A 230,686-nucleotide genomic window follows, 5' to 3' on the forward strand; every position below is an offset into this window, starting at 1 on the left:
TTCTGAGTTCTACGAGCCTGTTGTTTTGAGTGAAGGAGATAGTGTCTATTACGATGCTAATATGGGACATATGTTAACCAGCGTGAGTGAAGAAGATGCACAGATTCTTTGGGTCACTGCGAAGTAATGATAAAAAGCTGTAAATTTCCTATAGTGAAGGCAAACGATTGCTATTGATCGGAAATCAGTTAAAATGGCGCTCTGTTGATGATATATCAATCAATTTAGCGCCTTTTTTATGCGCTTTAATGTGATTGAAATGTTAAAAGTCACACTTTTGAAAGCTGACAGTCGTCTTGTTCGTGCAAAATTAGAGTAAGCGTGTTTATTATTGGAAACACACCGACATCATCCTCGGGTCTATCTAAACGGAGACGAAAATGACTCAAGAACTTCTTAAAACACCACTGCATGCACTTCATGTTGAAGTTGGCGCAAAGATGGTCCCGTTCGCGGGTTACGATATGCCAGTTCAGTACCCACTAGGCGTTAAAAAGGAACACTTACACACTCGTGATGCCGCTGGTCTGTTTGATGTTTCTCACATGGGTCAACTTCGTTTGATTGGTGAGGGCGCAGCAGCATTCCTGGAGACATTGGTTCCTGTAGATATTATCGATCTTCCTCAAGGTAACCAACGCTACGCTTTCTTCACCAATGAGCAAGGCGGAATCATGGATGACCTGATGGTAGCGAATCTTGGCGATCATCTGTTCGTTGTTGTAAACGCGGCTTGTAAAGATCAGGACATCAACCATCTTAAAACTCACCTGCCTGCAGGTGTAGAGCTGGAAGTGATTGAAGATCGCGCACTGCTTGCTCTTCAAGGGCCAAAAGCGGCAGAAGTACTTAAGCGTTTTAACGCTGAAGTAGCGGATATGCTGTTTATGGACGTGAAGAAGTTAGAAATCTCAGGTGTCGAATGTATTGTCAGCCGCAGTGGTTACACTGGCGAAGATGGTTACGAAATCTCGGTACCTAACACTCATGCGGAAGAGCTGGCACGTAAGCTAACTGTAGAATCTGAAGTAGAGTGGATCGGCCTTGGCGCACGTGATTCATTACGTCTCGAATGTGGCCTTTGCCTGTACGGTCACGACTTGGATACAACAACGACACCAGTTGAAGCTAGTCTGCTATGGGGCATCCAAAAAGTTCGTCGCGCGGGCGGTGAGCGTGAAGGTGGTTTCCCTGGTGCTGACGTTATTCTTAAGCAAATTGAAAGCAAAGATGTTGCACGCAAACGTGTTGGCCTAGTTGGTCAGACAAAAGCACCTGTTCGTGAAGGCGTTGAACTGTTTGATGCTGACGGAAATCAGATCGGTGTAGTTACCAGTGGTACTGCAGGTCCGAATGCAGGCAAACCGGTTTCTATGGGTTATGTTCGCGCAGACCTTGCGGCTATCGGTACTGAGCTTTTTGCAGAAGTACGCGGTAAAATGCTACCTATGACAGTAGAAAAAATGCCATTCGTACCTCAACGCTACTATCGTGGTTAATTAGCGCGCTGTTAAGTGAAGCGTGGGTAAGTAAAGCGCGCTTCGTGAAGGTTTTACTAAAATGCCGGGCTATTTAGCCCGGCATTTTTTATAGTTTTGAATTTATATGCTATCTATGCTGTCAAGTTTTTAGGCCAAGATATCAATGAATTAGCTGACGGCACTATCGATAGTACAACACATGTCAATTACGATATCTTCCAGTTTCTCTGGATGGATCATTTCTTCTTTCGCAATGTTGAACTGACTTGCCACAATTGTGTTAAACAACTCCCAATGTTTGATCAGCATACGTTCTTTATTATCAGCTATATCAGGCCAAGTTTGCTGCATCATTGGCGCTAAGCTAACAGCCCCATGTGCGAAAAGCAGCATTTGCCATTTTGATTCCCAATGATCAATTTGCGCGTCTGGGTATTCTTTGTTGTAGAGTTCAAAAATACCTGAAAATACGGATGCAAACTTTTCTTTAGACTTTACGAAGTAATCAAACAGGGGTTCGTTACCTTCACGAATTGAATCTGCGATGATCTGTATAGGGTGCGGGTTAACTAAAGCAAATGCCAGCATGCGGACCATAAACAGGTAAATCTTTTTGTTTGAAGGCGTATCTTCCGGCATTTGGTTGATGAGTTCGGCCATGTAGTCCTGCATGTACTCGTCCATGGTGTCACTCACCGCTTGCCAGATTTTTTCTTTGCTGCCGAAGTGGTGGCGAATCAAACTATGTGAAACACCGGCTTTTTCACTGATGTTTCTGAGCGAGACGCGAGAAAAACCAAGTTCACAAAACATATCTGCTGCCACTTTGAGAATGACGCATTTTGTGTGTTCTGCTGCTTCAGCACTTCGTCTGCCTTGCTTTCTTTCACTCATAGTTCGAAGTTATCCCGAATAATAATCAACGCGTTACTTTTACCAGAACTGTGCCTATTTGACTAATTTATTTATTACACGTATGGAAAATATATTGATCTATCTCAATTTCCAAATATACTGCACGAGTGTGTAGTATATTTGCTTATGGAGAAAACGGTGCGTAAACAAAATTTAAAACGCACTTTGGTTGGTGCTGCTGTGACGTTGAGTCTTGCTGGTGTGCTAACCGGGTGTAACAAGGCTGTATCAGAGCCACTAGAGACTTTGGTCAAACCGGTAAAACTACTGGCAGTCAAAGATCTGTCTGTTGAAGATTCTGATGCCTTTCTTGCACGGATTGATGCAACGCACCGTGCACAGCTTTCTTTTCAGGTTAGTGGAGAAATCGAGCAGTTGTTAGTCCGAATGGGCCATGAGGTTAAAGAAGGCGACGTATTAGCCACATTAGATCCTAAAGACCTCCAACTGGCTTTAGATTCCGCCCAGGCACAATATGCACTGGCTAAAACTAAATGGCAGCGTGCGAAGAGTTTACATAGTAAGAAGCTCATCAGTACCGACGAGTATGATCAACAAGAAACGCAGTATAAAGCGGCTTTAGCCAGCCTTGAGCAGGCAAAAACTGACCTGAGTTACACAAAAATACAAGCACCTTTTGATGGCGTAGTTTCTTACACCTACGTAAAACCTTTCCAGGTGGTTGGTGAAAAGCAGGAAATCTTAAACCTTATCGACAACACTTCGCTGGATGTCTCTTTTACGTTACCTGTAACTTATGCCGAATCTGTTTCACTTTCTTCTCTTCAAAATGCTGATATGTGGGTAACGATGGACAGCGAACCGGGTAAGCGAATACCGGGCACTTTCAAAGAGATTTCTACTCAGCCTAATACAGACACCAACAGCTATGAAGCCATCGTGACCATTACGCGTCCTTCTGATCGTAATTTGCTTACTGGTATGACAGGGCAGGTGCACATTGCGAAGCAGGATGTGTCTGATGTTCAAACATTGCCGGAGTCTGCATGGGTGAATAAAGAGAGTAAAAAAGGTCAAGTCTGGGTGATGGACGGAAAAACTCAGAAAGTACAAAAGGTGACCGTGTCATTAAACGATGCTGGAGGTGTTGAGTCTGGTTTAGATAAGGATGATTACGTGGTGATTGCAGGTGTTGAACGTCTGGCAGAAGGCCAGGTTGTAAAAGCCTGGGTTAGGGAGGGGGGCATTTAATGAAACGTTCATTGTTTACGATTTCAGCGATATCCCTAGCTTTACTTACCGGATGTCAAGGTGATAACCAAGAGGCTACTGACCACCCGCTTTATGTTTCTACAGTATCGGTCGATTCGCCTGTAAAGAGCCAGTTTCGTGGATTTAAAGGCCTTGTTGTCCCGGCAGAGCAGACACCGATTGCATTTCGTCGCGCAGGTGAGATTCAGCACGTGCTTGTTAAATCGGGGGACGTGGTCAAGCAAGGTCAGATGCTGGCAAAGCTTGATGATAGCAAAGAGAAGCAAGCTGTGAACGATGCAGAAGCGCAATACAACTTAGCCATACGTCAATTGAAGCGTGGCGAAGAGCTGCATGAACGCCAGATGATCTCGAAAGCGGAACTAGATGAACTCACCGCCAATAAAGAGCTGGCAGAAGCGAACTTTCACAGCGCGACCAACCAGTTAAACTATACCCGCCTGTTTGCACCATTTTCAGGCAAGGTCTCTGACGTTTTCAAAGAGCGTTTTGAGCGTGTTGCCGCAGGCGAGTCAGTACTCGAACTGTATCAAAACAATTTGGTTTATGTACGTATTGAACTGTCGGATAACGTGCTGGCGCAAGTGAATCCGAATTCAGAAAACATGAGCTACAAACCTCGTGCGACATTTTCGGGCGTTACAAACAGCTATTCACTCGATTACCTGGAACATACGAGTGAGCCTAACGCTGAGACGCAAACTTACGAACTTTATTTAACGATGCCTCAGCCAGAAAAAGAAATTCTGCCTGGTACGAGTGTCAGCGTGATGGTCGACATGGTTGAAGCCGGTATCAGTTCCATTTACGGTTACAAGATTCCTGTGACTGCACTTCAGGCAGGAAGTGAGAGTCATGCATTTTCTGTATGGAAGATAAACGGTGATGTTGTCACTGAAGTACCGGTAAATATTTCTCAGGTTAACGGAGAAGGTGCGATTGTCTCATCGGGTATTAACCAGGGGGACGTGTTGGTTAACTCAAACCTTCGTAAGTTACGCGAAGGCAAACATGTGGAAGTTGTGGAGAAGGGACAATAATGAACATTGCTGAGTATTCCATAAAAAACAGAGTCATCAGTTGGCTGTTCATTGTTATTCTTGCCATTGGTGGTGTTACGTCATTTCTTGAACTCGGAAGACTGGAAGACCCTGCTTTCACCATCAAAGATGCGATGATTGTAGCCACGTATCCAGGAGCGACGTCTAAGGAAGTTGAAGAAGAGCTCACGTATCCGCTAGAAAAGGAAATTCGAAAGCTGCCGTACATCGACAATATTACGTCCACGTCGTCGGATGGTATGTCGCAAATCATGGTGAGCATGAAAATGGACTACGGTCCTGACGAGTTACCGCAAATCTGGGATGAAATGCGACGTCAAATCAATGATCTACGACCAAACTTTCCGCAAGGTGTGCAATCTCTTCAGATCATAGATGACTTTGGTGATGTTTATGGTGTGATGTTGATGCTGACGGGAGACGATTATAACTACGTTGAGCTTAAGCGCTACGCAGATCACCTGACTCGTGAGCTGGAGTTAGTCGACGGTGTCGGAAAAGTGGATGTTGCTGGTGATCAACAGGAAATGCTGTTTGTCGAAATATCTCTTGATCGTCTCGCTTCTCTGAACCTGGATATGAATGTCATTTCTAGCCTGTTAAACGAGCAGAACAATGTGGTTTCAGCTGGCGAAGTAATGGTAAACGGTGAAAGTCTTATCATTCGTCCAAGTGGTACGCTAAATACAGTAGAAGAACTCGGTAACCTGATCATTCACGGACGCGATACCGGTAACCTTATCCGCTTAAAGGATGTGGCTACCATTACACGCGGCATTCAGGAAAAGCCGGGCAACGTTATTCTGTTTAATGGCAAGAAAGCAATTAACATCGGTATCTCATTCGCTTCTGGCGTTAACGTTGTTGAAGTCGGTGAGCGCCTTGACGCTGAACTTAGCAGCCTTGAGTCGATTAAGCCTGCCGGGATTGATTTAAGCTACTTCTATAATCAGGCAAATGAAGTTGATCAGTCTGTTAAAGCGTTTGTTGTCAGCTTAGGTGAAGCCGTAGCGATCGTTATTATTGTACTGCTGTTTACGATGGGATTACGTAGCGGTGTGATCATTGGCGTTGTTCTGCTACTGACGGTGTTTGGTACCTTCATACTGATGAACTACAACAATATCGAACTGCACCGAATTTCTCTAGGCGCGTTGATCATTGCTTTAGGTATGTTGGTGGATAATGCCATTGTTGTGGTCGAAGGGATATTAGTCGGACTTCAGAAAGGCAGAACGAAACTACAAGCTGCGGTTGATATTGTAAAACAGACTCAGTGGCCGTTGCTCGGTGCGACGATTATTGCGATTACTGCTTTTGCGCCAATTGGTCTCTCTCAGGATGCGACCGGTGAATTTATGGGATCGCTTTTCTGGGTACTTTGCTTTTCACTGTTCCTGAGTTGGGTTACCGCAATTACACTGACTCCGTTCTTGGCTGACTTACTGCTAAAAGAGCAAGACAAAGAGGTTGGCTCTGAAAATGAAGACCCTTATAAAGGCTGGCTGTTCGTTGTGTTCGGTGCGTCTTTAAAATTTGCTTTGCGATTCCGTTGGCTAACGGTTGTCGGTATGGTGGCATTACTTGCCGCGGCTGTTGTGGCATTCGGGAATGTTAAGCAGCAGTTCTTCCCGCCTTCCAACACACCGATGTTCTATGTCGATATGTGGATGCCTGAAGGGACGGATATCCGTGAGACGATCAAAAAAGCTGAAGCAGTAGAGAGCTATATAAGACAACAGGAAGACATCGACTTTGTATCAGTGTCGATTGGTCAGGGCTTGCAGCGTTTTGTACTGACCTATCAACCGGAGAAAAGCTACGAAGCGTATGCTCAATTTCAGGTCAGAACAACTGATCGTGAGAATATGTTTAAGCTTTTGGATAAGCTCGATGCCAGCTTAGCGAAGGCGTTTAATGAGCCAACATTCCAGTTTAAGCTGATGGAGTTTGGCCCATCTCCAGCATCGAAAATTGAAGCCCGAATCACCGGACCGGATCCGCAGGTATTGCGTGATATTGCGGTTAAAGTTGAAGATGTTCTGAGTACCGATCCTGGTGCGCGTAACATACGTCATGACTGGCGCGAGCGTACTAAAGAGTTGGTTCCGGTATTTAACGAGTCCAAAGCCCGTCGTCTGGGAATTTCGAAAGAAGATCTTTCGAGCACATTACAGATGTCATTTGGTGGCAGCACGCTGGGTTATCTGCGTGATGGTACGCATACGCTACCAATCATGACGCGCCTGCCAGAGGCGGAACGTGTTGACTTCGAGTCACTTCAAAATGTGAAAATCTGGAGCCCTTCACTTCAAACTTATATACCTGTAGATCAGGTGATAGATGGTGTGAAACTAGACTGGGGTGAGCCACTGATCCAGCGCCGAGACCGCAAACGTACTCTGACCGTTCTGGCGGACCACGATGTACTGAGTGATGATACCGCAGCGAGTTTGTTCGCGCGCGTTCAACCAAAAGTAATGGAGCTACACCTGCCTGATGGCTACGAAATTACGTGGGGCGGGGAGTACGAATCATCGAAAGATGCACAAGAAGGCTTGTTTGGCTCATTGCCAATGGGTTACTTGCTGATGTTCATCATTACCATCTTGCTGTTTAACTCGATCAAAAAGCCGCTGGTTATCTGGTTTACTGTGCCGTTGTCCATTATTGGTGTGTCATTCGGTTTGTTGACGACAAATATGCCATTCAGTTTCACCGCTTTCTTAGGTTTATTGAGTCTGAGCGGAATGATATTGAAAAACGGTATTGTGTTACTCGACCAAATTAACCTTGAACTGGAGTCAGGTAAAGACCCGTACCTTGCGATTGTAGACAGTGCGATCAGCCGTGTGCGTCCGGTGAGTATGGCGGCGTTGACCACAATACTAGGGTTGATTCCGCTAATGTTTGATGCCTTCTTTGGCTCAATGGCAATTACGATTATGGCAGGACTTGGTTTTGCTACAGTACTGACACTCATAGTTGTGCCGGTAATGTTTGCGATTCTGTTTAGGATTAGATCGACCACTGCATAAGGGACCCCTGACAATAATACCAATCGTAGTAAATAACTGGTCACTATAGCTTGTTAAAACCCTTGATAACTGCGTTAAAAATTTTGATTGTAGAATAACTACTTATCGAAAATTTTTGCCTTGTTCTCAAGCATTTTTCCTACGCTACTTCTGATCACTTATTTGCTGTGATTGGTATAAGTCAGTTTCCTGCCTGGCCCTGAGGATTTTCCTCAGGGCTTTTTTCGTTAATAAAAAAGCCTCCCTATACCGGAGTATGAGGGAGGCATTGGGTGCCAAATGAGGGTGGCGTTTATAAACGGTTTAAATTAAGCAGTGACTTCTTGTTTTGCTTCTGCTTTATTTTTCAGGAATGCGTAGGTGAAACCTGTAACCGCTGTACCTGCAGCAATCGCTACCAGGTACATCAATACTGGTGTAATAGCGTTAGGAATAAGCAGTACGAACAGACCACCGTGTGGTGCCATTAGTTTTGCACCAAACAGCATTGAAAGTGCACCCGTTAGAGCACCACCAGCCATACAAGCTGGGATTACACGCATTGGGTCCTTTGCTGCAAATGGGATTGCACCCTCAGAGATGAAACATAAGCCCAGAACAAATGATGCTTTACCTGCCTCACGCTCACTCTCTTCAAACTTGTTCTTAGCAATGAAAGTCGCTAAACCCATACCAAGCGCAGGAACCATACCCGCCGCCATAATTGCCGCCATTGGCGCGTAAGTTTGAGAAGCTAAAAGGCCAACACCAAATGCGTAAGCGGCTTTGTTTACCGGGCCACCTAAGTCGAAACACATCATCGCGCCAAGGATAATACCCAGTAGTACCGCGCGTTCTGAACCCATGTTGTTTAGGAATTCAGTCAATCCATTCATGATGCCAGCAACCGGACCACCAACGATGTAAATCATCACCAAGCCAGTGAACAGGGTCGCGACAAATGGAATGATAAGGATCGGTTTCAATGCTTCCATCGACTGAGGCAGGCTGACTTTATCTGCAAGAAATTTTGCTGCGTAACCTGCAATGAAACCTGCGGCGATACCACCCAGGAAACCTGAGCCGATAGAGCTGGCCAGCATACCACCAACCAGACCCGGAGCCAGACCAGGACGGTCCGCGATAGAGAACGCAATGTAGCCAGCAAGAACAGGGATCATCAGAGCAAACGCGGAACCGCCACCAATATTCATCAGTGCTGCAGCTAATGTACCTTCCTCTTTAAACGCTTCGATACCAAATACGAAGGACAGGGCAATGATCAAACCGCCGGCAACAACAACAGGAAGCATGTGTGACACACCTGTCATGAGGTGCTTATAAACACCTTTTTTCTCTTCAGTTGCTGATGCACTTGAAGAGCCTGTGTGTTGATACACTGTCGCTTGTTCAAAGGCTTTATCCATCTCTTCGGCGGTTTTCTTAAGTGCAGGGCCAGTTTTTGTGCGGTACATTTTTTTACCGTTGAAGCGATCAAGCGGTACTTCTATGTCGGCTGCGATGATCACCAGATCTGCGTCTGCGATTTCCTGATCGGTTAGCTGGTTCTTCGCACCCACAGAGCCGCGAGTTTCAACCTTGATTTGGTGACCACGACGTTTGCCTTCTTCATCCAGTGCTTCTGCTGCCATGAAGGTATGTGCAACACCTGTCGGACAAGCGGTGATTGCCACAATTTTCTTCACGGAAGAAGCTGTGCTTTCAAGTTCAGCTGGTGCGGTAATGGTTGTCGCTTGCTCAAGCACGTCTGCGTTTTCAACAGCAGTTTGTAGAAATGTAATCGCATCCTTTGCTACAGAACTGATATCTGCTTGATATACTTTTTTGCCAACGAAACGGGAAGTATCAACTGGTGTATTTGCCGCGATGATGATGGCTTCAGCCTGTTCAATGTCAGTGTTTGATAACAGAGTTGGCTCAATGACGCTCGATTGGCATTCAATTTTGGCGCTCCAGCCAAGTTTAGAAGCCGCTTGTTCTAATAATCCTGCAGCAAGGATGCTGTTTGCAACACCACTTGGACAGGCTGTAATAATGGCAATATTCATCTTCCGTTCCTTAGTTATTGTCTAAGTCTGTAATAGGGTTAAGCTCACTAACCTGAGTTTGCAGCTTAATGTTTTCCAGTTCTTCATGACTGGTAAGTCCAACGCCAACCTGGCTAACTGCAAGCGCAGATAGTGCAGTGGCGAAGCGTAGTAAATCGTGTTTAGGCATCACTTGCATGTGACCCCAGCACAAGCCTGCTACCAGTGTGTCACCAGCGCCTACGGTGCTGACTACGTCCATTTTTGGTGGTTGCGCGCGCAGCCATTTACCTTGGTTTAACCACATCACACCATCGGCTCCCATAGAAACAACAATGTTCTCAATGCCTTTATCGCTAAGCGTCTGTGCTGCTTTCTGGCACTGCTGTGGTGTTTCCAGATGCACACCAACGAAATCACTGAGCTCTTCATCGTTTGGTTTGATAAGCCAAGGATGCGCTTCAATACCTGCGCTTAGTGCTGCTTTGCTGCTATCAAACAGAACTTTTTTACCCAGCTGATGGAGTTTTTCAATCCATGCAGCGCATAGCTCAGGCGTCACGCCGCCCGGCAGACTGCCAGCTAACACAAAGTAGTCATGTGTTTCTGCCAGTGTGAACAGCGTCTGTTCGAAACGAGAGATGTCATCAGCAGTAACTTGAACACCAGGGAAGTTGATGTCGCTGACCTCACCATTTGATTCAACTAACTTCACGTTGATGCGGGTGGAGCCATTGACTTCAACAAACTCGTTTTTAACACCAATGTCTTCAAATAGCTGGTGGAACAGCTCAGGATTGTCTTTACCTAAAAAGCCAGTCACGGTAACGTCTGCACCCAAATCGCTAAGAACTTTTGCCACGTTAACGCCTTTGCCGGCGGCGTGCAGGCTGCTCTGTTGAACCAGGCTAACTGACCCGACTTTTAACGTTTCAACAGCACCCGTCAAATCCAGTGCGGGGTTGAGCGTAACTGTGACAACTTTGCTTGTTTTTGTGCTAGTCCGTGTTTGCGTATTTGTCATGGAAGCTCCTTAACCTTCGCCGAGGCCTGAAGCGATTGCATTACCGATTGATTCGAGCGCTTGCGCGGCATCAGGGCCTTCAGCAGAAAACTGCAGTTGGTGGCCGTGTTTCACGCCCAACGCAATCACTTTCATCAAGCTTTTTGCGTTTACCGCTTTACCGTCTCCATCCAGGTTTGCAACGCGAATGGTAGATTCAAACTTCTTGGCTTCTGCAACGAGCATTGCGCCAGGGCGAGCATGCAGACCGTGTGAGTTTTTGATCTTAAATACGGCAGTGTTGCCATCTTCGGCTGCGACAGGTGCCACTTCTTCGCCTTTAAACAGAGCAAGGATTTGTTCAGTAGACGCGTCTAGTAATTTGCTGTGCTCTTTGTTGAACACCATATTTGAAAGTGATTTTAGAATGGGCTGGTGTGCGTTATTACATGCAGCAAAAGCAACCAGTCCACGTACTTTTTGTCCTTCGTATTCACAGTCGTTTGCCGTTGAAACAAAAGAGACGCCGGTACGAGACACCTGTTTGTCACTTCCCACTAGCCATAAACCATTACCAAGGTTAGTTGGCGCTTTTGTCACAAGGTCAGCGACAAACTCTTTGTCTGCACATCCGGTGTTTTTAAGTAGTCCACCCGCAACTGCACTCATCTGAACCATGTCGCTGGCAGGAAAGTTAAGTTGGATCAGTGAAGCATCAAAGTCTGCTTCTAGTTGAATGTCACCGTGAAGTAGGGCAATGATGTCATCTTCGCTGTTGGCATTGCGCAGACGATCTTCAACGCCATCAGCACCAAGTACTTTAGTTAGCTGTTTAAGAATGCCAAGGTGTTCATCTGATTTAGCCGCGATGCCGATAGCAACGAACACTTTGTTACCATCTCCCCAGTCGACGCCTTGCGGGAAGTGATGAACAGCGACGCCGGTTGTTTTAACCATTAAACGTGTGTCTGTTGTTCCGTGAGGGATGGCAATGCCGTTGCCCAAAAAGGTTGAGTTTTGGTTTTCACGGTTAAGCATGCCTTCTACATAACCGGCTTCAACCAAACCTTTTTCTGTCAGGCTCTGGGCAATGTTTTTGATTGCCTGAAACTTATCTGTTGCAGATTGTGAAAGGGTAATGTCGTTCTTACTTAGCTTAAGCATGGTGCTTCTCCAGCTCTAAAGTCCATTCCAGTTGAGCTACGTTCCCTTTGTAGGCAACTGTATCTGCGCTCAACATTTATATTTTTTGCTTTCGTTCTTTGCTTTTTACCTAGCTGAAACGATTCAGCTAGGTGGCAAATTTTTTAAGACATTCAGCGAAGCTTCGTTAAATCAGTCGCTAACCATCATTCTTCTAATCCTAGACTAAGCTACTGAGTAATGCCGTGTTTAGGTGATTTAGGTCGCTTTTTAAGCCTCTGCTGAATCCTTTCAGCTTTTATACTGAAACGGTTCAGCATATAATTCAACTTATCGTAAGATCATTGATGTATTAATATGATCATGCGCACAGAATAAGGTAAAGAATATGACACTGGATGAAGTGGCTAAATTAGCAGGTGTTTCTAAGACCACTGCAAGCTATGTGATTAACGGCAAAGCGCAGAAATACCGTATTAGCGAGAAGACGCAGAAGAAGGTAATGGCAGTGGTTGATGAGTATAACTATCAGCCAGACCATGCAGCTTCTGCTTTGCGTGCCGGTAACTCACGTTCGTTTGGGCTTATCATTCCAGACTTAGAAAACACCAGTTACGCACGTTTAGCCAAACTAATAGAACAGAACTCGCGTAAAGCTGGATACCAAATTTTGATTGGTTGCTCTGATGACGATCCGGATACCGAGCAGAAGGTTGCAGAAGCACTGATCAGTCGTCGCGTTGATGCATTATTTGTTGCTAGTGGTATGCCGACTGCAAATGAATTTTACCTCAAACTGCAAAAGTCAGGGACACCGGTTATCGCACTCGACCGTCCGATGGATGACGAACATTTTTGCTGCGTAATCAGCGAGGATTTTGACGCCGCGTTAGAACTGACTGAGTCAGTACTTTCTCCAGATATCAGTTCTATCGGTTTGATTGGCGCATTAAAAGATCTGCAAATTTCTAAGGAACGGGAACAGGGCTTCCGCACCGCTTGTAACCAAGGCAACAGAGTTGTCATGGTTGGTTATGGTCAGCAATTCTCGCGAGAAGAAGGGAAGAAGGTATTGGCCAAATGGTTGGCTGAAAATACGCTTCCTGATGCGATAGTTACCACGTCCTACACCTTACTGGAAGGCGTGCTGGACATGATGTTAGAAAAACCTGAGTTAATGAGCAAAGTTCGTCTGGCGACGTTTGGTGACAATCGATTACTGGACTTCCTGCCAGTCAAAATTAACTCGTTACCGCAACAGTTTGAGGTGATTGCCGACAGTGCAATGGAGTTAGCATTAAACGCTTCGGCGAAACGATATAAGCCCGGCGTAGAGTTAATTCCGCGCAAGATCGTTAAGAGACAATAGTTTTAACTTAGCGCCTTTATATTACAATTTTAATTCTACGGTCAGCGCCACAAATGCGTGGTCGCTGGCATACTTATCCCGCTCGTAAGACGGATTAATCAAATGTTGATCCAACACTTGATAGTCTGTCACTTCTGCGATGGACACTTCTGAGTGTGCATCAAATTCCTGAGAAAGCAGAATGTAGTCGAGTACATTGCCTTTTGAAAAGTGGTAGTGGGTGGCTGGGCGGCCAGTGAGTGGCGGAGTGACTTGTAAATCCCACCCGTCACTGAGCTGCAAATCAGTGACATTGTCACCTAAAAACTCAGTTAATAGACGGTTTACGCCATCGATAGTAATAGGTTGATTCATATCACCCATCAGAACCGTTGGCATAGGTTTGTCTTTATATTGTTTTTGCATCGAATCCCTGAGCATTGCTGCTTCCCAGCCTCGTTGTTGGGTTGATAGCCAACGAGCCATAACAGGGCTGGCAACTTCGCTATTGTCGGTGTCTGCAGGACGCTGAGATTTTAAGTGCGTGACGTAAACCGCAATATGCCCAAGCGTCGGGTGTATGATTTGTGCGTAAATGGGCTTGCGGCTAAATTCCGGTGCCTCGTGTACACCAAAAGGAGCAAGAGACTCTTTGTCAAAAGTGACCGGTTGTATTTGCTCTATCGGATATCGGGATGCGATAGCAACCACTGGGCGTGAATAAATATAATCTTTTTCCACATGGGGAGTATCGACAGCCGCAAAGTAGGGATATCCCAACTTTAGGAAGAATGACTTTGCCTGCTCGATACTGAACACTTCTTGTAAACCGATAATGTCTGGCTCAAGTTTTTTCAGTTGATTCTGAGTCCAGTTAAGTTTTCCCTTCCATTGTTCGGCAGAGTAGATGTTTTCAAAATCGTAGTAGGCATCGGGTGGCGCAATAAAATTAAACAGGTTCGCCGTAACAAAAGTAATCTGACTCGTTGTAGACAAAATGTGTTCTCGTTATAGGAATTATGCAGCCAGTATATACCTAAGCAACGCCCACTTTTAGGGTTACAGATTCAACTTCGCAGAAATTGGTGCATTAATAAATGCTTTGTTAATTATGACGAGGTTTCTATTTGTTTGTAATCCGTTTACACTCCCGCTTAACAAGATAAGTGAGTAAATGACATGACCCCAGATTACGACCAGGATGCCTATTTAGATAACAAAGAGTTGGGCGCTGAAGAGTTCGATGGCGAAGAGATTGAAATCGAAGCAATAGGTATCGAGGTCGATGCGCACCCGATCGAACTTTACAAGCTTTTCAAAATCGCAAACTTGGTAAGTGGTGGCGGTGAAGCGAAACATATTATCGATGAAGGTTATGTTGCCGTTAACGGTGAACTTGAAACCCGCAAGCGCCGAAAAATGTACGATGGTGACTTTTTCGAGTTCAACCAAGAGTACTATGTTGTCGTTTGTGATGCTCCTGTGACTGAGCCGGAAGCAAAAGAGACGAAAGCTAAGCATCAGGAACAGCAGCCAGCACAAAAGCAGCAGAGAACGCAGTCTTCTTCTAAGAAGCAAAAAACAGCCAGTAAGCCGAACAAAGGCAAGGCAGAGAAAAGCAGTTCCGTTCAAGGTAATAAGGCATCTAAACCAAAGAGCAGTAAGAAGAAAACTGACGAAAACAAACCGAAGCCGACGCGCGATCCTAAAAGCGGACGTAACTCTATCGATTTCTTTTGATCCTGTTGTGTTAAAACATCAAAATTAAATAGAAGCGTCGACAACAAGTTCGGCGCTTTTTTATTATTGGACTCAGTAAGAGTACGACTTCGACTTACTCTCGACATAGCGGAAAAAGAGTGAGAGTCCAAAGCAGACCAAGAAGTAGGTAAGCCCGACAAGTAACCAAATTTCAAATATATAGCCTGAAGAATTCGCTATCTCAGTACCGACGAAAGTCATCTCTTGTATTGAAATCAGAGAGACTATCGAGGTGTCTTTGACCAGAGAGATGATCTGTCCGGCGAGTGCAGGGGTAATGGCTTTAAGAACTTGCGGGGCGATGATGAAGCGATATTTGATCCAGCGTGAAAGTCCTAAAGAATCTGCCGCTTCCCATTGGCCTTGATCAATACTTTGTAAACCAGCGCGGATGACTTCCGCAATGTATGCCGAGGATAGCAAACCCACACAGAGTACACCGGATGCGAGATTTTCCCATAGCTGTGCCGGACCAAATAAAAAGTGTTGGATAGCGTTCGGTTCACCACCGTAATTTCTCAATATAGCTTCTAACCCGAGTAACGGGATTAGTTGATTTGAAATAAAGAAGTAAAAAATGAAGACAAACACTAATGGTGGAACATTGCGAACTAACTGAATAAACGTGTTGGCAGGAGTTCGTAGCCAAACCGACTTTGAAAATCGGGATAATCCAAGTAGTGTACCTAACATGAGTGCTAAGGCGAGCCCCCAAAGGCTTAATCGTAGCGTAGAAATCAAACCCTGGAAGAAGTAAGGTAGACTGCCGTTAGCTCTTGGGGTAAACAGTAATGTTAATGCCTCCGCCCAGTTCCAAATGTAATTCACCCCAACCGTTGAGCGGTAGTAAAGCCAAATTCCAACCGCTACACAGATAGCGATCAACACTACGTCAAGCAGGTTAAACCGTCTGAGTATCGAACCTGAGTTAGCTCTTTGTGACGCGATTTTGGCACTGGATTGTCCGCTCAAACTGGCTGCCTCTAATCATAACCTTTGTCGGTTGAGGCTCGCTTAAAAGGCGAGCCTATTCTGAGATATACCCAAATAACCTCAAGATGCTACCCGCCCTTTGGGTATAATTTACTTAGTTACTGTCCTTCGGCGACCTGATCTTGCCAGTCTAATGTTGAGAACCAGTAATCATACCGCTCTGTTAACCACCCATCTTCAGTGCGTTCTATTATCCAGTTATCGAAGAATGCTTTTTTGTCCTCTTCACCTAAGCGGACTGCAAAGGCTTCGTTACCTTTAGAAAGTCGATCAGCAAACGGTAGGAACAACTTGTCGCTATGTTTAACGGTCTCGTGTTCAGGTTTAGGACTCGACGCAATCACGGCATGAGCATTGCCGTTGAGTACTTCCTGAAACGCTTGTGCGTCATCATCAAACTGTAAAAGCTTCGCTTTCGGGAACGTCTTGCGAGCCACCTGAACAGTAAATGCGCCGCGACGTACGGCAATATTCACTTTGCGAGAATCAAAGTCAGATAGCTTAGTAAAGCCGGCTGCGAGTTCTTTATTTGCTGCGACCTGAACCCCTGAATGGGAATAGGGCACAGTAAACAATACGCTTTTTGAGCGCTCTGGCGTTATAGACATACCGCCGATGATGACATCAAATTTCTTAGCCAGAAGCGCAGGAATGATGCCGTCCCACGCGGTAGGTACAAACTCGACTTTCAGATTAGTATCCGCTGCCAGACGTTTTGCTACGTCAATCTCAAAGCCGATCAGTTCGCCTTGTTTATTGCGCATAGCCCAGGGAACGAAGGTCGACATGCCAACGCGCAGAGTACCCCTTTCTTTTATCTGATCTAAATTTGGTGTTGCTGTTTCATTGCTTGCTAACGAAGGTAAAGCGAGAGCAAGCCCGAGTATTGCAGTAATGGTCGCTGTAAATAACTTCATGTTATCTCCTCATAATTTGCGCCAACTGGCTCCTAATTTATGTTCCAGCAGAGCTGAAAAACCGGATAGAGATAGTGTGAGAGCCAGGTAAATCGCTGCCACGGTAAACCAAATTTCAAACGGCATCGCCGTCTCTGAGACAATGTTGCGTGCTTCGGTAGTCAGGTCGAAAATTGCCATTACGCTGACGATCGAAGAGTTTTTTATCAGTGAAACAACTTCGTTCGTCAGAGGTGGCAAAGTACGTTGCAAGACCTGAGGTAAGATAACGTCTTTATAACTATAGAATGGTGAAAGGCCGAGTGTTTTGGCGGCTTCAAATTGCCCTTTTGGAATGCTATTTAAACCAGCCCTGAATATTTCTGCGGTATAGGCTCCCTGAAAAAGTGACAGTGCCAACACTGCAGTGCTGAACCTGTCGAGCCCGATGACAGGGCCGAACACGAAGTACAGTAAATAGATTTGCACCAATAACGGTGTGTTCCGTATCAGCTCAACATACGCAGTGCCAATGGCATTACCGACTTTTGAATCGCTGAGTCTAAGAAGTGCTGTAACTAAACCGAATACTAAGGTGAAAAACAAACTGATGGCGGAAATTTTGAGCGTGATGAGTAAACCGCTTATCAGCTCTGCAGACCACCATTCACCATCTTCGTAAAATGCGATGTAATCCGGTACACGTTCCCATTGCCATTGATAACCCATGGCTCGCGCGCCAGAGTCTAGTACCCATACAATGGCAGCAAACAGAATCACCATCTGTACAAGGGCTTGTAATGCAGGTCTGAATACTTGTCTTATCATCAATAGCTTAAAATATGGTTTAAGAAAGCCTGCGTTCTGGGGTGCTGAGGCGAATCGAATAAGGCAGCAGGCGAGTTTATTTCTAAGATTTGTCCTTCATCCATAAACACGACACGGTTGGCTACTTTTTTAGCGAACCCCATTTCGTGAGTTACACAAATCATCGTCATACCGGTTTTCGCAAGTTCTACCATGACATCAAGAACTTCGTTGATCATCTCGGGATCAAGTGCTGAGGTCGGCTCATCAAATAATAGCAGGTCTGGCTCCATGCATAGTGATCGAGCTATCGCGACACGTTGTTGTTGCCCACCTGAAAGCTGGATTGGGTATTTGTCAGCTTGTTCTCCAATGTCGACTCGTTTGAGATAGTGACGAGCTCTTTGTTCAGCGTCTTTTTTGGACATTTTGAGAGTTCGCATAGGCGCTAGCATGAGGTTATCAAGTACAGTCAAATGGGGAAACAGGTGAAAGTGTTGAAATACCATACCTATCTTGCCGGGCTTGATTGTTTTTCTATCGGATGGGTGACCAAAGACGCAAAGCTCGCCTTCTTGTATTGATTCTAAGTTATTGATACAGCGAATAAGTGTTGATTTTCCTGAACCTGACGGACCACAAACCACCACGATTTCACCGGAATGAACGGAGAAATTGATGTCTTTCAGGGCTTGGTAATCACCGTACCACTTGTTTACGTTGCTAAATTCAACGACAGGTGTGTTTTCTTTCAAAAGGTTACGTTTTCAAAGGAACCGTTGTTTTAACATAGCAAGTGGTGAGTCTGATTGTATTGAGTGAGAACACATATTGACGAACAAAAAAGGACCTGCCAGATGGCAGGCCAAATCCCTATGGAGCAAGGTGTTGGGGGGGAAGGGATAAATTCAAGCTTGAACTTGAATAACGGGGGAGTAATCATTTTATTAAGCGACTTCCGCCTCCGCTTGGCTGACTTTCGCTGATGCATTTAAGTTGAGCAAGCGGCAGGCGTTAATCTCACCCATGCCCTCTATCGAATCTAACTGTGTCATCAGAATAGAAGAGATACTCGCCTGAACTGCTTTACTGCGCAATGACTCGACCAGTTGTGGAGCAATGTCGGTATTGCTGTCTTCAGCTTTAAAATACAGCGGTTCAACACCACGTAAAATTGTCAGCTGCGCTAATAGTGCAGGGTTGTCACTCAGAGCCCATATTTTGGTTTTACTCTGACAACGGGACATCAGCAGAGGGGTTTCACCATCTTTGGTTAAAATGGCAACACCAAGGTCACGGTGTACACGAGCAGCCGAAATCATAGAGGAGAGGGCGAAACTCTTACCCGGTTCTGAACATAAATGTTGGAGCGTATTCCAGCAATCGTGGTTGCATTCGAGTTCCAGTTCAGCGCCTTTTGCAATTCTTACCATCGCTTCTACCGCTTCTATCGGGTATTTTCCGGCTGCAGATTCAGCGGAAAGCATCACCGCATCTGTACCGTCAATGATTGCGTTTGCCACATCGAGCACTTCCGCACGGGTTGGAAGCGGGTTTTCAATCATGGATTCCAGCATCTGAGTTGCGGTAATGACAGGCTTACCCCAGTACTTTGAACGTTCGATAAGAGATTTCTGAACCATTGGTAATCTTGCATCACCGATTTCTACACCGAGATCGCCGCGAGCAACCATGATGACGTCTGATGCTCTGATCACATCGTCCATTGCATCACGGGTTTCTACCACTTCGGCACGTTCTACTTTGGCAACTATTTTTGCCTTGCAACCTGCTTTCAGGGCAAGAGAGCGCGCGTAATTGATATCTTCGGCGTTGCGCGGGAAAGAAATAGCGAGGAAGTCAGCACGCAGTTTAGCTGCAGTATCGATATCCCGAATGTCTTTCTCCGTCAGAGCCGGTGCAGACAATCCACCACCCAACAGGTTAATACCTTTACGGTTAGAAAGCTTTCCGCTGTTCAGTACGGTTGTTTTAATCCATTGCTGCTCACGGTCTACAGAAGTTGCCTTAAGCTGAATCCGACCATCATCGAGTAAAAGGATGTCACCGATATTGACGTCCTGAATCAGAGCAGGGTAGTCGAGCCCGACCACTTCCTGGTTCCCTGCCTGAGCATCTAATGTTCCGCTTAGTGTGAACTCGTCTCCCAGGCTAAGCTGAACCGCACCCTGCTCAAAACAAGATATGCGGATCTTTGGTCCTTGTAAGTCAACCAGTACGCCAACATGAGTATTAAGTTCTGCTGCTATATCACGAACCAGGTTCGCGCGCGCGATATGTTCTTCTGCCGTGCCGTGTGAAAAGTTAAGTCTGACAACATTTGCGCCGGCTCTAATCAGCTTAGTCAGGGTTTCTCGGCTTTCACTGGCTGGGCCTAAGGTCGCCACAATTTTCGTTTTACACATCTTTCACCTCAATCGACACTTAAAAAGTACATAAAAAACAGGGGATTCCAATCTCATAAAGGCACTTCACGAGAACCCTTATGGCATTGAACATATTATTTTTAATATTCATTTTCAGAGAATGGGCGGGAGTGTTACCTCCCGCTCAGGGATTATTAGTTGCTAGGACGAACTTCCAGTTCTTTTTCTTCAACCGGGTCGATGTCGACAACTTTCTTCGCATTCCACACCGTCAGTGCAAGAAGCAGGGAAACTACACCAGCTGCTAACCAGAAGTACTGAGCTTGTGAGAAGTCGTACTTAGTAACGCCGTCAACTTCAGTGATCTTGATAAGCGATGCAGATACTAGTTCCTGACCAGATGCTGCGATGTATGAGAACAGACCGATAAAGCCTTTTACTGCGCCTACTGCGTTCTTTGGCATCAGGTCACAAGCTGTCAGACCAGCAAGGAACACGACCAGACCACCGATTGCGAAACCGATCAGACCAAGTGCTACTGCATCAATGATGCGGTTGTCAGGACCGAAGAACATCAGACACATACCAGCGATGTTTGCGATACCGTAAAGCAGAGTCGGAATGTGACGGTTAGAGTTAAACAGTTTGTCTGAAACAATACCTGATAGGATCGCACCTGCCAGACCCGCAATAGGGTACGTAGACATTGCGAAACCAGCGTCAATCAGTGAGTAACCTTTTGACTCCTGAAGGTAAAGTACAGCCCAAGAAGACATTGCGTAGCGAGAGATGTACATCGCTGCACACGCAGCTGCTATTAGCCAAACTACAGGTTGTTTAAGGATAAACAGCTGTGCACGACGAGTCTCTTTAGGATCGTTCTGCTTTTTGATCTCTGGTTCTTCGTCGAATGCTGTTGCTGCATCTGGTAGACCGTAAGTTTGTGGGCGGTCTTTCAGCATGAAGAACATACATAGTGCTGCTGCCATTGCTGCGATACCTGCACCAATGAAACCTGCGCGCCAACCGAAGTAGCTCACTAGTGAAGCGGTAAGAATCCAGGTGATACCTTCACCGATATTACGAGAACCACCCCAGATTGAGTAACGGCTACCACGTTGTTTTGGTGAGAACCACTGGAACAAAGACACACAAGACGGTGCAGAACCAACAGACTGGAACCAACCGTTCAGACCCCAAAGCAGAATAAAGAAGAACGCTGTGGTGTTCATACCCATAAATACTGCTGTAGCACCAGACAGTAGTAAGGAGAACGACATAAATCGGCCAATGTTGGCATAGTCAGAGAGGAAACCGTTCGAGAACTTACCAAAAGCGTAAGTGAAGAAGAAAGCCGAACCCATGATACCGAGCTCTTCAATCGTTACGATGCCTGCATCCAGCATCGGTTTTTTAACCACACCTAAACTCATACGGACTACGTAAAAGACGGCGTAACCAAAAACCAATCCTAAAAATACTTGCCACTGATAGCGTTTGAAACGCGCTTGCATTTCACCTTTAGACCCATCCGAGAGAGGGAGGTCTGGGCGTGTTTTAAAGAAATTAAACATCTTGCACTCCAAGTTTTTATCACAAATGTTTTGTTGCAGGGCCATCTTGGAGTGATAGATTGAACAGTACAAAGGAGCGAATTTGAGACACAATTGACCCATATTGATATTTTGGCTGGGTCAAAAACGGGAATTTAAAACATCAGAGCAGAATGACTTACTGATAGAATACACACAGTTCTTGTTGAAGTGCGTCAATAATGACTCAATCGCACCGAGTAAGATTTTCTTACCATTTGTCATAGATTTGAGTTGCCGCACATTATTTAAGGTTTTTGGTTATTTTGATGTTTGGTTTTCTTAAATGTTGGCATCGATTACTGCTTGGCGCTGTACTCAATTCGCCGCTTATCTATTCTCAATCTGCAATGGCCACTGATAACGAGTTGGTCATCCTTACCACGTTTTCACAAGCGCCGATCACAGCTTTAGTGGATGACTTTAAGCAACATTATCCGGAAGCTGAGGTACGAGTGGTTCACCGTCGTACCCAATCTAGTCTCCAGCTGCTCAGTAAAAGTTACATGCAGGACATCGACTTAGTCTTAAGCTCATCACCATTTTTAATGCAGGATCTTGTCAATCAGCATCGCTTAACCGATATGTCCTCTCGTGTTCAGGTTCCTGAATGGTTAGCGCCGTATCTGTTACCGAATAAAGACAAAGTTATTGCATTTGGTTATTCGGGCGCGGGAGTTGTGTGGAACAAAGACTACGTGACTGCGAATCAACTTCCAGAGCCGTCTCGCTTTCAGGATCTAACTAATCCTCTTTATTTTGGTCATGTCACCATGAGCACGCCAAGCCGATCAGGCACTACCCAGCTAATGGTGGAAAGTGTACTTAGCCAATACGGCTGGGAAAAAGGGTGGAGTATATTACTTAATATCGGAGCGAACCTCGCGACCATCTCTTCGCGTAGCTTTGGTGTCGCCGATTACATTGCTAAAGGTAAGCTTGGTCTGGGGCCGACGATTGATAGTTATGCACTGATTGCAAAGCGTAAATTTGATTACGTCGGATTTTCCTACGATAAAGATTTTACATTAATGCCCACGTACATTGCTCAGGTCAATCGGGGCAAAAGCGACAAGTTGGCCGAGTCTTTTATCTCACACATACTTTCGCAAGGCGTTCAGGAGCAGATGGAAGCGAGCACGTTTGCAAAAACTGCGTTGAATGATGCGGCCCGATATTACGGAGAAAATCCGGTTTTAAATATGGATCAGGTCATGCCCAGAGAAAGGCTGATCAACTTGGTCTTTGATACCGCGATTACTAAGCGTCTCCCGGAACTTCAAGATGCCTGGCTTACTCTGATCAAAATGAAACGGCAAGCGCACGGAAACCCTAAAAAACTAAATGCACTTAAAGAGATCGAGCATAAGTTATTTGATTTGCCGATCAGCAACGAAGACGTTGCCATCGTTGCACAAAAGTTATCTGCGATGGATAAAAACTCAGAAGTTGGTATGACCCAGTATCAGGCGGCACTTGCGGAGTTTTCCCATAACTTAGGCCGTGCCATGTCGCTTAAACTGGATACGGTAAACAAAGAACTGGCACAGTGGCGAGGGAAAGATAACTCGTGATACCTCCTAAGTACCAAACCATAGGGGCGAGGTTAATCGCTGCATTTACCTGCAGTACGCTGCTGCTTACTGCTGTCTGTTTAGTTGCGTGGGCAACTTGGAACAGTCTGGATAATCAGGTGCAGACTCTGTTGGAAGACAGCGTACCAAAATACAACGCCAGTTACTTTCTCGAAAGTAAAACCAGCGAAATAAACCGACGCGTGGAAGCCCTGCAGAGTGCTGATAATAAAGTGCAGCTGACAGAGCAGGCCCTGCAAATTAATGAGCAGCTGACATCCATTTCTACCGCGCTCAAAAACAACAAAATGAGCAAGGAGTTTTATCAGCTACTTGAATCAGAAGCCGGGTTAGCGTCGTTGTTGGATAAATATGTCGATATGATTTCCGAGCGGATTGATCGGACTCGTCGCATGGATCAGCTGATGGAGCAAATTGACTGGCTTCATCAGGATATCCGCTCTGAACTGAAACCTGTCCGGCAGGAAGTGCACTGGCAGATAGAGCGGGTCAGCGATTCAAAGGAAGTACAGAGTCTGCTCGTTCAACTCAGCACTTTGCAACGCGTGATTGATATTGAGTCTGCGCTTTATGATATGGCGCTTGACGTCGCGGGTGCTTCAATGCCGGAACAAGTCGACAATGGTATTAAAGTGATTCACTTTGGTTTGATTGATCTGCAAGAAAGCAGCAAAACCCTGATGAGTCAGCCCACATCAATTGCCTATAAACAACTCTTACAAGAGCTGGTTTTATTGCTCAGTACAGACGGAGAATTTGATAACCAGCTGATGTCACTGGTGACGCTAAATGTGGAAATTCGTCAGATGCAGGAGAAAATCTCTCTCAGCATGGATGCCATTCACCAGCAAATCGGAGAACTGGTTTCAACAGCAGATCAAACGTTTAAGCTGGTGAAGAGTGAAACGGCCGAGCGAGTGTCATATGGGAACCATGTTCTGATTGTCTGCTTCAGCATATCCATCCTCACCAGTATGTTTTTGACTTATTACTTTATCAACCGTCGAATTGTGGCTCGTCTTATCGGGTTAGGCGATAGCATTGATGCCATTATCAAAAATGATCATACCCATCCAGTTGTTGTCGATGGCAATGATGAAATCGGTCGACTGAGTGAAAAGCTTATCGAGTATGGAGAGAAGGTTCAGGAAATTCAGCAAACCAACGCCCTTAGCCTTATCAATAATACAACCGCAAGTCTGATCACCAGTGACTTAAATGGTGTTGTGGAGTCCGCAAACCTGAGTGCCCGTAAGTTATTAAAACTGGGGGACGTAACCGAAATTCACCCAATCTGGGAGTATTTTCCAGAGCGTTGCCGTCAGCAACTTAAAAAGGTATTCCATGGTTCACATCTATGGGTGAAACTGGGGAAAATTAATGTGACATTGTCACTGGGAGATGACGAACCCAAGTATGTACGTTTTGATATTCGCCCGTTCAAGCATGGCTCTGAAGACAAGTTGATCATGACCATCACGGATGTCACACATCAAGAGGTAACCACCCGCACTCTAGAGAGTTTGGTGGAAGAAAAGACCCAAGATTTACTGATTAAAAACCACCAGTTAGAGAGCGAAATCGAAGAACGTATACGTACCGAAGAGAATCTGAAGAAAACGCAAGATGAGCTGATACAGGCTGCCAAAATGGCCGTGGTAGGGCAAACCATGACAAGTTTAGCGCATGAGCTTAATCAGCCACTTAATGCGATGTCGACGTATCTATATAGTGCCCGAATGTTTCTAGAGCAACACTCTCCCGAGAAAGTGGATGAGTCGATCACTCATATCGAAGGTTTAGCAACGCGTATGAGTAAAATCATCAACAGCTTGCGTCAGTTTGCACGTAAGCCAGATGGTGAAAGGAAAGCGACATCAGTATCGCTTAATGAAGTGGTTGAACAAGCGACCACGATTGTGAATACACGAGCTAAACGTCAGCAAATTTCGATTGAAAATCGCTTGCCGAATGAGTTGATGGTACAGGGCGATATATTGGCGTTAGAGCAGGTCTTTATCAATGTATTGGTAAATAGTTGTGACGCGTTAATGGAAAGCGCTAGAAATGAACAGAAGCGTATTCAAATAGAGCTGGTGGCCGCCGCTGATAGCGCGTCTTTGATTTCTATCAGTGATAACGCTTTCGGCTTTGGTGAAGAAATTGTTCAACGAATTTTTCAACCTTTTGTATCAACAAAAGAGGTTGGATTAGGCTTGGGCATGAATATTTGTAAATCATTAATAGAACGAAATAACGGAAGCATTTATCTCGCTTCCTCATTAGAAAAAGGTGCGATGGTTGTGTTGGAGTTACCGAATGAGCAATAACCCATATTCAGTATTGTTGGTCGATGATGATCAGGACGTATTAGACTCTTACTCGTATCTAATGAACATATCGTCTATTAAATCCAAAGCGATTAACGATCCTACACAAGCGCTGCATTACCTGTCAGCCGAGTGGGCAGGCGTTGTTATTCTTGATATGTATATGCCTCAGATGCACGGTTTGGAGCTGCTTAAATTAATTAAAAAGGTTGATGAGCGAATTCCGGTGATTGTTATTACTGGTCATGGCGATATTCCAATGGCCGTGGATGCAGTAAAGAAGGGGGCTTGTGAGTTTCTTGAAAAGCCAATCAATCCCCCTGAGTTACTGACGCTGGTTAAACAGCAACTTGAAACCCGTCGAGGTCAGGTGGAACTCCAATTTCAAGCTGAGAAGTCTATATCACGTTCGCTGGTTGGTAAGTCTGCTCATATGGAGCAGATCCGTAAGCTGGTGGCTCAATATGCGCTTTTAGACACACATGTGGTCGTCTATGGTGAATCCGGTACCGGACGACACAGTGTTGCAGGGCTGATCAAAGATATGATGGCGAAAAGCAAAGATACCGCTTTCAACTCCTTACCGCTAAGCCATACAACGACGAAAGAGTGTATCGATGAAGCAACGAACGTAGAAGAGAACTGCGTTCTCGTGCTCGAAAATTTACCTGAACTTCCTGAAGACGCTCAAAGGCATTTGGCTCAATTACTTTTAGCTCGCGAACGCAATGGAAAAAAGAACCTCCGTGTTGTGACCATTTTTGATTCAGAACCAGAAGAGTACATCAGAAAAAACCAGTTGTTGCCTGAGCTTTACTACTTACTTAATCAAGGTGTCGTGAATGTACCACCACTGCGCCAGCGGCCAGATGATATCGTGACCATATTCCACCATTTCTTAAAGCTAAGCTGTAAGAAATTAGGGAAGACTTTACCTAGTGTCGATACCAGCTACCTTGCATTATTGAGAAACTACCAATGGCCGGGCAACATACGTGAGCTTAGAAATATTGCGGAGCTATATGCTATCGGGATCATTAAGCTCACAGGCAAGGAGCGCATCTACTCAAAAAATGATACTCAGCTGCCTTTGGATGAGCTCGTCGATGATTTTGAGAAGCAGCTTATCGAAGATGCTTTGTTTCTTCATTCTGGCCGAGTGACAGATGCGGCAAACCATCTACAAATACCGCGTAAAAAGCTCTATTTGAGAATGAAAAAACACGGTATTGAGAAAGTGAATTATAAGTCTCGATAAACAAAGTTACGCCTCTAATATCTCGCAAGCACGTCTACAAAATCGGTATTGTGATTTCAATTCACAATACCGAAACCTGTTCGATCCTCTCAATTTTTAGTTCAAAAAACATGTAAACCAACAACTATTCTCAACAGAGCCTTAGTGATCTTTACTCAAAAACTGCAACTTAATTTCTAGTCTTTATTAAAATGCGACGAGCCTATTTATTTGTGCCAAAAAATTAGCGATTGGTGCCATTTATTAAGATTTATTTTGCAAGGCTGTAGTGGATTCTTGAGAGGTGCTATTGAAAATGCATCAGTAGATAGTGTGAATTGTTTTACTTGTACTTAAGTTATTTCACGTCGAAATATAAGTGTAAACGCGTTAGCTCATACGCGTTTATTATTGTTTTAGCAATAACTTAAGGAAAAGCGAATATGCACCTTAAAAACGGGAAAGCAGTAAAAAGTGTTTTTACACTGAGCACGCTCACTGCGTCTTGTCTTATGGCATTCAACAGTTACGCAGCTGTTGATTGTGGACCTTTAGAAGCATGGGAATCATCAGCTGTTTACACTGGTGGTGATCAAGTTCAGTACGAAGGTAACGCCTATAAAGCGCGTTACTGGACTCAGAATAACAATCCTGCGCAGTCTGGTCAGTGGGGAGAATGGGAGAACTTAGGTGCTTGTGAAAGCACAACCGATCCTGTTGAACCGACTGACCCAGTTGATCCGCCACAAAATGAAGCGCCGACAGTTACTTTAACTTCTCCTGTTGCATCTGACACAGTAGTAGCAGGCGATATTGTTACTTTATCTGCTGATGCGACTGACGCAGACGGCACAATCAGTAAGGTTGAATTCCTTGTAGATGGCGTTGTCGTTGGTCAGGCAACATCGGCACCTTTCTCTGCTTCTTGGACAGCGACGGAAGGTCAGCATAGCATTTCAACGTTGGCGTACGATGATGCTGGTGCGGTAAGTACAGCAAGCAGTGTAGCGCTCACTGTTGAATCCGCAGTTCCTGGTAACGAAGCTCCAACAGTTGATGTCGCACTATCAGCAACATCAGTCGAGCTAGGTGGAAGTGTTACTCTGACTGCCAATGCTGCAGATACAGACGGCACGGTGGCTAAAGTTGACTTTTATGTAGCAGGTGCCTTGGCTGGCACAGTAACTAGCGCGCCATACACTTTAGATGTGACTCCTTCACAGGCGGGCTCTTTGGCCGTTTATGCGAAAGCAACGGATGATGCTGGTGCGACGACAGACTCGTCATTGGTAACTCTTACTGTAAATGGCGGCGATGTTGCGGCTAACTGTCGCCCTGACGGTCTATACCAAACTTCCGGTGTAGAAGTACCTTACTGTACGATTTACGATGAAGAAGGTCGTGAGAAGATGGGTGCTGATCACCCACGCCGTGTGATTGGTTACTTCACAAGCTGGCGTAGTGGTGACGATCCGCAAGCTACTTACCTTGTAAAAGATATCCCTTGGGAACAGTTAACTCACATCAACTACGCATTCGTTAGCATCGGTTCAGATGGTAAGGTTAACGTTGGCGATGTAAATGATCCAAACAACCCTGCAACAGGTAAGACTTGGCCTGGAGTAGAAGTCGATCCTGCATTAGGCTTCCAGGGCCATTTTGGTGCGCTGGCAACTTACAAGCAGAAACACGATGTTAAAACGCTGATCTCTATCGGTGGTTGGGCTGAAACTGGCGGTCACTTTGATGCCAACGGCGACCGTGTCGCAGATGGTGGTTTCTACACCATGACAACTAATGCTGATGGTTCAATCAACCATGCTGGCATTGAGAAGTTTGCAGCTTCTGCTGTAGAAATGATGCGTACATATAAGTTCGATGGTCTTGATATTGACTACGAATACCCGACTTCGATGGCTGGCGCGGGTAACCCGTACGATGCAGATTTCATGGAGCCACGTCGTCAATACCTATGGGCATCATACCAGGAGTTGATGAAAGTACTGCGTGAAAAACTTGATGCAGCTTCAGCTCAGGATGGTAATCACTACATGCTGACTATCGCAGCGCCTTCGTCAGGCTACTTGCTGCGCGGTATGGAAACATTCGACGTTACTAAGTACCTGGACTACGTAAACATCATGTCTTACGACTTGCACGGTGCGTGGAACGATCATGTTGGTCACAACGCTGCGTTGTTTGATACTGGTAAAGACTCTGAGCTTGCTCAGTGGAACGTATATGGTACAGCGGCTTACGGCGGCATTGGTTACCTGAACACGGATTGGGCTTACCACTACTTCCGCGGCTCTATGCCGGCAGGCCGTATAAACATCGGTGTTCCATACTACACCCGTGGCTGGCAAGGCGTAACAGGCGGCGACAATGGTTTATGGGGCCGAGCAGCGTTACCTAACCAGGCTGAATGTGCGGCAGGTACAGGTGAAGGTGAGAGCAACAACTGTGGTCATGGTGCTATGGGTATCGACAACATGTGGCACGATCTAGACCCTGCTGGTAACGAGATGGGCGCGGGTTCTAACCCTATGTGGCATGCGAAGAACCTGGAAAATGGTATCTGGGGTTCTTATGCTGATGCGTACGGCCTAGATCCTGTCAATGATTCTTCTGATCAACTAGTTGGTACATATACGCGTCATTATGATGATGTTGCGGTAGCACCTTGGTTGTGGAACGCAGAGAAGAGCGTGTTCCTGTCTACAGAAGATAAAGCGTCAATTGAAGTTAAAGCTGACTACGTTATCGACAAAGAAATCGGTGGCATCATGTTCTGGGAACTGGCAGGTGACTACAATTGTTACGTCCTAGATGCAAATGGCAACCGTACAACAGTCGATACTACTGAACAAGCTTGTGCCGCGGGTAACGGTGAATATCACATGGGTAATACCATGACTAAAGCTATCTACGACAAGTTTAAGTCTGCAACGCCTTACGGTAATACGGTTGCAACTGGTGCAATACCGACAGAAGCTGTTGATATTTCAGTGAGTGTTGGTGGCTTTAAAGTTGGTGATCAAAACTACCCGATTAACCCGAAAATTACCTTTACTAACAACACTGGCCAAGCAATCCCTGGCGGTACAGAGTTCCAGTTTGATATTCCTGTATCCGCTCCGGATAATGCGAAAGATCAGTCTGGCGGTGGCTTATCAGTAATTTCATCTGGTCATACTCGAGCAGACAACATCGGTGGTTTGGATGGTGTAATGCACCGTGTGTCTTTCTCTCTACCGGCTTGGAAAGAACTACCAGCAGGCGGTACTTACGAGCTTGATATGGTTTACTACCTACCAATCTCTGGTCCTGCAAACTACACAGTAATTTCAGGTGGTAAAGAGTTTGCGTTCAAGTTTGAGCAACCAGATCTACCAATTGGTGAGCTGACTTCAGGCACTGGAAGTGATGGTGGTACAACAGAACCAGGTTCTTGTGATGCTACCGGATTGGTAAAGTACCCTGATTTCCCTCAGACTGACTGGGCGGGTAACCCAAGCCACGCAAACCAAGGCGATAAAGTTATCTACAACGGCGTTGTATACCAGGCTAACTGGTGGACTTCTTCAGTACCTGGAAGCGATGGTAGCTGGTCTACCGTATGTAACATCTAGTCTTAACTAGTACTATCAAAACGTAAAGCGCACGATTTATATCGTGCGCTTTTTTCATTCTATTTTAAAAAGCTATTTAGAATTCGTAGCTTTCTTAGAATTCATAGCTTTCTGGAATAACGACGATACCTTTTTCAGACACATGAAAGCGTTTTGCATCTTCAACTTTGTTCACGCCAATTTTAGTATTGGGAGGAATACGGACGTGTTTGTCGACGATGCAGTTTACGAGTTCACAGCCTTCGCCAACTTCTACGCCATCGAAAATAATACTGTCTGCGACAGTTGCACTGTCATGAATACGAACATTACAAAATATGATTGAATGGTGGACGGAACCGCCCGAATTAATCACTCCATTTGCAATTATGGAGTTAATAAAGATACCTTCATTACCTGTCGCTGATGAAACCGTTCTTGCTGGTGGGTATTGCGGCTCGTAAGTACGAATCGACCAGTTTGACTGGTACAAATTCATCGGTGGAAGCGGTTCAAGTAAATCCATGTTTGCTTCATAGTAAGAGTCAATTGTACCTACATCTCGCCAGTAACAATCTTTGTCTACACGGCCTTTGCTACCACAGAACTTATAGGCGTACACAGACTCAGTATCGATGAGTTTAGGAATGATGTCTTTACCAAAATCGTGACTTGATGACTCTTGTTGTGCGTCTTCGTGCAGCGCAGATTTAAGAACGTCCATATCAAAAATGTAGATGCCCATTGAAGCAAGGCTTTTTGATGGGTCTTCAGGCAAAGTTGGCGGGTTTGATGGCTTTTCTACAAAGGATTTTACCAGCCCATTTTCTGCAGTACCCATTACACCAAACGCTGTAGCTTCATCTACAGGGACATCCATACACGCAACGGTGAGTTTAGCGCCTTTCTTTTTGTGCTCTTCAAGCATTGCTGCATAGTCCATGCGATAGATATGGTCTCCAGACAATACGACAACATACTTTGCATCATTTCGGGACAACAGCCATAAGTTGTGATAAATGGCGTCTGCGGTACCTTCGTACCATGCACCACCTTTGCGCATTTGAGGTGGGATAGTGGTGATGTATTCACCAAGTTCGGGATTAAAGATAGACCAACCGTCACGGAGGTGTTTTTGTAGTGAGTGAGACTTATATTGAGTCAGAACCAGAATTTTACGTAAACCTGAATTAAGACAATTAGTTAGTGTGAAATCGATAATGCGATATTTACCACCAAATGGTACTGCAGGTTTAGCGCGGTGATCAGTCAATGGGCTAAGTCTTGAGCCCACACCTCCAGCTAGAATTACAGCGAGTGCGTCTTGCATAGTGTTCCCTTTCCCTTGTTAATACATGACCCAAAACAGTGCTTAACTGGGGAGTTTTAGTGTTAAGCAAACGATGTTTAGAATGTCATGTGCTGATGTGTTTATGTTCTACTGAAAACTGTAGTACAAGAATCGAGCCATAGAATAATTTTTTAAAAATCAAAGGGATTTATTTAAACTTGGCTTATTAACGCACTGCATTAGGGAAGGGGTATTATAGTGCGCACCAAATTGATGCAGCACTGGAGACGGTATGGTATGGATAAGATTTACAATGTAAAGTGATGAATAAACAACAAGATAAAGAGAGCGTGCTGCTCTCTTTATTTCAAGCCTGCGTTACTTAGCAGCTAAAGTCTTTGTTAAGAAAGTCCGACAATGTTGCCTTCATCGTCCAAGTCAAGATTCATAAAAGCAGGCTTGTCAGGTAAGCCCGGCATCGTCATCACGCTGCCGGATAGCGCATAAACGAACCCCGCACCAGCACATAAGCGCAGTTCACGAATAGGCACTGAAAATCCGCCAGGGGCACCTTTAATTGCAGAGTCTGTAGTGATAGAGAGGGGCGTTTTAGCAACACATACTGCCAGGTTATCAAAACCTAGTTCTTCGAATCGTTTCAGTTGTGATCTGGCTAAATCACTTAGTTCCACATTCGATGCTCCGTAACCCGCTTCACATACAGACATTAACTTTTCTTTAAGTGTTTGTTCTTGCGTATAAAGGGGGGTGAAAGTTGTTGGAGTGCGACAAGTATCAACTACACATTGTGCGAGTTCTTGCGCGCCATCTCCACCTTTGGCGAAAGCATTACTCACGGAAACTTTAACATCAGGGTGATAGGTGTGAATTAAGTCTTTTAGTGCTAACAGCTCAAGCTCACAGTCTTGTGGGAACTGGTTGATAGCAACAACGGCAGGGATACCATATTTATGAACATTGTTAATATGCCAATTCAGATTTTCAAAACCGGCTTTTAAAGCAGATTCATCGGCGTTAAAGATAGAGTCCGGTATTTCTGCTCCCGGACGCAAATCATAAAGCCCTGAGTTTGCTTTTAGACCACGAAGCGTTGCGACAATTACCACACAGTCGGGGGATCGGTTTGCAGCAGCAGCTTTTATGTTACACGCTTTCTCGAAACCCATATCCGATCCAAAACCCGCTTCAGTTACGGTGTAACTAGATAGTTTTAATGCAATCTCATCAGCGATGATGGAAGAGTTTCCATGAGCAATGTTGGCAAAAGGACCAGCGTGAATAAGCGTCGGTACACCTTCTAGAGTCTGCATCAGTGTTGGTGCAATCGTCTCCTTTAGGGTAACCGCCATCGCACCTGCAACTTGCAGGTCTTCCGTCGTAATGGGTTGCTCATTAAGATCATAGGCAACGACAATACGCCCGATTCGCTTTCGTAAATCTTTTAGATCTTTGGCCAGAGCGATAATAGCCATCAGTTCAGATGCGGCAGAGATATCGAAACCTTCATCTCTCTGATTACCATTGATGCTTTTACCGGGTTCATTTAAACCAATTTTAACCATTCTCAAAGCACGGTCGTTATGATCCATCACGCGTTTCCAGGTAATGCTGCTCGCATTGATTTTTAGTGCTTTCAATCCCGTGCGCGCTTCAAATGCGTCATAACCTTCACGATGCTCATGATAAAGGCGTGCATCAAGTGCTGCTGAAGCGAGGTTATGAGCTGCAGTAACCGCGTGAATATCACCGGTTAAGTGAAGGTTAAGTTCGTCCATTGGTGCAACTTGAGAGTAACCACCACCGGCTGCACCGCCCTTAATACCGAAAACCGGTCCCATTGATGGTTGTCTGATACAAGCCATGACTGATTGATCCAGTTTTGAGAGTCCTTGAGCAAGGCCAATGGTTGTTACGGTTTTACCTTCACCAAGCGGGGTAGGTGTGATGGCCGTGACTAATACCAGTTTTCCGTCTTTGTTTTCTTTCAGTCGATTAAGAGAGCTCGGGTACACTTTGGCTTTATGTTTACCGTGAGTCTCATATTCATGCGGTTTTAGACCAGCGTTGCTTGCAATAGCCTCAATGGAGGAAAGTGGGGTGTTTCGGCAAATTTCAATATCAGACTGCATGGGTACTCCCAAAAGTGACTAACACGTGGTGTTCACATAAACCTATGTGAAGCGCTACTAACTGTTGCGTAAACGTTTGCGCAAGGATAATACGGGGAAGAAAATATCTGTAAAGAACTTAATTCGATTTAGCGGGTATGATAATAGCAAAAACAACCATGTACTGTGCTAGATCAAAACAAAAAGGCCACCAAACGGTGACCCACTTATATTTTCGATTATAACGCTCAGTCTTTATCGATCCCAGTAGGTCTCTTCTAAGCTATCTTCCCGCTCAGGCAGCGCACGAGACAGACGAGGGGAGTGCTGGGTTAATACTTCATAGCTCACTCGGTTGGCGTACTTACAAATTTGTGAGAGAGAAGAGTAAGTTAAGCAACGGACTTCATGCTTTTCAGAGTTTGGTACTTCTTTCTGGTGGAAAGAGTTAGCGGCCATATCGTGCAACAGTGCAGACAGGGCTGCATCACCTGCGCCGTTAGTATTCTTAATTTTCAACGGCCCGCCTAAGTACGGACCTATATGGGAGTATACTTTTACTGCGTTTTCGCAATCTGTTTTACGCATCGCTCGGCTAAATTCAAACTTATTGAACTCATCAATTGAGCCTTCAAGCGTGTCGTGAGTTGTTTCACGTTTTACTTTTTCATCTGTGTAAGCAGCCATATACAGACCGTTTGGACCTGCTGTACATAACACAAGATCGACCCAATCCAGTGCTTTATCTGCGGCAGCAAGCGGATCAGAAAGTCCCGTAAGTGCAGCGCCTTCTTCTTCATTCATGGCTACGACAGACACGTTTTCGCGAATGTATTCCTGCCACCACTCAGCATTACCCTCAATCACGTATTTAGTACCCAGAGTAAGCACAACTGGTACTTCGTGTTTCTTAGCAAACTCAATCGCTCTTTGTACCGCTTGCGGCATCGGATCTTCTTCTTTGCCTCGCATCAAATAAGAAGACACGACCAATGCCGATGCCTTACTGAATACTTCTTCAGGGATACTTTCTGGCGAAAGTTGGTTCATGTGACCTTCGTTTATCGCGAAAGTACGTTCACCATCCTGAGTTATAAGGGTATAACAGCGGCCGATAGGGCCATCTACCGTTTGCAAGTGGTTCAGGTTCATTCGGGAAGAAGTGCGGCAAAGGTAGCGATAAGCAAATGACCCGACTTGGATGTTCTTTGACATAACGCCAAGCAGTACGGATTTGCTGTCTGCAAGCACAGAATAGTTGTGAAGCGTATTACCGATAGTATCGCCGGGATATTGATGAGTAATCAGTCCTTGCTCGACAAGTTCTTCATACAGGGCGTCAGCTTTGCTCTCTTCAAGAACGAGAGAGTGTCCTTTACTTAAGTTGTGCTTTTCTAAAAACGCATCATCTACACGGGCTTCGATATCTACGATAGTTTGACCTACACCGACAATCGTCGGGCGATATAGCTTCGGTGTCTGTCGTATTTGGTTAACTAATGGATCTCGAGCGTGCGTTGGGAAGTAGTGTTTAGATTTTCGCTGACCAGGAAACTTCATGCTTGTTCTTGAGTGAGAAAAAAGAAGCGGGATTGTATCACAAAAATATGAAATGGAATTATATGTTGCAAATAAAATTGCCCACCAGTGCACGTGATGGGCTGAACGATACTGCAGAATTAGTTGGCTTTCGCTTCCGTTGGTGCAACGTAAGCTTTGGTTCCCCACAGCGGTACTGTTGACAAACTGTGCTTATGGCTGCCTGAACTCTCTTTAGTTGAGTAGGAGAGATACATTAATGTTTGATTGTCCTGATCAAAGATACGACGGATTTTCATAGACTTGAAAAAGATACTTTTAGATTTCTTAAAAACCACCTCGCCTGATTTACTCTTGTCGACATTAGCGAGCATCTCTTGTGTGATTTCTCCGGTTTGACGACAAGATATTGAGCTGTCGCTCGGGTCGGCGAAGCTCAGGTCGGCTTCGACACTGGCAATGTGGCAAGTCACGCCTGGGACTTCTGGATCGACGAGCATATTGAGCTTAATATCTTTCAAAGTGAACATACCCAGCGAAACATCGCCAACTTCATCGGCACCACACCCAGCCAGTAGGGTTACTAAACTTAGAGCGAGTAAGCTTTTTTTCATTATTCCGTCCTTAACTACAAAAGATTATTGATTCAATCTAGCAGACGTTTGCATGTAAAACAAAATTAGGCATTACCTCAGGGCTTTAGCTAGGTTTGTCATAGGCTTCGTGCTAAGGTACGACCTCAAAGTCAAAGGTTGCTTAATCTTCTTGTGAAGACGTTGATACAGAAAAGGTTGTTTGTAACATGCGAGCTCGCTTTTGTTTTTGACTTGCTACCTCGTTGTAGCCTGAAATAGTTAAGGTACTTAAATGAATGAACAACAGTTAGCCAGTATAGAGCGTAAAAATTCGTGGCTGCATGAATTAGTCGACGTCGAATTTCCTACTCCTGAGAGCTTAAAAGGGCGAGACATCTATTTTCAAGCGTTAAAACAGGCTGATTATCAGATAGTTGATAAAGGCTCTCTTTTATCGGGTGAGTCTGCGTTCAAAGCAGAAGATATATTTCTCGTTGATTTCCACCGACTCACTATCATGTTTTCTATTCTTCAGTCGCAACGCTGGGTTAACCAACATGATCAGCAGATGATTGTGGAATATCTCACTCAAATCATACTCACGCCGGACTTTGAACTTTACGTTGGTTTTATTGAGGGTAGTCCAGCTGGTGCGGCCATAGTCAGTCAGTTTGAAGGGAGCACTCTGGTTTCCGATATTGCAGTCTCCGGAACATCAGACAAAAGTCAGTTTATCGGTTCTCTTTTAAAGAAACTAGATAACAGCAATAAACTGTCCGAAACCATCATCTGCGAATGCTAACTTAAACTTGTCTCACTTTTGTGTGAGGCAAGCTTCTTTTATCCTTTCCGGCATTCCCATGCCAATTTCTCCGCGTTTTGATAGCAACTTTTATTTCACTGTTAGAATGATGAAAACTAAGTAATTACATTGTTATTCAGTATGAAATCCGTGACCTTGATATAGAAACAGACAATTGTTCGATAAGATTTGTCTGAAATGCCGAACCCATCGTTTAAATAAGCCTAAACTCAAATATTATTGTCTCTCACAACAAAATAGGCGTTTAAGGGTAAGCTATGGCAATAAACAATATAAAATGCGTAATTTTTGATTGTGATGGAACACTTGTCGATAGTGAACGCCTGTGTTGTCAGGCCTTAGTTAACGTATTTAATCAGCATGGTGCACAGCTAACAATGAAAGAGTGCGTGTCGCACTTCAAAGGCGGCAAGCTTGCAGACATTCTGATTGATACACAAAAATTAAAGAAACTTAACGTTCCTATCGATGTGTTAGAGCCCGAGTACAGACAAGAAGTTCAAAAGCTATTTGTTCGTCATTTGCAACCTATGGATGGCACGAAACGGCTGCTTAAATTTTTTGACTCACACAATATTGAGTATTGCGTCGTATCGAACGGACCAAAAGATAAAATTGAATATGTGTTGGAGCTAACGGGTTTATTGGACTTTTTTACCGGTAAGATATTTTCAGCTTTTGATGCGAATAGTTGGAAACCCGAGCCTGATTTGATTATGTATTGTGCAATGAATATGGGGTTCTTACCCAGCGAATGTCTTTATATCGACGATACGCCAAAGGGAGTAGAAGCAGGTTTGAATGCTGGTATCAAAACGGTGCAGTTATTTAATGGTGAAGAGATCAATCGTGTTGATGATGAGCGTGTTATCCGAATCCATCATTTAGATGAATTAAAAGAGCAGCTGTTAGGCTGCTCTATTTAAGTTACCTAGTGACAAACTCTACTCAGGCTATGTACATGCTTTAGTTTAGATTGCAAATAAGGCGTTTGGTGTAAACATTGGATTGAAGAGAAGTTTTTAGTGTGAAATCCACAAGCCGCGCAAGTGAATTTCTCGCCATCTGAAGAGATCAGATACTCATCACATTGGCATAGAGGGCATTGTAGGTTTTCATTGTCTTTTGTATCTTTGTAATTATTCATATTTTTATTTCCAGCAGCAAATTGGAATCTTCACGTTCAAGCATAGCGGAACACTAAGTTGTTGAACATTATTTCATCATATACAAAGCTAACTTTCGATTGACTTCAAAAAAAATGTATTAGTTCAACCAGTTGCATCTAGCAGAGTTAGGGACAAACAAAAAAGAATGGGCTCCTTTTTAGGAACCCATTTTAATCAATATTTAGAATAATTATTTAGTATGATATCTAACTAATACTTCACCAAGATTTATGGATGCTTTAGTTAAGTTAGCCACGCCGATTGTCGATTGTTCAGCAACTTCTTTAAGCATACTAGACTGAGTACGTATATCTGTTAGCTCTGAAGCAATATCATTGGCAACAGCGCTTTGTTCTTCCGCAGAAGTAGATATTTGAATACTCATGTCCATTTGCGAACGTGCTGATTCAGCGATCGAAGAAATATCGTCACCGATATCGCCAATTAACTGAGTACTGGTTTGCGCCTGTTTTACTGTACGGGCAGTAATAGAAGCAATGTTTTGGCTTTCATTTTGCAACTTCTCAATCATGGCTTGGATCTCAACCGTTGCTTGTTGCGTACGGCTTGCCAAAGTGCGCACCTCATCAGCAACAACTGCAAAACCACGGCCTTGCTCTCCGGCACGAGCTGCTTCAATCGCAGCGTTCAGAGCAAGCAGATTAGTCTGTTCAGAAATCGCGTTGATGGTGGTTATTACTTCATTTATTTGCGTTGTATTGTCATTTAAATGAGTCACTGAGGCGGAAGCTTGTTCGATGTAACTAGATAGTGTTTCAATTTCGCCAATAACATTTTGTACGCGGCTACGGCTTAGCTCAATTTTTTGCGCATCTTGGTCAGACTGTGTCGCAGCTAGTTGAGAAATACTGGATACTTCATTTGCAGACGCCGTCATCTCCTCCATTGCAGTCGCAACGGAATCAAGAGTTTGATATTGATGTGATACCTGAGTCTCACTCAGCTTCATGTCGCTTTCAAATGCAGAAGAGGTTTCGCTTAATGTGTTCGCGCTTTCTTTGACGCTGTTAACGAGCTCCGTTAACGTGTCCATTGATTTATCTAGCGCACACCCAATTGTGCCAAATTCATCTCGTCCTGGATGAAAGCCAAGACGTGAGGTTAAATCACCGTCACCAATTTTCTGAGTCGTTGTGTAGAGAACCCATAAAGCACCACCAATGAAGGTTGCTACCCAGTAACAAAACAGTGCGAACGGAAGTACCCAAACAAAACTGAGAAGAAATGAGGTAAGTGCGTTTGACTTGGCTTCCTGATACTCACTAGTTACGTTATCTGATAACTTAACTGTTTCACCATTATTAGTTTTAGCGTAAACGGTGACAGTTCCGTTTTGGAATGTATGAGCTTGCAGGCTGTTTGTTTTAGTGATGCCACCGATCTTATCAATGTCTTGTGGTTTTGCTTCTATGATCCCGGAGAGTTTCGCTTGTGTAGCAACGATTGATTGTTGTTCAAACTGGTCTATCTCGGTGTAGTAACGGCTTCCCGCGATAGAAGTGAGGGCAATTATAAATAGTAGGAAAATAACCCAGATTTTGTCATTGATAGACATCTTAATAAAGAGTCGGTCTATCGTCCTAAACTCAACTTCTTTCATTTATTACTCCATTTGAGATGTAATGTGGCTTACATTGTTATCGTCAAATGTAACGAAAACATGAGAGATTAGTCATTAAAAATGTAATTCAAAACAATTGCATTGTTCAAAACGAGATCTAAATCACCATATTGAGGGATTGGATTGCTTTTAATATCTAAACAAAACTCAGTTTTAACATTTGTTTAGGGGAGGATATGCCAGCCTTATGTACTGTTAAGCTGGTGTGGCAAATAGCTTTTGTTTCTTGTTGTAATAAACTTGTCATAGACAGGAGATAAAACGAAGTCGCTGATACAAAATGGATAATGTACAGCTAAAAGGAAGGAGCAAATTGCTTCACGGTTAATTAAAGGAGAACTTAATGAACGATCAATATCATAACGAAGAGAGCCTTGAGGTGTTAGACGCGCTTGAAATTGGCATGAACTTATCGGATTACATGGAATTCGAGAATGAGTCAGAGTGACGGACGTTTTTTCTATACATGGTGAGCCAAGCATTACACTCAAATAAAGTTAAACAAGTTATAAAACCGATTACGGCATCTAATGAACTTTCTTGCCCATTTACATATCGCGGATCACTGTAGTAGTCATTTGCTGGGAAACCTACTCGGGGATTTTGTGAAAGGTGATCCCAGTAAACAGTATTCGGCCCACATATCTAATGGTATTAAACTCCACCGTTTTGTCGACACTATCACCGATCAACATCCTATTGTTGAAGAGTGTAAACCTCTCTTCACTGGTGTCTCGCGTAGGTTTGCCCCGATCGCTCTAGATATGTTTTGGGATCATTGCCTGGCTAAGCACTGGCTGTCTTTTCACGATCAACCACTCAATCGTTTTGTTAATGATGCTTACCAAATAGTCGACAGAGAAGTAAACGATGAAATGCCGCCCCGATTTTTATTGCTGCACAGTAGGATGTGGACGGGCGGTTGGTTCCAATCTTATCAGGAGCTGGACAATATTGAATTTGCGCTGCACAGGATGTCGAAAAGAAGCCCTAGAATGGCTAACCTTGCGACGACATTTACAGTACTAGAGAACGAGTATTCAACATTAGAAGCCCATTTCCCATCGTTATATACAGATGTACTGGCTAAAGCGGTTAGGCAGCATAAACAATTGGTCAAGGCGTAGCCCCTGATAATGTCAATGTCTAAAGGTAGTATGGTCAAAGGGGCTCTGGTAAACTCTGCGCTCCGAAAATTATGAGGTTTATCATGTCCGTTAATTTTGCTGACCTTGGCATTGAACAAAAACTGGTGGAGACCCTGAGCAATTTGAATATTGTTACTCCAACGCCAGTACAACAAAAGTCGATCCCCCACGTATTGGAAGGTAAAAACCTGCTTGCGGCAGCACAGACTGGTACGGGTAAAACGGCTGCATTTGGACTGCCGATTATTCAAAGAGTACAGCAACAGAAACTTAACGGAACGCCTCATGCGTTAATTCTCGTCCCTACACGTGAGTTGGCGCAGCAAGTTTTCGATAGTCTGACTCAGTATGCATCTAAAACTGAACTACGAATTGTATGTGTTTATGGTGGTACAAGCATTGGCGTACAAAAGAATAAGCTGGAAGAAGGAGCAGACATTCTGGTAGCTACTCCAGGCCGTTTGCTAGATCACCTGTTTAACGGCAACGTAAACATCTCTAAAACGGGCACACTCGTGCTCGATGAAGCTGACAGAATGATGGACATGGGATTCTGGCCGGATTTACAAAGAATCTTGCGCAGATTGCCAGCAGACAAACAGATTATGCTGTTTTCTGCTACGTTCGAAGAACGGATTAAAACCATCGCTTATAAGTTAATGGAATCGCCGGTTGAAGTTGAAGTAACTCCGCCAAATACCACTGCAGAAACGGTCGAGCAGATTGTATATCCGGTTGATAAAAAGCGTAAGCGTGAACTGTTGGCATACTTAATTGGATCGCGTAACTGGCAACAAGTCCTTGTTTTTACGAAAACAAAGCAGGGTAGTGACGAACTGGCAAAAGAGCTAAAGTTGGATGGTATTAAGGCGATTTCCATAAATGGTGATAAATCGCAAGGTGCGCGCCAACGCGCTTTAGATGAATTTAAACAGGGTAAAGTTCGCGCTCTTATAGCGACAGATGTTGCTGCCCGTGGATTGGATATCCAGGAACTGGAGCAAGTCGTTAACTTCGATATGCCTTTCAAAGCCGAAGATTATGTTCACCGTATCGGGCGGACAGGTCGCGCTGGTAATTCTGGATTAGCGGTGTCTCTGATGAGCCGAGACGAAGAATACTTATTACATGCGATTGAGAATTTGCTTGATAAGCGTTTGCCACAAGAATGGTTGGCAGGCTTTGAACCAAGTTTAATTGAAGAGGTCGAGCCTGAACGAAATGGCGGAGGACGTCGTAAGAGCCGCTCGTCAGAAAAGCGAAAGCTCAAAGCTAAACTGGCAATTCATAAGAATCGCGGAAAAAATCGTCGCTAGGCTGTCTTAGCGTGATCATAAACGTCTAAAGTTTGTGGAAGCGCAAGCAAATAGCCTTGATACATATCGAAACCGAGCTTTTTCATTAAATTAAGTTGATGTTCGGTTTCAATACCTTCAATAACGGTTTTCGAACGAAGATTTTTCGCCAGCAACAGCGCGCCCAGCAGTGCAGAAAAATCGCCCTGTTCATATTGTAATAGGAGTGACCTGTCTATTTTGATGATGTCAGGTCGCACACATTTTACGCGCTCAATTGTAGAGGCGTTAATCCCGAAATCATCTATTGCAAGCTTAAAGCCCGAATCACTGAGTTGTTTGGTCGCTTTATAAAGCAAAGACGAGTCACTTGCGTCAAGTTCGACTAACTCCATGACGATTTGTTCGGTACTAAGGCCACACTGGCGAATAACTTGTTTTAGCAGGTGGCTATAAGATAGATCCTTCATCGCCATTTCCGCCGCTTTTGGCAGTACATTAAGAAATAGTCGTTTATCCCGGTAATGAGATTGTCCAAAATTTTTGACATGAATTAATCGACTTAAGCGTTCAACATTCAATTGCTGTATTTCAGAAAAGGTTTCCGATTGGAAAAAGTGATCAGGTCGAAGCATTGAACCGTTAGAGTCAGTGATTCTGACTAGTGCTTCTAGTCCTACGACGTTAAGGTCTTTCGTATAAATCGGTTGGAATACACTTCTAAGCGTTAAATTTTCGCAGCGCGCGATGTATTGTCCGTCTACTTGTTTTGAAATGCAGCTAAATAGCTGCGAAGTGCTCATCATTATTACAACCTAGATCATGCTTATCGGAGAAGTGCGTTCATCAATTTAATGTGATTCAGAAAGAATAAAGTTGGGCTCTTCGTTGTGGCAAGTGCGTTAGTCTGAGTTAGTTAGATTTAGCGAGCTGTTTCAAATTAATTGATGAATACGTTGATAGTTTGCCGATAGCAATTTGATACTACCACTGCAGTACTGCATAGAGTTGAATGTATTTACGTACGAGTTGTTGTTTGTTAGTGCGGCGTAAAGGATGTCCATACTTTATGTAACATGGCGTGATATCAAAACGTTCGTTCAGAGATTGCGTTAGCTGCGTTTCACTGCTGTAAAGAGTGATACCTTGTTCCGTATATTCGCTAATAGGAGCAGGTAGTTCTCCCATCCACCAATGCAGCAGCTCTCTGCTTGCTTTACTTCTGCTGATCCAATGATCGCAAACTAGAAGAAGAAGATCATTGGGCTGCAAAGCATAGCCATACTCAGTTTGCCATTCAGTAATTGAAGAAAGCATCTTTTCCCGACAAGAATTACCAGCACTAACCATGTGATAACTTAATACCCATACAGTACCAATCTCTGAAGTAATACGATAATGATGGGGTAGATCCGGTGGGTTTAGTACCTCGAGAGATTTGACAACACTACTGTGGCCAAACTGACGAAGCGTATGATCCATACGCCTTGAAAACGCAAGACCTAAGTGATGCTCGCTCATTCCCTGATTATGAACTGCGGGATAATGCTTTTCACAGATCTTCAGACAGTCTCCTTGAAAATCATTAACACTTTGAATTACTAGATCGAGTAGCAAAGAATATCCCTTAAAGGTTTCGGCAATGAACGGCGAAAGGTTAGCATAGTCTTTTTAGATTAGGCTAATTTAGAACGGCAACTTCTTGATCTAAACATCAAAATTAGGAATCCTACCTATAAACGGAACTAAATGTTCATACCATGTTCGGAAGTATCAATTCCTACCGCACAAAATAATCAAACGTAAAAATCTAAGGATAACTCATGATTAATTTAGAAAGGGCACAAAAAGAAGCGCTGGCAACTGCCATTCAGGACTACATGCAAGATGAGTTAAGCATCGAAATTGGCCAGTTTGATAGTGAGTTTTTGATTGATTTTATTACTGATAAACTTGGAGCGGTGTACTATAACAAAGGTGTTGAAGACGCTAAATCATTGATTGAACGCCGTATGTTGGAAGTTTCTGACGAGCTTTACGAGATTGAAAAAGAAATAAAGATATAAAATTCAAAGTTTCTTACATTTAAGTTATTCAAATTTTTCGAACAGGTTGGTAGATAAGCTGTAATTGGCTGGGTGTAAATAATGGTAAATAATCTGTTTCATATTCAGTAAATCGGTTAATGTCGTGTTTAATTAATGACTTTGGCAAGAGAATAACTTCTGGAAATTGAGATGGATACACCTGTACAAAACTACAACCTGGTCGCACGCGTCATGCACTGGATTTCGGCACTGGCAATTATAGGCTTATTTGCAGTAGGTCTGTGGATGGTGGAGCTGAGTTACTACAGTGAGTGGTATCGTACTGCTCCTCATTACCATCGTTCAATCGGGATTTTGCTTGCTATCGTTACTATAGCGCGAATCGCATGGAAACATATTTCAGTATCGCCAAAGGCGGAAGGTAAGGCTTATGAAGTCGCTGCTGCCAAGTTAGCACACGCAGTGATGTATGTTCTTCTTATCACGATTTTTATCACTGGTTATCTGATCTCTACATCTGACGGCCGCGGTATCGAAGTCTTTAACTGGTTTACCGTACCGGGAGCAGGTGAGTTATTCCCAAATCAATCAGATCTGGCCGGTGAAATCCATTTCTACTCAGCGTGGGCAGTGATCCTTATTGCGGGTTTACATGCTCTTGCTGCACTTAAACATCACTTTATCGATAAAGACAACACATTAAGAAAAATGTTAGGAGCTTCAAAATGAAAAAGTCACTCTTTGCTACAGGATTAGCGTTGGCTATGGCACTACCGTTGGGTGCTCAAGCAGCCGATTATGTTATCGATACGAAAGGAGCTCACGCTTCTGTTAACTTTAAAGTTAGCCACTTAGGTTACAGCTTCATCAAAGGACGTTTTAATACATTTTCTGGTGACTTTTCTTTTGATGAGAACAACATTGCTGCGTCTAAAGTGAATGTGGTTGTTGATACTACCAGCCTGGATTCAAACCACGCAGAGCGTGATAAACACATCCGTAGTGGTGATTTCATCGATGCGGGCAAATTCGGCCAAGCAACGTTCACAAGTACAAAAGTAACTGATAAAGGTAACGGTAAACTGGATGTGGCTGGTGATTTAACGCTGCATGGCGTAACTAAACCAATTGTGATTGAAGCTGAGTTTGTTGGTGCAGGTAATGACCCTTGGGGTGGCCAGCGTGCGGGCTTTGTTGGTCAAACTCGACTTGAGCTTGCTGACTTTGATATTCCGGTGATGGGCGCTTCTAGCTATGTAGATATGGAACTTCATATCGAAGGTGTTAAGAAGTAAGCTTCTACCACAGTAGAAATTAGTAAAGCGCTCTTCATATGAAGAGCGCTTTTTTGTTACCAACTGAAAAATTTACTACATTCAGGCGGTTTCTAGTTCGTTTTTTTCCACGAGATTTAACCGTTCGCCATACACCGGGCGCAGTGCGTTAAGAATCTCCATACGCGATACTACACCAACCATTTGGCCATTCTCTAGTACTGGTAACACTTGTGGCTTACTTACTTTCATGCTTTTTGCACGTTCTTCCAGCGAGAGAGAGGTTAAGCGCGTGGCAATCCCCATGCTGCTTGTCGGGAATAACTTGTCTTTGTCGATACACAAGAATTCAACAACATCTACCAATCTATCTCCTGCGTCGATAGCGACGACATCACGGCTCATCAAATCAACGACTTTTTGCCCCTGAACTGGTATGTAGTCCTCACACCATAGATCCACCATTACATCATGTGCAGAGAAGAATCCAACTAAGCGGCTATGCAAATCAACAACTGGTGCACTGAAAAGATTGTGATCTAGTAAGGTATCAAGTGCGGTTGCCACAGGCGTTTCTGCGTTTATTGTGATAGGGCTAGGGTTCATGATGTCCTTTACAAATAAGCTGTTTTTCATAGTCGATTCCTTAACTGACAAGAGTGGTGTTGATTTGCTGATGGTTAAAATGTTTACGGCTTTTAATTCTGGACGACGGTAAATACACCAGTTTGCCAGGCCGACTAATACTGCGCCGCCGACGATATTGCCGAGGGTTACCGGTATCAGGTTTGTGGTAACAAAATTTGAGATAGTTAAGTCTGCGTAATTCGAAGCGGGCACCCCGACTAATGTCCAGAATGACACCGGAGCAAAGTTCGCGATAACAATACCTAACGGCACCATGAACATGTTTGCTACACAGTGTTCAAAACCACTGCTTACGAACATTGCTACGGGTAAGATAGTCATGGCTGCTTTAGTTAATGCATTGGCAGAGCTAAATGTCAGCCAAATCGCTAGGCAGACTAATAGATTGCATAATATGCCTAGTGCGAACGCTTGAATGAGTGTGTGATGAAGTTTGTGCTGGGCAATGTTTAAGGCGTTTAGACCCCATTGACCGCCATCCATCTGATATAAGCCGGCAGCAGTAACTAAAACGAGCAAGAACATAGCTCCAATAAAGTTACCGGCATATACCTTGCCCCAAATCATCAGCATTTTGCCGAAAGAGATCTGTTTGTTTGCCCAGGATATGCTTGAAAGCACTGAACTGGTAAACAGTTCCCCACCGCAGAGCACAATTAGAATCAACCCCATGCTAAATGCCACACCGCCGGCAAAGCGACTCAGCCCCCATCCGGCACCAGAACTACCTGTTGTGACCGTGATATAGAACAAGAATGCTAAGCCAATAAATGCACCGGCCATCATGGCAAGGCTTAAGGTCATACTGCTGGTTTTCTGCGATTTGCTCAGAGCAAACTTTTCCGCTTCGGCCATCATTTCTTTCGGAGAAAAATACTGGTGATTGTCAGAACGGATCACCTCCATAGGAACTCCTTAGTTTTTGACTCCATAAAAACTCCTTGATTATTAAAGTTATTGTTTTATTTCTGCGGCTTTCCTCAGCCGCACAGTCAGACTAGTAGGAAAATTCCCACATGAAAAATTGATAATGTTTAAGAACTTTATCAATTCATTTGATAACTACATTTAGAGGAGTAAAATGCATGCTATTGCTTATACCAAGTGAGAGTATTAGGAATACTCGCTCGTAAAGGAGGACACGTTGCGCTATTCACTTAAGCAGTTGGCCGTTTTTAATGCGGTCGCTGATACCGGTAGTGTCAGCCAGGCAGCAGAAAAACTGGCTCTGACACAATCTGCGACCAGTATGTCGCTTGCACAATTAGAAAAGATGTTAGGACGCCCTTTATTTGAAAGGCAGGGCAAGCAGATGGCATTAACACATTGGGGAATGTGGTTGAGGCCGAAAGCAAAGCGCTTGTTACAAGATGCGTTGCAGATCGAAATGGGGCTCTACGAGCAACACTTACTGAGTGGTGAGATTCGTATAGGTGCAAGCCAAACGCCGGCAGAACACCTTGTGCCAGACCTTATCAGTATTATTGATAATGACTTTCCTGAGATGCGTATCTCTCTCGATGTGAAAAGTACTAAAGGTGTCCTCGAGGGTGTACTTGATTACAAATACGATGTAGGGATCATTGAAGGCCGTTGTGACGACAACCGTTTACACCAAGAAGTGTGGTGCCGGGATCATCTTACGGTCGTGGCAGCTTCCCATCACCCTTTTGCAAAACACAGGACGGTTAGTTTGGCTCAGTTAGAGCAGGCTAAATGGGTATTGCGTGAGCAAGGGTCAGGTACACGGAAAACCTTTGATAGCTCGGTAAATCAACTCATCGAAGATTTAGATGTCTGGCGCGAATATGAACACGTTCCGGTCCTGAGAAGCCTTGTTGCTAAAGGGCAGTATTTGACTTGCTTACCTTACTTGGACGTTGAGCGCTTCATCGACGCAGGACTTCTTGTTGCACTCGATGTCCCTGAATTAAAAATGGAACGTACGCTTTCTTTCATATGGCGAGCCGACATGGCAGAGAATCCACTGGTAGACTGTATCAAACGTGAAGGTCTGAGAATGATGAAAGGAAAACCGTCGGTCCTATAGTTCATTTTATTAGCGAAGTTCTAGCTTGCTTAAAGTTTCTTAACACAGACATTTGGGTGAAATTTGCTCTTTTGTTATTTACCAAATCTGTTGATTTATCGGTTGCATCAAATTTTTTATGTAATAAATGAAAGTAAGAATGGTATCATTGTGATCAATGTCACCGATGGGTTGAGAAAATACCCTTAGTATCGGTATCTGATTTCAATGTATGAAGGCAGTTATCAAACCAGAGGGTATGATACTCGCATAGTAGGTACGAATACCATGACGACACTTTTAGCTATTTCAATTACAACTGGCATTTTGTCTGGCATTTGGGGCTGGATTGCCATTTCCCTTGGTCTTTTAACTTGGGCCGGCTTTTTAGGCTGTACTAGCTTTTTTGCTTCTCCAACCAGTGGGCTGAAGGGGCTTGCAACAAGTCTGATTACCAACTTGACGGGTGTGTTTTGGGCAATGGTTATTATTTATGCTTCCACCTACGTTGGATTAGAGATCTTAGGCTATGTAATTACGGCCGTCGTGGCGTTTTTCATGTGTATTCAGGCTAAGCAAGCTTGGTTATCGTACATTCCAGGTACATTTATTGGCTCATGTGCAACTTTTGCTTCTGACGGTAACTGGCAACTGGTTGTGCCTTCGCTGATTTTAGGTGGTGTGTTTGGCTACCTGATGAAATCTACAGGCCTTTGGTTACATGCGAAATCAACAGCTACGTCTACTTCTCTTACTGAGCAAGTGCAGCAGTAATCCGGATTTTAAAGTATCTGCGTCTTATTGAGCATTATTCCGCTCGGTACGAATCATCAATTTGATTGATATTTGATAAAGCACACTGTGATAGTGTGCTTTTTTGTTGTTGTGACCCTATGTATTACCACTGGCCATGGTAACGATGCGCTTGAGTGTCCAGCGTATCAGCACGGGAATACATTCCACTCCATTCTTCTCGCAATGTGAAACAATCGCTAAGGCTAGATCAGGTTTGGCATGTTTTTTCAGTACCCGATTAACCACTTTTTTCGCTGGAATTTGGTGGTCATGAGGTATTTTTATCATGTCTTTAAAAAATACCTCAAAGCCGTGATTGTAGAGGAAGTGTTCGATGTCCTGATCTGGTAACTCTGTTAAGCGATGACGTTCCTGGTCATTTTCTAACTGTGCACGTACAGTATGTGCGTATTTTTTACCTGCCGCATCGCCGTCTGTGACCACGTGCCAGTCTATACCGAACTCTTTAGCGACTTTGATAATTGAACGCAGTCCTGATTGGGCAAACTCCACAATTTGAACTCCTTCCGCCGCTAAGTCATAACCACATTGCCGAGCAAGTTCATTGAACAGCCATACTTCTGTTTCTCCTTCGACTAATAGCCAGCACCGAGCAAAGAGTGCTCCAGCCCGATGAAAGCGAATGTGAAAGCCAATACGCCTTAGCTCATCGCGTCCGAATTTTGATGAAGTCAGGCTTTTAGCGATTGTCCGGTCGGAAAGGCGGTATAAACGGCGAATAGAGTACAGAGGCACTGCACCGAGCAGGCTACCGCTATTTGTCGTAAGAATTTTTTGCATTGGCAAAAGCTGTAGCAATGACCAGGCTCTGGCTAAGTGAGTTGGATGCAATCTCCCCTCAGGATCTTCAATGATCAAGATTGGTCGCGAGCAGCGCCTTAAGTCTGTCGGTCCTTTAGCCTGAAGATAGGCATTGAGTAAGCCCATTAAAAGCAGGCGGCTCTGCTTGTCTTTTGTTTCTTTCAGGTACTGGCTTAAGCCTTTGTCGGACGGGTGGCTATTATAAAAAAGGCCGTCTCTGGGTTTTCTTGGGTTCCCTCTGCTTGTGCTTTGAAAAGCAAAATAGTGATCGATCAACGTCTGCATTGAAGCTAGGCTACTGCGTATTTCCCCTTTGTTGACTTGCCCGGGCATCGCTAACAATCGCCGGCATGTATTATCAATTCGTTTTTCAATACGTGCATTTTTGTTGTCACTGTTTGCCTGAGAAATACTGGGGAAGCGGCGAGAGTCCCTTAATCGGATTACAGGATGGAGAGTTATTAACTCGACCGCGAGTTTTTCTGAATGGTGAATTTGTTTTGGCTTTCCATCACGATCAAGAAAGGTATATTGGGTCGTGATGTCATGATTAACGCGTGAACCGCTGATACGATAGTAGATGACATGAGCGCCGTTCTCTTTTGAACACCAAGCGGGTTTAAGACTGCGGTAACGTCCGGCCTTTACCTCTTGTTTATCCTGCGCTTTAAAACAAAGAATGATTTCAATATGTTGTGACTGCGGATGAGAAATAGAGTAATCAACGTGGAAATCTTTAAGTTCAAACTCATAAAGTTTTCCATCGGTAGGTAAAGCGATGGAAAGGGCATCTAATAATGAAGATTTACCCCATGTGTTCTCACCAATAAGCGTAGTGAGCTCGTCAAATGAGAGAGAAAGGCGTTTGATGCCTCTAAACCCGGAGATTTCGATGCGTTCTAGTCTCATCTCAATCCTCCCTGCAATTATTTGAATTATAGAAAGTTACTTGCTAGTTGTTAGCATATATTAAATCTAAATTATTGAGCCAATCTCAGTTCACAAAATTACGCGAGTATGTTGTCCGGTAAGAATCGAGAGAGCTTAGGTTCTGAATCGAAGGCGTAAAATCATGATCACGTAAATATGAAATAGACTTTCGCTGTTTCATAAAATTCATGATTCTGTCATGATTCACTTCTTATTATTATAAGGAATGAAACGAGAGAAGATGAAAATGAATAAAAATCATAAGCCAGTAAGAATCAAACTGGCACACATCAATGACACTCATTCCTACTTTGAGCCAACGTCATTACAGCTAAAACTAAAAATAAATAACGAAGTTACCTTAGAACCTTATGTGAGTGCGGGTGGTTTTTCACGCATCGCAACCCGTGTGGAACAACTCCGTGACGATGCAAAGCGTCAGGGTCACGGCATGTTATTTCTCCATGCCGGTGATTGCTTTCAGGGAACGTTGTATTTCTCGCTGTTTAAAGGCCGAGCGAACGCTGATCTTCTAAACACATTAAAGATCGATGCGATGGCTCTGGGCAATCATGAATTAGACATGGGTAATGAACCTGTCGCACAGTTCTGCCAGCGAACAAATTTTCCTTTACTGGCAGGAAACTGGGACTTATCTAACGAGTCAGAAGTTAAATCTCACCGTATTAGCGATTGTGGCAATGTATTGAGTTATCTGCCACGCACACAAAGTGCACAATATTTGGTTAAAGAGTTTGATGGTGTGAGAGTCGCGATATTTGGATTGTCGATAGATAAGATGAGTGACATCGCGAACCCTGATGCAGACACACCTTTTGTCGCTGCAATTGAGACTGCGAAAGAAACGGTAAAGCAAATCCATGCCGCAGGAATAAAAAATATCATTCTACTTAGCCACCTCGGATATGAAGGCGACTTAGAACTTGCAGAAAAGGTGGACGGTATTGGTATCATCGTTGGTGGGCACAGCCATCGCTTGCAAGGGGACTTTTCGGCTATCGGTTTAGGTAAAGATGACCAGTATGGTGTGAAGATTAACGGTACTTACATAGTGCAAGCTGGTTATCACGCTTTGACGATGGGACATTGTTTACTTGAGTTTGATCAAGACGGAAAGGCAACGATGATTAACGGGCAGAATGAGCTGTTACTTGGCCGTCGGATATTCTGGGATTCATCATTAAACCAACAGTTAGACCAAGACGTATTTGAAAGGGCTTGCGACTTTATTCATGGACAGCCGAATGTGGTGGTGTGTAAAAAGCACCCTGAAACTCAGGCTATTTTAACGGACAAGTACATTCCGCGAGTAAGAGCATTACAATCGCAAGTGATAGCGAATGTGGAAAACAAAAAGCGTCATGTGCGAATTCCCGATGAGTTTGGAGGAAGTGAGCTCGCTTCAGCGGTAGCTCGCTCATTTTTGCACAGTTTAAACCAGCGCGGGCATGGTATTCAGTTTGCGATCCACAATGCTGGTGGTGTTCGCACGTCATTGAACCCGGGAAATATCACTATAGCTGATGTGGCCGGAAGATTATTGCCATTTGCCGTTCCAATCGGCTTTTATGATGTCCAGGGCAACACGATTCGCCGTGCGCTGGAAGGTGCTATCAATAATGCCCTGAATAATGGCGTTGAAGGGACGGGGTCTGGTAGCTATCCATACACATATAACCTTAACTTCGATTACGATGCAGATCTTCCTAAGGGTAAGCGAATCACGTTATTAGAAATCTTTTTAGAAAACGATTGGGTAAACGTCGAAGATGAGGTTTGGTATCGGGGTACTTCATCGGCGTACACAATGAAAGGCAAAGAAGGCTATGAAGCACTGCTCGATATGGAAGGTGAGGGCAGTGTAAGTAACTTGTCTATGGCGGATTGCTTCATTGAATTGCTGACGGATGAACCTAACTGCTTAAATCAAAATCACAAGATTTATTCTCAATTTTCCGTCTAGCTATTCTTGGTATCCATTTTGCTTAACCTTCTGAACTAGGTATGTTTTTGAGGGTGGGAAGTATGTGGAGAAAAGCTTGGGCAGATGTAGCAATATTTATTGCATGGATAGCGGCTTGGTCAATGTTAGTCCATTTCGTGCCTGTCAATATATAAGACAATGAGAAGTGGGGCATACTGTGCTCCTTTCTCTCCTGATATTTATCCGATCGATTGTTCTGACGCCCTAAAATTTACTCAATCTATCGATAACAAATCTTTGTTGGAAACAAGAAATCTTCGGCGTATTATTGCCATGTTTGGGGAGTAGTTAGCGCAAGTTTACTTATCGTCATCTCGTTAAGCAGTCGCTTATCCGGTAAGTAAAGGTGTCTCTTTTGTCTATTCAGGCAAGGCACTTCAACGAGACCAACGCATTCAGTAACTAGCAGGCACATGTGTGATTGCTGGTTTTAATTGTATGCGGAAGGTCACCAAACTAGTGTTTCTTCCGCGCAGGAGGAAGCATGTCTCTGATAGAAAACACCACTCAGTTAAGCCAATCTGTTCTGTTTCAAGATTCACTCACCATGTACGCGGCTTTCGGCCTGATCACACTGTTTTTCGTTGCTCTCGATATATATCAAACGCGAGGTGGTGTCATCACGATGAGAAAGGCTATTGTATGGAGTTTGTTCTGGTTCTTGCTCGCTTTTGTTTTTGCAGGAGCCATCTATTTTTACTGGGATTTTTACACTCCTCACAGTGATTACTCGAATGAAAGCGCTACGGTGGCGTTCGTCACGGGTTATCTGCTGGAAAAGTCGCTCAGCGTTGATAACCTTTTTGTGTTCGCTATCATATTTGCCCAATACAAAGTGCCTGAGCATCTCCGCCCCAGAGCACTGCTCTATGGGGTTATCGGCGCTTTATTATTACGTGCTGTCATGATCACGATTGGGGCGCAGTTACTGGCGCAATACCACTGGGTGTTATATCTGTTTGCCGCTTTCCTGATTTGGACTGGTATTCAACTCGCGGTGGATAAAGGTGAGGAGGAAGAGGTTAATCCGTACCCGGAAAAGATAATCCGGAAGCTTGTTCCTGTTACTGATGATTACCAGGGGAAATCCATCTTAGTCAAACAGGCAGGAAAGTACATTGCGACACCGATGTTGATTGTCGTGGGCGTTATCGCGGTGATGGATGTGATGTTTGCCCTAGATTCAATTCCTGCTATTTTCGCGGTCACTCGCGAACCGTTTTTGGTTCTGGCAGCTAATGTATTTGCTTTACTTGGGTTACGGTCTTTGTATTTTGTATTACAAGCGATGCTGGATAAGTTCTTATACCTGAAACCCGCTTTGTCAGTGATCATGACATTTATTGGTGTGAAGATGTTATTGGTCGGCACGCAGTATGAAATACCTACGGTTTGGTCGCTTACATTTCTAGTTGTGGTTATGTTTACTGCAGTTATGGCTTCAGTCTATAAGAGTAAAGACAACAGAGTATCTAGCGTTAATATTACTAATCAAAAATATTAGCTAGGCATCAGAATTAGACCGTAATCGAATAAATTTTAGTTAATGAAATGTTGCTTTGAAGGTGGGTGTTATATGCCTAACTGTAAGTTATTCATCCTAAAAAGACTAATTTAGAATAAATATTCACCTAGAGGTGATTTTTATTGCATTGTAATGTAAATGGTTTGTTTTATTAGTAAAAGTAATCTGAATGGGTAAATTTTGTCATTTTTTAAACTGAAATTAGGTGACTATTATTAACCCAACAAAACCTATTACTGCTTTTAAAGAGAGGCAATCATGGCTCAAGCAATGCAAATGACAAATGTAGCTTTACCAACCTCTATGGATAAGAGAACCTATTCGGTTAACTTCAAAGGATTGATTGCACACTTAATGGATATTCTTTTTGTAGATAACTCTGCTCCGCGCGGTTACTACGCAGAAGAACTATCAGTTCACGTTCAGAAAGATATCGGTATGTATCGTTAATCTTAATGAATACTGCAGATGAAGAAAGCCAGCTACCTTGCTGGCTTTTTAGTATTTGTAAAATGCTCAGCCTCTCATATCGCAAAGATCGCAATGAATGTATTAAGCATCCAGAAATAAAAACAGGGTTCCGATTGGAACCCTGTTTAGTCACTAATGTATGTGAACTACTTCTTACGGCAGTATTCAGCGATTACGTACATTGACTGACCGCCATTCGCCTTACCAGAAACAAGCTTAGGATCATCACCAAGGCTAATACCACGGATAACAGTACCTTGTTTAATCACTTGGTTTGTACCTTTAACAGGAAGGTCTTTGATGACTGTTACGTCGTCACCTTTTTTTAGCTCAGTGCCGTTGCAGTCTACAGTTTTGTCATCTGCTGACATGCCTTTCATCGCCCAGTTCATTTGCTCTTCTTCCATGTACATCATGTCAAGAGCGTCCTGAGCCCAGCTTTCAGTATTCAGGCGAGTAAGCTGGCGCCATGCAGTGACTTGTACTGCTGGTACCTGGCTCCACATGCTGTCATTCAGACAGCGCCAGTGGTTAATGTCTTTAGGTTCATCGATCTCGCTCAGGCATTTGTCACAAACCATAATAGCTGTATCAACTGTTACATTACCGTGTGGTGGCACCGCGTAAGCAGTTAATTGAGATTCAGATGAACATAGTTCACATTTCGACTCGCAGCGTGCAAGCAAAGTAGTTTCGATAGACATAAGGACTCACCTTAGTAATGTTATTTTGTGGCGGTATTATCCACTTTATCCTGATAAATAAAAGGGTGTTAGGGGATTAAGCCGGGTATTTTACAATATTCCAACCTGAAACAAGAGAAGTTGTAAAATATCGGCTAATAAAATAGTTTTTAGAATATAAAAACTATGCTTAATTACTATTAGATATGAATCATTTTTCACTTAACTGACACAATGAGTTTAGGTAGAGTCGTAAATGACTTCAAGATGCACAATTGGCTGGAAAGTAGCAGTGTGTCGTAGCTTAGGAACGTAAAAAGCTCAGCCGAAGCTGAGCTTTTAAAATGTTGATAGACTAAGCGACTATTTAAGAACAGACGTGTTAGATACACCCGATAGCGCATTGTCTATCAGGAAATCTGCGTTTGCAGTTTGCATTTCAACATGGTGATCGTAGTCAGCGAGTGTGCCAGCTGGTGATGCAAACGTGCTGTGCGTTGCTGGCGCGCCAAACTGAACAAAGCTCGCTGTAGGTGACACAGATGTGCTTGAGCTATCTACTTCTGCTAAACCAAGTTTAGCTGCAAGTGCCTCTGTACCTGCGAACGGGGCACCGTCAACGCTATTTGGTACGACAGAGTCACCATCCACCTCTGTCATAAAGAACGGAGTAGACAGTGTGCCTGATGCAACTAAATCACTAGCATTAGTAAATGGATCTACCGTGTCGAGTGTTGTCTGCGCCGCATAGATGAACTGAGAGAAACCAGAACTTAGTGCAGCAAGTTGCTCTGGAGTTGCCAGGCCTTCAAAGGTTTCAAAACAGGATTTAGCATCCAAATCTGTACATTGTGCGCCTGCAAATGAAGCGTAATCTGTAGAAGCTGCATAGGCTAGATTGTGCTTAATCTGTGGGCCGAACTCCTCAGAACCTAGCAACAAGTTGCCAATCTGACCGCCAGAGTTATGGATCGAGGCTGCGCTAAATGTGTAAAGCGCATCCGCGGTCGGACTTCCTAATGAATTGTTTGCTGCTGCAACTGCGGAAGTACCTACGATACCACCCAGAGAGTGTCCAAGCATTTTAACTTGTGAACCTCCGAGTGGATTGAATCCTTGTAGTGGGCTATCAGTAAGAAGTCCACCTTGTGCAGAGACGACCAAGCTAGCTCGAAGACCTAACACGTCCAGCACACTTTGACGAAGGTTGTCACGTGCTACTGCCAGATTAGACAAGTTCAAATAGGCAAGTACATTCGCATTTGCTGAACGTTGTTCATCCAGGCTGCGTGTACCGTGGATTGGTAAGTCAATTGCAATTACGGCAACACCTTCTTTGACCATGTTGTATGCGAATGCATAAGCCGTTTCTTTAGATGAAGTAATCCCGTGTTGATAAACCACAACGTCTGTTGCAACCCCTGATTGTGGTGTAAACAGTAGAAATTCGACTTCCTCAAGCGACTTAACTGCAGGAACCGGAGAGTAACGGGTGATAATTCGTTCGCTATCCAGCTGGCTCCCATCTGTGAGGTATAGCTTAGAGCCAACCAGTTTCAATTGCTCAGTCGGATCGGTCGCTAATTTAGCAATATCAACAGGATTTTCTGCGAAAACGCCGGTAGAAAGCTGCTGAACCATATTCGCTTGTTCATTTGAATCGGACAATGCTGCACTGATTTTTGCAAGGCTTGGCATTGCAGAAACCATAGGCTGCATATTCCAATCGGCGTCTTTTTCAAGGTAGTACGGCAGTTTTACCGCACCTTGAGTTACATTAACGCCAGCGCCTGAAGCACCGTAAAGACCTTTAATGGCCGTTTTTGCAGCATCCAGATCACTCACGTATTGATTAAAGTCTTCATCACTGTCCAGAGCAGTCAAGAAATCCTGTGTTGTACCGAATGTCATGGTATAAGCGGCTGAAAGATCAACCGAGTCATCACTTGAATCCGCTTTATACACGTCGTTAAGCGTGTTTGCGCCAGTCGAGAAACCAGTGGCGGTTACTCCTTTGACTGCCGCAAGAGTGTCACCCACAGATTGAGTGCTAAACCAGGATGAATAGACGATATCTTCTGAGCTGACACCAGCTAAGCCGAAGATACCTTCAACTGCTGTTGTTACGGCCTGAACGCTAGCAAGATCACCGGTTTCATAAACGACTTCTTTACTTTTCGCGATCGCGTAATTTGATGAAGTTCCAATCGGGTCGCCATTTATATCGGTTATATCTTGGGTTACAGCAAAGATATATTCGCTGGATTCATCCAAAGCATCCTTAAATTGGATGTAAAGTGAATTGCCGTTTGCTACAACCTTGAAATCAGTGCCAAGTGTGAGTATTTCTTCAACTGGGTTGCTTGCTCCGTCCCAATCCGTCAGACGAGTATTGATTTTGATGACTTTAACGCCTGATGACAACATTCCCGTCGCAAATCCGGCACCGTCGAAATCCAACACGATAGGCATAGATGTAGACCAGCCATCCATTGTATTCATTGCTGCTCTTGGGTTGGTAAGCGAGTCATCGCCGCCAGTGGGTAAACCTAAAGTACCATCAGACGAATCCATTAACAGGTAAGACGGGGCAGGGACAGTTGCATTCGAACCTTGAAGTACAAACTTAATTGATGTTTGTCGATCGAGCAGGGCTTGAACACCAGTTTCAAAACCTACCTGTGCAGAAGCGCCTCTGCTTCCCGATTCGTCGCCACAGCCAGCAAGTAGGATCGCAGAACAAAGCAGTGATAATTTAAAAGTATGTTTCATTGGTTTACTCCGTTAAACCTACTAGTTGAAGGTGTAATTCATCTGTAATGAAGTGATGTACGCGACACCGTCGGAATCAAACGTAATTTCCTGACCTGATGCGTTGACTTCGCTGAAAGAAATATCGTCACAGTGAACTAATGCAAAACCTGCATCAAATGTCAGACTATCGCTCCACGTGTAAGTTAAGCCAGTGCTATACCAGTAACGATCAGTATCAGGGATACTTAAAGTCGGCTTACCTGCCTGTTCGTCATAAGCCACACCTGCACGGAATGTCCAGTCACTGTTCAGAGTGTAAGTTGCACCAACGGCATAGCGGTTGTTGTCTTCATAGTGTTCTTGTTTTGAGAAGCATATACCGTCATTACATTGGTTACTGGTTGCGCGCAGCTCTGTAAACTCACTCCAGTTAGTCAGCATCCAGCTGTAGTGAAATGCCCACTGTTTGTTTACCTGGTGAAAACCTGAAAGTTCGAAAATTTGTGGAAGATGGATTTTAATACGTCCTTCAACTTTAGCGGCTGATGCGATTCCTGAGTCGTAGCTACTAAATTCACCTTCATCAAAATCAAGGTCGATTTTAGAACGGTATCCGAAACCAAAGCGGTTGGATTCGTTAACTTCGTAAAGTGCGCCTACGTTCCACCCCCAGGCAAATGTCTCGTCCTTCATACCAATCAGTTTGTCTGACGTTTTACTGCCAGGGCCAAATAATGGGGCAAGGGAACCTTTATTGCGATCCAGTTCTGCTTCGGCATAAACCAGACTGAGACCGCCCGCGATACTAAATGCATCATTGATGCGGTACGCAAGGTTAGGGTTGATGCTGACAGACATCAGAGAGGTGTAACCGGCTAAATCACCAGCTGAAATGTCATCTGGGTAATCCGTCGCTACACCGTAAGTGGTAAACATACCGATACCCCAGGCGAACTGATCATTAATAGGGCTTACGTAGTAACTGGCAGGTACAAATGCTAATGGCGCTATATCGTCTGAGTGTTCATCATGAAAAGTGTCATAAATATTAACTTCAGGATCAATAAAGCTGATAGCGCCTGAAAACTGTGCTTGGTCGAAAAGTGTCATTGCCGCAGGATTTCGTGCCAGTACAGCGGCATTATCTGCAACGGCAGCTTCGCCGGAAAATGCTCTACCGAGTCCAGACGCTGAATGCTCAACGACCTGAAAACCTGCCGAATGGGCATTACATGCAAACATTATTGAAATTGTAAGCAGAGAGCAGTGCTTCTTGTTCATCCTTGACCCTCCTAGGGTGTCCTTATCTAGACCGAAGTCCTTGTAATTTTTCTATGGTGATTAGACCAGTTCTTGTTATTGGTAATGTGTATTTTGTAAATGCAATGTTAAACGTATGTTTAATTAATTGTCAAAGATTGTTCGAGTTTTGTTTTGAAAATTTGCTGCCTAGGTCAAAGGCTTGTTGGTAACGTACTGTATTAAAGGTATATTTTCTCAGCTGTTGGTAAGACCAGAACCGTTTTAGCAAGGTAATGGCTAAAGATTGTTTAAAACGACAATCCAGAAAATTTATTTAATCTTTGCTTGCTTTGTGTCGCATTGACTAATCAGTAAGGCGATGTGGGTACTTAAGGGTTGGTATTGTTTTAAACAGTTGAAGAGAGGAAGACTTCTGCGTCTCAGCTAGGCTTTTGTCTTGGCGTTATTTAACGAAGCTGGAAAGTTCCTTAGTTAAAAGCTTAGGAACACAGAAAGCTCGTCAAACGTAGCGAGTGGAGTGAATTAGGACGCTACATGAAGCAGGAAAAGTAAATTCAGTGGAACAAGATCGTAATGGTATAAGTTAAATTAGTTTCATATTTTTTATTAAACTCGTTTTCCTGAAACTTATAAAAACTATTTCCGATTAGAGATTAGGGTAATCATCCTCCAACTGATATTCCTTGATGGTGAAATAATGGCCAGTTAATGTCAGATAATTTCTTTATTCTTTTGTTTTTGTAATATTTATCTCTTCAACAATACCTTCAATACTACGCATTTTTTACAGTCTCTAATAAGGAGTTGTATCTTTAATGTGTAGTATTGTTCTTATGCGGCTGTATGGTTATTTTCTAGTCGACATTACTGGTTGTTTTTACTAATAAAACTTGGCTCATATGGCCGTTTTTCTAAGCAGGACAATGGTTCCAAAATAAGTAAATTAGCCTTTACCACACCCCTTACATTGTTAAAATTCGCGACCCAATTAAAACTATTTAATGGCGCGTCTATTCATCCATTTTGCGCCAAGAATTAATATAAAAACAATTTATGAGAAGTATTTTTACTGCCGCCTTTTGTGGCATTCTTAGCGGGTGTGCATCCAGTAACATACCTGATGTTGAGTTTACTTCAATTCAGTCTGAATATAACTCACAGCATGAAGCCGCTATAGCATTTTACGATAGTCATTCAGACAAAATATTAGAGCTAATGCCCACAAGAAATGAAATTATTGGCCTGATTTTGAAGTGCAAAGATAAATATATGCATACAAACTATTATACTAGCGGGTTATATAATCCTTTTTTTCCTGTTGTTAAGGGACGCTGCAAAATGCATGCAATCGCGCATACTCATCCTGACCTAAGGGGAAATCAGAATCAGTTCAGTGAGCCAGATCTTTTAACTTCTAATAACATAGATGTATACCTCCAATCTCCGGATATGAAGATAAGGCATGCAACTAACAGTGAAGTTAGTATCATCAGAGAGTGAGTATACGATAGTTCGTGTAGAAGAGAGGATAGGGAACCCTTCCTCTCTTTTCGAACCTGAGGGAGACAGTGGTAGGCTTTGTTAACTGTCATTCATAAGGTTTTGCTGAGCAATGCTTAACCACATTTAGGTGCTTTTACGTTGTAGCTCGGCAGTTTATTAATTGTCGCTTGTAAATCTTTAATACGAGTACTGTGTGAAGGGTGTGTCGAGAAAAACTCAGGTGGTTGATTTCCGCCGGATGCGGCACTCATGTTTTTCCACAAATCGATACTCTGGTTTGGATCGAAACCGGCTTTAGCCATGTAGCCCAAACCAACAATATCGGCTTCTGATTCTTGAGTTCTTCCGTAAGGCATGATTACACCATACTGAACACCGACGCCCAAAGCGGCCATTGTAAGTTCTTGATACTGTTTGTATTCAGATGCACTGATTGCAACGTTGGCCAAGGTTAAACCAGCATTTGCCAATTGGCTTTGAGAAAGTCGCTCATTGCTGTGCTCTACAAGCACGTGTGCAACCTCGTGACCAATAACGGTCGCCAATTGATCTTGGTTTTTAGCAACACCAAGAAGGCCGGTGTACACGCCAATTTTACCCCCAGGCAGAGCAAAAGCATTGACCTGTTCACTATCGAATACGACGACTTCCCAGCTTTGGAATCCAGCTTGTTGTGGAATAACATCAGTGACGTGTTTAGCTACGCATTGAACGTAGGCGTTGATCTTTCTATCTTTACTGACAGGGGTGTCTTTCTTCATCTGGTCGAAGGATTTCGCACCGAGTGAAGACATTTCCTGGTCAGAAAACATTAAGAGTTGATTACGGCCAGTAGGAGATGCACTACAAGCTGTCAAACCTGCGACGGCTAAAAGAGAAGAAGCTTTTATCCATACCTTCATGATTGGTTCCACGTGTTCAATTTATGTTTTGAGACAATAGTATATACGTAATTATTTCTTATTAAAGAGCATCTTGCTTTGGTCATACCTTGAAGTTAACGGGTAATAAAGCTTATGCTAAGAAATCCTAATCCATAATTATTAACATTTAAGAATAAGAGCAAAAAATGAGCATTTGGAAAAAGCCGATCAGTGTAGAGATACTCAACGCTACGTCAAAAAATACTATGATGGAGCATCTACAAATTGAATATACCAACTTCACGGAAGACTCAATCAGCGCGACTATGCCTGTATGCAGTTTTACCCACCAGCCTTTAGGCATGCTACATGGTGGCGCTTCAGTAGTACTGGCTGAAACGCTAGGTTCAATAGCAGCAAACTTTTGTGTAAGTGAAGGGAGCTACTGCGTCGGTCTTGATATCAATGCAAACCATGTTAGAGCGATGCGTAGTGGTTATGTTATCGGCACCGCTAAACCAATACATTTAGGTATTTCGACTCAGGTGTGGCAGATCAACATTACTGATGAGCGTGATCGCCTGGTTTGCACCAGTCGTTTAACGATCGCTGTAAAGCAACAGAAAGCTCAGTGAGTACAGACTGATGGTTATTGAATTTTCGCTGGGCAAAATCATCGCTACCCAACGTGAAATTGTCATAAAATTAACCGGCGATTCCATGGTTACGCTTCAGGCTCAGACCGATGCTATTCAATTGCTCGGAAGAGGGGCAAACGTGGTTCTGTCTCACGGCGCTGAGTGTAAGTGGTCTGTTAAGCTCGATAATGAGGATCAACTTAAGCAACTTTCACAAGAAATTGGTCTAGATATTCAATAAATTACCTTTCTTAATTTGCACTTTCTTATAAAAATGAGGAAACTTGTCTTATTGTTATCCAGATAAGATTTTCCTCTTTATGAGTAGCCCACGCCTACGTGTTCAGTTTGAAACCCTTTTCGAGAAATTTGCCGGTAATGATTCAGACGTTCAGCTTGAAGACATCACTGAAACGCTTTTTTGCACTAGGCGAAATGCCCGTATCGTCCTTAATAAATTAGAAGAGGAAGGCTGGATTGAGTGGCATCCGGCAGCAGGGCGCGGAAAGCTCTCTAAACTGGTGTTTAAGCGAAACCGCAATGACGTGAGTGAAAATCTCGCCAGACGCTATTTGGATGAAGGAAAAATTGGTCAGGCACTGGAAGCACTGGATAATGATGCAACGCGACTCACTCAGGTGATTCAAGGTTATCTCGGGCTCCAGCACCGCCAGGGTGAACAGGTTATCCGTTTGCCATATTACCGACCATTAGCGATGCTCAACCCTCAAAAGCCAATGCGTCGTTCAGAGCAACATATCGCAAGGCAAGTCTTCAGCGGACTGACTCGTCTTGATGAGCATGAACAGCTCAAACCCGACTTGGCCCATACCTGGGAATCGATAAGCGAAACACATTGGCGTTTCTATTTACGCCGTGGGGTACGCTTCCACAATGGCGAACCGCTGACAACCGATTGTGTTCTAGAAAGTCTTCAGGCCCTCAGTAGTCTTAATTTATTCTCGCATATCGCGAAAGTCTCTTCACCGCTACCCTGGACCATTGATATTGAACTTATGCGTCCCGATCGTTATTTACCTTTAGCTCTGAGTGAGTCGCAGGCAAAGATCCTCTTGCCCAAAGCGTCACGCTCAGAAGAGTTCGATACAATGCCGATTGGTACCGGTCCTTTTCAGGTTAAGATGAATGATGAAAAACGCCTTATATTAACGGCGTTTGATGGTTATTTCGGATTCAGACCGTTATTGGATCAGGTAGAAGTATGGGTGATTGATGAAGCCTATTCATCGATGGTTTATCCAAGCCTGTCTAAACCTCAAATGGATAAACATGCTTCGTCTGACGAAGTTGAGCTCGATCCTGGTTGTACCTTCTTGTTACTAAACAAAAATACAGGTATTGCCAAAGATCCTCGCTGGGCAGAATTTCTTAGTCAAACGCTCAACAGTCATCAGATATACGCTCATGTACCACAAGATAAGTTAATAGAGCTTGGCGTTTTGCAGGCCTTTGGTATCAAACCTGGCTGGATTGATTTGAGACCAACGCAGACTGGTGTTGTCCCGCAACAAGGCAAGACTTTATCCGTGGCATACCAGAAGAAACATCCGATGTTTCCGGTCATCGCTAAAGCGATTAAAAATCTCTTGAAACCCCATGACGTAGAGGTCGAGTTCATTCGATATGACAACCAACCGCCTGAGCCTTCCGAAGTAGATATCTGGGTAAAAGCGATGGGCATTGCAACGAACAGAAATGATGCTCTTGCCGGTTGGTTACTAGACTATAGTGATATCGAGACATTTAGCTCTGGTCATGACTTTTCCGAATGGGCAGCGCTTGTCGATCAGTGGCGTGCCGGAGCATATCCAGAGTTTCCTGCACGAGAGTTAGGACGACAATTAGTAAAAAGTTGCCAGGTGATTCCGATGTTTCATTGCTGGCTCGGCGTAAACAAAGATCACAGTGGTGCATTACAAAATGCGAAATGTAATGCATTGGGTTGGTTCGATTTCAGTAACGTATGGGTAAAACCTGATATTAAAAATGGCGAAACCGAATAAAAAACAGCCGACGAAAACCGTCGGGATCTATTGTGCTAAATGTAAAACCCAACTGTTTAAATATCGTAAAGGTGGCAAAGGTGCGCTGGTCAAATGTTTTAAAGAGCGAATCGTAGATGACTTCACCCAGACGCCTTGTATGTGTCCCGAATGCAACCAGGAGTTTGCGAGAGAAACGTTAGTCAGAGGAACGCCCGCTTATAAGATGATTGGCGGTAAAGTAACCATGAAGTAGGGGGAAATAATGGCGAAAAGGAAAGATTACTGTGTAGTGTTAAGTACCACTGGTAATGAAAAGAACCGAGATAAGATCATTAAGGGGCTTTTAGATGCAAAGTTGGCGGCATGTATTCAGACAATGCAAATCGACAGTCACTATGTCTGGAAAGGGGAAATCTGTAATGACTCTGAGTGGCTTTTGGTCATTAAGACGCGTCGTGACCTTTACGAGTTAGTAGAAGAAAAAATTGAGGAATTGCACGATTATGAAGTCCCTCAAATCGTGCAAGTTCCAATAGTGGACGGGTTTAATCCGTATTTAGAATGGATTCGCGAGTCGACGTTGAGCCGACATTAAAAGCAGAGACACGATTGCCCCTGTAGTATCACATAGCATGTCTTTCTGGGCGTCCCATATATCACCCTGGGAGCCCAGAAATGCGATTCCTTCATCGCCACCAGCGAGTGCCGCATACCACCATTCAATGATCTCATAGCTTGCGGCTAGCGCCATAATGGCAAATAAAGCAAACCAGCAGGAAAACTTAACGTTAAATTTCTTTTTACCAATCAGATACTCTGCAATTGGGTAGGCGTATAAGCCGATTGCGAAGTGCGCCACCCGATCAAAATTGTTCCGTTCAGAACCAATCAAGTCGTTGAACCAGTCAAAGGGAACGTCGGCAAAGGTATATTTTGCTCCAATGGTATGCAGGCAGAGCCAGACAAACATGAGAACGTAAGCGGTGTTGCTGAACTGATATCGATTTGAAATGATCCATATCGATATAAGGATACCAATTGCAGGGAAGATCTCAGCAAACCAAACCGCTCTAGAGTTTGGTTCCAGGGCTGAGAACAAGAAAACGACGGCATAAAAGATCGTCAGACCTAACAGAGTAGAAGTACTTTTCATCAATGTATTCGATCCTTCAATTAGTTTCTTACTGAAATTTAACTTGTTACGAAAATTCGAACTAGGATGTGTTGTTCAACTAGAGATAAACATCATTGCACTTAATTGAACGCCGTGCAATTGTTTGTTTTTTGAAACTAATGATAACTATTAGTGTTGAATAATGAACATAATGCTCAACATTAAACCATTATGGCGTACACATTTCATTAAAGTTTGATTTACAACATGTCCGTCCATAGAATCCCACGCTCATTCTAATAAAAAAGAAGTAAAGTCATGAAACTGGAAACTGTCGATTACCTTGCTGATGATGCTGCCCAGCAGTTTGTTGCATCGCTCCGTGAAACTGGGTTTGGTGTTCTGAAGAACCATCCGATTCCCAAAGAGCTGGTGGAATCAATTTATAAAAACTGGCAAGAGTTTTTCTACTCAGAGAAGAAAAACGAATTTCACTTTAATGTAGATACGCAAGACGGTTACTTTCCTCCTTCAGTATCTGAAGTGGCAAAAGGGCACAGCGTGAAAGATATTAAGGAATACTTTCATGTTTACCCTTGGGGACAGATCCCAGAGCAACTGAAAGCAGAGATCCTTGAATACTACGAACGAGCAAATACATTTGCTCAAGAGTTGTTAGGCTGGGTTGAACAACATGCGCCAATAGAGGTTCAGGAAAAGTTTTCTATCGCTTTGTCAGAAATGATCAATAACAGTCAGAAAACTCTGCTTCGTGTTCTGCATTACCCGCCAATGACAGGTGAAGAAGAACCAGGAGCAATTCGCGCTGCCGCCCATGAAGACATCAACTTATTGACTGTGCTACCAGCGGCTAACGAGCCAGGTTTACAGGTTAAGGGCAGAGACGGTGAGTGGATTGATGTACCATGTGATTTCGGCAACTTGATCATCAATATTGGTGACATGTTGCAAGAGGCATCAGGCGGTTATTTCCCATCAACTACGCACAGAGTCATTAACCCGACTGGTGGGCGTCAGGAGAAGTCACGTATTTCTCTGCCGCTGTTCTTACATCCAAAACCGGATGTAGTTCTTTCAGAGCGTTATACTGCACATAGCTATTTAATGGAACGTTTGCGTGAACTTGGCGTAATCTAAAAATTTAGCCCTCGTTCAAAGGCCGATGCTTTACGCTATCGGCCTTTTTTGGTTTATGGTAGAAGTTATCAGTCATTGTTGTTTGAGAAATAGGTGGTAGTGTGAATGGCGCAGTCAGGAGCTATGTGTAAAAGTGATGAAATCGAAAACCCTCTCGTCTGGCCAATATTGGAAATCCTCAGAGCCCAACCAACAGGCTGGAAAGTTCATACTTTAGCGAGTCAGCTAGGAGAGCAAGGCTATATACACCAATTTGACGCGATTCCAGAGAAAGACCTATTTAAGAGAAACTTTCTTATCATGAACGCATTATACCAACTGCAGGAGGCGGTTTATCCGGAGCATTGGCTGAGCGTCGATGCAATGAACATTACACTTATAAAACCGAATGGGTTACCACGTAACGGTATAGATGTCAGCGAACCTTTACGCGAGTACTATTTAGACTGGAGTCACTATGAAGCAAATGCAGACGAGGTGAAAAGGTTGCTTAATGAGTTTTGGCAAACTTACCAGCGTTATATTGGTGGAAACTTTACATCTGAAATAGACAGGCCCAGAGCGTTAGCTCTTTTTGAATTAGATAGCTCTGCAACGCGCGGAGAAATCAGAAAGCAATGGCGTAAACTGGCTTTACGTTGGCATCCTGATCGCGAAAATGGTAACACAGAACGTTTTAGGGTGCTTTGTGAAGCGTGGAACGTGCTTCGAAACTAATACCAATCGTAGTAAATAACTGGTCATTCTAGCTTGTTAAAATACTCGATAACTGCGTTAACTTTTCGTTTCAAAGTGAGTTAATTGTAGAATAACTACTTATCTAAAATGTTTGCCTGGTTCTCAAGTATTTTTCCTACGCTATTACTGAACACTTATTTACTGTGATTGGTATAAAAAAGGCAGCCTATAAAGGCTGCCTTGATACAACAACGTATTAAATACTTAATGCGATGGTTTGAACTGAGATTTACGCATACGGTTAAGCGCCGCCATCACATCCAAAGTACGAGGTTTAGCCAGGTCACCTTGTTTTGGTAAAGGTGCATGCCACTCGCCGTCCAGCATTTCTTCGATCTCTTTCGCTGGATTGTTACACCAACCAGGAAGTTGTGCTAACTGGAACCATAGCCATCCTATGGTATTGACTTCATCTGCGGATTCCAACTGTTCCAGGGCTCCCAGATCAGTAAACTCTTTTCCGAAGCGCAGAGAGTCTTTTCCTTTGGCATTTATGCGGAACTTGCCGTCGGTAAGTATGTTCATCAAAGCGACACGATTTAGCGCTCGAGGACGGAATGTTTTCAGTGCCTCTTCAGACTCGTTATGTCGCTGAGTAGGATGCTGGGCGATAACCTGTTTGGCTTTTTCCGTCACATCAACTGCCTGGTAGTCATGCATTTGGATAACGGTGTCAGCGACGTCAAGATAGTCACCAGAGCCGCCCATAACAATGATGGTTGAGATATCCAGTTCATCACGAAGTTGTCCGATACGATCGACAAGAGGTGTGATTGGCTCATCCCCTTTTGCAACAAGTGCCTGCATACGCTCGTCACGAATCATAAAGTTTGTTGCAGACGTATCTTCGTCAATAAGCAGAGAGGTTGCGCCTGCTTCAATAGACTCTTGCAACCATGCCGCCTGAGAAGTGGATCCGGATGCATCCTGAGTCGTAAAGTCAGCAGTATCTTTCCCCATAGGAAGATGATTGATGTAATTCGATAAGTTCAGGTGATGAACACAGCGGCCATCTTCAGCTCGAATCTTGATCGCTTTGTTGTCAGTAACAACATATTCGCGACCATCTCCCGGGATGTGATCATAGATAGAACGTTCGATCGCGTTTAATAGTGTTGATTTACCATGGAAACCACCACCAACGATCAACGAGATACCTTTTGGAATTCCTAGCCCACTGACGTATCCCTTATTTGGGGCGTGCAAAGTGACTTGAAGAGATGCTGGTGCTTTAAACTCAACCGCGTCTTTCATTGGTAAATCACAGTTACCCGCGATACGAGGAAGAATACTTCCGTTCGCCACGAATGCCACTAAGTTGTTTGCTTCTAATTGGCCTCTAAGTGCATCTTGATCTTCGATCACCTGACAGTGCTTCAACATCGCTTCTTTATCCAGTTCTCGTTCCAGCGTTGCACGACGAATGAACTTAGGTAAATAGAAGGTCAGTATGTTGTTGGCTTTCTTGCCGAGTACGGAGCGACCTTCTGCAGGAAGATTGACTCTAAAGCGTAGCTCGATGCCTTCTTCGGTAAAGAGAACGGCGGTATTATCCAATACCGTTTGTCCGCTAAGCGCAATTGAAACCGAGTTTTCCTGCTTGGCAAACTGCTCAAAACTACGAGCAATAAAATCTCGTGCCGCACGTTGGAAAGCCGGGGATTCATCTTTCAGCCACTCAAGCCCCGTTAAAGACCATGCTCTGGTCGCTCTTAGGCGAGAGGCTGATGCGTAAGGGTCGCCTTGAACATGATCGATAAACAGTGTGAAATCATTAAAGTCATACTGACCTTTAATTGTCTGGTAAGCACGGTAGTTCTGCTTTTCGATTTTCTTAAGGGCGGCAGTTAGCTGATCCATGAAAATATTGGCCTTTTTAATAGAAGCGGGCGGCGATTATAGGAATCACAGTCGAGAGAGTAAAGCAGTATAGCCATTTGCTTTTAATACCGTACATAACTAGGCCAACACCAGTGACAATGTTTATTTAGGTAAGAGCTCAGGTGAATTTAATAGCTGCCCACCCAATGGACGCTGATTAAGTAAACCTTGTTCGAACTCATTACCAGGCAAAGGCTTTCCGTAAAGGAATCCTTGTAATAGGTCGCAGCCTTCCTGAACTAAAAAACGCTCTTGGGATGCTGATTCAACGCCTTCAGCTACAACTTGTAAATCCAGTTTTTTTGCTATCTGTATGATTGAACTAATGATAGCTCGGTCATTGTCTGAGTTTTCCAGTTGCTGAATAAAACTCTTGTCTATTTTTATGGCGTCGAACGGGTATTTTTTCAAATAGCTAAACGACGCAAAGCCAGTACCAAAGTCATCAAGTGACAGCGTAACACCGAGTTGATGTAGCTTATTTAGCGTTGTTAAAGCGACAAGCTCATTGGCGATTAAGGCACTTTCTGTAATTTCCAGTTCTAATAACTGGGCAGGAAGATGAAAGGTTTCTAACAGGTAGCTAACCTGTTCAGCGAAATTCACATTTTGCAGTTGAATCGGGGAGACGTTAACGGCAACTTTGAAATTATTAACGAGCTCTGACCATTGCTTGGCCTTTGATATCGCTTTGCGAAGAACAAATAAACCAACCTCAAATATTAGCCCGTTCTGCTCCGCCATTCTAATCAATGCTTCATTGGATACGTCGCCTAAAACGGGGTGCCGCCAGCGAAGCAGCGCTTCTGTTCCGGACCATTTGTGAGTGTGGGGGTGCACTTTAGGTTGAAAATAGAGCATCAGGTCGTCATTGCGAACTGCCTGCAGTAAATATCCTTCCAACTCATTATGGTTGTTGAGTTCGTTGGATTGATTCTCAAAAAAGTAACGATATGACTCTCCGGACTCCTTACAGAGCAACATGGCATAGCAAGCGTTTTGTAGGAGTTGCTTTGCATCACTGTTTCGATTTGCTTTAACGACGCCAATATAAGAGTGCAGATGAATTTTCGTAGTATTAATGTAAAAATCACCCAAGCTGATATCGGTAATCTCTTCAAGCAATTTTTCTAACTTGTCATCCGCGTCGTCACCACCGATTAATAGCACCAAATCATTTGAGCTAGGCCTACCAGTAACAAGTTCGTATTCTTGTTGAACGAGTCGGTCATGGAATTCTTTAAGAACTTCATCAAATGCTTCAAAGCCAAATCGAGTCTGTATACTCCGCGCGTTACTGAAACCAATATTTATAACGATGAGCGATTGCTTATGGCCATCAAGAGATTGTATTGCATTTTCAACGACATTCTCCAGAGCAGAGCGGTTTAAAAATCCCGTGCCTTGGTCGTGTGTTTTTTGATAATTGACTTGTTTTTCTGCAGCTTTTCTGCGGTCAATTTCTTTGGTGAGTGAAAAGCTAAGTTGGGCGAGGTCGGTAGTGCGGTTTTCAACACGATTTTGCAGTTCGTGGTTTTTCCGCAATAACTTGTACTGCTGAAAGACAACGGCGAGTTGAGCTTCGATAGAGTCTTTAAACGTTACTAACAGTTGCCGAAAAGTCTGATTGAAGTCATTCGCTTGTCTGTCGAGCATACAGATGGTTCCAAAAGTGTCACCATTTGGCCAGAAAAGTGGAAGACCAGAGTATGAAATAAAGCCAAGTTTTACATCTGGATTGTCACGCCACGATTTATCAGATGACGCGTTTGGTACAATCAGCCCCCGTTTACTGCGAATAACATGTTCACAATACAAGCCATTTCCAATGTTTTCTTTATCGCCGGGTTTAAACGGATTATCAATTGTGTCACTAGAAGTATTAACTTCTAGATGATCGTGGTGGGCGCGTATGATGAGCGCAGCAGGCACTTCGCCGATTTGTGCGAGCAAATTGACAATGTCCTGCCAGCTTTTTTGCATAGAGTCAGGGATTTTATAGTTTAGGGTTTGAAGTTTCCCCATGAGGCCATCCTTTACCGTAGATTCACATCCTGTGAACTGATGCTTTATTTCATTATTTATACTCGTTAAGTATAGGAGGAGGTCAGAGCGAAACAAAAAAAAAGTCCTGAAAACGATTCAGGACTCTTAATAGATTCAAACTATCTCATAAGTGGGACGTTTAGATTGGCGTTAAGGCTCCAATAACTTCAATTCTTCGATAGAAAATTCTTGTGAGTAATCGACGTTCTCAAAATCAAAGCCGTTGAGTTTCATAAATTCCTCTTTGAAACCCTGGTAATCGCCGATCTGTTTGAAGTTATCACCGTTCATCTGCTCAACAAGTTGCTTCACTTCTTGCTGTACTGCTGGGTCAAGCTCAAGATCGTCGATACGGATGAGTCTCTCACCATCCAGCGGTACCTTAGAGCCTGTGTACAGTTTTGTCGTGAACAAACGTTGCATTTGTTCGATACAGCGCTCATGCGTGCCTTTTTCCTTCATAACACGGTAAAGTGCCAGAAGGTATGGAGACAATCCTGGAATGAAAACACTCGCCTTAGTGACTAATGCTTTACATACGGTCGCATAAGCACCACCACCGAAATTGGCCATCTTAAGATTTAACGCATGACTAGTTTGGTGTAAATCTATCTTCGCACGACCTAGAGTACCGTCTAAATAAATAGGGTGGGTAAGCTCTGGTCCCATATACGAAAACGCGATAGTTTGGCAACCTTCGGCAAGAGACTCTGCGTTGATCAAGGTATCAATCCAGCTTTCCCAGTCTTCACCACCCATTACTCTGATGGTTGCTTCCGCTTCTTCTTCCGTTGCAGGTTGGAGCGTGCTCTCTACCCACTGGTCGTTTTCCAGCATGATAGAAGCGCCTGTGACTGATTCACCTATTGGTTTAATCACACTACGCCAGTATTCGTCTCTGTTTGGTTTTGGACGAACCCCCGTAGCCAGACTGTAGATCACTAAGTCTACTTCACCTTCGAAATAGGTTTCTATCGCTTCGATGACTTCGGTGCGGACCGAATCTGAAAATGCATCACCGACAATATTAACTGCAGTACGGCCAACGCGAGTCGCTTCTTGCTTGAAAAAGATATTATTATACCAACCGGCGCTGCCAACCCCTTTTTCAGAAGGACTGTGTTCAAAAGAGACCCCGATAGTATCAGCGTTCGCGCCACCAAAGGTAAGGGCAATACGAGCCGCTAATCCAAATCCTGAGGATGCGCCAATAATCAAAACCCGTTTTGGGCCTTCTTTGATCTGTGGTGCTTGTTTTACGTATTCTATTTGCTCTTTTATTGATGCATGACACCCGTGTGGATGCGCAGAACGAGCAACAACACCTTGAATTAAAGGTTCTATTCGCATGTTGTTATCTAACCTCGATGAATGAAATCTCAACTAGAGTAACGTAAAGTAAGATGCCACTTATTGAGCTAGACCATTAAAAGTAGGGATATTTAATTAATTCCTGGGCGACAAAATCGGCAATCCATGGCTGAGCTTCTGGTTTTGGGTGAAGACCATCAGGCATAATCCAGTCGGGTTTTGTGACCAGATGCTCGAGAAAAAAGGGCATTAATTGTATCTGCTGATGGTCAGCCAGTTTCGGGTATATATCGTAAAACATGTCACTGTAACGCTTACCATAGTTAGGCGGGACTCGGATTTGCATCACAATAGCTTCCGCCCCGAAATCTTTAATCATAGTAATCATTTTTGACAGGTTAGCCGTAATAAGTTTAGGAGGAAATCCGCGCAGGCCGTCATTTGCACCCAGTTCAATCAGGACGATATCCGGAGAATGTTGTTCAAGTAACTGCGGAAGACGGGCTAAACCGTTGCCAGTAGTATCTCCTGAGATACTACCATTAATAACTGTTACATTTTGACCGTGTTCTAAAAGCACGTCCGGGAGTAAGCTAGGCCAACTGTTCTCAATTGGCATGTTATAACCAGCACTCAGGCTGTCACCCAAGACCAGAAGTTTTTCGTTCGCGTGTGCGGTAATAGAAAGACAAAAAAAAGAAAACTAAGGAAAGTAATCGAATCATGCAAACACCTGTACTCAAAGCACCTATTGTTCAAGCAAATTTAGTTTCTAAACAAGTGTCTACTAATAACGAGCGTTTAACAATCCTTAAAAATGTAAATATTGACATCAGGAAAGGCGAAAAAATAGCGATAGTTGGCACCTCTGGGGCAGGTAAATCGACGCTTATGACATTGTTAGCTGGCCTTGATACGCCGACGTCAGGCGAAATTACGCTACTTGGTAACGAACTCTCCAAATTAGACGATGAAGCGCGGGCAAAAATTCGTGCTGAGTCTCTGGGGTTTGTTTTTCAGAGCTTTTTACTTATACCAAGCCTGACCGCATTACGTAATGTTACGTTGCCATGTCTGTTGCGTGGAGAAGCTGAAAACGAAGCGAGGGCTTCTGAGTTGTTAAAAGCTGTTGGGTTAGAAAAGCGTCTGGAGCACTTACCAAGCCAACTCTCTGGTGGAGAACAGCAGCGTGTCGCACTGGCCCGTGCTTTCATGACTCAGCCTGAACTGCTGTTTGCTGATGAACCGACGGGAAACCTCGATCACCAGACCGCAGACAAAGTAATAGAGTTATTGTTTGAGCTTAACGAACAGCACGGTACTACGCTGATCTTAGTCACCCATGATAGCCACTTGGCGGAACGATGTGACCGGGTTTATCGCATGGAGGCGGGTGAGCTTAAGGAGGACGTGTAATGTCTGTAATATCTTCAAGTGAACAAAGTGCAGAAGATCAGCGAGTGGCAGAGAAGCATTCTCCGAATAAAAGTTTGATTCGCTGGAGCCTCGGGGAAATAAGGCAGGGTAGTCTTTGGCCTATCAGTGTCGCTCTCGTTCTTGTTATCGCAAGTATCTTTGCCTTATCTGCTCTGGCATCTCGTATGGAGCAGGTGATCGTTAAACAGGGGAAAGATGCTTTAACTGCCGATGCTGTGTTTGTTTCAGCTAACCCTATCCCAGAAGCGTTGTTAACATCGACAGAGGAGTTTGAGCGGTCGGTGATGACGCGTTTTCCCACTATGGCATTTAGTGAACAAGGCATGCAGTTAATATCGGTGCGTGCCGTAGATAATCAGTATCCACTAATGGGGGACTTAGTATTAGAGGGTAATCCTTCTGGTCGAGTAAAAGCAGGGCAGCTGTGGCTAGACGAACGTATTATGGCTCAGTTAGATGTATCTAAGGGTGACGTTGTAACTGTTGGTGACGCCGACTTTACGGTTACCGGAGCGGTGTTACTAGAACCAGGTTTAAGCTTCAACCCTTTCCAGCAAATGCCTTCGGCTTATATACACCAAAGTGATGTCCCTAAAACCGGAGCTATTCAAGTTGGTAGCAGGGTGCAATACCGTTTGTTTTTGAAGGCAGACGATAAAACGTTAAAACAACTGCAAGAAACAACTGAATTAACGCCGAGTGATCGCTGGCGCACTCAAGACAGTGCAAGCCGCAGCAATGAAATATTCGAAAGAACGACACAGTATTTATCTTTGACTGTGGCGATTGTCATCATCATGGCCTCTACAACCCTGGTGCTTACCTGTCAGAACTATGTGAACAGTCGTACTCAAACCATTGCGATGCTAAAAAGCCTGGGGGCGAGTCGTCGCTGGATCGAAAAGTGGCTGTTTATTCAGGTGGCTATCTTGCTCTTAAGTGCAAGTATCGTTGGCTTGCTGTTAGGAAGCGGGCTTGAATACCTGCTACGTATTCCATTGAAAGACCTTTTGCCCGACCCGCTTCCTAGTTTCGGGGTCATGCCATTTTTTATTGCTTTTGCGTCGGCAGTGCTGATAACCGTCCCCGCGCTTGGTATACCGCTACTCGGTCTTATAAAAACGCCTGCTCTTGAAGTACTTCAGCAAGGTAAGGCCCAACGTTCATGGAAAAGAATGTTATTGGTACTCGTTCCCGTAATTCCATTGTTGGCTTTGTACGCAAATAACACTCTGGTCTGGATTGTGCTCATAGGTATCGCAATATTGTTCATTGTCTTAGCTGCAGTGAGCGTCACGTTGACAAAACTGCTAGCACGTTTTTCAACACATCCTGCGATGAAACTGGCACTTAGCCGGATCAACAGGACACCCGTCACCAGCGGGTTACAATTTGGTGCTTTATCGCTTTCTCTGATGTTGCTGTCCATTATCTGGTTAGTACGCAGTGATATTCTTGCCGACTGGGAAAGAACCTTACCGGAAGATGCCCCAAATGTGTTTGCACTGAACATTTCAGAATTTGAACTAGACAACTATTTGACAACACTAGATAAGAACGGTGTTACGCGGTCACAGGCGTTTCCGATAATTCGTGGCCGTCTGGCCGAAATTAACGGTCAAAACGTGAAAGATGTTGATCATGAGGGAGAAGGCTCGGACGCTATCCGACGCGAGCTTAACCTGACATGGGGAGACAGCCTGCCAGATTACAATGATGTCCTTGACGGTGAGTGGAAAAATAAAGGAAGTGTCTCAGTAGAATCGGATGTTGCCAGAGACTTGGGTATAAAGCTTGGTGACAAATTACGCTTTGTTATCAACAGTCAGAACTTTGATGCCGTTGTCGACAGTATTCGTCATGTAGAGTGGCGGGATATGAAGCCTAACTTTTACTTCATCTTCTCCTCTGATGTGGTAGAAAGCTTGCCTGGCTCATATCTTATTAGCTACCGGATAAACGAAGAGAACCAAGAATTACTGACCAAGATGTCTCGCGCGCACCCTACGGTTTCTGTCTTAGACATTCGCACAATGGGACAGAAAATACAGGCTCTACTCGAACAAATTGTGTCGGCAATTACCATTCTAGCGCTCTTGGGCGTAGTGGCTGGCTTATTGCTCATTTTTACGCTTTTACGTTTGAGCTTGTCCCAGCGTCAACAGGAAATTCGGTTGTATCGTACTTTAGGGTCGAGTAAAAAAAGAATTAATACTACCTTGTGGGCTGAGTATGGCGTAATGGCGTTAATTGCAAGTAGCGTTGCGGTGTTAGCATCAGAACTGTGCGTTGCTGCGTTGATGACTTTTGGGTTGGATCTCGATACACGAATTCACCCTGAATTGTGGATAGCTTTACCGCTGGCTACCTTTGTTACTCTGGCACTTGTAGTAATGAGTTTGCTAAAAAGATTGTTAACACCAATAAACACTTAATCGGTATAGTTCTGAAAGAGTTGTAAGAAATCAATTACACTTTTATGTTAGTTATCCACAAAAACAGTGGATAACTTTTGGGATAACTGAGAAGTGAAAAAGGAAGGTATTTCTGTAACCTTTACGTCGTGGGTGTTGGGGTAAATATCTTATTCACATCAGCGTAAAATTCGCTTTCATTCATAACGTCGTCAAGTACTTTTTTCAATTTTTTTTCAATTTTTTTCTTGAAAAAAACAAGTTTTGACGACAGTACAAGCCCATGAACTTTTTGTGATTTTAATCAAGGTCAAAGACGAGTAGAATTGGCGGATAGTTAAGAATTCCCTTTATAAAATTTTCCGAGAAGCAATGACGTCTGAGTTTCCAAGTTATAAACAAAAACACATCGTAGTCGTTGGCGGCGGAGTCGCCGGTGCAACAGCAGCAATACATTTTGCAGAACTCGGTTTTCAAGTCTCTGTTATCGAGAAAGGTCTGTCTTTGGTGAACGGTCCGCCAATCTGTCATCTGCACGCGGGCGGAAACTTATACCGAGAAATATCAGAGCAACAATGTTTAGACTTGCTTTCTCAATCTATCGATACCATTCGTTTATACCCGAGTTCACTGAATATTCGTCCGACCGTTATCGCTGTGCCGCACTCAGACGGTGGAGACCCAGAGACGCTTATTCCTCGTCTTGAGGTCATAAAAAGCGCATACCAGTCTCTGGTAGATAAAGACGAAAGTAATAAAGTATTGGGCGAACCAGGCGAGTACTATAAGTTGTACTCAAAAGAAGAGTTGCTGGAACTTGCCAAGCAGAACCAGCCTGAACAGCCTGTTACTTTTGATGACTGGTGTATTCCGTTTGCACAGCACGCTGACTTAGACGAGTTAAAATATCCTGTTGTGGCGGTACAAGAATATGGTTGGAGTGTTTTCCGTCTTGCTGCAATCGCAAACCTGACGCTATCGCATTTACCTAATGTGAATGTATTCACTCAAGCTGAACTGAAACAGGCGGATTGGAAGGGCGACCACTGGTTACTAACTTACGATCATAACGGAACTGCCCAAACCTTAACAGGTGATTACCTAGTCAATGCTTGCGGCTTCGAAACTGGCTCTGTTGATAATGCTGTCGGCGCTAAACGAGACCGTTTGGTAGAGTTTAAGGCAGCTTACGTTACACATTGGCAAGAGTGTTACCAACAATGGCCGGAAGTCATTTTTCATGGTCCTCGCGGTACTGATAAGGGAATGGCGCAGCTAACGCCATACGGTGATGGTTATTTCCAGCTTCACGGTATGACAAAAGGTATTACCTTATTTGATGATGGACTGGTTGCAAGCACTAAGGAATCTGCACAACCAGAGCTTCCGGGACTTTTACTCTCGAAAATACGTTCTGGATGGAAAGAAGCAGCTCTGGAAGAGAGAACCAATAATGCCATTCAGCATATGGCACAATTTATTCCTGATTACAGCTCTGCTATTAAAGGCGGTAAAGCGTTATTCGGTGCCCAGCAGATCCCGGGCAGTGATCCGGTATTAAGAGCGGCAGATGTTACTTTCGAAGACAATAACTATGCCCGAATTGAAATCGTAAAAGCATCTTCAACATTACTAGCCGCACAAAAAATACTGCAGCATTGGTTTGAGATTGAGCCGCTGCGTAATGTCGAGCTACAACACCCGGTTACGGTGCACTGGACAGAAAAGGAAGTCGAGCAATACGCATTACAGCTTACCCAAGAGCGAGACTATCCTAAATCCTTAGCGGAACGTTACGGCATGTAACTTTTTCGACTGAGGATGAATGGGCTTAGTATCCGAAAAACTGAGCCCATTGACACCACAAGTCTTGCAGTTTCCACCTGTCACCTTTAACAAACTCGACTTTTTGTCCGGGCTTTGCTTGCGCGAGTCTTGGTAAATCTATTCTTGCTACGCAACCTATTTTTGGATATCCGCCAATCGTCTGATGATCGTTTAACAGTACGATAGGATTCCCGTCATCTGGGATTTGAATGGCCCCGAGTGCAATACCCTCAGAGAGCACACCATTATAGGGTGGTTGTATGATATTGCCTTCCAAGCGATAGCCCATACGATTCGAGTCCGGAGAGATAGTAAACTCGCTGGAGTAAAACGTCTCTAAGACTTTGTCGTCGAAATCCTCGTTCTGGTAGCTTTCAATTACACGTAGCTTGACCGGTAAATTGTAATCAGGCTTAAAACGGAAGGTTATCTGCCGCGGTTTATGTTTTGAGAGTTGATGGGGGGCAAATGGCAGAATATCGCCTGATTTTATTGGGCTTCCTTTTGCATCAAGCCCACCAAGTGATTCACGCGTGACGGTAGAAGCGCTACCAAGATGTTCCGAGATGCCGAACCCGCCTTTTACTGCAAGATATGCACGTAGTCCGTTTTTAGGCATACCAAAACGAAGTTGTTGTCCTTTCTTCAGATTAAAGTCAGACCAATTTGAAATACGGTCGCCATCAACCGTTGCATTTAAATCACCGCCACAGATTGCGAGATGGCAATTATGGAGTGCGACGAAACTCGCATTACCTAATGTGATCTCTATAGTAGAGCAGTTAACGGGATTGCCCAGAAGATAATTTGCCCAGTTATATGCGTAGCTATCAACTGGCCCTCCTTGGGTAATGCCGATGTGTCCTAAGCCAAAGCGACCAAAGTCTTGTATCAGTGAAAGTGGACCCGGTTTTTCGACTAATAACCCTGCGTCGCTCATAAAGTGCCTCCTAATTCAATAAACTCTTGTTTTGAAATAGACACAAACGTCACGCTGTCACCGACCTCAAAAGGGATAAATGGTGGGGTATCAGAAAATAGTGCCACAGGGCTTCGTCCGATAATATTCCATCCAGCAGGGCTATCTGACGGGTAGACTGCTGTTTTACTATCCGCTATACCGACACTGCCTGCGGGAACACTGGTTCTTGGTGTCGTAAGCCTTGGCATGATTAACTCGTCTGATACGTCGGAGAGAAAGGCAAACCCTGGGGCAAATCCTATAGCAGAAACGGTGTATTCCGTTTGGGTATGTAAGTTGATGATATCTTGCAGAGACAAACCATTGTCTGTAAATCGCGATAAGTCTAAGGCCGTTTCTTCTGAATAGTAAACAGGGATAGAGATACTTTTTGGCTGAGGGAAATTTTGTGTATCAGGACTGAACTGCGTGATGATTTGGTTTAATCCGTCGACGAGGTTAGAGTCGTCTATTACAAACGGCAGGTAATCTATTAAGATTGTCCGGTAAGATGGAATCACGTTCATAACAGCACTGGTAAGCTGTTCTCTTATTTGATGTGCCAGCTCGCCAATGTGGGTTTCTGGTACCGTATCTTCAAATTTTACGAAAACGCTGCATTCTGAAACGAATGAAATATTAAACTTTTCCTGATCCATTAATTTCCTCCAGCATAAAGGCTTTGGCGGATTTTCTTTATCAAGGCTATGGACTCGTCGTTATCCCCATGTACACAAATAGTATCTGCTTCAAGAAGAATGTACTGTCCTGAAGCTGTTCTCACGCGACCTGACTCTGCAAGTTTCCTCACTTGCTCAAGGATCTCATGCTCTGTTTTTAGCACAGCATTAGGCTGTGTTCTTGGTGTCAGCATGCCATCATCCTGATACAATCTGTCTGCAAACGCTTCGAACAACAACGGTACGTCATAATCGTCTGCGATTTCGAGATACTTTTCATTTTCCTGGGAAGCGAGAATCATCAACGGAACTTTAAACAAAGCAGCGGCCTTTACGACGGCACGAAAAACCGAGTCACTTTTCATCATGTCGTTATAAAGAGCACCATGAGGCTTGATATAACAGATATCCGTGTATTGAGCCCGGCAAAGGGCTTGTAAAGCACCCACCTGATAAACAATCATGTTAGTAATTTCATCACCTGACATGCTTAATGAGCGTCTTCCGAACCCTTGTAAATCTGGATATCCGGGATGCGCTCCGATCTCTACGTCGTTCATATTGGCCAAAGTGATAGTGTCGTGCATAACATTAGGGTCAGATGCATGAAAACCACAGGCGATATTAGCCATATCAACATGCGACATTACTTCTTCATCAGCACCCATCTTCCAGGAGCCGAAACTTTCTCCCATGTCGCAGTTCAATGTTAGTTGTTGTTTGTTCAATGTCATATGTTTAGCTTCTAACCAAGATATGATGCCACGATGCAGCAAACCATCCTTACGTTCAGTGATTTAGTTCATTATTCCAACATTAGTATCAGCTTTTACTCGACAGACCCTAATCACCAGGAAAACTTTTTCATTTATTTGAATCGTTTCGAATTTTAACTTAATTCATTCAATTTCAATCTAATTCTCGAGAGGTTGGTGATGATTCAAATCATCATCATGCTATTCTTGGCTCCCTTAATGAGAGATGGATTGCATAACGATCCTTCTGTTATTCAGTTAATGTTTGGCAACTGGGATATATATGTCATTACGAGTAAAGCTTATCTGGCCATATTTGGTTGTTATCGCCGTCACTTTTGCAATCAATCGAGGTTACCTCAGTTTCACATCACTCCAATCAGCACCTCGTGATCTTACTGCAGAAATTCACAGTATTTCTCATTCAATTAAAGATGCGCTTAGTTCAAACGACAAGCTCAAGGTACAGACATTAGTTGATGAACTGCTATTACTGGAAACAGTTTCTGCTGTCCAACTCTATACTCAAGAAAGCAATCCTATAATTTTGTTTGAGAAAAGTGATGGTGAAGTGCCGTTCATTAAACCGGATAAAATATTTACTCCGAACAACGATGAGCATAACAACTATTTCTATATTGTAGAGCCGATCGTTTATGGCAGTAATAAGGAAGCGAATTTGGGTATAACCCTAGTGCGCAAACCTATCATTCATAACACTCAGACTTTAATGGAAGATACCGCGCTACTTGCAGCACTTCTAATCATTAGTAGTATTTTTCTGTACGCCTACACTGGCCGCATAATTATTAAACCATTACTTAAGCTCAATGGGACTATACAAGAACTGCTTCACGAACATACAAACTATAATCAAATACGTCATCACGCCAAAGATGAATTTGGCGAGTTAATATATTCGTTTGATCGGATGATGATTAAGCTTCTTCAGCGAGAAAAGCAGCGCCATCATTCATTCGAGGTGCTCAAACAAAAAAGTTCAGTTTCTGAAGATCTAATAGAGTCCATACAATACTCTCTCATCATTACAGACAACCTAGGTACAATCATTCAGTGTAATTCCGCAACCTATAAGATGTTTGATAGAAACCGAGATAAGGTGCTGCAAAGCAATATATGTGATCTTATTAAGACAAAGGCACCCACTGAACTAAAACAAATTCTGGATAAAGGAATAGAACGAAGTGAAATCAAATTAAGGAGTGTTGATAACAAACATCAATATAGCCTTACAAGCAGGTTTTTATCAAAACAAGGTCATTTACTGTTCGAAGTCAGGGATATTACAGAACTTGAAGAGGTAATGAGCCGAGAGCGCATTGCAGGAAGAGTCTTTGAAAATAGCCAGGATGGACTGATTGTAATTAATGAAAATGGCTTGATCACCGTAGTTAATCCAGCAGTTACCAAACTTTTAGGGGTAGAAGCCGAGCAGTTAATAGGGCAGTCAATTGTAAGTGCTATTCGTAGCCACAAACTTCGAAAAATGCTCCCTGGTATAATCAAATCCATAGATAACTTTGGTATTTGGCAGGGAGAAGTCATTGAAAAAATCCTTTCTGGTCAATTAATTCCTTTGTTTGCAAAGGTGAATCGCATCTTGAAGTGCGAGAACCACAAGCTCTATGATTCGGTCATCGTTCTTACCGATCTCTCAGATGCTAAAGAAATGGAGCGGTTAGAATATCTTACACACCATGATTCACTGACAGGATTAGCAAATCGTTCTAAGTTTAATTTGGTGTTGGAAGAACTGGTCAAAAGATCAGCCTACGTACGTGATGAATTTGCAATACTTTATTTAGATTTGGATGGCTTTAAAGCGGTAAACGATACTTATGGCCATGATGCCGGCGACGCAGTGCTCAAAATAGTCTCTGAGCGAATGGCCTCTGTCACGCGCCACACCGATTTGATTGCAAGGTTAGCCGGGGATGAATTTGTTATGCTTATTAATCCAGCGAATCAGGCGATCGTTACTCGTGTCTCAGAGCAGTTACTTGAGAGTATTTCTGCACCAATTTCATATAAAGGTGATACGCTTAATGTTGGTGTAAGTATCGGAGTGAAATTAGTTGGTTTGAATGAAAGGGATGCTGAGAGAGTATTAAAAAGTGCAGATACGGCGATGTATCAGGCGAAGAAATCTGGAAAAGGGCGAGCAATACTCATGGGATATGAGTTGTAATACTGTTTAAATTACTACATGAAAAGCTTAGACTATTCACATTCGCGTCAGAGGGAACAATAAATGAAAGTACTTGTTACAGGTGGTATGGGGTATATCGGAAGCCACACTTGTATTCAAATGATTGAAGCTGGCATGACTCCGGTCATTTTCGATAACTTATATAACAGCAAACCGACGGTGTTAGAGCGAATTGAAAAGGTTTGTAGCGTAAAACCAACATTCATTCAGGCCGATATCCGTGATAAAGCGGCGCTAGTTGAAGCATTGAAATCAAATAATATTGAGGCGGTTATTCATTTCGCAGGTCTGAAAGCGGTTGGTGAATCTGTCGAGAAACCACTTGAGTATTACGACAATAACGTAAACGGTACGTTGGTACTGGTTGATGCCATGCGTGATGCCGGGGTTAAATCACTGGTATTTAGTTCTTCGGCGACTGTTTACGGTGATCCTGCTACTGTACCGATCACTGAAGACTTTCCTACGAGTGCGACGAATCCATATGGCCGCAGTAAGTTAATGGTAGAAGAGTGCTTAACAGACTTCCAAAAAGCAAACCCGGATTGGAGTATCACACTTCTTCGCTATTTCAACCCTGTAGGTTCTCATCCAACGGGTGAACTCGGAGAAGACCCTCAGGGCATCCCAAACAACCTTATGCCTTTTATTTCTCAAGTTGCAGTCGGGCGCCGTGAGTTCCTCTCGGTTTTTGGTAGCGATTATCCGACGAAAGATGGAACGGGCGTCCGAGACTATATTCACGTAATGGATTTGTCTGATGGCCATGTTGCGGCATTAGAAAGAGTTGGTACGAAAGCAGGCCTGCATATTTATAACTTAGGCACTGGCAATGGTTACAGTGTTTTAGAAATGGTAGATGCTTTTAAAAAGGCGAGTGGTAAGGATGTTCCTTACAAGCTGGTGGATCGTCGTCCTGGTGATATAGCAGAATGTTGGGCAGACCCATGCAAAGCTACTACTGAGCTAGGCTGGAAGGCTTCACGCACATTAGAAGAGATGACAGCTGACACGTGGCGTTGGCAATCAGGCAACCCTCAAGGTTACCCAGACTCAGAATAGTCAGTTTACAAAATAGTAACAAAAAGGCGCATTATTGCGCCTTTTTTGATCTGAATCGGAAAAAACGTAAATTTGAGGTTAAAAGGTCGCAACGAACGGTAGAAACGAATAATAGAACTGCTACACTATGCTCGACTTTAACTTTAGGTCGTTAATTTATCTTCATTATTGGGGTCGTTCATGGAGCTAGGTTTAATCATCGCGTTCATCGTCGCAGCTGCTGTGATGGTGAAAAAAGAGATGGCACAACAGTAAGTTTTTCATTTCTCATACTTTTCTTTAACTTTTTTAGAAATGAAAACTAATAAAAAAGCCAGCATTATGCTGGCTTTGTTGTTTCTGTCGGTAAATCCCTAGAATTGGTAATCTACTGAAACACCCCAGTTGCGACCTGGTTGACTATAGTAGTCTTTGTTATCAGTACTATCTAAGCCACGAACATCTTGATACGTCCAGTATTTCTTATCGAATGCGTTAAACAGGCCTGCTGAGATTGTAAGATCTTTCAGTGGTGCGTAGTAAGCGGTAATGTCCATAACGCCATAGCCCGCAGAATCGATTTGATCTTCATCAGCCCAATTGTCTTTCTTTGCAGCTAGTTTAACAGAGGCTAGTGCACCAAATTGATGCTCTTGATTATCGTAACCTAAACCGAGAACTGACGACAGTGGGGCGACAGATTCCAATGCCTCGCCAGTCGATTTATCTTCGCTATCCATATAGGTAATAGAAGCTTTAGCATACAGACCTTTAGGAGCTGACAAGCTTTCGTCTAGCAGTAGAGTAGAACTAAACTCGATACCAGAGATATCAACTTCATCACGGTTAACTATGGTAAAACGCTCTTTGTCAGGATCAATACTATCTAGGTCTTGTGAATCGATGAAATCTTTGTATTGGGTGATAAAGCCTGTTAGCTCAAATTTTGCAAAGTTGTATTGACCGCGTAACCCAAGTTCGTAGGATAAGCTCTTCTCAGCCTCTAGATCTGAGTTTGGAACAAATTCTGCACCTGTGTTGTATTCATAATACAACTGCTCAACAGTCGGAGCTTTAAATCCTTGGCTGACTTGACCGAACGTACTTAGGTTGTCGTTTAGGTGGTACACCGCACCCAGTTTACCAGTCCAGGCGTCGTTACTGTTCTTTTTACGGTCAGTAGTGAAACCCTCATCGGAAGATGGATCAGCTTCGAAAGAGTCATAACGGATACCAGCGTTTAAGACTAATGTATCTTCGAGTAAGAATGCGTTGTCTTGTAAGAAAATACCCCACTGGTTTACTTTCGCGTCCGGGATTGTAGTCGATCCTGGCTTGCTGGTATTCGTGTCGTGGTAGATATCAACGTTGTCGAGTTCAAAGTCAGTATGTGCGTAGTTTACGCCGTATGTCAGCTCATGAATTGAGTTTTCTAGTGTTATGACCTTACCGAACTGGCCATCAAATTGAATGGTTTGATCTTCAGCGGAACGAACGCGTGTACGGTTTCCGTAGTTGAACATAGCCATGCCACTCGATACGAATGCGTAGTTTTCGTTTACTGTTTCCGTTGTCTGATAGTTCAGATCAAGCTTCATTGTGTCGAAAGCAACGTTCGCTTGGGTAAACTCATAGTTCACACCATAACGAGTTCGAGTGGTTTCGTCATTACTTTGAGAATCGTCATAAGTTAGCATTCCTCCTAAAGAGTAATTACCTTTCTGATTATCCTCGTCGTATTGATAATTGTAACGCTCAAATACAAAACCGATTTTATTAGTGTCATTTAAGCGGTAGTACAACTTAGCAAGTACGTTGTTAAGTTCTTTATCCGCAGGGTTTTCTAAACCGCGTTCAGTACCAGGAATGTCTTCACCATCGCCATAAGTCTTTAGTTCACCGCCTGTTGCGTAGGTACCGATTAGCAGCGCTTCAAGATCGCCATGGCGCATTGCCCATGTTAGGGTATTCTTGAATTGTTCATCTGCTGAGTAGTAACTCGATTTAATGCCGAAGCGGTTTTCATCACCATCAGTTTTTAAAACATCAGAAGGATCTTTTGTTTTTAGAACGACAACGCCAGCCATAGCATCTGACCCATATAGTGTCGATGAAGGGCCTTTGTTAATCTCAATGTTGATTAGCGTATCGAGTTCAATAGCATTTGGATAAATAGCCTGTACACCACCGCCACCCGGATTGAATGGTGTCGCTTGTTGAACACCATCTACAACGATTTTAACTCGATCGCCTTCCATGCCTCGAATGTTAAATCCTGAGATACCAAAGCGTCCATCGGTAGTCGCTTCAACACCAGGAGTGTACTGAACCGCGTCGTAAAGGTTTTTAGAAAGAGTACGGTCAATATCTTTTGATGACACTGATTCAACTGAAGCAGATACATCAGTGATGTTTTGCTCAGTTCGTGTTGCAGAAACGACAACTTCTTTGAACTGAGAAGTATCTTGAGCTTGAGCAGTATTTGTGAGAGCTAGTACAATGGAAACTGATAATAATGATTTTTTATACATTGACTTCAATACCTTAAATCCGTGGTAGGTAATAACAACACGGCGATATTAAGTGATCTAAATGGTAATTACTATCATTACGATTGTCATTATTGATGAGTTCAGCATGAACCGAATTACTGAAAATTCAAATTAATACCTTATATATCAACATATTAATTGTATTTTGTTGGTGTTCTGATAAAACTATTCAAATTCTGTCAATGTGACAAAAGTCACGTAATAGGGAGTTAGCGTGCATAGCCCAATCACTTTAGAAGCACTTCATATACTTGATGCAATCGACCGCAGAGGAAGCTTTGCAGCTGCTGCGAATGAGTTAGATCGAGCGCCTTCTTCACTCAGTTATCAAATTCAAAAGATTGAACAAGACTTAGATATCAATATCTTTGATCGTTCTGGTCATAAGGCCCATTTCACAGAGGCAGGTAAGCTCATTTTAGAGAGGGGAAGGGACATTCTAAAAGCGAGTGAAAAGCTGGTAAATGATGCCACCGTTCTTGCGAATGGATGGGAGTTAGATATCACGATTGCATTCGATGGAATAATACCTGTTTCAAACTTCTTCCCGATGGTTGATGCACTTTCTGAAGTAAGCTCTACCAGAGTGAGACTGCAAGAAGAAATACTGGCGGGTAGCTGGGAGTCATTAAATATGGGGCGCGCCGACCTTTTGGTTTGTCCATCTCTGGATACACTTCCGCAAGAAGTAAAATCAGAAAAGATTGGGAAAATGGCCATGCTTTGGGTTGCTGCGGCCGATCATTATGTACATAAGCGTAGTGGCGATTTTGATGATGCGGCGAGAGAGAAATATCGCATTATTGCTATTGCTGATACGGCTAGGGAACAGCCGGCTCTTTCGATGAACATTATACAAAAGCAACCTAGGTTAACCGTGACCAATTTTACAGCGAAGGTCGATGCGCTAAAAGCAGGGTTGGGTATTGGTACACTTCCTAGCCAAATCGCTCAACCGCTTATTGATAGCGGTGAACTACAACAAATCGAAGGTACTGAGCCATTACCGATGGATATTATTCTTGCTTGGCGAAGAAACACCATGGGCGAAGCTAAATCCTGGTGCATACAGTATCTGAAAAAGAACTGGACACTTAAGTGACATTGTCACTCGAATCAATAAGACTATTAAAAATAGTCTTATTTTTGGTTAACTATATGATAAAGATAACTTTTAGCTTAATTCAAAGTTAGCACCATATCGGCAGTGCCATCTTCAAACTGCACATCGATATCAAACCCAAGGCTTTGCGCCAGCATTAGCATTCCGCGGTTAGTTGGCATCGTCATTCCCGAGATTTGCTTGGTACCTTTAACCTTACAATAGCTAATAATCTTATTCATTAGCACCTTACCGAGTCCTTTACCTTTCAAATCTGAACGGATGAGGATTGCAAACTCTGCATCGCTGTTATCTGGTGTGATGAGCGCACGAGCGACACCGATGATTGATGGTCCGTTGCTATCAAAAGCAACGGCCACAAAAGCCATTTCGCGGTCATAATCAATTTGGGTAAAGTTAGCCAGAGCTTCATGGTTGAACTCGCCAACCTCAGAGAAAAATCGTTTATAGAGATCTTCTCTTGATACGCTATTTATAAATTGAGCGTGAAGTGGTTCATCTTCGGGTAAAATAGGGCGAAGCAGTACCGGTTGTCCGTCACGTAAAGTAACTGTTTCTACAAACTCAGCAGGGAACGGGCGAATAGCCAGACGTTTTTGTGCATCGCCTTCATATCTCGCTAACGTAACATCAGCATCAATAATGGTGAGGTCACTACCTGACACTAGCACTGGATGAATATCCAGTCTTTGTATTTCAGGTAACTCAACCGCCATTTGTGATATGCGAACTAAGAACTTCGAAAGCTCTGTAATGTCTAATGCGTCTCTATGCTTCTGCAAACGAATCTTGCCGGATTTCAGAGCTACAACCACGAGGTAACGAGCAAGTGTCATATTTAAAGGAGGTAAAGCGGCCACTGCATCTTGCGAAATGTTCCATTCTGAACCTCCTTGGCCAAGCAAAATGACCGGCCCAAAAACCTTGTCGACGACGATACTGATCCGAAGCTCTTCGGCGCTACCGAGCTTAGCCATGCCTTGTACTAATAGGCCATGAACGTTCGCGGAGGGATAACTGAGTTTCACTGCATCTAAAATAGACTGCGAAGCGTTAGATACCTCATTACTGTTCCTCAGATTTAAAGCAACGCCATGAACATCTGATTTATGCGGAATATCAGGTGAGCGAAGTTTTACCGCCACCGGATAGCCAATGTTTTCTGCCATGTGCACTGCTTCTATAGAATCTGAGGCAATCCAAGTTGGTAGTACGTTAAAGCCAAATAATTTAAAAAGCGGGCTTGTTTGGTGAGTATCTAATGATACTGTTTTTTTATCCAGCAACTGATTGTTTGCCCATTCAATTGCGGTATCAACGCTACCGGAGTGTAATGGTTCTGCCGTGGTCGGTGTCTCCATCAATTGTTTCTGATTTCGTCTGTATTCTACAAGGTGCATGTAGGCAACGACGGCGCTTTCAGGCGTCCGATATGTTGGTATTCCTGCTTTAGTAAATGCAAGGCGTGCTTCTCGAGAGGTTTGTTCACCCGACCAGTTAGTCAGAATATTGAAGTGTTTTTGCCTTGGATGAGACTTAATTGTTTCAATCACGGCTTGAGCAGTTTCAAGCGGGTCGGAAACAGCTGAGGGACTATGCATAATCAAAATAGCATCGGCACAGTCGTTATTCATTAGCGCATTGACGGTATCTGCGTATCTTTTTTTAGTCGCATCGCCAGAAAGATCGATAGGATTAACTTCACGCCAACTTGGGGGGAGTACGGATTTTAGCTGCTCGGTGGATGCTTCATCGAGTTTCGCTAAGTTACCACCGCGTTCGATCAATGTATCTACGGCCATTACCGCAGGTCCGCCTCCATTGGTAATAATCGCCAGGCGCTCACCGCGGAGTGGTACAGAATGAGTAAGGGTTTCAACCGCTGCGAAAAGCTCATGAGTATTACTCACCCGCAACATACCTGTCCTGCGAATCGCTGAATCATAGATAATATCTAAAGTACCACCGTCTTGTTGTTCAATCGCATTCACTTCTTTTGAACGTCCTGCCTTTAACACCAGAATACGGCGGTTTCGTGAGGCGGCACGGGCAGCAGAAAGGAAACGTCGAGCATCTTGTATTGAATCGACATATAGCAAAATAGCTTCTGTATGCCCGTCCATACTTAAGTGATCGAGTAAATCTGCAAAATCGATATCTTGTCCGCGACCTATGGAGATAAATGAAGAAAATCCAATGTTTTTATCGTTCGCCCAATCTAAAACGGTTGTACAGACTGCGGCAGATTGTGAGATAAAGGCAATCTTACCGGGTTTGGCGGCAACAGGTGAAAAAGTGCAGTTGAAATTATGCCATGGCAGTATGATTCCCAGACTATTAGAACCTAGGACCCGGATGTTAAGTGAAGAAACGTCAATGACCTTAGCATCGTCAGAAATAACGATCGCAAACTGGGTGCCTCGTTCGTCTAACTCTTTCAGGAGTTGCTCATTACGAGAAGACTGGGTACACAGGATCGCAATGTCGGGGGTGAAGGGTAGGGAAGCAATGTCTGGATAAGCAATTACGCCCAATACACTTTTGTATTTGGGTGTTACAGGCATGATCGCGCCACCAAATCCACTCTGAAGTAAGTTACGCATTACAACATGACCTGCACGTAACTCCCTTTGTGATGCGCCAACCACCGCAACAGAATCAGGTTTAAAAAGCTTATGTAGTTTATTCATGCGGATTCCTTGCCTCTAACACAATAATGCGGAAAGCCTTAAGCCTTGCTGCTGGATATCAATAATCATAAACGAATAACCTGCAGATAAAATACTCGCGTAATACACAACGTCTAAAAACTGTGCGAGGCATGTAGAGTTTGTGTTACTCATCACACCAAATCAGAAGATTATTGTATTAGAAGCTTGATAATCTAGCTTCCTATCGGCATGATTTGCCGTAGTATTTATTCAGAGCGTTTGTTAATTCATGAAAAAGACCGCAATCATCGGCTTAGCCCTTCTTCTTTCCGCCTGTGCATCTGAAACCTACGTTACAGATACCACCTCAGAGAGTTACCAAGAAGACTACAAACAAGATGTAATATCGAAACCAATAATGGCGTCGGAAAACGCAGTGGTTGAGAAAGATGTTAAGCCAGTAATAGTCAAAGTTCCTGTAAAACCAGAAGAGAAGAAAGTCGTGAAACTCGCTCCTCAGGAAGAGCAGGCAAAACCAGTTAAGATCTTACCGCCGACTAACAAACAACCGGATGCTCAACGATTTGGATACACGATTCAGGTTGCTGCGGTTGGCAGTGAATCAAAAGTCGCTCAGTATGCGACTAAATTACCGCAAAATGACCAACCGATTTGGGAAAACTACAAAGTAGTCAACAATACCAAATGGTATTCGATCCTATATGGAGATTACGCAACTAGTGCAGAGGCACAGCAAGCAATATCAACATTGCCTGCCCAGTTTCAAAAACTGAAGCCATTTGTTAAGAGTATTGATTCGATAAAAAGCTCTGCGTATCCAACACTAAATAAACTAAACTGATAGAACTAAAAAGGGAGCATAGTGCTCCCTTTTTAGTTGTTTAGTTCGTACTCGAACGAATCCTATCACAGTAAAATAACTGTACCTCACTGCTCAAAGGGTTATCATAATACCCAGTATCTTTGTAAGGCTCGGAACGATTGATTCATGATTAAAAATATTCTTCTGCTATGCGGTGGTGGCTCTTCGGAGCATGAAATTTCATTACTGTCTGCTAATTTTGTTGAACAACAACTAAAGCTTATTGAAAACATCCAGGTTACGCGCGTAGAAATCAAAAACGAAGGCTGGATTAATGACCAAGGTGAGTTGGTTTATTTAGATCTCAATACAAAACACTTATGTTCTGATAACGCTAATCAAACAATCGACTTCATCGTTCCTTGCATTCATGGCTTTCCCGGCGAAACAGGTGATATTCAATCACTTTTCGAAATTGCAGGCATTCCTTATCTAGGTTGTGGGCCAGAAGCGAGCAGTAACAGTTTCAACAAAATAACGTCGAAGCTTTGGTACGATGCGTTAGGTATTCCTAATACACCATATCTGTTCTTAACTAAGAATGATGAACACGCTCATACTCAGGCTAAACAAGCATTTGAAAAGTGGGGAAAAGTATTCGTAAAGGCTGCTCGTCAGGGATCATCTGTAGGTTGTTACAGCGTCACTCAAGAAGAGGCGCTCTCGGATGCGGTTAATGCAGCTTTCGGATATTCCGACCAAGTTTTGGTAGAAAAGTCCGTTAAACCAAGAGAGCTAGAAGTTGCAGCTTATGAAATGAACGGACAACTACATATAACTAACCCTGGTGAAGTAATTGCGCCAGATGGTGCGTTTTACTCTTATGATGAAAAATACAGTAGCTCTAGCCACTCATTAACGGAAGTTGAAGCAAAGAACCTTACGCAAGAGCAAATCGCAACGATAAAGCAAGAGTCAGAGACAGTGTTTAAACAGATGAAACTTCGTCATCTATCTCGTATCGACTTTTTCTTAACTGAAGATGGTGAAATTTATTTAAATGAAGTCAACACCTTTCCGGGTATGACACCAATCTCTATGTTCCCGAAAATGCTCGAGAACAATGGCCACAAATTCCACAATTTCCTTGCAGACTGTATCAAAAATGCATGATAACTAACGTTAAATGGTAAAATGTTATGGTAATAGTACGATTGCAGAGCAAAAGATAATTGGAAGCTCAGAATAATTTTAGCAACGTACTAAACTGTGGGTCACTGATATGGCAGTTACAATTTACAGAGGCTATAGGCTACAGTCTAATTTAGAAGGTAACCTTTGGAAAGTAAGGTTAAAGAACCAAGTTTTACAAGGTACATTAACTGCAGTTAAAAAAAGTATTGATTGGTGGTGTGATACAGCGTCGATTATAGAGCCAAAAGAGTTCGAGTTGCTTAGCCCAAGGTATACAAACACTTCAGTAGAACAATCAGAGCTTTTTAACGGCTATACTTTACGCAATGACACTGGCGAAAAAAATGCTTGGTATTGCATGTTCAATGGCAAATTGATTAAAGGTGGAAAACTTGCTATTCAGCGTTATATAGAGGCTTATTTGGCGGCGAAGCAAAAAGCGTTGCTGGCTCAACAACAAAAGAAATAACAGTATGACCTTAGTATATTCAACGGAAACCGGCCGTATCAAACCGGAAGAAGAAAAAGTTTCACGTCCTACCGGTGATGGGATTGTTCGCATTCAACGCCAGACAAAAGGCCGAAAAGGTAAGGGCGTTTGCATAGTAACAGGTTTGGATCTTGATGACGCTCCACTTAAATTATTAGCAGCGGAGCTTAAGAAAGTTTGTGGCTGCGGCGGCTCCGTTAAAGATGGCAATATCGAAATTCAAGGTGACGCAAGAGATAAAATCAAAGCACACTTAGAAAAGAAAGGTATGATCGTTAAGCTAGCTGGTGGTTAAACGACGATTGGCTAAGCCCATATAATGTGGGCTTAGCCTCTACCACATATTAAAAATTGGTTTAATAACCTGTCACATATTGAGAATATGACTTATTTCTTAAAATAGCTTTAACGAAAAGAACAATAAGCATACTTACTGATAAAGTAAACGCTAGGGTTAGTATGAAAAAGAAAATATTAGTTTCTGAATTACTTGCATAATCATATAGTGGAGTACGCTTTAATATTGTGAGAACCCAAGGGTGAATGAAAAATATACCAAAACTAGTTTTAGCTAATAACGACAGGATACGGTTTTTAAACTGATACACTTCGAACAGATAAAATAAAGCCAACACCATACAGACCTTTTGGACAAACATTGTATCTATGCCTCCAAACACTAACATTTCCTTGATGTAGTTCCCTCTATGACCGATTGAGGCTTCGTAAATACAAAGTAATATTATAATAAAGACTAACGCAACTAGTTTAACCTTTGCGTTCAATAACAAAATATCGCGATATTTTGAAAAGCTACAACCAAGCAGATAGAGTGGAGTAAAATATACGAGCATTTGAAAAGGGTTGGTGTTCTCGTAAGATCGATGAACGAGTAGCGATAGAATACACAGAACTGTAATAATAGTGGTTTGGTACTTGCCGTTGAGTTCGATAAACTTGATATGTAGTGGAGTCATTGAAAACAGAAGAAACGCAAACGGAATGTACCAATAGGCGGTTAGCATTCGTCCCGTAAGCATATACTTAATCGTCGTTATAAAAGTAGTGTCTTCACTGTTAAAGAGCATTCGCGGGTCAATTTGGACATCAGCCTCATAAAAACCTGTACCCGTTACGTATAGTAAAGACGTTGCTAACGTACCTAAAACGAGATACGGAACTATGACTGCTTTAAACTTAGATGCATAAAAATCACTAACCTTTGACTTCCGAGAATAAAACACATGATGGAACATGTATCCAGAAATAAAGACAAATAACGCAGTAGAACCGTAAAAAACGTTTTGAAAAGCGAGCCAGGCGCCAGAATTAGTACTCATTCCGTAATGAAAACAGTGAACCGCAACGATACAAATAATTGCTAAGCCCCGATAGTTTTCAATTGATTGTAGGTAAGGTCGCATACAATGATCTCTAATCTAAAAATCAGCAAAATAGCATTCATAATATGCATATTGTATAGCGAGAAATTAAACTCATTATATATTCAATACTAAAGTTTATTTGGTCATACTTTTTTAAGACTTTACGCAAGGGCAATGGAGAACTTTCGTTCTCGTAATCATTTCGCCATTACTGCTTGAACAAACTGTATGTTCCATAAATTGTGAAACGTATAGAACCTTTTGTAGTACAAAACAAATCATAACGTTGTTGGGAAACGATTTAAAAAATGCGAAACAAATGATCTGATGTAGGTATGGGCAATAGCTAGAAAGCGGTTAGCTTTAATATAGATCTTAACAATCGATAGATTATTAAGATCTATATTAAGAATTTTATGGTAAATAGCGATTATGTTTAATCACAGCCTCTAAATTACAGATGAAATTCCAATAGTAGCGGGATAGGTGTCTGAACTAGTAAAGATTTGGCGTAGCGCCATATTGTATTTAACATAATATACATAATGCGCACTAAGGGTTAGAAGATTAGCATTGGTGAATTAAGCTTAGTTACGCCATATTTATTCTTAGCTTCCTTACAAGCTTCTTCGGCTGTCTTGTATGGACCGTGAACTTCGATTTCTCCACAGCGGCCCAGTCATCAACTTTAAAGCCATACTGCTTATTAAGTTCTTGTACTGTATCTTTTGTTACGTTCGATACCATACACGTTGGTTCTGCATCTTGTTCATTCAAATAGCCGAACAACTGGATTGGATATTCCATTAGCTATTTCCTTGCGTATTGAGTAATAAAGCTGAACCGCAGCGCACTTGGTTTATCAACTCAAGCTGACACTCTTGAAGATTTGGCACTAAATATTCTGGGCATGAGCCTGAACTTAAGAACTCGGTTATATCAGATAAACAACTTAATGATTTCCTAAAGTCTTCGTATGTAAAATTCATAGCTCAACTTCCATTTGAATTAGTTTCATGCCGTATTTTGTATCCGTAGCTATTGATTACGAAGCTTGAGCTATCAACTGTGTAAGTTCCTGCTCGATACATACTGTCATCTTTCTCTAATGATCACTGTTAAATCTTGTTTAAATATTAAATTGAATTCATATTAAAACAAGATTAACCTATACATCCCCATATGATTAGCAAGGATATTTGACATGGATAAATTATTAGAGTCTGCATTAAAAATAAAACAGCGGACCATGGTTACAGGCCTTTTTGCTCGGAATGGATTTAAGATAGCAATGACGGATTTCGATGATGTAACATTTGAGCGAGAAGGCGTTCAGGTTGATGTACACTTCGATATGGACTCGAACGCTGAATCAGCTTCAGTTCGAACATTAGAACTTAGCGCATCAACCAAATAAAGCGTTGAACATTCCAGCCGAGCAAATATAGCTCGGCTTTCAAACCTATCTATTCATCTTGAAGATAGACAACCAACATATCGGCCTCTACCGAGTTGGCTACTTTTGGAACTGAAGAAAACAATCGACTTAACAGGTTATGGTGGTGCCCGCATACGACCAAATCAATATTGCTCTGCTTAACGAGACCTTTCAATTTGACGTGCAGATCACCGTTTACCACCATGATCTCGTTGACAGGATAGCCACATTGATCAGCAAGTTCCTGTAGTTCTTGAAGTAAATCCAGTTCTTTTTTAGGTTCTAATACAACTCTGTCTACATCGACATACACGAAGGAAAGCTTACTGTTAGAATCTCTTGCTTGCTTAATTGCTTTATCTATCACGATTTTACTAGACTCAGATAAATCGACCGCGACTAATATATGCGCGTAGTTCATCACTCTTACCCCCAACAATCTTACCAGACTAACTACAAGTCTAGTTCAACTGGACTAATTCAACGCGGCAGATGTGGACAGAAAATTTGCGTTATTCCTATCACTAATATAGTTACCACGTCACCAAGAGCTTAGATCTGTCTCTTAGTACTAACCTCAGTTGTGAAAATCCAACAACATGAATCACCTTATCTTAGCTCACAATATTTATTATCGAATACCTTAATTAGCCCATTTCTCGTAAAGAAAACAACGCTCTCTCTTCGGCATATCAAAACATTTGCAAGCGCTTACTGTTTCTCAACTACAAGCAATTACGAAGCTAAAACTTAAGCAATTAATGTTACAGCGTCTCTTTTGTAAATTATTAGAATAATATTCTAAAGAAAATCCCGCTCATGCCTGGACTGTAATTTTATTACATGCACACTTAAACTTAAGCTCCTTGCTAGACAAAACAACTACGATAAATACTTGTTAATTATAGTTATTTTATAAATAAAGCTTTAATACAACGTTCTTCACCTGCTACATCGCAAGGTAGTTAAACTAAACAGGTAAAACTTTACTAGTTATCTAATATACTTTTTTGTTTTTGCAGTATGGGTACAATCAGGAATATAAGTGACGATGTCACGTAAAGACTCTTTGTAAGATATGTAGAAAAGAAGAGTAAGTTTAGGTAGGTACAAAAAAACAGGGCCTGTGCCCTGCTTCTTAATTTTTACTGTTGTCTCTGACTTTCTGCGTAATCAGCTCGAATTTGTTTAGCAACAATTTTAATGGCTTCAGCTGTGCTTATACCCTTTGCCATTAACTCTTGAATTTGTTCTACGGCTTGTTGTTGCGCTTCGTGTGATAGAGGGGGTAGATCATCAAACATAAAAAAGCTCCTCAAAATGAGGAGCTGACTATAACGATTCGTTTAATAGGTCGCAAGGAAATTAATCGATACTCCCATTGCGTTTTCATTGGTATACCGTGCGGCTATATCAAGTTCAACCAAGTTTAGCGGAGACAAGCCAATACCTGCAGTAATAGTACCTTCGTCATTACTTCGAGCTAAGTTTGTCATGTACCCTGCTCTTAGTGCCATTTGACGTAAAATGTCGATTTCAACACCGGCACGAATCATTTGTGTATTGTCATCAAAGGAAGAAAAACGTTTTTCTTCATTCAAATCATAATCCACACTCATGGTAAAGTAATCCGCTACGATTCCGGCTCCAACGGTAAAAACAGGTCGCATGCTGTATTGGTATGAACGGATCGAGTCTCCGTTATATTGAATCGATTTAGTTTCAATATCTCTGCCAATTAGGTTTTTAGCAGAAATTCCTACTCGGTAAGGCCCAAAGAACCAAAGTGCACCCGCATCCAAGTTGAACATTGTTTCTGCGGTTTCATTTTCACGTAAATCAGCGGCATCAAAGTTACTGAAACTCGTGGCGTACGAGTAAGTGTAAACACGCTGAAGTTTAGGCGTAATACCCAATGAAAGGTGTTGCCCCATGTAGTTTGTGTATTTCGCTAATGAGACACCAGCCTCTGCGACACCAATACTTACTCCTTGGACATAGCTGTCTTCAAGAGGATCTGTGCCTGTTTTATCAATAGTTGGTTGTACAAAAGATTCCGTATAGAGTTTTCCGTATACCGTCGCAGATAGGAACCGATTCGGAATACCAACGGCCACTACTCCACCTAGGTCAAAGTTAACTTTCTGGCCATTAATCTCATCCAATGCATTATTGATTTCAACAGGATCGCTAAGCTTGCTGATCCTATCGATTTCATCAATCAAACCGTATTGATCGTCAAAGCTGAATCCAAAGCTAGGAACAATCATACCCGCGTCATCGTTACGACGATAGATTGCAGTAAGAGCGGGGTTAAAGAATGGTGCAGTTAGATAGGTTGCGGACACAGTACCAACGCCCCCCATCGCATCACTGCGTGCTTCTATTGCATATGTGGCTGCCGAAGATAGATTAGCAAACAGTGATGTGGAGATAGCAATGGTTAAAATCTTGAATTGTTTTTTCATACTACATTTATGTTTTCGTTCGTCCTGAACTTATATCGGCATAAATGTTATTTCTTTAACTATTCTTCTTGCGAAAGGTCATAAGTACGGCTAATAGTTTGAGCTTGTTCAATGATTATGTCTCCCTGCCATCGTCGACTGTTGATGCTCACGGCTAAAACATATCGATCATTGGGAACGCCAGCGAGTTCTAATGAATCTGGGTAGTTGGATTCATAAGTTTTTTTCCACACCTGTTCATATTGCCCTTCTACATAGTCGTATAATCCGACTTCAAGTTGCGGCAATGGGCAGTGCGGATTTCTTAATGCGCTTTTCTCTACTTTCCAGTTCTCTTTCGATGTCCAGCGGACATATTGGCTTGAATTGGAATCACCCAAAATGACCCATGTACGGTACTCTTTTTGATCTTTAGCAACAACGGAAAGATGATACAAACCAGATTCAAGCTTACCTGTTAAATTGTAACGTTTGAGAAAACTACGTTCGTTAGCAATTTCACTGCCTTTTGGCATCTCTTCTATGCCAAATGAACTGTCTGCCGAAATTGAGGTATCCACCCAGCGGCGGAAAGAGATATGATCTATGTCGGTTGTTGCTCTGAGCTTAATAACCAACCTAAAAGTATCTCGTCCCGGACTCTGGATAGTCTGCTGAATGACATTAACGCCACTTATCCATTCAGGTAGAGTCACACCAGTAAGTGCCTTACCACAATCTGTGGTTAAAGATTGCCCTAACAGCTCATTAAGGTGAGAGTTCAACTCTTTATTAGGCTCTGTCTGCCAGAGTTCCACTAATGACGTGAACATTGCTGAAAGGTCATCTTCCAAGAGATGTTGATGAGCCTGCGTCAAAGGTGTATTCGATTGAAACCAATCCATGGAATGGACTGGTTTCACTAACGCTAATGACAAAACTACAGGGAGTAGTATTTTCATTCTTGATTATGCTTTCATTTTGTAGCCAACACCACGCAGTGTTTCAATTTCCAAACCCGGAAGTTTTTGGCGCAGCTGCAATACGTGTGTATCAACGGTACGTGTTGTTGGGAAATGGTTGTAACCCCATACATGATCAAGCAGTTCATCACGAGTAAATACTCGGCCTAAGTTTGAAGCTAGGAAAAGTAGCAAATCAAACTCGGTACGCGTTAAAGTGATTATCTCACCTTTAAACGTGACTTCACGAGTAGCACGATCAATTTCCAACTCTTTTGTCACGACTTTATCTGCGCTGTCCTGATCAGCGGCATCGGGCGCTCTTAGCTGAGCGCGAATCCGAGCAAATAACTCCGCTTCAGCAAAAGGTTTAGTCAAATAGTCATTTGCACCTGAATCAAGACCCGCTACCTTATCTTTTACCGTAACAAGTGCTGTAAGTAAGATGACCGGAACGTCTTTTATTTTTTTCCAGTTAGAGAGATGTTGTACAGAATCACCATCAGGTAATTGTCGATCCAGAATAACTAAATCGGCTTTTTTCCAGACAGGCTCTACATCAGCAATACGCTCCACATGTAAACACTCATATCCTGCTTGTTCCAGGCTAACTAATAAGCCATCAGCTAAGTTTTTGTCGTCCTCAACGAGAAGCAGCGTCTGTTTCACAAGGTATCTCCAATATAAAGGTTGTAGGTGGCCCTATAAGGGACATTTTTCCGCCCATGCGGCCTACCATAGATTCAACAATGGTTAATCCAAGTCCTAACCCGCTCTCACTTACGAACGGTTTTCTTAAACTAGTCCAATCTTTGGCAGTTAAGTTACCGGAATCACGGACTTGGAAAACGATTTTTTCTTCGCTGGTTTGAACATTAAACTCAACCGGCGGAACGCCATACTTAAGAGCATTACGAAGCAGGTTATCAATACAGGTCCCAAGCCAATATACATTAACTTTAGCAGCCACATCTTCGTTTATGCGTAAAAGTACAGCGTTATCAAACTCTTCTTCAATTTTATACTCTAACCACTCAGCAACGGATGGAACCCAATCTGTTGCCAGCATCTGATTATCAGATTGCAAATAATCTTTACTCGCTTCTGCCAATTGGCGCAGGCGTCGTGTATCTTCGCATAGTCTACGGAATTCGTCATAAACACTTTCTGGCAAGTGTTCGAACTCTCTGCGAAACCCTTCAACTGTAAGTGACAGAGACGCAATTGGTGTTCTTAATTCGTGTGTAAGAATTTGCAGTACTAGCATACGGCTGCGAAGTTCTTCACGTTTGCTATTCCAACGATAGACCGCCCAGCCAATCGCCAAAAGAATGTTTGCAATCACGAGAATAATCATGCTGATGCGCACGATCTGGGACTGATCTTCTACATCCCAGCAAATATTTCCTCGTTTAACAAAACAGCTTTTGTTTTCTGACGTCAGCGTATAAGACAACCCTGCCTCATCAACATTATCCCGCCATATTTTTTTTGCGAACACAAAGTAACGGTCACCACGACGCAGCCAGAATTCTCCGTCTTCAATAAACATACTCGCCCCTGCAATCAAAGCATTAATGGCGTCATCGTTCATGTTTTGCAAGCTTTGAAGTAGCTCATCGCCCTCTTCATTGCCACGTTCTTTAATGTGCATGTACTGAGCGAGCTTGGGTTTCAACTCTGGATACTTATCGACATAGCGTGCAGCGTATGTACCGCCGCCAGGGTGAATAAGTCCACTACGAGAAAACCAACGTGGTGTCAGCTCCGTGCCTTTACAAATCGCGCGGGTGAAAACGAGTGGTTCAGTGATCAAGGGGCTTAAAGGCAATTGACCACGACAAGTCTTCGCCAAGCTATAAAGCTGCTGTATATCTTTTAGCGGATAATCTGATGTTTTAGGTAACAGGGAATCAGGCGCCAGTAACTTGGTAGGATAGTTTGATTGCAGAATACGAATATCATACGATTTCAGAGCTTCTTCATGCTTAAAGAGCTCAGTAAACGTATCTATCCTTTCTGGTAATGAATCGGCTAATGCAGTCGCAGAAAAAAGCGACAATAATGGTGCAAAACCGAGCAAAATCTTTTTAATCAAACTGTTACCGTTACTTATTAAATTGAGCCAAACTATACAATAATCTAGATCCAATTGACATTAGGTCACATCAGGATTTGCAGTACTATAACATTGATCACGCACAAAAAAGGCCAGCTAATGCTGGCCTTGGCTAGTTTTAAAACAATCATTGATTATAGTGCTTTAAAAATATTCTCTACGCTTTCTTTTGCATCACCAAACAACATTGATGTGTTTTCTTTAAAGAACAACGGGTTTTGTACACCAGCGTAACCAGTATTCATTGAGCGTTTGAATACAACTACGTTCTTAGCGTTCCAAACTTCCAGTACAGGCATACCTGCAATCGGACTGTTCGGATCTTCTAACGCTGCCGGGTTAACTGTGTCGTTCGCACCAATGACTAGCACGGTATCAGTTTCAGGGAAGTCATCATTGATTTCATCCATTTCCAGAACGATATCATACGGAACCTTCGCTTCTGCCAACAATACGTTCATGTGACCAGGTAGACGGCCAGCTACTGGGTGAATACCAAAGCGCACTTCAATACCTTGAGAACGAAGGGCATCTGTGATTTCATGAACTGGGTATTGTGCCTGTGCTACCGCCATGCCGTATCCCGGAGTGATGATTACAGACTTTGAGTTTTTCAGCATTTCTGCAACTTCTTCAGCGCTAGTTTCGCGGTGCTCGCCCTGCTCTTCATCACCAGAAATTACGATCTCTTGACCAAAGCCACCAGCAATAACACTGACGAAAGAACGGTTCATTGCTTTACACATGATGTAAGACAGAATGGCACCAGAAGAACCTACCAACGCACCTGTTACGATTAGAAGGTCGTTTGCAAGCATGAAACCTGCCGCTGCTGCAGCCCAACCAGAGTAAGAGTTAAGCATCGACACAACGACCGGCATATCCGCACCGCCAATTGATGCTACCAGGTGGTAACCAAACGCAAATGCAATCAACGTCATTATTATAAGAGCGAACATGCTGCCGTCTGCTTTAACGAAATAAATCATTAGAAGCACAGAAACAACAACCGCAGCCAGGTTCATTTTGTGTTTATGAGGAAGATTAAGCGGAGAAGAAGAAATTACACCACGTAACTTACCAAACGCAACAATCGACCCCGTAAACGTCACAGCACCGATGAACACGCCTAGGAATACTTCCACAAGGTGAATAACGTGCTCAGCGTGTGTTGCTGCCTCTGGAGCGTCAAGGTAACTGTTGTAACCTACTAGAACCGCAGCCAAACCCACGAAACTGTGTAGAATTGCAACCAATTCTGGCATTTCAGTCATTTCTACTTTCTTGGCGTAGAAAATACCGATCGCACCACCGATCGCCATAGCGATAATGATCCATCCAAAACCTTGAGCATCAGGGCTAAAGATCGTCGCGATCAGCGCGATCGTCATACCCGCGATACCGTAGTAGTTACCGTTACGAGCTGACTCTTGCTTAGAAAGTCCCGCTAAACTCATGATGAAAAATAATGCAGCTACAATGTAAGCTGCTTGTACTAATCCTGCAGACATTGTGACTCCTTATTTATCTTTACGGAACATTTCAAGCATACGCTTGGTGACGGTGAAACCACCGAAAATGTTGATACTCGCGATCAACACAGCAATAAAGGATAGGAACGAAACAACCCCGTTACCTTGTCCAATCTGAAGTAATGCACCTACAACAATAATGCCTGATATAGCATTGGTCACCGACATCAGTGGAGTATGCAGTGCATGCGTTACGTTCCAAACTACGTAGTAACCCACGACACACGCCAAAACAAACACCGTGAAGTGTGAAAGGAAAGCTGCCGGAGCGACCGATGCAATCCATGCGAAAGCACCTACAGCTGCAACTAAACCAATCAGCTTTTTAGTTGGTGAGGTTGGTTCTTCAACTTTTGGCTCTTTCTTAACAACAGGTTCTTGTTTAGCTTGAGGCTGAGCTGATACCTGAATTGGTGGCGCTGGCCAGGTTATTTCACCTTCTTTAATAACGGTGACACCACGAAGTACAACGTCTTCAAAATCGATGTCGATGTTTCCGTCTTTTTCTTTGCAGAGAAGTTTGATCAGATTTACAAGGTTTGTTGCGTAAAGCTGAGAGGATTGCGTTGGTAAACGGCCAACCATGTCGGTGTAACCAACAATTTTCACGCCATTGTCCGTCATGAACACTTGATCTTTCACTGTGTACTCGCAGTTACCGCCGTTCGCTGCCGCCAAATCGACAATTACGCTACCTGCTTTCATACTGTCGACCATTTCTTTGGTGATCAGCTTCGGTGCAGGCTTTCCTGGGATCAGTGCTGTTGTGATAATGATATCAACATCTTTTGCTTGCTCAGCATATAACTCAGCCGCTTTTTTGTTGAAATCATCAGACATCTCTTTAGCGTAACCGTCACCCGAGCCAGAGTCTTCCTGGAAGTCTACTGTGAGGAACTCAGCACCCATTGACTCAACTTGCTCTTTTACTTCAGGGCGTACGTCGAATGAACGAACAATCGCACCAAGACTCCCTGCTGCTCCGATAGCAGCCAAACCTGCTACACCAGCACCCGCAACAAGCACTTTCGCTGGTGGCACTTTACCCGCAGCGGTAATTTGCCCGGTAAAGAAACGGCCAAATTCATGTGCTGCTTCAACTACTGCACGGTAACCTGCGATGTTCGCCATTGAAGAAAGTGCATCTAAAGCTTGAGCTCGTGAGATACGAGGAACAGAGTCCATTGCAAGGACATTAATATTCTTACTGGAAAGCTGTTCCATCAGTTCTGCATTTTGTGCAGGCCAGATAAAACTGACTAAAGTCGCACCGTCTTGCAGCAACGCAATCTCGTCAATTTCTTTGTCTGCATCAACGATTGGCGCATTCACTTTTAGAATAAGACCAGATGTCCACACTTCTTCACTAGAAACAATCTTCGCGCCAGCAGCCTCATAAGCGGCATCATCGAAACTTGCCAACACCCCTGCTTGAGTTTCGATAGCGACATCGAATCCCAATTTAATTAACTGCTCAACCGACTTTGGCGATGCAGCAACTCGCGATTCACCCGCGAGTATCTCTTTAGGTACACCGATTTGCAAAACGCATACTCCTTGTATACATATAAATTAATGAGTCCCCAAAAGAGCTAAGCTCCACTCTAGTTTTTTATTTCTATCCGTTTAACGCAAGATATTGGCACATAAAACAACGATGCTTTGGGTTCATCTAATTGCACTGTAACATCTCACTTAATAGCCCTGCTATATTCTTTTTGTATCTAAGCCGCTTCACGACTTCAAGCTATTTGTTATAAATATGCTAAATTTAATTAGACATAATGTTAACTAATTTACATTTCATGCATAGACCAACGTAAATGTGGAATAAACCACAAACATCAGAGGTCTAACCAGTTTCGAGTAATGCGTTAATTAACAGTTATTTAAGCCTTAAAAAGAAAGAGCCATCAGCATATATACTAATGGCTCTTATTAAGATGATTCGTGTCAAATTAGAGTGATTTGTTAATCGAAGATCTTGTCACCCATTTGGTCGATAAACATTTGAGATTTTTTCAGCATCAATTGGTTGGCGTCATCTTCTGTGCCCAATAAATCAGAACGAATAAAACGATGGCTTTTCACTTCGCCATCGAAACTTTTTTCAATGCGCCCTGCTATTCGAAATTGACCACCTTCAGCGATACTCTCAGGATAAATTTGAAACCCTTGATACTCCACCGGTTCTACCGATTTTACTTCGACAGATTTTTCGCTGCCACCAAACAAACGTGAAAAAAATCCCACAGTGCCTCCTTGGGCGAACCCGACGATACATAGTTTTTCGCTGGGCTACGTGCTTACTGATTAATATTTACATTAAGGAACGGTTTTTCATACCAATCCAGTTCTCTGTCTCCATCATAACGGGTATGTGAGAAAATAACAGGTTCTGCATCATCGCGATTTTTTCGGTTATCTTTTTGAATCATCTTGGCTGCATTCTCCACAGCGGTACAAGCGCTTTGCTTGAACTGCGTGAGTTTTTGTTCCGGTAGCGAAGAGAGAAAATCGATATCATGTCGAATATATACAGGTTTGAGCTGGATAAGAGCAAGGCATGCAATGTCTGCTAACTGTTCAGTATCAAACTCCTTCGCGTATTTTTCCCTGTTAAGAACTTGACCTACCATGGTTTCCATATAGTTATGTACTTCAGAACTAATGTGCATTAGCGACTCTCCTTTGTCTAATTGTATACAAGTATAGGTTTCGACTGTTTATTCGGAATTTTTAGACTTATGATTTGAGACACTGATTGTGGTTATTTACTTATCACTCCTGATTAAAGAACAATACAATGCTTCCACCTTTAAGCGCACTACCGTAATTTATTGTTAACCCTAAGCCTACGTTATCTATCCAGCTAGACTTAAACGGTGGTGTCATAAGCCAACCAAGGCTAAATTCATAGTAATGTGAGGCATTCATAGGCTGACTTGTGTCTCCTCCGATATCAACTCGATTCAAGCTCGAGTATACTGTCTGAATCGTGGTTCCAATATGGCTGAAGTCGTAGAATACTTTTACGCCGTTCACCCAATACCAACCCTCTGGATTACCGACATCGCCGTCATTAGCATCGCCCCATGCGGTGCCGTAAAAATAATGCGGGGCAGACCAGAGGTACCATTTTCCCCAAGGTTGGTTTTCCTGATATTTTAGCTTTGCGTTTATCTCTCCCACTGCTGCCCAAGCATCAGTATTAAAATAGACCCCATCTAGCAACGGACGATATAAATCCAATGCATCACTACGATACTCATAATCATTTTTGAAATACATGAGGTGGTAGCCGAAGCCTCCCCCCAGCGTTAACTTATCAATTAATTGCTTGTCAGAAAAAAACTCGATGTAGCCGCCGAACGTTTGATTTGAGGATTTATCTGGTTCTTTTTCTTTTACTACCGTTACGTCCTGCTCCATTCCAAGTGCATAGACCCGACCTCTAAGTTGGTATTGAATAGCACTCTTGTCTTCATCTTCGAAAATATTGAAGTCGAATGGCAGCGTAATAACACTGACTTGCTTACGCAGATTAACAGAGTCACTGGAGCCAATATCCTCATTATTTAAATTAAACGAATCATTCGGGTCAAAGTCACTAAAGCCAACCGTAAAAACATCACTGTCCGATAACACCACACTCACAGCGAAGTTTCGCTCATACTCTTTTTTTAGTTCTTCACGCAAAGTTCTTGCCTCTATGGAGATAGAGACAAGTGACAATGTAACTAATATCGAGTTTACTAAGTGATTTATCTTCACAGCCAGCCACCAGTGTATGGGCAAACAAGCAGTTAATTGGATTATCCGAAAGCTAACCCATTGTATTTTTTACTTTACGTCTATTAAACATATACCATAGCCATTCGTCTGTTACATTATGTTTACAAATTAATGCTTTATTTTTGCTTCATCGTCACGGAATCACACGACTTTCGCAATTAAACTCTGAGTTAATCCAAGGTCCAGCGTAGCTTACTTGCATTTAACGCCTGCTTAGCTATAGCTATTTGATGGATTTGGTATTAACATTCCCGCCTTTTGTAATGAGAGACACACCATGTCAGAAGAAACTAAAAGCGAAAGCAAAAAAATTGATTTAGAGACCATTTCTCCAGAACTACGCAAAGTCATCGAGTTTGATGAAGTTCCTGAACAAATGTTCGAGATGGTTACCTCGATCCATGAAGTGTCTGAAGAAGCCGTCCGTTCATCTTGGGACGAAATGCCAGCAAGTGCTCAAAATATCCTAGATAATTTTGAACAGTTCCACGCTTTAGTATCGGTTGGACAAGCATTCGCGGGTATTAACGTGATGGAAGAGTTCCCTACTCTTAACCTGCCAGAAGACATGACAGACGATGATAAAGAAGAGTACCGTGCTCAATTGCTTGATAATGTGCTTCACAACTGCGTGAAAGACATGGTTAAGCAACTGAAGAAAGCACGTCGAGACCCGATTCTTAAACGGGAGTTTAAAGAAGTATTCGTAAAATAACGCTTTATCATTTTTAGATAAGGGCCGCGTTTGCGGCCTTTTTTGATCTATTAACTGATCAAATTAGTCGTATACAAACTAGGGTCTGTTGACCTTTCGAGCTGATTTTTGCAGCAGTTTGTGGGTTCTTTATACAAGGCAGAGGCTTTGAAGTGTAATTGCCCTACCTGATAAGCCGATAACGCAGTAGAAAGGATCCACAAACGCTGCCTGAAGGGTTCGGCTAAAAGCGTTTTACTCTTTGTTGAGAGGTGTTTTGCTTAGAATGACTAGGCTACAAACCTCTCGCCGCGATTAAAACGCTTTTATCTCGAACAAAATTTAACCGCGAAAGGCCAACAGACCCTAAATAATCCCGAGCTGAGGTTACTTATCCAGGCTGATATAACGCTATGTCTTTTTGAGTCACACTCACACCTTTGACTTGAGCAAATACCCTGTCGCCAACTCGCAGATTCAGATCGTCCAATGCCCAAGGTGTAATGGTTGCTGACAAGTAGCATTTATCATCCAGCTTTAATGAAACACTGATACTTTGTTTGTCATCTGATGTGTTGAACACTTCAATCGAACTAACTGTTGCTGGCAAAATATTACGAATTGATGTCCCTTTAGGCTCTTCCAGTGCAATCGACACATCATTCGCACGTACCTGTAGTCTTATGGGAGTACCAGGTTCACCATCTATCTTTTGTACCCACAGAGATGCATTAGGTGCGAGGCTCACACACGTCAGCGCATATTTATCATGATGCGTGGCAATTTTTCCCCGAAATAAACTACTTTGATCTGAAAACGATTGCCAAGGACGCATCGCCTGGGAAGCCCACACATCCTCTAAATAGCCTGAAGTTCTCACTCTGCCGTTATCAATAATCACGAGATGTTGAGCCAGTCTTAAAATCTCTTGGAGGCTATGTGTAACGTAGACAATAGGAATCTTGACCTTATCAGACAGCTCTTCTAGAAAAGGCATTACCTCCCGTTTTCTTGGCATGTCCAGTGAGGCTAAAGGTTCATCCATTAACAGAAGATTGGGTTTGGATAACAATGCACGTGCTATTGCAACTCGCTGCTTCTCCCCACCGGACAGCGAAGCGGGAAAACGCTTTAATAACGGCTCAATATTAAGAAGCTCGACGACGGCTTTAAAATAGGATTGATCCTTCTCGTCAACGCCATACATTAGATTTCCCAACACAGAAAAATGAGGGAACAATCGAGAGTCCTGAAACACATAACCAATCTTACGTTTATGCGTTGGCAGATTGACTCCCCGTTCACTATCAAACAGAACATGGTCTCCGATCTGTACTTTGCCTTGATCCGGAGTAACTAATCCACTGATAACATTGATTAGTGTGGTTTTCCCCGCGCCTGAACGTCCAAATAACGCACTTATTTTGTTACAGGGTAACTCTAGATTTATGTCAAAATCGGTTTCACCAAGTTGCTGTTTAAAGTTGATTTTTATACTCATCGCTTCGCTCCTAATCGGTTAGAAGCTTTGCGATTCAACCACTCAGAAATCATCAACGTCGATAACGCTAACAGAATTGAAATGACACACAACCGAGCAGCTTGCATTTCCGCCCCCGGAGTTTCGATAAAATTGTACATTGCAAGCGGTATTGTCTGGGTTTCGCCAGGTATATTAGAAACAAAACTTATTGTTGCTCCGAATTCTCCCAGACTACGCGCAAACGACAACATGGTCCCTGAAATAATTCCTGGAATAGTCAGTGGTAAAGTAATGGTCATAAAAACTTTAAGTGGCGAAGCCCCTAGCGTTGATGCTGCGTGCTCCAGCTTTGAATCAACACTTTCAAGGCTCAGCCTGACAGAGCGCACCATAAGTGGCAGAGCTACGACAATACAAGCGACTACCGCACCTTTCCAGTCAAAGCTAAATACCAAACCGAAATGTTCATACAGCCAACTGCCTAAAAAGCCCTGACGCCCCAGAGACACCAGTAATAAATAGCCGATAACCACCGGGGGTAACACTAGCGGTAAATGAATCAGGCTGTCGAGAATCGATTTACCCCAAAACTCTTTACGAGAAAGTAACCAGGCAAGCAAAATCCCCAGCGGAATTAGCCATAACACTGCATAGGCACCGACTTTTAAACTTAATATTAAGGCTTGGTATTCCAGTTCTGTCACTCTGTATCCTTGTTACTGAAAACCATATTTCGTAAAGACGGTCTTCGCATCATCCGACTTCAAGTATTGGAAGAATTGCTTAGATTCAGTTCTGTCGTTTACCAGTGCAGCAGGATAAACAATCGCGTTATGTGTGTTATCAGCAAATTCTCCAACGACTTTTACTTTATCTGTTAAATGTGCATCGGTTTTATACACCACGCCCAATGGTGCTTCACCTCGTTCGACTAAAGCCAATGCAAGACGAACATTTTTTGTTGGTGCGACTTTACTTTGGATGTCATTCCATACACCCAGTGTAGTCAGAGATTCTTTGGCATACATACCTGCTGGCACAGAGCTCGGATTTCCTAATGCCAGACGTCGACCATTTAACGCTGTTTCCCAGGCGTTAGCATCTGATAGTTCAAAATGAAGCGAATCAGAAGTTGTCGGCGCAATCAAAACCAAACTATTGAGCACCAGACTAGTGACATTGTCACGATTAACAATACCTTCGGCGACCAAATAGTCCATCCACTTAGTGTTCGCGGAGATAAAAACATCAGCTGGCGCGCCATTCATTATTTGTCGCGCAATTGAAGGCGAACCACCATAAACAGGTGTGACGGTAACATTGTGTTTATCCTGAAAGTTCTGTGCGATTTCGTCAATCGCGTTTGTCATTGAGGATGCAGCATAAACCTTTAAGTCACTTGCGGCACTTACCGCAAATGACATAGTTAATAATGCCGTAAGGCAAGCATGAGTCTTCCATGCTTTCATAGATTTACTCCATCACTAGGTAAGCTCAGAATCTATTTGAACAGAAAGTCCAGATTCATATGTTGTTCTATCGCATCTGCAATACGATTAATTCCACGCTCTTTAAGTTCCTGAAAGTTCTGTTGCTTCACTTGTGAACCATTTACCCATTCAGTAACAAGGTTCAGAACATCAACTTCATCAAAAAAACCGTGTAAATAAGTACCCATGACTTGGCCACATTCACTTATCGCACCATCAGTAAGCCCACTGTCCAACCTAAGTGGTGTTTCTCCCGAGACTTCACTTCTGCCTACGTGAATTTCATAGCCTTTAGCGAGAGCTTCTTTCCCGTTCAGCGTGACAATCGCTTCGGTTCTGGTCAGCTGCTTACTGTTTGTAAGTACTGTGTGTACATCAAGCAAGCCCAAGCCTTCGCTCTGGCCCGGCGCACTTTCTACACCATTAGGGTCAGCAATAGTTTTACCCAACATCTGATAGCCGCCACAAATTCCAATTACCTTCCCACCCAGACGGATATGACGCAGAATATCTGTATCCCAACCCTGGCTTCTCAGATAATCCAGGTCGTCCCGTACAGATTTAGTACCTGGAAGAATAACTAAATCTGCTTTATCTATTCTCTCGCCTTTCCCAACATAGCGTAAATTAATATCTGGGTTCAGGCGGAGTACGTCAAAATCGGTATGGTTACTAGTGCGAGTCAATACAGGTACTACAACATTGAGTTTTACATTAGTGCTTAACTCTTGTTGTTCTGTGATCGCATCTTCTGCTTCGAGATTGAACCCGTGCAAATAAGGTAACACCCCTAATACTGGCTTACCGGTTTTCTCCTCAAGCCAATCTAGACCTGATTGCAGTAGACGAATATCCCCACGGAAGCGGTTAATGACAAAGCCTTTTACGCGAGCCTGTTCGGATTCTGATAACAACTCTAACGTACCATACAAATGGGCAAATACGCCGCCACGGTCAATATCAGCAATTATAATCACAGGGACATCGGCCGCTTCGGCAAAGCCCATGTTAGCTATGTCCCCCTTTCTTAGATTAATTTCAGCCGGGCTGCCTGCTCCCTCAACCATAATTGAGTCATACTTTTTTTGGAGTCGGGAAAAGGAATCAAGGACGGTATCCATCGCCACTTTCTTGTAATCATGAAAGCTTACTGCATCCATATCAGACAAGGCTTTGCCTTGCAGGATAATTTGCGCACCGGTATCACTGTTTGGTTTGATGAGAACAGGGTTCATGTGCACACTTGATTCGATATTGCACGCTTGAGCCTGCACTTCCTGAGCACGACCTATTTCGCCCCCATCTTTAGTTACCGCACTATTGAGCGCCATATTTTGCGGTTTAAACGGGGCAACCTTGATCCCTCTTCTGGCTAATACGCGGCATAACCCTGCCACCAATACACTTTTTCCGGCATCCGAAGTAGTACCCTGAATCATTAAAGAGGGAATTGCTGATTTCATGAATATGCATTAAAGCTAAAAGTAGATGAGTAATCATAACTTTATCGTCAAGGACTTCTCAAGCAAATGAATGAATAACACCAGATTCCGCGCTTTTTCTCATCACTTTTAACAAATGTGAGTAAAGGAAAAGAGCTTTCTAAAAAAGTAGCAGTAAAAATGAGAATTTTATAATTTATGGACTAATTATTGCTTTAACTGTATTTTTGCTTTTTACAATCTTGCTCGGAGTCCCAATGCCAAGTAAAGCACTAAAGGTTACAGCCTTTGGTTTGTGTGCGATACTGCCACTTTCCGCATTTGCAAATAATTTTAACTACAATTCGATGGAATTCCGAATGGGCACGAGCCCCGGAATTTTTGGTTCCGAGTTCACAACCTACTTTACTGACAACTCCCATTTCGTTGCCCGAGCCGACAGTGAGTTTAATGGTGACTGGGATATCGCCGGTGGTGTCGGTTTTAACGGTCCTGTAGGTCAGTTCGCTGATATTTATGGGCAGATGCTCGTGCATAATGTGAAAGAAAGCGATGACAATAAAGATGCAGACGAATGGCGTACTGAAGTAAACATCGGGACCCGAATCTGGTTCACGCAAGATGTTGAATTTAATGCTCGCCTGGGGCAATTGATGGACAATGACGACTCAAACACTGTATACAGCATTGGCGCTCGTTTCCACTCTACACAGCAGCTTTCTGTAGGTGCTGATTTTAAAAACCATGGTGTCTACGGACAGCAAATGGTGATGTCAGTTCGATTTGGATTCTGAGAAAGGAATTTGAATAAAAATGGCCTCCAATCAGGAGGCCATTTTTTTATCGCCTAATCTGACTTACTTGTTACTTAGTTTGTGGTTTGCCTTGAATGTATTTTTTCGATACATCTACAACGGCAATATCCCTAAAGAAACTACGCCCGAGTAACATGGGGAACGCCATGTGAGCACGATCGGCCAAAGTAAACTCGGTCTTCTCTTTGTAATCACCTATCTGAATGTAAGCGACAACGACAGCGCGTTTAGTAATTTCCTCAGAGGACGATTGCTTCACACTAGCCCAACGCTCTACTGGAACTTTAAATTCTTTACTTTCTTTACCTTCACCCAGATCGATTTTGAACTGTACCCAATCTTTACCGTCACGCTCGAACGGAACGATATCGATGGCATTCATAGACGATGTTGTCGCACCAGTGTCAACACGTGCTTTGAACGTATCATCAAGAGCTGGAACATAAACCCACTCTTCTGAACCTAAAATCAACATGCCATCAGGTGTCTTTTTCATCACTACAGGCTTTTCCGGTTTTACTTCTGGCTCAGGCTCAGGCTGCACTTCGGGCACGGGCTCTACCACTGGTTTAATTTCTGGTTCAACCTTTACAGGTTCTTCCACTTTTGGCGTTTCTGGCTCAACAGGCTGTGTTGTCGTTTGAGTTGACGTACAAGCAATTAAACTACCACTCATCATAAGCGGCAGAATCAGTTTCCAGTTTTTCATCCACACTCCGAATTAAAGTTGAGAGACTTTTATTACTGCGCCGGCTACATAAGGAAAATGAGTTTCGGTCAGGGCTGCGATATTAATTCAGCCATCACCAAGATCATAAATGTCATCATCTTTTCGCAGTTGCGCTATTTGGTTTTCACTAAAGACTAGCACAGTAACTATGTCTTGGGGGCGCTTAATGAAGCCGAATTGATCTGTATTATGGTTATTTCTCAGTTCGTTATATCAACCGGAACAGAGATCAATCAAACACTACATTATTTCGTTCGGTTTTTGCGTAGATAATAACGTAACGAGTTTAAACACACTTTATTAAACAAAAAGCAGAGCTCACAGCTCAGTATCTGTTTCGATTCGTCCATTTCGTCTGAACTCTCTCGGGGTCATACCTGACCAGGACCGAAACCGCGTACTAAAGTTTGCACTTGTGGGATAGCCAACAATCTCACCAATATGCTGGATTGGCCACTCGGTGGAACGTAATAGCCTTGCAGCGTATTCCATTCTCATACGTGTTAAGTGTGCCATCGGGCTACGTCCGAATTGTTGCTGAGTCACTCGGAACAGATGTGCTTCTGAGCAAGGATAAAGGGCCGCCAGTTGTTCTACTGACCATTCTTTATGTAATTGCCTCTGGACCAGATCGAATACGCGCCGCAGCTTTAACTTATGACGGGAAAGCGATTCAGATTGAGGCATGTTCAACATTAACTCCAGTTGAGCAACACTATGTGCCCCGACCGCACCGCCATAGTCAATTGGTAAGTTGATGCTACGTAAAAGGGTTTGAATGCAGGCATACATCACTTCAGGCGCAGGTGTGAGTTGGTAGGTGATTTGCTCACCTACCATTGACCAGTCCGAATGTTCTGAAAGAAAAAGCCACGCGATCTGCCAGGTTTCGTCCTCCATCCCGAAACCATTCTCTATACCTGCAGGTACAATGATTAATGAGCCGGGTTCAAGTTCATAGCGAGTTCCTTCGCTGTCAAGCCAGCCTCTTCCGCGTACAGTATAAAGCAGCATATGCTTCTTTTGATTTTCCGGTATACGGAAAAAAAATCTCGGCACGTTGCGATTCCACACTGAACGATACCTCGTTCTTCCAGCGCCAGGACTCGCGTGTGATCGATCATTTCCTGATAGGTTTTATCGGAAATTAAGTAACGCTCTTGTTTATCTTCCATGTTTCGATGACTCACACTTGGTTGTTTCGTGTACCGGAAACAGTCTGGTTTGAAGGCTCTAAAGAATTGAGAGTTTTGCAAAAGTTTTGGATGCCTTTGGAAAATACAACTCTAAATCATGCGGATAAACTACTCGCATAATTCTTTACGGAGAAATGCGATGCTCTTAACAACTGAATACATTGATAAAGCCTTTTGGAAAAGGCTTATTGCTATTGCTCTTCCGGTTTCGTTGCAGTCGACATTGTTCGCTTTGTTAGGTGTTGTCGATATTTTTATGGTGAGTCAGTTAGGCGAGTCAGCAACTGCCGCTGTTGGTGTTGTTAACCGTATATTCTTCTTTAACCTCGCCGTGATCTTTGGTCTGTGCGGCGCGGTAACAGTGCTGGCATCCCAATACTATGGTTCGGGTAATATTAACGGTATACGCAGGACCCTGGCTCAGTCATGGTTTATTTCCATGCTTTTTACGATTCCGTTTATCATCATTTATCTGATGTATGCTGAAGAAATTGTTTCGTTCATGGCTCAGGAACCGGAGTATGTGGGCTATGCTCAGGACTACCTTGTTGTTACCGCAATAAGCCTGATTGCGACGGCAATCGTTGTACCTATAGAATCTGTACTTCGCTCGGTCGGTGAAGCCAAACTGGCAACACAAGCTAGCATACTGGCTATCATCGTTAATATTGTTCTCAACACAGTACTGATATTTGGTTTGCTGGGCTTCCCTCAGTGGGGCGTGTTTGGTGCTGCGGTAGGGACGTTTATTTCGCGCTTTTTTCAAACCGCGGTATTGGTTTATTTCTTTTGTAAGCGATACGCTCACTATTTACCGACTAAGTTCGATTGGGAACAAGGAGCACTGAAGCAGTATCGTAAAAAGTACTTCCAAATATCGCTGCCGATGCTTATCCATGATGCACTCTGGACCGGAGGACTTATTGTATACAGCATCTTATATGGCCAATTAGGTGTGTCTGAGCTGGCGATCATCTCATTTCTGTCACCGATTGAAGGTGTATTGATCTCTACGTTTATGGGATTTGCTGTCGCTGCATCCGTTCTGCTTGGTAATGACATTGGTTCGAATAAATACGATAGAGTAGAGAAAACTGCGTGGTGGTATGTATTAACCAGTTCCGTATTGGCAATCACCTTGTTCCTTATCGTTTGGGTATGTTCTCCTCTGATATACAGGCTATTAGAGATCACTCCTCTTTCCGACACCGCTATGGCACTCAACGTATGTCTGGTGATGGCACTCGGAATGATTCTACGTGTGTTCAATATGGTTGGTATTGGTGGTGTACTGAAGAGTGGCGCTGACATAAGGTACAGCATTTTCATCGACACTTTCGGACAATGGGCGATTGGTATTCCTCTAACCTACTACACCGGTATGGTTTTAGGGTTACCCCTACACTACGTGCTGATGTCATTACTTGCTGAAGAGTTTGTAAAAGGTTTACTAACTATCCAGCGGATTAATTCCAAACGTTGGATCAATAATATGGTTGACGATGATGCCATCATGACGGTGTAACTTAAAGTTCGCCGTACTATAAGAACTGACACTAGAAAGGCACATTCGCAATTAACGAATGTGCCCTTTTCATCTTTTATACCAGTATGTTATACCCAAGTAATCTTAAGATGCCCGGTTCAGCGAGAATGACTTGGGTATAAGACAATCACTTAAAACGGTGAATGACCTGGTTAGAACTGCCACGCCATTCCAGGTTGAGGTCTTTTTTATCTAGCTCAAACTTGCCGTCAATCAGAACGTCGATGTATTCGGTTATTTCTCTTTGAGCCGAATCTAATTCAGCCAGCGTGTAACCGGTCCAAACCCAAATGTCTTTGCCGGGGCACTCTTCTCTTACACGCTTCACTAACTTGAGAATATGCGGCACATTAGCCGGATGAAGCGGATCGCCCCCAGACAAAGACAAGCCCCGACGTTTGATTCGCGCGTCGTTAAGATCCGCAATGATCTTGTCTTCTGCTTCTTGAGTAAAGAAAACACCAGAATCCAATCGCTGTGTCGACTGGTTATAACACCCCCTGCACTGATGCACACAGCCCGATACAAAGAGAGTACAGCGCGTACCAGGGCCATTTACAACATCGATTGGAAAGTATTGGTGATAGTTCATTTCAATTCTCAGAGCTCTAACGAGATAAGAAAATCAACCCGCGCGGGGTTGACTTTCAGCGTGTTCAAACTGGTATTCGTATTAACTAAAGGTTAAAGGTGTTTCACGCGGCGTTTAACTTCTTCTTGTTTACCGAAGTTAAACGGACGGGCATCAGGACTCCCCAGGTAACCGCAGACGCGGCGAGTTACTGATACTTTTGTTGAGTCATGGTTGCCACAGCTCGGGCAGGTAAAGCCTTTGCTGGTACACTCAAATTCACCGTTGTAACCGCACTCGTAACACTCATCTATTGGTGTGTTAGTGCCGTAGTAAGGTACTCGTGAATAACTGTAATCCCAGACGTTTTCCAACGCTTCGACGTTGCGCTGCATGTTCGGGAACTCGCCGTAGCAGATAAAGCCACCACTAGAGATTTCCGGATATGGCATTTCAAAATCGATCTTATCGTACGGGTTCACTTTCTTTTCAACATCTAAGTGGAAGCTGTTGGTGTAGTAACCTTTGTCTGTCACACCTTCAATAACACCGAACTCTTTGGTATCGATACGGCAGAAACGGCTGCATAGGTTTTCACTAGGCGTTGCATATAAGCTAAAGCCATAACCCGTATCTTCTGCCCACTGATTAACAGTATCTTTCAGGTGCTTGATCACCTCGACCGCTTTTTCGCGCAAAACAGCATCGTCATAGACATGTGCTTCTGTACCAAACAATGCGTTAATGGTTTCATGCAGACCAATGTAACCCAATGAAATAGACGCTCGGCCATTTTTAAAGATATCGGCTATTGAATCATCCGCTTTCAGACGTACACCACATGCGCCTTCCATATACAGAATCGGTGCAACACGCGCTTTCACGTTCTCTAATCGTGTAATGCGAGTTTCTAAAGCTCTGCGCGCAAGACGTAAACGTTCATCAAGTAACTCATAGAACTTCTTCTCACTGCCTTTCGCACGAATTGCGATACGTGGCAGGTTCAGACTGACTACGCCAAGGTTGTTACGCCCTTCATGAATAAGCTCACCCTGCTCTTCATAAGTACCAAGGAAGCTTCGGCATCCCATAGGTGTTTTGAATGAGCCAGTTACTTCGACTACTTTGTCGTAGTTGAGAATATCCGGATACATACGCTTAGACGCACACTCAAGTGCAAGCTGTTTGATGTCGTAGTTTGCGTCCTCTGGCTTGTGGTTTAGTCCATCTTTAATACCAAACACCAGTTTAGGGAACACAGCCGTTTTACGGTTTTTACCAAGGCCAGCAATACGGTTCTTTAAAATTGATTTTTGGATAAGTCGAGACGCCCAGCTTGTCCCAAGACCAAATCCAAATGTCACAAATGGTGTTTGACCGTTTGCTGTATGCAGCGTGTTTACTTCATATTCCAGAGACTGGAAGGCGTCGTAACACTCTTTCTCAGTGCGTGATTTCGCAAACTCTTCAGGTTCAGAAATGTGCCATTCGAGTGCGATTTTCAGATGCTTCTCGTAGCTGGTCATTACGTACGGCTCTAGCACTTCGTCAATACGGTTGATTGTCGTACCACCGTAAATATGGCTTGCTACCTGTGCAATGATTTGTGCAGTTACTGCGGTTGCAGTCGAAATTGATTTTGGCGTATCAATCTCTGCATTACCCATTTTAAAGCCGTGTGTCAGCATGCCTTTAAGATCGATAAGCATACAGTTAAACATCGGGAAGAATGGTGCGTAATCTAAATCGTGGTAGTGAATATCGCCGACTTCGTGCGCTTGAACCACATCACGTGGCAAAATATGTGTTTTCGCGTAGTGTTTCGCAACAATACCCGCTAAAAGGTCACGCTGAGTCGGGATAACTTTACCGTCTTTATTCGCATTTTCATTGATAAGATCGAGATTGCTTTCCTCAATCAGCCCTTCAATTTCACGTGTTAGTGCGCTTTGTTTTTCACGTGCAATATCGCGATCATGACGGTATTCAATGTATGAGCGTGCAAGAGATTTATAAGGACCTTGCATGAGTTCATTTTCAACCAGATCCTGAATTTCATGAATGTGAACTTCATCGTGATCTTCTAGCTTTAACTCAACAGCAAGAGCGACATTTAGCGCATAAATAGCAACGTCCTTTTCCTTGTTCTCCGCTGCAGATTCTACCGCTGATTGTATACGATCCCTGCAGAACGGAGCTCTCGAGCCGTCACGCTTGATTACGATTGGTTTCACTTTCTTCTCCTTATCCCAGCATACTCACAGAGTTATCCACAAACACACTATATGGGGTTGTTTTTTATTCTGATAACACAATATATTGTGGCGTATTAAACGAGAAGCACCACTCGAAAACATTGATTTTGATCAACAAAAACTGGGGGTAGGATAAGAAGAAATCGATCTTTTTACAGGTGCCATTTATTGAAAAGAAAAGCATGAAAATTGCAATTTTTGAACGCAATACACTTGCTTTTTTTAGAGGTCTTATAGAATAAAGGTTAGAAAGGAACTCATACCAAAATGGGAGTGAAACACGTCAATATGAGATCACTTATTGCTACATTCTTGTTAGTTTTTTGTTCAGCGTCATTTGCACAAAACTCGATCAATTTAACCAGCTGGAATATTGAATGGTTATCAGCACATGGAGGAAAAGTATCCCGGTCTGAAAATGACTTTGAAAAGCTGAACTACTACCTCAGTAAGACGCAAGCTGACGTGCTCGCATTTCAAGAAGTTGAAAGCACAGATGCGATTCAAAAAGTTGTCGGAAATGAATACAAAATCTACCTTTCTGATCGCTCTGATACCTCTAACCGCTACCTTCAGTTTGACAGTTCCAATCAGTACACTGGCTTTGCGGTTCGCAAAGGTATAACTGTTGTCGATGAACCTGACTTCTCTATTACACAGGGGAATAGCAAGCTACGCTTTGCAAGCTATATCGTATTGCGACCAAAACAAGGTTCTGATATTCACCTGCTCTCCATCCATTTAAAGGCGGGATGCAGTGGCGCATATCGAAATAATCGAGACTGTCAGATCGTGAAGCAACAGGGACAAGTGTTATCAAAATGGATCAAAGAGCGTGAAGCGAACAAGCAACAATATGCTGTGCTTGGAGACTTTAACCATAATTTGGGATTTCAGGGCGATTGGCTTTGGGAAACAATATCAGAGCAAACTAGTGCAGAACTGATGACTAAAAGCACCAAAGCAGAATGTAAAGTGCGCTCTAACCGTAACCCGAATAAGACTCACCAGTTCCGTTCTCTGATTGACCATATCATCGTAAGCGGTAAATTAAAGGCTGCACCAGGGAGCCAGACCACCTTTAAATCGCAAGATGTGCTTGACTATAAACTGAGTGACCATTGCCCTGTTTCAACGACGCTTAGTTATTAGCGTACCAGAGGCTGTTGTGAATAGCGGATAAGAGCTTGTGCTCATCGGTATGGCCGGACAGAAACATTGTTCATCTGATAAATCGTTTCGACATCCGCGGCTCCGTCTGAGTATGTAACGTCGGCTTTTGTTTTTTGGATTTTAAGATCACCTTTTACCCAGACAGGCTCATTGAGTAAATTGAACTTAATTCCTTTCGGATAATGAACTAAAACGATCTGATTTGCAGGCGGTGGTGGTGTATGGATACAAGCACCAGCTGTCGGCACTAAGAAAAATTTTGTAATAACGTCATCGCTAAATTCAACCGGAGTTATAAAGCCAGGAATTTCATAGTTGTCTTCATTCAGCGCTTCATTCGGCATTGACGATAACTTACGCCGGTAATTTGCGATTTCCTTACTCTTAGCGAACAACCATTCAATATCAAGCCCATCAAACTCCAGCCGTTGCTTAATATCTTCCATGGTTTGCCGCTGATCTTCATTCAAGTTTTCCGACAGACGATATTTGGCTAGTGAGATCAGCTTAAATCTTTGCTCGTCCGTTAACTCTGCAAACGGGTCTTCGATTGTGGGAACATTAACCGGAAGCAATTGAGCCCAGCTTAATTGGTCGGCCGAAACATTTGATGTGGCCAAAAAACACAATCCAGCCAATAAGTACTTCTTCATACATAACCTTGAGTAAAGTCTTTAGTGATATACCCAAATGACTTCAAGATGCAGGATTCAGAGCGTTGTCAATGGCTCAAGTTTGAGGAAAATAACGCAGTGTAATAGCAAGCCATTTCCAAGTTATTTGACGCTGAAATTATGTGAGTGACACGCTCCTAAAGGGCCCTAATTAATAAACCAAGGGGCCTTGGCTCGCAGCCCTTGTTAACGATTTTTGATTTAGAACCTCTAGATCTTCAAATCGTTGCCGCGCCTGTAAGCCAAGCCATTCTCGCTGAACCTAGAATCTTGAGGTTATTTGGGTATAGGCAAATATATGATTTAGTTTACTACAAGGTCGTTTTGTAACGGTTTCCTCTAGCCAGAATTATTCCCAATTTGTCTGAGCAATCGATTAACCAAAAAGTTCTCAAAACAACGCTGCTCGTTTAGGACTAAAGTTACAATTCCCTTGGATTGAGGATGACAACATCGCCCTGCTTCAACCCCGTTCTTACTCTGTCCTGATCACCTAACTGTATTAATCGCGTTTCAACTTCACCGCTCTCTCTCAAGACTTTTACGTAGTCCAACTGCCCTACCTGATAAACCGCTTCTTTAGGAACTCGCAAAACGACATCATCGGTTAGGGGTAAAGACACCTTGGAAAAGGTTCCCGGATAAACCGCAGTTGACGATTTAAACTGCAACTTGACCGTATAACTACGAGAGTTCGCATCGGCAGACGGCGTGACCTCTTTGATTGTCGCAACTGCACTTGCATCATAAGAAGGAAACGCCACCTCAACCTGCTTATCGTAGTTCACATATGGCATTACTGATTCTGCAAAATTGACCTCTATTTCAAGTGAGTCTGGATTGTACATTGAAAGCAAAAGGGAGCCTGGCGTTGCAGTGTCACCTTTGTTGATTGGCTTTTGTGTAATCAAGCCATCAAATGGCGCAGTGATTATACTGTATCCAAAAGTTGTTTCCGCTTCGGAAACCGCAGCCTGCGCTCGATTAAAATCTGCTTGTGCGGTTTGCAAGGTACTTTGAGCCTGATCGTACTGAGACTGCGGTATCAGTTTTTTGTTCAGCAGGGTCTTAACACGGGTAAACTCTTTTCGTGCAGCGTTAAGTCGTGCTTGTGCAGAAGACAAAGCCTGTTCACTCTGACGGACGCGAGCGTCAAGGTCATCACTTTCTAATCTGGCTAACACGTCGCCCTGCTTTACCTGGTCGCCGACTTTCACCAGAACCTCAACTACCGATGCAGTAAGTCGCGCGGCAATATCTGCTTGCTGATCAGCAACCACTACTCCCGGAAATTCCCGAACAATCGGTTCACTTGTGAGTATCATCTCATGGGTTGTTACTGAATCGAGATCAATCACATTGGTTTTTGCTGAGTGCTCCGTCGGTAGTTTTTGTGAGAAAAAACCCGCCATATAAAGAAAAAGCAGCGCGAGTAGGAGAATTAAAATGGCACCCAGTAATTTGTTATCTAGTTTCATTGTTCTTCCTCCATCTGAGGCAATCCATGTCCTTTCGTGTTCTGGTATGCAAGGTTATATACCACCGGAACAACGAGCAGTGTGAATATTGTTGAGGCGGTAATACCAAATATGATTGCCCACGCAAGACCATTAAATATAGGGTCAAGCGTAATAACGATGTTACCCAGCAATGTGGTTCCTGCTGTCAGCAGTATTGGTCTCATACGAACCACGCCTGACTCTATCAACGCATCATGTAAGCTACTACCAGTTTCAAGCGATTGTTGAATAAACTCGATAAGAACCAGAGAATTACGCACGACAATACCTGCCAGAGCAATCATCCCAATCATTGCAGTTGCAGTAAACAGTGCGGGATTCGGATAATTACCGATGTCGCTGCTTATGACATTCAGTATCCAGAAACCGGGCATAATACCAATGACAGTCAGTGGAATGGCTAACATGATAATACCCGAAACGGCGGGCAAACCGGTTTGAATCAACATAACAACAAAGACACCTAACAACGCGGCTCCGTATGCGATGCCAAGATCACGGAACACGTCCACCGTAATCTTCCATTCACCTTCACCACTCCAGACGACGTTAATATTCTCCGGAACGCTCCAGGCTGCACCCGCCCCATTACTTAAGTATGTGCGGTCTTGCCAGTGAACATGAGCGTCACTCGCGTGGTTTGTATCCTGATCTGCAATAACGTCTGCAATGATCTCGCCGGGAACTCGTCCCACTACTTCAGCATAAACATACACAACAGGCTTGAGGTTCTTGTGGAATATTGGTTTGTCAGCTATGCGCTTAACAAATTGACCAATTTCTGAAAGCTGAACGAGTGGCTGAGGCGCATCCACAAGCGCACCACCTATTTCCACTTTTGCAATCCCCGGTCTACCGCGCACATACAATTGCTCTAATCGGTTTAAATCATCTCTGTCTTCACGACGTAACTGGACTTCTATCGGCAACGGGTTTAATTCTCGGTTGTCAGCAATATGGCCAAGAACTTTAGCGTTAGCCGCGGTAATCAATGTGCTATTGACTTCAGCTACTGAGACACCTGACAACGCGGCTTTCTCCTGATCAATAACGAATTGCCACGTTTCCAAATTGCCCTGAACGCTGGTATCGACTTCAGAAACCAGTTGCTCTTTGCGCAGACGATCCGCAACAATTTCAGCCTGAACCATTAATTCTTCGTATGTGGTGGTTTCGTTGCCGTAGACTTCTGCCGTAATTGTCGCAATAACTGGAGGCCCGGGCGGAACTTCGACCAATTGGATATCGGCATTCAAACTTGAAGCAATTTCTTCCAAATCGGTTCTTAGTCGAGTCACGATCTCATGAGATTGCATCGAACGGTGTTTTTTCGGCGCTAACACAATGCGTAACTCACCCTGGTATGGCTCGCTGCGCATGAAGTAGTGGCGCACCATACCGTTGAAGTCCATTGGCGAAGCCGTACCGGCAAAACCTGAAACACTGGTCACTTCTGGAACTGTCATCAGGTAATCAGAAAACTTAGATAGTGCATTGGACGTGTCTGCAAAACTTGATGATTCTGGCATGTTGAGCACCAGTTGAAATTCGTTCTTGTTATCGTAAGGAAGTAATTTGAGAGGAACTAAACGTAATGCTGGCAGCAATGCAGCTAACGCAAACAAAATAGCAACCATCCCAAGAAAAGCCCACGCTTTTTTTCGGCTTTCTAACAACGGAATCAGAACCTGACGATACAAGCGATACATGGTTGAGGATTGAATATCGTAATGACCGCTTTCCTGAGCTCCAGTGAGGATTTTTTTCGCCAACCAAGGCGTGATCATAAACGCGACAATAGTACTGAAAATCACGCTTATCGGTACGTTAAAAGCGAGCGGTGCCATGTACGGCCCCATCATCCCGGTGATAAAGAACATCGGAGTAAACACAATGACAATCGCCACTGTCGACATTAATAACGCACTGCGAATTTCAGCCATTGCCAGCACAATCGCTTTAGTTCGGGTTAAGTCTTTGCGTTTAAGATACCGTTCAATATTGTCGATACTGGCGATTGGATCATCAACGATCAAACCTAACGCTAAGATCAACGCAAATAGAGTCACACGGTTAATTGAGTAACCGAAAAGCAAGTCCATACCGAGCGCCGCACCGTAACTGATTGGAATCGCTATCCCTACTACGAGTGCGCTTCGCCAATCAAGGAACAGACCAACGAACACCACAACAGTCAGAATTGAAATCCCAAGACTGGAAACTAAGTTCGTCACTTTAGCGTTAGCGGTTTCACCATAATCACGAATGATGGCTACTTTAACTTGAGGGGGGAACTGTTCTGCTTCCAACTGAGCGAGCTTTTCATTAACTGCCTGAGCTACATGAACCGCATTAGAACCCTTTTGCTTAGCAACTGAAATGAAAACTGCGGGGAAAGCTTGGTCACTGTTCTTATCTCTATACCAAGTATCCGATGTGGCCTCACCTGCTCCATCAAATATTCTTGCAACATCTTTCAGGTAAATTGGTTTACCGTTAAGTACAGCAATAACCAAGTTACCGACATCTTGAGCACTAGTAAGAAACTGACCAGATTCCAGCGTAAAATTGCGACCATTAACGCGAACGTTTTTACCCTGAGTTTTTACATTACTGTATTGAATAGCTTGTTCCAGATCGTCAATGGTGACTTTAAAGTTCGCCATTGCAACGGTATCGAGTTCAATCTGAATTTTTCGTGGCTCACCGCCAATCACTTCCACTTTATTAGTGGCATCAAGAGATTTGATACCCAGCGTCGCTTGGTCGGCAATTCTTCTAAGTTGTTGACGATCAAGAATAGACGGGTCCGTCGAATAGAGCGCAGCCACCACAATAGGAACATCGTCTATTTCAACAGGTTTGACTAACCAACTGGAAACGGAAGATGGGACTTTATCTAAATTGGAGTAAAGTTTGTTGTAGAGCTTAACTAATGCGTCTTCACGGTTTTCACCAACGTAAAAACGGACAATAACTTGCGCTGCGCCTTCCATTGATGAAGAGTAGACATATTCTACTCCATCGATTTGGCTGACCAGTTTTTCTAGTGGTTCGGTAAGTTGATTTTCGACCTGTGACGCGCTCAGACCAGGTGCGGAAACAAGAACATCGGCCATCGGAACGACAATTTGCGGATCTTCCTCTTTAGGCGTTAACCATAACGCAGCCGCACCGACCACAAATGCCAGTAAGATCATAATTGGAGGGAAAAAGCTGTTCATCACCGACTGAACAAAACTTCTCTTTAGTTCTTTGGGCATCCTTTTCCCTCCATATTTTCTTTAGTTCTCGATGCGTTAGTTTTACGCTTCGTTAGTACTCAACTCTTCAGTTTCGCGAGAACTCATTACGACCTTGGTTAATAAAGATCCTGCCAACATAGCAACGAAAAACAGTACGATAGTAATATTGCCATAAGAAAGGCTTGCTACTGCCGGACCGGGACAAATTCCCGCCAGTCCCCAACCTAAACCAAATATGGCAGCACCAGATAACAATCGAGAATCGATTTTTGTGTTAGTCGGGGTACACATTTCTGCACCGCTAACTGATTGTTTTCTTGGTTTGATAATTAAAAAGTAGCTTGGCAGAAATACAGCCAGTGCGCCGCCCATCACAAAAGCCAAACTTGGGTCCCAGCTTCCGGCAACATCCAGAAACCCGATAACTTTAGCAGGATCGATCATGCCTGAAACTGCCATACCCATACCAAATAAAATACCGCTCACAAGCGCAGCAAAACGAAAAACAGTGTTGTTCATGGAATCTCTCTTAAACTAGGTGAAGTCGAACAAAAACGGTTAAGCCAGCAACAGCCATAAATACACATGTCGCAACGATAGAACGTTTAGACAAACGTCCGATGCCACAAATGCCATGACCACTGGTACATCCGTTACCTAGTCTGGTTCCGATACCAACAAGCAGGCCAGCAGCTACCACCAAGCCCACAGAGAGATTAGCAGTACTTGGTACCGCTACACCGAGTAATAAAACACTAACAAAGCCACCGGCAACCATGCCAACTGCAAACAGAAGCCGCCACGAGTAATCACCTTTCTTTGGTGACATAATGCCATTCATAATTCCACTAATTCCGGCAATTTTACCGTTTACTAACAACAACATAGTGGCTGAGATCCCTAACAAAATGCCACCAAACAACGATTCCCATGGAATAACGTCTAACATTATTTACCTCAATAGTTTGTTTCTGGGCCGACTGGCCTTAGTAAGTTAACGTATTATTGTAATCAAACAGTAAACACTGTGAAGGACTAGCTGTCACTAGCCGCAAAATACACCATGTAATGCTTTGATTAATGATTCAACTCTCGGTTCAGACAGCGAGTAAAACACCTGTTGAGATGATTTACGAGCGCTGATTAAATTGTGTTTGCGCAACACAGTTAAATGTTGCGAAAAGGCAGATTGGCTGAGGACAGTGTGTTTTTGCAACTCTCCTACACCAACCTCACCTTGAGTAAGTTGACACAAGACCATCAATCTTTCTGGATGTGCCATAACTTTAAGTAGATCTGCGGCTTCATTCGCGTTTCCTTTCATCGCCGCTACGTCCTTTGCTGTATAGCTCATGACTCACCTCTACATAAATAACTAAATTAGATATTACTAAAAACAATCTTTAGTCAACACTAAATTAGTAATGATAAATTTAGTTAAATTAACATTAGACATATCTAATTTAGATGTTTATAGTAAAGAAACTAAAGGATGGCTGAATAAGCCAGACAGCACTAAGGAGAAGCGTTATGACGTTAGAAAATGCTGTAAGAGTTTTTGCTGGTACTATGGTTTTAGTCTCGGTCTTACTCACCGCGTTCGTCCATAGTAACTTCATTTGGTTTACTGTCTTTATAGGTCTGAACCTGATTCAGAGCGCCTATACTGGGATCTGTCCTGCCGCTTATATTTTGAAGAAATTTGGTTTTCGATAACCTAGTTCGGTTTTTAATAACTAGGTCGTAACGATGTTTCGGACTGGCTCTACAATTTATGTCAGTTCACCTTAAAACTTGGAGTTAATAATGACTAAGATTTTAATCGTCGGTGGTGTCGCTGGTGGCGCATCTGCAGCAGCACGTGCTCGTCGCCTAAGCGAAGACGCAGAAATTATTATGTTTGAGCGTGGCCCGTTCGTTTCTTTTGCAAACTGCGGTCTGCCTTACCACATTGGTGGCGATATCCAAGAACGCAGTAAACTCTTACTACAAACACCAGAAAGTTTCTTAGCTCGCTTCAACGTTGACGTCCGTGTGATGAACGAAGTGGTATCAGTAAACCGTCAAGACAAAACAGTTACTGTAAAAAATCTTGTTGATGGCTCAGAGTACACAGAATCTTACGACTTCTTACTGCTTAGCCCAGGCGCAGGCCCTATTGTTCCGCCAATTCCTGGTCTTGATAACCATCTGACTCACTCACTACGTAATATCCCTGATATGGATCGCATCATTGAAACGATCCAAATGAACAAGCCGGAGCACGCGACAGTTGTGGGTGGTGGTTTCATTGGCTTAGAAATGATGGAAGCGTTCCATCAGCTAGGTATCAAAACTTCGCTGATTGAAATGGCTGATCAAGTCATGACGCCAGTTGACCGTGAGATGGCTGGTTTTGCGCACGCTGAAATCCGTGGAAAAGGCATCGACCTAAAACTTGGCGTTGCTCTAGAGTCCGTTAAGTTTGTTCCTAATGAGCACGTAGCAAGCGTAGACGCCGGTGAGAGCGAAAAACACCAACACCTGGAAGGTGAACTGGAGTTAACGCTTAATAACGGAGAAAAACTCACTACCGACATCCTGATTATGGCCATTGGTGTCCGCCCAGAAACTAAGTTGGCAAAAGAAGCCGGACTAGAAATTGGGGCTCTTGGTGGTATCTACACCAATGAATACATGCAAACCAGTGATCCTTCGATTTACGCTGTTGGCGACGCTGTAGAAGAAAAAGATTTTGTCACTGGCGAGCAGACACTGGTTCCGCTTGCAGGTCCGGCTAACCGTCAAGGTCGTATGGCGGCAGATAACATGCTAGGCCGAAGTGAGACTTATCAAGGTACACAAGGTACTGCAATTTGTAAGATCTTCGACCTTGCCGTTGCTTCTACAGGCAAGAACGAGAAACAACTTAAACGTGCGGGCATTGATTACGAAAAAGTTTACGTACACACGGCGAGCCATGCAAGCTACTACCCTGGTGCTGAAGTGGTTTCATTCAAAATGTTGTTCGATCCTAAATCAGGCAAGATTTTAGGTGCACAAGCCGTTGGTAAAGATGGCATCGACAAACGCATCGACGTTATGGCTGTAGCACAGCGTGCAGGTATGACCGTTGAACAGCTTCAACATCTAGAATTAACTTACGCGCCACCATACGGCAGTGCAAAAGACGTTATCAACCAAGCAGCATTTGTGGCAAATAACATTATCAAAGGTGATGCTTCAGCGATTCACTATGATGAAATGGATTCGCTAACAGACGAGCAAGTGTTACTTGATGTACGTAATCCGGGTGAACTTGAAAACGTTGGCTTCATTAAGGACGCAATCAACATTCCTGTCGATCAGCTACGACACCGTATGGACGAGCTACCAAAAGACAAAGAGATTGTGATTTACTGTCAAGTCGGCCTGCGTGGTAACGTGGCGTACCGACAACTAGTGAATAACGGCTTTAAAGCACGTAACCTGATTGGTGGTTACCGTACTTACAAGTTTGCTAAAGTCTAAGTAGAGATTAAGTTCAATCAACTAAGAACCAGCCAGCACAATTGTGCTGGCTCATTTCATTTTAGGGATGTCAGTTCTTTTCTTTAAATTCTACCGTGTACTCACCAATACCTTCGTAGGTGATGGTTGTCGGCTTATCGAACCCCACTTCAACAATCCCGCAATATGAGCCGGTGATGATTGCTTCATTTGCTTTAAAGTCCACACCACGACGAGTCATATAGTTGATGAACCAGTATACTGGTGTCTGAGCAAGCGTATTCGGATGCTTACCCGCAAACTGCTGCGTGTTCTCTGGCTGAGCAATAGTCACGTTAACTTCGCTAGCGTTAAATGCCTTTTCACGATCAATTTCAGGACCAATGAACAAACCTTGGTTCATCAGGCCATCAGCAAGTCTTTCAAAAAACTCTGCGCCACTATCGTCTGCAAAGCGTGATTGCATTAACTCCAGAGCCATGTGACAAGAACCGATAGCATCATTTATCTGCTCTTCACTATAGCCTTCAGGGTTAGCCGCTAACGGTTTTCCAAGCACAAAAGCAATTTCAGGCTCAATTCGCGCTACACCGTTATCTCTGAACAGCTCACAAGTGTTACCACCCTGAACAGTATTAGCAAAAATAGGTGCCAGTACAAATTTGTCGTCTGCAAGAGGTTGTAGACACTTCCAACCACCCACTTTATCACTGTGTAAAACGATCATTGAAGACTGAATTTGTACTGCTTCTTCAACGCAAGTCGGGCTAAATTTATCATCCAGTTTTGGAGCTTTGATACCCGCCACGCGGCGACTTAGCAATTCTGATGCTGCTTGTTTAATCAAGTCGGTCATTTCTTACCTGCTATTTCCTGTTTAGAGCTTAAAGAGCTATTAAAAGATATTATCGGTATATGCTTAGTAACTTTTAAAACAATAAATGAAACGGCGTTTCAAATGATTAATTATGATCAATAAATCTGTCATCAATAACAAGTTAACTGGTAAGTTAGCTATTAATGTTTAAACAAATAAACGGCTGATAAAAATCAGCCATCTGTGTTTTCCCGAAAGTAAAGTACGATCTCTGTTAGCTATTGCGCCTCAATCAATGCAATCTTATCTGATGTCGATTTTTCCAGCTTAATAGCAATGAACTTTGATGTTGGGGTAAAAGTTCTGTCACCATAGCTATCCAAAGGTACTAGCGGGTTCGTTTCTGGATAGTAAGCAGCCGCCTGACCAGCAGGAACGTCATACGCAACCAAAGTAAAGCCACTCACTCGACGCTCTACACCATCTTCCCACAGCGACACCATGTCTACTTTATCACCCGGTTCAAAACCAAGTTTTCTGATATCCGACTCGTTGATAAACAAGACTTCGCGCATACCAAATACACCTCGGTAGCGATCGTTAAGACCGTACAAAGTCGTATTGTACTGATCGTGAGAACGCATGGTTTGCAAAATAAGATCCGGCTTTTCACCCTTCTCTAACAGCGCCTCACTGATCAGTTGTTTTGGCAGTTCGCTGTTACTAAACTGCGCCTTACCACTTGGTGTGTTCCATTTGCGCTCTGCGGCAGGATTCACTAAGTGGAAACCACCTGGATTTTTCAGCTTCTGATTAAAGTCGGTAAAGCCTGGAATAGTATCGGCGATAAGGTCTCGGATGCGATCGTAATCTTCTATCGCCCAGTTCCAGTCTATCGGATGCTTGCCTAACGTCGCATTTGCAATCCCTGCGATAATCGCAGGCTCAGAGCGTAAATGTTCAGAGCGAGGCTTGAGCTGACCATAAGAGATGTGAACCATGCTGAAGGTGTCTTCCACTGTAACACCTTGTGACCCTGTCACCTGATTATCAATCTCTGTTCGGCCTAAACAAGGCAGAATCAATGCGTCTTTGCCAGTAACCAAATGTGAGCGATTTAGCTTAGTGGAGATGTGTACGGTTAGGTTACAGTTACGCATTGCATTATGAGTACGTTCAGTATCAGGCGTCGCCTGAGCAAAGTTACCACCTAAACCGATAAATACTTTGGATTGGCCTTCTTCCATCGCCTTAATCGCTTGAATCGTGTTGTGACCGACACCACGAGGCACTTCAAAGTTAAAGCGACGCTCAATGCTATCTAGCAACAGGTCTGTTGGCTTTTCATCAATGCCCATCGTACGGTCACCCTGAACATTACTGTGTCCCCTAACCGGTGAAAGCCCCGCTCCCGCCTTACCAACGTTACCTCGTAACATTTGTACGTTAGCCACTTCTTTAATTGTAGGTACTGAGTGGCGATGCTGGGTTAAGCCCATTGCCCAACACATGATGACTCGCTCAGAACGCAAATACATCTTGGCTACTGTTTCAATTTCGCTAAGGTCTAAACCAGATTGCTCTGCAATGTGCTCCCACGATGTGGCATCGAGCTCCGCAAGATAATCATCAAGGCCTGTTGTGTGCTCTTTAATAAACTCACGATCAAATACTGCTTTCCCATCAGTATCTAAGGCTTCACGCTCCCATTGCAGTAAGTACTTTGCAATCCCGCGGAACACAGCCATATCTCCGCCCAACGCAGGACGCAAATATGCCGTATTGGTTGGTTCGGACCCATTACTGAGCATTTCAATAGGTAGTTGCGGATTCTGGAAGCGCTCTAAGCCACGTTCCTTTAAAGGGTTGAAACATATCACTTGTGCACCGCGCTTAACCGCTTCACGCAATGGCTCCAGCATACGCGGATGGTTAGTTCCCGGATTCTGACCTATAACGAAAATGGCGTCAGCTTCTTCGAAATCATCAAAGATGACCGTACCTTTACCTACGCCAATGGTATCTTTCATTCCTAGCGCACTAGCTTCATGACACATATTTGAACAATCAGGGAAGTTATTGGTGCCAAATGCGCGTACAAACAGTTGATACAAAAAAGCGGCTTCATTACTCGCACGGCCCGACGTATAAAACTCGGCCTGGTGTGGAGACTCAAGATTGTTGAGGTGTTTCGATACCAACTGAAATGCATCTTCCCAGGAGATGGCTACATAATGATCCGTTTCGGCATCGTAGCGCATTGGATGAGTAATTCTGCCTTGGTACTCCAACCAATAATCAGTCTGAGTTGTTAAAGAAGAAACGCTGTGTTTCGAAAAGAATTGCGGATCGACTAAACGGTTGGTCGCTTCCCAGTTAACTGCTTTGGCACCGTTTTCACAAAAATTAACTTTGCCGCTATCAGGTGATTCTCCCCACGCGCAACCAGGGCAATCAAAGCCACCATTTTGGTTGGTTTTCAACATAGTGCGGATATTTTTAACTGCGTTCTCACTTCCCCACCAGCTTCTTGTTACTGCTTTTAGGGCTCCCCAACCTCCGGCCGGTCCTTTATATTCTTTTATTTTTTCTTTTTGACTCACGACTTTACTCCTCGCATATATTTCCAAATAACAGCAAACAGATTTGCCCATGAAACAAGCGCGTTATTTATATAATGCGGAAGTAATGAAGCAGTATTTCATTCGTGGTTAGTAAAAACTTAAGCGGTATAAGCTGTTTACCTCGTCTTTAGCTATCCAGATTGAGTTGTATCCAGGTCCCATCTACTGTAATTAGATTTTCAGACACAATCTTTAATGTTGTGTTTTGATCTAAATCAAAGGTTAAGCTGTGAGTTAGTAAGCGTCCAATTGATATCCCTGAACATGTGATAAACAATATCTATCACACCGCTATTAGTAGGATTCAGGTCACATTTTCAATCGATTTTGTTTATCAAAACCCCTCTATATTTGAGAACTAGATTAGATCCATGCTGTTTTAATCAATAATTTCGGACTAAATTGTAATAGAAGATATCTATCACACTATCGATAGTAGTGATTTGACCCTAACCAAATTCAGGAATAACCTTGACCTAGGTCAATTTTGGAGTGTTTTCCTATCAGCTTCGTCGCTATATTGGTCATTTTTTCGAGTTCCAATTTAATTCTTTTAACACGGTAAAAACTCACATAGCTTAAACCCAAGACTCACTATGCAAGGTTTCTTCAACCAATATGGATATAAAACAACTCAAATATTTAATTGCGCTTGAACAAACTAAACATTTTGGTCAGGCCGCCGCATTGTGTCACATAACCCAGCCAACCCTTTCAATGAGAATAAGAAGTTTAGAAGAAGAACTAGACTTAGAATTAATCAAAAGAACTCAGAGATTTGAAGGATTTACAGAAGCTGGTGAGCGAATTCTAGCATGGGCAAAAACAGTATTAGCGGCACACGATGGCTTACAAGCAGAAGCAGCAAACTGCCGTGGACAATTAGTCGGCTCACTAAGGCTGGGAATAGTGCCTTTAGCCAGTCAGAATCCTATGCAACTCCTCAAGCCTCTTGCTCAAGCGTTTCCTGAGTTACGATTTCAGGTACTGTCGATGACGACTGAACAGATCATAGACCAGCTCAATCGTAACCAACTTGATTTAGGTATGTGCTATGTCGATCAAGTGAATACAACCTATTTCGATGTCATTGAGTTGGAGTCGACGAAACTCGGCGTACTGTTTGATGAGCGCCACTTCGATTTTGCAGAGAGCGAAGTGCTGTGGGAGTCCCTAAATAACATTCCCCTAGGTTTGCTCTCCAAAGGTATGCACTACCGTCATTCGATTGACATCAGCTTTATAAGCAAAGGACTAGTTCCGCAAACCGTCATTGAAAGTAACTCTACCTTCCACTTGGTTCAAGCTGTAACAAGCGGGTTGTGTTGCGCCATCATGCCACTCAATTGCGGCCTGGAAGATCTGAACGACACATTAAAAATCATTCCGATAGAAGACGCCGTTGTTAACGCGCCGTTAGGTCTATTAAAACGAAAACAAGAGCCATACTCTGCCCTTACTGATCAGTGCTTTTCCCAAGCTAAGAAGATATTTAACTCGCTCCCGCCCATTCAGGGGTTATGAGGTCTATTGATGAGATGTAACACCCAAGCATATTTCGAACTGTCTGACTTCAACCAGGCTCCACCTCAGCCAAGCGCATTTGGCTATCGTGAAATGTTTGACGGGCGAGCTATTCATCAAGCACCGCTTGCCAGTGAATCTGCACTTGCCATTAGTTACAACGGTATTAGTCAGGCAGTGATGATGGTTACACCGGGCCATTTAGAAGATTTTGTGAAGGGTTTCAGTCTGAGCACGGGCATCATTAGCGATTTTAGAGAGATCAAAGATATTGAAATCGGTGGTGACAACCAATCACACTTCGCAGAAGTTAAAATCAGCAATCGCGCATTTTGGGCATTAAAAACTCAACGAAGAAATCTGGCGGGTACGACCGGTTGCGGTATTTGTGGTGTTGAAGCATTAGAGCAAGCCTTGCCTGATTTGCAACCTCTGCCACCTTCACTCCCTCCTCGTCTGGAAGCCTTTGAAGCGCTAAGAGATAAAGTTGCACGGCATCAAAACGCTGCTCGTGAATCCGGTGCCCTACACGCTGCGCTATTTTCTGATTTGGAAGGAAACATCATCGTGTGCCGTGAAGATATCGGTCGTCACAATGCGTTAGATAAGCTCATTGGCGCAATGGCCAATAATAATATTGAACCCCAAAGTGGTTTTGCGATTGTGACCAGTCGTTGTAGTTTAGAGCTGATTCATAAAGCGGTACGCGCGCGCATTACTACGCTAGTTTGCCTGTCTGCACCAACCGCGCTTACGGTAGAATGGGCACGAAAGAACCACCTCAACCTAATCCACTTACCCAAATCTGAATCCCCTCGACTTTATAGCCCAGCGCCATAAAAGCGACATTGATTCAAAAGCTATGTCAATAATTACAGATTGCTCAGTTGTCGTGTGTATAATAACGCGCCTTAGACTGCAGCGACTTATTATAGCTTTTGCATATCAAGTCACAGTTCAAAGCATTTTTTGCTTTATTTTGCAAAAATATTTCACGTAAATTAGATTTGTGCAGCAAATTTTTTATTAAATATACGGCGAGAATAAAGTTTAGCTAACTTATTGAAAGTAAATTGAAACTTACCCACTTTAATCTATAAACGAGCTGAATACAAACGGAAATTGACATAAAAATAGCAAAACTATCATTAAAATCGAACCAGAAATAACTACACTCTCACGAATCTCAGCTTACTAGATTTTAGAAAGGTACTTGTATGCCAAAGCCTCAAATTATAAATAATACCGTCCAAAAGTCAGTTCTTGCGGATTTAGGTACCAGCGGCAAGATCCTATCTGCTTTGGAACCTAAGTTTCACAAACCAGAAAAACGCCTTTGCTTAAGTCCTGGTTTATCGGACAGACACTTAGCTCGTCGTTGGCAAGTACTGGAACAAAGCACAAACAAAGATCTATTACTTGATTCCTTTACTCAAGATCATTGTGAGTTGTACTCAAATAACATCGAACACTTCATCGGTACCGTAATGTACCTGTTGGCGTTGCTGGCCCTCTCAGGGTAAACGGTATGTATGCTAATGACGATTATTTCGTTCCATTGGCGACAACCGAAGCCGCTCTGGTAGCATCTTACAACCGTGGTGCAAATTTAATTACCGCTGCCGGCGGTGCAAGTTCGTTATTGATTAAAGAAGGTGTAACCCGTACACCTGTCTTTGCTTTTAATAGTCTTGCGGAAGCCGGTCAGTTTGTAAGCTGGATATCAACGCAGTTCGAATCATTCAGCAAGATCGTTGCGATGACGACATCTCACGGCAAGCTTAAAGATATTAATGTAACTATCGAAGCAAACCACGTTTACCTGGTCTTTGAGTATCTGACAGGTGATGCCTCTGGTCAGAACATGGTTACGATATCGACTCACAAAGTGTTCCATCACATTTTGGCAGTAAGTCCAGTCAAGCCAGTAGAAGCTTTCCTTGATGGAAACTTGTCAGGTGATAAAAAACCAAACGCACATACTATGCGCTCAGTACGTGGTAAAAAAGCGTCCGCAGAAGTCACTATTTCCGCTGAATTGGTACAGAAATACCTACATACAACGCCAGAGACTATGGTTCAGTTTGGTAAAATGACGACTGTCGGAGGCTTGTTAAGTGGATCGATCGGCGTTAATGCACACTATGCTAATGCGCTAGCTGCTCTATATATCGCCTGTGGTCAGGATGCTGCATGTGTTGCAGAATCAGCGATTGGTATTACTCGAATGGATGTTGATGCTGACGGCAACCTTTACGCATGTGTCACCCTACCAAACATCATGGTTGGTACCGTTGGTGGCGGAACCGGGTTGCCTACACAAAAAGCGTGTCTGGATATTCTGGGATTGCATGGAAATGGTAAAGCTAGAGCGCTTGCTGAAGTTGCAGCCGCACTATGTCTTGCCGGTGAGCTATCTATAGTTGGTGCTTTTTGTGCAGACCATTTCTCTCGCGCGCACCATAAGCTGGCTCGAAAGTAAAACTGTCAACTGTTTCTCTAGCAAATATGTCGTCTGTCGAATAGAGTTTGTTCATTAAAGCTTAAACGATAGAAATGTTGGCTAACCAAGTTACAGCGTAAATGTGAGTCTACTCCTATTAGTCGCGAGCTAAGTTCACTTTTAATTAAGAGCCTCATATCGAGGCTCTTATTTATTTTTCTCACAAATAAGACGAAATTTTAAGTTCCTGCCCATTTGTTTTATTTAATTATCTGAATAGTTATACATTTTTCTCTAATAGTATTAGAAATAATCAACGGCTACTACGCAACGATAAAAAAACTAACTTGTTGAAAGAACGGCATACTCTATAAATGCTATTCTACAAGCTTCGCTCGACCGCACCTTCCGACATAGAAATAACAAATCGACACTAAAATCGGACATACAATTACTGGTACCTAGTACGAATTTTCTGGAGTACTCGTATGCCGAAGTTAAACTTTGTTAGTACTATTCAAAACTCAACTTTTTCAGGTACAGAGCTCAGTCGAAAGCTCGAATCTTCTTTAGCACCAAAGTTTCATACACCAACCAAGCGCCTCGTCCTGAGTCCACGTTTGTCGGATAAACATTTAGAACGTCGTTGGCAGGTGTTAGAAGAAATCACAAACAGAGATCTCCTGCTTGATACGTTTACTCAGGAGCACTGTGAGTCGTACTCAAACAACATAGAGCACTTCATTGGTACCGTAAATGTACCAGTTGGTGTTGCTGGCCCACTCAGGGTAAACGGCATGTACGCTAATGACGACTATTTAGTGCCATTGGCAACCACCGAAGCGGCTTTGATTGCTTCATATAATCGAGGGGCTAACCTTATCACCGCTGCCGGCGGCGCAAGTGCACTAATGATAAATGAAGGCGTCACACGAACGCCCGTTTTCGCCTTTAAGGACTTAATCGAGTCCGGAAAGTTCGTAAATTGGCTAGAGACACAGTTTGATGTGTTTGGTGAAATTGTCGAGTTGACAACATCTCACGGCAAACTTAAAGACATTAATGTGACTATTGAAGGTAATCACGTCTATTTACTTTTTGAGTATGCAACGGGCGATGCCTCCGGCCAGAACATGGTGACGATTTCAACAAACAAAGTATTTCATCACATCATGGCTAGAAGCCCGGTTAAGCCCGTCGAAGCGCTCCTTGACGGTAACTTATCCGGCGATAAAAAACCGAACGCTCATACCATGCGTTCTGTACGCGGTAAAAAAGTATCTGCAGAAGTAACGATTTCTACCGAATTAGTACAAAAATATCTCCATACTACGCCGGAAGCGATGGTGGAATTTGGCAAAATGACGACTATCGGCAGCTTGTTGAGTGGCTCGATTGGTGTTAATGCCCATTTTGCTAATGGCTTAGCCGCACTATATATTGCCTGTGGTCAGGATGCCGCATGTGTTGCTGAATCGGCGATAGGTATCACTCGAATGGATGTTGATGCTGACGGCAAACTTTACGCATGTGTCACCCTACCAAACATCATGGTTGGTACCGTTGGTGGCGGAACCGGGTTACCTACACAAAAAGCGTGTCTGGATATTCTGGGATTGCATGGAAATGGTAAAGCTAGAGCGCTTGCTGAAGTTGCAGCCGCACTATGTCTTGCCGGTGAGCTATCTATAGTTGGTGCTTTTTGTGCAGACCATTTCTCTCGCGCGCACCATAAGCTGGCTCGAAAGTAATAAGGTAAGTCGCTTTCAGAAGCAATGGATTAGAGCCTTTTCTGATGTCAACCTACCCAGATACGAAACGTAAAAAAGGGAGCTGACAGCTCCCTTTTTAATATAATTCAACTCTGCTCTGTTACTCTTCGATACGACGACGTTCATTACAAAGTTTGATAGCACGCTCCAACAACTCCAGCGCAGATTTATCACATTCAGGCAGTGCAGCATCACTCTCAGCAATAGGCGTTACGCGGTCACCCCACTTAACTACCGCAGCGCCCCATGTCAGGCCGGCACCAAACGCAGCTAACAGCATGTTGTCGCCTGGATTAACCCGACCTTGCTCTACCGCTTCACATAGAGCGATTGGCACTGTTGCTGCCGACGTGTTGCCATATTTCTGGATATTTACAAAAGCTTTCTCTTGAGGAATACCCGAAAGGTCACACAAAGTTTGGATAATACGGATATTTGCCTGGTGCGGAATAACCACATCAATTTCTTCCGTCGTCAGCTGAGACATTTTAAGGACGTTTTTAGTCGCAAGCCCCATACCTTTCACCGCACGTCTGAAGATCTCTTGTCCAACAAAATTGAAATCCCAGAAACCGTTATCTTCCGCAAAACGATCCATACATGTACCAAATTCAGGAACAGAAAGAATGTCTCGACCCTTTGCATCACAACCGATTTGAGATTGTAACAGGCCAGTCTCTTTCTCAGTACGCGACAAAACAACAGCGCCTGCACCATCGCCAAACAACACAGCGGTATCACGCATTGCCCAGTCAATGAAGAATGACAGTCTTTCAGCACCAATGATAATGGCGTTACAGTAGTTACCTGATTGAATTAAACGCGTGCCTGTTTCAAGGCCATAGACAAAACCAGTACACGCGGCGTTTAAATCGAACGCAGCAGCAGAACGGATTTCAAGGTTTTGCTGAACTTTGGACGCAATATTTGGAATCAGGGAATCTGGAGAACATGTCGCTACAATGATCAGGTCGACCTCACTCGCTTCGATACCTGCACGTGCTAAAGCATGTCTAGCAGCGACTGTAGCCATGTCAGAAGTATTCACATGACTGATGCGGCGATTTTCGATACCGGTTCGAGTACGAATCCACTCATCTGAAGTTTCAAGAAAAGTGCTAAGATCATCATTAGAAAGTACGCTTGGTGGCAGACATTTACCCCAACCTGTAATTTCAGCGTAGTAATTAGACATCACAGACCTATTTATTGTTGTAATTTAAGAAATATCTTAGAATCTATTTATATCCAAATAGCTCAAGGACGCAGATAAAGTCTGTCACCCCAAGATTATTTTGGAATAGATTCAAACCTCAGCTTGCCATCGAATGGCACGCCGAAAAATAAAAAAGCGATTATACGCCTTATGAAGCTGACTGGTAAGTCAAGTTTTCATAAAGTTGTCATAAAGGAAGAAGTCATGTCATCGTTTAAAACCCGCTGTCCGTCTTGTGGCGGTTTAAATCGTGTCCCAAACGAACGTGTTGCTGAAACGGCAACTTGCGGTAAGTGCAAAAGTCCATTGCTGGACGGTTCTCCTATTGAGGGCACACTGGATAACTTTTCCGCTCTATTACAGAGCCCTACTCCCGTTGTTGTCGATTTCTGGGCTCCTTGGTGTAACCCATGTGTTGGGTTTGCTCCTGTTTTCTCGGATGTAGCGGAAGAACAATTAGGAAAGGCTCGTTTTGTAAAAATTGACACAGAAGCGCAGCAACAGTTAGCGGCTCAATTTGGCATTCGCAGCATTCCCACTATCATGGTTTTCAAAAATGGTCAGCGTGTCGATATGATCAACGGTGCTCTGCCTAAATCTCAGTTTGAACAATGGTTAAATCAAGCTGTTAATAAGTAATCTATCAAGCCAGCATCTTCTTTTGCTGGCTATTTTTTTCTCCTATCTTCCAAAACATCTCAATAAATAAAATTTATCGATACGACTCAAATTTATCATTTTACTTGACTGCTGATTAGCACCATATTCGCGCCCGATAACTACCCGAAAAACTTCAACTAATAGGCGCAAAGCAGTGGAAAACACAGCCTTCACTTCAACATCACCACGAGTCACCGTTCCTGTCATCGCATTATCTTTATATGCAGTGGCGTCTGGCTACTTAATGAGCTTAATCCCTCTTATGCTTGGTGAATACAACATTTCATCTGACTACGCAAGTTGGTTAGCAAGTGTGTTTTATGTTGGCTTATTAATTGGTGCAATGTTCTTCGAACGTGTTGTGCGCACTTTCGGGCATCGAAAAGCATATATTGCTTGTTTAGTGGCATTCTCATTCACAATCCTTGCCCTGCCAGTCTTTGCAAATGGCTTAATATGGCTAGTCGCTCGTTTTATCGCTGGTATCACTGTTGCTGGTATATTTGTGATCGTAGAGTCTTGGCTTATGTCTGGAGATGTGTCCTCTCGTGCAAAACGACTGAGCTTATACATGCTCTCTTTATATGGCGGTTCTGCGTTAGGCCAGTTTGGCATTGGAATCCTCGGCGTAAGCGGCGGTGTTCCTTTCGTCGCAATCACTACGTTGATCTTAATGGCAGTATTGGTTCTGATGTTTATTGATTGTGAGCAGCCTAACAGCCATGAATCTACAGCTTTGTCATTCAAGCAGATCATGAAGTTAAACCATGCAGCGATCATTGGTTGTATAGTTTCCGGATTAACATTAGGCGCTATTTACGGCTTGATGCCGCTAGAGTTAGTTAAACGCGAAATCAGCCACCAAGAGGTAGGCACATTAATGGCGCTGGTCATTCTTGGTGGTATGGCAGTTCAACCGTTAGTGACGATATTAAATAAGTTCATGAGCCGTACTGTACTGATGGCATTTTTCTGCCTGTTAGGTATGTTTTCTATTGGCTTGACGTTTATTTCATCGTCAACGGTTGTTCTGGCTGCATCTTTGTTCTTGGTCGGAGCTGCAACATTCGCTTTATACCCTATTGCAATTAACCTTGGCTGTGATGGTCTGGATGAGCGTTTTATTGTTTCAGCCACTCAAGTCATGCTTTTCAGCTATAGCATTGGGTCGGTGGCTGGTCCGGTCGTAGCTGACCGATTCATGGTGCAGCAACACGGCTTACTGGGTTACTTATTTGCCGCTCTTGTTGCCACATGTATTTACATGCTCATAGCCGCAACCAAAACCAAACAGGAAATGGCAACGGGCCTGTAAGGCATGTTTGCCGCACGCGTATAAAAAACGAGAGCAGAACGCTCTCGTTTTTTATTGTGAGTATCAATAACAACTATATACCAATAACTAAAAGGCTTGATTCTTGCGTCGCTTGTAGCGATTTGAAGCATTGGCCGCTGGCTTGACTGGTACTTCTCGCGTCTCATGGATTAAATGACGAACTGCCAATATCGGATGCTTAAGTAGCATTCTTGGACCGGAATAGCGCATCACTAATCGCATTTGTTCTTTTGGTGCAGGTTTGTAGCAGTGGATCGGGCATTTGTTGCAGGTTGGCTTATCTTCACCGTATGGACAGCGGTCAAGCCTCACCTCTGCATAGTTCAGCAGTTCGCAACACTCCGCACATAGCTCGCCAGTAGTGCCATGATGATCTTTACAATAGACCTCAACCATTGCTTTCACGGTTTTAAGTTCTATGGCGAGTTTGCCAAGTAAAATGCCGCTCATTGTTCACCCTTTGTTACAGCACTACAGAGTAGAGTTCTAAAGTTCGACCATTATCGTAAGTCTGCTCTACACGTTCAAATTCAAAACCCAGTTTTTTTAGCAAATTTATGCTTCGATTGTTGTCATTGCTGGATATGGCGAACAAGTTATCTATTTTCATATCAACACGAGCAAACTCCACTACAGCTCTCGCTGCTTCCAAAGCGTATCCCTTACCATAAGCACCCGGCAAATACCCATAGCCAATATCAAACTCAGTCAGTGTATCGCGTTTCACCAACCCACAAATCCCAATCGGCCTTTGGTCTTGTTTCGTTTCAACCACCAGCAAGCTCACACCTTTTAACTCTTGCATACGCAGCATGTTGTCTTGGATGTAACGTTTTGCTTCTTCTTGAGTACGAATTTGCTTGTCTCCTACAAAACGATAAAAATCGGGATGGTTGTAGAGTTCTAATATAAATAACGCATCATCTACACTAACCAGACGTAGCGTTAGTCGCTCCGTGTTTAACGTTTTCATAAGGACTCCATTAAGGTTGTAACTTGGCGGAAAAATCACTATCCTGCCCCGCTAAATTAAAGGACCAGCACCATGAACCGCAAGAAAAAAATCAATCAAATCTTAAAGGCAAAGCAGAAGAAGCAAAACGCTAAGCTGCATAAGAGTAATAAGCCACGCTACATCTCAAAAGCCGAGCGTGCAAAGATGGAAGCGGAAGAGCAAGAGCAAGGCCAGTCACCTGAACTGACTGAACAAACGCCTAAAGCCGAAGTTACACGCGAAGATTAAAGAAGATCAAAAAAGCCGCTATGCGGCTTTATATCCATTTATTGAGTTAACAAGCGATTATCACTTTCTGATATCACGCATCTTGGCTATTATTTGCCGATTTTTCGCCAGCTTAGGGCAGTCATCGCAAAACTTTCTTCCGTCACATTTATGAACCTGACAGCAACTCTTCCTCACCAGCTGAATCGGCTGCGTAGTGGAGAGAGCGTACAGTGAGTTCGCATTATTTACGTCTAAGTCCAGCGCTTGCAGCCACAATACGGCATGCTCTTTTATTGTCGAGTTTGAAAGTTGTGGTGAACATTGCTGTAACTTCAATAAGCAAGATAATATTCCATCAGACATTAATTGATGAGTAAACCCAGGACGAATACGTATCCACTCACTCATCTGACTTTGGTAAAAGTTAAATAGCGTTCGAATTTGCTGTCCTGCCACTTCAATCAGCGCTCTCTGCTCACCTCGAGTGACCGAATCATCATTAAATCGATAACCTGTTACAAAACAAGGTTGAACATGTTGAGCCATTCCCGAGATATCAGGTAGCGACTGGAAACGATAAATAGACAGAATGGCAATATAAACTGGTTGCCAACATAACAAATCCCACGTTCTCGTTAGCCAGTATGCATTACCCGCTTCCGGATACTCCTCGGATAACTGTATGAACAGAGCCCGTATGATTGGATTTATGTCATTGTCTACATGAATAGTGTCTCGACCTATTTCCCCAAATTCTCCACTTAGATAAGGTGTAATGTCGTTCGAAGCATTAAAGAGTTGAGAAAAGAAGTGATCAGACATAAGTGAGACGTTTTATTGTATATTTTCGACCCTCTTTATACACAAACACAAACACAAACACCAATGCAAACCATTCTCTTTTGCGTTTAGTGGTTTATTTTGTATTCCATATCAAACAAACTACACAATCAAAACAGGTTAATAAACTTCGATTAACAGTTGGGCTCTGTATCGTGAGTTACTGCTAAGTATTAGACATTTCAGTTTCAGAACTAATGTAATGTGAACAACATAGGGTATTTTTTCAGAAAATACAGAAACAATGTAAGCAACTGTTTCGAATAAGGAAATCTGCTTATGTTATATCTAGAGTTTCTGTTTTTGCTCGTTATGCTTTATATCGGTTCTCGATATGGAGGCATAGGCCTTGGTGTCGTTTCTGGTATCGGTCTGGTGATAGAAGTTTTCATCTTTAAGATGCCGCCGACCTCCCCACCCGTTACGGTCATGTTAATCATACTGGCTGTTGTTACCTGTGCTTCAATTCTGGAAGCGGCTGGCGGTTTGAAATACATGCTGCAAGTCGCCGAGCGCATTCTGCGTAAAAATCCCAAACGAGTGACCTTAATAGCCCCTTTCGTTACTTATTCTATGACTTTCTTACTCGGTACCGGACACGCTGTTTATTCAATCATGCCTATCATTGGAGATGTGGCGTTAAAAAATGGTATTCGTCCTGAGCGCCCGATGGCGGCCGCCTCTGTTGCATCACAAATCGCAATAACGGCCTCACCAATCTCAGCAGCTGTCGTCTACTACCTGGCACAGTTGTCTGACATCCAACACGAGATCACATTACTTTCAATTCTGCTTGTTACCGTGCCTGCAACGCTGTTCGGTACGCTGCTGATGTCTCTCTACAGCTTAAAACGAGGTAAAGAGCTAGAAGACGATGAAGATTATCAAGAACGCTTAAAAGATCCGGTATGGCGCGAAAAGATCTTGAATACGACAGCCACATCACTGGATGAAGTGTTACCTAGCAGCGCTCGAAATTCTGTACTTATGTTCATTTCCGCGATTTTGGTGATTGTCGTCATCGCAATGTGGCCGGAAGTCAGAACCATAGCAGAGGGTTCAAAACCAATCAGTATGGCTGTTGTTATTCAAATGATGATGCTCTGCTTCGGCGGTATCATTCTTCTCGCGACGAAAACTGACCCGCGTAAAGTGCCAGACGGCGTTGTTTTTAAATCTGGTATGGTTGCGGCTATTGCAATTTTTGGTATTGCCTGGATGTCAGACACGTACTTCCAATACGCAATGCCGCAGTTCAAGTCGGGTATCGTTGAAATGGTAACGAACTACCCATGGACATTTGCACTCGCTCTATTCATCGTCTCTGTTGTAGTAAACTCTCAGGCAGCAACTGCGCGAATGATGTTACCTGTCGGCTTGGGCCTAGGTTTAGAACCAGCGTTGCTTATAGGCTTAATGCCAGCGGTATACGGCTACTTCTTTATCCCGAACTACCCTTCAGATATTGCTACTGTTAACTTTGATACATCAGGTACTACTAAGATTGGTAAGTGGTACTTTAACCACTCCTTTATGGCGGTTGGCCTAATTGGCGTTATCGGTGCGTGCTGCTTAGGATACCTTTTAGGACAGATGATCATTCCATCATAACGTTCAAATCTTAAAATGGAGGCAAGCCCCGTTCCCAAACGGCGACTCGCCTCTTTCATTCATGCAAAACTAATAACGGTTAAAGTAAAAAATGATCATCAATGGCGACAAACGTGTCCGCGCAATCTATTAAAGTCTGGGAAGTAAGCTTAGGTACGCCGTAAACGGTGACTTTCTTATTAAAACGTTGCTGAATTCGTTCCACCAACACACTGAAATCGCCATCACCAGAGACCAGTACTACTTCATCGACGTCAGGCGCAGCCTCAATAGCATCGAGCGTAATACCTACGTCCCAGTCACCTTTTGCACTACCATCACGTCTTTGAATATAGGGCTTTAACATCACTTCAAAGCCAACGCCTCGTAGGATGTGATGAAACTGGCGCTGTTTAGGGTCACTACTCGCAATCGCATAAGCCCTAGCACTGACAACCTCTTTCCCTTGCGTGGCCACGTACCAGAACTGGTTATAATCAAAGTTACTACGATACACCTCACGACAGGTGTAATACACATTCTGTACATCAACCAGAATCGCGATTTTTGCTTAGTTTCCGAAGTCATCTATTTCTACACATTATTGATTTGTTGCCTACCCTAAGCCAGATTGCTGAAAAGCACAATGAGACATTTCCACTAAACTTAACGTATAAGCAGTACGTGCATTTCTTGTGGGAGCCGATCATGTTCAAAAAGTTACTCTTGCTACTATTTTGTGGATTAGCATCAACTTCGACATTTGGCTACCCTTCATACGCCCAATACTGGCCTCACCGTAGCGTGCTTTTCTTCGCTCCAGAAAACGATGCCGCAGTAAAACAATTTCTGTTGGAATCGCTAATGAACGAATGTGAGTTAAATGACCGTGACGTGATCACTTTAGTCATTGCAGAAGATGGTTTCACTTTTCCAGATTCACTAAAAGAAGAGCTGGATCTGCATAATCTGGCACAGCGGTACCAGGTTAAAAAAGGTGAACACACGGCAATTTTGCTAGGTAAAGATGGCGAGGAGAAATACCGTTGGGGGGCCGAAACGGATTGGCAATTCATCAACGAGTTAATTGATGGCATGCCAATGCGTAAGCAAGAGATGCAAAGACAGATAAGCCCGTGTCAGATTTAGGCGCCTGATTTAGAAAACCAATCCAGTTTACTATGTAGCTCAGTCACACTACCAACCACAATGAGTGCTGGGCTGATCGCTCGTTCAGCCATTTTAGATAGCTCGCTCAACTTACCCTGAAAAACTCGTTGTTCAGGACGCGTGCCATTCTCGATAATTGCGCAAGGCATGTCAGGGTCTAATCCATGTGTAACAAGCTTATCCATAATGTGACCGCTTTGCTTCAAACCCATGTAAAACACCAAGGTATTGTTAGACTGGGCTAGTGAGTGCCACTCAATTTCACGACCATCTTTTTGCACGTGACCAGTAATAAACTGGACACTCTGCGCGTGATCGCGATGCGTTAGTGGAATACCCGCATAAGCCGTTGCGCCAGCTGCTGCCGTTATACCCGGGATCACTTCGTATTTGATGCCAAACTCAGCCAACTCTTCAAGCTCTTCCCCACCACGGCCAAAAATAAATGAGTCGCCCCCTTTTAAACGCACGACACGTTTACCTTCTTGGGCTTTTTTCACCAAGATTTGGTTAATTTGATCTTGTGGGACGCAGTGGAAATCCAGCTTTTTACCTACATAAATCAACTCGGCAGATGAACATGCTAAAGCTAAAATTTCTTTAGACACTAATCGGTCGTAAACCACCACTTCAGCCGCTTGGACCGCTTTCAAACCCTTTACGGTCAGTAAGTCTGGATCACCTGGGCCCGCTCCCACAAGAGAAACAAAACCGCTGTTTAACGAAGTGTTATTTGTAGTCATAACAATGCCTGTCGGAAAATTTAGATATAAATAGAGACTCTTTCACTGGTCAGAATCTCTATTTATAACCAAATTGCAACTCACCCAATTGAAAGAGGAGATTAGAGGGGAACCTCAATGAGATTCCCTTACTATAATTACTTTCTATCGCAAGTGGCCAATGATTTATTTAGCAATCACAGGTTCTGCTGTTACTTCTTCTTGAGCGTTAATAGCAGGCGCAGTTTTCGCGTGTGTCAGGTAAAGTGGTAAACAAGTCATCACTAAACCACCAACGATGTTACCCAAAATAGTCGGAATAAGGTTGAAGTTTAACCACGTAGCCACACCAAAGTCAGCACCTAAAATCATACCCAATGGGAATAGGAACATGTTTACCACTGTGTGCTCGAATACCAACGCGAAGAAGATGAAGATTGGGAACCACATCATCGCTACACGGCCAGAGACAGAGCGAGCAGTCATGTTGCCGATCACACCTAGGCACACCATCAGGTTACAGAACACACCACGCACGAAACAGGTGATCCATCCGTCCATGCCCATGTTTTCAAAACCAAGGCTGCGAGCGGTTGAGACAGCAATGAATTTCTTCGCTACTGCGTTGAGTTCAAGAGAGAAGTTACCAGTTAGAGATACAGCAACAAGGTAAGCAACGATTAAAGAGCCAATTAGGTTGCCTAAACCTACAAGCCCCCAACAACGTAGAATACGCCCCCAAGTGATGCCCGGACGGTTAGCGAACTTCGCCAAAGGTGCAAGGCCGAATACACCTGTAACCAGGTCGTAACCCATGACACTTAGAATGACAAAACCAACGGGGAAGACGAGCGCCCCGACTATACCGATACCGGTTTGTACCATTGTGGTGATGGCCACAACAACCGCAAGAGACAGAATTACGCCCGCCATTGTACCTCGAAGAAGCAGATCGCGAGTGCTGGTATTAGTTTTTGCTTCACCAACGTTGATCATGGTTTGCACGAACTCAGCAGGTTTAAAATCAGTAGACATGAATGTGTCCTTATTCAAAAGTTAAAGTTAAAAGTTGAAGATTGAATAGAAAAAGGCTTCCCGTAACTTCGAGCACATTCGATAACATCTCAGTTCCATTACCCCAGAGATGTTTGAAAAACCTTTATCTATTAAATCTAAGAACCCGAAAAGTTCCCTCCTCCGTAGAGGAGGGAATCAGGCTTAAGCAGCGATCTCTACTTCGCCATTAGTTACGCGCGTTTTGTACGCTTTCACATTAAAACGTTCGTCTTCCATGCAAACACCCGTTGTCAGGTTAAAGCGTTGTTTTTTAAGTGGGCTCGCCACCCAAAGCTCACCTTGATGCTCACAAATCAAACCTCGAGATAGCACGTTTGATTGGAAAAACGGGTCAGTATTACTGATCGCCAGAACTTCTTCTGCTTCAGTCGGACGGAATACCGCAACTTGCTGACCATCAACTAGCGCACAAACACCTGTACCCGGTATGATGTCGCTGATTTGGCAAATTTTTTCAAATGACATAGTCAACCTTCCCTTATGATTCAGTAATCGCTACGTGTAGGATGTCGCCTTTCGCTTCAGGGTGTTTCTCCGTGAAGGTTGCTGGGCGGTGCTGTTCACGTTCTGGTACAAACACTACGTTGTCATCGCGTTTGTCAGAATTGATAAAGTGCGCGAAGCGAGTCAGTTGCGATTCATCATTGATGGTTGCTGTCCACTCACACTCGTACTCATTAACAAGCTTCTCTACATCTGTTTCCAGTTGAGCATTAATGCCAAGTTTATCGTTCACGATGACTTCACGTAGGTAGTCGACGCCACCTTCCATATTTTCCATCCAAACTGATGTACGTTGTAATGGCGCAGCAGTACGGATGTAGAACATCATGAAGCGGTCGATGTACTTGATTAGTGTTTCTTTATCTAGGTCGCTCGCTAGCAGATCTGCATGTCGAGGTTTCATGCCGCCATTACCACATACGTACATGTTCCAACCTGCGTCAGTCGCGATGATGCCGAGGTCTTTGCCTTGTGCTTCCGCACACTCACGAGTACAGCCAGAGACACCAAACTTCATCTTATGCGGCGTACGGATGCCTTTGTAACGGTTCTCAATGTAAGAGCCTAGGCCAACAGAATCTTGCACACCGTAGCGACACCAGGTTGAGCCCACACAAGTCTTCGCCATACGAAGTGCTTTTGCGTACGCTTGACCAGTTTCAAAACCAGCATCAATCAGCTTGCCCCAGATCTGCGGAAGATCGTCTTTTTGAGCACCAAACAGACCAATACGCTGCGCACCTGTCACCTTGGTGTATAGGTTGTATTCTTCAGCAACACTAGCTAATACGCCAAGTGCTTGAGGCGTTACCTCACCACCCGCCATACGTGGGATAACAGAGTAAGTACCGTCTTTTTGGATATTACCCAAGAAGTTATCGTTGGTGTCGTGCAGCTTAACCAGTTGTGGTTTAAGAATATGTTCACCCCAGCAAGAAGCTAAGATAGAACCAGCCAGTGGTTTACACACTTCACAACCGTAGCCTTTACCGTATTTTTCTAGAAGCTCATCAAAGGTTTTGATCTCTTCAATACGGATTAGGTGGAACAACTCCTGACGAGAGTAAGCGAAATGCTCACATACATCGTTCTTCACTTCGATACCTGACTTAGCAAGCTCGGCGTTCAGTACTGAAGTCACTAGAGGGATACAACCACCACAGCCAGTACCCGCTCCCGTTACTGCTTTGATGTCAGCAAGCGTATGATTACCATCAGCAACTGCCTGAGCGATCTTTCCTTTTGTTACATCAAAACATGAACAGATAACTGCACTTTCAGGCAATGAGTCTGCGCCGAGTGCTGGTTTTTCAGCACCTGCGTGTGCTGGAAGGATAAGTGCATCTGGGTGTTCTGGCAGGTCGATTTCGTTGAGCATTAACTGAAGTAAATCACCGTAATCAGACGTATCACCAACGAGAACCGCACCTAATAGCTTCTTGTTATCCTGTGAAACGATTAGACGTTTGTAAACTTCTTGCTCTTCGTTTTGGTAAACGTAGCTCTTACAACCTTCGCTACGACCGTTCGCATCACCAATAGAACCCACTTTCACGCCAAGCAATTTCAACTTAGCGGACATATCAGCGCCTTCGAACTTGCTTTCTGTGTTACCCAGTAGGTGGTCAACCGCAACCGTCGCCATCTTGTAGCCAGGAGCAACTAGGCCGTAGAACATTTCGTTCCATGATGCACACTCACCAATTGCGTAGATATTTTCATCAGAAGTCTGACAGTGGTCGTTGATTGCTACGCCGCCGCGGGGAGCGACTTCCAGATCCATCTGGCGAGCCAGTTTGTCTTGTGGACGAATACCCGCAGAGAATACGATAAAGTCAGTTTCTAGTTCAGAACCGTCAGCGAAGCGCATCACGTTGCGTGCCGTTGTGCCCTCTGGAGCAATCTCAAGCGTGTTTTTACTGGTGTGTACATTCACCCCCATGCGCTCGATCTTTTGACGAAGTTGATTACCACCAGCAAGATCCAATTGCTCGGCCATTAGTTTGGGTGCGAATTCAACAACGTGTGTTTCCACACCCAATGCTTTTAGCGCACCTGCGGCTTCAAGACCCAATAGACCGCCGCCGATAACGACGCCTGATTTACTATTCTTCGCACAGGCTTCGATCGCTTTAAGATCTTCAATGGTGCGGTAAACAAAACAGTCTTTGCTTTCATGGCCTTTGATTGGTGGTACAAACGGAAATGATCCAGTAGCAAGGATAAGCTTGTCGTATTGAACTTCGCGGCCAGTGCTGGAATATACGATATGATTTTCGCGGTTGATGTTAATGGCGCGCTCGCCAATCAACATATTGATTCCGTGTTTTTCGTAAAAGCCTTCTTTAACTAGGGACAGTTCATCGGCCGTGTGGTGAGAAAAGTAAGAGGAAAGGTGCACGCGGTCGTATGCGACTCGAGGTTCTTCACAGAAAACCGTAATGTCTAGTTCGGAGATATCCGCTTTCTCAACTAAGTCTTCGAGATAACGGTGCCCTACCATACCGTTTCCGATAACTACTAGCTTCAACTTGCTCATTGTACTTCCTAAGGGTTAGGTTCTTATCACTGAGCGCATTGTTAATTGTGAAAGAAAATTAATACATGATGTAAATCAATTACAATTTCAAACTACCCTAAAGGGGTAGGTGGGTTGCTTGAAGCTGACATTGACAATAGATACGTAATTTAGAAACATTTTAAACAGCTTTTATCTGTTCCACTTACATATAGCCAGTTCACTGTGCTTGAGTTTTCCACTTTCATACATTTGAGTTACTAATAAAAATTGTTCCTATCAATTAATATCTTTTATTAGCCAATTGTTTGCATAGTGGGTAGTATGAGGGTTCAGTTATGTAGCTAAACGCATAACCTCATTTACATATAGAAAGCCGTCCCATATTTTTTTATGAGGCGGCCTTTTGTTTTGGGAGTCACAAAATGTCAGGAAGCAACCCTATCTATATTACAAACATAGATCTCAACAGAATTTCAGCGATGCTGGACAAGATGCCAAGTGTCGCGGAAGAGTTAAAAAAACTCGAACAAGAGCTCGACAGAGCCATCGTTCTTGAACCAGAAGCAATGCCGGATAACGTGGTTAGAATGAATTCGACCGTTGATTTTAAGTTCACCGGTGATGAGAAAGTACTAACTAGAACCCTTGTGTATCCGCAAGATCTGAAAACTGGTAACGACATTTCAATTTTTGCCCCAGTAGGTAGCGCATTAATCGGCCTGTCTGTCGGCGAAAAGCTTGACTGGCCAATGCCAAACAAGCAGACGAAGACCATCGAGATACTTAACGTCACTTTCTAGGCAGAGAAAAGTGATGAACTAACGCTATCGTTTCATGCGTCCTGGTGCAAAGTGCTTCTAAACCACTTTACACCAGGTTAGCCTCTCTTTTCATTAAGCGCCTCATATAAGCCGTAACTTGTATAAACCCCGTATGTATTGCGTTTAACGTTGATATATTGTCATTCGCCACTATTTAATATTAATCATGTCTCCCTTGCTCTTGACTGGCGGTAAGTTACCTCGAAATAATCTGTTTATCTTTACAAAGCATATATACTCTTATTTATATAAACCCGAATTCAACTGTGAAGTGTGACACTCTCCAATATCAAGCAGCCAAAGCCGTTTCCTCGAATACAATGGCTGGCTGCTTGAAGCCTAAACACTTTCTTGGACGATAATTTATCCGCGATAAAGCGAACTCTATATCGATGTCCGTCACCGTCGTTAGGTCAGTTCCTTTCTTCACATATTGCCTTAAAAGACCGTTAGCATTCTCATTAGCACCACGCTCCCAAGAGCTGTACGGATGAGCAAAGTACACATCAGCCTCTAATTCTTTTGCGATGGTTTCATGACCTGCAAACTCTCGTCCGTTATCTGCCGTAATGGTATGGACATGTTTCTTATAAGGCTTCAGTAGCTCTATTGTCGCTTTGGTGACATCATCCGCAGACTTAGATGGCACTTTCTTTACCACGTAAAATCGAGTCTTACGCTCTAAAATAGTCACCATCGCACCCGTACCATGCTTGCCTAGCACAGTGTCGATTTCCCAGTCTCCAAACCGCTCCTTACTGTCAACGATGCTTGGTCTATCATCAATCGACACGGCATTTTTTATCGCTGGCGCTTTCTCTTTTTTACCGCGACGATACCGCTTATGACCTTGTCTCAAGTGACGATATAACTTACCGCCCAAGCGTTTATCTTGTGCGACAAAGCGGTAGATCCACTCGTGGCTGACAGCGGCACCAACTTTCGTTAATACATTGGAGATCTGTTCTGGGCTCCAATCTGTTTCTAAAAGAAGGCGGATAAAATCCACTCGCTCCTTTGGTATGCGGTATTTACGCGCTGTTCTACGCTTTTTAATCGACAACAGCTGAGCTTCGTTCGGGCAATAAATGTTACCTTTACGACCTCGCTTAATCTCCCGATATACCGTTGAGCGGTGGCACTGAACTGTTTTAGCTATTTCAGAAACCGATATTCCCCGTTCCAAAAGTGCAGAAATCTGGTATCTTCTGCCTTCGGTCAACTGTTGATAATTCATGGTAGTACTGCTTGTTTCTTTGGCGAGAAGAGCGTACCACTTTCAGCAGTTGGCTTCCTCTTCTACACCTTTCCATGAATGTCGCACTTATTATCTGAAATCGGGAATAATTATTTACCGACTAATTATCTATAGCTAAAACTTGTTTAGTGTTTAATTTAACGAAATAACTTTCTTCAACGAACATAGTAGCGGATACTTTTTTAAATAAAATAAAAAAGTAAAGGGCCTAACGTTTAAACATTCTAAATTTAGAGTTAATAATCTATTGATTTGAATTAGGTCAGGCTAAATCATGTTATTAGGCAAGAATAAATGGCAACTTTCTCTCACGCCGTCGCATATATTACACTTGCAGTACATATTGGGATTGGTTATCGAAACACTATAACCACCTTACATGGTTACTTATTCTAAACTACTATATCTTATGAACTTTTTAACCACGAAAAAAAATAACGAGCACTTCCGGTACAAGCTAGTAGATTTTTCTAATTATGTAAATAGCAATACATATCATTATTTTTAAACCTATCGATATGCGCTTAGTTTGATTTAAATAAACAATATAATATGCATATAAAATTAATATGGAAAATGATTAAGCTACTGTGTTAGTGTAGCGGCACTCTAAACATCGATCAGATATTTCGCACAATTTCAGCAGTTATGATGAAACTGAATAAAAGGACGTTTTTACCAGCAAAGTCCTTGCGGTATGCAATAGTATGGCTTCTATCTATGATGATATTTCTATATTTACTTGTCTTGTCTATTTTTTAAACTCACTAGATGAATTAGCGGCTGTAGAATTGGAGCAAAGAGTCCAATTAGCTAGAAAGCTAGAATTTCGCAATGCACGGGATTTACTCGAGGAGTATACCTTCTGGGACGATGCATACGAAAACATAATCGTAGATCTTGATACAAATTGGGTCAAAGGAAATTCCGGTGACTACTTAATGAACAAGAGAGATTACGATTTTAGTGTAGCGATAGCACCTGGAAACAAAGAAGTCTACTTGATAAAAAGTGACGATGTCCCAACCCTCTCTTTTTCTGATTTAAAACAGCCGTTGTTTGAGTTGATGGACGTTTCTCACCAGCTTAGTACTCAAACCAAACTCACTAATGGCTTTTTCCGCATAAACGGGGGCGTTTATCATATCGTCGGTGGCCCTTTTATAAATGAAAAGTCACAGCTACCACGTGAAGGAACTTACTTAGCTTTAGGTAAACGAATCGATTCCGAGTACCGTAAAATACTTGAAAATGAATATCAATTATTCGGACTTCACCTAAAGGATCAATCAAACGATCTAAAAGCCTACATGCCTTTATATACACCGACGGGTAATACCGTTGGCTATGTAACCTGGAAGCCACACTCGCCGAGTAAAACAATCATCCCGACAATCACGTTTATTGCGATTTTATTTGCTTTCCTTATCACAGTTGTCACGACGTACATCTTAAAGAAGGAACAAATGAGCTGGGAAGAGTATGAGAACCAACTTTTCATAGAGGCTACAACTGACTCTCTCACCCAAGTCAAAAGCCGACGCTATTTTATGTTGATGGGCGAAAACGAGTTTAATACCTGTCGTCTAATAGAGAACAAGCAGCTATCGGCATTAATCCTTGATATCGATTATTTTAAGCAAATCAATGACGAATATGGACATGCTGTTGGAGATAAAGCTCTGATTCATTTCTCTCAACTTTGTAAAACGGCATTAAGAGGAAGAGATATCTTGGGCCGCATTGGTGGCGAAGAGTTTGCGGTGATCTTGCCTTTGACTAACGAAAAAAGAGCAGCTGAGATAGCTAACCGTATACGAGTGTTGGTTGAAAGATCCCCTTTTGTATCCAACGGTAAGATAATTAGTTTTACCGTTAGCATCGGTATATCCTCATACCGTAACCAAGAAAACCTAGAAAAATTGCTTGAAGAAGCTGACCAAGCTTTATACGACGCAAAACACCATGGTAGAAATTGCGTCATGAGTTATAAAAGTCTAACCACGGAGCCTAGCCTCATCTAAACGTAATGGCTTTTGTCGAGGCTATCTTGACCACCACTCTCGAAGAATCACACATTTGGGTATAAGCTCAAAATACTTGTTACAGGTGAGTTGGGAGTTCAAAAGCCATGTCGCTCAAATCTGCGTCTCGATTGCCACTTTATTTGGATTCCGATCTTTACTTCATACTGCCTCAATATTTTATTGACCAGTTTCGTTATGCTAGATCACTAGAAAAAGGCGTTATTCTTGGTCAAGATCCTGAATTCAATCATCAATATCGTGTGGCTCTCAGACGCATTCGTTCGCTGTGTGTGTTACTGGAAGAACTACTCTCTCCATTTGAAAGAAAGCTCATCAAACCGAACTTAAAAATGCTGATGAAACGCACCAACTTGTTACGGGATCTCGATGTTTTCTTAATCAATCAACCAAGTTATTTAGCAATACTCCCAGAGCAAGATACATCGTTAGAAAACATCTTTTCAGTGATAAAGAGCCGTCAAGTAGAAGAGCAAAAGAATGTGGCTAACTGGCTTCAAAGCAGTAAATACATCAAAGCTACTGTGATGATCCAAAACAGCCTTTTTCGAGCACTTCAATACGAGCGGAGAAGTAAGCCTATGTCCCCACTCCCTTATGCTAACAACAAAATCCTTACCCAGTTCCGAAAAGTAACTAAATCAATTAAACCGGTCACTAATAGCAGCGAAGACAGGGTCATTCATGCATTAAGGATAAAGTGTAAATCGCTGCGATACCTTCTTGAGAGTTTCTCTGCTCTCTACTCCTCAGAGCAGCACAAACAGAACGTCAAACACCTTAAGTTTCTTCAAGATCAATTAGGTGACTTTAACGACACGTCCACTCAAATAGATTTTTTTACTCACCTTCGAAAAGAAGCTGCCGTTGCAAAATCTGACCGAAAAACACTAAAAGCGGTAATTAGTGAGATAGAAGATAAACACGAACATTCCCGGCAGACAGTTTTGTCTCATGTTAATCAATTCGAGCAGTTTATAAAGGAAAGCTCGACACTAGAAGTGTACCGTGCTTAACGATATTTTTTCAAAGTCCCCTTTGTGGATCGCAGTTATTATTACGTTAAATACGCAATGAAAAGGCCACTTAAAACAGTGGCCTTTCAAACATACAAGCATTATGAGTAGTTAAAACGATTAATCCACGACTTCTAAGGTTACTGAAGCGTCAATGAATTTTGAAACATCGTCATTGTCTCTGGCTTGAACTTTAAGAGCAGCTCCAAGTAGTTTGCCAAGATCATTCGCCTCAAAAGTACCTGTTAGACCAACCGTAAACTCACAATCATAGTATTCGGTTGGACCAAGCTCTTGTTCTGCACTTGTACAAGTATGGCTAATTAGCGTGAAGTTAGCGTTATCGTTAGGATATGAAGCGTCTAGTATTGCCACATCGTTAAGTAAGATGTCTGCTGTTGGAGTGAACCTCACGTATTCAGTGTTGCCGGCATCAGCCGTAACTTTTAGATACGCCTTAACTTCAACACCAAGTGACAATGCGAAATCAGGTGAGCCAGGATCGAACTCAACTGTTGCATCATCAGTATCGAACGCTTGTCCTGCAACTGTATCTGTATCACTCACTCGTACCCAGGCGATGTTATAAACGTCTTCACTTTCATCACCCGCGACTTTAAAGGTTAGGTAACAGTACTCTTTACCTCCCGGAGCAAGACTTCTTCCAACTAACGTATTGCAATCGCCATCAACCGGTGAAGTGTCAGCAATGTTATTATCATACATCTGAGTTGGAACATTTAAGTCAAATGGCCCTTGTGCGAAATCAACGAACGAATCAATAACTATACTCTCAGGACTCGTATTATGAACCTCAAATAAATACGTGACGATAGGAGCATCTGTTATATCAGCTAACTCAAACTCTTTAACCGAAACTGAAACATCATTATATTGCGCTGGGTCCAGTGTATTTGGAGAAGCTGGCGCCATACCTACTTTCACATACTTAGTGAGGACTACTGTAGGATCAACATTTTCTACAGAAACGGTCCAGTCCCAGTCGACTTGACTACCTTTGGTTCCTTCTTCATCCGTAGGTGTCGCTTTGACAGTGTTTTTGTACATATCACCAGCATTTAAGTCTGTATACGCTGAAGCTAAGTTCACAGAGTACAGACATTCAGGTGAAGGTGATGTGGTGACAGCGAGTCCACTGATTGAACAACCAGTCAAATATCCAGTTGTAGTATTCGCACCATTTTGCATCAACAGATCGTCAAGATCGCTACTAGCAATATGTATTGTGTCCCAACCAGAGGCACTACCGAAAGTTACAGTATAATTAACGAGATCGAAGTCAGTACCGCCACTTTCATAAATACTGGTTACATTCCCTTCCTTCAGAATTGTCAGAACTGGAGGTACATCGGTGATACTGACCGTAACATTATTTGATGGCCCTACAGCTTCTGGAACCGCATCAGCAAACTTCCAGTAAGCAGAGAAGTTATTGATTTTGTCTTCTCGATATACTTCATCATTAGTAACCGTATCATCAAGATCCAGGTTGTGCCATTTAAACACGACAGTACAGGTGTAGGTTGCCCCAGGAGCTACGGTTTCTGAGCCAGAAGTTAAACACACTCCATCAGTATCCATTGCACTGACAAGATAAACTCCGTCCTCGCTTAGAGTTGGGGAAGCGGTAACATCGGCAGGAATACTGAAGTTCTGACCACCAAAATTATCGGTAAGCTCTGTGATCACCAACGGAGTCGCGCTATTAGGATTAGTAATTTTAAGGTCAAAGGTGAAGGTATTATTGCCGTTATAAATCGCTTCCTCCGTGCGGCTGGTTGGTCCCACTCCAACTTTAGTAAGAGTTGGGTTACTAGGAAGCACAGTAATTGGAATGGTAGTAACATCACAATTACATTTAGAAGGCGAACCCGGTAAAGGAAGATTGTTTTCGTCTATACCATCGTCATCGATGTTGTTACATGATCCTGAAGAATTCTGTTCCCAAGTTGCACAGTATTGCAAATCAACTAGGGTATCCCCATCAGTATCCGCACAAACGAAGGTGATTTCTTCTTCCGTAAAGACTGCATCGGTAGCTTTCGTCACGTCCGCACAGTAGTCACCGTTGGCGTCTGGGGCTGAAGATCCCCCCCCCTGTCAGGTCACCAACCCATACCAGACATGCTTCTCTATCTGTTACATCAGGAGCAGGACCATCAAGAGGAGTTGAATTAGGGTCAGTTGTTGTATAAAACGACCAATTGTATCGTGTTTGAGCGGTGGCCTTTACGCGAAAATTCAGATTTTGAGTGACAATTTCACCCGCATAACAGGTCGTTGGCTCACCAGCAGGCACTGTAATCTCCGCTAATTGCACATCGTTTGCCGTACAAGTTAAGCTATTCAAGTCTGTTGCATCTCGAATACACTCTTTTCTTGCTCCGGTACCTATCGGATCTGGCTTGTACCCGTCAGGGAAGATAGATATTTTAGCTGGTACTATTGGTGGTGGCTGTGGGGCAGCTATGAGTGTTGATGTCAATCCTAGAAAGCCCAGGCTCATTAACTTAGCTAATAACTTACCGCTCATCCATCGTCTTGCACCCGTTGTATTACTTTGAATATTCATATTTCACTCCACTTAAATTTTATTTTGTGTAGATGTGAGTGTTGACATGCCCTTATACTTTGAAATATTTTTAATAATAATTACTGGTTGATAGAACTTCATATAAATCCCTCCCTGCCCCACTAGACACAACCATAAAAAATCTAGTGAATTCAGCAATCAAGAAATTAAATAATTTTCATCTTTCATTTTTATTCCTTACAACTTTATTCAAATAAAAATTAAAAGCGCTTACTTTCGAACATATATTGGAGCAATAAGTATTCCACAAGCAATTAACTGATTTTTATAATGATATGTTTTAAAAAGTTAGAATTGAGCCCATATGTTACACTGAAATGGAACACAAATAAGTTTATATATATCAACAAGATAGAATCAAAATTAACGTACTGAGTTTTACATTAATATCTTATTGGAAATATTCATATATTTTTCAACCACTTAGATACCGACAACTCGAGATGTTACAATCTGTCACATGTGTTACAGGTTTGGCGGTACTATATTGTACTGAATTACAGCCATAGAAATTTAATAAATATGAGAAAACCTAAATACAAAACCATTTAACTTACATTATAAATTTTAAATAAAATCATTGTTTTCAACCATTTTAGATATTTTTCAACAAAAAATAGCCATTATAACTTCCTATTCCCCGGCCAAAAGTTAATTAACATTTGGTTTATCTTTCCTCCGCTTAATCCATTGATAATTAGTTTAAAAAAGAATATTGCTGAGATCCAATCATTATCCTCGGTTTTGTAAACTGGTCGTTTTCAACGTAACCAATAAGGAAGCTTGGTGTACCTCGTACTCCCAATGATTCACCGAAAGCCAAGTCTTCCTCGACTTTGTCAGAGACCGCACGATGCGTCGAACCTTAAGAAAACGCTTCCGCATTCAATGATAAATCTGTAGCGGCTTTTTGGTTCACGTATCCTTCATAATTTCTCTATAGAGTATTGTGCTGAACTTCATGAAGTAAGTGACCGTGAAACCACTCAAACGATACCAGTACGAACGCTACGCTGTTTTATGTAATCTCGCTTATCCGCGAGTTTTTAAGCAGACTCGCTACGGATTTGATCCTAATGGTCAGAGAATCATAAACAATAAACGCGGAAAAATTATGATTCGGGTACTGTGGAGTAAAAACCGGAATGAAGTTGTCGTGGTGATTAAAGGCTCGCACAGCATAACCGATTGGCTATTAAACTTTGCCTTATGGACCAGAAGCTGCCGACCATTAGGTCTTAACTATCGTATTCACGCTGGTTTCTACCATTTGTTGTTTCAGGAAAGCATGCCAAGCAGAAATGAAGATCGCCTAGGATTAACGGTTCTCGAACGCCTGGAAACAACCATTGTCCCTCTAATTCTTAAAGGTAAGCGAATCACAATAACCGGGCACTCTTCAGGCGGCGCAATAGGTAGTGTTTTCGCCGATTATATTGAGAAAAAGTATCCCAAAAGCATTAAACGTGTCGTCACTTTCGGTCAGCCAGCCATCGGCGACTGGACATTTAAAAAGCGATACCGTTTGGAACATAAAACTTACCGCATCTGTTGCGATATAGACATTGTGACTTTCATGCCCCCTGTCCCGTTCCTCTATTGGCATGTCGGTAAGATGCTGTGGTTATACAACGGCAGAATTTACGAAAACACACCGACAATGATTCGATTAGGGCGTTCGCTGATAAGTTGGTTATTACGGCCGTTCTCTTACCATTTAATGAGTAAATATATTCGTAATAAAGACTTCTTTGACGAGAGATGACAAACATGAAAGAGCTAAACTTTATCGGCTCTTTCACTGCATTACAGAGATGCGATTTCTTTATCAAGCTGATACTTACTGTCAGTCACTATTTTCTCGAGGACTTCCACACGTTTCTTTAACTCATCAACTTGGGATTTAAGACTTTCCTGCGCTTCTAGGCTCATTGCATTACGTTCCGATACCTCTAAGGCACGTAGTTCCTTTTTATGGTTAAGGATAAGCTTTACTATCCCGCCACCAAACAAAGAGCCAAACACAATAGCAACGACCAATACATCAGCAAAAGATTCCATTCTTATAGTCCTCTAGGTTACGCTTAAATAAAAATTACTCACTAAGTATATATATCAAACAACACATTGATTGTACGTATCATTTCTTAAATATAAGTACTGTGAGTCAGCTCTAACCGACAATTCTTTCAAAGGTTACGTATCTGAACCATATCCTCCAGCATTTCGGCCTTATCCATACAACATCAGTTAGTAAGTCAGCTAATCTTATAAATATGTGTTGCGATTTTATATATGTTGGAGCTTTGGTGTCATGCTTACTTTGTCTGTTGCGACTCTACTATTAGTTGCGGTCACCACAATCCCAACCCTACGGCACGAGTGGTGGTGGGTGCATGCTTTTGATTTCCCTCGGATGCAGTTTGCAATATATGGATTACTCCTGCTCACTATCGAATTCTACACACTTAATTTCAGCGATGTTTGGTCTTGGATGATACTGCTTACGATATTCATGTGCCTTGCTTATCAAGTGTGGTGGATACTTCCCTATATTCCCATCTTCTCCACCGAAGTGCATTGTTCGAAGCACAACGATCCAGAACACTCAATTAAAGTCATGTCAGCGAATGTCCTGACACCGAACCGAAACGTCAGTGCTCTGATTAAGTTAGTCAAATCCTGCAAACCGGATGTGCTGGTAACTCTTGAATCCGAAGCTTGGTGGGAAAAGTAGGAAGGAATCGAAAGTTCGGTTAAAGACCACGCTCAAGCATTAGAGAAAATTCGTTCCAAAGGAAAATCAAAGTCAGATGTACCTATTCCCGGAAGAAACTAACATCATCTCACATCGTCAGTAAGCTACCAAAATATTGCAAAAGAGAAACGACTAATACGGTTGCCAGAACGATCATTCCCAAAATTACCAATAGCAGCACAAGCACAATATAGCGTGATTGTCTGCGTGTTCGGTGTGGGCTGTCGAGATGCTCGTTGATAAGCTTGACGTTCCGTTCATTCGCTTTGTACATGAAGTCAAACATATCGCCAATGATTGGGATTACCCCAATAACTAATTCCAGTACCACGTTTATCATCATTCGTATCAAGACGATTATGGGGACATTCAGGCTTACGGCTTTAATCACTATATACGATGATAAACCCGCTCCTAAAGCATCCCCAAAGCCGGGAATAAGGCCGATAATACCATCAACCCCAATACGATAGCCGCCTGGTAACCGTATTGAACTGTCCAATACCCACGCAAGTCGCTGTAGCTGTTTACGAGTGGCCACTTCTGAGCTATCTTCCGACATTCTTTACAGCCGCCTCAACGTCTATCGGTTCGTAATAACCCAAACTGCATGAATGATTCCCGGTATATAGCCAAGCAGTGTCAGTAATATGTTGAGCCAAAAATGCTTTCCCAGACCAACATGCAGAAACACACCAAGTGGTGGTATCAAGATTGAAATAAGTATTCTTATCCAGTCCACACTATCTCTCCATCTCACTAGGGTAAAAACAGATGATAAAAACTTACATCTGCATCTCCGCTCTAGATTAATTAACTTCTGTTAACGTTCAGTATAGTCACTACTTGTCCATGGGTTCAGATAAGCATCATCACCCTAAGAACAGTACGCGATTTTGAAGCAAGAGCCATTTAGACTGAAATAAAGAATGGAGAAGCACTATCGCAATACAAGTACTTTTAGGTGAATTCAAAAACGAAAAAAGCCAGTCATGAGACTGGCTTTCTAAATAATGGAGGCGCCTCCCGGAGTCGAACCGAGGTCCACGGATTTGCAATCCGCTGCATAGCCACTCTGCCAAGGCGCCTTACATATTTTTGTTCTCTAAAGAGAGAGATTAGATGGTGCCCCGGGCCGGACTTGAACCGGCACAGCGCGAACGCCGAGGGATTTTAAATCCCTTGTGTCTACCAATTCCACCACCAGGGCACGCAATTCTTTGCGATGCCGTTTAGTACGATAAACACCATCTTTGATACCGCTAGCGCGCGTTATCATTTAATTTGGAGCGACACACGAGGTTCGAACTCGTGACCTCAACCTTGGCAAGGTTGCGCTCTACCAACTGAGCTAGTGTCGCATTGTTCTTTCTTGGCTTCGCCGTGAGAACGAGGCGTACTTTAACTGATAGAAAAATATCGTCAATAGAAAATTTCTAATTTATCAACCGGATGACTAAAATTGAACCATAACGTACAGATGCTCGACAACATGCTCAAAACTCAGTCACCACTCCGTGTTTAATTTTCGATCACGTGAGCATAGATATAGAGATCAACAATCTATTAAGTCGCCTGCCAACACCGAGCAGTTTAAACAATTAAACGTTACCGTAGTCTAAATATTGATAGTGAAGCCAAGGTTAACATTAAGATGCTCTGCATCCTGATAATCTAAAGAGTCACTGCTCAAGCCCAATGTTACTCCACGCCACTGTGTTTTCACCCCGACTGCGTTACTTTGCAGATTATAGGTGAACTGGGTAGATAAATGCTTACTCCAACTAGCAAACCACTCAAGGTCGACAAGCCATAACTCGTCTACATACAAGCTTTTTACCCCTACGGCTGTATCATCAAACAGGTAAGAGATTCGGCTATGATATTTGGTAGGTAAATTCTGAGTATAATTTGAGTAGTCTTCTTTGCCTGTAACCGTAGGTCGAATCGAAACAAACCCGTCACCATCGGTTTCTGCCGTTGCGGTGTCTGCTGTCGCACGCGTGCGTGGTGCATTTTTCCATTCAATAGTGCTAAAAAGATCTTGAGCCCAAAGGCTTAGCAACCATTGCTCTGTTGGCATCCAGTTAACGCCAACGTCTGAACTATAGCCAAAGTGGCTTCGCTGACCTTCGACTTTCCTGTCAAGTAACACATCGTCGCTGTAGATGTAGTTTAAATTGAGCAAACCATTATAGTCGTGCCCTTGAAAGGGCTGCACATGGCCATATAAACGTCCACTCATCACTTCTCTTCCTTCTAAGTAACTCACGGAAACGTAGCTACTTAACTGCTTATTCCAGTCGTGGCTCCATCCAAATTTAATTCCGTTACTTACAAGATGCTCGACATTGAGATCAACGTCGTAGACTTTACCTGCTTGCATATCCTGTCCGTTTACGGACTCACCGTACAGTTGCATGGCATCAGGACTAAAATTTAGGTACCACTCATAACGACTGAATAGTGAAAATGATAGCTCCCCTCTCACAAATCCAGCTTCAGCCTTATTAAGGGTATAAGCATGCTCTGATGTGGAATACTGTCCTGGCTTGCCTTTGATAAGTGGATAAATTTCGTTGTTTTGTGCATAGCCAGAAACATCGATATCTGTAAAGATCTGGATAGTGTTGTCAGGTTGCGAAAGCGGTGTGAAACTTAAGAATGGTGTGAATAAAATAGTGCTAACAGACATAGTTGAACAGGCTCAAAGTAAAAATAAGAAAGAGCTCGAAATCGAGCTCTTTATAGTATGGTTAGTACGGATCTTTAGAATAATGTTTCGAAGTCGCCATTGGTGTAGCGAACAACTACTGCAGTGTCTGTATCATCAATACTCGCCACTACATTACCGTTAACCTTAATTTGACCAGAAAGCTCACCCTGTTCATCCTCAGTTAACTCTGCTGTTGCGTTGTTATTACTGATAGTGATGACTGGCGCTTGGTCAGATTCCGTGTCGATAATGCTGTCAATGTTTAGCTGTTCTTCGTTATAAATAACATGACCGTCAACGACAACCGTGTTTAGTGCAGTACGAGAGACTTGAAGACTTACTTCACCCTGTTGTGGGTTTTCAGGGTTAAGCTCGGCATTCACTTTAGCTAATACAGAACCACGAATAAACTTAGTCTCTGTTTCCTCTTGAGTTAACCCTTCTTCCTCGCTAACTGAAGAATCAGACACACCATCTTTATAACTCCACATCTCGTCTACATCGTTGAACGCGACAAAACCATCTGGGTTATCAATACGAATATCAATCAGAGCACCCATGCTTTGCTGGTCATATGCAATCTCACCACTTAGCGTAAATACAAGGCTTGAGAAAGTTGCACTTTCATCAAAATTGTAGGTGTATGTGTTTTCATAAACATTGCTTTCTATCGTTTCAACAAATTGCTCTAGCTCCGCAGATGCATAGTTAAAATCGTTCAACGTAGCGGTAATTGAGCCAGTTAGCGTTACAGGAGTAGACTCTGCGTCTTGTCCGGCAATAGTTAGATCTTGCAACACAAAGCTTAGTTGATCTGCAGATGATGAAGATTCGTCTGATTCTGCGTAGTTATAACCTTCATAGCTACCGGTATATTCACTACTTTCAGAAAAGTTAGCGATAACAACTTCGCCCGATTCAGCACTGATAGTTGCAGCACCATTTTTAGCCATTAGCTGAGTGATTTTAAGATCGATGTTAGCCTGTGAGTCGAATCCGTCCTGACATTCAGTGCTATTAGCTAGTTCGTTACAAGACCCTGACTCATTTTCTTCTATTGCAATTGAACCAACGACCGTTAACTTAAGGTTGTCTGTGTCGATTACATAAGTTTTAGTCTCACCATTCGCAGTAACGTCATATTCGCCTTGCTCGTCGAACAGGTCACTATTGATATGGTAAGCAATTGAAGAGAATGCACTTGCCAGCATATCAAATGCGCCATTCACATCATCTTCAAGCAACGCAGGGATAGGCTCTAAGCTATCTTCCATGCTCGCAAAACCAACACGTAGCGCACCATCTTCTGTCGCTACAGAATCATAAACTGTGCGCACTTGTTTAACCAAGTTTTTACCTGCAGTGATTTCATCTGTTACTTCAGGCTCACTAATTGTCGGCTTAGTCTCTTTGTCTGAATCAATCTCTTGCTCTACAGAAGCCAGCAGTTCTGAATCTTCAGCTTTTTCACTAACAGAACCGATCACGTTAGTAGCCGCTGCTAATATCGCCGTTCTTAAAGTCTCGCTGTAATCTACTGCACTTGTTTGGTTAGCCCATAAGTCTTCAACAGGTTGACCTGCGTCCGCAATAGCTGCAGACAAAGTCGCCGCTTTAATTGATGCTAAATCACCACTTTCAACAGCAGCTTTTACTTGTTCCGCATCCGTTAAATCAACCGCGCCAATTTCAGATAGTTTCTGAGCATCAACACCCAGAACCTCAGCCACGTATTTCTTACCGGCATTCACACTTTCGATTGAAATTTCACTACCCGCACCAATTTCAATCGCGCGTTTTGCGGCTGCATCGGTAAGGTTTGTCATATGTGAAGTCAAAGAGTTTGACTCCGGGACGACGAGTGAAATAAGTTTAAAATCTTCAGCTACGTTAAACCAGTCACCAAACTCCACACCATCAACAGCACATGCAGCATAGTCACACTTCATACGAGTTTGTGCATCTGGGTTGTTCTGTAAAACAAATAACAATGCTTTGTTTTGCGGAAGGCCTGATACTGAATAGGCGCCCGTTTCATCTGTCACTGCATTAGCAATTACTTCATCTTCCGGACACGCTTTATCAGCAACGTTTGCTGCTGTTGCGTTACACACGGTAATTAAGCCTTGGTCTACGATACCTTTGTTCGCAACACCTGCGACAGAAGACTGAGAAACACTCTCAGGAGTTGAACTGTCGCTACCACCGCCACAGCCCGCAAGTAGCCCTGTTGCCGTCATTGCTACAACGAGTAATGATTTTTTCATGAATAAACAATCCTATTTGTATTTTCTAATAATAATGGGTGATAAAGTTTATTTTTATATGGAACTAAATTATCACCCGCGAGGATACTATATTAATCATTTATTGTTATCAATTAGCACTGTGACCTTTATTCAATAACTGCGAAACATTTGTGACTTATAAGCAACATTTAATTGAATAACACGCTTATTTATACTGAGAACTTGATAGGTCAATATCCGAGCAATTAATGAGGCCTTTAAATTGGCTTGATTGATATAATATTCTCTAGTTCAGTAAAGTCATTTGAAAGCGCATACAAATAATGATAGAGATACGGTTCACAAAAACATAACAACAATCTTATTTGGAATACCCTGTATTCCTGCTGGTTAGGAACCTCTATGGAAGAAAATCAACACTCGCTCCACCCTCCTTCAAATAGACTGCACGAGTTTACTCGATTCGATGTATGGAGCGGCTTTACCCAACTATTACCATTATCCATCTTCGTAGTGATATTCGGGCTTGCATTTGGCGTAGCTGCAGCGCAAACCGGCTTAGACGCTTTACCCACTCTGTTAATGAGTGGTCTTGTGTTTGCGGGCGCTTCTCAGTTCGCAACATTGGACATGTGGGGGACCCAAGTCCCACTAATTCCGGTTCTCATTACCGTCTTTGCCATAAACGCAAGACACCTGCTTATGGGCGCAACACTCTACCCTTGGTTAAGACAACTACCACCAGCAAAACGTTACGGTGTAATGCTTGTTGCATCAGATGCTAACTGGGCTATGGCGATGAACGCGTTTGGTAAGAAAGAGCCCGGTTTAGGTTTATTAGTCGGAGGTGGTCTCGCTCTTTGGGGCTTCTGGATCGTTGGTACCTGGATTGGTATCTACTTTGGCAGCGCGATTAAAGATCCGGTAAGTCTGGGGCTGGATATGGTAATGGGCTGTTTCTTACTCTCTATGACCATAGTTGGCCCTAAGAATCTGCGTATATTTGCTATCTGGGGCGTCGCTGCTGGTTCTTCATTACTGGCTTATTGGTATCTGCCGGAAAATAGTCACGTAGTGGTTGGCGCAATTGCGGGTGGAATACTCGGAGCGTGCTGGAAGGAGAAAAAAGCATGAATATAGAAACGACTTTCGGCGGCACACTTCTGATCATTTTTGCTATGGCAATTGTGACGCTTGCAACACGCTGGGGCGGCGTATTTGTTATGTCATTTATTCCAATCAGCGAACGGGTACAGCGTTTTATCACAGCCATGTCAGGTTCTGTATTAGTTGCCCTGATCGCCCCTCTCGCAGTTGAAGGTGACAACGGCGCACGAATGGCACTGCTTTCTACCGCGGTAGTGATGTTTATCGTTAAAAAACCGTTACCTGCAATAGCCGCCGGTATTATTGCGGCGGCTGCAGTAAGAGCAATCTGATCTCCTTACGGCTTCTTGCTTCTATTAGAAAAAGCCCCAACGCTTATTGTTTATAAATATTCGTTGAGGCTTTACATTTTATAGGTTCGGCACTTTAGCCATTTTAATATTATGCGCAGCAGTTACAATTACGCTTATATTTATCCATCTTACCAATCCCTGGGTTGAAGGTATTCGTTGGGTCAAGTTCATGATAGAACTTCTGCAACGAGTTCTCTGCTTCATATAAGTGCCCGACATTATGCTCGGCCGGGTATTTAGCGCCGCGGCTATTTAAATGCTCTAGCATAAGCTTCTTCATCAGTTTGGTATCAGTGCCCTTTTTAAACACATAATCCTGATGGAACACGTAACACATGAAATGCCCGTAGTAGAGAGACTGAACGAGATTCTTGCTTACTTCTTCCGGTAAGGTTTCCAACCACTCTTCATCGTTACGACGCAGCGCTATATCTAATGCGACAATATCTTCGACTTCATTGCGGTGAATCGTCTCATAACGAATCGCTGCGCCTGCCGCTGCAAAACGATGTAAGAAAGCTTTTTTACCCTCTTCAGGTGTACATTCGAAAAAGTCGCAATCACTTTCAACAGCCCATACTTCTTTCAGGTATTTTTGCGCTTCTGTAATACCACCGTCGCTCATTTTCAGGATAAGGTGGTGTTCGTATTTATCACGGTAATCCAGCATACGCTCAGGCAAATGCTGCGGGAATAACTTACTCGCGTAATATAAGATCGAATCTGGCAGATATTTACTTACAAAGGGGACGCGCTCTAAAAAGTTTTCTACTTTTGCTTTTAGCGCAAACATCTTAGGTAGTCTGTCCGTACCTAACTTATCAATAGATAGAAACACATCCTTACCGTACTTCTCTGCCATGTTGAAGATATCCCGATGCAGATACTCTCCCATTTCAGGCAGGTTTTCGAACGTCGACAGGAGGTCTTTTCTTAACTTAGTCAGCTTAGCCGGATCATTCGTACCAAGGTAAAAAACCTGTTCCTTTTCTGGTACCGGGTAACTGTCTACACGAACAGCAAATACTCCAAGTTTGCCTGCACAGCCACTGGCTTCGAATAGTCGGCGCTCATCGGCATTGAAGCGAGAAGGAATATCAGAGGTCACATCACGAACGCGCTCATCGTATTCTTTATCTGAAGCCATACGATCATCATGAACAATCTTGGCAGGTTCGAAGTTGCCTTCTTGCAAGTTTGTCAGAATTTCTTCCGGCGTCTCACCAAGCCCTTCAATACCAAGATGGTTAACAAGGTTTAAATTACCTTGTTTATCTACCTGAGCATATATCGCCAGTTCTGTATAAGCAGGGCCACGTTTCACCAACGCGCCACCAGAGTTATTCGCAATGCCGCCAACAACGGTAGCTCCCAGCGACGAAGAACCGATGATGGAGTGCGGAGCACGATTGACCGCTTTCAACGATTTCTCAAGGGAGTGTAAGCTTGCGCCGGGCAAACAAACCGCCTGCTTACCACCGTCAATTAGGTGAATTTTCTTAATTTTAGTAATGTTAATCACAACCACTTCACGGTCATAATCATTGCCACTCGGGGCTGAGCCTTCAGTAAGACCGGTCTTCGCCGCCTGCATGATGATGATGCAGTTAGCCTCGACACATTGTTTAATGATCTTCCATTGCTCCAACAAGGTATTGGGAAATACGACGGCAAGCGCTGTACCACTTCCTGAACGAAAACCGGAGCGGTAATATTTAGTTTTAACTTGATCAGTGAGGACGTTTTCTTCACCGACAATCGTTTTAAATTCTTCTATCAGCTGCTTTTGTTTCATATCCGTATCTCTAATTATTTTACTTTACTCATATCGCTATAGGGTAAGAGGTCGATTGAGTTTGGCTCACTATAGGCAGTGCGTTTTCCTACGTCTATTGATGGTTTTCAATCGACTCGTAACCAGTTCCTAGAAAAACCATTAAATTACTATTTTTCAGGAAGTTAAGATTTAACTCTGTGATATTTGGGCGAAGAAACAGATTGTTTCCATATAGAAACAATAACAAAACCAATCATTAACATGTGTGCGCAATATCGAGTTATTCAAGTTAACGACGAGTTAGTCGAGTTGTTTAAGTAACTAAATAGGTGGGATTTTTACGGAAAAGCAGTCGGTACAAATGAGACAGTAAGCCAATGGGGAATGTTGCATTTATGTACGCAACTTACGCAACTGAAGAGTCAAAAGCGATGGCTCTGGCTTTGAAACGTGGCGTACAAGTGATCGATAAAGATCTTCACTTTCTCTGGCTGCTGGCGTGTATAAGGGTAAACAGCATAAATACCAAGACACTTTGCTGTTTCATCTTTAAACAGCTGAATCAAACGACCTTGTTTTAGGTCTTCATACACCAAAACACGCGGTACATAGATAATACCCTGCCCGAGTAGAGCGACATTCCTTAGTACAGATGAGTTATTGATACACAAATTCCCATCAACAGTGACTTGATAAGTGTCATCTCCATTTTTGAAAGCCCATTCACGAGCTCCCGTTTCCTGATAGGCGTACACCAGACAGTTATGCTTTTCTAACTCGATTGGCTGCTTTGGAATACCGTGTCTGGCAAGATATTTCGGAGAGGCACATACGATCCAGTTTGCATCGACGAGCTTTCGGGCTATCAGGCTGGAGTCTGGTAACACACCAGTCCGTATAGCCAGATCAAACCTCTCATTCACAATATCGACGAAACGATTATCAAGCTCCATATCAATATTGATGTCAGGGTATTTGCTATTAAATTCGGCGATAGCACCAGGCAGAATTAACTCACCAGAAATAGTTGGAACGGTAATTTTGATGCTGCCGGATAAATCCTTACCTAAACCGATAATCGATTCTTCAGCGGTCGCAACTGCATGGTAAACCGATTTGGCATGTTCAAAGAAATACTGCCCAGCTTCACTTAACGTTATGTTGCGTGTGGTTCGATAAAGCAGCTGTACACCTAGGTCTTGTTCCAGCTTTGCAATGCGCTTACTAACAACGGATTTAGTCAGTTCCATTTGTCTTGCTGCGCCGCTAAACGAACCTTGCTCGACCAAATGATAAAAGATGATGTAATCGTCGGTATTTCTCATACTGCTCTTTCAATCCTTTAAGAAAGCGTATTGTAAACAAAGCAAGTCTTCAGTGCTAAATGTAGAATCACACTTATCCGATCCGCTATTGCAGTAATTCTTATTAAATCGCAATTGGGTCAAATTGCAGATACAAAAAAACCAGCTTTCGCTGGCTTGATGTTGATGCTTGAAGCACCGAGATATCGCTTAGAGCCATATCTGAACAATTTGTTATGGAGGCGCCTCCCGGAGTCGAACCGAGGTCCACGGATTTGCAATCCGCTGCATAGCCACTCTGCCAAGGCGCCGTCACATTTAACGCTTAAAAGGTCTCCCCCGTTGCGTTGGTCGCTACTTTACGGATTCAGAAAAGATAGTCAAACACAAATATCTTAATTTTTGTTTGTTTGCTTTCTTTTAAATCATTTAGACCAAGATTCGATCAGTTAGAGCCATTACCAACGCGTTTAAGGAGACGCCCAACAACATTTGGATGATACGACCAGACGTGATCAAACATCGACATTAATGCCGGATTACCATATTTAGACAAGCTGATCGCATGAAAACGGTTTTTCTTCGCTTTAAGCGCAGTCACTTTCGCCAGCAATTCGTCTTGTTGCTTTGGTGCGATAAAATCCGAAATAACTACCATGTCAGCATTCTTATATTTCTCACCACTCATCAGATCAATCGATTTAATCAGCGTTGGCTCTAAATCTGTACCACCATGAAAGCTGTACGTTAAGAAATCTGCTGCCTCACGCAAACCATCTTGTCTAGTGAGTTCGTAGGTAATGTGCTCGGTAGAAAATATAATGACGTAGCAATCACGCTGTTCGGCTAAGGCGATCTGCATCAGCGCGTACGCCATTGCTTTTGCACATTGCTCCGGAAAACCACTCATGGAACCAGACGCATCGACACAAACAATGAAAGGACCTTTTTCGATATCTACCGCTTTGTTGTCTGGGCGGTGGGCTTTCACTTTACGTAGCGTACGAGACTTACCCTGAGTACGGTAGTTCATCAGGCGTTTGTCGACAAGATGCTTATAGAACACGACTTCCAGTTCAGGATACGCCAAAAACATCGTTTCGTTTGGTAAGAGTTTATTTAAATCATCACTCTCATGGATACCTACAATGTCGTCGGTCGCTTCGTCACTTTTCTCTTCAACCATTTGCAGCTCTTCAGTGGGCGCACGGTTAAGATCGGGATCATTCACCTGCCCTGCCATACGGCCAAGTTGCTCAGCAATCTCCTGAAGCCCCTTGTGCTTTTTCAAGAACTCAGCGTGACGTTTCATCACCGTTAGGTCAGTTTTGCTTAGTTTGGCAGAAGCCATATCCCATAAACGGCCCACACTTTCGGCATCACCAGACTCGGTTACTTTATCCATGTTGCGCATGGTCTCCATACGCTGATAAAGGTCGTTGAGCACTTTTTCTTTATTCGCTTCCAGCTCACTTAGCTGAGCTTGCTTAATCGCATCGGCAAGGCTTTGATACCACTGGTCACAAAAATAGTGTGGGAACATTGGGTTATTGACCCCTTTGTTCTTTTCCATCATACGACGCGCTTGCATATAGAACGCAGAATGCCATTCGAGCTTTTTGATCACCTCTTCAATGCGCTCAAAAAACTCATCTTCGTTCCAATGAATGACTTCCTGATATAAAGCAAGCTCTTGCTGGAATCGCTCAGTTTCACATACCTTAGTAATGCGTTTCTTAACGCCGCCGCGCCATTTTAAAAGATGGTTTTTAACCGAAGATTTAACACCTCGATTTTCTGCCATCATCATAACCTGAGAGCGCGCCATCAGGTCGTTCACAGCGCTGTCTATGATGCCGGAATCCGCAATCATCAGGGCTAAGTTAAATCCGTCTGCTCCTAACATGTCGCCTCCTTAAGAGAAAAACTGTTGTAAGTTTTTAAAGCGTTGAATAATTTTCTCGCTCTCTCCCTGGATAGACTCTAACCTCTGACTTACCTGTTGCAGACTTGATTCCATTAAACGCGGTAATTCCGGGTCCACAAAACTGTGTGGCAGTGCTGCATGAAAGTTCGCTTTCACCTTACGCATGTGATGTTCAGCTTCGCTTAGCTGACTTACCGCTTTTTCACTTTGAGCAAGCCAATTGTCATAACGTTCCATATCCAAGCCATCTTGCGTTACTAATCCGACAAGAATACCCCGGTTGGCAATATCGCGGATAACCAGGTTGCTTCCCGCATCAACATCAAAACGTAAGCGACACATACTGGTGTTTTGGTTAACGTACCCATACACATCGCCGTGCCCCTCTTTGATCACTCGATCTAACTCGTCTTTTGGTACGTATACCCAACGACTATCGCCTTTTTCTGATTCAGACACTGACATGTTGCTCTGCAGCATTACCAGCTTCGCTAGGTTCGTGGCACTACCCACTTTGTAAATCTTTGCTTTTGACGTGTCGAAACGCATGGTTTCTTTACGTAAAATCCCGGTAGCTACTTCTGATGTGAGTGTCATCCGGTAGGTGTCTTCTAGCTCGTGCTGCACGTCAATGAGAGCTTCACGACAATAATCGATTTCTTGCTCTGCATCTTGCTGATCAAATGCGTGTTTAAGAGCAAACTCTTGAACTACGTCCCGAACAACATCCCGCGACTCAGGGCTATTCCATAAACAATCTTGCAAAAGCAGAAGATCTAGCGGATTGATTTCATCACGTCCGTTAAAGAATGCGCTCGCTTTAAGCAGCTTCACCGCCTTCTTCCAGCGACGGTCAGACACATACATATCGGTATTTGCAGCGTCACCAAATTCAGCTTCTACCTTGCTCTCTAACATAGTCTTGAGCTGAAATAGCTTCTCGAATGCGTCGTCTGTCAATGTCAGTTTATCGAGCTGTTGTTGCCATTGATGGTACTCTTCATCTGTAATCGCTAAACCTTCAGGAATTTGCGCTTCCTGAGAGGTACCGACAGTCAGCATCGACTTAAAGTTTTGTTTGTTTTGAATACGGTTTACGAATACGCGCACTAGCATACGGTCATAAAGTGCATCCAGACCACTATCTTCATCTGGAAGCTCATTGGATGCTGAAACCAACAAACGCATCGGAACACGCTCAATATCACTGCCGTTTTTAAACGTTTTTTCGTTCACGACGGTCAACAAGGTGTTCAGAATCGCAGGGCCTGCTTTCCAAATCTCATCCAGAAAAACAACTTGAGCCGTCGGCAGGTAGCCTTTGGTCAAACGTACGTAACGTCCGTTATCTTTCAGCTCTTGAATGCTCAGTGGGCCGAATACTTCTTCCGGTGTTGAGAAACGCGTCATTAAGTATTCAAAGTAGCTACTGTTATCAAATGCCTGAATCAATCGCTTCGCAATCAGGCTTTTTGCAATCCCCGGAGGACCGAGAAGAAACACGCTTTCACCAGCTAGAGCAGCGAGAAGACAAAGTTTGATGGTATGCTCACGCTCGTAAACCCCATCAGTCAATGCTTTAGCCAGCTTATTGATTCTTTCAGAAAGGAGAGCTTTATCGGCATTTGATGCAAAGGAAGGTTGAATCATACGGGCTCCGGCTGCTGAACTGATGTTGTATGTTTATTTTTATACATTTGTTATAACTTTGTTACAAGTTTAATTTATTCTAGTGCTCCTTATAACAGATGCGTAGTTCTGACATTTCTCAGTAATCAAAGTTTTCATTTATGAGATGCATATCACTGAAAATACGAACGTTAATTTCATCAATATTTACTTTTTCTTTTGTTTCTAGACGAATATCGTTAATGTTCAAACTAGCCTTTATCGCAAGGATACTTAATGATTAAAACCATTCATAAATGGAAGCAAATCGCTCTGGTAGAAAAAGATGTAGAGCTACCAACCGGTCAGACAATTACTCATACGACTATCCACCACCCCGGCGCAGCGGTCATTTTGCCGATCACCGATAACGGTGAAATAGTACTGGTTAATCAATTTCGGGCTTCGCTTAACAAGTGGTTGCTTGAACTTCCAGCCGGGACTCGAGAAGATGATGAAGATCCTCTTGCTTGTGCACAGCGTGAGCTAGAAGAAGAGACCGGATTTAGCGCAAAAACCTACACTTCGCTTGGTCAGGTTACGCCATTAGCGGGTTTCTGCGACGAGATACAGTATCTTTTTATTGCAGAGCACCTTAGCAAAACGAATCGTTACGAGTGTGACGAAGATGAAGTAATTGAGGTCGTGACGTTGTCACCCAGACAGCTAGAAGACAAGATTATCGACGGCACGATTACCGATGCCAAAACTATTGCATGTTTAAGCAAAGCTCGCCTTTGCGGATTTATTTAGATTACTTAGTAATAACAGCAGGAGACATTCATGGACTTTCGATCAGATACAGTGACCCAACCAACCCAGGCCATGCGAGAAGCCATGTTTACTGCGCCTGTCGGAGACGACGTCTATGGTGACGATCCCACCGTGAATGAGCTGGAAAAGTTTGCAGCCGAACTTGCTGGCTTCGAAGCGGCTCTGTTTACCACCTCAGGTACCCAAGCCAACCTTTTGGGATTGATGGCGCACTGTGAGCGCGGAGACGAATACCTGTGTGGTCAGCAAGCGCATAACTATAAATACGAAGCAGGCGGTGCGGCGGTACTTGGCTCTATTCAACCTCAGCCGATTGAAAACAATCCAGACGGAACCCTGCCTTTCGATAAGCTGGAAGCTGCAATCAAGCCAGATGATATTCACTTTGCCCGTACACGTCTGTTAAGCCTGGAAAATACGATTAATGGTAAAGTGCTTCCGCTTTCTTATCTCGCTGAAGCGCGTGAATTCGTTAATAAGCATGAACTTAAGTTACACCTTGACGGCGCTCGCGTATTTAACGCCGCGGTGGCATTGGATGTACCAGTTAAAGAAATCGGCCAGTATTTTGATTCGATGACGATATGTTTGTCGAAGGGGCTTGCAGCACCCGTTGGCTCTCTGCTGCTTGGTAGCAAAGAGTACATTACGAAAGCCCGCCGTTTGAGGAAGATGGTCGGCGGCGGCATGCGTCAAGCCGGTATTTTGGCGGCCGCGGGTAAACTAGCCATTACAGAACAAGTAGAACAACTAAAACAAGACCACCTCAACGCAAAAGCACTAGCAGAGGGTTTAGAAACGTTACCTGGTTTCTCGGTAAACCCTGACTTTGTTCAAACCAATATTGTGTTTGCTAAGTTAGATGCACATGTTGATATTCAAAGCATCGCTGAACAGCTAAAACCGCAAAACATCATCATCACCCCGGGGAACCCAATTCGCTTTGTAACGCACAAAGACATTACGGCTGAAGATATTCAAACATTTCTAACAAGCCTTAAATCTCTGCTTTAAGTTGATTTTGATCGTTGGGCTTCCCTTTAGGGGAAGCTTTATTTATATGCCCAATGATCGCAAACAAGAGAACTCATAATGTTAAAAACGCTTCTTTTTACCTTATGCATTATGCATACGAAGCCATCGGATTTGTTACATAACCAAAGGTAGATATCTTTTCTAGGAGAGTCATCAAACCAAATGCAACATCACCAATGTATTCATCTACCATATGAAACAAACTCCAACAATCACACTGTAGATCAAATATATTATGAATTTATAATTCAATAAAGCCAATTTTATTGACTTTTTATTCTATTTTATCGATATTTCATGCTTTGTTTAATTTAGCGTGAAGTAAGTTATGTCTCACACACATGCGCAGCCATCGGAAGCGGCTGCAACAAAGCAATCATGGCAGATGCCTGACACTCTAATCTTAATCTTTTTTGTTGGTATCTTTGCTGCGATTCTTACCTACGTAATTCCTGCTGGTCATTTTGATAGCCAGCAAGTGACTTACATGGTCGACGGCGCAGAAAAAACTCGTACCGTTATCGATCCTTCTTCTTTCTCATATGCAACCGATGAAAATGGTGAGTTGGTTTACAACAAAGTCGGTCTATTCGCGTCTGGCGGTGGCATTGGTCTGATGAACTTCCCTTTCGAAGGCCTGGTTTCAGGTTCTAAATGGGGCAGCGCCGTAGGCGTTATCATGTTCATGTTGGTAATCGGTGGTGCTTTTGGCGTAGTAATGCGCACAGGTACAATCGATAACGGCATCCTGCGTCTAATCGACAAAACCAAAGGTAACGAAGCCCTGTTCATACCGGTTCTGTTCTTGCTGTTCTCTTTGGGTGGCGCGGTATTTGGTATGGGTGAAGAAGCCGTAGCCTTTGCTATCATCATCGCACCACTAATGGTACGGCTTGGTTACGATGGCATTACCACTGTAATGGTGACCTATGTAGCAACGCAGATCGGCTTTGCAACCTCTTGGATGAATCCGTTCTCAGTAGCGATCGCTCAAGGCATCGCTGGTATTCCTGTACTTTCTGGTATGACAGTGCGTATGGGCCTTTGGGCTGGCTTTACTCTGATTGGTATCTCTTTCACTATGATTTACGCTGCTCGTGTTAAAGCAAATCCAAAGCTTTCATACAGCCATCGTACTGACAAATACTTCCATCAACAAGAACTAGGTAACCATGAGTCACGTTGGAACCTCGGCGATACGCTAGTCATCCTAACGGTTATTGCGACCACAATTTGGGTTGTTTGGGGTGTGGTTGCTCACGCATGGTATATTCCGGAAATCGCTTCTCAGTTTTTCACAATGGGCTTTGTCGTTGCGATCATCGGTACACTTTTCCGCCTAAACGGTATGACGCTGAACTGCGCTGCCGACGCATTCAAAGAAGGTGCGGCTATCATGCTCGCTCCAGCGCTTTTGGTTGGTTGTGCGAAAGGTGTATTACTTATCCTAGGTGGTGGTTCAACTGATGAAGCAAGCGTACTTAACTCTATCCTAAACAGTGCTGGTGGCGTGATCAGCGGTCTTCCAGATGTCGCAGCTGCTTGGTTGATGTATGTCTTCCAATCTATCTTTAATTTCTTCGTGACTTCAGGCTCTGGTCAAGCTGCGCTAACAATGCCTCTACTGTCTCCGCTTGCTGACATCGCTGGTGTGACCCGTCAGGTTGCGGTATTGGCATTCCAGCTTGGTGATGGTTTCACTAACGTTATCGTTCCAACTTCTGCATCCCTGATGGCGACACTGGGTGTATGTCGAATCGATTGGGGTGACTGGGCAAAATTCTGCTGGCGCTTTATTCTGTTACTCTTTACCCTATCTAGTATCGTCGTAGTTGCAGCTCATGTAATGGGTTTTGCTTAAACGAACAACTGAATTCAAGACGTATAAGTTCAAGGCGAGTTAGATTCTCGCCTTTTTCACGCCTAATAGATGGTTTTGGAGTAACAGCTTTCATGGCAACACAATTTCTCGATGACGTGATTCAAGGTCATCAAGTTATTCAATCTCTCGAGGTCACTGACCTAGATTCAGGTGAACACAAGTTCTGGTTCCGCATTGCAACCAACGCAATCTCTCAGTGGCAGCATCTGCCGGTGATGGTGTTTAAAGGTCACAAGCCGGGTAAGAAGATCATGATCACCGCAGGCGTCCATGGTGATGAATTCAATGGTGTGTTAGCTGCGCAAAAAATTGCCAGAGAGCTGATTGGTACCGATATCGCAGGCACAGTCACCATCGTACCCGGAATTAACCTAACGGGCATGATAAATAAATCTCGTGACTTTTGTTCTCCTGATCCCGATGCGGCTCGTTCAAACCTGAACCGTTTTTTCCCTGGCAATGAACTAGGTAACGAAGCAAATCGCTACTTGCATACGCTATGGAATAAATTGCTAAAGCCAAACGCTGATTTAGCAATAGACTTGCACACGCAAACTAGCGGTACAGCTTACCCACTCTATGTATTCGCCGATTTTCGAATTGAAGATGCATTAAAAATGGCACGCTTTATCAACCCTGATGTCATTTTGGATGATCCGGGCGAAAACGGTGTACTAGAAACCGAATGGAATAACGTTGGAGTTCCGGCTATCACCGTTGAAATAGGTGTTGGTCTTTATACCGATCAAACGCTGATAAATCGTACTGTTAATGGTGTCTTTAACATTCTAAAACACTATGAAGTTTTATCTGGTTCAACGGAAACAATAGTGCCCTGTGTTGAAGGTCGCGAGATTGTTAACGTCAGAGCAGAACTTGGTGGTTTTGTTTTACCCCAAGTCAGTATCTTAGAGCCTGTAGAGCAAGGTCAGTTGGTTGCAATACAATATGATGGATTCGGTGACGAGATACAGCGCTACACCGCTCCGACTTCTGGCACAATCATCAGCCATAACGTTGAGACAGTGCGGGCTGCCGGTTCTTTACTGGTTCGTCTGATTAAGTAACGTCATTAAAAAATCCCCTCAATATACCCAAGTGACTTCAAGATGCAGGGTTCAGAGCGTTGTCACTGGTGCTAGTTCAAGGCTTATTCACAAAGTAAGTAACGCAGTGGAATAGCGAGCTCTTTCCAAGTTATTTGACGCTGAAATAGTGCCTGTGACACGCTCCCGAAGGGCGAGTTGGCTTGGCTCACAGCCTTTGTTAACGATTTTTGATTTAGAATGACTAGATCTTCAAATCGTTGCCTCGACTGCGAACCAAGCCATTCTCGCTGAACCGAGCATCTTGAGGTTACTTGGGTATAGAAGGGGATTTTATTATTTTGAGCAGCCTATTTATTTTGTTCGACAAGAATTAACTCATCGATATTGAAGCCTTTTTCCAAGGCGGTCTTCTTAAATCTATTCAGTGTTTCTGAATCCACTTCCGGCTTACGTGATAATAACCAAAGGTAGTCATGGTTGTAGCCAGATATAAAGGTATAGTTATAGTTTTCATCAAGATCAAAGATGATATATGAAGAATAAAACGGGCCAAAGAAGGAAACTTTTAAATGGCCTGTCGATGAGTCATCAACAAAATACGCTTTACCTTCCGCTTGCTTCCAGCTTTGATCTTCTTTTGAGTAGCCGCGGTTTATTACCGTTACCCCACCATCCTCACGCAACTGATATTCAGCCGTAACATTTGATAACCCACGCTCAAACGAGTGATCCAATCTGGCTATTTCATACCATTTACCCAGATAAGGTTCTAGTTCAAAGCTCTTTACAGGCTCGATACCTTCAGGCTTGGAAGTACAACCAAATAAAACGACCAGAGACAACAACAGTAGTGACTTTATTGTTTTCATAGCAAATCCAAACTTAAATTAGTGACTGATTTTACTGAATAAACACAAGGATAGATCAAATATTAAGGTAATTTAATTCATGTAAGCGCATCGTTCTATTTATAAATATCTTTTTGATATAAAAAACATCGTTCCTACAAACATTCCTACAAATTCAGTATTTTATACCGTTAATTAACCTTGTGCGTATCGAAAGTTTACACAATATAGACATTTCTTATCTTTACCGCCTCTTATAATACGTGCCGTTATAAATTGAGGTTATTGTTATGAAGTTACAGACAGTGTCAGCAGTTGCACTTATGGTTATGTTAGTTGGCTGCCAACAATACAACCCAGAAAGTACAGCAGACATGACAGCCTCGGCAGACGTATGCAATGCTCAAGAAAATGTACCAGGTGGGTGGAGAGAGTTCGAAGCAACACCCGACGTTCAAAGGGCCATGGGCTTTGTTCTGACCAAAATGGATACACTTTCTTCATTTAAACAAATTCTTAATGTCCATGCGCAAATCGTGAGTGGAGTGAACTACGCTATCGAGTTCGAAATGGATGATGGCTCTGTATGGAATACGATTGTCTATCGTGATCTTGAGGGTAACTACGCAAGTGTACATCGCCCAAGAGAAGGTAAATTCTGCGAAGAGTGATTTCAAATCATTAAAAAGCCCCTAATTGGGGCTTTTAGGCTTTCTGATGGAAAGAAAACTACTTTTTCAGCACAGCGGTAACAATGAGTTCGACTTTTAGCTCTGGGCTGGCTAGCTTTGCCTCACCACAGGCACGCGCCGGGGCATAACCTTCTTCAAACCACTGATCCCATACGCCGTTCATTTCATCAAAGTCTTTTATATCAGCCAACCACACAGTGGTCTGCAGCACGTGCTTGCGATCACTACCTGCTTCTATAAGCAGGTTCTCTACTCGATTCAGTGCTTCTTCCGTTTGTTCAGCAACGCTTGTGCCAGGAACACCAACTTGACCACATAAATAAACCGTATCATTGTGAATCACCACTTTACTCATGCGTTGATTGGTGTACAGTCTTTGGATGTCGCTCATTGTTTACTCCTTCACTTTTGTATTTTTGCATAAATGATTTATTTGCTGGTGTTAGGCTCGCGAGTTCACCCAGTTTTAACGGTTTTATCGGATTACGTAAACGGTAATATCCCACCTCTTCCATCGATACACCAGTTTTATTACTTATAATATGAGCGACTGTCGTACCACAGTATCGACCTTGACATGGTCCCATTCCACAACGGGTAAACGCTTTTATTTGGTTGATCCCATTCGCCCCGGCGGCAGCATGTTCTCGGATTTGTCCGGCAGTGACTTCTTCACAGCGACATACGATGGTTTTATCGGATGGTGACAAAGCTTGCTTCGGCGGCGAATATAATGTGTCTAATAATGGGCGTACAGCCAACTCCCTTTTGATTAATTTTTTAAGAGCAGCGCTCTCATGACCTTCTGTCTGGTTATCACCAATATAGAGTGAATTAAGCACATTCACGGCAACCAACTCACCTTGAAGCTCTGCTACTAGTGCACCTCCGATGCCACCACTGTCTCCAGCAATGTAAACGCCTCGGCGACAGCTCATATAATTTGCGTCCAGCACTGGCTTCCAGCAAACTTGCAATTCATCCCAGTAATGATCTAACCCCATCGCTCTGGTGAGTTGCACGTTAGGAATGACACCAATATGTGCCAATACGGTTTCCGTCTCTAACGATATCGACTTGTTACCTGATTGAAATTTGAGGCGGTTTACACAGTCAGTTCCCTCGGCCTCAATGTGAGTTGTTCCTGTGTAGTGTTTTATTCCAGCTTTACGTAACTTCGCTAAAAGACCAAGGCCTTTAATTAGATACTTACGCCCTTTCCAAGCGTTTGAGGCATAACGGATTGCTTTCATGTAGCTGTCTGATTGCTGCGTGTCTACAATCGCCTTGGGTGGTGACCCAGCCTCAACCATCTGCGCAGCCAGTAGGTAAAGCAGTGGCCCCGTTCCGACCATAACCGCCTGTTTTGGTACCAGCCCTGATGTTTTCATCATGATTTGACAAGCTCCTGCGGTCATCACACCAGGTAATGTCCAGCCAGGAAACGGAAAAGAGCGCTCTATAGCCCCAGTAGCAATAATGATTTGTTTGGCAACAATCTTTTGTGCTTTACCATGTTGACTCAAATAAACAGTATTATTGTCATCAATACGCCACAATGTGGCCTCAGAGATATGAGTTATAGTAGCCTGATTAAACGCCTTAACAAGGGCAGAACCACGAAGATAATCCGGCCCAAAAACGTCTCCGTTTGGGTGACCATTTTCTCGTACCGCTCGATAAATTTGGCCACCCGGACGGGGTTGCTCATCAATCACAGAGACACTCGCTCCTGCCCTAGCACATCGCACAGCAGCTTTCATGCCCGCAGGGCCAGCCCCAATCACACATACATCAATCACAGTTTGCATTTCGACTTGCATGCTTTCTCCTGTTAAGCTCGCTGGCGGCTTATCTTCATGCCGTCTTCAATAATACTCATGCAGGCTTGAACATTCTGTTCGCCGTTGGCTTCTACACGACATTCAAAACAGCTACCCATCATGCAAAATGGTGCGCGTGGGGATCCTGATTGCGGCGTCTCACGAGTATGGTTCACATTCGACTCTAAAAGTGCCACAGCTATCGTGTCACCTTCGTATGCAGAATATTCTTTTCCTTCCCAGAAGAATCTAACGGACTTAGGCTTGGCACCCGAGTTCGCTATTCGTTGAAATTTAGAATCTGTCTTCACTGAATAACTCCAAATTTGGTGCATCAGCTGTTTGCTCTAGCCAATGAGGTAGTAAATACGAATGCGCCGCAGCTAACGTAATGCCACTGTGACAACTGACTAAGTAGGCCCCTGAGTTGGTTTTAGATTGCTGATAAATAGGCAAACCGTCCGGCGAAATAATTCGGATCGCTCCCCAGCTACGAACTAACTTGGTTTGTGCCAAAAACGGATAAACAGCGATTGCACGCTCTGCAATGGCAGCAGTCATGTCTACCGTGTCACTATCATCAAAGCCAGCGTTTTCTTTTGAGTCACCAATTTGGATGCCACCTTCGTCAACTTGACGAATAATGCCTGATGGTCGTTTCAGTGTTGGGGGCAATTTTTCAGTAATTAGTACCTGCCCTTTCTGTGGTGAGATTGGCGCAACAAACCCAAGCTTTGGCCCAAGCGTTGACGCTCCCAATCCCGCAGAAAGAATGACTTTATCACTTTGATACTGGGTACCATCATCAAGCGTCACCTGAAACTTACCGCTACTTTGTTTTATTACATCATTAACTGTCACGCCTGTAACCAGATTCGCACCGAGAACCTGAATCGCTTTGGTATAGGCTTTGAGCAGTTTTAGCGGGTTAACATGACCATCCTCGGGGCCAAAGATGGCACCAATCACATCTGGGCCTATGTAAGGGTCTTCTTTAATTAGCTGCTCTCTATTCCAAACCTCATAAGGATGGTCCGTACCCAACGCTTTTCTCAAACTCTCATATTGAGTGGCTTTAGCCATCATCTCTTTTTCAGAGAAATGAAAATCGTAGCCGCCTTGCTGTTGCAGGTTGAGGTCTTCACCTGTCGCTTGTTCTAATTCATCCGCCAACCCCCTCCATAAATTCACTGAGCGACGAGTCCAGGCTGCGTAATGCGGTGCATCTAAACCCTTGCTGGAGAGCCACACCAAGCCAAAGTTTCCACGCGATGCTCTATGTGCGCTGTCTCCACCGTCCAATACGGTAACTTTATGGCCAGCTTTTAGTAGTCCATAACTCACTGCGCAGCCCACGACACCGCCACCGACAACAATGTATTCCGGTTTCATAACATTCTCTTCAGACTGATTATTGGGGGCAGGCTTGCCCCCGGTTGCGTAACGCTTAATTCAGCGCTTTATCTAGGATTGGTTGGCTCCAGTCAGAACCGATATCGCTGATGATTTGAGGCCAAACTGTTTTACGGACTTTCTCAGCAGTTTTATTTAACTCTTCTGGCGTCACATCAATAATGGCTGCGCCTGCTTCAACCAACTTTTGCTCATTCGCTTTTTGATCGGCTTGCGCTGCAACCCAACGGCTAGACTCAAACTTCTCAGCAGCGGCTTTGAGTGCCTGTTGTTCATCGTCATCCAGATCGTTAAATCGCTCCGAGTTAATCATTAAGTACCAGATTTCAAAGTGCGTATTCAATGGAATGTACGACTTGGTCACATCACGGAATGACGCGTAGTAACCTTCAGCACCAGAACCTATCACACCATCGACTACCCCCGTTTGTACGGCAGTAAACGCTTCTGAAAATGGCAGTGGTGATCCGATGTAACCTACATTGTCAGCAAGCAACTGGAAGCTCTTAATTGGTGGTACGCGCAGCTTAATGCCTTTTGCTGAATCAGGATTACCCGCTTCTACTGCTTCACGGTTAAGAGAGATACCTCCAAAGTAAACTGGGTATGCTGCAAGAAGGGTTATATCTTGCTCCTTAAACAACTCTTCCATCGCCTCACGCACTGGCGCACCATTGCCGTAGACTTTTTCCGCCTCGTCCCAGTCATTTGCGAGGAATGGTAACAGGCCAATTTGCATTCTTCTGTCTGTCGATGTTGACGCAGGCTGTAATGCCATGTCAATTGCGCCAACCGAAATTCGCTCCTGAACGAGTGTATAATCACCCAGTGCGTTTGCAGCGTATATTTTGAGTTTTACATCACCGTCAGTAGCGCTTTTTAATTCACTACTTAACTGCTTGAGATCATTATCTACCACAGTGCCTTGCGGACGCACGTGACTAATTTTCAGAGTCGTTGCTTGAGCGGGTACTGCCGATAACGCCGCAGCAATTAATGATGCTACCACAGTGCATTTTTTCAGTGCTTTTGATGGTGTAAACATACTTGTTTTTTTCATAGGTAATTTCCTTTTAATAACCAAACACAGTAGGTAGGTACAGAGATAGATCTGACCAGAATGAAGTTAGGATTACGACTGGTAAATAGCCAAGCAAAATCAATAACATTGCTGGACCAACAACCTCGGCGAACTTAACGTTACCAATGCGCGCACCTAGATACAGAATTGAGGCGTATGGCGGTGTGACTCCACCCATCGCGGTATTCACGCCCATAATGGCCGCAAATTGAATTGGACTGATCCCAATCGCTGTCATTAGTGGTAATAGCAGTGGCGCGATAAGAATGATCGCTGTTAAGTCGTTCACCACCATACCAACTAAAAAGAGTAAAATATTAATGAAGAGAAGTAACAGAGCCTTATTTTCAGTTATGCCAAATATCGCCTCTACCAACTGTTGAGGAATGTCTTCCATCACAAACATCTGGCTCAAAATTAGGCTGAACAAAATCATAAACATGATTGAACCAACTGCCGTTGCAGACTCTTTTCCTGATTCAAGCAGTGTCTTCCAACTCAAACCTTTGTAGATCATAAAGCCAACTGGTATTGCATAAATTACTGCCACGGCAGCCGCCTCAGTTGGGGTCATAACACCGCCGTAGATACCGCCTAGAATAATCACTGGCATTAGTAACGCAGGAAACGCATTAACCGTTTTATTCGACGCTTGCTTAATGATTTCTGACATGCTTGGCTTATCATCTAACACCAACGGAAACTTACGTGACATGAACAAGTTAATTACCGCAAAGTTGAATGTAACCAGTAGTCCAGGTCCTAATGTTGCTAAGAAACAAGCAAGTATAGAGGTATCCGTTACCCAACCATAAACAATCATCGTCACGCTAGGTGGAATCAACAGCCCTAGAATAGAAGAGTTTGCAATCAATGCTGTCGCATACGCTCGAGGGTAGCCTCGCTTTTCCATTTCCGGAATCAGCAGAGGTCCGATTGCAGCCACGCCTGTCAGGCCACTACCTGAGATTGCGCCAATAATTGCACAGCTGACTGAAGCTACGACTCCTAAGCCACCACGAATATGACCAACAAATACGTTTACAAATCCGAGCAAACTTGCCGCGATACCGCTTCTGCTCATTATTGTGCCGGCTAGAACAAACAACGGAATCGCAAGCAAAACAGGATTCATTAATTGTCCTGCACCCCACATCATATTTCCCTTCATCGACATATCGCCGACAAAACTCATTACCATTAGTGCTCCGCCAAAACAGAACGGTAATGGCACTCCTAACGTTAGCAGCACGACTAAAACTGACACTGCTAACAGAGCTACTTCAACCATAATTTAAACCTTACTTATTGAGTAGGATGGAGACCTAAGTTGACGAACCAACTTAACGATATGTATTGCTATAAAGAGAGTGATCAAAAGTAATCCAATAAAAACAGAACACTCATGATAAAAAGTGGGTATATAAAGCGTTGGACTCTCTTTCCAAACTCGCCATGCGTATTTGGCATAATCCCATGCCCAGTAAGTTAACCAAGCCGAAATAACAAAACTGATCACTTCTCCAATCAGGGCAAGGATGGTATGTCCGCGCTCGGTCTTGATGAATATTTCCAGTACGTTTGCACGAATTTGTGTGTCTTCCCTAGACGCATTTACCGCACCAAGCATATATAGCCAGATGGTAGGGATCACCATTGACTCTTCTAGGCCCATAATTGGCACCTCAAAGATATATCGCGTGACTACCTGAACAAATTGCATTAAAGCAACAGAGCCTATCAGGCAAGTCAGCAGATATCTGAATTTTTGCTCCACTGCACATTTCCCTTTTGTTGTATTTGTAAACATGTCGTTAATTTACTGATGACATCCAATAAAAACAAATTTAAAATTTCTCTAAAGTCATAACATTTTCTTATAGGGTGACATGAGTAACATTTCGATCAAACAACTAGAAACATTCCGGACTGTCATGCGTTCGGGCTCGGTGACTGTGGCGGCCAAAACGCTTTGCCGAACACAGCCTGCAATCAGTGCTATGCTGGTTAGCCTTGAGAAAGAGCTTGGGTTTACGCTGTTTGAGCGGCACAAAGGAAGATTAATACCGAATCCGGAAGCGTATTTTTTGCTAGAAGAGACAGATGCGATCTTGGAACGATTATCTCGCTCAACCCAGCTAATGGCAGAAGTAAAGAACCTCACCAGAGGAAAACTACGGATTGCATGCATGCCTGCTAGTGCCCTCTTCTTTATGCCCCACTTGATCGCCGAGTTTGTAAAAGACAGGCCGGAAGTAGAAGTGTCTATGATGATGCGCAGCTCAACGATGGTACAAGATTGGATAGCATCGCAGCAGTATGATATTGGCTACTCGGAACTACCAAAAGAGCGTGACTCTTTCCACGTCCAGCCGATTCATCTCGAAGGGGTTTGTGCCATACATAAAGATAACCCTCTCGCTCAAAAGAAAATGATCACTCCAACAGATCTGGACAATTTCCCTTTGGCCACTCTGTTCGCCCGCCACTCCGTGAGCGAACATGTTCGGATGTTATTCGAGGAAAGAGAGGCCACTTACCGCCCCAGGTTTGAACTGCAAAATTACATTTCAGGGCTTGAGTTTGTTGAACAAAAATTGTGTGCTTGTATTTGTGATCCTATCAGCGCAGCCAGCTACAAGCTGTATAAGTCCGGACATGGCGATATTGTATTTCGACCGTTTGCACCCGCAGTGACTTTTGCTCACGCCATACTAACGCCAGCTCACAAGCCAATGTCTAAACTCGCAAAGGTGTTTGCGGAGCATATACGGCAAGGCGTAGATAAGTTCGTATCAATGTAACTTACCCGCCAAGAGCAACAGCTAGTTATGTCGTGCTGCAAACCCTGACGACTTGCAGCACAACATACCTTTATGATTAATTGATCAAAGCCAGTTGAGATTTAACCGACACGGTTGAGCCAACACGTGACGGTTCAACATCAATTCGTTGCGCCATCTGTTCTTTAAGCTCAGATACGTGAGAAATGACACCAATCGTCCGCCCCGTCTGCTGCAAATCGACAAGGGTTTGAATTGCCAGATCCAAAGACTCTGGGTCTAAGCTACCGAATCCTTCATCAATAAACAGCGTATCCAATCGAATACCACCGCTGTATGACTGCACGACATCAGACAATCCAAGCGCGAGCGCCAGTGCAGCCATGAACGACTCACCACCGGACAGCGTGGCAACATCTCGCATTTTGCCTGTGTAACCATCTTCAATCACGAGATCAAGGCCACGGCCAGCAGCCCCTTTAAATCCTTCCGTTTTACGCGCAAGAATATAACGGCCTTTACTCATCAAGCTCAGACGCTGAGACGATTGAATCAAGACATCGTCCAGTAGTACTCCGAGAACAAAACGATGCAAACTGATACGGCTACCGGTTTTACCACTGGCCACATCATAAAGCGTACCGAAGATTTTGTATTCGTCTTCTAGCTTGCTGTTCTTAGCGTGCAAGTTCTCGATATCGCTGCGTACCTTTTCGATACGCTCAAACATAGAACGAACGGAGTCGAGCTTATTTCGCGCATCTAAGTACAACTGCTGCTGAGTGTTTAAATCAGCGTTAATAATTTCTAGATTCGGTTTTTCTAGATCTTTTAGCGCTAATTTTAAGTCGTTAAGTGTTTGCTCCAACTTGATTTGAGTCTGTTTAAATTCGTCGATTTCTGACTGCCAAGCTTGTACGTCCTGGTCTGCTGCTTTGCTTTGTATGTAGCTCGCTTCATCATCAAACCGGCTATCATCCAACGCCTTCTGCCAGTTCTGTTGCGCCTGGCCGAGCTTTTGCTCTGACTCAGTTAACCATTGCTTGTTGGTCGCCAACTGACTTTCGATATTAGATTTCGACAACACAGTTTGTTGCAGTTGAGTTTGGGCACTCTCCAAATTGTCATTCAGGCGCTTAATTTGATCCTTAACCTGTGTAATCTCATTCTCAAGTATTGCTAGTGAGCTGTACTTAGGATCGAGATTTGCCACCAGCTTGTTTAACTGATCTTGATTTGCCTTGATCGTCGATTCATTCGCTGCCATCTGGTTTTTCAGTTCATTGATTTTACTCTCTCCAACAATACAACGTTGGTTAAGCTGCTCAACGTTCTTCTCTAACTCGGAGATATCAATGCCTGACAAACGCTGTAGCTTTTCATTGAGTGATTGCAGATCCGCTTGAATTTGCCCTACTTCAGCCATGGCCAAGTCACCAAGATCCGCCGCAAGTTCATCTAACTGTTTTTGATACTGGCGCGCAACAACATAATGCTGTTCAAGTTGGTTATTCAGCTGATTGTATGATGCTAGCGCATCTCGCTCCTGAGTACGCTCAACCTGCACTTGTTCTTTCGTTACCTCATCCTCAGTAAACTGCGCGGGATGAGGATGTTCGCAACTACCACAAACCGGGCACGCCTCACCAATTTCTAGCCTTTGAGCCAAAACTGCAGCTTGAGCGTTATGCCACTTAAGCTCTAGAAGGTCAGCTGACTGCTGCGCTTTAATATACAACTGATTGGCATGCTTAACCTGTTGTAGCTTGCCTGTCGTTAAAGCATCATGTTTCGCTAACTCTTGTCTCAAGCCCGCCAGTTTTTGGACATCTTGTAAAAGCCGCTGTTTTTGCTTAATTTCTGAATCAATACTTGGAACTAAAGCGACATCAACGCGCGCTTGTTCCAGTTCCTTTTGTCCACACAGGGCTTCATGAGTCAGTTTGTCTTTTAACGCAACATATTGCAGCAACTTAGCATCGTATTGCTGCTTATCCTGTAAACCGTTTGCTACCTTTGTTTCCAAGTCGACTTTTTCAATCAACTTCTCTTTCATTCCTTCAAGAGTAAATTGCGACTGAGTAAGCTGAGGAACTTGTTCAGCATTCTGCTTAGCGGTTTTCAACTCAACGTCTTTGGCAGCAACAACATTGGCAGCATCAGCTAAGTTCTGGCTTAGCGCAGTAACCTTTTGAGCTAGTTCTTTTGATTGACCCTGGGCATTCTGCAAGGCCACATACTGCAGCTCAATTTTACTTGCGCTCTTCGCTCTGTCTAATTGCCCCTGACGTGCATGTATCGCTGCCGTACTCTCTAAATGTAACTTTAACGATGCTTCAGCTTGCTCTCGGCGGGCAAACTCATTAGAAAGCGCCTCGGCTTTTTGTAACTCAGACTTGATTTGATTCAGCTTATCTAAAGATGCTTGTTCACTCTTTCTCTCAGCCTCAAGCTGCTCAGAAACGGCTTCTTTTTGCTGAAGCAGTTCCTCTTCCGAACTTACGCCAGCAACTTGTAAAGCACCACGGATCTGGTTATCGAACTCATTCTTCGCTTTACTGATTGCACTAGCTTTATCCTTAAGCGCATACTCAATTTTTTTTGTAGATATCTGTCTGGAATAACTGACCAAAAATCTCTTCACGCTCTTTCGAACTAGCAAGAAGTAAATCGCGAAACTTACCTTGCGGCAATACCATTACCTGGCGAAACTGAGTTTCCGTTAAACCAATAATATTGGTAATTTCGGTTTTAACCTGAGTGGTTTTACTGGTAATCAGTTTTTCGCTTTCACCTAATTCATAAAGTGAAGCGGTGTGTTTACGTACCGTCGTACCGTCACCACGAGCTTTCGGTGCTTCTTGTTCGGGTGAGCGGGTAACGCGATAAATCTTGCCATGTAATGAGAATTCTAACGTAATTTCTGTCGGCAGATCTGCCGCGGCCAAATCACATCGCATCTGGATGCCTTGGCGCTCGTTACCTGTGGTTTCACCATAGAGAGCGAAACAAATAGCGTCGAGAATGGATGTTTTTCCCGATCCCGTTGGGCCATTGATTAAGAACAGAGGATTATTGCCAAGCTTTTCAAATTCAATCGTTTCTGTTTTTGCAAAAGGACCAAAAGCTTGCATGGTAAGTTTAATAGGCTTCATTTTTGATCCTTATTGCTGTGACAATTGCTTGATAATATCGTTGACGGCTTGTTCTTGTTCTGTTGATAACTGACTGTCCTGAGCCTCGATAAAAAAGTCACGGAACATATCAATTTCACTACGAGCGAGTTTAGCTTGCGCCATTTCTTGTTCGACGCCAATCAGCATGCCAGGCTTCTCAAGGTGCAATACATTAGGGTAAACCGCGCGGAGTTTTTCCATCGGGTTTAAAATGGCGTGTTTATCTAAAAGGCGAACCAGAAGGTAGTCTTCATTTTTGGGATCTGTTTTTCCTTTCTCAATGATCGCTTCCAGCTCTCCCTCAATGATTCGCATCTCGTGTGGCGCAACCAGCTCAATGTGCTCCGCAGACGCAAAACCACCTTCGTTAATCTCCACCAGCGTGAACCCTTTCTTCTGATTTTGTTCGCCAAAGCTGTATTTCATCAATGAACCGGAGTATCGAATGTAATGTTCACCCTTCTTTTGCGGCTGGTGTAAATGGCCAAGCGCAACATAGTCAAAATTTAGGAAGTGCTCATGACTGACTCGATCTGAGCCGCCGATTGAAAGGGGACGCTCCGAATCAGACTCTATCGCACCATCAACAAAACAATGGCTGATGAGTACTTTCTTTTGTTCTGGCTGAAACTGTTCAGTAATTTTTTCCGCTAGAAGTTTGTGCGCTTCATCATGAGTAGAAACAGGTTCTTTAAAAACAAACCGAACTTGCTCTGGGTCGTTATATGGCATGCCGTAAAGAGCAACCTCCCCAGCAGATTTGGTCGTGATGACCACAGGCGAAAGCATATCGTCAAAATTACTAATGATATGTAAACCCGAGTTTTTCATCTGTTCAGAACCAAAACCTAAACGCTCTGCCCCGTCATGATTACCAGAGATTAGAATCATCGGTGTCTTTAATTCCGTGCAGATGCGCTTGACCACCCGATCGAGTAATTCAATGGCGACCGTTGGTGGTACAGAACGGTCATACACATCGCCGGCCACCACAACGGCATCAACTGGATTGTCTTCAATGTATTTGATCAGTTGATCGAGAACCGCTTGTTGATCGTCTAGTAATGAAACGTTGTGGAACTGTCTGCCTAGGTGCCAATCTGAGGTATGGATAAACTTCATTCGAATTCACTTTCTGCCATAAACATAGAGCAATCTGAACCTGAGGTCCGATTGAATTATTATGTTGCTAGGATATCGTGACTTCGTAAGCTTTTCATGTGGTTTGTACTATTTAAGCGACAAGTGGCTAATCAATGCTCCAACCAAAAATCGTACCTGCTACATATCCGCCGGGTTCAACGTCGAGTTGCAGAGCCTGGAAATCTGAGTTGGGTTGTAATTTTTGTTGGTGATATAGATTGATGGCCTTGAGTAGGCCATTGCAAGCCCCGAGAGCACCAATCTTGATGTCAGAAAAATGGTATTGGGTGTTGGCTGTTATCCACGGAGACAAACCATCCAAATGATGCAACCAAATAGGATCGTCGCTACCAAGGGTAAACGCTAAATCGCTTATCTCCTTACGACTGCTGATACCTAACTGTTTAACCACTTTTTCTACTGCGATATCCTGTTTTACCGAGTCTAAATCAATTAGCGCAGTTCCTAACCTCACCCCTGGAGAGTGTTCTGTACAGGCAGCTAAAATAAACGAATCATGAGAATTTACTGCATCCGTGTATTTTGTATTGAGAGCGAGAATCCAGACTGGCTTTGCCGCCTGAGCTTCTCGGTTAATCCTTGCCAACGACATGAGAAATGAAGGTTCTCCGTATGGATAGAGGTAAATCTCCAGGTCAGGATTTCTTCCTAATACAGCGAATAGCTCATATGTAAGATTCTTAAGCACTGAACGCTCAGATATAACAGGTAAAAGTACACACAGACAACCAGAAATACAGGCTTGCTTTAAGATCTCGCTGTGGTTTCTGATAAGCGTAAACAGATCGTTTACTTCAGCTTGTTCCGTATCGACTTCTTCGATTGCCTCTAAAATACTGTGTACGTCATCCGAAATTTCTGCGTTACTAAAATGCTGATTTTGTATAACACAGTATTCGGCTTGTATGGCAAGCGCCATTTAGCCTCCAATATGCACCGAAGGCACACCAACAACCATTTTCCCCCACTGAGATACAAAGTCTCAGGTTGACGTTGCAGGCTTACCTAAACCTATTATTTTTAGTTAAGAGATATTTTCCCGGCTTTAAGCGCAATCGCGCTTCCATTGATAGCGATTTTACTTCCTTTGATATTGATCTCGCCTGAACTGGACATTTGAATAGAAGCACTACCTACTTTAATTTCAATTGATTTACCGGCATTGATAGATAACGCTTTACCAATATCAATGGAATAGTTATTGCCGATTTTTGACGTCGAGTCCTTTCCTACCTCATGATTGACATTATTGGTCACTTTTTCTGCTTTGCTGTTATCAACCAGGATATCCACGCAATCTTCAACCCGCATCTGGAAGAGTTTTTCAGCATGGAGGTAAACATGCTCTTGCCCCGGTTCGTCATCAAAGCGTAACTCATTAAAATTCGCCTCTTCTTTTTGAACCGAGCGCGACTTAAAGCCACTTTGACTTCGTTTCTCTGGTAACTGATAAGGAGGTAGTTGACTTCCGTTGTAGAGAGCGCCCGTCACGATAGGTTGATCAGGGTCACCATTCACAAACTCAACGATAACCTCCTGACCGACTCTTGGGTGAAAAACAGCGCCCCAACCCTTACCTGCTACACTTTGAGCCACCCGGATCCAGCATGAGCTATCAGAATCATACTTCCCTGTACGATCCCAATGAAACTTGACCTTAATTCGCCCGTGTTCGTCTACATAGACTTCGCCTTCTTTATTACCGGTTACAATAGCTGTCTGTATTCCTTTAATTTGTGGTCTTGAATATTCGACTGTTGGACGTAAGACCGTTTTTGAATCAACACAGGAAAAACTAACTTTAAATCCTTGTGTAGCTGTTCCGCTTAATCCTACCTGATTAGACACTGAAGCGGATATATCAACAGACTGAAGTACGTACTCGTTCCCTACCCGGGAGGCATCTTCATGACTCCTGAACTTAAACAGTTTAGCAACAGAAAAGGTACGACACGTTGCCTCACCAGTACACAAGTAAGCATCTTGCTGCAACGACTCAATTGCCCGGGTACTTTTTTGATGATACTGGTCCAACGTTTCACTTTCGCCTAAGTATTCGAATTGCTCACTTGAAGGGACAGTAACTATATCACTTCTGCCCTCTGCCATGCTGGTTGGTAAAGACTCAGGTTTGAGCATGTCAAATCCAGACGTCTGGCGTTTTTTAGTCGTTAAAATTTGTCTTTCATGCCACAGAGAAATATAACTCGACTCGGCGGTGCCAGTACTGTAATCAACCAGATATTCAACCCCTTTGTCGTAGTAATCTATAGTATCGAAGATCTCTAATGTGTGTGAATCTTTAGTATGAGAAAATATGAAAGATAAACCCTCGTCGCAAAGCAGTCTTCGTATAAAATCAAAATCTGACTCTTCATACTGAACTTTATACGTGTACTTTGAATAAGAGTGTTTGATATCGAATTTATAATCAACACCATGCTCTGTCAGAATATCAGATATGATGTCTTTCACATCTTTGCTTTGAAATATCCGACAATTTTTCCTGTAATTCGCAAAACATAATTTAGGTTCTATAACTAAACTGATATATTTATATTTATTCCCGTCATCATGAAGTACGATTCGGTTACCTTCTAAAACTGCCTGGGATACAACGCCATTAATATATCTTGCGTTAGAATTAATTTTCTCATCATTTTTAATGACAACTGTTACTTCTTTTCCAAGCAATTCGTTTAGTTCATTATTCTGTTCGTTAAAATACGCTTTAGCACGTAATGAAAAAAGTTTGGAAATTCCATCTTTATAATCAAAAGAAGTAAGGATAACTACGTCTTTACCTAGGGGTGATTTTATGCTTATAAAATTATTATCTTGAGTTGCTTTTTTCATTAGATACTAGGGTCTGTTGACCTTTTGCGGTTAAGTTTTGTTTGGGTTAAAAGCGTTTTACTCTTTATTGAAAAATGCGGAGGAACAAAATCCTCCGCACAATGTTTACATTTGCTGACCTTTAACGCCACTATATCCGTATACCAACGGAGCAGAAGTGTTGTTCTTGTCGTCGGTAGGAGTCACAGTCATCATCATTTCAGTGTATGAAATAGTGATAGTTTCTACAGGACGATCATCTTGAATAGAAACAGAATAATTTGAAATCATCGCATCCGTAAGCTCGATCTTCATGATTTCTTCAACTTTTTCACCCTGCTTAGTGATGTGGAATACTGCTGGCTTCCCTTTACCAATCGTTGCTTCCTTGAATAGGTCCGGAGATGCACGATCCTGTAGCTTAGTGATAGTCAAATCATACAAACGAGTCGCGCTCGCTTCACGATCCATTGCAGTACCAGTGTATGATGAAATCTCACGACCAACACTCCAATCTACAGATAGTAGTGTAATTAAATCCTTATACTGCTCAGCTGTAGCCTCACCTTTAATATCAGCGTATTTTAGATACGTATTAGCCTGCATGCAAATCTCCTATCGCATTTTAATTCGAACATGATTAAGTAAATAAATTATCCATAAATATATGATAATTAATGATTAATGTATCAAAAAAGTAATTTCAAATACGTCCTTTTATATCGCTTACCTTGCATTTACTTAAGTGATTTATTCAGCTCATTGCATTTATTACGAACCAACTCTCAAATATAAGTAAATGAGTAAAATTTGTTACGAAATCGATACTTCTAAATTATCTTCGATAACGCTTACTTTTATCTTATCAAATGCCTTACCAATAAGAATTTTGCTCAATATTTCATGCGAAATTTTAGGTAGCAGTTTATTTTCAATCGTAGTTTGAATGACACGAGCACCACTTCCGGACTCGTCACTATTTGTAACAATATCATTTATTAGTTGTTCATCAAAAATCAACTCTGCCACGTAATTATTACGTATACGATTAGAGACTTTATTTAACTTAATTTTTGTTATTTCGCTTAAAGTGTCTTTATTTAAAGGCAAATAAGGTAATACATTCACCCTGCCTAAAAATGCGGGCTTAAAATCTATTAACAGGTCGTCGCGTAGCGCATCTTTTAACGTCTCAGGCTCGGGAGCCAAATCTGGATCTGAGTACAGTGACATGGTTGTTTCAGTCCCGGTATTTGCAGTCATGATAATAATGGTATTTTTAAAATCTATATCCCTGCCTTCACCATCCTTTACCGAGCCTTTATCAAATATTTGATAAAAAATATCTTGTACGCCAGGATGTGCTTTTTCCATCTCATCCAACAGAATCACACTATAGGGTTTGCGACGTACCGCCTCAGTTAAAACACCTCCCTCCCCGTAGCCGACGTAACCGGGAGGAGAACCGAGAAGTAAAGATACCTTATGCTCTTCTTTATATTCAGACATGTTGATAACGGTTACGTTATCCTCACTACCGTAAACTTTTTCCGCAATTGTAAGCGCAGTCTCTGTTTTGCCGACCCCGCTCGGACCAGTTAGCAAGAACACACCATTTGGCTTAGTCTCATCAGTAAGTTGCGCACTTGCTGTTTTAATCACTTCTGACATGACAGTTAAAGCATGATCTTGTCCCACGACTCTTTTGCACAAACTTTCTTTTAAGCTGAGAATTGCCTCAATTTCATCATCTTGTAGTTTACCTAAGGGAATACCTGTCCAGTCAGAGATGACTTCTGCAACCAGCGCCTCATTAACATGCGAGAAAACCAAAGGTTGAGCGTTTTCTGCCAGGTTCGATTCTAATTCACGCAGTCTTGTTTTGTCGCATGATAGATTGTCTTCCATTACTTTCATTCTCAACTGTTTCGCTTCAGAAACCCATTGCTTTTCCTGGTCCCAAATCGATTCCAGTTCACTTACCTCAGTCGACAGAGCATCAATCTTTTGTTTTAGCTCTTGCAGCTTCTCATCATGCGCTTCTCCTAACTGCGACTCTTTTAACAACTGACGGCGTTCGGCCTCCTTTATCTGAAGCAATTTCTTTTTACTATCTAATGCACCCGGTGTCGTGGACTGGCTTAATGCCACACGGGAACAAGCCGTATCTAAAACTGATACTGCTTTATCAGGTAGTTGTCGTCCATTTATATAGCGTGAAGACAGCTGAACCGCGGCATTAAGTGCGTGACTGGTGATATAAACACCATGGTGATCTCCCATTGCATCAACTAAGCCCCGAAGCATGTCTGTGGCAAGCTCAGGTGTCGGTTCATCAACTTTTACTACCTGAAAACGTCTGGTTAACGCTGCGTCTTTCTCAAAATACTTTTTATATTCAGCCCATGTAGTAGCGGCTATAGTTCGGAGCTCGCCTCTCGCTAAAGCAGGTTTGAGTATGTTCGCCGCGTCACCTTGCCCCGCCTGTCCACCCCCACCAATAAGGCCATGGGCTTCATCGATAAACAGAATAATTGGAGTAGGCGACTGGTTAACTTCCCGGATTAGACTTTTGAGCCGGTTTTCAAACTCACCTTTCATGCCCGCCCCTGCTTGTAACAATGCAAGGTCGAGCGATTTGATTGAAACATTCTGTAGTGCGGGCGGAACATCAGAATCTACAATTTTTTGTGCCAGCCCCTCTACCACTGCGGTTTTGCCTACTCCGGCTTCACCGGTTAAGATTGGATTGTTTTGACGACGACGCAAAAGAATGTCAATCATTAAACGAATTTCATTATCCCTGCCTATTACCGGATCAACTTTCCCAGCTCTCGCTTGCTCCGTGAGATCCGTAGTAAACTGATTTAAAGACGAGTTTGTGTTACCTGATGTGTCAGATGAGCGAGTTTGTTCTTCATTGAAGCTCTCTCTCACAGAAGCCAGACGAGCCGGGTCGATTTTATCTAGCTCCGGGCTTAGCGTGCTCATCATGTTAACCAGAGTGTCATCTGAGAGATAAGCGTACAACAAGTGAATACAGTCGACTTGTTCCCGTTTAAATTCTAATGTCGCGCTCATTAATGCTCTTTGCATAATAGAAACAGTATGAGCAGAAAGTCCCGGAACGGTCTGGCATCCGGTTTTATACTTTTCAAGCTGAGCCTGAAGCTGCTCTTCTACTTTGCCCTTATCAATATCAAAAATTTTGAAAACCTCAGCGAAAATACACATTGGGTGTTGGACCATAGTAATCAGCCAATGTGTGAGTTCAATGCTGTGGTGAGTGCGAGAACTCGCCATCGCTGCCGCCTGCTCAAGCGTTTCCTTTGCTTGGGAGGATAACCTGTCAACCAATGCTGAAAGTGATAGTGAAGCCATTCTATTTCCTTTAGAGAGTTATTGTTATTTCGCGATCTTCTGTCCGCTCATGCCTTTGTAAAACTGAACCGATGCCTAACTGGCCGTGTTGCTTCGATAATCTGACTAACGGGAGTAAACTGTACTTAGTCGTCATTTTCCATTTCACTTCCTTATGGACCCCCATGAACTCTAAGGCTGTGTTTTTGATTACGCTCAGACTAAATTCGTTGCCAAGCAGTTTTTCTACCTGATTCTTTTGTTTTGGAAGAAACTCAAACGTCACCTCTGCGTTAATATTCCATGCTTTTGCACCAATTGATGCGCTCTCCCCTAGTTTTGCATGCTGGCCTTCAGGAGAATTTTTACATGCTAAGCGGGTTTGTTCTTGTTCGGGTAAATGTATCCACTGACCTTGTAATTCATGAATCCGAACGTCACAGCCAGAAAGACATTCCAGAATATTCTTTAATCCGCCTTTACTTCTTACAGGCGATGCATACAGGCCACTGTAGTGCAAAGAGAGAGCGCTTAACTGGCCGGTTAACGCCTCAATACCGTTGATAAGAGGCGAACGCCTGTCCCTCACATGGGAGCGCGCCTGAACGAGCAGTTGGCTCAACTGCCAACTCCGGTAATACAAAGAAAGAAGTCGATGGTTAAAAATGTTATAGAAGTCAACCATCGCTGTATCACCAGCCTTTTGGCGCTGCAATGCCAGTTCACTGTAATGATGAGGCATTACACCATGCTCACCCGTCAATCCGATCAAGTTGGACAGAAGTGACAGCTTGTCATTATCCATCGGCCTGACTGCCAACAATTGCGCGTACTCATACCCGAGAGACGGACTGGTTTTGAGATTAATTTTTTCATGCTTAGGCAGAGCATCACTCCCGATTAAGGATTCGGCTCTTAATGACACCTCTTCAATAGTATGAATAGCCTCAAACAGCGAGAGGCTGGTCAGCTCGTTATAAAAATCATCTGAATTCAAAGCAATACCTTGTTACCTAATAACGCAGGCCAGATATGAAAGGTAGATCCCGTCGATTTGAGTTTCACCTCAAGCTGGGTGTAAATATTGATTTCTGCATACTGAGAAAAGTAAACAGAAAGAACACTTCCCAAAAGAAATATCTGCTCTTGCGGTAATACTTGGTCAGAGACGGTCAGTATGACCTTTACGCCGTTCGCGAACCCGACTTTGCCTTTCTGACTCACTCTCCCCGTCGTTTGCACAAACTCTAATCGTACTAAAGCATCTGTAATGGCATTGATTTCACTTGTCCCTGAAAATGCGTAAAGGCTTAATACCTCCTTTAATGTTTGCAGACCATTTCCCTGTGTGAAGTGATTTAATGTTAACAGCTTGGTAAGTTGCCAGCGCGTACTCTCATCCATTTCCGGTCTGAGTGTGTCTGATAACGGAACCACGCAACGGACCGAATTAAAGTTGTGTAAATTAGCCAGACTGACATTGGGTAATCCTCCACCGTAAGGTATCTGCGATGGCAAATTCCGGTTACAACATTCTGCTTCCACATTCATGACCCAACTGGCCCGACTCTCTGAATCAGGTATCAGATTATTTTTATCGACAAGTGACATATAGATTTCCCGGCCAGGTTCATCATAACCACCAGCCCAGTTTGTATCCTCACGCCTCATCAACCAGTAAAATCCACTCGTGCTTGTGTGGCCCGTGTGTTCACCGGCATGGTAGCAAGGCAGGTTTTCGTAGGCCTTGGTCCTGCTGGCCAGCTTCACCTCCGAGACAGAAACTACTTCACAACTCTCAGCTTCACGATACTGGGGGGTGAGAAGGTATTCATAATCTAAAGACGAAAGTCGCTTAGGCTCCATCTTCGCCCTGAATAAATTCACAATCGGTACACAGCCAAGTAATACACTTTCTTCATCAACTTGCTTTGGCAGCCATTCATCACTGTCGTTAAAGTAAAACCGGACTTCAACCCGGTCTTCAATGACTTGTTGACTAAGCGCTAACTCAGTCAGGTCAAAAAACATAAATTTCTCAGGAAAATGTAAGTATTCAACCAGCAGCCTCGCCCCGCTAAATGTTCTCTTGCTATAAGGAACGACGATACTGTCATCGTCAAAACCTGCGGCTTTCAGCTGACTTTTGTTTACGGATTGTACTTCCTTACCATCGACGCAAAGCGATATTCCTATGAGGCTTTTAAATAGCAGCTGATACAATTTCAGGGTTAAACGTGTTTGTCCGTTCAGGTAAAACCTCAGTTGGTCAATTCCTAAAGCGGGCAGAGAAAGTCCTTTTTGATCAGCTCTTATTTGTAACTTCAATACCGCGTTAGCATCTGCATCCCACCTTGAGCCTACAGATTTGAAAGGGGCATTTTCAAACGTGGATGCCGTTACGTTTATCGGACACATTGTTATCGGGTAGCATGTTTTAAAATCACAATCCGAATAACCCGGAGCACCCACCAGAACCCGCTCGCCTTGTGAGATGTCAATTGCACTCTTGGTTGAATCAGAACAATTCAGCTTGATAACCGACATTGAAGGAATAGGAGCATGAAAATCAGGATACAATTGCCCCATCAGTGATTCTGTAAACTGAGGATAACTGTTGTCCAGACTTTGCCTGATTTTCGCTGTCATAAAAGCACAGCCCTCAAGCAATCTCTCTACATGAGGATCTTCAATCCGCTCTTCACTGATTCGAAGCCGTGCGGCGATTTTCGGGTATTGCTCACCAAATTCCTGCCCTTTATGGCGTAAGTAAGCCAACTCTCGATTGTAATACTTAAGAAACTCGTCGCTCATTTTGCCCTACTCAGTTTTACGCACAAGTTGACGGGCTCAATATCTGAATTGAACCTGACTTCATGAATATCTTTATCAATTAAGCAAGTTGCACTGATTTCCAGCCTCAGGGTCCGGTCAATGGTATTTGTCGTATCTGAAATTCTGACTCTCGGGTTCGTCAGTCGCGGCTCAAAGTTCTTAATCGCGCGATGTACTGTCGTACACAAACGCTTCTGACCTTCCTTGCTGCTATAAGGCATGGAAGAAAAATCTGGCAAGCCATAACTAGGGATTGAATCCCTAAGCTCAGGAAGGTCGACATCTAGCTCTTCCCAGCCGATACGACTATTCAGCATTGACTCCAGATCCCTCAATAAGCCCCCGAGCAAATCTGCCCTGCTGGCAGGAAAGTCTCTTTCGTCTTTCGTGGAAGGATCGCTGTCAATGAGCTTATCCAACAGTGAACTCATTAATGCCATCGTTGTATCTAAGCCAACTCTTTAGTCACAGCGAGGGTATGAATATCGAACAGTGGTAATGCCATTTCACCAACCAGCCAGCATTTTTGCCCGAGCCCTGAATAAACATCTTCACTGCCGAGCTGCCTCCAGTCAGTTTCACGCCCTAACTTTTGAGCATCGGTTTTTGAATCAATGTAAGTAAGTGGCATATGTCCTTCACCCTCACCTAAACCATCGATATCGAACTCTACTGGTCGCCAAATACTTTCCAACAGTGATTTTGCCGGCTTCATTTCTAAGTAGTTAACATCAGCGAGGGGAACTAAGAAGTAATTTCCTGCCGAAGAAAACAGTTCAATATAGCCCTCCAGTCGGTCATCAATGTCTCTTACATCTGAGTAAACCGTTTCATTAACTGCGAACCCTTTGACAGCCCGCGAATTTTCCAGGCTTTGAGCGTGCTGAGACGCCAGATTAAAATCATTGTTAGTCATAGCCAGATTAAGAGCGACCAGAGATTTCATCGAATCTTCACTGCTTCCCAACACTGTCGCGGTCGCAGCTCCCAATGCAAAATCTTTCCTTGCTTGTGCTGCTTTAACCAGGTGACGTAACTGACTCGCGCCCGCGATGTATTCAGGGTAGAGCTTTATAGATTGCATTAACTGGTCATCTGCACGTTCAAAATCACCGGAGATACAAAGCAGTTCAATAAAGGAACTTCTTAATCCTGCATCTTTGGGAGATGATTTTATATCCTTAATGATTAGGTCCAGAGAAGTTTGTAAATGCCCTTGTGACAGCGCATCTTTCCATTGGGTCATCGTTATTTCCTTACACCAGATGCTCCGGTGATAATTCCGTAATTAGTTTAATGCTTGATACCATCTGATCGAGTTGAAAATGCGGCCTTAAATGGATCACCGAGTAATAATGTCCGGGCATTTCCCGCTTCATCCGAAGTGAAATTTTCGCTTCGTTCAATGGGTATTTTGCTCTTAATTCTTCTGAAGCCTCATCCGAGGCCGTTGTGTATTGATGCAGCCATGCCTGAAATTCCCTTTCAAGTGCGGGGGCATCCTGATATCCGCCAATTTTATTGCGTCCCATCACTTTAATGTAATGAGCGATACGAGAAACACATAGTGTGTACTGAAGCATGGACGTGAGTTTCGCATTGGTCGCAATATGCTTTTCTTTGTAGTCCTGAGGCTCGTGTAGTGAGACATTACTTGTCATACCTATCATGTCAGTCTCAGGTATTGGTGAAATCGGTATAAAACCGCAATCAGAGAGTTCTTGCTCTTGTCGCTCAGATAGTTTTACATTCAGGGGACAACGCGTCCGGGAATTTTTTCCATACAGTTGTGTACGGTTCCTTATCGGTGCAGTAATAACACCTTGATTATATTCCCCTTGCTTGATGCCACGCATATGGGTAAACCATCCATACTCCTGAAATGCTCTTATCGAGATTGCTGCAAAGCAATAAGCGCCACTACCCCACAACAAGTCTTTATCTGAGTTATCTATGCGCTCATTGAACTCAAATAAATCTGGACGCGAACCATCAAACTTGTAAGGTTGCCGAAACAATACGTTTGGTGCGACAAACCCAAGAAACTTAGTATCATCCTGACTCCTTAACTCTCTCCATCTCGAATACTCGATTTGCTCAAACTGAGCAGAAATATTCTTTATGGATGCGAGTTCATTAAAGCTATCCACACCGAAGACGCTCGGAGCAACGGACATGACAAACGGACTAAAAGAAGCAGCCGCAGATTGCGCTATTTTACTGAGTACGGACAAATCCCTGTCAAAATGATTTTTTCTCAGATCATATCTAAGCTGATAGTCACCAATCACCAAACCAAAAGGCTCTCCACCAGCCATCCCGTACTCATTCTGATAGAGCAACTTAAATAATGCCGTCTGATCAAACTCAATGGCTTTTAACGAGTCTTTACTTATTTCATCCCATGTAGCAGAAACAAGCTTTATTTTGACCGGTATGTCAGTTTGGTTACTCAATTGATAACACAAATAATATACTCCGACCCAGCCTCGCTCTATACATTGAAAACGAGGGGAGTGGAGAATTTCATTAACCTGATCTTGCAACATTAAATCAATACGGCTAATCGCTTCCGACAAACTAAAACGGAAGCTTTCAAAATCCTTAACCCCTGCTTTTTCCGACCAGGCTCGCACCAAATGTAATGGTTCATTAATGGCTAAAAAGTTATCCAGCCAGCAATCGTCAGAACTTTCGCAACCAAACAAAATTTGTTCCAGATCGTGCTCTTGAACATCGTCAAATTCAAGTGTCTCTTTACTTACCATAACTGATTTCAACTTTCGCATTAGGCTGATCAATTTGACCAGCCCATTTACGTTTAACCACCAGACTGAGGAATCTTAGCGACCAACCTCAGTGAGGTCGTCAACTCTTCCATTTGCAGCCATGGTTTCAGCCATGCTACCGCATTGTAAGAGCCAGGTGCTCCCGGTATCTCTTTAACCTGTACACGGGCATCGGCGAGTGGGTACTTGGCACGAATTTCCTGACCACCACCTTCAGAGGCGTTGACATAGCTGAGTATCCATCGGTTTAGCCAGGACTCAACGTCTTCTGCTTCCATAAAACTACCGATCTTGTCACGTGCCATCACCTTTAAATAGTGGGCAAAGCGAGACGTAGCCATCATGTATGGCAATCTCGCTGAAATCGCTGCATTCGCCGTCACCTCAGGAGAATCGTGTATCGCTGGTTTCTGACAGGTCTGCGCACCGAAGAACACAGCATAGTTAGTGTTCTTATAGTGACATAGCGGCAAGAAACCAAGTTTACCTAGTTCCGCTTCTCGACGGTCTGTTATCCCAATCTCTGTCGGGCATTTCATGTCAGGGTCACCATCATCACTCATAAAAAAGTGAGTCGGAAGGTTGTCTACACGACCGCCGCCTTCTGCACCACGAATAGCAGTACAGAAGCCATATTTGGAAAACGCATCCGTCAGTTTAGCACCCAGGACATAAGAAGAGTTCATCCAGCAATAGTCATTGTGTTCCGCGTTCACGGCAATGCCCGAGACCGGATCCACTTCAAATTCCTCAAATCCGAACTCTTCAATAGGCGACGTCGCCTCTCCATATGGCAAACGTGCAAGTACTTTTGGCATTGTTAAGCTGACAAAGCGAGAGTCTGCGCTTTCACGAAACGAGCGCCACTGAGTATACTCGAGGGATTCAAATACCTTGTCCAAATCACGCGGCTTAGAAAGCTCACTCCATTCATCAAAGCCGAAAAGAGCCGGAGATGCCGCGGACAAAAATGGCGAGAAGCCCGAAGCAGCGACGTTTGACATAAGTCGGAGAGATTCAATATCTTCCGGGTGATTGGTAAACTCGTAATCTCCTATCAATGCTCCATAAGGTTCACCACCTGCGCTGCCAAATTCGGATTCGTACACTTTTTTGAATATCTGACTTTGATCAAACTCAACGGCTTTACTCAGATCTTTGTGCAACTCTTTCTTAGTAATACTAATCATGCGCACTTTGAGGGTTGTGCTCGTTTCCGAGTTCATGATCAAATAGTTCAGACCTCTCCAGGAACCCTCTAACTTTTGTAAGTCAGGATGATGCATAACTTCAGAAAGCTGTTCAGAGATTTGCTTGTCCAGCAACGTAATCGCTTCGCGGAATGTAACCGTAAGGTTTTTATTCCAGGATACAGTGCCTTTCATCGCTTCTTCAGTAAGCGTCTTGATCAGCTCCTCAGCCCTTGAAGCTTCCGTTTGCTTAGTCGCCCCTATTGCTTGCTCAAGAAATGAAACAGACTGTTCGGTTACCTCTGGAGTACTTTGCTTTTCAACTTGGGTGCTCATCACTCTGCCCCCTCTGTATTTTCTGACGTTGCCTTATCACCGAGATTCAACTCTCCGGCAAGTTTTGTCAGATTGTCAGTGTTGTTCAAAACTTCCTCAAGAATATTCTCAAGCTCTTCAGAGCGATCAACTTTCGTCATTAAATCACGCAATTTATTACGTGTTTCCATGAGTTTTCTTAACGGGTCAACCTGGTTTACAATCGCGGCCGGCTCGAAATCCTGCATCGATTTAAAGTTCAGATCGACAGAAAACTCAGAGCCATCGTTTGATAGTTTGTTTGCCACTTTGAATCTCACAGACGGATTCATCTTCTTCAGCACATCATCAAAGTTGTCCCGATCGATCTGAATAAAGCGTCTGTCCTTCAATGGCTTAAGCCCTTCAGTGTTGTGACCGGCAAAATCCCCCATCACACCTACCACAAAAGGAAGCTCTTTCTTCAGAGTTGTCCCCTCAGTTTCTACATCATAGGTAATATGAACACGAGGCTTCCGAACCCGTGACAGTTTCGAGTGAATACTCGTCATACCGTTCTCCCTTTAATCATTTTCATTATGTTCCGCTATGCCAACCAATCGGAAGTAGCTTCTTTTTGCATCTCCATCGGAGATCAGTTCCGCCAGTAACTCCGGCAGAGGCATTCCACACCAACGAATAATCTGCTCGATGGAGTAAGAAACAGGTGAATGTGGCTCACTTTCCCTGAAGAAGTCAGCAACAAACTGAAGTTGTTGAATTGCTTGTTCTCTAGACTGCATGTTTGTTGCCAGCAAGTTCTGCGAAGCAATGTCTGTAGTAGATACTTTCGTATCGTCAGACTCGCTTAACTCAGTTGTCTCTTCCGGCTTAACAGCTTGCCGCTTAAAACGGTCACCAAGAAGGTGCTTTAATGCCGAATGTATTGCATCTAGTCTTTTGGAAATATAAGAGCTTGGGGTAACATCACCGACTGCGGTATCAAGCTTCTGACTGAAATCAGTAAAAGCATCAATAGCGAATTCAAGGTCTGTAATTAACAGGTTATAGAATTCGTTGGATGTGGATTTGACGGTTTGTTCGATAGTAGACAGCTCTATAGCCCCGTGGTCGACTCTCAACCTGCGCTTATCTTCATCCAGGCGCTCTAACTCAATAGCTTGCTGGTACTGCCAATAAGCATAAGCTTGCTCCACACCCAAGTCGGTTAACGGGATTGAAGCCAACGGGAACAATAGCGTGCCTTCACTTTCTATTCCATTAAGCCCGGTTATCGCTGCAATTCTCGTTTCTATCCCGTCCTCATCTGGTCTTGGATACAATTCTTCCCAATATTCCTCAATAAATGCGCTGGCGACGTTATAACCTATTCCCATACCGCGAAATCCATGTAGTCTCGTCAGAGCTTCGATCAGCCATGCAACCAGTTCAAAATCTTTTGACTGCGTAGACAAAACCTCTGGCACTTCTTCCAGAAAGACACGCCACATGTTGTTATGAGAATGAATACTCTCTTCTTCGATTAACGCATTGCGTTCCGCATTGCGTGCTGCCATACGCTGATCTTTGAGGCGAAAGTAGGAAGACTGAGGTGATACATCCTCTCTGGGGTCAATACCTGTCGGGTTTTCTTCTGAAACAGGCATCAAAACACGTTCATACCACTCAAAAGTTGAATCAGTCATAAGACTTGCTCCTTAAAAAAACAGGAATAGTCGCGTCGTCCCTGGGGCTGCATTTCGGCTCAGCACTCCGCTGGCAAACTTTGATCAGAGCGCAAGTCACATTATCACTCGCTCCTCTTACTAATGCAGAGTGCATCAAAGCCAGACCAGCCTGATTAACAGAATCAGCACTCAGCGTCCGATGGAGCTCGTCATTAGTCAGCTCTTTAGTTAAGCCATCACTGCACAATAAGAACTGGTCACCATCTTCAAGCTGACCAGACACCTGATCAATAGTCACTGTTTCATCTACTCCGACAGCCCGGGTTATCACATTCGATAATGGGTGGGCTTCCGCGTCTTCAAAAGCCAATAGCCCCTGTTCAACTAAGTCCATCACCTGGCTGTGATCACGGGTTTTTTGCACGAATCGCCCGTTTCTCAACTGATAAATCCTGCTGTCTCCCACCCACAAACAGTGATAGTAACTATCCTGAACAAACAACAGGACGAGAGTCGTACCCATTGTCTTTCCGTCTAAATACATTTGTGCATACTGATAGATTTCCAGATTAGCTGATTGAACGACAGCTCGGATTTCGTCAATACTTGTTTGCTTAACGTCTTTAATATGGCGCGCAATCTTATCTACCAACATCTGACTGGCTATATCACCAGCACTGTGTCCGCCCATTCCATCAGCAACAACCCATATACCGCTTTCACTCATATCGAGCAGAGCATCTTCGTTATAGGGACGAACTTTCCCCGGATGTGTTTTAGCAAAAGTAAAATAATTCCATTTCATTCTATGTTTCCTACCAGTTCCACTTTTGCCAAAACCCGTCTAACATCGCTGAAAACTGCCCGATACTTGGTAACCCATTACTGATAAACATGCATGGCTCGATATGTTCAGAGCCTTCAGTCCACCAATAGCACGGTGTTTTTCTCTGCTCATTAACAAAATAATTCAGAAGCGCGCTACCTTTTTCGGTGCTAAGGTTATTGAACACTTTCGAGAGCGGACTTTCATACAACAACTTAACTTTTTGTTCCTCTACCGGCACATTCAGCAACAAACTGTCGCTCTCCTGTTTTTTCATTTTTGTATGCCATGTATCAAATCTGAAATCATCTTCCAGCACTGCCAATGCCAGTTCCTGGCTCTCTTGTGTCCACTCGTTATGTATCCAGTATTGCGTAGCTTTGCCCGGCACCGCTTGTGCCACCGTGAAAAAGAAGTAGCGACCACTAGAATCGACGCTGGGAATAAGCGTCCCCACGTATGTAGAATCTTCCAGGTAGCTGATATCGAGGGCAAAATGCCAGACTGGCGCTGTTAAAAAGTAGTTGTTCCACTCTTCATCCAACTGCTCTTTACTCACCGCAATAACGGCTTGTAACCAGTCATACCACCGGTTACAAAACGTTTGAGGCAAGCCATCTTTCACAAAATCACCTTTAGCCGGCATTTTCCCGATATAGCCCCAATGCGAGGCTACAGAGTCTGCGGACATCGGAACCTCTCCATCTCATTCGACCAAAATGGATTAATTGCGCTAGAAGGAATTAACTCAAGCTGAACCTTATTTCCCTTCAAATCAATCATGACTATGTTGTCGTTTCTGGATTCCGGACGTGCTTTAAGAGACTGATCCAACATCTTAAATATCCCCCATTCGCCTTCATATGTATGAGAGATCTCCCGTTGCGACTCCGGAGGAGTAAATACTATCCTTGTCTGATCCTGACCCGCTGGCCACTTAAGCTCTTTTGCCCGGGAAGGTCCATGTTGATAGACTAAGCCTTGCTCGCCCAGTTCTAGCATGAATCGCATAATATGCTGATCCAGATAGACCGGTTTCATACCAAATTCAACTCGTAATGAATTATCCGCTTCAAAATACGCCTGTCTGATGCGTTTAGCGCTTTGAAACACTGCTAATGTTTCATTGCGGACACCAATCTCTTTTTCAAATCTCCACCGGCTCTTAGAAGTGTCTACAAACGGTTCCAGATAATCGTTGAAGAAAGAATCTATCGTACCTCCGTGCCCGAAGAATCGTTTAAAGTCTTTCAGCCGAACTTCTTTTTCAGAGCTTTGTTCAAATGGATATCTACCTGCAATCATTTGCTGATAAGGAACAAACACGCTAGTTTTCCAAAGTTGGTTGAGATGATCTTTAGAGCCGCTTTCTGCAAATTTAACGGATTCTTCCGAAAGCTCACTCAACCAGCTGTTAAACGGCTTTGGTAATAATTCCTTAGCTCTCGTAAACGACGCTGCTACTTCCTTCGTTACCGTCCCGTCCAGAATGCTTTTATAAGCAATCTTCTGATTATTACTCGAACTGGCCAGGTCTGTGAGGTAGGAGCGCAAGTTGACCATTGCTTGTTGAATGTCATCAAACTCCTGCTCTCCCAGACTTAAGATCTCCGTGAAATGGGATTCAACGACATCTCCGGGTAGTGAGATGCCCATTCCTTTTCCTTCAGGTAAGTACATATCCAGTTTATTTACCGTATTAGAAAATTTCACTTTAGCGACTTTTGAAGTGACTTCACCAGCGACTTGCTGATTCTCAGTCAGCGTCACTTTCGACAAACCAACTTCCTTTTGAATTGCTCTCAATAAAGTTTCAATAGGCCTTTCTACGCCGGAAAGCACTCTGGCTTGTTGCGTCGCTAAATCTAAACTAAGAGCCTGCTTGAGTTGAATATCTTCTATCAGTGTCTTCCACTCATTTACATAATCCTGAAAATAGCGGGACTGTACCCCCTCAACAGCACTCTTTTGATCAATCTCATGCGCTTTAAGATCATCGCCGTACACCCAGTTCTCTTCCATTAAACTTTTCACGGTACGACTTAACTGAATCTGGAAAATACTGTGATAACCATTGTAGGTATAAAATCCGGGTATCCCCTGAGATAAGGGTTTTCCACTTTTCCTTTCAAATTGCTCTAGCCCTCTGGGGCCCAGTAAATCTGTCAAACGAAACGAAGGAATATGACTGTTTACAAATTGCATTTTCATACGTTGGTAGGCACGTTCAGGAAGAGACATCTGAGTCAGCACATCCCTGGCTTCAGAAACTGCCTTGCTATCCATTACAAAACGTTTTTCATCGCTTTCTAATAAGTTCTTTGTATGCATTGATAAACGGCCACGCAGGTCACTATTCAGATCCCCGGGGTATTGGCGCTCAAAATAAAAACGGAACCACGCTAAAACCTCACTTTGCTCGAATTTCCCATCATTAAAAAGCATGAGGTAGGTTTTCAGTGTTTCATACAAGTACTCTCTGTGTTGCTCATTACTCTCCATCTCAGTAACAAGACTTTTGAGTAGCAAAGGCGCAAAGTGATGGGTCAATGCATCCGAATAGGCAATTTCAGCAGCTTGCGAGACTTTGTCCCCCTGATAAAGCCCAAACTTTTTCACTGAGTCGATCTCACCATACTCGCTTACTTTCCCAAGTGGCAGAGTCATGATTCGGTCTAAGGTATCGATGGAATTTATGATATCGGATTCAAAGTCTAAGCTATCGGCTCCGATCATTGCTTCAATATAACTGGCCTGTTTATTCGTATCGGAGATAAGGCGTAAATTCCATTGATAACTTAAAAACCAGACTCCGGTTGCTCCGAGCAAAAGCACGGTACAGCAAAAATATACGCTTCTTCTGATCCATCCAACCTGCTTTTGATAATGGCGATTAACGGTTCCCAGAAACTGTTCTTTCAAGATGACTCTCTCAAAAAGACTCTTAACAAAATAGCTATGAGAGGTATCTGTACTTGTTGACTGACGTAACCGCACCAAGCCGAGCCCATTTGTCGACTCGCTCATTAATTTATCGACTGGGACCCCTTCCTGAACAGAGCTGAGCATGAAAACACCACGTATTAATGCAGGCTCTTCAAAGGTGCTCTGGGCAAATATCTCGGATAGAAACTCGTCAAGATTGTCTTGTAAAACACGTAGCTGCTTAGGAAATTCGAAAATTAACGCTCGTTTCTCTAAATCGTCTTCGGTCTCCATGATTTTCAGTATTCGAGCTTCTAAACGCTCTAGTACGTTATGAAACTCTTTATTGAACAGAGAGATTACACCGCGCTCATCATCGACCTCTGGCGGGAACATAAACCCAAAAAGTTGATCTCGCTCTTCCTTACTTAAATCAACAGCGAACTCCTTAAATCCGGCCACTAAATCTAATTTTGTAAGAATCACGTAAATTGGAAACTGCATTCCAAGCTGGTTTTTCAGCTCTTGTAACCTTGATTTGATCGCTCGTGCATGCAAACTTCTTTCTGTACGCGTTTGGGACATTATGCTGGCTAAACTCACAGTAACGATGACCCCGTTGATGGGCCTTTTCGTTCTGTATTTTTTTAACAACCCTAAGAAGCCGTGCCACGCCTTAGAGTCTACTTTTTCCTGACTATCCTGAGTTGTGTAACGTCCGGCAGTATCGATAAGTACAGCTTTATTCGCAAACCACCAATCACAGTGGCGGGTTCCCCCTATGCCTGCAACTGCGTCCGCCCCCAAACTGTCCGATAACGGGAACTCCAGGCCGGACTGTTTCAACACACTTGTTTTCCCTGTGCCCGGCGGTCCGATCAGAACGTACCAAGGTAGTTCATATATGCTGCGCTTCCCTTTATGCGTTTTAGTGATGACCTGCAAAGCATGCTCAATTCGCTCCCGCATCACTTCAATTTCAGTTGCAGCTTCGGTATCAGATTGACTATCTACTTCTAGCAGACTCTGGATGCTTTCTTCTTCTCTTGCCTTGTTTTTATGCTGCTTTGTTACATTGAATAAAGCCCAGAATAAAACAATGGCCAGTATGGTGGTCAATCGCTGAAAGTCGCTTTTAAGCGGTTCATAGCCTGCTACTGCAATAAGTGGCCCAACGCCCCAAATAAATATCGAGCACGCTAAAACCCCAACGAAACCCAGAAACCACTTGTTCGTAAGGACTCTGCCTATTTCCCTAATACTCATCTGACCACCTGTTCTCAAGTTCCGACAATGATGTCAATTTCTATGCGACGGTTAAGTGCCCGGCTCTCGTCGTCGCTGTTATTTACCAATGGTCTTGCATCGCCCAGGCCCTCGGGTACAACTCTTCCTTCAAGAGAACTGTTTGAAATAAGTTGCTCAGATACGGCCGTAGCTCGTGCCAGCGACAAATGCCAGTTAGAAGGGAATTTACTAGTAAAGATTGGCCTGTCATCTGTGTGCCCAGTAACAATTATTTTGCCGTTGGTCGCTTCTAATGTGCGGGCGAGTTTAGAAATAACGGGTTGGATATACTCGACAATACTTGCACTTCCGGATTCAAACAGGTCTTGCGCTTTCAAAGAAATTCTCACACGATCCTGCAGCACTTCAACCGTTACCAATTCTTTTTCGATTTCAGTAGCCAAATATGTCGAAATTCTCTCAGCAACATGCGCAGACTTCGACTCTACAATAGGCGTGCCAGCGGACTCTACAGACTGAACTAAATTAACCAGCTGTGAAAAAGTGTGGTTCGAGGCTTTATTCAGTTCATAACTTAAATACGTAAAAATACAGACTAATAAAGCAGATGTAACCGCACAGACAACCCACATCGGCGCACGTTCATAAAGTGGTGAACCATTTAATATATGCTGCTCTACTTTATTGCTCAGCTCCTGATGAAGCACACGTCCGTGGGACTTTAATACCGACACTATTTGCTTTCTTAACTTCCTGTGGGCTTCGTGGCCATTTTTCTCCAAACGGTATTGCCCCAAAAAACCCAAAGATAAGCAAACGTACATTAGTTCTAGTAAATCAAGGTGTTTGTTCGGTTGTGCTAAACAGTTATCCAGCTGTTTAAAGAAACTTTCCCCGCCCTGGCTGCTAGCGTAAAACGAGTTCAATAGTGAATCATGAGTCCAGAAGGATTGACTTCCCCAACTTGTATTTAAAACAACCTCATCTATCGCACAACATAAGCAGTAGCGGGCAATATCGATAGATTCATGGTCAATATTATGTTGGCGCAACCTCGTCTCGTAATCTCTCAATCTCGTCGTTATCGCTTCTTTGAGGTACTGCGGATCAGAATGAGATGGTGTGGTTCTGATTTGTCCTATGATAGACAAAAGCCCGTTTGCTTCAGCCAAAATCGAGTTTTCTCCATAGGCGAGAACTGAATCGTGATTAACAAGCTCAGGGGACTGCGAAATGACAACGGTGCTATCCGCTGCTTTTGCTTCGTCCATTTTGTTAGCGCGTACTCTTCCGCCGGGAGTCGGTTTTAAAATAGTCTGTTCCATCATCTTCATTCGCTAATCTTGGCTAATGCTCCAAAGCTCGATGTCAGCATTAGGAAAATGTCCCGACAAGTGCAGCGCTATACCACCGCTTTCGCTCAGCTTCACCCAAAACGGACCTTTCTTTACAACTTCAAAATAGACATATCCTGTTTGGTAAGGTATCTGTCTGGGAACCACACTGAGGGGAACAACATTTATCCCATTCATTTGGTTATTGATTAAATCCCTTATTTGTTCAGCAGAACCTAACTTTAACTGTGCCGGGACGAGACGCCGTATTTCATCTGACGATGTGTCAGCGCTTATTGCCAAAACAAATTGACAAGAATCGAGTAAACTCTTGTCGGGTAACGGCGTTACATGAATGCCATACTGTCTGACTTCCAGAGGCAGTTTTCTCGCCTTCTGATCAAGTACGACACTAAGGTATTGACTTAACAACTGGTTCAGTTCGAAGAATACTGTTGTAAGTTCTAAGTGCTCGTAAAGTGGTAAATTGGGTACTCGCTTCGTGTTATTAGAAAACGTGGCCAACTCACCTATATAACTTTTAAGTAGTGACGCCAGTTCTAATGGGTGTACTTTCTCCAACTCATGAACATGTTTCAAAATCGCATCATATCTGTTGAGCATCTGCAGCATAATAAAATCCACTGCCGAAGCCGAAGCTGCTTTGCCCTGTATCAGTCTTTGAGCAATGGCATCTGCACGCATTTTGGTCATTGCTGTTACATTGCGTAAATACGCAGTCATTACCTTGTCATTCAGTAGATTCAGAAGCGGAGGAACAAAGGATTCATCCAGTATAATCTCACCCTCTGTCGTTACTTCTTTTATCTTCGCAACAGGCAACTCAACGTACCCCATCTGCTTTTCATTACCTGCCTTAAGTTCAACATTAAGCCTGCTCACCTGGATGACTTCTTCATCTTGGCCGCTAACGTTGTCAACCACCTCAAGATCTTCGAGTAAATACCTGGACACCACAGATTCACTCACTTCGGAGACACTTTTTCCTTTTGTGCTGTCTACGGGAATGATCACCTTAACTAGGGAACTATCTGTAATTTTCTCTACCTGCAACGGGGGAATGTTATGTTTTGAATCAGTAGTACTGATAAAAGTCATATCAGGCATAATGACATCTAAACAATCAAGTTCAATTACGCCATTCTTCAACGCCTCTTCTTTTAAGTGACATTTCCAAACGCCCCAATTATATGAACCGCCCAGCGAGTACAGACCTTTGTATTCATGGCTTATTGCTCGCTCATGTTGCTGAAAATGCTGAGGGCGCAGAAACATTCCCTCGCACCAAGCCGTGTTCGAGTATTGCGTCATTTATAATTTGCCATTTAAACTTTATTGAACGACCAGAGAGAGATCTTCTAATAGTACCTGGTAGGTGTTGTAACCTGTTTTATCTACTTTAATGACTTGTCTCCAATTAGAATTTTCAATATCTCTGAAAGCAGCGACAATACCTAAATATTCAGTTTTTGGTGACATACTCGCGTTATAGATTTCTTTTTTTCCAGGAGTCAACGATACTTCATACTTGTTAACTAAATCAGGGCCTAGTACCTGTTCATGATCTTCATAAATAGAAAAGAAATCCTGGTTTTCAAATAATGTACTTTCTGAAAGCTCAAAGATGTATACAACGACTGGCGAAGGTCTCCCATTAGAGTCTGGATTAATATCATGCTTAGCTAATATTTCCAGGTTAGAATATGGCTCAACGACTAAATTAGCTGCAGAGCAACCCGTTAGCATTACTGAAAGTAAAATTAAAATATAATATTTTCTCAAACCAACCTCTTAGTTTTCTTTCTTCAAAGCCAATTCATAATGTTTAGCAAAATCATCTAAATAAAATGGCGTTTCTTTATTGATAATTTCATCTTTTAATCCGTTATGGATACCTTCAAAAGCGCTCCAGCTCTGAGCATATTTTCTGGCTGGAATAATTTTGCTCAGAACGCTACTTTTAGATCCAGCATCTTGATAGATAGTCGCAGGCTCAACAAGTGACATGACACTTGAAACTGTGCCTCTGACTCCTTTCATTAGTGCTTTTTCATGACTTTCGATATCGGCAAAGGCTTCTTTTATTGCAGTATTCGGAGTTAGGAAGCTTGATGTTTGGCGATTGTATAAGTTATAAATCGCATCTTCCAAATTGGCAGAAAATTTCAAAGGGTTATTTTCTGATTTTTTAAATGATGTATGGCTGAGCCTGTTACTCTGTTTAAACTCAGCTCTATTGTGAAGCGTATCCATTAATCCGACTAACATCAGTGAAAAAGACTGGCCGATCTGCTCAAACCATTGTTCCCGGTTTTCGCTTGGTACTAACTTCGGGTCAATACTCATTCCGCGAATTAAAGCTTCAATTTCATTCCCGTCATTTTTGTTGCCTGGTTGTGTCGGACTTAACTGGTTTGTATTTAGTTCCGCTAGTGCTTTATCTGATATCTTTTGCTGACTTGGAACTTCGATATAATCGTCAACCAAACCTAAATCCAGCTCAAAATCAGAAGGAATCTCCTCCTTAGTGAGTTCAGCGGCAGACAGACCGAAATCATGATTCAAAAGTGCGGAAGCAGACGTAGCATCATAGGAACTCACAGAGGAGTAAGACTGTGTATCTGTGCTTTGATCAATGGTACTTGTATCAATTATCGCCTCAACCTGATAATCACCCAAGGTTAGAGTATCTCCGGAGCTCAGGCGAACTTCATTACCTTGTCCTATCGCAGTCACAGAATTATTAATGAATGTGCCATTCGTGGACAGATCTTTCACTAAATACTGATCACCAAACTTAATAACCTCACCATGTACTCCTGATATTACTCTGCCCGGATCAGGCAATGACCAATCACATTCTTCAGAACGACCGAAGTTTAACTTTGCATATTTATCTTCCGACTCAAATACAAACACACTTTCTATCTCTGGTGTGAATTTATGAAAACTGGTAATTTTTAAGATCAACTTCATCAAAACCTCACCGAAGAGACGTCTTTAGACTATATCGCTTTACTAATTCATTAACTATTAGATTAATTGAAACTATTAATCCAACATTTGGTATCAAGGTTAAGATGATGAATTAATTTTTTATCAAATCAATAACGCATGATTCAATATTTAATAATTTTCAGCGCAGTTCAAATTTTTAACTTCTAAGTTACATCGTACAAAATGGTGATGCTAGCTTGGCCTATAAAATCAGTTAAATTATTTAAACAAAAACTCAATAATATATATTATCCGTCTGCTTGAACGGAGGTTTAACAATGAAATATATAAATAATGACAGTATTACTAATACTCCATTGAACAAAGATAAAACCAAAATATTAATAAACAAAAAGCAAACTAATGAAAAAGTGCTAGAAAGTAAATTAAACAATAACTACCACTTTTCAAAAGTAAAAGAAAAGGATGAAGAGCAAGTAATAGAGGAGAAAATTTCCAAAAGTAGCCGCGAACTAAACATTCAAGCAGATAATATTCAAAGTAACTCAGATAGTGGTTCTGCTACATTACTTGGTGCGACTATTAAGAATAGATATGTTATAGAGTCGGAGCTAGGGCATGGCGGATTATGTGACGTTTATTTAGCAAAAGATAAACTACTCGAATCTTCTGGATCCGACTCCCCGTACGTAGCTTTAAAAATACTGCAAGAAGAGTTCGCAGCTCAGCCAGAAACAGCACGCATGCTAATAAGAGAAGCGCAACAAACTCAGCGACTTAGTCATCCCAATATCATTCGCGTTTTTGACTATGGCGTTGAAAAAGAAGTCTACTATCTCGTGATGGAGTACATTGACGGGGAAACACTTGAAAACCTGATTCAGCGCTCCAGACCAAGGGGTCTGAATTACAGTGCGGCAATGTCAATTCTGAATCAGGTTTTTGGCGCCATTTCTTACTCACATTCACTCGGCATCGTTCATGCTGATTTAAAGCCAGCAAACATCATTCTTAAGTCAGATGGGACAGTGAAGCTATTAGACTTTGGTGTATCGAAAACTAATCAGCTTAAACACGACCAATACTCCGCTAAACGTCACTCTGAAGAGAGAGAGACGCTTGGCTATACGCCAAATTACGCTTCCTTAAACCTTCTCTCGGGAAAGGAACCGACATTAAGCGATGATATATTTGCTCTGCTTTGCATTACTTACGAACTCTTAAGTTGCAAACACCCCTATGAGAAAACTCCGGTTGATGAAGCACTACGAAAAAAATTAAAAGTAACAAAGCCAGCAAACCTGCCTATGACTAAATGGGCTATGTTTGATCGTGTATTTTCTACTGGTCTGGTTACAAAGGACCTGGATGTTAACAGACTAAAACGAAAGCTCAACCATCGTATATGGCCTCTGGTTTCCGGTATCGCTGCCAGTATATTACTGACTACACTTATCGGTTTTACTTACTATCAGCAGCACATGTACACATTAACTTTAACGGAAGAAATATCTGCGAAGAACGACGTTATCAAAGCTACAGAGTTACTCCTTAATACATCAGCAGAGCAAAGCCGTTCAATAGTCGATAACCATAAGGAGGTTCATCCCGTCGTTATATCGGGGCTGCTTCATTTGCATAAACCTCATATCTTAAATGATTTCGAATCGCGTATCGACGATGTTTTGAATTCAGATGCAACGAGTTACCCAAATTATCAAGAGATTGAGTCTATATTAGATAAAGCTAAAAGTTACTACCCTGATTCGCATAAACTTGAAGTACTCGCTCTCGATATCCAATCGAGTAAACATTCTACTCTCTTGTCAATATCAAAAAGAATCAATAGTCAGTTAGAGAAATCTCATTATGCAAACAGTGAAGACAACAGTTCAATATATAAACTAAAGGATGAGTTAGACCAAATTCATCAAGATTACCCTTTTACTCCTAGTTCACTTTCTAGCGAGGTGTTTGGAGAGCATTTAACTGAAGCATTAATAAAACGAGACGCTGCCGCATTAGTAACCTTAATCAAAGTAGGCAACACTTTCTTTTCTAATGTAGAAGATCATAAGGCTAACCTTGCATTAAGTAATTCGATGAAAGATGCTATTTTAGAGATGAAGCTATACGACAGTGCCGTTAACTCCAACAATCCTTTGTCTTTTCCAGCAGACGCTGCTCGTACACTTTTCCAGGAAGAGTTTGAAGGTTTACACTACCGTTTAAATAAAGCATCAACGACCGCCCAATTGGATAGATTGGTCAATGATTTAAACGAATTTTCGGAAAATTTTCCTGAAGGGTTTCAAGACATTAACGAGCTAAGATTTCAAACTGCTGATAAGTACCTGCAATTTTCTGACATTCTGCTCAACAAGAGAAAAACAACGAGTGCAAGGAAAGCAATGAAAAAAGCGAATGAGCTAATGAAACAAGTAGACCAGGGTTCATAATAATCGCGGACTTAAACCAGACGTTTAATTACTTAATCGTCAAACTATTTAGAAAGCCGAAAGACTACTGTTATCACGGCAGATTAGTCAAATGTACACAAAAAGGTCTATTTTCGTTCATTCTTCATATCGGTAACCTATTAATTTTTAGAACATATTCCTAAATATTGTCATGATAATGTTATTTATTCTGCCACATTTGCACGTATAACCGAATGTTAGACTAAAATGTGATTGTGTTGGCATTTAAGGATAAAGGTTAAAAATGAAAAAGACGATACTTGCAGTGATGATGACCTTCGCACTATTTGGTTGTGACGAAGCTAATAAAACCGTAGATAGCGCCCAAGAAGCAGCGACTGAAGCTGCGGAAAGTGTACAAGAGACAGCATCTGAGGCGATGGATACTGTAGAAGAAACAGCATCTGACGCCATGGACAGTGCATCTGACGCCATGGACAATGTAGAAGAAGCTGCTTCTGATGCTATGGATAGTGCGCAAGATGCTGCCAGTGATATGGCCGACTCAATGACTGATTCGTTTGATTACGACCAATTCGCGGCAACCTCTCCGCAAGCCAAAACTTTTTCAGATTCGATCCAAGCAGCTATGGACGTAGACTTTAGTGACCCTCAAGCCGTTGATAGCATCACAAACCGCGTTGCTAATGCTTATAAATGTTATGTTGAGTCAACATCTGAGACAGAAGCACAAAGCACTTTAAGCAGCATACTTTCCTCATTAAGTAATGGTGATGTTAAGTCGCTAATACAAACCGCCATTGATAATGCGAAATACATTACTCAGTGTGCAATGTAGGCGTTTGAGGTTAGATTGGATGTACTGTTTCAAGTCGATCTAACCTCGACTTACCCCGATACACACTGACACCAAACCTTCGGAACTATTTGTATCACTATGCTCTTAAGCATCAGACAAAAGGAAATGGATTTGGATTTGGCCTTATAAACCCGAAAAATCCGGATTCAGTAACCCATACATTGTCAGCACGTTATTATAAAGATGGTTCTGAGATTCATATTAACCAGGATGGGCTTTCTGCTGAGTATCTTGAAAGAAATAAAGAGCACGGAATAAGAAAAAATCAGGAGCGTGAAAAAGAAGCGATCGCGTACGCTGATAAATTCCGAGAGGAGTACCCGGAATGCTCGGATAAGCAGTACAAAGAGATGATTAAGGAAAGGGAAAAAATACGACGATGCGAAAGGCCGTTATGCCCCTGAGTTTGATTCGCTTTACAAAACTCCTCGTCGCTTAACACCTCAGGAATGTGCCCGTCTGATGGGCTTTGAAAAACCGGTACCAGACAGAACTGAGCAAGACAAAGATTTTCGAATTGTTTGTGCTGATACTGCAGACTATAAACAGTTCGGGAACTCCGTTGTGGCCCCGGTATTCAGAGCAGTCGCTCAGCTGATGAAGCCATTTATAGAAAAAGCGAAAAGCGGAGCGTGTGATAAATCGGCTTAAGTTTTTCAGGCAGAGTAATAAGCACAAACGTCTTCTTACTCTGCAAACAATACAACCGTTAAGTGCGCCAAACATAAATAACACTGGCATCAGATGTAATATCTCATACACGATCTGACAGTGTTAGCACTTCAATTGAACACAAAGCCGTATAATTGCTGAAAGTCTGATGTTCAGACTTCTACGGATAATTTTAGATAGGGACGATTCGTATTACTTGAGTCCAAAAGAGCTTGTGCGCTGCATAGAATCTATGACAACTTCGAATTACCCCTAATAGACTGAATTTAAATCATATTTAGTTAGTCGCACCAAGCTTTTCAATAACAAAGTCTAAAAAGACTTTCACTCGTTCAGGCTGGTAATCACCTCCGCGATAGAGAGCGTTCAGCGGATACTCAAGAGGCTTAAAACCGACATCAAGCTTTTGTAATAGTCCCTTTTCTACATAAGGTGCAGCGATAATGTCGGGTTGATAACTTGCACCAACAGCTGAGAGCGTCAATTGGCGAATCATCCTTGGGCTATTACTTTTGAAAACGGCATGTACGGCTAGACTATTGCTCTGGCTCAGAGAATTGGCCACAGGCCAGCGAGTTGTGGGGTGAAGGTTGTTGTCAATAAGGCAAGGCAATTGCGATAAATCCGCGTCATGCCTGTACTGTTTTACTAAGTCTGGCGCGGCATACACTGAACTTTGAAGTGACGTTATCTTACGATATCTGAAGTTAGAGTCTTCTAATTCACTGGCACGAAAAGCAATGTCTATAGCTTGTTCCACTAGATTAAGTTTTTGATTGGTTACAATGATGTCTATCAGAATATCGGGATAGCGAACATGAAACTCAGGGATAAGCGGGCTTAATAATTCCTCTGCAAAACCCTGAGAAGCCGTTATACGTAAAGGTCCAGAGGCATCTTTATTGTTTGAACTGAGTTGGTGGTAAAGCTTGTCTAGATTGGTCAGAACCTGTTGTGCTTGAAGGTAGTATTCCTGGCCTGACTGATTGACCGAAAGCTTGCGGGTAGTGCGATGAAACAATTGGACCCCGAGCTGCTCTTCGACTTGGTTAACATATTTAGAAGCAAGAGATTTAGAAATGCCTAAACGCTCTGAAGCGGCAGTAAATGATCCTGTTTCTATCACTGCTACCACTGTTCTCATTCCATCGATAGTATCCATGAATTATCAACATATTGGAAATTATCATTCAATGCTAGCGGGGTTTTTCTTCTTAGCAAGTTGTTCTTAAATATAAAAACAAACACTGTTAGGAGAAAACAATGTTAAAGCTATACTGGCACCCCGTCTCTGGGCACGCTCACCGTGCGCATATGCTATTAAGAATGCTCAAATTGAATGTTGAGCTCATTACTGTTGATTTGCTTGCGGGAGAACATCAACAACCAGAATTTTTGGCACTTAACCCCTTTGGCCAGATCCCTGTACTGGTAGATGGTGAAACTGTCATTTCTGATTCAAATGCTATTTTAGTTTATCTCGCTACCGTTTATGACAAAGAGCGCCAATGGCTTCCCGAGTCACCCCAGGTACGTGCGAATATTGAGCAGTTTCTTTCTCTTGCAGCTCATCGGCTAGCGGGTTCAATCGCCAAACTGCGTGCAGCGAATTTATTTAATCATTACATAGATAGTGAACCGCTCACCCAAGAAGCATATAAGCTACTCAACCAACTCCAGAATTACCAAAATGGCCGCCAGTGGTTAGTAGGAACACAGCCGACTATTGCTGACTTAGCCCTCTACAGTTATATCAAGTTAGCACCAGAAGGCGGTATAAGTTTAGCTCCCTACCCTAACGTAGAAGCCTGGCTCAAACGAGTAGAAGAACTGCCTGGCTTTGTTCCTATGCTGCTTTCGAATGTAGGACTGCGGAAGGAGACACGAAATAATGAGGTTGGCGAAAAGCATTGTTAGCTTAGCAATAACTCATAAACGCCCATTCGCTGAGAAGGGTCTAACGTTTCAAGGTCATGTTCCAGGTAGTGCATCAATTTTGCCCCGGCGCGCTCGGCAATTTTGATGCTCGCTATATTCTCTTCTAAGCAATGAAACTGGATTGACTGAGCATTGCCCCTCTCTTTGAGGTACAGAACGAGTACTGTAAGCACTTGATCGATAACCTTATGCCCTCGTCCGTTATCGGCAAGCCAGTAGCCTATTTCTGCCACATGCGTTTCTGGGTGGACACCTTTTGAGCCGATCACACCTGAAAAACGCTCATCGAAGTAAATAGCACACCAACAAGCGTCCACAGCCTTATTGTTCACTCTCTGAGATATATACTGGCCCGCTTCTCTTCTGTTGGTGACAAAGTCGGTCCAGGGTAAAAAACCAGCTAACCGATTACGATTGTCATTCACTACTTCTAGCAGCACAGGAGCATGCTTAGCGGACAGAGGCTCTATCGAGATTCTTTCAGATATCCAGTGGCGCTGTTGTAACCGCTTATCTTGAAACATGTTACCCCTTTACCTTTGTTCTATAAGAGTGAATGGAGTCAATTTAGTTTTATCAACATAGTTCAACCACACGTGCTCATAAAGTTGATGCTGATTCGCAAATGGAGCCAGTTGTTTAGCTTCATCTAACGTACACCAACGATAATCAGTATGCTCGTCATTAAGGATAATACTCTGGTCAGGCTGACAAAATATGACAAAGCAAGGAATAACCATAATGCGGTTCTTTCTTGCTTCATAAAACTGTTCGAGAAAATCAGCGGTATGTAGCTCTACATTCTCAATCTGGGTCTCTTCTTTCAGCTCTCTGAGAATGGTTTGCCATCCTTGCTCTCCTTCCTCAATGCCGCCCGCAACATGACACCAATAGCCACCTTTCACGCGTTTTAAGAGCAGCATTTTCTGAATGCCGTCAATTTCAGAAATGACGACACCGGACACGTGAGTCGCTTGTATTGGGATCATGAAAAGTCCTTAGTATTGGTAAAGGCATACACGTATTAAGAACTGAACAGTGTATACGTTTGAGCTAAAAATCTCATTTTATCGGCAAAAATCAATTTATGACCTAGCTTATTTTGACCAGCTAGTATGTTAAAATGCGATCTCACGCAACAGTTGAGCATTCACATGTCTAATTCAATCAGCGCCATGGTTCCCATTGGTGTGCGCTTTATGGTTCTTTCCGCTTTTGGTTTTGCGCTCATGTCAGCGACCGTAAAGCACGTCAGTCTGCATGGTATTCCTGTCTTTGAAATCGTAGCGGCCAGGGCTTTTGTTTCTTTGGTGATCAGCTATTTAGATGTAAAGCGTAAACGGATTTCTGTCTGGGGAAATAACAAAAGATTACTTCTCGCACGTGGTGCTGTTGGTACCTTTGCCTTGATGTGTGTTTACTATTCTGTAACCACGCTACCTTTAGCAGAAGCGACCATATTCCAGTATATTCACCCGGCGTTTACCGCTCTTCTTGCGGTGTTTTTCCTTAAAGAGCGTATCCAGCCTTCTACTTTCGTGTGTATTGCATTGTGCTTGCTCGGGGTCTACGTGATGATTCGGCCAGAAACAGGGGCATCAGCAGAGCATGCGTTACCAATGGTTAGCGTGGTGGCTGCGTTGCTGGGTGCATTGGGCAGTTCTGTCGCTTACGTCATCGTCAGAAAACTAAGCCAGACAGAAGACAGTTCTGTGATTATTTTTTACTTCCCGTTAGTCGCTTTACCAGCGTCGATATTTTTAATGGGCGACAACTTTGTTATGCCGGATCTCTACCTAACCATCATGCTGATTTTGGTTGGCGTCTTCACTCAAATCGGCCAGTTGGGAATGACTAAAGCAATGCAGACTCAGGAAGCAGGTAAGGCATCAGCCTACTCCTACATTCAGATCATCTTCTCGGGACTGATTGGTATTGTCATTTTCAACGAGCTACCTTCCGTATGGACTTATATCGGCGGCAGTCTGATTGTGACAGGCGCACTGATTAACGCATTTGGAAGACACATACGATTACCGTTTGTGCGCCGGAGTGCTTAGCGTTTAGAAGAAAGCGATTAAGAACTTATGCCCGGTAACTAAAATTTACTACCGGGCATTTTTCCAAATTACCAAAGCTTTTCGTAAGGAAGGTAAATCATATTCAAAACCACTAAAGCAGCGATAATAAGAAAAGTTAATTGCATGCCTTTAACCCTTCCTTTAAAGCTCTCTTTAAGAATGCCTCTGGCGTGAATGATTCGCCCGATAACAAAAATAATACCGGTAAGGTGAATCCATACTGGCTTAGCGCTGTTGTACTCCAGTAACGCCATAAGTATCAGAGTAATGGGGATATACTCACTGGCATTACTTTGTGCACTGCGTGCAATTTGCAGCACTTTAACCCCGCCATCCGAGTAGGCAACTTGGTTAATACGTCGCTGTTTTATTACCTGAATCGCGAGCCAGATGAGTAGCCCGGCTAAAATACATGCGTACAAAGCTGTGATCATATCCATTCCTTGTGATTTATCGTTTTTAGGCTTTACACCTAAGTTAAGCAAGGATTCTGCTTGCAGCAACCTACAGACTCAATCCCTGTGCCACTGCTGTAACTCCACTCACAAAACAGAGCAAGAGAGCGCCTATACGGATTTTCTCTTTCGGTAATGACTGCGTCGTTTTCATGGCGAGCCAGTAGCCGAATGCGGCGGCGGGTAACAATGGCAGCGTGATAACCAAATGGTGCAGCGTAAAGAAGCCTGCAGGTATCTGGACGATGAGTGAAATAATTGAGCTGAAAACAAAGAATGCGGACAGATTACCACGTAACTGATTCGCTTCCTGGTGTTGTAGCAACAACGCCATTGGCGGTCCACCGATTGCAGAACTGGTACCAAACAAGCCCGAGAAGAAACCTGCCAATGTCATGCGTCCTGGTGTGGGCTCAATACGAAATGGAAGCACACTGATAATAACGGCAAACAGTACTAGGGCTCCAATCCATAGTGTCAGAACATCAGTAGACACAAAGTAAAGCACAGCGCCACCAGCTATAGAGCCGGGAATGCGCCCTATTAATGCCATTTTCAATCCGCCGATCTCAACACTACTGCGGTGTTTAAACGCATTTAGTAAAGAGATAAACAGCGCAACCAAACAGATTGGCGCTGGCACGTATTCAGGTGACCAGAGAATCAGCAGCGGCGCGGCAACAATAGCCAGGCCAAAGCCAATTGCCGTCTGAACATAAGAACCAAGAAAGATCAGTCCTATCGCTATCAAGTTTATGGAGTCTAATTCCGTCGAGATCATCTTATATACGCAACCTTAATTACCATATCCGCTCAGCGCATTCGCTTTATGCGGTAGGAAAATTCTCACTAAGCAACAATTCATTTAAATTCAATTAGTTACAAAAAACCGCGCAACACCACTAACCTTGACCAAAATGGCTAATGAATTCACGATCATAGGTGTATTTTTAACAATAAACGGGCACTAAAATATGACTTCTCACTCTTCTGCAAATACCCAGTGGTTACTCAACTTTCCTGAAGATATGAGAATTCATATGGCAAACGTTTACATCGAGGCTATGGAAGAGGACATTGCCTTGCTAAAAGAGTCATTGCAGGTGGAATCCAGTGAAACAGCATCAACGCTGCCCATTGTACATAAAATAAAAGGCGGTGCTATGCAAATAGGATTAAATAGTATCAGCCGTTCTGCGGCTGTCACTGAAAAACTGGGTAAGCTGGCTTCACCTGCTTATTCAAAAGCATTATCAGTCTTCGTGACAGACATAGAGCAAAGTATTATCGACGTGACGGATTGGAAGAACATCAATAACGTGTAGACCGATACTAACATTTCTATACCCAAATAACGTTTCATCCAAACCATTTTATTTTCGAAAGGCAACTCTATGAGTCTAAACAATAGAGATTTAAAAGTTCTGATCGCCGATGATTCCAGATTAGTAACCAACAGCATTTCAGCGATGCTTAAAAAAATCGGCGTAAAAGACATTAAATGCGTATATAAGCCATTAGAAGTCCTCAACGCATGTAAAAACGATAATTTTGATCTCGTCATTTGTGATTACAATTTTCAGACTCAACTTAACGGCTTCCAAATTATGGAAGAGCTTAAGTACCATAAATACCTGCCTGCCCATACTACGTTTGTTTTCCTTACCGGCGAAAATGATCTCAAAATCGTCCGTTCAATCATAGACAGTGAACCGGATGATTACTTACTGAAACCTTTTAGCCAGGAGTTTTTTCAGACCAGACTGCGATCTGCGATGAAACGACGTGCATCGCTAGTCAAAATTCATGAAGAGCTCAGCAATGCCAATTATGAAGGAGCGGTGACCGCTTGTGATGAGCTGCTGCCATTACATCCGAACTACTCTACTTTGATCAGACGCTATAAAGCCTACGCTTTAGTCCAGAGTAAGCAGTTTGCCAGAGCTCGCGATGAATATGAACAAATGTTAGAAGAGGACAACTTTGACTGGATAAAGACCTCACTCGCCAATACCCTAATAGAGGCGCACGAATTTGATAAAGCCCAAGAGGTTTTAGATTCACTTCAACGCAAAGACGACAACCCTTATTACCACGATGAGATGTCAAGACTTGCCGTAGAAAAAGACGATTTACCACGAGCCATCGAGCACTTAAAACTATCGGCCATGCTTTTAGATGCAGGTGCGGAAAGAGAACTTGTCATCGCGAACCTTTCCTTAGCGAAAGAGTCATACAACGATGCAGTTACCTATATGAAACGCTACTACGAGAAAAACATAAACACGTTTAGAGGTGGTGTGTTAACCAAGCTGAACTACGTAAGATGCTTTCTCTATCGTGCATTACTCTCCCCGGGCACCTACAATTTTGACAATATGCTTGCTGGCTTAAAACCATTTATCAGAGAGATTGAAAGAAGTAATGAGCTAAACACACAGTCAGATTTAATTGCTGCGCATATTGCTTTGATTCGAGGTGACCTAAAAAAGGCGGTTACCAATGTTAAGCAGGCATTAAAAGCTAACGATTTGACTCATTTCTACGACCAATACCATCTTTGTGTGCTTCTTGAACGCTGTTCATATATGAAAGACGTCAAGATACTCCTACCTAAAGCCCGCTCTGCTATCGCTAAAGAACAGCATCCAAGTATTCTCCGTAGCCAAATTCATATGTTCCAGAGTTTTGAGGTACGTATTCAAGAATCTCAGAAAGAAATTGCCCAGATAAGAGAACACCTTGTTGGCCAAAAAACCATTGCCGCAGCAGAGATTTCCACACATTTTGACCACTATTTTAAATTGCACGAATTGCTACCGAATTCAGCCAGAATTTGCCTGGCAATCATTAAACTGGCATCAATACGCCCATTTAACTACCAGGGTAACTATCACATTCTGAGTAAAATTGAAGCATGTCATAAGGTTATGGAAAGTTTATGCAGTAAAGAGCAACTTGGGGATATGGAGTATCACTCCATGTACGACAAGGCAAAAAGCAATATCAGGAAGGTGATCTAACTGGGCTAAATCCTTTTAACGCAGTTAGAGTTTCTACTAGATATACCCAAGTTCTTCATGATACTTGGGTATAGTAGTTAACTTAATTTAACTTAAAGAATCGAATTTGATCCGATAAGTTGATGGACATTTTCGCCAGCTCGTCCGCAGCCTGATTCGTGTCTTGAATCATGTGCACAGTTTGATCGACTTTTTCTCTTACTGAAACAACGCTTTGGTTGATCATTTCGGCCGTTGCGCTCTGTTCTTCTGTCGCTGCTGCAATTTGCGTATTTAGATCATTGGTCGAATCAATATTTGTTGAGATACTAATGAAAGCGCCATTTGCCGATTCTGCTTGTTTCACAGTCTCTTCCAGCATTAACTGGCCAGCGTCAATCGATTCAACGACCTGAGACGTATTCTGTTGCAATGTCGTAATACGATCACCAATCTGCTCAACCGCTTTTTGTGTTTGCTGAGCTAGCTGTCTGACTTCATCAGCTACAACAGCAAATCCACGACCTTGATCTCCTGCCCTAGCCGCTTCAATAGCTGCATTTAATGCGAGTAAGTTAGTTTGCTCTGCAATACTCTGAATAACAGAAGTTATGTCTGCCACTTCAGCGGTACCGTTAGTCAGTGTTGCAACTTCTTGGCTAATTGAGCCCATTTGACTCGCAAGCCCGCCCACTTTATCCATTGTTGTGCCCATCATGCTCTGCCCCTGGTCAGAAGCTTCTGATGCAAGTTCAGACTCTCTGGAAGCGTTGTTCGCATTTTGAGAAACTTCAGCAATAGCTACCGTCATTTGGTTAACTGCTGTCGCCACCTGGTCAGTTTCCATTTGCTGAGCTTGTGCACTGGTTAAAATTTCAGCATTAATCGCAGAAAGCTCTTCTGATGACGAAGCAAGTAAGTCACTACATGAAATAACTTCCGAAACCGTCTGGCACAATTGCTTCTCCATGTTGTTCATGGCATGTAGCATACTAGCTAGTTCATCATTGCCTTCAACCTTCTCTGGCGCATTACTCAGTTCACCTCTGCTAAGTCTCTCTGCCATCAATTGGGCTTTGTGTACGTTTTCAGTGACATTTTTAGCAACAAACCAACACAATATACAAACAGCAGGTAAACCAAGAACAAGGGCGAGCACAACATTCATCGTCGATTGCTCAGTCAAGTGCTGAACTTCATCTTTGACCACTTCTTGTTCACTGATCGTGTCTGCTACCATAGTAACTAACTGCTCAGTTAATTTTCTACCAGTAACACCTAACTGCGACCAGATTTCGTTCCTTTCGCTGATAGTATGCTCTACTTGCTCTAAAGAAGTGATCAGTGATTGAACAGACTTTTCTAATTGTTGCTTTTGAACAATAGGTAAATTACGCAATTTATCATTAAATGACTTTAACTCGGAAACAGATTCAGAATAAGCTTCTGATTTATTCGTAATTAAGTAGTTAGCTGTTTGAGCCGTTATCCCTTCAAATTCGAGAAGAAGTGCATACAACTGGTCAGAGATACTTTTTACATCCTCGTACTGCGAAGCGAGATTCCGCAGAGCCGCTTCGATTTGATCATGATTGACTTGCAACTCCTTACCGAACTTTGAGCGTTGTTCCATTACCTTCGCCACATGAGCCAAACCACTTATGTATTGCTTCAAGTCTTCACTTACGATCTTAAAATCGTCACTCTGTTTGCTATTTTCTAGTGCATATAGATGTGCACTTTTTTGTGCTCTATCTAAGAACTGCATTGAACGGTCATAAAAGTATTCTTCTTGTGAAGAACGAAAACTTAAGGAATTGATGCGAGCTCGTAACAAATCAGAACGGATGTCAGTGGCATCGATAGCTCGAGTATTAATTTCTTCAAATGATAAGAAATTAGCGTTTATGTTTTTGGTAGTCAGTACTCCAACTAATGAGACTGCTGACAAAACAACAATGGCAGCACCTAAAACTAAGAAAAATTTGTGTCGTATTTTATTTATTTTGTTTAGCATTACGCTAACTCCGATAGTAGCAGACCGCAAATTTTACAAATTAGCGTTAAAGAGCACAAATCAAAGTCAAACACAGATACGCATATAAGTCATTGTAAATAAACAAATTAAATGCCAAGTAAGATTATTCCCACACTAAATAGAGAGCCGGATTTCAAATCTAGAGTTAGATACTTATCGCTCTCTCCCTATCAAAATAAAAAGCAAAAATAGATGCGAATTTCACTTTTTGAAACTCTCATTTTCCTTCATTTTATACGGATATTTCCTACAATATCATCTCAATCCGACAAGGTTGTATCCGGAAAAACAATATACCCAAATAACCTCACAGCGAGAATGACTTAGCTTACAGGTGAGGCAACGATTTGAAGATCTAGTGGTTCTACATCAAAAACCGTTAACAAAGGCTGTGAGCTAAGGAAACTCACCCTTTGGGAGCGTGTCACTGACACATTTTCAGCGTCAAATAACTTGTAAATAGCTTGTATTCAACTGCGTTATTTTCCTCGAACTTGAACCAGTAACAACGCTCTGAATCCTGCATCTTGAAGTCATTTGTGTATAAACTCTATGTATAAAATGAGGTCCATGTGAAAAACGTTCTTATTATTGATGCACAACCGCTTTACAGTGAAGCACTTGCTGCGCTCGTAAACGATGTGACAGATACTGCTGACGTAAAACAATCAACTAGCAGTTCTGAAATAATGGAGTTAGTTCGTAATCAAAGGATTGATTTGATTATTTTAGATGTTGTAATCGGCGATCGAGATGGTATGCGTTTAGCG

At 43.2% G+C, this 230,686-nt stretch carries 193 protein-coding genes, 4 tRNA genes and 4 pseudogenes (2 of these 201 cut by a window edge); 77 read left to right on the plus strand and 124 right to left on the minus strand.

The genetic code is table 11. The features are described 5' to 3' along the window. On the plus strand, positions 1-127 hold the end of the coding sequence (locus tag KHN79_RS17905) for an XRE family transcriptional regulator (protein WP_182009356.1). Its footprint begins 497 nt before the window's first position; only the last 127 of its 624 coding nucleotides appear in the window; the start codon falls outside the window, past its left edge; it ends in the stop codon at positions 125-127. A gap of 253 nt (positions 128-380) precedes the next feature. Next, the gene (gcvT, locus tag KHN79_RS17910) at positions 381-1,499 is read left to right on the plus strand and encodes a glycine cleavage system aminomethyltransferase GcvT (RefSeq protein ID WP_182009355.1); all 1,119 of its coding nucleotides are present in this window, start codon (positions 381-383) and stop codon (positions 1,497-1,499) included. A 150-nt stretch (positions 1,500-1,649) separates the two neighbouring features. Here gcvT and KHN79_RS17915 read toward each other — a convergent pair whose 3' ends face one another. Further along, positions 1,650-2,375, minus strand: coding sequence for a TetR/AcrR family transcriptional regulator (locus KHN79_RS17915; protein ID WP_182009354.1), 726 nt, complete (start codon positions 2,373-2,375; stop codon positions 1,650-1,652). A gap of 159 nt (positions 2,376-2,534) precedes the next feature. Between KHN79_RS17915 and KHN79_RS17920 the strand changes: the two genes are divergently transcribed. From KHN79_RS17920 to KHN79_RS17930, 3 genes are read left to right on the plus strand one after another with little or no spacing between them, the layout of a single operon-like run. Beyond that, positions 2,535-3,608: an efflux RND transporter periplasmic adaptor subunit gene (locus KHN79_RS17920; RefSeq protein WP_280519663.1), complete on the plus strand. Its 1,074-nt coding sequence runs from the start codon at positions 2,535-2,537 to the stop codon at positions 3,606-3,608. Then, positions 3,608-4,669, plus strand: a complete 1,062-nt coding sequence (locus KHN79_RS17925) for an efflux RND transporter periplasmic adaptor subunit (protein WP_182009352.1) — start codon at positions 3,608-3,610, stop codon at positions 4,667-4,669. Before KHN79_RS17920 ends, KHN79_RS17925 begins: the two co-directional genes overlap by 1 nt. Then, positions 4,669-7,728, plus strand: coding sequence for an efflux RND transporter permease subunit (locus KHN79_RS17930; RefSeq protein ID WP_182009351.1), 3,060 nt, complete (start codon positions 4,669-4,671; stop codon positions 7,726-7,728). The genes KHN79_RS17925 and KHN79_RS17930 overlap by 1 nt, the downstream gene beginning before the upstream one ends. A 308-nt stretch (positions 7,729-8,036) precedes the next feature. On the opposite strand, the gene fruA is transcribed toward KHN79_RS17930, so the two are convergent. Genes fruA through fruB form a run of 3 tightly spaced genes read right to left on the minus strand, consistent with a single transcriptional unit; the run spans position 8,037 to position 11,922 of the window. Continuing rightward, positions 8,037-9,776 carry a PTS fructose transporter subunit IIBC gene (gene fruA, locus KHN79_RS17935; protein WP_182009350.1) on the minus strand — a complete coding sequence of 580 codons (1,740 nt, stop codon included), beginning with the start codon at positions 9,774-9,776 and terminating at the stop codon, positions 8,037-8,039. Between the two features lie 10 nt (positions 9,777-9,786). Beyond that, a complete protein-coding gene (gene pfkB / locus KHN79_RS17940; RefSeq protein ID WP_182009349.1) occupies positions 9,787-10,779 on the minus strand; it encodes a 1-phosphofructokinase in 993 nt (330 codons plus the stop codon). 9 nt (positions 10,780-10,788) lie between these two features. Continuing rightward, positions 10,789-11,922, minus strand: coding sequence for a fused PTS fructose transporter subunit IIA/HPr protein (gene fruB / locus KHN79_RS17945; protein WP_182009348.1), 1,134 nt, complete (start codon positions 11,920-11,922; stop codon positions 10,789-10,791). Between the two features lie 367 nt (positions 11,923-12,289). Between fruB and cra the strand changes: the two genes are divergently transcribed. Continuing rightward, positions 12,290-13,270: a catabolite repressor/activator gene (gene cra, locus KHN79_RS17950; RefSeq protein WP_182009347.1), complete on the plus strand. Its 981-nt coding sequence runs from the start codon at positions 12,290-12,292 to the stop codon at positions 13,268-13,270. Positions 13,271-13,291: 21 nt separating this feature from the next. On the opposite strand, the gene KHN79_RS17955 is transcribed toward cra, so the two are convergent. Next, positions 13,292-14,245: an endonuclease/exonuclease/phosphatase family protein gene (locus KHN79_RS17955; protein WP_182009346.1), complete on the minus strand. Its 954-nt coding sequence runs from the start codon at positions 14,243-14,245 to the stop codon at positions 13,292-13,294. 183 nt (positions 14,246-14,428) lie between these two features. Here KHN79_RS17955 and KHN79_RS17960 point away from each other — a divergent pair, with 183 nt between their 5' ends. Then, positions 14,429-14,989: an RNA-binding S4 domain-containing protein gene (locus KHN79_RS17960; RefSeq protein ID WP_182009345.1), complete on the plus strand. Its 561-nt coding sequence runs from the start codon at positions 14,429-14,431 to the stop codon at positions 14,987-14,989. Between the two features lie 72 nt (positions 14,990-15,061). Here the strand turns inward: KHN79_RS17960 and KHN79_RS17965 are convergent, their stop codons facing one another. The 6 genes from KHN79_RS17965 to KHN79_RS17990 form a co-directional block, all read right to left on the minus strand. Continuing rightward, positions 15,062-15,982 (minus strand): amino acid ABC transporter permease, encoded by a 921-nt coding sequence (locus KHN79_RS17965; protein WP_182009344.1) that lies wholly within the window; start codon positions 15,980-15,982, stop codon positions 15,062-15,064. A gap of 119 nt (positions 15,983-16,101) precedes the next feature. After that, positions 16,102-16,920, minus strand: a complete 819-nt coding sequence (locus KHN79_RS17970) for a transporter substrate-binding domain-containing protein (protein ID WP_182009343.1) — start codon at positions 16,918-16,920, stop codon at positions 16,102-16,104. Positions 16,921-16,929: 9 nt separating this feature from the next. Further along, positions 16,930-17,727 carry an amino acid ABC transporter permease gene (locus KHN79_RS17975; protein WP_182009342.1) on the minus strand — a complete coding sequence of 266 codons (798 nt, stop codon included), beginning with the start codon at positions 17,725-17,727 and terminating at the stop codon, positions 16,930-16,932. After that, a complete protein-coding gene (locus tag KHN79_RS17980; RefSeq protein ID WP_182009341.1) occupies positions 17,727-18,461 on the minus strand; it encodes an amino acid ABC transporter ATP-binding protein in 735 nt (244 codons plus the stop codon). The genes KHN79_RS17975 and KHN79_RS17980 overlap by 1 nt, the downstream gene beginning before the upstream one ends. Positions 18,462-18,653: 192 nt before the next feature. Further along, the gene (gene pyk / locus KHN79_RS17985; RefSeq protein WP_182009340.1) at positions 18,654-20,132 is read right to left on the minus strand and encodes a pyruvate kinase; all 1,479 of its coding nucleotides are present in this window, start codon (positions 20,130-20,132) and stop codon (positions 18,654-18,656) included. Between the two features lie 155 nt (positions 20,133-20,287). Then, complete coding sequence (locus tag KHN79_RS17990) at positions 20,288-21,667, minus strand: MFS transporter (protein WP_182009339.1); 1,380 nt, start codon at positions 21,665-21,667, stop codon at positions 20,288-20,290. 287 nt (positions 21,668-21,954) lie between these two features. On the opposite strand from KHN79_RS17990, the gene KHN79_RS17995 reads away from it, so the two are divergent. From KHN79_RS17995 to KHN79_RS18010, 4 genes are all read left to right on the plus strand, one after another. Next, positions 21,955-23,259 carry an ABC transporter substrate-binding protein gene (locus tag KHN79_RS17995; RefSeq protein ID WP_182009338.1) on the plus strand — a complete coding sequence of 435 codons (1,305 nt, stop codon included), beginning with the start codon at positions 21,955-21,957 and terminating at the stop codon, positions 23,257-23,259. Continuing rightward, positions 23,256-25,610 carry an ATP-binding protein gene (locus KHN79_RS18000; RefSeq protein WP_182009337.1) on the plus strand — a complete coding sequence of 785 codons (2,355 nt, stop codon included), beginning with the start codon at positions 23,256-23,258 and terminating at the stop codon, positions 25,608-25,610. Before KHN79_RS17995 ends, KHN79_RS18000 begins: the two co-directional genes overlap by 4 nt. Beyond that, a complete protein-coding gene (locus KHN79_RS18005) occupies positions 25,600-26,868 on the plus strand; it encodes a sigma-54 dependent transcriptional regulator (protein ID WP_182009336.1) in 1,269 nt (422 codons plus the stop codon). Before KHN79_RS18000 ends, KHN79_RS18005 begins: the two co-directional genes overlap by 11 nt. 422 nt (positions 26,869-27,290) lie before the next feature. Further along, positions 27,291-30,479, plus strand: a complete 3,189-nt coding sequence (locus KHN79_RS18010; protein WP_182009335.1) for a glycosyl hydrolase family 18 protein — start codon at positions 27,291-27,293, stop codon at positions 30,477-30,479. Positions 30,480-30,573: 94 nt separating this feature from the next. On the opposite strand, the gene glgC is transcribed toward KHN79_RS18010, so the two are convergent. The 4 genes from glgC to KHN79_RS18030 form a co-directional block, all read right to left on the minus strand. Then, positions 30,574-31,788, minus strand: coding sequence for a glucose-1-phosphate adenylyltransferase (gene glgC / locus KHN79_RS18015; protein WP_182009334.1), 1,215 nt, complete (start codon positions 31,786-31,788; stop codon positions 30,574-30,576). A 362-nt stretch (positions 31,789-32,150) separates the two neighbouring features. Continuing rightward, positions 32,151-33,899, minus strand: a complete 1,749-nt coding sequence (locus tag KHN79_RS18020) for a formate--tetrahydrofolate ligase (protein ID WP_182009333.1) — start codon at positions 33,897-33,899, stop codon at positions 32,151-32,153. A gap of 234 nt (positions 33,900-34,133) precedes the next feature. Then, positions 34,134-35,438: an inosine/guanosine kinase gene (locus KHN79_RS18025; RefSeq protein WP_182009332.1), complete on the minus strand. Its 1,305-nt coding sequence runs from the start codon at positions 35,436-35,438 to the stop codon at positions 34,134-34,136. Between the two features lie 119 nt (positions 35,439-35,557). Further along, a complete protein-coding gene (locus KHN79_RS18030) occupies positions 35,558-36,031 on the minus strand; it encodes a CreA family protein (RefSeq protein ID WP_182009331.1) in 474 nt (157 codons plus the stop codon). 253 nt (positions 36,032-36,284) lie between these two features. Here KHN79_RS18030 and KHN79_RS18035 point away from each other — a divergent pair, with 253 nt between their 5' ends. Further along, complete coding sequence (locus KHN79_RS18035; RefSeq protein ID WP_182009330.1) at positions 36,285-36,794, plus strand: flavodoxin; 510 nt, start codon at positions 36,285-36,287, stop codon at positions 36,792-36,794. Between the two features lie 278 nt (positions 36,795-37,072). Then, positions 37,073-37,741: an HAD-IA family hydrolase gene (locus tag KHN79_RS18040; protein WP_182009329.1), complete on the plus strand. Its 669-nt coding sequence runs from the start codon at positions 37,073-37,075 to the stop codon at positions 37,739-37,741. A gap of 433 nt (positions 37,742-38,174) precedes the next feature. Here the strand turns inward: KHN79_RS18040 and KHN79_RS18045 are convergent, their stop codons facing one another. Further along, positions 38,175-39,605, minus strand: coding sequence for a methyl-accepting chemotaxis protein (locus KHN79_RS18045; RefSeq protein ID WP_182009328.1), 1,431 nt, complete (start codon positions 39,603-39,605; stop codon positions 38,175-38,177). Between the two features lie 551 nt (positions 39,606-40,156). On the opposite strand from KHN79_RS18045, the gene KHN79_RS18050 reads away from it, so the two are divergent. Together KHN79_RS18050 and KHN79_RS18055 are read left to right on the plus strand one after the other, a co-directional pair. Further along, positions 40,157-40,753 carry an ACP phosphodiesterase gene (locus tag KHN79_RS18050; RefSeq protein WP_182009327.1) on the plus strand — a complete coding sequence of 199 codons (597 nt, stop codon included), beginning with the start codon at positions 40,157-40,159 and terminating at the stop codon, positions 40,751-40,753. A gap of 83 nt (positions 40,754-40,836) precedes the next feature. Beyond that, complete coding sequence (locus KHN79_RS18055) at positions 40,837-42,090, plus strand: DEAD/DEAH box helicase (RefSeq protein ID WP_182009326.1); 1,254 nt, start codon at positions 40,837-40,839, stop codon at positions 42,088-42,090. Here KHN79_RS18055 and KHN79_RS18060 read toward each other — a convergent pair. Together KHN79_RS18060 and KHN79_RS18065 are read right to left on the minus strand one after the other, a co-directional pair. Further along, positions 42,087-42,875 (minus strand): EAL domain-containing protein, encoded by a 789-nt coding sequence (locus KHN79_RS18060; protein WP_182009325.1) that lies wholly within the window; start codon positions 42,873-42,875, stop codon positions 42,087-42,089. The two genes, KHN79_RS18055 and KHN79_RS18060, sit on opposite strands and share 4 nt — an antisense overlap. Positions 42,876-43,053: 178 nt before the next feature. Continuing rightward, a complete protein-coding gene (locus KHN79_RS18065; protein ID WP_182009324.1) occupies positions 43,054-43,686 on the minus strand; it encodes a hypothetical protein in 633 nt (210 codons plus the stop codon). A 206-nt stretch (positions 43,687-43,892) separates the two neighbouring features. Here KHN79_RS18065 and KHN79_RS18070 point away from each other — a divergent pair, with 206 nt between their 5' ends. From KHN79_RS18070 to KHN79_RS18080, 3 genes are all read left to right on the plus strand, one after another. After that, complete coding sequence (locus tag KHN79_RS18070) at positions 43,893-44,135, plus strand: DUF2164 domain-containing protein (RefSeq protein WP_182009323.1); 243 nt, start codon at positions 43,893-43,895, stop codon at positions 44,133-44,135. 171 nt (positions 44,136-44,306) lie between these two features. Beyond that, positions 44,307-44,846: a cytochrome b gene (locus tag KHN79_RS18075; protein ID WP_182009322.1), complete on the plus strand. Its 540-nt coding sequence runs from the start codon at positions 44,307-44,309 to the stop codon at positions 44,844-44,846. Next, positions 44,843-45,412, plus strand: a complete 570-nt coding sequence (locus KHN79_RS18080) for a YceI family protein (RefSeq protein ID WP_182009321.1) — start codon at positions 44,843-44,845, stop codon at positions 45,410-45,412. The genes KHN79_RS18075 and KHN79_RS18080 overlap by 4 nt, the downstream gene beginning before the upstream one ends. 81 nt (positions 45,413-45,493) lie before the next feature. Here the strand turns inward: KHN79_RS18080 and focA are convergent, their stop codons facing one another. Continuing rightward, positions 45,494-46,945, minus strand: a complete 1,452-nt coding sequence (gene focA / locus KHN79_RS18085; RefSeq protein WP_182009320.1) for a formate transporter FocA — start codon at positions 46,943-46,945, stop codon at positions 45,494-45,496. A gap of 238 nt (positions 46,946-47,183) precedes the next feature. Between focA and KHN79_RS18090 the strand changes: the two genes are divergently transcribed. Continuing rightward, a complete protein-coding gene (locus tag KHN79_RS18090) occupies positions 47,184-48,089 on the plus strand; it encodes a LysR substrate-binding domain-containing protein (RefSeq protein ID WP_182009319.1) in 906 nt (301 codons plus the stop codon). A gap of 267 nt (positions 48,090-48,356) precedes the next feature. Continuing rightward, complete coding sequence (locus tag KHN79_RS18095; RefSeq protein WP_182009318.1) at positions 48,357-48,842, plus strand: DUF1097 domain-containing protein; 486 nt, start codon at positions 48,357-48,359, stop codon at positions 48,840-48,842. A 117-nt stretch (positions 48,843-48,959) separates the two neighbouring features. Here KHN79_RS18095 and KHN79_RS18100 read toward each other — a convergent pair whose 3' ends face one another. After that, positions 48,960-50,594 carry an ATP-dependent endonuclease gene (locus tag KHN79_RS18100; protein WP_182009317.1) on the minus strand — a complete coding sequence of 545 codons (1,635 nt, stop codon included), beginning with the start codon at positions 50,592-50,594 and terminating at the stop codon, positions 48,960-48,962. A 262-nt stretch (positions 50,595-50,856) separates the two neighbouring features. Between KHN79_RS18100 and KHN79_RS18105 the strand changes: the two genes are divergently transcribed. The 3 genes from KHN79_RS18105 (at position 50,857) to KHN79_RS18115 (ending at position 54,595) form a co-directional block, all read left to right on the plus strand. Continuing rightward, positions 50,857-52,599 carry a bifunctional UDP-sugar hydrolase/5'-nucleotidase gene (locus KHN79_RS18105; RefSeq protein WP_182009316.1) on the plus strand — a complete coding sequence of 581 codons (1,743 nt, stop codon included), beginning with the start codon at positions 50,857-50,859 and terminating at the stop codon, positions 52,597-52,599. A 505-nt stretch (positions 52,600-53,104) separates the two neighbouring features. Next, a complete protein-coding gene (locus KHN79_RS18110; protein WP_182009315.1) occupies positions 53,105-54,124 on the plus strand; it encodes a TerC/Alx family metal homeostasis membrane protein in 1,020 nt (339 codons plus the stop codon). A 279-nt stretch (positions 54,125-54,403) separates the two neighbouring features. Then, entirely contained in the window at positions 54,404-54,595 is a 192-nt protein-coding gene (locus KHN79_RS18115; RefSeq protein ID WP_182009314.1) for a hypothetical protein, read from the plus strand. 167 nt (positions 54,596-54,762) lie between these two features. Here the strand turns inward: KHN79_RS18115 and KHN79_RS18120 are convergent, their stop codons facing one another. From KHN79_RS18120 to KHN79_RS18135, 4 genes are all read right to left on the minus strand, one after another. After that, entirely contained in the window at positions 54,763-55,320 is a 558-nt protein-coding gene (locus KHN79_RS18120; protein ID WP_182009313.1) for an alkylphosphonate utilization protein, read from the minus strand. 342 nt (positions 55,321-55,662) lie between these two features. Continuing rightward, on the minus strand, positions 55,663-58,071 hold the full coding sequence (locus tag KHN79_RS18125) for a VolA/Pla-1 family phospholipase (protein WP_182009312.1): 2,409 nt from the start codon (positions 58,069-58,071) through the stop codon (positions 55,663-55,665). Positions 58,072-58,092: 21 nt separating this feature from the next. Continuing rightward, on the minus strand, positions 58,093-59,334 hold the full coding sequence (locus tag KHN79_RS18130) for an outer membrane protein transport protein (protein WP_182009311.1): 1,242 nt from the start codon (positions 59,332-59,334) through the stop codon (positions 58,093-58,095). 1,598 nt (positions 59,335-60,932) lie between these two features. After that, the gene (locus KHN79_RS18135) at positions 60,933-61,721 is read right to left on the minus strand and encodes a M48 family metallopeptidase (RefSeq protein WP_182009310.1); all 789 of its coding nucleotides are present in this window, start codon (positions 61,719-61,721) and stop codon (positions 60,933-60,935) included. 167 nt (positions 61,722-61,888) lie between these two features. Between KHN79_RS18135 and KHN79_RS18140 the strand changes: the two genes are divergently transcribed. The 5 genes from KHN79_RS18140 (at position 61,889) to cutA (ending at position 64,921) form a co-directional block, all read left to right on the plus strand. Further along, a complete protein-coding gene (locus KHN79_RS18140; RefSeq protein ID WP_182009309.1) occupies positions 61,889-62,317 on the plus strand; it encodes a hotdog fold thioesterase in 429 nt (142 codons plus the stop codon). Between the two features lie 10 nt (positions 62,318-62,327). Then, entirely contained in the window at positions 62,328-62,561 is a 234-nt protein-coding gene (locus tag KHN79_RS18145) for a DUF3389 domain-containing protein (RefSeq protein ID WP_182009307.1), read from the plus strand. A 79-nt stretch (positions 62,562-62,640) separates the two neighbouring features. Continuing rightward, positions 62,641-64,344, plus strand: coding sequence for an SgrR family transcriptional regulator (locus KHN79_RS18150; protein WP_182009305.1), 1,704 nt, complete (start codon positions 62,641-62,643; stop codon positions 64,342-64,344). Then, positions 64,328-64,579 carry a hypothetical protein gene (locus KHN79_RS18155; RefSeq protein ID WP_182009303.1) on the plus strand — a complete coding sequence of 84 codons (252 nt, stop codon included), beginning with the start codon at positions 64,328-64,330 and terminating at the stop codon, positions 64,577-64,579. Before KHN79_RS18150 ends, KHN79_RS18155 begins: the two co-directional genes overlap by 17 nt. Before the next feature lie 9 nt (positions 64,580-64,588). Continuing rightward, positions 64,589-64,921, plus strand: coding sequence for a divalent-cation tolerance protein CutA (gene cutA, locus KHN79_RS18160; protein WP_182009302.1), 333 nt, complete (start codon positions 64,589-64,591; stop codon positions 64,919-64,921). Here the strand turns inward: cutA and KHN79_RS18165 are convergent. Continuing rightward, positions 64,883-65,479 (minus strand): DUF2238 domain-containing protein, encoded by a 597-nt coding sequence (locus tag KHN79_RS18165; RefSeq protein ID WP_182009301.1) that lies wholly within the window; start codon positions 65,477-65,479, stop codon positions 64,883-64,885. The two genes, cutA and KHN79_RS18165, sit on opposite strands and share 39 nt — an antisense overlap. A 279-nt stretch (positions 65,480-65,758) precedes the next feature. On the opposite strand from KHN79_RS18165, the gene KHN79_RS18170 reads away from it, so the two are divergent. Both KHN79_RS18170 and KHN79_RS18175 read left to right on the plus strand, forming a co-directional pair. Then, positions 65,759-66,598 carry an isopenicillin N synthase family oxygenase gene (locus KHN79_RS18170; RefSeq protein ID WP_182009300.1) on the plus strand — a complete coding sequence of 280 codons (840 nt, stop codon included), beginning with the start codon at positions 65,759-65,761 and terminating at the stop codon, positions 66,596-66,598. Positions 66,599-66,703: 105 nt separating this feature from the next. Further along, entirely contained in the window at positions 66,704-67,315 is a 612-nt protein-coding gene (locus tag KHN79_RS18175) for a DNA-J related domain-containing protein (protein WP_182009298.1), read from the plus strand. A 225-nt stretch (positions 67,316-67,540) separates the two neighbouring features. Here KHN79_RS18175 and KHN79_RS18180 read toward each other — a convergent pair whose 3' ends face one another. The 4 genes from KHN79_RS18180 to KHN79_RS18195 all read right to left on the minus strand — a co-directional run bounded on the left by KHN79_RS18180 (position 67,541) and on the right by KHN79_RS18195 (position 73,256). Further along, the gene (locus KHN79_RS18180; RefSeq protein WP_182009297.1) at positions 67,541-69,196 is read right to left on the minus strand and encodes an ABC-ATPase domain-containing protein; all 1,656 of its coding nucleotides are present in this window, start codon (positions 69,194-69,196) and stop codon (positions 67,541-67,543) included. A 123-nt stretch (positions 69,197-69,319) separates the two neighbouring features. After that, positions 69,320-71,242, minus strand: a complete 1,923-nt coding sequence (locus tag KHN79_RS18185) for an EAL domain-containing protein (RefSeq protein ID WP_182009296.1) — start codon at positions 71,240-71,242, stop codon at positions 69,320-69,322. Between the two features lie 171 nt (positions 71,243-71,413). Beyond that, positions 71,414-72,613, minus strand: a complete 1,200-nt coding sequence (gene fabV / locus KHN79_RS18190; protein ID WP_182009295.1) for an enoyl-ACP reductase FabV — start codon at positions 72,611-72,613, stop codon at positions 71,414-71,416. 76 nt (positions 72,614-72,689) lie between these two features. Further along, positions 72,690-73,256, minus strand: a complete 567-nt coding sequence (locus KHN79_RS18195; protein WP_244812790.1) for an arylesterase — start codon at positions 73,254-73,256, stop codon at positions 72,690-72,692. A gap of 41 nt (positions 73,257-73,297) precedes the next feature. On the opposite strand from KHN79_RS18195, the gene KHN79_RS18200 reads away from it, so the two are divergent. From KHN79_RS18200 to KHN79_RS18210, 3 genes are all read left to right on the plus strand, one after another. Then, positions 73,298-73,990 carry an ABC transporter ATP-binding protein gene (locus tag KHN79_RS18200; RefSeq protein ID WP_182009293.1) on the plus strand — a complete coding sequence of 231 codons (693 nt, stop codon included), beginning with the start codon at positions 73,298-73,300 and terminating at the stop codon, positions 73,988-73,990. Continuing rightward, positions 73,990-76,446: an FtsX-like permease family protein gene (locus tag KHN79_RS18205; RefSeq protein WP_182009292.1), complete on the plus strand. Its 2,457-nt coding sequence runs from the start codon at positions 73,990-73,992 to the stop codon at positions 76,444-76,446. The genes KHN79_RS18200 and KHN79_RS18205 overlap by 1 nt, the downstream gene beginning before the upstream one ends. A 351-nt stretch (positions 76,447-76,797) precedes the next feature. Continuing rightward, positions 76,798-78,231, plus strand: coding sequence for an FAD-dependent oxidoreductase (locus tag KHN79_RS18210; protein WP_182009290.1), 1,434 nt, complete (start codon positions 76,798-76,800; stop codon positions 78,229-78,231). Positions 78,232-78,256: 25 nt separating this feature from the next. On the opposite strand, the gene KHN79_RS18215 is transcribed toward KHN79_RS18210, so the two are convergent. The 3 genes from KHN79_RS18215 to KHN79_RS18225 are packed head-to-tail and all read right to left on the minus strand — an operon-like array spanning position 78,257 to position 80,627. Next, a complete protein-coding gene (locus KHN79_RS18215; protein WP_182009289.1) occupies positions 78,257-79,192 on the minus strand; it encodes a biotin-dependent carboxyltransferase family protein in 936 nt (311 codons plus the stop codon). Beyond that, the gene (locus tag KHN79_RS18220; RefSeq protein WP_182009287.1) at positions 79,189-79,872 is read right to left on the minus strand and encodes a carboxyltransferase domain-containing protein; all 684 of its coding nucleotides are present in this window, start codon (positions 79,870-79,872) and stop codon (positions 79,189-79,191) included. The genes KHN79_RS18215 and KHN79_RS18220 overlap by 4 nt, the downstream gene beginning before the upstream one ends. After that, positions 79,872-80,627 (minus strand): 5-oxoprolinase subunit PxpA, encoded by a 756-nt coding sequence (locus KHN79_RS18225; protein ID WP_182009285.1) that lies wholly within the window; start codon positions 80,625-80,627, stop codon positions 79,872-79,874. The genes KHN79_RS18220 and KHN79_RS18225 overlap by 1 nt, the downstream gene beginning before the upstream one ends. 304 nt (positions 80,628-80,931) lie before the next feature. On the opposite strand from KHN79_RS18225, the gene KHN79_RS18230 reads away from it, so the two are divergent. Then, positions 80,932-82,857, plus strand: coding sequence for a diguanylate cyclase (locus tag KHN79_RS18230; RefSeq protein WP_182009283.1), 1,926 nt, complete (start codon positions 80,932-80,934; stop codon positions 82,855-82,857). 63 nt (positions 82,858-82,920) lie between these two features. Continuing rightward, positions 82,921-83,940 (plus strand): UDP-glucose 4-epimerase GalE, encoded by a 1,020-nt coding sequence (gene galE, locus KHN79_RS18235; protein WP_182009280.1) that lies wholly within the window; start codon positions 82,921-82,923, stop codon positions 83,938-83,940. A gap of 353 nt (positions 83,941-84,293) precedes the next feature. Here the strand turns inward: galE and KHN79_RS18240 are convergent, their stop codons facing one another. Further along, the gene (locus tag KHN79_RS18240; protein WP_182009279.1) at positions 84,294-86,450 is read right to left on the minus strand and encodes a TonB-dependent hemoglobin/transferrin/lactoferrin family receptor; all 2,157 of its coding nucleotides are present in this window, start codon (positions 86,448-86,450) and stop codon (positions 84,294-84,296) included. Between the two features lie 235 nt (positions 86,451-86,685). On the opposite strand from KHN79_RS18240, the gene KHN79_RS18245 reads away from it, so the two are divergent. Next, the gene (locus KHN79_RS18245; protein ID WP_182009277.1) at positions 86,686-87,573 is read left to right on the plus strand and encodes a LysR family transcriptional regulator; all 888 of its coding nucleotides are present in this window, start codon (positions 86,686-86,688) and stop codon (positions 87,571-87,573) included. A gap of 77 nt (positions 87,574-87,650) precedes the next feature. On the opposite strand, the gene KHN79_RS18250 is transcribed toward KHN79_RS18245, so the two are convergent. Further along, a complete protein-coding gene (locus tag KHN79_RS18250; RefSeq protein WP_182009275.1) occupies positions 87,651-90,284 on the minus strand; it encodes a bifunctional acetate--CoA ligase family protein/GNAT family N-acetyltransferase in 2,634 nt (877 codons plus the stop codon). A gap of 250 nt (positions 90,285-90,534) precedes the next feature. Here KHN79_RS18250 and KHN79_RS18255 point away from each other — a divergent pair, with 250 nt between their 5' ends. The 4 genes from KHN79_RS18255 to yciH all read left to right on the plus strand — a co-directional run bounded on the left by KHN79_RS18255 (position 90,535) and on the right by yciH (position 93,047). After that, entirely contained in the window at positions 90,535-91,107 is a 573-nt protein-coding gene (locus tag KHN79_RS18255) for an SPOR domain-containing protein (protein ID WP_182009274.1), read from the plus strand. A gap of 147 nt (positions 91,108-91,254) precedes the next feature. Beyond that, on the plus strand, positions 91,255-92,241 hold the full coding sequence (locus tag KHN79_RS18260; protein ID WP_182009273.1) for a D-alanine--D-alanine ligase: 987 nt from the start codon (positions 91,255-91,257) through the stop codon (positions 92,239-92,241). A 109-nt stretch (positions 92,242-92,350) separates the two neighbouring features. Next, positions 92,351-92,731, plus strand: a complete 381-nt coding sequence (locus tag KHN79_RS18265; RefSeq protein ID WP_182009272.1) for a DUF3319 domain-containing protein — start codon at positions 92,351-92,353, stop codon at positions 92,729-92,731. Positions 92,732-92,735: 4 nt separating this feature from the next. Then, a complete protein-coding gene (yciH, locus tag KHN79_RS18270; RefSeq protein WP_182009270.1) occupies positions 92,736-93,047 on the plus strand; it encodes a stress response translation initiation inhibitor YciH in 312 nt (103 codons plus the stop codon). 61 nt (positions 93,048-93,108) lie between these two features. Here yciH and KHN79_RS18275 read toward each other — a convergent pair whose 3' ends face one another. Both KHN79_RS18275 and KHN79_RS18280 read right to left on the minus strand, forming a co-directional pair. Next, the gene (locus tag KHN79_RS18275) at positions 93,109-94,176 is read right to left on the minus strand and encodes an acyltransferase (protein WP_182009269.1); all 1,068 of its coding nucleotides are present in this window, start codon (positions 94,174-94,176) and stop codon (positions 93,109-93,111) included. Between the two features lie 552 nt (positions 94,177-94,728). Continuing rightward, positions 94,729-94,944 (minus strand): hypothetical protein, encoded by a 216-nt coding sequence (locus tag KHN79_RS18280; RefSeq protein ID WP_244812676.1) that lies wholly within the window; start codon positions 94,942-94,944, stop codon positions 94,729-94,731. 397 nt (positions 94,945-95,341) lie between these two features. Here KHN79_RS18280 and KHN79_RS18290 point away from each other — a divergent pair, with 397 nt between their 5' ends. Next, complete coding sequence (locus KHN79_RS18290; RefSeq protein WP_182009267.1) at positions 95,342-95,554, plus strand: hypothetical protein; 213 nt, start codon at positions 95,342-95,344, stop codon at positions 95,552-95,554. A gap of 49 nt (positions 95,555-95,603) precedes the next feature. Here the strand turns inward: KHN79_RS18290 and KHN79_RS18295 are convergent, their stop codons facing one another. From KHN79_RS18295 to KHN79_RS18345, 11 genes are all read right to left on the minus strand, one after another. Then, positions 95,604-95,996 carry a universal stress protein gene (locus tag KHN79_RS18295; protein WP_182009266.1) on the minus strand — a complete coding sequence of 131 codons (393 nt, stop codon included), beginning with the start codon at positions 95,994-95,996 and terminating at the stop codon, positions 95,604-95,606. A 724-nt stretch (positions 95,997-96,720) separates the two neighbouring features. Beyond that, positions 96,721-96,879, minus strand: a complete 159-nt coding sequence (locus tag KHN79_RS18300) for a YoaH family protein (protein WP_182009265.1) — start codon at positions 96,877-96,879, stop codon at positions 96,721-96,723. Between the two features lie 42 nt (positions 96,880-96,921). Then, complete coding sequence (locus KHN79_RS18305; RefSeq protein ID WP_182009264.1) at positions 96,922-98,043, minus strand: conjugal transfer protein TraF; 1,122 nt, start codon at positions 98,041-98,043, stop codon at positions 96,922-96,924. A gap of 59 nt (positions 98,044-98,102) precedes the next feature. Further along, positions 98,103-98,984, minus strand: coding sequence for a DUF2861 family protein (locus tag KHN79_RS18310; RefSeq protein WP_182009263.1), 882 nt, complete (start codon positions 98,982-98,984; stop codon positions 98,103-98,105). 6 nt (positions 98,985-98,990) lie between these two features. Continuing rightward, positions 98,991-99,653, minus strand: coding sequence for a response regulator transcription factor VxrB (gene vxrB / locus KHN79_RS18315; RefSeq protein ID WP_182009262.1), 663 nt, complete (start codon positions 99,651-99,653; stop codon positions 98,991-98,993). Beyond that, a complete protein-coding gene (gene vxrA / locus KHN79_RS18320; RefSeq protein WP_182009261.1) occupies positions 99,628-101,082 on the minus strand; it encodes a sensor histidine kinase VxrA in 1,455 nt (484 codons plus the stop codon). Before vxrA ends, vxrB begins: the two co-directional genes overlap by 26 nt. 155 nt (positions 101,083-101,237) lie before the next feature. Next, on the minus strand, positions 101,238-102,614 hold the full coding sequence (gene pntB / locus KHN79_RS18325) for a Re/Si-specific NAD(P)(+) transhydrogenase subunit beta (RefSeq protein WP_182009260.1): 1,377 nt from the start codon (positions 102,612-102,614) through the stop codon (positions 101,238-101,240). Between the two features lie 9 nt (positions 102,615-102,623). Beyond that, complete coding sequence (locus KHN79_RS18330; protein ID WP_182009259.1) at positions 102,624-104,180, minus strand: Re/Si-specific NAD(P)(+) transhydrogenase subunit alpha; 1,557 nt, start codon at positions 104,178-104,180, stop codon at positions 102,624-102,626. Between the two features lie 426 nt (positions 104,181-104,606). After that, positions 104,607-104,888, minus strand: coding sequence for an HlyU family transcriptional regulator (locus tag KHN79_RS18335; RefSeq protein ID WP_182009258.1), 282 nt, complete (start codon positions 104,886-104,888; stop codon positions 104,607-104,609). Between the two features lie 53 nt (positions 104,889-104,941). Then, positions 104,942-105,313: a late competence development ComFB family protein gene (locus KHN79_RS18340; protein WP_182009257.1), complete on the minus strand. Its 372-nt coding sequence runs from the start codon at positions 105,311-105,313 to the stop codon at positions 104,942-104,944. 103 nt (positions 105,314-105,416) lie between these two features. Further along, entirely contained in the window at positions 105,417-106,409 is a 993-nt protein-coding gene (locus KHN79_RS18345; RefSeq protein ID WP_182009256.1) for a Solitary outer membrane autotransporter beta-barrel domain, read from the minus strand. 298 nt (positions 106,410-106,707) lie between these two features. Between KHN79_RS18345 and KHN79_RS18350 the strand changes: the two genes are divergently transcribed. Beyond that, positions 106,708-107,145, plus strand: a complete 438-nt coding sequence (locus tag KHN79_RS18350; protein ID WP_182009255.1) for a DUF3069 domain-containing protein — start codon at positions 106,708-106,710, stop codon at positions 107,143-107,145. 370 nt (positions 107,146-107,515) lie between these two features. On the opposite strand, the gene modC is transcribed toward KHN79_RS18350, so the two are convergent. From modC to KHN79_RS18370, 4 genes are read right to left on the minus strand one after another with little or no spacing between them, the layout of a single operon-like run. Then, entirely contained in the window at positions 107,516-108,625 is a 1,110-nt protein-coding gene (gene modC, locus KHN79_RS18355; protein ID WP_182009254.1) for a molybdenum ABC transporter ATP-binding protein ModC, read from the minus strand. Continuing rightward, entirely contained in the window at positions 108,622-109,311 is a 690-nt protein-coding gene (gene modB, locus KHN79_RS18360) for a molybdate ABC transporter permease subunit (RefSeq protein ID WP_182009253.1), read from the minus strand. The genes modC and modB overlap by 4 nt, the downstream gene beginning before the upstream one ends. A 12-nt stretch (positions 109,312-109,323) precedes the next feature. Then, positions 109,324-110,076, minus strand: coding sequence for a molybdate ABC transporter substrate-binding protein (gene modA / locus KHN79_RS18365; RefSeq protein ID WP_182009252.1), 753 nt, complete (start codon positions 110,074-110,076; stop codon positions 109,324-109,326). A 32-nt stretch (positions 110,077-110,108) separates the two neighbouring features. Continuing rightward, positions 110,109-111,560, minus strand: coding sequence for a cobyric acid synthase (locus tag KHN79_RS18370; protein WP_182009251.1), 1,452 nt, complete (start codon positions 111,558-111,560; stop codon positions 110,109-110,111). A gap of 236 nt (positions 111,561-111,796) precedes the next feature. Here KHN79_RS18370 and KHN79_RS18375 point away from each other — a divergent pair, with 236 nt between their 5' ends. Beyond that, complete coding sequence (locus tag KHN79_RS18375; protein ID WP_182009250.1) at positions 111,797-112,333, plus strand: hypothetical protein; 537 nt, start codon at positions 111,797-111,799, stop codon at positions 112,331-112,333. Positions 112,334-112,403: 70 nt separating this feature from the next. On the opposite strand, the gene KHN79_RS18380 is transcribed toward KHN79_RS18375, so the two are convergent. The 3 genes and pseudogenes from KHN79_RS18380 to KHN79_RS18385 form a co-directional block, all read right to left on the minus strand. After that, the gene (locus KHN79_RS18380) at positions 112,404-113,063 is read right to left on the minus strand and encodes an ATP-dependent zinc protease (protein ID WP_182009249.1); all 660 of its coding nucleotides are present in this window, start codon (positions 113,061-113,063) and stop codon (positions 112,404-112,406) included. Positions 113,064-113,075: 12 nt separating this feature from the next. Next, positions 113,076-113,348 (minus strand): annotated as a pseudogene (locus tag KHN79_RS21660) (aromatic amino acid aminotransferase); the annotation flags it as partial. 54 nt (positions 113,349-113,402) lie between these two features. Beyond that, positions 113,403-114,259: pseudogene (locus KHN79_RS18385) on the minus strand (AraC family transcriptional regulator). 160 nt (positions 114,260-114,419) lie between these two features. Between KHN79_RS18385 and KHN79_RS18390 the strand changes: the two are divergent. Continuing rightward, positions 114,420-115,805, plus strand: coding sequence for an MATE family efflux transporter (locus tag KHN79_RS18390; RefSeq protein ID WP_182009248.1), 1,386 nt, complete (start codon positions 114,420-114,422; stop codon positions 115,803-115,805). A 148-nt stretch (positions 115,806-115,953) separates the two neighbouring features. Here the strand turns inward: KHN79_RS18390 and nrdG are convergent, their stop codons facing one another. Both nrdG and nrdD read right to left on the minus strand, forming a co-directional pair. Further along, the gene (gene nrdG, locus KHN79_RS18395; RefSeq protein ID WP_182009247.1) at positions 115,954-116,418 is read right to left on the minus strand and encodes an anaerobic ribonucleoside-triphosphate reductase-activating protein; all 465 of its coding nucleotides are present in this window, start codon (positions 116,416-116,418) and stop codon (positions 115,954-115,956) included. A gap of 92 nt (positions 116,419-116,510) precedes the next feature. Continuing rightward, positions 116,511-118,631 carry an anaerobic ribonucleoside-triphosphate reductase gene (nrdD, locus tag KHN79_RS18400; protein WP_182009246.1) on the minus strand — a complete coding sequence of 707 codons (2,121 nt, stop codon included), beginning with the start codon at positions 118,629-118,631 and terminating at the stop codon, positions 116,511-116,513. Between the two features lie 309 nt (positions 118,632-118,940). Between nrdD and KHN79_RS18405 the strand changes: the two genes are divergently transcribed. Continuing rightward, entirely contained in the window at positions 118,941-119,804 is an 864-nt protein-coding gene (locus tag KHN79_RS18405; RefSeq protein ID WP_182009245.1) for an endonuclease/exonuclease/phosphatase family protein, read from the plus strand. 41 nt (positions 119,805-119,845) lie between these two features. Here KHN79_RS18405 and KHN79_RS18410 read toward each other — a convergent pair whose 3' ends face one another. The 6 genes from KHN79_RS18410 to KHN79_RS18435 form a co-directional block, all read right to left on the minus strand. Continuing rightward, positions 119,846-120,478 carry a DUF3299 domain-containing protein gene (locus KHN79_RS18410; protein ID WP_182009244.1) on the minus strand — a complete coding sequence of 211 codons (633 nt, stop codon included), beginning with the start codon at positions 120,476-120,478 and terminating at the stop codon, positions 119,846-119,848. 443 nt (positions 120,479-120,921) lie between these two features. Continuing rightward, positions 120,922-121,977, minus strand: a complete 1,056-nt coding sequence (locus KHN79_RS18415; RefSeq protein ID WP_182009243.1) for an efflux RND transporter periplasmic adaptor subunit — start codon at positions 121,975-121,977, stop codon at positions 120,922-120,924. Beyond that, positions 121,974-125,282 carry an efflux RND transporter permease subunit gene (locus KHN79_RS18420; RefSeq protein WP_182009242.1) on the minus strand — a complete coding sequence of 1,103 codons (3,309 nt, stop codon included), beginning with the start codon at positions 125,280-125,282 and terminating at the stop codon, positions 121,974-121,976. The genes KHN79_RS18415 and KHN79_RS18420 overlap by 4 nt, the downstream gene beginning before the upstream one ends. Positions 125,283-125,324: 42 nt before the next feature. Beyond that, positions 125,325-125,783, minus strand: a complete 459-nt coding sequence (locus tag KHN79_RS18425; RefSeq protein WP_182009241.1) for a YeeE/YedE family protein — start codon at positions 125,781-125,783, stop codon at positions 125,325-125,327. A 10-nt stretch (positions 125,784-125,793) separates the two neighbouring features. Next, the gene (locus KHN79_RS18430; protein WP_182009240.1) at positions 125,794-126,213 is read right to left on the minus strand and encodes a YeeE/YedE family protein; all 420 of its coding nucleotides are present in this window, start codon (positions 126,211-126,213) and stop codon (positions 125,794-125,796) included. 96 nt (positions 126,214-126,309) lie between these two features. Then, positions 126,310-126,618 carry a metalloregulator ArsR/SmtB family transcription factor gene (locus tag KHN79_RS18435; protein ID WP_182009239.1) on the minus strand — a complete coding sequence of 103 codons (309 nt, stop codon included), beginning with the start codon at positions 126,616-126,618 and terminating at the stop codon, positions 126,310-126,312. Between the two features lie 176 nt (positions 126,619-126,794). On the opposite strand from KHN79_RS18435, the gene KHN79_RS18440 reads away from it, so the two are divergent. Next, positions 126,795-126,980 carry a DUF2892 domain-containing protein gene (locus KHN79_RS18440; protein WP_182009238.1) on the plus strand — a complete coding sequence of 62 codons (186 nt, stop codon included), beginning with the start codon at positions 126,795-126,797 and terminating at the stop codon, positions 126,978-126,980. 90 nt (positions 126,981-127,070) lie between these two features. After that, positions 127,071-128,774 (plus strand): FAD-dependent oxidoreductase, encoded by a 1,704-nt coding sequence (locus KHN79_RS18445; protein ID WP_182009237.1) that lies wholly within the window; start codon positions 127,071-127,073, stop codon positions 128,772-128,774. A gap of 70 nt (positions 128,775-128,844) precedes the next feature. On the opposite strand, the gene KHN79_RS18450 is transcribed toward KHN79_RS18445, so the two are convergent. Both KHN79_RS18450 and KHN79_RS18455 read right to left on the minus strand, forming a co-directional pair. After that, positions 128,845-129,609: a hydratase gene (locus tag KHN79_RS18450; protein ID WP_182009236.1), complete on the minus strand. Its 765-nt coding sequence runs from the start codon at positions 129,607-129,609 to the stop codon at positions 128,845-128,847. Positions 129,610-129,848: 239 nt separating this feature from the next. Further along, on the minus strand, positions 129,849-132,173 hold the full coding sequence (locus tag KHN79_RS18455) for an FdhF/YdeP family oxidoreductase (RefSeq protein ID WP_182009235.1): 2,325 nt from the start codon (positions 132,171-132,173) through the stop codon (positions 129,849-129,851). Between the two features lie 639 nt (positions 132,174-132,812). Between KHN79_RS18455 and KHN79_RS18460 the strand changes: the two genes are divergently transcribed. The 4 genes and pseudogenes from KHN79_RS18460 (at position 132,813) to KHN79_RS18475 (ending at position 137,912) form a co-directional block, all read left to right on the plus strand. Then, entirely contained in the window at positions 132,813-133,718 is a 906-nt protein-coding gene (locus tag KHN79_RS18460) for a LysR family transcriptional regulator (protein ID WP_182009234.1), read from the plus strand. A gap of 9 nt (positions 133,719-133,727) precedes the next feature. Next, on the plus strand, positions 133,728-134,558 hold the full coding sequence (gene fdhD / locus KHN79_RS18465; RefSeq protein WP_182009233.1) for a formate dehydrogenase accessory sulfurtransferase FdhD: 831 nt from the start codon (positions 133,728-133,730) through the stop codon (positions 134,556-134,558). A 377-nt stretch (positions 134,559-134,935) separates the two neighbouring features. Continuing rightward, a pseudogene (locus tag KHN79_RS18470) lies at positions 134,936-136,200 on the plus strand (hydroxymethylglutaryl-CoA reductase). A 449-nt stretch (positions 136,201-136,649) separates the two neighbouring features. Continuing rightward, complete coding sequence (locus KHN79_RS18475) at positions 136,650-137,912, plus strand: hydroxymethylglutaryl-CoA reductase (protein ID WP_182009232.1); 1,263 nt, start codon at positions 136,650-136,652, stop codon at positions 137,910-137,912. Between the two features lie 121 nt (positions 137,913-138,033). On the opposite strand, the gene KHN79_RS18480 is transcribed toward KHN79_RS18475, so the two are convergent. Then, positions 138,034-139,128 (minus strand): ketoacyl-ACP synthase III, encoded by a 1,095-nt coding sequence (locus KHN79_RS18480; protein ID WP_182009231.1) that lies wholly within the window; start codon positions 139,126-139,128, stop codon positions 138,034-138,036. Between the two features lie 225 nt (positions 139,129-139,353). Between KHN79_RS18480 and trxC the strand changes: the two genes are divergently transcribed. Together trxC and KHN79_RS18490 are read left to right on the plus strand one after the other, a co-directional pair. Continuing rightward, a complete protein-coding gene (gene trxC, locus KHN79_RS18485; protein WP_182009230.1) occupies positions 139,354-139,788 on the plus strand; it encodes a thioredoxin TrxC in 435 nt (144 codons plus the stop codon). A 175-nt stretch (positions 139,789-139,963) separates the two neighbouring features. Then, positions 139,964-141,124, plus strand: coding sequence for an MFS transporter (locus tag KHN79_RS18490; RefSeq protein WP_182009229.1), 1,161 nt, complete (start codon positions 139,964-139,966; stop codon positions 141,122-141,124). A gap of 87 nt (positions 141,125-141,211) precedes the next feature. Here the strand turns inward: KHN79_RS18490 and KHN79_RS18495 are convergent, their stop codons facing one another. Together KHN79_RS18495 and KHN79_RS18500 are read right to left on the minus strand one after the other, a co-directional pair. Next, positions 141,212-141,595, minus strand: a complete 384-nt coding sequence (locus KHN79_RS18495; RefSeq protein ID WP_182009228.1) for a nitrous oxide-stimulated promoter family protein — start codon at positions 141,593-141,595, stop codon at positions 141,212-141,214. A 13-nt stretch (positions 141,596-141,608) separates the two neighbouring features. Then, the gene (locus tag KHN79_RS18500) at positions 141,609-142,118 is read right to left on the minus strand and encodes a GNAT family N-acetyltransferase (RefSeq protein ID WP_182009227.1); all 510 of its coding nucleotides are present in this window, start codon (positions 142,116-142,118) and stop codon (positions 141,609-141,611) included. A gap of 72 nt (positions 142,119-142,190) precedes the next feature. Here KHN79_RS18500 and KHN79_RS18505 point away from each other — a divergent pair, with 72 nt between their 5' ends. Beyond that, the gene (locus tag KHN79_RS18505; protein WP_182009226.1) at positions 142,191-142,388 is read left to right on the plus strand and encodes a DUF2986 domain-containing protein; all 198 of its coding nucleotides are present in this window, start codon (positions 142,191-142,193) and stop codon (positions 142,386-142,388) included. Between the two features lie 60 nt (positions 142,389-142,448). On the opposite strand, the gene KHN79_RS18510 is transcribed toward KHN79_RS18505, so the two are convergent. After that, positions 142,449-143,192, minus strand: coding sequence for a siderophore ferric iron reductase (locus KHN79_RS18510; protein ID WP_182009225.1), 744 nt, complete (start codon positions 143,190-143,192; stop codon positions 142,449-142,451). Between the two features lie 297 nt (positions 143,193-143,489). On the opposite strand from KHN79_RS18510, the gene KHN79_RS18515 reads away from it, so the two are divergent. Then, positions 143,490-144,821, plus strand: coding sequence for an anaerobic C4-dicarboxylate transporter (locus KHN79_RS18515; RefSeq protein WP_182009224.1), 1,332 nt, complete (start codon positions 143,490-143,492; stop codon positions 144,819-144,821). A 79-nt stretch (positions 144,822-144,900) separates the two neighbouring features. Here the strand turns inward: KHN79_RS18515 and KHN79_RS18520 are convergent, their stop codons facing one another. After that, positions 144,901-145,365, minus strand: coding sequence for an NYN domain-containing protein (locus KHN79_RS18520; RefSeq protein WP_182009408.1), 465 nt, complete (start codon positions 145,363-145,365; stop codon positions 144,901-144,903). Between the two features lie 143 nt (positions 145,366-145,508). Between KHN79_RS18520 and KHN79_RS18525 the strand changes: the two genes are divergently transcribed. Then, positions 145,509-145,949 (plus strand): DUF4174 domain-containing protein, encoded by a 441-nt coding sequence (locus KHN79_RS18525; RefSeq protein WP_182009223.1) that lies wholly within the window; start codon positions 145,509-145,511, stop codon positions 145,947-145,949. Here KHN79_RS18525 and cobA read toward each other — a convergent pair. The 4 genes from cobA to nirB form a co-directional block, all read right to left on the minus strand. Then, positions 145,946-146,713, minus strand: a complete 768-nt coding sequence (gene cobA / locus KHN79_RS18530) for a uroporphyrinogen-III C-methyltransferase (RefSeq protein WP_182009222.1) — start codon at positions 146,711-146,713, stop codon at positions 145,946-145,948. The two genes, KHN79_RS18525 and cobA, sit on opposite strands and share 4 nt — an antisense overlap. A 165-nt stretch (positions 146,714-146,878) precedes the next feature. Continuing rightward, the gene (locus tag KHN79_RS18535; RefSeq protein WP_140332238.1) at positions 146,879-147,727 is read right to left on the minus strand and encodes a formate/nitrite transporter family protein; all 849 of its coding nucleotides are present in this window, start codon (positions 147,725-147,727) and stop codon (positions 146,879-146,881) included. Between the two features lie 183 nt (positions 147,728-147,910). Continuing rightward, positions 147,911-148,234, minus strand: a complete 324-nt coding sequence (nirD, locus tag KHN79_RS18540; protein ID WP_140375063.1) for a nitrite reductase small subunit NirD — start codon at positions 148,232-148,234, stop codon at positions 147,911-147,913. 13 nt (positions 148,235-148,247) lie between these two features. Next, positions 148,248-150,812 carry a nitrite reductase large subunit NirB gene (nirB, locus tag KHN79_RS18545; protein ID WP_182009221.1) on the minus strand — a complete coding sequence of 855 codons (2,565 nt, stop codon included), beginning with the start codon at positions 150,810-150,812 and terminating at the stop codon, positions 148,248-148,250. 404 nt (positions 150,813-151,216) lie between these two features. Here nirB and rnk point away from each other — a divergent pair, with 404 nt between their 5' ends. Beyond that, positions 151,217-151,594, plus strand: coding sequence for a nucleoside diphosphate kinase regulator (gene rnk / locus KHN79_RS18550; RefSeq protein ID WP_182009220.1), 378 nt, complete (start codon positions 151,217-151,219; stop codon positions 151,592-151,594). A 310-nt stretch (positions 151,595-151,904) separates the two neighbouring features. Here rnk and KHN79_RS18555 read toward each other — a convergent pair whose 3' ends face one another. Continuing rightward, the gene (locus KHN79_RS18555) at positions 151,905-152,852 is read right to left on the minus strand and encodes an IS30 family transposase (RefSeq protein ID WP_182009219.1); all 948 of its coding nucleotides are present in this window, start codon (positions 152,850-152,852) and stop codon (positions 151,905-151,907) included. 728 nt (positions 152,853-153,580) lie between these two features. On the opposite strand from KHN79_RS18555, the gene KHN79_RS18560 reads away from it, so the two are divergent. Beyond that, positions 153,581-154,897 (plus strand): diguanylate cyclase, encoded by a 1,317-nt coding sequence (locus KHN79_RS18560; RefSeq protein WP_244812677.1) that lies wholly within the window; start codon positions 153,581-153,583, stop codon positions 154,895-154,897. Between the two features lie 107 nt (positions 154,898-155,004). Further along, entirely contained in the window at positions 155,005-155,934 is a 930-nt protein-coding gene (locus KHN79_RS18565; RefSeq protein ID WP_182009218.1) for a CHAD domain-containing protein, read from the plus strand. Positions 155,935-156,054: 120 nt separating this feature from the next. Here the strand turns inward: KHN79_RS18565 and KHN79_RS18570 are convergent, their stop codons facing one another. Beyond that, the gene (locus KHN79_RS18570; protein WP_211907278.1) at positions 156,055-158,004 is read right to left on the minus strand and encodes a hypothetical protein; all 1,950 of its coding nucleotides are present in this window, start codon (positions 158,002-158,004) and stop codon (positions 156,055-156,057) included. A 13-nt stretch (positions 158,005-158,017) separates the two neighbouring features. Continuing rightward, positions 158,018-158,527 carry a hypothetical protein gene (locus KHN79_RS18575; RefSeq protein WP_211907279.1) on the minus strand — a complete coding sequence of 170 codons (510 nt, stop codon included), beginning with the start codon at positions 158,525-158,527 and terminating at the stop codon, positions 158,018-158,020. Positions 158,528-159,524: 997 nt separating this feature from the next. Between KHN79_RS18575 and KHN79_RS18580 the strand changes: the two genes are divergently transcribed. Beyond that, entirely contained in the window at positions 159,525-160,313 is a 789-nt protein-coding gene (locus KHN79_RS18580) for a lipase (RefSeq protein ID WP_182009216.1), read from the plus strand. Between the two features lie 41 nt (positions 160,314-160,354). Here KHN79_RS18580 and KHN79_RS18585 read toward each other — a convergent pair whose 3' ends face one another. After that, on the minus strand, positions 160,355-160,609 hold the full coding sequence (locus KHN79_RS18585) for a nitrite reductase (RefSeq protein WP_182009215.1): 255 nt from the start codon (positions 160,607-160,609) through the stop codon (positions 160,355-160,357). A gap of 253 nt (positions 160,610-160,862) precedes the next feature. Between KHN79_RS18585 and KHN79_RS18590 the strand changes: the two genes are divergently transcribed. After that, positions 160,863-161,285, plus strand: a complete 423-nt coding sequence (locus KHN79_RS18590; RefSeq protein ID WP_182009214.1) for a hypothetical protein — start codon at positions 160,863-160,865, stop codon at positions 161,283-161,285. 109 nt (positions 161,286-161,394) lie between these two features. Here KHN79_RS18590 and KHN79_RS18595 read toward each other — a convergent pair whose 3' ends face one another. From KHN79_RS18595 to KHN79_RS18625, 7 genes are all read right to left on the minus strand, one after another. Then, positions 161,395-161,868 (minus strand): DUF4112 domain-containing protein, encoded by a 474-nt coding sequence (locus KHN79_RS18595; protein WP_182009213.1) that lies wholly within the window; start codon positions 161,866-161,868, stop codon positions 161,395-161,397. A 21-nt stretch (positions 161,869-161,889) separates the two neighbouring features. Next, complete coding sequence (locus tag KHN79_RS18600; RefSeq protein ID WP_182009212.1) at positions 161,890-162,048, minus strand: YqaE/Pmp3 family membrane protein; 159 nt, start codon at positions 162,046-162,048, stop codon at positions 161,890-161,892. A gap of 272 nt (positions 162,049-162,320) precedes the next feature. Then, positions 162,321-162,394 (minus strand) — tRNA-Cys (locus KHN79_RS18605). 35 nt (positions 162,395-162,429) lie between these two features. Beyond that, positions 162,430-162,516: transfer RNA gene (locus KHN79_RS18610), tRNA-Leu, on the minus strand. A 75-nt stretch (positions 162,517-162,591) separates the two neighbouring features. Further along, a tRNA-Gly gene (locus tag KHN79_RS18615) sits at positions 162,592-162,667 on the minus strand. 257 nt (positions 162,668-162,924) lie between these two features. After that, entirely contained in the window at positions 162,925-164,001 is a 1,077-nt protein-coding gene (locus KHN79_RS18620) for a DUF5723 family protein (protein WP_182009211.1), read from the minus strand. A gap of 74 nt (positions 164,002-164,075) precedes the next feature. Next, positions 164,076-166,289 (minus strand): hypothetical protein, encoded by a 2,214-nt coding sequence (locus KHN79_RS18625; protein ID WP_182009210.1) that lies wholly within the window; start codon positions 166,287-166,289, stop codon positions 164,076-164,078. 384 nt (positions 166,290-166,673) lie between these two features. On the opposite strand from KHN79_RS18625, the gene KHN79_RS18630 reads away from it, so the two are divergent. Next, positions 166,674-167,405 (plus strand): AzlC family ABC transporter permease, encoded by a 732-nt coding sequence (locus KHN79_RS18630; protein ID WP_182009209.1) that lies wholly within the window; start codon positions 166,674-166,676, stop codon positions 167,403-167,405. Next, the gene (locus KHN79_RS18635) at positions 167,402-167,710 is read left to right on the plus strand and encodes an AzlD domain-containing protein (protein ID WP_182009208.1); all 309 of its coding nucleotides are present in this window, start codon (positions 167,402-167,404) and stop codon (positions 167,708-167,710) included. The genes KHN79_RS18630 and KHN79_RS18635 overlap by 4 nt, the downstream gene beginning before the upstream one ends. Before the next feature lie 109 nt (positions 167,711-167,819). On the opposite strand, the gene dld is transcribed toward KHN79_RS18635, so the two are convergent. From dld to KHN79_RS18660, 5 genes are all read right to left on the minus strand, one after another. Then, positions 167,820-169,526, minus strand: coding sequence for a D-lactate dehydrogenase (gene dld, locus KHN79_RS18640; protein ID WP_182009207.1), 1,707 nt, complete (start codon positions 169,524-169,526; stop codon positions 167,820-167,822). A 404-nt stretch (positions 169,527-169,930) separates the two neighbouring features. Then, positions 169,931-170,833, minus strand: a complete 903-nt coding sequence (locus tag KHN79_RS18645; protein ID WP_182009206.1) for a LysR family transcriptional regulator — start codon at positions 170,831-170,833, stop codon at positions 169,931-169,933. A gap of 216 nt (positions 170,834-171,049) precedes the next feature. Further along, positions 171,050-171,123: transfer RNA gene (locus KHN79_RS18650), tRNA-Cys, on the minus strand. A gap of 134 nt (positions 171,124-171,257) precedes the next feature. After that, the gene (gene viaA, locus KHN79_RS18655) at positions 171,258-172,718 is read right to left on the minus strand and encodes an ATPase RavA stimulator ViaA (RefSeq protein ID WP_182009205.1); all 1,461 of its coding nucleotides are present in this window, start codon (positions 172,716-172,718) and stop codon (positions 171,258-171,260) included. A gap of 9 nt (positions 172,719-172,727) precedes the next feature. Continuing rightward, positions 172,728-174,389, minus strand: coding sequence for an ATPase RavA domain-containing protein (locus tag KHN79_RS18660; protein WP_182009204.1), 1,662 nt, complete (start codon positions 174,387-174,389; stop codon positions 172,728-172,730). A gap of 255 nt (positions 174,390-174,644) precedes the next feature. Between KHN79_RS18660 and KHN79_RS18665 the strand changes: the two genes are divergently transcribed. From KHN79_RS18665 to KHN79_RS18680, 4 genes are all read left to right on the plus strand, one after another. Then, the gene (locus KHN79_RS18665) at positions 174,645-175,160 is read left to right on the plus strand and encodes an NUDIX hydrolase (protein ID WP_182009203.1); all 516 of its coding nucleotides are present in this window, start codon (positions 174,645-174,647) and stop codon (positions 175,158-175,160) included. 30 nt (positions 175,161-175,190) lie between these two features. Then, on the plus strand, positions 175,191-176,195 hold the full coding sequence (gene ltaE / locus KHN79_RS18670; protein WP_182009202.1) for a low-specificity L-threonine aldolase: 1,005 nt from the start codon (positions 175,191-175,193) through the stop codon (positions 176,193-176,195). Between the two features lie 349 nt (positions 176,196-176,544). Then, the gene (gene yfcC / locus KHN79_RS18675) at positions 176,545-178,077 is read left to right on the plus strand and encodes a putative basic amino acid antiporter YfcC (protein WP_182009201.1); all 1,533 of its coding nucleotides are present in this window, start codon (positions 176,545-176,547) and stop codon (positions 178,075-178,077) included. Between the two features lie 92 nt (positions 178,078-178,169). Beyond that, complete coding sequence (locus tag KHN79_RS18680) at positions 178,170-179,165, plus strand: succinylglutamate desuccinylase/aspartoacylase family protein (protein WP_182009200.1); 996 nt, start codon at positions 178,170-178,172, stop codon at positions 179,163-179,165. 329 nt (positions 179,166-179,494) lie between these two features. On the opposite strand, the gene KHN79_RS18685 is transcribed toward KHN79_RS18680, so the two are convergent. Further along, a complete protein-coding gene (locus KHN79_RS18685) occupies positions 179,495-180,016 on the minus strand; it encodes a lipocalin family protein (RefSeq protein WP_182009199.1) in 522 nt (173 codons plus the stop codon). 269 nt (positions 180,017-180,285) lie between these two features. Here KHN79_RS18685 and KHN79_RS18690 point away from each other — a divergent pair, with 269 nt between their 5' ends. Next, positions 180,286-180,666, plus strand: a complete 381-nt coding sequence (locus KHN79_RS18690) for a cystatin domain-containing protein (protein ID WP_182009198.1) — start codon at positions 180,286-180,288, stop codon at positions 180,664-180,666. Between the two features lie 58 nt (positions 180,667-180,724). Here the strand turns inward: KHN79_RS18690 and KHN79_RS18695 are convergent, their stop codons facing one another. From KHN79_RS18695 to KHN79_RS18725, 7 genes are read right to left on the minus strand one after another with little or no spacing between them, the layout of a single operon-like run. Continuing rightward, positions 180,725-181,078: a RidA family protein gene (locus tag KHN79_RS18695; RefSeq protein ID WP_182009197.1), complete on the minus strand. Its 354-nt coding sequence runs from the start codon at positions 181,076-181,078 to the stop codon at positions 180,725-180,727. Next, entirely contained in the window at positions 181,035-182,510 is a 1,476-nt protein-coding gene (locus KHN79_RS18700; protein WP_182009196.1) for an FAD-dependent oxidoreductase, read from the minus strand. The genes KHN79_RS18695 and KHN79_RS18700 overlap by 44 nt, the downstream gene beginning before the upstream one ends. Before the next feature lie 11 nt (positions 182,511-182,521). Next, positions 182,522-182,821, minus strand: a complete 300-nt coding sequence (locus KHN79_RS18705; protein ID WP_182009195.1) for a (2Fe-2S)-binding protein — start codon at positions 182,819-182,821, stop codon at positions 182,522-182,524. Further along, positions 182,805-183,902, minus strand: coding sequence for an FAD-dependent oxidoreductase (locus KHN79_RS18710; RefSeq protein WP_182009194.1), 1,098 nt, complete (start codon positions 183,900-183,902; stop codon positions 182,805-182,807). The genes KHN79_RS18705 and KHN79_RS18710 overlap by 17 nt, the downstream gene beginning before the upstream one ends. 55 nt (positions 183,903-183,957) lie before the next feature. Next, the gene (gene dctP, locus KHN79_RS18715; protein ID WP_182009193.1) at positions 183,958-184,983 is read right to left on the minus strand and encodes a TRAP transporter substrate-binding protein DctP; all 1,026 of its coding nucleotides are present in this window, start codon (positions 184,981-184,983) and stop codon (positions 183,958-183,960) included. A gap of 13 nt (positions 184,984-184,996) precedes the next feature. Next, positions 184,997-186,295, minus strand: a complete 1,299-nt coding sequence (locus KHN79_RS18720; RefSeq protein ID WP_182009192.1) for a TRAP transporter large permease — start codon at positions 186,293-186,295, stop codon at positions 184,997-184,999. 3 nt (positions 186,296-186,298) lie between these two features. Further along, positions 186,299-186,781 (minus strand): TRAP transporter small permease subunit, encoded by a 483-nt coding sequence (locus KHN79_RS18725; protein WP_182009191.1) that lies wholly within the window; start codon positions 186,779-186,781, stop codon positions 186,299-186,301. Between the two features lie 112 nt (positions 186,782-186,893). Here KHN79_RS18725 and KHN79_RS18730 point away from each other — a divergent pair, with 112 nt between their 5' ends. Then, positions 186,894-187,808 carry a LysR family transcriptional regulator gene (locus KHN79_RS18730; protein ID WP_182009190.1) on the plus strand — a complete coding sequence of 305 codons (915 nt, stop codon included), beginning with the start codon at positions 186,894-186,896 and terminating at the stop codon, positions 187,806-187,808. 76 nt (positions 187,809-187,884) lie between these two features. Here the strand turns inward: KHN79_RS18730 and KHN79_RS18735 are convergent. From KHN79_RS18735 to tagH, 21 genes and pseudogenes are all read right to left on the minus strand, one after another. After that, positions 187,885-190,942 (minus strand): annotated as a pseudogene (locus KHN79_RS18735) (SMC family ATPase). 9 nt (positions 190,943-190,951) lie between these two features. Further along, complete coding sequence (locus tag KHN79_RS18740) at positions 190,952-192,085, minus strand: exonuclease SbcCD subunit D (protein ID WP_182009188.1); 1,134 nt, start codon at positions 192,083-192,085, stop codon at positions 190,952-190,954. 127 nt (positions 192,086-192,212) lie between these two features. Beyond that, on the minus strand, positions 192,213-193,046 hold the full coding sequence (locus KHN79_RS18745) for a transhydrogenase beta subunit (RefSeq protein WP_182009187.1): 834 nt from the start codon (positions 193,044-193,046) through the stop codon (positions 192,213-192,215). Positions 193,047-193,147: 101 nt separating this feature from the next. Beyond that, positions 193,148-194,983 carry a type VI secretion system tip protein TssI/VgrG gene (tssI, locus tag KHN79_RS18750; RefSeq protein ID WP_182009186.1) on the minus strand — a complete coding sequence of 612 codons (1,836 nt, stop codon included), beginning with the start codon at positions 194,981-194,983 and terminating at the stop codon, positions 193,148-193,150. Positions 194,984-195,088: 105 nt separating this feature from the next. After that, the gene (locus KHN79_RS18755; RefSeq protein ID WP_182009185.1) at positions 195,089-195,568 is read right to left on the minus strand and encodes a type VI secretion system tube protein Hcp; all 480 of its coding nucleotides are present in this window, start codon (positions 195,566-195,568) and stop codon (positions 195,089-195,091) included. 207 nt (positions 195,569-195,775) lie between these two features. Continuing rightward, complete coding sequence (gene tssH, locus KHN79_RS18760) at positions 195,776-198,343, minus strand: type VI secretion system ATPase TssH (RefSeq protein WP_182009184.1); 2,568 nt, start codon at positions 198,341-198,343, stop codon at positions 195,776-195,778. A 10-nt stretch (positions 198,344-198,353) separates the two neighbouring features. Continuing rightward, positions 198,354-199,319 carry a type VI secretion system baseplate subunit TssG gene (tssG, locus tag KHN79_RS18765; protein WP_182009183.1) on the minus strand — a complete coding sequence of 322 codons (966 nt, stop codon included), beginning with the start codon at positions 199,317-199,319 and terminating at the stop codon, positions 198,354-198,356. Then, positions 199,316-201,136, minus strand: coding sequence for a type VI secretion system baseplate subunit TssF (gene tssF / locus KHN79_RS18770; RefSeq protein WP_182009182.1), 1,821 nt, complete (start codon positions 201,134-201,136; stop codon positions 199,316-199,318). Before tssF ends, tssG begins: the two co-directional genes overlap by 4 nt. Next, a complete protein-coding gene (gene tssE, locus KHN79_RS18775) occupies positions 201,133-201,597 on the minus strand; it encodes a type VI secretion system baseplate subunit TssE (protein WP_182009181.1) in 465 nt (154 codons plus the stop codon). The genes tssF and tssE overlap by 4 nt, the downstream gene beginning before the upstream one ends. Positions 201,598-201,605: 8 nt before the next feature. Further along, positions 201,606-202,403 (minus strand): type VI secretion system accessory protein TagJ, encoded by a 798-nt coding sequence (locus KHN79_RS18780; RefSeq protein WP_182009180.1) that lies wholly within the window; start codon positions 202,401-202,403, stop codon positions 201,606-201,608. A gap of 10 nt (positions 202,404-202,413) precedes the next feature. Further along, positions 202,414-203,925 carry a type VI secretion system contractile sheath large subunit gene (tssC, locus tag KHN79_RS18785; RefSeq protein ID WP_182009179.1) on the minus strand — a complete coding sequence of 504 codons (1,512 nt, stop codon included), beginning with the start codon at positions 203,923-203,925 and terminating at the stop codon, positions 202,414-202,416. A gap of 53 nt (positions 203,926-203,978) precedes the next feature. Beyond that, on the minus strand, positions 203,979-205,472 hold the full coding sequence (gene tssC, locus KHN79_RS18790) for a type VI secretion system contractile sheath large subunit (protein WP_182009178.1): 1,494 nt from the start codon (positions 205,470-205,472) through the stop codon (positions 203,979-203,981). Then, positions 205,472-206,002: a type VI secretion system contractile sheath small subunit gene (gene tssB, locus KHN79_RS18795; protein ID WP_182009177.1), complete on the minus strand. Its 531-nt coding sequence runs from the start codon at positions 206,000-206,002 to the stop codon at positions 205,472-205,474. The genes tssC (KHN79_RS18790) and tssB overlap by 1 nt, the downstream gene beginning before the upstream one ends. 12 nt (positions 206,003-206,014) lie before the next feature. Further along, positions 206,015-207,136 carry a type VI secretion system protein TssA gene (gene tssA, locus KHN79_RS18800; protein WP_182009176.1) on the minus strand — a complete coding sequence of 374 codons (1,122 nt, stop codon included), beginning with the start codon at positions 207,134-207,136 and terminating at the stop codon, positions 206,015-206,017. Continuing rightward, complete coding sequence (locus KHN79_RS18805; protein ID WP_182009175.1) at positions 207,129-207,923, minus strand: protein phosphatase 2C domain-containing protein; 795 nt, start codon at positions 207,921-207,923, stop codon at positions 207,129-207,131. The genes tssA and KHN79_RS18805 overlap by 8 nt, the downstream gene beginning before the upstream one ends. Positions 207,924-207,933: 10 nt before the next feature. Next, positions 207,934-208,635 (minus strand): type VI secretion system-associated protein TagF, encoded by a 702-nt coding sequence (gene tagF / locus KHN79_RS18810; RefSeq protein ID WP_182009174.1) that lies wholly within the window; start codon positions 208,633-208,635, stop codon positions 207,934-207,936. Continuing rightward, entirely contained in the window at positions 208,617-212,135 is a 3,519-nt protein-coding gene (gene tssM / locus KHN79_RS18815; RefSeq protein WP_182009173.1) for a type VI secretion system membrane subunit TssM, read from the minus strand. The genes tagF and tssM overlap by 19 nt, the downstream gene beginning before the upstream one ends. A 14-nt stretch (positions 212,136-212,149) precedes the next feature. After that, a complete protein-coding gene (gene tssL / locus KHN79_RS18820) occupies positions 212,150-213,442 on the minus strand; it encodes a type VI secretion system protein TssL, long form (protein ID WP_182009407.1) in 1,293 nt (430 codons plus the stop codon). A 12-nt stretch (positions 213,443-213,454) separates the two neighbouring features. After that, positions 213,455-214,783, minus strand: a complete 1,329-nt coding sequence (gene tssK / locus KHN79_RS18825; RefSeq protein ID WP_182009172.1) for a type VI secretion system baseplate subunit TssK — start codon at positions 214,781-214,783, stop codon at positions 213,455-213,457. Positions 214,784-214,804: 21 nt separating this feature from the next. Then, positions 214,805-215,254, minus strand: a complete 450-nt coding sequence (gene tssJ / locus KHN79_RS18830) for a type VI secretion system lipoprotein TssJ (protein WP_182009171.1) — start codon at positions 215,252-215,254, stop codon at positions 214,805-214,807. Positions 215,255-215,263: 9 nt separating this feature from the next. Continuing rightward, entirely contained in the window at positions 215,264-216,448 is a 1,185-nt protein-coding gene (gene tagH, locus KHN79_RS18835; RefSeq protein ID WP_182009170.1) for a type VI secretion system-associated FHA domain protein TagH, read from the minus strand. 299 nt (positions 216,449-216,747) lie between these two features. On the opposite strand from tagH, the gene KHN79_RS18840 reads away from it, so the two are divergent. The 3 genes from KHN79_RS18840 to KHN79_RS21825 all read left to right on the plus strand — a co-directional run bounded on the left by KHN79_RS18840 (position 216,748) and on the right by KHN79_RS21825 (position 220,381). Beyond that, positions 216,748-218,889 carry a serine/threonine-protein kinase gene (locus KHN79_RS18840; protein ID WP_182009169.1) on the plus strand — a complete coding sequence of 714 codons (2,142 nt, stop codon included), beginning with the start codon at positions 216,748-216,750 and terminating at the stop codon, positions 218,887-218,889. Between the two features lie 265 nt (positions 218,890-219,154). After that, complete coding sequence (locus KHN79_RS18845) at positions 219,155-219,709, plus strand: hypothetical protein (RefSeq protein WP_182009168.1); 555 nt, start codon at positions 219,155-219,157, stop codon at positions 219,707-219,709. Between the two features lie 483 nt (positions 219,710-220,192). Further along, positions 220,193-220,381 carry a hypothetical protein gene (locus tag KHN79_RS21825; RefSeq protein ID WP_348541317.1) on the plus strand — a complete coding sequence of 63 codons (189 nt, stop codon included), beginning with the start codon at positions 220,193-220,195 and terminating at the stop codon, positions 220,379-220,381. A 298-nt stretch (positions 220,382-220,679) separates the two neighbouring features. Here the strand turns inward: KHN79_RS21825 and KHN79_RS18855 are convergent, their stop codons facing one another. Then, the gene (locus tag KHN79_RS18855) at positions 220,680-221,564 is read right to left on the minus strand and encodes a LysR family transcriptional regulator (RefSeq protein WP_244812682.1); all 885 of its coding nucleotides are present in this window, start codon (positions 221,562-221,564) and stop codon (positions 220,680-220,682) included. A gap of 101 nt (positions 221,565-221,665) precedes the next feature. Here KHN79_RS18855 and KHN79_RS18860 point away from each other — a divergent pair, with 101 nt between their 5' ends. Continuing rightward, the gene (locus KHN79_RS18860) at positions 221,666-222,319 is read left to right on the plus strand and encodes a glutathione S-transferase (protein ID WP_182009167.1); all 654 of its coding nucleotides are present in this window, start codon (positions 221,666-221,668) and stop codon (positions 222,317-222,319) included. Here KHN79_RS18860 and KHN79_RS18865 read toward each other — a convergent pair. Together KHN79_RS18865 and KHN79_RS18870 are read right to left on the minus strand one after the other, a co-directional pair. Next, positions 222,316-222,864 (minus strand): GNAT family N-acetyltransferase, encoded by a 549-nt coding sequence (locus KHN79_RS18865; protein WP_182009166.1) that lies wholly within the window; start codon positions 222,862-222,864, stop codon positions 222,316-222,318. The two genes, KHN79_RS18860 and KHN79_RS18865, sit on opposite strands and share 4 nt — an antisense overlap. 9 nt (positions 222,865-222,873) lie before the next feature. Beyond that, positions 222,874-223,329, minus strand: coding sequence for an NUDIX domain-containing protein (locus tag KHN79_RS18870; RefSeq protein WP_182009165.1), 456 nt, complete (start codon positions 223,327-223,329; stop codon positions 222,874-222,876). Between the two features lie 165 nt (positions 223,330-223,494). On the opposite strand from KHN79_RS18870, the gene KHN79_RS18875 reads away from it, so the two are divergent. Continuing rightward, positions 223,495-224,400 (plus strand): DMT family transporter, encoded by a 906-nt coding sequence (locus tag KHN79_RS18875; protein WP_182009164.1) that lies wholly within the window; start codon positions 223,495-223,497, stop codon positions 224,398-224,400. 68 nt (positions 224,401-224,468) lie between these two features. Here KHN79_RS18875 and KHN79_RS18880 read toward each other — a convergent pair whose 3' ends face one another. Then, a complete protein-coding gene (locus KHN79_RS18880; RefSeq protein WP_182009163.1) occupies positions 224,469-224,855 on the minus strand; it encodes an MAPEG family protein in 387 nt (128 codons plus the stop codon). 70 nt (positions 224,856-224,925) lie between these two features. After that, positions 224,926-225,657 (minus strand): sulfite exporter TauE/SafE family protein, encoded by a 732-nt coding sequence (locus tag KHN79_RS18885; RefSeq protein ID WP_182009162.1) that lies wholly within the window; start codon positions 225,655-225,657, stop codon positions 224,926-224,928. A 193-nt stretch (positions 225,658-225,850) separates the two neighbouring features. On the opposite strand from KHN79_RS18885, the gene KHN79_RS18890 reads away from it, so the two are divergent. Both KHN79_RS18890 and KHN79_RS18895 read left to right on the plus strand, forming a co-directional pair. Continuing rightward, complete coding sequence (locus KHN79_RS18890) at positions 225,851-226,201, plus strand: Hpt domain-containing protein (RefSeq protein ID WP_182009161.1); 351 nt, start codon at positions 225,851-225,853, stop codon at positions 226,199-226,201. Positions 226,202-226,270: 69 nt separating this feature from the next. Further along, entirely contained in the window at positions 226,271-227,899 is a 1,629-nt protein-coding gene (locus KHN79_RS18895) for a response regulator (RefSeq protein WP_182009160.1), read from the plus strand. Positions 227,900-227,981: 82 nt separating this feature from the next. On the opposite strand, the gene KHN79_RS18900 is transcribed toward KHN79_RS18895, so the two are convergent. Next, positions 227,982-229,895 (minus strand): methyl-accepting chemotaxis protein, encoded by a 1,914-nt coding sequence (locus KHN79_RS18900; protein WP_182009159.1) that lies wholly within the window; start codon positions 229,893-229,895, stop codon positions 227,982-227,984. 593 nt (positions 229,896-230,488) lie between these two features. On the opposite strand from KHN79_RS18900, the gene KHN79_RS18905 reads away from it, so the two are divergent. Continuing rightward, on the plus strand, positions 230,489-230,686 hold the 5' portion of the coding sequence (locus tag KHN79_RS18905) for a response regulator transcription factor (protein ID WP_182009158.1). Its footprint extends 411 nt past the window's final position; the window shows 198 of its 609 coding nt (coding positions 1-198); the start codon lies at positions 230,489-230,491; its stop codon lies off the right edge, out of view.

The sequence above is a fragment of the Vibrio sp. B1FLJ16 genome (assembly GCF_905175385.1).
Taxonomy (GTDB): Bacteria; Pseudomonadota; Gammaproteobacteria; order Enterobacterales; family Vibrionaceae; genus Vibrio.

Excerpts from the sequence above, each read along its gene's own strand:
- KHN79_RS18855 (WP_244812682.1), bottom strand. The coding sequence starts at position 221,564 with ATGGATACTATCGATGGAATGAGAACAGTGGTAGCAGTGATAGAAACA.
- KHN79_RS18445 (WP_182009237.1), top strand. The coding sequence starts at position 127,071 with ATGACTAAGATTTTAATCGTCGGTGGTGTCGCTGGTGGCGCATCTGCA.
- KHN79_RS18310 (WP_182009263.1), bottom strand. The coding sequence starts at position 98,984 with ATGAAAATACTACTCCCTGTAGTTTTGTCATTAGCGTTAGTGAAACCA.
- KHN79_RS18685 (WP_182009199.1), bottom strand. The coding sequence starts at position 180,016 with ATGAAAACAATAAAGTCACTACTGTTGTTGTCTCTGGTCGTTTTATTT.
- fruB (WP_182009348.1), bottom strand. The coding sequence starts at position 11,922 with ATGCTTAAGCTAAGTAAGAACGACATTACCCTTTCACAATCTGCAACA.
- KHN79_RS18060 (WP_182009325.1), bottom strand. The coding sequence starts at position 42,875 with ATGATGAGCACTTCGCAGCTATTTAGCTGCATTTCAAAACAAGTAGAC.
- KHN79_RS18475 (WP_182009232.1), top strand. The coding sequence starts at position 136,650 with ATGCCGAAGTTAAACTTTGTTAGTACTATTCAAAACTCAACTTTTTCA.
- KHN79_RS18900 (WP_182009159.1), bottom strand. The coding sequence starts at position 229,895 with ATGCTAAACAAAATAAATAAAATACGACACAAATTTTTCTTAGTTTTA.
- nirB (WP_182009221.1), bottom strand. The coding sequence starts at position 150,812 with ATGAGCAAGTTGAAGCTAGTAGTTATCGGAAACGGTATGGTAGGGCAC.
- KHN79_RS18135 (WP_182009310.1), bottom strand. The coding sequence starts at position 61,721 with ATGAAGGTATGGATAAAAGCTTCTTCTCTTTTAGCCGTCGCAGGTTTG.
- KHN79_RS18755 (WP_182009185.1), bottom strand. The coding sequence starts at position 195,568 with ATGCAGGCTAATACGTATCTAAAATACGCTGATATTAAAGGTGAGGCT.
- fruA (WP_182009350.1), bottom strand. The coding sequence starts at position 9,776 with ATGAATATTGCCATTATTACAGCCTGTCCAAGTGGTGTTGCAAACAGC.
- KHN79_RS17970 (WP_182009343.1), bottom strand. The coding sequence starts at position 16,920 with ATGAAGTTATTTACAGCGACCATTACTGCAATACTCGGGCTTGCTCTC.
- rnk (WP_182009220.1), top strand. The coding sequence starts at position 151,217 with ATGTCAGGAAGCAACCCTATCTATATTACAAACATAGATCTCAACAGA.
- KHN79_RS18625 (WP_182009210.1), bottom strand. The coding sequence starts at position 166,289 with ATGAAAAAATCATTACTCGTTGTAGCAATGACGGCAACAGGGCTACTT.
- KHN79_RS18115 (WP_182009314.1), top strand. The coding sequence starts at position 54,404 with ATGGCTCAAGCAATGCAAATGACAAATGTAGCTTTACCAACCTCTATG.
- pntB (WP_182009260.1), bottom strand. The coding sequence starts at position 102,614 with ATGTCTGCAGGATTAGTACAAGCAGCTTACATTGTAGCTGCATTATTT.
- KHN79_RS18840 (WP_182009169.1), top strand. The coding sequence starts at position 216,748 with ATGAAATATATAAATAATGACAGTATTACTAATACTCCATTGAACAAA.
- KHN79_RS18240 (WP_182009279.1), bottom strand. The coding sequence starts at position 86,450 with ATGTATAAAAAATCATTATTATCAGTTTCCATTGTACTAGCTCTCACA.
- KHN79_RS18865 (WP_182009166.1), bottom strand. The coding sequence starts at position 222,864 with ATGTTTCAAGATAAGCGGTTACAACAGCGCCACTGGATATCTGAAAGA.
- cobA (WP_182009222.1), bottom strand. The coding sequence starts at position 146,713 with ATGACTACAAATAACACTTCGTTAAACAGCGGTTTTGTTTCTCTTGTG.
- viaA (WP_182009205.1), bottom strand. The coding sequence starts at position 172,718 with ATGTTAGGAGCAGACGGATTTAACTTAGCCCTGATGATTGCGGATTCC.
- KHN79_RS18505 (WP_182009226.1), top strand. The coding sequence starts at position 142,191 with ATGAACCGCAAGAAAAAAATCAATCAAATCTTAAAGGCAAAGCAGAAG.
- KHN79_RS18230 (WP_182009283.1), top strand. The coding sequence starts at position 80,932 with ATGTCATTACGAGTAAAGCTTATCTGGCCATATTTGGTTGTTATCGCC.
- KHN79_RS18380 (WP_182009249.1), bottom strand. The coding sequence starts at position 113,063 with ATGAAAAACTGGAAACTGATTCTGCCGCTTATGATGAGTGGTAGTTTA.
- KHN79_RS18720 (WP_182009192.1), bottom strand. The coding sequence starts at position 186,295 with ATGGTTGAAGTAGCTCTGTTAGCAGTGTCAGTTTTAGTCGTGCTGCTA.
- KHN79_RS18165 (WP_182009301.1), bottom strand. The coding sequence starts at position 65,479 with ATGAAAAGTACTTCTACTCTGTTAGGTCTGACGATCTTTTATGCCGTC.
- tssH (WP_182009184.1), bottom strand. The coding sequence starts at position 198,343 with ATGGCTTCACTATCACTTTCAGCATTGGTTGACAGGTTATCCTCCCAA.
- KHN79_RS18595 (WP_182009213.1), bottom strand. The coding sequence starts at position 161,868 with ATGTCGGAAGATAGCTCAGAAGTGGCCACTCGTAAACAGCTACAGCGA.
- KHN79_RS18145 (WP_182009307.1), top strand. The coding sequence starts at position 62,328 with ATGGTTATTGAATTTTCGCTGGGCAAAATCATCGCTACCCAACGTGAA.
- KHN79_RS18290 (WP_182009267.1), top strand. The coding sequence starts at position 95,342 with ATGGATAAATTATTAGAGTCTGCATTAAAAATAAAACAGCGGACCATG.
- KHN79_RS17990 (WP_182009339.1), bottom strand. The coding sequence starts at position 21,667 with ATGTTTAATTTCTTTAAAACACGCCCAGACCTCCCTCTCTCGGATGGG.
- KHN79_RS18585 (WP_182009215.1), bottom strand. The coding sequence starts at position 160,609 with ATGGAATCTTTTGCTGATGTATTGGTCGTTGCTATTGTGTTTGGCTCT.
- KHN79_RS18340 (WP_182009257.1), bottom strand. The coding sequence starts at position 105,313 with ATGCACATTAGTTCTGAAGTACATAACTATATGGAAACCATGGTAGGT.
- fabV (WP_182009295.1), bottom strand. The coding sequence starts at position 72,613 with ATGCGAATAGAACCTTTAATTCAAGGTGTTGTTGCTCGTTCTGCGCAT.
- KHN79_RS18555 (WP_182009219.1), bottom strand. The coding sequence starts at position 152,852 with ATGAATTATCAACAGTTGACCGAAGGCAGAAGATACCAGATTTCTGCA.
- KHN79_RS18130 (WP_182009311.1), bottom strand. The coding sequence starts at position 59,334 with ATGAACAAGAAGCACTGCTCTCTGCTTACAATTTCAATAATGTTTGCA.
- KHN79_RS18680 (WP_182009200.1), top strand. The coding sequence starts at position 178,170 with ATGGCAACACAATTTCTCGATGACGTGATTCAAGGTCATCAAGTTATT.
- modC (WP_182009254.1), bottom strand. The coding sequence starts at position 108,625 with ATGAGTATAAAAATCAACTTTAAACAGCAACTTGGTGAAACCGATTTT.
- KHN79_RS18260 (WP_182009273.1), top strand. The coding sequence starts at position 91,255 with ATGATTAAAAATATTCTTCTGCTATGCGGTGGTGGCTCTTCGGAGCAT.
- KHN79_RS18020 (WP_182009333.1), bottom strand. The coding sequence starts at position 33,899 with ATGCAGTCTGATATTGAAATTTGCCGAAACACCCCACTTTCCTCCATT.
- KHN79_RS18225 (WP_182009285.1), bottom strand. The coding sequence starts at position 80,627 with ATGACATTGAACAAACAACAACTAACATTGAACTGCGACATGGGAGAA.
- KHN79_RS18560 (WP_244812677.1), top strand. The coding sequence starts at position 153,581 with ATGGCTTCTATCTATGATGATATTTCTATATTTACTTGTCTTGTCTAT.
- tssC (WP_182009178.1), bottom strand. The coding sequence starts at position 205,472 with ATGAGCACCCAAGTTGAAAAGCAAAGTACTCCAGAGGTAACCGAACAG.
- KHN79_RS18740 (WP_182009188.1), bottom strand. The coding sequence starts at position 192,085 with ATGAAGTTTATCCATACCTCAGATTGGCACCTAGGCAGACAGTTCCAC.
- KHN79_RS18860 (WP_182009167.1), top strand. The coding sequence starts at position 221,666 with ATGTTAAAGCTATACTGGCACCCCGTCTCTGGGCACGCTCACCGTGCG.
- KHN79_RS18660 (WP_182009204.1), bottom strand. The coding sequence starts at position 174,389 with ATGATTCAACCTTCCTTTGCATCAAATGCCGATAAAGCTCTCCTTTCT.
- KHN79_RS17930 (WP_182009351.1), top strand. The coding sequence starts at position 4,669 with ATGAACATTGCTGAGTATTCCATAAAAAACAGAGTCATCAGTTGGCTG.
- KHN79_RS18500 (WP_182009227.1), bottom strand. The coding sequence starts at position 142,118 with ATGAAAACGTTAAACACGGAGCGACTAACGCTACGTCTGGTTAGTGTA.
- KHN79_RS18590 (WP_182009214.1), top strand. The coding sequence starts at position 160,863 with ATGCTTACTTTGTCTGTTGCGACTCTACTATTAGTTGCGGTCACCACA.
- KHN79_RS18300 (WP_182009265.1), bottom strand. The coding sequence starts at position 96,879 with ATGTTTGATGATCTACCCCCTCTATCACACGAAGCGCAACAACAAGCC.
- KHN79_RS18425 (WP_182009241.1), bottom strand. The coding sequence starts at position 125,783 with ATGAACAACACTGTTTTTCGTTTTGCTGCGCTTGTGAGCGGTATTTTA.
- KHN79_RS18695 (WP_182009197.1), bottom strand. The coding sequence starts at position 181,078 with ATGAGCGACATCCAAAGACTGTACACCAATCAACGCATGAGTAAAGTG.
- KHN79_RS18210 (WP_182009290.1), top strand. The coding sequence starts at position 76,798 with ATGACGTCTGAGTTTCCAAGTTATAAACAAAAACACATCGTAGTCGTT.
- KHN79_RS18430 (WP_182009240.1), bottom strand. The coding sequence starts at position 126,213 with ATGTTAGACGTTATTCCATGGGAATCGTTGTTTGGTGGCATTTTGTTA.
- KHN79_RS18200 (WP_182009293.1), top strand. The coding sequence starts at position 73,298 with ATGCAAACACCTGTACTCAAAGCACCTATTGTTCAAGCAAATTTAGTT.
- KHN79_RS18415 (WP_182009243.1), bottom strand. The coding sequence starts at position 121,977 with ATGAAACTAGATAACAAATTACTGGGTGCCATTTTAATTCTCCTACTC.
- KHN79_RS18070 (WP_182009323.1), top strand. The coding sequence starts at position 43,893 with ATGATTAATTTAGAAAGGGCACAAAAAGAAGCGCTGGCAACTGCCATT.
- KHN79_RS18150 (WP_182009305.1), top strand. The coding sequence starts at position 62,641 with ATGAGTAGCCCACGCCTACGTGTTCAGTTTGAAACCCTTTTCGAGAAA.
- KHN79_RS18220 (WP_182009287.1), bottom strand. The coding sequence starts at position 79,872 with ATGGATCAGGAAAAGTTTAATATTTCATTCGTTTCAGAATGCAGCGTT.
- KHN79_RS18045 (WP_182009328.1), bottom strand. The coding sequence starts at position 39,605 with ATGAAAGAAGTTGAGTTTAGGACGATAGACCGACTCTTTATTAAGATG.
- tssK (WP_182009172.1), bottom strand. The coding sequence starts at position 214,783 with ATGACGCAATACTCGAACACGGCTTGGTGCGAGGGAATGTTTCTGCGC.
- KHN79_RS18370 (WP_182009251.1), bottom strand. The coding sequence starts at position 111,560 with ATGAAATCAGCAATTCCCTCTTTAATGATTCAGGGTACTACTTCGGAT.
- KHN79_RS18095 (WP_182009318.1), top strand. The coding sequence starts at position 48,357 with ATGACGACACTTTTAGCTATTTCAATTACAACTGGCATTTTGTCTGGC.
- KHN79_RS18495 (WP_182009228.1), bottom strand. The coding sequence starts at position 141,595 with ATGAGCGGCATTTTACTTGGCAAACTCGCCATAGAACTTAAAACCGTG.
- KHN79_RS18275 (WP_182009269.1), bottom strand. The coding sequence starts at position 94,176 with ATGCGACCTTACCTACAATCAATTGAAAACTATCGGGGCTTAGCAATT.
- tagF (WP_182009174.1), bottom strand. The coding sequence starts at position 208,635 with ATGTCCGCAGACTCTGTAGCCTCGCATTGGGGCTATATCGGGAAAATG.
- KHN79_RS18295 (WP_182009266.1), bottom strand. The coding sequence starts at position 95,996 with ATGAACTACGCGCATATATTAGTCGCGGTCGATTTATCTGAGTCTAGT.
- KHN79_RS18125 (WP_182009312.1), bottom strand. The coding sequence starts at position 58,071 with ATGAAACATACTTTTAAATTATCACTGCTTTGTTCTGCGATCCTACTT.
- KHN79_RS18155 (WP_182009303.1), top strand. The coding sequence starts at position 64,328 with ATGGCGAAACCGAATAAAAAACAGCCGACGAAAACCGTCGGGATCTAT.
- KHN79_RS18185 (WP_182009296.1), bottom strand. The coding sequence starts at position 71,242 with ATGGGGAAACTTCAAACCCTAAACTATAAAATCCCTGACTCTATGCAA.
- KHN79_RS18885 (WP_182009162.1), bottom strand. The coding sequence starts at position 225,657 with ATGATCTCGACGGAATTAGACTCCATAAACTTGATAGCGATAGGACTG.
- tssA (WP_182009176.1), bottom strand. The coding sequence starts at position 207,136 with ATGACTGATTCAACTTTTGAGTGGTATGAACGTGTTTTGATGCCTGTT.
- fdhD (WP_182009233.1), top strand. The coding sequence starts at position 133,728 with ATGAGATGTAACACCCAAGCATATTTCGAACTGTCTGACTTCAACCAG.
- KHN79_RS18005 (WP_182009336.1), top strand. The coding sequence starts at position 25,600 with ATGAGCAATAACCCATATTCAGTATTGTTGGTCGATGATGATCAGGAC.
- KHN79_RS18890 (WP_182009161.1), top strand. The coding sequence starts at position 225,851 with ATGACTTCTCACTCTTCTGCAAATACCCAGTGGTTACTCAACTTTCCT.
- tssC (WP_182009179.1), bottom strand. The coding sequence starts at position 203,925 with ATGGTAAGTAAAGAGACACTTGAATTTGACGATGTTCAAGAGCACGAT.
- KHN79_RS18375 (WP_182009250.1), top strand. The coding sequence starts at position 111,797 with ATGCCAAGTAAAGCACTAAAGGTTACAGCCTTTGGTTTGTGTGCGATA.
- KHN79_RS18480 (WP_182009231.1), bottom strand. The coding sequence starts at position 139,128 with ATGTCTAATTACTACGCTGAAATTACAGGTTGGGGTAAATGTCTGCCA.
- tssF (WP_182009182.1), bottom strand. The coding sequence starts at position 201,136 with ATGAGCGACGAGTTTCTTAAGTATTACAATCGAGAGTTGGCTTACTTA.
- KHN79_RS18055 (WP_182009326.1), top strand. The coding sequence starts at position 40,837 with ATGTCCGTTAATTTTGCTGACCTTGGCATTGAACAAAAACTGGTGGAG.
- dld (WP_182009207.1), bottom strand. The coding sequence starts at position 169,526 with ATGAAACAAAAGCAGCTGATAGAAGAATTTAAAACGATTGTCGGTGAA.
- KHN79_RS18450 (WP_182009236.1), bottom strand. The coding sequence starts at position 129,609 with ATGACCGACTTGATTAAACAAGCAGCATCAGAATTGCTAAGTCGCCGC.
- pfkB (WP_182009349.1), bottom strand. The coding sequence starts at position 10,779 with ATGACAAATACGCAAACACGGACTAGCACAAAAACAAGCAAAGTTGTC.
- KHN79_RS18110 (WP_182009315.1), top strand. The coding sequence starts at position 53,105 with ATGTCTCTGATAGAAAACACCACTCAGTTAAGCCAATCTGTTCTGTTT.
- KHN79_RS18105 (WP_182009316.1), top strand. The coding sequence starts at position 50,857 with ATGAAAATGAATAAAAATCATAAGCCAGTAAGAATCAAACTGGCACAC.
- nirD (WP_140375063.1), bottom strand. The coding sequence starts at position 148,234 with ATGTCATTTGAAAAAATTTGCCAAATCAGCGACATCATACCGGGTACA.
- KHN79_RS17925 (WP_182009352.1), top strand. The coding sequence starts at position 3,608 with ATGAAACGTTCATTGTTTACGATTTCAGCGATATCCCTAGCTTTACTT.
- KHN79_RS18025 (WP_182009332.1), bottom strand. The coding sequence starts at position 35,438 with ATGAAGTTTCCTGGTCAGCGAAAATCTAAACACTACTTCCCAACGCAC.
- KHN79_RS18565 (WP_182009218.1), top strand. The coding sequence starts at position 155,005 with ATGTCGCTCAAATCTGCGTCTCGATTGCCACTTTATTTGGATTCCGAT.
- KHN79_RS18690 (WP_182009198.1), top strand. The coding sequence starts at position 180,286 with ATGAAGTTACAGACAGTGTCAGCAGTTGCACTTATGGTTATGTTAGTT.
- KHN79_RS17995 (WP_182009338.1), top strand. The coding sequence starts at position 21,955 with ATGTTTGGTTTTCTTAAATGTTGGCATCGATTACTGCTTGGCGCTGTA.
- KHN79_RS18635 (WP_182009208.1), top strand. The coding sequence starts at position 167,402 with ATGAATATAGAAACGACTTTCGGCGGCACACTTCTGATCATTTTTGCT.
- KHN79_RS18435 (WP_182009239.1), bottom strand. The coding sequence starts at position 126,618 with ATGAGCTATACAGCAAAGGACGTAGCGGCGATGAAAGGAAACGCGAAT.
- KHN79_RS18350 (WP_182009255.1), top strand. The coding sequence starts at position 106,708 with ATGTCAGAAGAAACTAAAAGCGAAAGCAAAAAAATTGATTTAGAGACC.
- KHN79_RS18205 (WP_182009292.1), top strand. The coding sequence starts at position 73,990 with ATGTCTGTAATATCTTCAAGTGAACAAAGTGCAGAAGATCAGCGAGTG.
- KHN79_RS18525 (WP_182009223.1), top strand. The coding sequence starts at position 145,509 with ATGTTCAAAAAGTTACTCTTGCTACTATTTTGTGGATTAGCATCAACT.
- yciH (WP_182009270.1), top strand. The coding sequence starts at position 92,736 with ATGACCTTAGTATATTCAACGGAAACCGGCCGTATCAAACCGGAAGAA.
- KHN79_RS18880 (WP_182009163.1), bottom strand. The coding sequence starts at position 224,855 with ATGATCACAGCTTTGTACGCATGTATTTTAGCCGGGCTACTCATCTGG.
- KHN79_RS18805 (WP_182009175.1), bottom strand. The coding sequence starts at position 207,923 with ATGAAATGGAATTATTTTACTTTTGCTAAAACACATCCGGGGAAAGTT.
- KHN79_RS18170 (WP_182009300.1), top strand. The coding sequence starts at position 65,759 with ATGAAACTGGAAACTGTCGATTACCTTGCTGATGATGCTGCCCAGCAG.
- tagH (WP_182009170.1), bottom strand. The coding sequence starts at position 216,448 with ATGAAGTTGATCTTAAAAATTACCAGTTTTCATAAATTCACACCAGAG.
- KHN79_RS18895 (WP_182009160.1), top strand. The coding sequence starts at position 226,271 with ATGAGTCTAAACAATAGAGATTTAAAAGTTCTGATCGCCGATGATTCC.
- KHN79_RS18460 (WP_182009234.1), top strand. The coding sequence starts at position 132,813 with ATGGATATAAAACAACTCAAATATTTAATTGCGCTTGAACAAACTAAA.
- KHN79_RS17975 (WP_182009342.1), bottom strand. The coding sequence starts at position 17,727 with ATGATAAGACAAGTATTCAGACCTGCATTACAAGCCCTTGTACAGATG.
- KHN79_RS18730 (WP_182009190.1), top strand. The coding sequence starts at position 186,894 with ATGAGTAACATTTCGATCAAACAACTAGAAACATTCCGGACTGTCATG.
- KHN79_RS18175 (WP_182009298.1), top strand. The coding sequence starts at position 66,704 with ATGGCGCAGTCAGGAGCTATGTGTAAAAGTGATGAAATCGAAAACCCT.
- focA (WP_182009320.1), bottom strand. The coding sequence starts at position 46,945 with ATGGAGGTGATCCGTTCTGACAATCACCAGTATTTTTCTCCGAAAGAA.
- modA (WP_182009252.1), bottom strand. The coding sequence starts at position 110,076 with ATGAAAGCATGGAAGACTCATGCTTGCCTTACGGCATTATTAACTATG.
- KHN79_RS18050 (WP_182009327.1), top strand. The coding sequence starts at position 40,157 with ATGAACTTTCTTGCCCATTTACATATCGCGGATCACTGTAGTAGTCAT.
- tssB (WP_182009177.1), bottom strand. The coding sequence starts at position 206,002 with ATGACGAGTATTCACTCGAAACTGTCACGGGTTCGGAAGCCTCGTGTT.
- gcvT (WP_182009355.1), top strand. The coding sequence starts at position 381 with ATGACTCAAGAACTTCTTAAAACACCACTGCATGCACTTCATGTTGAA.
- tssI (WP_182009186.1), bottom strand. The coding sequence starts at position 194,983 with ATGAAAAAAGCAACTCAAGATAATAATTTTATAAGCATAAAATCACCC.
- KHN79_RS18665 (WP_182009203.1), top strand. The coding sequence starts at position 174,645 with ATGATTAAAACCATTCATAAATGGAAGCAAATCGCTCTGGTAGAAAAA.
- tssM (WP_182009173.1), bottom strand. The coding sequence starts at position 212,135 with ATGAGTATTAGGGAAATAGGCAGAGTCCTTACGAACAAGTGGTTTCTG.
- KHN79_RS18140 (WP_182009309.1), top strand. The coding sequence starts at position 61,889 with ATGAGCATTTGGAAAAAGCCGATCAGTGTAGAGATACTCAACGCTACG.
- KHN79_RS18120 (WP_182009313.1), bottom strand. The coding sequence starts at position 55,320 with ATGTCTATCGAAACTACTTTGCTTGCACGCTGCGAGTCGAAATGTGAA.
- KHN79_RS18390 (WP_182009248.1), top strand. The coding sequence starts at position 114,420 with ATGCTCTTAACAACTGAATACATTGATAAAGCCTTTTGGAAAAGGCTT.
- galE (WP_182009280.1), top strand. The coding sequence starts at position 82,921 with ATGAAAGTACTTGTTACAGGTGGTATGGGGTATATCGGAAGCCACACT.
- KHN79_RS18845 (WP_182009168.1), top strand. The coding sequence starts at position 219,155 with ATGAAAAAGACGATACTTGCAGTGATGATGACCTTCGCACTATTTGGT.
- KHN79_RS18645 (WP_182009206.1), bottom strand. The coding sequence starts at position 170,833 with ATGAGAAATACCGACGATTACATCATCTTTTATCATTTGGTCGAGCAA.
- KHN79_RS18575 (WP_211907279.1), bottom strand. The coding sequence starts at position 158,527 with ATGAATATTCAAAGTAATACAACGGGTGCAAGACGATGGATGAGCGGT.
- KHN79_RS18700 (WP_182009196.1), bottom strand. The coding sequence starts at position 182,510 with ATGCAAGTCGAAATGCAAACTGTGATTGATGTATGTGTGATTGGGGCT.
- KHN79_RS18180 (WP_182009297.1), bottom strand. The coding sequence starts at position 69,196 with ATGGATCAGCTAACTGCCGCCCTTAAGAAAATCGAAAAGCAGAACTAC.
- KHN79_RS18515 (WP_182009224.1), top strand. The coding sequence starts at position 143,490 with ATGTTATATCTAGAGTTTCTGTTTTTGCTCGTTATGCTTTATATCGGT.
- KHN79_RS18080 (WP_182009321.1), top strand. The coding sequence starts at position 44,843 with ATGAAAAAGTCACTCTTTGCTACAGGATTAGCGTTGGCTATGGCACTA.
- KHN79_RS18510 (WP_182009225.1), bottom strand. The coding sequence starts at position 143,192 with ATGTCTGATCACTTCTTTTCTCAACTCTTTAATGCTTCGAACGACATT.
- KHN79_RS18440 (WP_182009238.1), top strand. The coding sequence starts at position 126,795 with ATGACGTTAGAAAATGCTGTAAGAGTTTTTGCTGGTACTATGGTTTTA.
- KHN79_RS17960 (WP_182009345.1), top strand. The coding sequence starts at position 14,429 with ATGACCCCAGATTACGACCAGGATGCCTATTTAGATAACAAAGAGTTG.
- nrdG (WP_182009247.1), bottom strand. The coding sequence starts at position 116,418 with ATGAACTATCACCAATACTTTCCAATCGATGTTGTAAATGGCCCTGGT.
- KHN79_RS17915 (WP_182009354.1), bottom strand. The coding sequence starts at position 2,375 with ATGAGTGAAAGAAAGCAAGGCAGACGAAGTGCTGAAGCAGCAGAACAC.
- trxC (WP_182009230.1), top strand. The coding sequence starts at position 139,354 with ATGTCATCGTTTAAAACCCGCTGTCCGTCTTGTGGCGGTTTAAATCGT.
- ltaE (WP_182009202.1), top strand. The coding sequence starts at position 175,191 with ATGGACTTTCGATCAGATACAGTGACCCAACCAACCCAGGCCATGCGA.
- KHN79_RS18035 (WP_182009330.1), top strand. The coding sequence starts at position 36,285 with ATGAATGAACAACAGTTAGCCAGTATAGAGCGTAAAAATTCGTGGCTG.
- KHN79_RS18620 (WP_182009211.1), bottom strand. The coding sequence starts at position 164,001 with ATGTCTGTTAGCACTATTTTATTCACACCATTCTTAAGTTTCACACCG.
- cutA (WP_182009302.1), top strand. The coding sequence starts at position 64,589 with ATGGCGAAAAGGAAAGATTACTGTGTAGTGTTAAGTACCACTGGTAAT.
- KHN79_RS18040 (WP_182009329.1), top strand. The coding sequence starts at position 37,073 with ATGGCAATAAACAATATAAAATGCGTAATTTTTGATTGTGATGGAACA.
- KHN79_RS18875 (WP_182009164.1), top strand. The coding sequence starts at position 223,495 with ATGTCTAATTCAATCAGCGCCATGGTTCCCATTGGTGTGCGCTTTATG.
- KHN79_RS18870 (WP_182009165.1), bottom strand. The coding sequence starts at position 223,329 with ATGATCCCAATACAAGCGACTCACGTGTCCGGTGTCGTCATTTCTGAA.
- KHN79_RS21825 (WP_348541317.1), top strand. The coding sequence starts at position 220,193 with ATGGGCTTTGAAAAACCGGTACCAGACAGAACTGAGCAAGACAAAGAT.
- yfcC (WP_182009201.1), top strand. The coding sequence starts at position 176,545 with ATGTCTCACACACATGCGCAGCCATCGGAAGCGGCTGCAACAAAGCAA.
- KHN79_RS18410 (WP_182009244.1), bottom strand. The coding sequence starts at position 120,478 with ATGAAGAAGTACTTATTGGCTGGATTGTGTTTTTTGGCCACATCAAAT.
- KHN79_RS18420 (WP_182009242.1), bottom strand. The coding sequence starts at position 125,282 with ATGCCCAAAGAACTAAAGAGAAGTTTTGTTCAGTCGGTGATGAACAGC.
- KHN79_RS18630 (WP_182009209.1), top strand. The coding sequence starts at position 166,674 with ATGGAAGAAAATCAACACTCGCTCCACCCTCCTTCAAATAGACTGCAC.
- KHN79_RS18305 (WP_182009264.1), bottom strand. The coding sequence starts at position 98,043 with ATGAAAAAACAATTCAAGATTTTAACCATTGCTATCTCCACATCACTG.
- cra (WP_182009347.1), top strand. The coding sequence starts at position 12,290 with ATGACACTGGATGAAGTGGCTAAATTAGCAGGTGTTTCTAAGACCACT.
- KHN79_RS18710 (WP_182009194.1), bottom strand. The coding sequence starts at position 183,902 with ATGAAACCGGAATACATTGTTGTCGGTGGCGGTGTCGTGGGCTGCGCA.
- KHN79_RS18780 (WP_182009180.1), bottom strand. The coding sequence starts at position 202,403 with ATGACCCAATGGAAAGATGCGCTGTCACAAGGGCATTTACAAACTTCT.
- KHN79_RS18030 (WP_182009331.1), bottom strand. The coding sequence starts at position 36,031 with ATGAAAAAAAGCTTACTCGCTCTAAGTTTAGTAACCCTACTGGCTGGG.
- KHN79_RS18250 (WP_182009275.1), bottom strand. The coding sequence starts at position 90,284 with ATGAATAAACTACATAAGCTTTTTAAACCTGATTCTGTTGCGGTGGTT.
- KHN79_RS18265 (WP_182009272.1), top strand. The coding sequence starts at position 92,351 with ATGGCAGTTACAATTTACAGAGGCTATAGGCTACAGTCTAATTTAGAA.
- KHN79_RS18100 (WP_182009317.1), bottom strand. The coding sequence starts at position 50,594 with ATGAGACTAGAACGCATCGAAATCTCCGGGTTTAGAGGCATCAAACGC.
- tssE (WP_182009181.1), bottom strand. The coding sequence starts at position 201,597 with ATGGCATTAATGAGTTCACTGTTGGATAAGCTCATTGACAGCGATCCT.
- tssL (WP_182009407.1), bottom strand. The coding sequence starts at position 213,442 with ATGGAACAGACTATTTTAAAACCGACTCCCGGCGGAAGAGTACGCGCT.
- KHN79_RS18745 (WP_182009187.1), bottom strand. The coding sequence starts at position 193,046 with ATGGCGCTTGCCATACAAGCCGAATACTGTGTTATACAAAATCAGCAT.
- glgC (WP_182009334.1), bottom strand. The coding sequence starts at position 31,788 with ATGCAAGACGCACTCGCTGTAATTCTAGCTGGAGGTGTGGGCTCAAGA.
- KHN79_RS18280 (WP_244812676.1), bottom strand. The coding sequence starts at position 94,944 with ATGGAATATCCAATCCAGTTGTTCGGCTATTTGAATGAACAAGATGCA.
- KHN79_RS18535 (WP_140332238.1), bottom strand. The coding sequence starts at position 147,727 with ATGTCTACTGATTTTAAACCTGCTGAGTTCGTGCAAACCATGATCAAC.
- pyk (WP_182009340.1), bottom strand. The coding sequence starts at position 20,132 with ATGTGTAAAACGAAAATTGTGGCGACCTTAGGCCCAGCCAGTGAAAGC.
- KHN79_RS18010 (WP_182009335.1), top strand. The coding sequence starts at position 27,291 with ATGCACCTTAAAAACGGGAAAGCAGTAAAAAGTGTTTTTACACTGAGC.
- KHN79_RS18215 (WP_182009289.1), bottom strand. The coding sequence starts at position 79,192 with ATGAGCGACGCAGGGTTATTAGTCGAAAAACCGGGTCCACTTTCACTG.
- KHN79_RS18405 (WP_182009245.1), top strand. The coding sequence starts at position 118,941 with ATGAGATCACTTATTGCTACATTCTTGTTAGTTTTTTGTTCAGCGTCA.
- KHN79_RS18255 (WP_182009274.1), top strand. The coding sequence starts at position 90,535 with ATGAAAAAGACCGCAATCATCGGCTTAGCCCTTCTTCTTTCCGCCTGT.
- dctP (WP_182009193.1), bottom strand. The coding sequence starts at position 184,983 with ATGAAAAAAACAAGTATGTTTACACCATCAAAAGCACTGAAAAAATGC.
- KHN79_RS18075 (WP_182009322.1), top strand. The coding sequence starts at position 44,307 with ATGGATACACCTGTACAAAACTACAACCTGGTCGCACGCGTCATGCAC.